Annotated in this window: 217 protein-coding genes, 3 tRNA genes, 1 pseudogene and 1 riboswitch (1 of these 222 cut by a window edge); of the genes and pseudogenes, 129 read left to right on the top strand and 92 right to left on the bottom strand. The window is 62.2% G+C overall.

Going from position 1 to position 224,428, the window contains the following annotated elements:
* Nucleotides 1–214, bottom strand: partial view of a thiamine diphosphokinase gene (locus M0654_RS15435; protein ID WP_248683872.1) — the 5' end (the start) only. The gene continues 446 nt to the left of window position 1, outside the view; only the first 214 of its 660 coding nucleotides appear in the window; the start codon lies at nucleotides 212–214; its stop codon lies off the left edge, out of view.
* Nucleotides 215–316: 102 nt separating this feature from the next.
* Here M0654_RS15435 and M0654_RS15430 point away from each other — a divergent pair, with 102 nt between their 5' ends.
* Nucleotides 317–1,156, top strand: coding sequence for an AAA family ATPase (locus M0654_RS15430; protein ID WP_248683871.1), 840 nt, complete (start codon nucleotides 317–319; stop codon nucleotides 1,154–1,156).
* 13 nt (nucleotides 1,157–1,169) lie between these two features.
* Here the strand turns inward: M0654_RS15430 and M0654_RS15425 are convergent, their stop codons facing one another.
* Nucleotides 1,170–2,336 carry a GGDEF domain-containing protein gene (locus tag M0654_RS15425; protein ID WP_248683870.1) on the bottom strand — a complete coding sequence of 389 codons (1,167 nt, stop codon included), beginning with the start codon at nucleotides 2,334–2,336 and terminating at the stop codon, nucleotides 1,170–1,172.
* A 257-nt stretch (nucleotides 2,337–2,593) separates the two neighbouring features.
* Nucleotides 2,594–2,671: riboswitch (SAM riboswitch) on the top strand.
* A 70-nt stretch (nucleotides 2,672–2,741) separates the two neighbouring features.
* On the opposite strand from M0654_RS15425, the gene metA reads away from it, so the two are divergent.
* The 3 genes from metA to M0654_RS15410 all read left to right on the top strand — a co-directional run bounded on the left by metA (nucleotide 2,742) and on the right by M0654_RS15410 (nucleotide 5,962).
* Nucleotides 2,742–3,662: a homoserine O-acetyltransferase MetA gene (metA, locus tag M0654_RS15420; protein ID WP_248683869.1), complete on the top strand. Its 921-nt coding sequence runs from the start codon at nucleotides 2,742–2,744 to the stop codon at nucleotides 3,660–3,662.
* A 9-nt stretch (nucleotides 3,663–3,671) separates the two neighbouring features.
* Nucleotides 3,672–4,853, top strand: coding sequence for a vWA domain-containing protein (locus M0654_RS15415; protein ID WP_248683868.1), 1,182 nt, complete (start codon nucleotides 3,672–3,674; stop codon nucleotides 4,851–4,853).
* A gap of 86 nt (nucleotides 4,854–4,939) precedes the next feature.
* Nucleotides 4,940–5,962 carry an aldose epimerase family protein gene (locus M0654_RS15410; RefSeq protein WP_248683867.1) on the top strand — a complete coding sequence of 341 codons (1,023 nt, stop codon included), beginning with the start codon at nucleotides 4,940–4,942 and terminating at the stop codon, nucleotides 5,960–5,962.
* 160 nt (nucleotides 5,963–6,122) lie between these two features.
* On the opposite strand, the gene M0654_RS15405 is transcribed toward M0654_RS15410, so the two are convergent.
* Nucleotides 6,123–6,197: transfer RNA gene (locus M0654_RS15405), tRNA-Gly, on the bottom strand.
* Nucleotides 6,198–6,456: 259 nt separating this feature from the next.
* On the opposite strand from M0654_RS15405, the gene M0654_RS15400 reads away from it, so the two are divergent.
* From M0654_RS15400 to M0654_RS15385, 4 genes are all read left to right on the top strand, one after another.
* Entirely contained in the window at nucleotides 6,457–6,966 is a 510-nt protein-coding gene (locus tag M0654_RS15400) for a prolyl-tRNA synthetase associated domain-containing protein (protein ID WP_248683866.1), read from the top strand.
* Between the two features lie 57 nt (nucleotides 6,967–7,023).
* Nucleotides 7,024–7,995 (top strand): thioredoxin, encoded by a 972-nt coding sequence (gene trxA / locus M0654_RS15395; protein ID WP_248683865.1) that lies wholly within the window; start codon nucleotides 7,024–7,026, stop codon nucleotides 7,993–7,995.
* A gap of 114 nt (nucleotides 7,996–8,109) precedes the next feature.
* Nucleotides 8,110–8,787 (top strand): LON peptidase substrate-binding domain-containing protein, encoded by a 678-nt coding sequence (locus M0654_RS15390; RefSeq protein ID WP_248683864.1) that lies wholly within the window; start codon nucleotides 8,110–8,112, stop codon nucleotides 8,785–8,787.
* A gap of 7 nt (nucleotides 8,788–8,794) precedes the next feature.
* Nucleotides 8,795–8,983 (top strand): Trm112 family protein, encoded by a 189-nt coding sequence (locus M0654_RS15385; RefSeq protein WP_118850947.1) that lies wholly within the window; start codon nucleotides 8,795–8,797, stop codon nucleotides 8,981–8,983.
* Nucleotides 8,984–8,992: 9 nt separating this feature from the next.
* Here the strand turns inward: M0654_RS15385 and M0654_RS15380 are convergent, their stop codons facing one another.
* Nucleotides 8,993–10,204 carry a ubiquinone biosynthesis hydroxylase gene (locus tag M0654_RS15380; RefSeq protein ID WP_248683863.1) on the bottom strand — a complete coding sequence of 404 codons (1,212 nt, stop codon included), beginning with the start codon at nucleotides 10,202–10,204 and terminating at the stop codon, nucleotides 8,993–8,995.
* Between the two features lie 87 nt (nucleotides 10,205–10,291).
* On the opposite strand from M0654_RS15380, the gene tesB reads away from it, so the two are divergent.
* From tesB to M0654_RS15350, 6 genes are all read left to right on the top strand, one after another.
* Entirely contained in the window at nucleotides 10,292–11,179 is an 888-nt protein-coding gene (tesB, locus tag M0654_RS15375) for an acyl-CoA thioesterase II (protein ID WP_248683862.1), read from the top strand.
* A gap of 210 nt (nucleotides 11,180–11,389) precedes the next feature.
* Entirely contained in the window at nucleotides 11,390–11,740 is a 351-nt protein-coding gene (locus tag M0654_RS15370) for a P-II family nitrogen regulator (protein WP_282571652.1), read from the top strand.
* 28 nt (nucleotides 11,741–11,768) lie between these two features.
* The gene (locus M0654_RS15365) at nucleotides 11,769–13,106 is read left to right on the top strand and encodes an ammonium transporter (RefSeq protein ID WP_248683860.1); all 1,338 of its coding nucleotides are present in this window, start codon (nucleotides 11,769–11,771) and stop codon (nucleotides 13,104–13,106) included.
* Nucleotides 13,107–13,303: 197 nt separating this feature from the next.
* Nucleotides 13,304–16,000: an FtsK/SpoIIIE family DNA translocase gene (locus M0654_RS15360; RefSeq protein WP_248683859.1), complete on the top strand. Its 2,697-nt coding sequence runs from the start codon at nucleotides 13,304–13,306 to the stop codon at nucleotides 15,998–16,000.
* A 75-nt stretch (nucleotides 16,001–16,075) separates the two neighbouring features.
* A complete protein-coding gene (locus tag M0654_RS15355) occupies nucleotides 16,076–16,711 on the top strand; it encodes an outer membrane lipoprotein carrier protein LolA (protein ID WP_118850942.1) in 636 nt (211 codons plus the stop codon).
* 78 nt (nucleotides 16,712–16,789) lie between these two features.
* A complete protein-coding gene (locus tag M0654_RS15350; RefSeq protein WP_248683858.1) occupies nucleotides 16,790–17,593 on the top strand; it encodes an exodeoxyribonuclease III in 804 nt (267 codons plus the stop codon).
* A gap of 39 nt (nucleotides 17,594–17,632) precedes the next feature.
* Here M0654_RS15350 and M0654_RS15345 read toward each other — a convergent pair whose 3' ends face one another.
* Both M0654_RS15345 and M0654_RS15340 read right to left on the bottom strand, forming a co-directional pair.
* Nucleotides 17,633–18,088: a cyclic nucleotide-binding domain-containing protein gene (locus M0654_RS15345; RefSeq protein ID WP_248683857.1), complete on the bottom strand. Its 456-nt coding sequence runs from the start codon at nucleotides 18,086–18,088 to the stop codon at nucleotides 17,633–17,635.
* Nucleotides 18,089–18,109: 21 nt separating this feature from the next.
* Nucleotides 18,110–18,793, bottom strand: a complete 684-nt coding sequence (locus M0654_RS15340) for a response regulator transcription factor (protein ID WP_118850939.1) — start codon at nucleotides 18,791–18,793, stop codon at nucleotides 18,110–18,112.
* A gap of 128 nt (nucleotides 18,794–18,921) precedes the next feature.
* Here M0654_RS15340 and M0654_RS15335 point away from each other — a divergent pair, with 128 nt between their 5' ends.
* Entirely contained in the window at nucleotides 18,922–19,473 is a 552-nt protein-coding gene (locus M0654_RS15335; RefSeq protein WP_248683856.1) for a L,D-transpeptidase family protein, read from the top strand.
* A 56-nt stretch (nucleotides 19,474–19,529) separates the two neighbouring features.
* Here the strand turns inward: M0654_RS15335 and leuC are convergent, their stop codons facing one another.
* Nucleotides 19,530–20,939 carry a 3-isopropylmalate dehydratase large subunit gene (gene leuC / locus M0654_RS15330; RefSeq protein ID WP_118850937.1) on the bottom strand — a complete coding sequence of 470 codons (1,410 nt, stop codon included), beginning with the start codon at nucleotides 20,937–20,939 and terminating at the stop codon, nucleotides 19,530–19,532.
* Nucleotides 20,940–21,256: 317 nt separating this feature from the next.
* A complete protein-coding gene (rplS, locus tag M0654_RS15325; protein WP_118850935.1) occupies nucleotides 21,257–21,790 on the bottom strand; it encodes a 50S ribosomal protein L19 in 534 nt (177 codons plus the stop codon).
* A gap of 261 nt (nucleotides 21,791–22,051) precedes the next feature.
* Between rplS and M0654_RS15320 the strand changes: the two genes are divergently transcribed.
* Nucleotides 22,052–22,798 carry a sulfite exporter TauE/SafE family protein gene (locus tag M0654_RS15320; protein WP_248683855.1) on the top strand — a complete coding sequence of 249 codons (747 nt, stop codon included), beginning with the start codon at nucleotides 22,052–22,054 and terminating at the stop codon, nucleotides 22,796–22,798.
* 4 nt (nucleotides 22,799–22,802) lie between these two features.
* On the opposite strand, the gene trmD is transcribed toward M0654_RS15320, so the two are convergent.
* The 5 genes from trmD to ffh all read right to left on the bottom strand — a co-directional run bounded on the left by trmD (nucleotide 22,803) and on the right by ffh (nucleotide 26,523).
* Nucleotides 22,803–23,480 carry a tRNA (guanosine(37)-N1)-methyltransferase TrmD gene (trmD, locus tag M0654_RS15315; RefSeq protein ID WP_248683854.1) on the bottom strand — a complete coding sequence of 226 codons (678 nt, stop codon included), beginning with the start codon at nucleotides 23,478–23,480 and terminating at the stop codon, nucleotides 22,803–22,805.
* Nucleotides 23,481–23,485: 5 nt separating this feature from the next.
* Nucleotides 23,486–24,052: a ribosome maturation factor RimM gene (gene rimM, locus M0654_RS15310; protein WP_248683853.1), complete on the bottom strand. Its 567-nt coding sequence runs from the start codon at nucleotides 24,050–24,052 to the stop codon at nucleotides 23,486–23,488.
* Between the two features lie 118 nt (nucleotides 24,053–24,170).
* Entirely contained in the window at nucleotides 24,171–24,530 is a 360-nt protein-coding gene (gene rpsP / locus M0654_RS15305) for a 30S ribosomal protein S16 (RefSeq protein ID WP_118850932.1), read from the bottom strand.
* 79 nt (nucleotides 24,531–24,609) lie between these two features.
* Nucleotides 24,610–24,927 (bottom strand): chorismate mutase, encoded by a 318-nt coding sequence (locus tag M0654_RS15300; protein WP_118850931.1) that lies wholly within the window; start codon nucleotides 24,925–24,927, stop codon nucleotides 24,610–24,612.
* Between the two features lie 12 nt (nucleotides 24,928–24,939).
* Nucleotides 24,940–26,523 carry a signal recognition particle protein gene (gene ffh, locus M0654_RS15295; RefSeq protein ID WP_248683852.1) on the bottom strand — a complete coding sequence of 528 codons (1,584 nt, stop codon included), beginning with the start codon at nucleotides 26,521–26,523 and terminating at the stop codon, nucleotides 24,940–24,942.
* 301 nt (nucleotides 26,524–26,824) lie between these two features.
* Between ffh and M0654_RS15290 the strand changes: the two genes are divergently transcribed.
* The 7 genes from M0654_RS15290 to M0654_RS15260 all read left to right on the top strand — a co-directional run bounded on the left by M0654_RS15290 (nucleotide 26,825) and on the right by M0654_RS15260 (nucleotide 33,553).
* Nucleotides 26,825–27,907, top strand: coding sequence for an MBL fold metallo-hydrolase (locus tag M0654_RS15290; protein ID WP_248683851.1), 1,083 nt, complete (start codon nucleotides 26,825–26,827; stop codon nucleotides 27,905–27,907).
* A 67-nt stretch (nucleotides 27,908–27,974) separates the two neighbouring features.
* Nucleotides 27,975–28,562 carry a biliverdin-producing heme oxygenase gene (locus M0654_RS15285; protein WP_248683850.1) on the top strand — a complete coding sequence of 196 codons (588 nt, stop codon included), beginning with the start codon at nucleotides 27,975–27,977 and terminating at the stop codon, nucleotides 28,560–28,562.
* A 114-nt stretch (nucleotides 28,563–28,676) separates the two neighbouring features.
* Nucleotides 28,677–29,579, top strand: coding sequence for a diaminopimelate epimerase (gene dapF, locus M0654_RS15280; protein WP_248683849.1), 903 nt, complete (start codon nucleotides 28,677–28,679; stop codon nucleotides 29,577–29,579).
* Complete coding sequence (gene mtaB / locus M0654_RS15275) at nucleotides 29,576–30,862, top strand: tRNA (N(6)-L-threonylcarbamoyladenosine(37)-C(2))-methylthiotransferase MtaB (RefSeq protein WP_248683848.1); 1,287 nt, start codon at nucleotides 29,576–29,578, stop codon at nucleotides 30,860–30,862. Before dapF ends, mtaB begins: the two co-directional genes overlap by 4 nt.
* Nucleotides 30,863–30,876: 14 nt before the next feature.
* On the top strand, nucleotides 30,877–32,268 hold the full coding sequence (gene ftsY, locus M0654_RS15270; RefSeq protein ID WP_248683847.1) for a signal recognition particle-docking protein FtsY: 1,392 nt from the start codon (nucleotides 30,877–30,879) through the stop codon (nucleotides 32,266–32,268).
* 53 nt (nucleotides 32,269–32,321) lie between these two features.
* The gene (locus tag M0654_RS15265) at nucleotides 32,322–32,969 is read left to right on the top strand and encodes a septation protein A (protein ID WP_248683846.1); all 648 of its coding nucleotides are present in this window, start codon (nucleotides 32,322–32,324) and stop codon (nucleotides 32,967–32,969) included.
* Nucleotides 32,966–33,553 (top strand): DUF2585 domain-containing protein, encoded by a 588-nt coding sequence (locus tag M0654_RS15260; RefSeq protein ID WP_313791084.1) that lies wholly within the window; start codon nucleotides 32,966–32,968, stop codon nucleotides 33,551–33,553. The genes M0654_RS15265 and M0654_RS15260 overlap by 4 nt, the downstream gene beginning before the upstream one ends.
* Here M0654_RS15260 and M0654_RS15255 read toward each other — a convergent pair.
* Genes M0654_RS15255 through ccmA form a run of 5 tightly spaced genes read right to left on the bottom strand, consistent with a single transcriptional unit; the run spans nucleotide 33,550 to nucleotide 36,438 of the window.
* On the bottom strand, nucleotides 33,550–34,158 hold the full coding sequence (locus M0654_RS15255) for a DsbE family thiol:disulfide interchange protein (protein ID WP_248683845.1): 609 nt from the start codon (nucleotides 34,156–34,158) through the stop codon (nucleotides 33,550–33,552). The genes M0654_RS15260 and M0654_RS15255 overlap by 4 nt on opposite strands.
* Nucleotides 34,155–34,334: a heme exporter protein CcmD gene (gene ccmD, locus M0654_RS15250; protein WP_248683844.1), complete on the bottom strand. Its 180-nt coding sequence runs from the start codon at nucleotides 34,332–34,334 to the stop codon at nucleotides 34,155–34,157. The genes M0654_RS15255 and ccmD overlap by 4 nt, the downstream gene beginning before the upstream one ends.
* 1 nt (nucleotide 34,335) lies before the next feature.
* Nucleotides 34,336–35,094 (bottom strand): heme ABC transporter permease, encoded by a 759-nt coding sequence (locus M0654_RS15245; RefSeq protein ID WP_248683843.1) that lies wholly within the window; start codon nucleotides 35,092–35,094, stop codon nucleotides 34,336–34,338.
* A gap of 43 nt (nucleotides 35,095–35,137) precedes the next feature.
* Nucleotides 35,138–35,797: a heme exporter protein CcmB gene (gene ccmB, locus M0654_RS15240; RefSeq protein ID WP_248683842.1), complete on the bottom strand. Its 660-nt coding sequence runs from the start codon at nucleotides 35,795–35,797 to the stop codon at nucleotides 35,138–35,140.
* Entirely contained in the window at nucleotides 35,794–36,438 is a 645-nt protein-coding gene (ccmA, locus tag M0654_RS15235; RefSeq protein WP_248683841.1) for a heme ABC exporter ATP-binding protein CcmA, read from the bottom strand. Before ccmA ends, ccmB begins: the two co-directional genes overlap by 4 nt.
* 273 nt (nucleotides 36,439–36,711) lie before the next feature.
* On the opposite strand from ccmA, the gene acnA reads away from it, so the two are divergent.
* The 4 genes from acnA (at nucleotide 36,712) to M0654_RS15215 (ending at nucleotide 41,836) form a co-directional block, all read left to right on the top strand.
* Nucleotides 36,712–39,405 carry an aconitate hydratase AcnA gene (acnA, locus tag M0654_RS15230; protein WP_248683840.1) on the top strand — a complete coding sequence of 898 codons (2,694 nt, stop codon included), beginning with the start codon at nucleotides 36,712–36,714 and terminating at the stop codon, nucleotides 39,403–39,405.
* A gap of 90 nt (nucleotides 39,406–39,495) precedes the next feature.
* The gene (locus M0654_RS15225; RefSeq protein ID WP_248683839.1) at nucleotides 39,496–40,233 is read left to right on the top strand and encodes a sulfite exporter TauE/SafE family protein; all 738 of its coding nucleotides are present in this window, start codon (nucleotides 39,496–39,498) and stop codon (nucleotides 40,231–40,233) included.
* A gap of 205 nt (nucleotides 40,234–40,438) precedes the next feature.
* Nucleotides 40,439–41,188: a DUF1223 domain-containing protein gene (locus tag M0654_RS15220; protein ID WP_118850918.1), complete on the top strand. Its 750-nt coding sequence runs from the start codon at nucleotides 40,439–40,441 to the stop codon at nucleotides 41,186–41,188.
* A gap of 261 nt (nucleotides 41,189–41,449) precedes the next feature.
* Nucleotides 41,450–41,836: a DUF2794 domain-containing protein gene (locus M0654_RS15215; protein ID WP_248683838.1), complete on the top strand. Its 387-nt coding sequence runs from the start codon at nucleotides 41,450–41,452 to the stop codon at nucleotides 41,834–41,836.
* Between the two features lie 12 nt (nucleotides 41,837–41,848).
* On the opposite strand, the gene M0654_RS15210 is transcribed toward M0654_RS15215, so the two are convergent.
* The 4 genes from M0654_RS15210 to M0654_RS15195 form a co-directional block, all read right to left on the bottom strand.
* Nucleotides 41,849–42,406, bottom strand: a complete 558-nt coding sequence (locus tag M0654_RS15210) for a GNAT family N-acetyltransferase (RefSeq protein ID WP_248683837.1) — start codon at nucleotides 42,404–42,406, stop codon at nucleotides 41,849–41,851.
* A gap of 112 nt (nucleotides 42,407–42,518) precedes the next feature.
* Nucleotides 42,519–43,256 (bottom strand): Bax inhibitor-1/YccA family protein, encoded by a 738-nt coding sequence (locus tag M0654_RS15205; RefSeq protein WP_118850915.1) that lies wholly within the window; start codon nucleotides 43,254–43,256, stop codon nucleotides 42,519–42,521.
* 233 nt (nucleotides 43,257–43,489) lie between these two features.
* Nucleotides 43,490–46,033 (bottom strand): ABC transporter permease, encoded by a 2,544-nt coding sequence (locus M0654_RS15200; protein WP_248683836.1) that lies wholly within the window; start codon nucleotides 46,031–46,033, stop codon nucleotides 43,490–43,492.
* A complete protein-coding gene (locus M0654_RS15195) occupies nucleotides 46,030–46,740 on the bottom strand; it encodes an ABC transporter ATP-binding protein (protein ID WP_248683835.1) in 711 nt (236 codons plus the stop codon). The genes M0654_RS15200 and M0654_RS15195 overlap by 4 nt, the downstream gene beginning before the upstream one ends.
* Before the next feature lie 76 nt (nucleotides 46,741–46,816).
* Here M0654_RS15195 and M0654_RS15190 point away from each other — a divergent pair, with 76 nt between their 5' ends.
* The 4 genes from M0654_RS15190 to M0654_RS15175 all read left to right on the top strand — a co-directional run bounded on the left by M0654_RS15190 (nucleotide 46,817) and on the right by M0654_RS15175 (nucleotide 48,894).
* Nucleotides 46,817–47,461, top strand: a complete 645-nt coding sequence (locus M0654_RS15190; protein WP_390920412.1) for an arylesterase — start codon at nucleotides 46,817–46,819, stop codon at nucleotides 47,459–47,461.
* A gap of 72 nt (nucleotides 47,462–47,533) precedes the next feature.
* Entirely contained in the window at nucleotides 47,534–48,118 is a 585-nt protein-coding gene (gene thpR / locus M0654_RS15185; protein WP_248683834.1) for an RNA 2',3'-cyclic phosphodiesterase, read from the top strand.
* A gap of 13 nt (nucleotides 48,119–48,131) precedes the next feature.
* Entirely contained in the window at nucleotides 48,132–48,434 is a 303-nt protein-coding gene (locus M0654_RS15180; protein ID WP_248683833.1) for a 4a-hydroxytetrahydrobiopterin dehydratase, read from the top strand.
* Between the two features lie 58 nt (nucleotides 48,435–48,492).
* The gene (locus M0654_RS15175) at nucleotides 48,493–48,894 is read left to right on the top strand and encodes a YkvA family protein (protein WP_248683832.1); all 402 of its coding nucleotides are present in this window, start codon (nucleotides 48,493–48,495) and stop codon (nucleotides 48,892–48,894) included.
* An 8-nt stretch (nucleotides 48,895–48,902) separates the two neighbouring features.
* Here M0654_RS15175 and M0654_RS15170 read toward each other — a convergent pair whose 3' ends face one another.
* Entirely contained in the window at nucleotides 48,903–49,466 is a 564-nt protein-coding gene (locus M0654_RS15170; protein WP_248683831.1) for a sigma-70 family RNA polymerase sigma factor, read from the bottom strand.
* A gap of 328 nt (nucleotides 49,467–49,794) precedes the next feature.
* Between M0654_RS15170 and M0654_RS15165 the strand changes: the two genes are divergently transcribed.
* From M0654_RS15165 to M0654_RS15145, 5 genes are all read left to right on the top strand, one after another.
* The gene (locus tag M0654_RS15165; RefSeq protein ID WP_248683830.1) at nucleotides 49,795–50,304 is read left to right on the top strand and encodes an invasion associated locus B family protein; all 510 of its coding nucleotides are present in this window, start codon (nucleotides 49,795–49,797) and stop codon (nucleotides 50,302–50,304) included.
* Between the two features lie 283 nt (nucleotides 50,305–50,587).
* Complete coding sequence (gene rlmN / locus M0654_RS15160) at nucleotides 50,588–51,760, top strand: 23S rRNA (adenine(2503)-C(2))-methyltransferase RlmN (RefSeq protein WP_118851664.1); 1,173 nt, start codon at nucleotides 50,588–50,590, stop codon at nucleotides 51,758–51,760.
* 89 nt (nucleotides 51,761–51,849) lie between these two features.
* Nucleotides 51,850–52,803: an ABC transporter substrate-binding protein gene (locus M0654_RS15155; protein WP_248683829.1), complete on the top strand. Its 954-nt coding sequence runs from the start codon at nucleotides 51,850–51,852 to the stop codon at nucleotides 52,801–52,803.
* 99 nt (nucleotides 52,804–52,902) lie between these two features.
* Nucleotides 52,903–53,784: an ABC transporter permease gene (locus tag M0654_RS15150; RefSeq protein ID WP_118851663.1), complete on the top strand. Its 882-nt coding sequence runs from the start codon at nucleotides 52,903–52,905 to the stop codon at nucleotides 53,782–53,784.
* The gene (locus tag M0654_RS15145; protein ID WP_248683828.1) at nucleotides 53,781–54,575 is read left to right on the top strand and encodes an ABC transporter ATP-binding protein; all 795 of its coding nucleotides are present in this window, start codon (nucleotides 53,781–53,783) and stop codon (nucleotides 54,573–54,575) included. The genes M0654_RS15150 and M0654_RS15145 overlap by 4 nt, the downstream gene beginning before the upstream one ends.
* 21 nt (nucleotides 54,576–54,596) lie before the next feature.
* On the opposite strand, the gene M0654_RS15140 is transcribed toward M0654_RS15145, so the two are convergent.
* On the bottom strand, nucleotides 54,597–55,238 hold the full coding sequence (locus tag M0654_RS15140) for a LysE family translocator (protein ID WP_248683827.1): 642 nt from the start codon (nucleotides 55,236–55,238) through the stop codon (nucleotides 54,597–54,599).
* Nucleotides 55,239–55,317: 79 nt separating this feature from the next.
* Nucleotides 55,318–56,175, bottom strand: a complete 858-nt coding sequence (locus tag M0654_RS15135; RefSeq protein ID WP_248683826.1) for an SDR family NAD(P)-dependent oxidoreductase — start codon at nucleotides 56,173–56,175, stop codon at nucleotides 55,318–55,320.
* A gap of 412 nt (nucleotides 56,176–56,587) precedes the next feature.
* Between M0654_RS15135 and M0654_RS15130 the strand changes: the two genes are divergently transcribed.
* On the top strand, nucleotides 56,588–57,811 hold the full coding sequence (locus M0654_RS15130) for an argininosuccinate synthase (RefSeq protein ID WP_248683825.1): 1,224 nt from the start codon (nucleotides 56,588–56,590) through the stop codon (nucleotides 57,809–57,811).
* Nucleotides 57,812–57,867: 56 nt separating this feature from the next.
* Here M0654_RS15130 and M0654_RS15125 read toward each other — a convergent pair whose 3' ends face one another.
* Entirely contained in the window at nucleotides 57,868–59,040 is a 1,173-nt protein-coding gene (locus tag M0654_RS15125) for a multidrug effflux MFS transporter (RefSeq protein ID WP_248683909.1), read from the bottom strand.
* Between the two features lie 22 nt (nucleotides 59,041–59,062).
* Nucleotides 59,063–59,527 carry a MarR family winged helix-turn-helix transcriptional regulator gene (locus tag M0654_RS15120; RefSeq protein ID WP_118850901.1) on the bottom strand — a complete coding sequence of 155 codons (465 nt, stop codon included), beginning with the start codon at nucleotides 59,525–59,527 and terminating at the stop codon, nucleotides 59,063–59,065.
* Nucleotides 59,528–59,676: 149 nt separating this feature from the next.
* On the opposite strand from M0654_RS15120, the gene M0654_RS15115 reads away from it, so the two are divergent.
* The gene (locus M0654_RS15115; RefSeq protein WP_248683824.1) at nucleotides 59,677–60,318 is read left to right on the top strand and encodes a LysE family translocator; all 642 of its coding nucleotides are present in this window, start codon (nucleotides 59,677–59,679) and stop codon (nucleotides 60,316–60,318) included.
* Between the two features lie 10 nt (nucleotides 60,319–60,328).
* On the opposite strand, the gene M0654_RS15110 is transcribed toward M0654_RS15115, so the two are convergent.
* The gene (locus tag M0654_RS15110; protein WP_248683823.1) at nucleotides 60,329–60,754 is read right to left on the bottom strand and encodes a hypothetical protein; all 426 of its coding nucleotides are present in this window, start codon (nucleotides 60,752–60,754) and stop codon (nucleotides 60,329–60,331) included.
* Nucleotides 60,755–60,944: 190 nt separating this feature from the next.
* Here M0654_RS15110 and M0654_RS15105 point away from each other — a divergent pair, with 190 nt between their 5' ends.
* From M0654_RS15105 to ppa, 4 genes are all read left to right on the top strand, one after another.
* Nucleotides 60,945–63,032 carry a M3 family metallopeptidase gene (locus M0654_RS15105; protein WP_248683822.1) on the top strand — a complete coding sequence of 696 codons (2,088 nt, stop codon included), beginning with the start codon at nucleotides 60,945–60,947 and terminating at the stop codon, nucleotides 63,030–63,032.
* Nucleotides 63,033–63,254: 222 nt separating this feature from the next.
* On the top strand, nucleotides 63,255–65,075 hold the full coding sequence (gene typA, locus M0654_RS15100) for a translational GTPase TypA (RefSeq protein ID WP_248683821.1): 1,821 nt from the start codon (nucleotides 63,255–63,257) through the stop codon (nucleotides 65,073–65,075).
* Nucleotides 65,076–65,274: 199 nt separating this feature from the next.
* Nucleotides 65,275–65,781: a GNAT family N-acetyltransferase gene (locus M0654_RS15095; RefSeq protein WP_118850897.1), complete on the top strand. Its 507-nt coding sequence runs from the start codon at nucleotides 65,275–65,277 to the stop codon at nucleotides 65,779–65,781.
* Nucleotides 65,782–65,927: 146 nt separating this feature from the next.
* Complete coding sequence (gene ppa, locus M0654_RS15090) at nucleotides 65,928–66,467, top strand: inorganic diphosphatase (protein ID WP_118850896.1); 540 nt, start codon at nucleotides 65,928–65,930, stop codon at nucleotides 66,465–66,467.
* A gap of 9 nt (nucleotides 66,468–66,476) precedes the next feature.
* On the opposite strand, the gene M0654_RS15085 is transcribed toward ppa, so the two are convergent.
* Nucleotides 66,477–66,782 carry a DUF167 domain-containing protein gene (locus M0654_RS15085; protein WP_248683820.1) on the bottom strand — a complete coding sequence of 102 codons (306 nt, stop codon included), beginning with the start codon at nucleotides 66,780–66,782 and terminating at the stop codon, nucleotides 66,477–66,479.
* The gene (locus tag M0654_RS15080; RefSeq protein ID WP_118850894.1) at nucleotides 66,779–67,069 is read right to left on the bottom strand and encodes a YggT family protein; all 291 of its coding nucleotides are present in this window, start codon (nucleotides 67,067–67,069) and stop codon (nucleotides 66,779–66,781) included. The genes M0654_RS15085 and M0654_RS15080 overlap by 4 nt, the downstream gene beginning before the upstream one ends.
* A 141-nt stretch (nucleotides 67,070–67,210) precedes the next feature.
* Here M0654_RS15080 and M0654_RS15075 point away from each other — a divergent pair, with 141 nt between their 5' ends.
* On the top strand, nucleotides 67,211–68,446 hold the full coding sequence (locus M0654_RS15075; RefSeq protein WP_248683819.1) for an MFS transporter: 1,236 nt from the start codon (nucleotides 67,211–67,213) through the stop codon (nucleotides 68,444–68,446).
* Nucleotides 68,447–68,449: 3 nt separating this feature from the next.
* Here M0654_RS15075 and M0654_RS15070 read toward each other — a convergent pair whose 3' ends face one another.
* The 5 genes from M0654_RS15070 to hemC all read right to left on the bottom strand — a co-directional run bounded on the left by M0654_RS15070 (nucleotide 68,450) and on the right by hemC (nucleotide 73,763).
* The gene (locus tag M0654_RS15070; protein WP_118850892.1) at nucleotides 68,450–68,935 is read right to left on the bottom strand and encodes a tellurite resistance TerB family protein; all 486 of its coding nucleotides are present in this window, start codon (nucleotides 68,933–68,935) and stop codon (nucleotides 68,450–68,452) included.
* Nucleotides 68,936–68,956: 21 nt separating this feature from the next.
* Nucleotides 68,957–70,618 carry a heme biosynthesis protein HemY gene (locus M0654_RS15065; protein WP_248683818.1) on the bottom strand — a complete coding sequence of 554 codons (1,662 nt, stop codon included), beginning with the start codon at nucleotides 70,616–70,618 and terminating at the stop codon, nucleotides 68,957–68,959.
* A gap of 14 nt (nucleotides 70,619–70,632) precedes the next feature.
* On the bottom strand, nucleotides 70,633–72,027 hold the full coding sequence (locus M0654_RS15060) for a COG4223 family protein (RefSeq protein ID WP_248683817.1): 1,395 nt from the start codon (nucleotides 72,025–72,027) through the stop codon (nucleotides 70,633–70,635).
* A gap of 90 nt (nucleotides 72,028–72,117) precedes the next feature.
* Nucleotides 72,118–72,828 carry a uroporphyrinogen-III synthase gene (locus M0654_RS15055; RefSeq protein WP_248683816.1) on the bottom strand — a complete coding sequence of 237 codons (711 nt, stop codon included), beginning with the start codon at nucleotides 72,826–72,828 and terminating at the stop codon, nucleotides 72,118–72,120.
* A gap of 5 nt (nucleotides 72,829–72,833) precedes the next feature.
* Nucleotides 72,834–73,763, bottom strand: a complete 930-nt coding sequence (hemC, locus tag M0654_RS15050; protein WP_248683908.1) for a hydroxymethylbilane synthase — start codon at nucleotides 73,761–73,763, stop codon at nucleotides 72,834–72,836.
* A 72-nt stretch (nucleotides 73,764–73,835) separates the two neighbouring features.
* Here hemC and tsaD point away from each other — a divergent pair, with 72 nt between their 5' ends.
* From tsaD to M0654_RS15025, 5 genes are read left to right on the top strand one after another with little or no spacing between them, the layout of a single operon-like run.
* Entirely contained in the window at nucleotides 73,836–74,933 is a 1,098-nt protein-coding gene (gene tsaD, locus M0654_RS15045) for a tRNA (adenosine(37)-N6)-threonylcarbamoyltransferase complex transferase subunit TsaD (protein WP_248683815.1), read from the top strand.
* The gene (locus M0654_RS15040; RefSeq protein WP_248683814.1) at nucleotides 74,930–75,931 is read left to right on the top strand and encodes an NAD(P)H-dependent glycerol-3-phosphate dehydrogenase; all 1,002 of its coding nucleotides are present in this window, start codon (nucleotides 74,930–74,932) and stop codon (nucleotides 75,929–75,931) included. Before tsaD ends, M0654_RS15040 begins: the two co-directional genes overlap by 4 nt.
* A gap of 22 nt (nucleotides 75,932–75,953) precedes the next feature.
* On the top strand, nucleotides 75,954–76,244 hold the full coding sequence (locus tag M0654_RS15035; protein ID WP_248683813.1) for a YciI-like protein: 291 nt from the start codon (nucleotides 75,954–75,956) through the stop codon (nucleotides 76,242–76,244).
* 8 nt (nucleotides 76,245–76,252) lie between these two features.
* Entirely contained in the window at nucleotides 76,253–76,693 is a 441-nt protein-coding gene (locus M0654_RS15030; protein WP_118850885.1) for an EVE domain-containing protein, read from the top strand.
* An 8-nt stretch (nucleotides 76,694–76,701) separates the two neighbouring features.
* Nucleotides 76,702–77,349, top strand: a complete 648-nt coding sequence (locus M0654_RS15025) for a class I SAM-dependent methyltransferase (RefSeq protein ID WP_248683812.1) — start codon at nucleotides 76,702–76,704, stop codon at nucleotides 77,347–77,349.
* 1,363 nt (nucleotides 77,350–78,712) lie between these two features.
* Here M0654_RS15025 and M0654_RS15020 read toward each other — a convergent pair.
* Nucleotides 78,713–79,162: a hypothetical protein gene (locus M0654_RS15020; protein ID WP_248683811.1), complete on the bottom strand. Its 450-nt coding sequence runs from the start codon at nucleotides 79,160–79,162 to the stop codon at nucleotides 78,713–78,715.
* Nucleotides 79,163–79,438: 276 nt separating this feature from the next.
* Between M0654_RS15020 and sdhC the strand changes: the two genes are divergently transcribed.
* From sdhC to lpdA, 16 genes are all read left to right on the top strand, one after another.
* Nucleotides 79,439–79,831: a succinate dehydrogenase, cytochrome b556 subunit gene (gene sdhC, locus M0654_RS15015; RefSeq protein ID WP_248683810.1), complete on the top strand. Its 393-nt coding sequence runs from the start codon at nucleotides 79,439–79,441 to the stop codon at nucleotides 79,829–79,831.
* A gap of 12 nt (nucleotides 79,832–79,843) precedes the next feature.
* Nucleotides 79,844–80,224, top strand: a complete 381-nt coding sequence (sdhD, locus tag M0654_RS15010) for a succinate dehydrogenase, hydrophobic membrane anchor protein (protein WP_118850881.1) — start codon at nucleotides 79,844–79,846, stop codon at nucleotides 80,222–80,224.
* Between the two features lie 4 nt (nucleotides 80,225–80,228).
* A complete protein-coding gene (gene sdhA, locus M0654_RS15005) occupies nucleotides 80,229–82,073 on the top strand; it encodes a succinate dehydrogenase flavoprotein subunit (protein WP_248683809.1) in 1,845 nt (614 codons plus the stop codon).
* 18 nt (nucleotides 82,074–82,091) lie between these two features.
* Entirely contained in the window at nucleotides 82,092–82,871 is a 780-nt protein-coding gene (locus M0654_RS15000; RefSeq protein WP_248683808.1) for a succinate dehydrogenase iron-sulfur subunit, read from the top strand.
* A 187-nt stretch (nucleotides 82,872–83,058) separates the two neighbouring features.
* Nucleotides 83,059–83,595, top strand: a complete 537-nt coding sequence (locus M0654_RS14995) for a protease inhibitor Inh/omp19 family protein (protein ID WP_248683807.1) — start codon at nucleotides 83,059–83,061, stop codon at nucleotides 83,593–83,595.
* A 23-nt stretch (nucleotides 83,596–83,618) separates the two neighbouring features.
* On the top strand, nucleotides 83,619–84,782 hold the full coding sequence (zapE, locus tag M0654_RS14990; protein WP_248683806.1) for a cell division protein ZapE: 1,164 nt from the start codon (nucleotides 83,619–83,621) through the stop codon (nucleotides 84,780–84,782).
* 171 nt (nucleotides 84,783–84,953) lie between these two features.
* Entirely contained in the window at nucleotides 84,954–85,916 is a 963-nt protein-coding gene (mdh, locus tag M0654_RS14985) for a malate dehydrogenase (protein WP_118850876.1), read from the top strand.
* A 35-nt stretch (nucleotides 85,917–85,951) separates the two neighbouring features.
* Nucleotides 85,952–87,145 (top strand): ADP-forming succinate--CoA ligase subunit beta, encoded by a 1,194-nt coding sequence (gene sucC / locus M0654_RS14980; RefSeq protein WP_248683805.1) that lies wholly within the window; start codon nucleotides 85,952–85,954, stop codon nucleotides 87,143–87,145.
* Between the two features lie 17 nt (nucleotides 87,146–87,162).
* Nucleotides 87,163–88,065 carry a succinate--CoA ligase subunit alpha gene (sucD, locus tag M0654_RS14975; protein ID WP_118850874.1) on the top strand — a complete coding sequence of 301 codons (903 nt, stop codon included), beginning with the start codon at nucleotides 87,163–87,165 and terminating at the stop codon, nucleotides 88,063–88,065.
* Between the two features lie 270 nt (nucleotides 88,066–88,335).
* The gene (locus tag M0654_RS14970) at nucleotides 88,336–91,332 is read left to right on the top strand and encodes a 2-oxoglutarate dehydrogenase E1 component (protein WP_248683804.1); all 2,997 of its coding nucleotides are present in this window, start codon (nucleotides 88,336–88,338) and stop codon (nucleotides 91,330–91,332) included.
* Between the two features lie 12 nt (nucleotides 91,333–91,344).
* Nucleotides 91,345–91,671 carry a YciI family protein gene (locus M0654_RS14965; RefSeq protein ID WP_248683803.1) on the top strand — a complete coding sequence of 109 codons (327 nt, stop codon included), beginning with the start codon at nucleotides 91,345–91,347 and terminating at the stop codon, nucleotides 91,669–91,671.
* Between the two features lie 30 nt (nucleotides 91,672–91,701).
* Nucleotides 91,702–92,940, top strand: coding sequence for a 2-oxoglutarate dehydrogenase complex dihydrolipoyllysine-residue succinyltransferase (gene odhB / locus M0654_RS14960; RefSeq protein ID WP_248683802.1), 1,239 nt, complete (start codon nucleotides 91,702–91,704; stop codon nucleotides 92,938–92,940).
* A gap of 15 nt (nucleotides 92,941–92,955) precedes the next feature.
* Nucleotides 92,956–93,372 (top strand): MAPEG family protein, encoded by a 417-nt coding sequence (locus M0654_RS14955; protein ID WP_118850870.1) that lies wholly within the window; start codon nucleotides 92,956–92,958, stop codon nucleotides 93,370–93,372.
* 4 nt (nucleotides 93,373–93,376) lie between these two features.
* On the top strand, nucleotides 93,377–93,877 hold the full coding sequence (locus M0654_RS14950; protein WP_248683801.1) for a hypothetical protein: 501 nt from the start codon (nucleotides 93,377–93,379) through the stop codon (nucleotides 93,875–93,877).
* Nucleotides 93,874–94,626: an SDR family oxidoreductase gene (locus M0654_RS14945; RefSeq protein WP_248683800.1), complete on the top strand. Its 753-nt coding sequence runs from the start codon at nucleotides 93,874–93,876 to the stop codon at nucleotides 94,624–94,626. Before M0654_RS14950 ends, M0654_RS14945 begins: the two co-directional genes overlap by 4 nt.
* Nucleotides 94,627–94,650: 24 nt before the next feature.
* Complete coding sequence (lpdA, locus tag M0654_RS14940) at nucleotides 94,651–96,057, top strand: dihydrolipoyl dehydrogenase (protein WP_118850867.1); 1,407 nt, start codon at nucleotides 94,651–94,653, stop codon at nucleotides 96,055–96,057.
* Nucleotides 96,058–96,120: 63 nt separating this feature from the next.
* On the opposite strand, the gene M0654_RS14935 is transcribed toward lpdA, so the two are convergent.
* Together M0654_RS14935 and M0654_RS14930 are read right to left on the bottom strand one after the other, a co-directional pair.
* On the bottom strand, nucleotides 96,121–97,200 hold the full coding sequence (locus M0654_RS14935; protein WP_248683799.1) for a TraB/GumN family protein: 1,080 nt from the start codon (nucleotides 97,198–97,200) through the stop codon (nucleotides 96,121–96,123).
* 80 nt (nucleotides 97,201–97,280) lie between these two features.
* Complete coding sequence (locus M0654_RS14930; protein ID WP_248683798.1) at nucleotides 97,281–98,216, bottom strand: tyrosine recombinase XerC; 936 nt, start codon at nucleotides 98,214–98,216, stop codon at nucleotides 97,281–97,283.
* A gap of 143 nt (nucleotides 98,217–98,359) precedes the next feature.
* Here M0654_RS14930 and M0654_RS14925 point away from each other — a divergent pair, with 143 nt between their 5' ends.
* The 16 genes from M0654_RS14925 (at nucleotide 98,360) to M0654_RS14850 (ending at nucleotide 117,456) form a co-directional block, all read left to right on the top strand.
* Nucleotides 98,360–99,286: a GNAT family N-acetyltransferase gene (locus M0654_RS14925; RefSeq protein ID WP_248683797.1), complete on the top strand. Its 927-nt coding sequence runs from the start codon at nucleotides 98,360–98,362 to the stop codon at nucleotides 99,284–99,286.
* A gap of 44 nt (nucleotides 99,287–99,330) precedes the next feature.
* Complete coding sequence (locus tag M0654_RS14920; protein WP_248683796.1) at nucleotides 99,331–100,464, top strand: AAA family ATPase; 1,134 nt, start codon at nucleotides 99,331–99,333, stop codon at nucleotides 100,462–100,464.
* A 45-nt stretch (nucleotides 100,465–100,509) separates the two neighbouring features.
* Nucleotides 100,510–102,759 carry a primosomal protein N' gene (locus M0654_RS14915; RefSeq protein ID WP_248683795.1) on the top strand — a complete coding sequence of 750 codons (2,250 nt, stop codon included), beginning with the start codon at nucleotides 100,510–100,512 and terminating at the stop codon, nucleotides 102,757–102,759.
* A 62-nt stretch (nucleotides 102,760–102,821) separates the two neighbouring features.
* Nucleotides 102,822–103,205 (top strand): AGROH133_08824 family phage infection protein, encoded by a 384-nt coding sequence (locus M0654_RS14910; protein WP_248683794.1) that lies wholly within the window; start codon nucleotides 102,822–102,824, stop codon nucleotides 103,203–103,205.
* Between the two features lie 262 nt (nucleotides 103,206–103,467).
* Nucleotides 103,468–104,034, top strand: a complete 567-nt coding sequence (locus M0654_RS14905; RefSeq protein WP_248683793.1) for a F0F1 ATP synthase subunit delta — start codon at nucleotides 103,468–103,470, stop codon at nucleotides 104,032–104,034.
* Entirely contained in the window at nucleotides 104,034–105,563 is a 1,530-nt protein-coding gene (gene atpA, locus M0654_RS14900) for a F0F1 ATP synthase subunit alpha (RefSeq protein ID WP_118850859.1), read from the top strand. The genes M0654_RS14905 and atpA overlap by 1 nt, the downstream gene beginning before the upstream one ends.
* Before the next feature lie 33 nt (nucleotides 105,564–105,596).
* Nucleotides 105,597–106,478, top strand: a complete 882-nt coding sequence (locus M0654_RS14895) for a F0F1 ATP synthase subunit gamma (RefSeq protein WP_248683792.1) — start codon at nucleotides 105,597–105,599, stop codon at nucleotides 106,476–106,478.
* A 21-nt stretch (nucleotides 106,479–106,499) separates the two neighbouring features.
* On the top strand, nucleotides 106,500–107,930 hold the full coding sequence (gene atpD, locus M0654_RS14890) for a F0F1 ATP synthase subunit beta (protein ID WP_118850857.1): 1,431 nt from the start codon (nucleotides 106,500–106,502) through the stop codon (nucleotides 107,928–107,930).
* A 110-nt stretch (nucleotides 107,931–108,040) separates the two neighbouring features.
* The gene (locus M0654_RS14885; RefSeq protein ID WP_118850856.1) at nucleotides 108,041–108,448 is read left to right on the top strand and encodes a F0F1 ATP synthase subunit epsilon; all 408 of its coding nucleotides are present in this window, start codon (nucleotides 108,041–108,043) and stop codon (nucleotides 108,446–108,448) included.
* A gap of 127 nt (nucleotides 108,449–108,575) precedes the next feature.
* Nucleotides 108,576–109,469 (top strand): LysR family transcriptional regulator, encoded by an 894-nt coding sequence (locus tag M0654_RS14880; protein WP_118850855.1) that lies wholly within the window; start codon nucleotides 108,576–108,578, stop codon nucleotides 109,467–109,469.
* 159 nt (nucleotides 109,470–109,628) lie between these two features.
* Nucleotides 109,629–110,108 (top strand): formate dehydrogenase subunit gamma, encoded by a 480-nt coding sequence (locus M0654_RS14875; protein WP_248683791.1) that lies wholly within the window; start codon nucleotides 109,629–109,631, stop codon nucleotides 110,106–110,108.
* The gene (locus M0654_RS14870) at nucleotides 110,105–111,661 is read left to right on the top strand and encodes a formate dehydrogenase beta subunit (protein ID WP_248683790.1); all 1,557 of its coding nucleotides are present in this window, start codon (nucleotides 110,105–110,107) and stop codon (nucleotides 111,659–111,661) included. The genes M0654_RS14875 and M0654_RS14870 overlap by 4 nt, the downstream gene beginning before the upstream one ends.
* Before the next feature lie 4 nt (nucleotides 111,662–111,665).
* Nucleotides 111,666–114,545 carry a formate dehydrogenase subunit alpha gene (fdhF, locus tag M0654_RS14865; RefSeq protein WP_248683789.1) on the top strand — a complete coding sequence of 960 codons (2,880 nt, stop codon included), beginning with the start codon at nucleotides 111,666–111,668 and terminating at the stop codon, nucleotides 114,543–114,545.
* The gene (gene fdhD, locus M0654_RS14860; RefSeq protein WP_248683788.1) at nucleotides 114,545–115,372 is read left to right on the top strand and encodes a formate dehydrogenase accessory sulfurtransferase FdhD; all 828 of its coding nucleotides are present in this window, start codon (nucleotides 114,545–114,547) and stop codon (nucleotides 115,370–115,372) included. The genes fdhF and fdhD overlap by 1 nt, the downstream gene beginning before the upstream one ends.
* The gene (locus tag M0654_RS14855; protein ID WP_248683787.1) at nucleotides 115,362–115,736 is read left to right on the top strand and encodes a formate dehydrogenase subunit delta; all 375 of its coding nucleotides are present in this window, start codon (nucleotides 115,362–115,364) and stop codon (nucleotides 115,734–115,736) included. The genes fdhD and M0654_RS14855 overlap by 11 nt, the downstream gene beginning before the upstream one ends.
* Before the next feature lie 67 nt (nucleotides 115,737–115,803).
* Entirely contained in the window at nucleotides 115,804–117,456 is a 1,653-nt protein-coding gene (locus tag M0654_RS14850) for an OFA family MFS transporter (protein ID WP_248683786.1), read from the top strand.
* 72 nt (nucleotides 117,457–117,528) lie between these two features.
* Here M0654_RS14850 and M0654_RS14845 read toward each other — a convergent pair whose 3' ends face one another.
* The 6 genes from M0654_RS14845 to M0654_RS14820 form a co-directional block, all read right to left on the bottom strand.
* The gene (locus M0654_RS14845) at nucleotides 117,529–119,289 is read right to left on the bottom strand and encodes a methyl-accepting chemotaxis protein (protein ID WP_248683907.1); all 1,761 of its coding nucleotides are present in this window, start codon (nucleotides 119,287–119,289) and stop codon (nucleotides 117,529–117,531) included.
* Between the two features lie 227 nt (nucleotides 119,290–119,516).
* Nucleotides 119,517–119,999: a chemotaxis protein CheW gene (locus M0654_RS14840; RefSeq protein WP_118850848.1), complete on the bottom strand. Its 483-nt coding sequence runs from the start codon at nucleotides 119,997–119,999 to the stop codon at nucleotides 119,517–119,519.
* Between the two features lie 203 nt (nucleotides 120,000–120,202).
* Nucleotides 120,203–121,132, bottom strand: a complete 930-nt coding sequence (gene rocF / locus M0654_RS14835; RefSeq protein ID WP_248683785.1) for an arginase — start codon at nucleotides 121,130–121,132, stop codon at nucleotides 120,203–120,205.
* Nucleotides 121,133–121,163: 31 nt separating this feature from the next.
* Nucleotides 121,164–125,654, bottom strand: coding sequence for a translocation/assembly module TamB domain-containing protein (locus M0654_RS14830; RefSeq protein ID WP_248683784.1), 4,491 nt, complete (start codon nucleotides 125,652–125,654; stop codon nucleotides 121,164–121,166).
* A 21-nt stretch (nucleotides 125,655–125,675) separates the two neighbouring features.
* A complete protein-coding gene (locus M0654_RS14825) occupies nucleotides 125,676–127,607 on the bottom strand; it encodes an autotransporter assembly complex protein TamA (protein ID WP_248683783.1) in 1,932 nt (643 codons plus the stop codon).
* 176 nt (nucleotides 127,608–127,783) lie between these two features.
* Entirely contained in the window at nucleotides 127,784–128,047 is a 264-nt protein-coding gene (locus M0654_RS14820; protein ID WP_118851656.1) for a glycine zipper domain-containing protein, read from the bottom strand.
* Between the two features lie 245 nt (nucleotides 128,048–128,292).
* Here M0654_RS14820 and M0654_RS14815 point away from each other — a divergent pair, with 245 nt between their 5' ends.
* The 4 genes from M0654_RS14815 to hemA all read left to right on the top strand — a co-directional run bounded on the left by M0654_RS14815 (nucleotide 128,293) and on the right by hemA (nucleotide 133,471).
* Entirely contained in the window at nucleotides 128,293–128,781 is a 489-nt protein-coding gene (locus M0654_RS14815; RefSeq protein ID WP_248683782.1) for a (2Fe-2S)-binding protein, read from the top strand.
* A gap of 99 nt (nucleotides 128,782–128,880) precedes the next feature.
* The gene (locus M0654_RS14810; RefSeq protein WP_248683781.1) at nucleotides 128,881–131,229 is read left to right on the top strand and encodes a xanthine dehydrogenase family protein molybdopterin-binding subunit; all 2,349 of its coding nucleotides are present in this window, start codon (nucleotides 128,881–128,883) and stop codon (nucleotides 131,227–131,229) included.
* 11 nt (nucleotides 131,230–131,240) lie between these two features.
* The gene (locus tag M0654_RS14805; RefSeq protein WP_248683780.1) at nucleotides 131,241–132,038 is read left to right on the top strand and encodes an FAD binding domain-containing protein; all 798 of its coding nucleotides are present in this window, start codon (nucleotides 131,241–131,243) and stop codon (nucleotides 132,036–132,038) included.
* 218 nt (nucleotides 132,039–132,256) lie between these two features.
* Nucleotides 132,257–133,471, top strand: coding sequence for a 5-aminolevulinate synthase (hemA, locus tag M0654_RS14800; RefSeq protein WP_248683779.1), 1,215 nt, complete (start codon nucleotides 132,257–132,259; stop codon nucleotides 133,469–133,471).
* Between the two features lie 28 nt (nucleotides 133,472–133,499).
* Here the strand turns inward: hemA and dxr are convergent, their stop codons facing one another.
* Nucleotides 133,500–134,687 (bottom strand): 1-deoxy-D-xylulose-5-phosphate reductoisomerase, encoded by a 1,188-nt coding sequence (gene dxr, locus M0654_RS14795; RefSeq protein WP_248683778.1) that lies wholly within the window; start codon nucleotides 134,685–134,687, stop codon nucleotides 133,500–133,502.
* Nucleotides 134,688–134,819: 132 nt separating this feature from the next.
* On the opposite strand from dxr, the gene M0654_RS14790 reads away from it, so the two are divergent.
* A complete protein-coding gene (locus M0654_RS14790; RefSeq protein ID WP_248683777.1) occupies nucleotides 134,820–136,040 on the top strand; it encodes an FAD-dependent oxidoreductase in 1,221 nt (406 codons plus the stop codon).
* A gap of 38 nt (nucleotides 136,041–136,078) precedes the next feature.
* Here M0654_RS14790 and M0654_RS14785 read toward each other — a convergent pair.
* Nucleotides 136,079–136,155 (bottom strand) — tRNA-Arg (locus tag M0654_RS14785).
* A gap of 54 nt (nucleotides 136,156–136,209) precedes the next feature.
* Nucleotides 136,210–137,373 (bottom strand): M20 aminoacylase family protein, encoded by a 1,164-nt coding sequence (locus tag M0654_RS14780; RefSeq protein ID WP_248683776.1) that lies wholly within the window; start codon nucleotides 137,371–137,373, stop codon nucleotides 136,210–136,212.
* A gap of 154 nt (nucleotides 137,374–137,527) precedes the next feature.
* Here M0654_RS14780 and M0654_RS14775 point away from each other — a divergent pair, with 154 nt between their 5' ends.
* Entirely contained in the window at nucleotides 137,528–138,625 is a 1,098-nt protein-coding gene (locus M0654_RS14775; RefSeq protein WP_390920376.1) for a D-alanyl-D-alanine carboxypeptidase family protein, read from the top strand.
* Nucleotides 138,626–138,637: 12 nt separating this feature from the next.
* Nucleotides 138,638–139,792: a CobW family GTP-binding protein gene (locus tag M0654_RS14770; RefSeq protein WP_248683775.1), complete on the top strand. Its 1,155-nt coding sequence runs from the start codon at nucleotides 138,638–138,640 to the stop codon at nucleotides 139,790–139,792.
* Between the two features lie 3 nt (nucleotides 139,793–139,795).
* Here the strand turns inward: M0654_RS14770 and M0654_RS14765 are convergent, their stop codons facing one another.
* The 5 genes from M0654_RS14765 to M0654_RS14745 form a co-directional block, all read right to left on the bottom strand.
* Nucleotides 139,796–140,029, bottom strand: coding sequence for a sulfurtransferase TusA family protein (locus tag M0654_RS14765; protein ID WP_118850788.1), 234 nt, complete (start codon nucleotides 140,027–140,029; stop codon nucleotides 139,796–139,798).
* Nucleotides 140,026–141,327: a L,D-transpeptidase family protein gene (locus tag M0654_RS14760; RefSeq protein WP_248683774.1), complete on the bottom strand. Its 1,302-nt coding sequence runs from the start codon at nucleotides 141,325–141,327 to the stop codon at nucleotides 140,026–140,028. The genes M0654_RS14765 and M0654_RS14760 overlap by 4 nt, the downstream gene beginning before the upstream one ends.
* 171 nt (nucleotides 141,328–141,498) lie before the next feature.
* A complete protein-coding gene (locus M0654_RS14755; RefSeq protein ID WP_118850786.1) occupies nucleotides 141,499–142,452 on the bottom strand; it encodes an acetyl-CoA carboxylase carboxyltransferase subunit alpha in 954 nt (317 codons plus the stop codon).
* 62 nt (nucleotides 142,453–142,514) lie between these two features.
* Complete coding sequence (xerD, locus tag M0654_RS14750) at nucleotides 142,515–143,459, bottom strand: site-specific tyrosine recombinase XerD (protein ID WP_248683773.1); 945 nt, start codon at nucleotides 143,457–143,459, stop codon at nucleotides 142,515–142,517.
* A gap of 15 nt (nucleotides 143,460–143,474) precedes the next feature.
* The gene (locus M0654_RS14745; protein ID WP_118850784.1) at nucleotides 143,475–143,630 is read right to left on the bottom strand and encodes a hypothetical protein; all 156 of its coding nucleotides are present in this window, start codon (nucleotides 143,628–143,630) and stop codon (nucleotides 143,475–143,477) included.
* Nucleotides 143,631–143,777: 147 nt separating this feature from the next.
* Here M0654_RS14745 and M0654_RS14740 point away from each other — a divergent pair, with 147 nt between their 5' ends.
* The 3 genes and pseudogenes from M0654_RS14740 to M0654_RS14730 all read left to right on the top strand — a co-directional run.
* Complete coding sequence (locus tag M0654_RS14740; RefSeq protein ID WP_248683772.1) at nucleotides 143,778–144,359, top strand: shikimate kinase; 582 nt, start codon at nucleotides 143,778–143,780, stop codon at nucleotides 144,357–144,359.
* A complete protein-coding gene (gene aroB / locus M0654_RS14735; RefSeq protein WP_248683771.1) occupies nucleotides 144,356–145,504 on the top strand; it encodes a 3-dehydroquinate synthase in 1,149 nt (382 codons plus the stop codon). Before M0654_RS14740 ends, aroB begins: the two co-directional genes overlap by 4 nt.
* Nucleotides 145,505–145,512: 8 nt before the next feature.
* A pseudogene (locus tag M0654_RS14730) lies at nucleotides 145,513–146,385 on the top strand (HlyC/CorC family transporter); the annotation flags it as partial.
* A 59-nt stretch (nucleotides 146,386–146,444) separates the two neighbouring features.
* Here M0654_RS14730 and M0654_RS14725 read toward each other — a convergent pair.
* Nucleotides 146,445–146,726 carry a BolA family protein gene (locus M0654_RS14725; RefSeq protein WP_248683770.1) on the bottom strand — a complete coding sequence of 94 codons (282 nt, stop codon included), beginning with the start codon at nucleotides 146,724–146,726 and terminating at the stop codon, nucleotides 146,445–146,447.
* 117 nt (nucleotides 146,727–146,843) lie between these two features.
* Between M0654_RS14725 and M0654_RS14720 the strand changes: the two genes are divergently transcribed.
* The 4 genes from M0654_RS14720 (at nucleotide 146,844) to M0654_RS14705 (ending at nucleotide 151,439) form a co-directional block, all read left to right on the top strand.
* Complete coding sequence (locus M0654_RS14720) at nucleotides 146,844–147,473, top strand: J domain-containing protein (RefSeq protein WP_118850779.1); 630 nt, start codon at nucleotides 146,844–146,846, stop codon at nucleotides 147,471–147,473.
* 61 nt (nucleotides 147,474–147,534) lie between these two features.
* On the top strand, nucleotides 147,535–148,527 hold the full coding sequence (cobS, locus tag M0654_RS14715; RefSeq protein WP_248683769.1) for a cobaltochelatase subunit CobS: 993 nt from the start codon (nucleotides 147,535–147,537) through the stop codon (nucleotides 148,525–148,527).
* Between the two features lie 18 nt (nucleotides 148,528–148,545).
* Entirely contained in the window at nucleotides 148,546–150,444 is a 1,899-nt protein-coding gene (gene cobT / locus M0654_RS14710; protein ID WP_248683768.1) for a cobaltochelatase subunit CobT, read from the top strand.
* A gap of 8 nt (nucleotides 150,445–150,452) precedes the next feature.
* Nucleotides 150,453–151,439, top strand: a complete 987-nt coding sequence (locus M0654_RS14705) for an esterase-like activity of phytase family protein (protein WP_248683767.1) — start codon at nucleotides 150,453–150,455, stop codon at nucleotides 151,437–151,439.
* A gap of 23 nt (nucleotides 151,440–151,462) precedes the next feature.
* Here M0654_RS14705 and M0654_RS14700 read toward each other — a convergent pair whose 3' ends face one another.
* Nucleotides 151,463–152,101 carry a queuosine precursor transporter gene (locus tag M0654_RS14700; RefSeq protein ID WP_248683766.1) on the bottom strand — a complete coding sequence of 213 codons (639 nt, stop codon included), beginning with the start codon at nucleotides 152,099–152,101 and terminating at the stop codon, nucleotides 151,463–151,465.
* A 109-nt stretch (nucleotides 152,102–152,210) separates the two neighbouring features.
* Entirely contained in the window at nucleotides 152,211–152,507 is a 297-nt protein-coding gene (gene rpmB / locus M0654_RS14695; protein WP_118851649.1) for a 50S ribosomal protein L28, read from the bottom strand.
* Nucleotides 152,508–152,755: 248 nt separating this feature from the next.
* On the opposite strand from rpmB, the gene M0654_RS14690 reads away from it, so the two are divergent.
* Both M0654_RS14690 and yddG read left to right on the top strand, forming a co-directional pair.
* Nucleotides 152,756–153,529, top strand: a complete 774-nt coding sequence (locus M0654_RS14690; protein WP_248683765.1) for a DUF3108 domain-containing protein — start codon at nucleotides 152,756–152,758, stop codon at nucleotides 153,527–153,529.
* A 30-nt stretch (nucleotides 153,530–153,559) separates the two neighbouring features.
* Nucleotides 153,560–154,444, top strand: coding sequence for an aromatic amino acid exporter YddG (yddG, locus tag M0654_RS14685; RefSeq protein WP_248683764.1), 885 nt, complete (start codon nucleotides 153,560–153,562; stop codon nucleotides 154,442–154,444).
* Here yddG and M0654_RS14680 read toward each other — a convergent pair whose 3' ends face one another.
* Both M0654_RS14680 and gloB read right to left on the bottom strand, forming a co-directional pair.
* Nucleotides 154,445–154,864 (bottom strand): cupin domain-containing protein, encoded by a 420-nt coding sequence (locus tag M0654_RS14680; RefSeq protein ID WP_248683763.1) that lies wholly within the window; start codon nucleotides 154,862–154,864, stop codon nucleotides 154,445–154,447.
* A gap of 1 nt (nucleotide 154,865) precedes the next feature.
* On the bottom strand, nucleotides 154,866–155,636 hold the full coding sequence (gloB, locus tag M0654_RS14675; protein ID WP_118850772.1) for a hydroxyacylglutathione hydrolase: 771 nt from the start codon (nucleotides 155,634–155,636) through the stop codon (nucleotides 154,866–154,868).
* A 79-nt stretch (nucleotides 155,637–155,715) separates the two neighbouring features.
* Between gloB and M0654_RS14670 the strand changes: the two genes are divergently transcribed.
* The 3 genes from M0654_RS14670 (at nucleotide 155,716) to M0654_RS14660 (ending at nucleotide 158,579) form a co-directional block, all read left to right on the top strand.
* Nucleotides 155,716–156,456 carry a class I SAM-dependent methyltransferase gene (locus tag M0654_RS14670; protein WP_248683762.1) on the top strand — a complete coding sequence of 247 codons (741 nt, stop codon included), beginning with the start codon at nucleotides 155,716–155,718 and terminating at the stop codon, nucleotides 156,454–156,456.
* 87 nt (nucleotides 156,457–156,543) lie between these two features.
* Complete coding sequence (gene hisC / locus M0654_RS14665; RefSeq protein ID WP_118850770.1) at nucleotides 156,544–157,653, top strand: histidinol-phosphate transaminase; 1,110 nt, start codon at nucleotides 156,544–156,546, stop codon at nucleotides 157,651–157,653.
* Nucleotides 157,650–158,579 (top strand): prephenate/arogenate dehydrogenase family protein, encoded by a 930-nt coding sequence (locus M0654_RS14660; protein ID WP_248683761.1) that lies wholly within the window; start codon nucleotides 157,650–157,652, stop codon nucleotides 158,577–158,579. The genes hisC and M0654_RS14660 overlap by 4 nt, the downstream gene beginning before the upstream one ends.
* Nucleotides 158,580–158,585: 6 nt before the next feature.
* On the opposite strand, the gene M0654_RS14655 is transcribed toward M0654_RS14660, so the two are convergent.
* The gene (locus M0654_RS14655) at nucleotides 158,586–159,590 is read right to left on the bottom strand and encodes a DUF2125 domain-containing protein (protein ID WP_248683760.1); all 1,005 of its coding nucleotides are present in this window, start codon (nucleotides 159,588–159,590) and stop codon (nucleotides 158,586–158,588) included.
* 11 nt (nucleotides 159,591–159,601) lie between these two features.
* Here M0654_RS14655 and M0654_RS14650 point away from each other — a divergent pair, with 11 nt between their 5' ends.
* Nucleotides 159,602–160,168, top strand: coding sequence for a gamma-glutamylcyclotransferase (locus tag M0654_RS14650; protein ID WP_248683759.1), 567 nt, complete (start codon nucleotides 159,602–159,604; stop codon nucleotides 160,166–160,168).
* Here M0654_RS14650 and M0654_RS14645 read toward each other — a convergent pair.
* The 4 genes from M0654_RS14645 to ftsE form a co-directional block, all read right to left on the bottom strand.
* Nucleotides 160,165–160,956 carry a lysophospholipid acyltransferase family protein gene (locus M0654_RS14645; protein ID WP_118850768.1) on the bottom strand — a complete coding sequence of 264 codons (792 nt, stop codon included), beginning with the start codon at nucleotides 160,954–160,956 and terminating at the stop codon, nucleotides 160,165–160,167. The two genes, M0654_RS14650 and M0654_RS14645, sit on opposite strands and share 4 nt — an antisense overlap.
* A 90-nt stretch (nucleotides 160,957–161,046) precedes the next feature.
* On the bottom strand, nucleotides 161,047–161,763 hold the full coding sequence (locus M0654_RS14640; RefSeq protein ID WP_248683758.1) for a YdcF family protein: 717 nt from the start codon (nucleotides 161,761–161,763) through the stop codon (nucleotides 161,047–161,049).
* Between the two features lie 63 nt (nucleotides 161,764–161,826).
* On the bottom strand, nucleotides 161,827–162,777 hold the full coding sequence (locus tag M0654_RS14635; protein WP_248683906.1) for a cell division protein FtsX: 951 nt from the start codon (nucleotides 162,775–162,777) through the stop codon (nucleotides 161,827–161,829).
* Nucleotides 162,778–162,874: 97 nt separating this feature from the next.
* The gene (gene ftsE / locus M0654_RS14630) at nucleotides 162,875–163,534 is read right to left on the bottom strand and encodes a cell division ATP-binding protein FtsE (protein WP_118850765.1); all 660 of its coding nucleotides are present in this window, start codon (nucleotides 163,532–163,534) and stop codon (nucleotides 162,875–162,877) included.
* A gap of 203 nt (nucleotides 163,535–163,737) precedes the next feature.
* On the opposite strand from ftsE, the gene M0654_RS14625 reads away from it, so the two are divergent.
* From M0654_RS14625 to M0654_RS14615, 3 genes are all read left to right on the top strand, one after another.
* Complete coding sequence (locus M0654_RS14625) at nucleotides 163,738–164,394, top strand: DUF3426 domain-containing protein (protein ID WP_248683757.1); 657 nt, start codon at nucleotides 163,738–163,740, stop codon at nucleotides 164,392–164,394.
* A 62-nt stretch (nucleotides 164,395–164,456) separates the two neighbouring features.
* A complete protein-coding gene (hpt, locus tag M0654_RS14620; RefSeq protein WP_118850763.1) occupies nucleotides 164,457–164,999 on the top strand; it encodes a hypoxanthine phosphoribosyltransferase in 543 nt (180 codons plus the stop codon).
* A gap of 112 nt (nucleotides 165,000–165,111) precedes the next feature.
* Nucleotides 165,112–165,489, top strand: a complete 378-nt coding sequence (locus M0654_RS14615) for a response regulator (RefSeq protein WP_118850762.1) — start codon at nucleotides 165,112–165,114, stop codon at nucleotides 165,487–165,489.
* A 120-nt stretch (nucleotides 165,490–165,609) separates the two neighbouring features.
* Here the strand turns inward: M0654_RS14615 and M0654_RS14610 are convergent, their stop codons facing one another.
* The 4 genes from M0654_RS14610 to argH all read right to left on the bottom strand — a co-directional run bounded on the left by M0654_RS14610 (nucleotide 165,610) and on the right by argH (nucleotide 171,408).
* Nucleotides 165,610–168,294 (bottom strand): TIGR02302 family protein, encoded by a 2,685-nt coding sequence (locus M0654_RS14610; RefSeq protein WP_248683756.1) that lies wholly within the window; start codon nucleotides 168,292–168,294, stop codon nucleotides 165,610–165,612.
* Between the two features lie 133 nt (nucleotides 168,295–168,427).
* Nucleotides 168,428–169,696, bottom strand: coding sequence for a diaminopimelate decarboxylase (gene lysA, locus M0654_RS14605; RefSeq protein WP_248683755.1), 1,269 nt, complete (start codon nucleotides 169,694–169,696; stop codon nucleotides 168,428–168,430).
* Nucleotides 169,697–169,711: 15 nt separating this feature from the next.
* Complete coding sequence (lptM, locus tag M0654_RS14600) at nucleotides 169,712–169,918, bottom strand: LPS translocon maturation chaperone LptM (protein ID WP_248683754.1); 207 nt, start codon at nucleotides 169,916–169,918, stop codon at nucleotides 169,712–169,714.
* Nucleotides 169,919–170,004: 86 nt separating this feature from the next.
* On the bottom strand, nucleotides 170,005–171,408 hold the full coding sequence (gene argH, locus M0654_RS14595) for an argininosuccinate lyase (RefSeq protein ID WP_248683753.1): 1,404 nt from the start codon (nucleotides 171,406–171,408) through the stop codon (nucleotides 170,005–170,007).
* Between the two features lie 25 nt (nucleotides 171,409–171,433).
* Between argH and tlpA the strand changes: the two genes are divergently transcribed.
* A complete protein-coding gene (gene tlpA / locus M0654_RS14590; protein WP_248683752.1) occupies nucleotides 171,434–172,105 on the top strand; it encodes a thiol:disulfide interchange protein TlpA in 672 nt (223 codons plus the stop codon).
* Nucleotides 172,106–172,111: 6 nt separating this feature from the next.
* On the opposite strand, the gene M0654_RS14585 is transcribed toward tlpA, so the two are convergent.
* The 7 genes from M0654_RS14585 to M0654_RS14555 all read right to left on the bottom strand — a co-directional run bounded on the left by M0654_RS14585 (nucleotide 172,112) and on the right by M0654_RS14555 (nucleotide 177,392).
* Nucleotides 172,112–172,993, bottom strand: coding sequence for a 3-hydroxybutyryl-CoA dehydrogenase (locus tag M0654_RS14585; RefSeq protein ID WP_118850756.1), 882 nt, complete (start codon nucleotides 172,991–172,993; stop codon nucleotides 172,112–172,114).
* 152 nt (nucleotides 172,994–173,145) lie between these two features.
* Nucleotides 173,146–174,075 carry an electron transfer flavoprotein subunit alpha/FixB family protein gene (locus M0654_RS14580; RefSeq protein ID WP_248683751.1) on the bottom strand — a complete coding sequence of 310 codons (930 nt, stop codon included), beginning with the start codon at nucleotides 174,073–174,075 and terminating at the stop codon, nucleotides 173,146–173,148.
* Nucleotides 174,076–174,104: 29 nt separating this feature from the next.
* The gene (locus M0654_RS14575; RefSeq protein ID WP_118850754.1) at nucleotides 174,105–174,851 is read right to left on the bottom strand and encodes an electron transfer flavoprotein subunit beta/FixA family protein; all 747 of its coding nucleotides are present in this window, start codon (nucleotides 174,849–174,851) and stop codon (nucleotides 174,105–174,107) included.
* A 140-nt stretch (nucleotides 174,852–174,991) separates the two neighbouring features.
* On the bottom strand, nucleotides 174,992–175,738 hold the full coding sequence (locus M0654_RS14570; RefSeq protein ID WP_118850753.1) for a rhomboid family intramembrane serine protease: 747 nt from the start codon (nucleotides 175,736–175,738) through the stop codon (nucleotides 174,992–174,994).
* A 23-nt stretch (nucleotides 175,739–175,761) separates the two neighbouring features.
* Nucleotides 175,762–176,334 carry a cob(I)yrinic acid a,c-diamide adenosyltransferase gene (locus M0654_RS14565; RefSeq protein WP_248683750.1) on the bottom strand — a complete coding sequence of 191 codons (573 nt, stop codon included), beginning with the start codon at nucleotides 176,332–176,334 and terminating at the stop codon, nucleotides 175,762–175,764.
* Nucleotides 176,335–176,346: 12 nt separating this feature from the next.
* Nucleotides 176,347–176,550: a twin transmembrane helix small protein gene (locus M0654_RS14560; RefSeq protein WP_118850751.1), complete on the bottom strand. Its 204-nt coding sequence runs from the start codon at nucleotides 176,548–176,550 to the stop codon at nucleotides 176,347–176,349.
* 8 nt (nucleotides 176,551–176,558) lie between these two features.
* Entirely contained in the window at nucleotides 176,559–177,392 is an 834-nt protein-coding gene (locus tag M0654_RS14555; RefSeq protein WP_248683749.1) for an SDR family oxidoreductase, read from the bottom strand.
* Nucleotides 177,393–177,463: 71 nt separating this feature from the next.
* On the opposite strand from M0654_RS14555, the gene M0654_RS14550 reads away from it, so the two are divergent.
* Complete coding sequence (locus M0654_RS14550; RefSeq protein WP_248683748.1) at nucleotides 177,464–178,435, top strand: YihY/virulence factor BrkB family protein; 972 nt, start codon at nucleotides 177,464–177,466, stop codon at nucleotides 178,433–178,435.
* Here the strand turns inward: M0654_RS14550 and gluQRS are convergent.
* On the bottom strand, nucleotides 178,364–179,245 hold the full coding sequence (gluQRS, locus tag M0654_RS14545; RefSeq protein ID WP_248683747.1) for a tRNA glutamyl-Q(34) synthetase GluQRS: 882 nt from the start codon (nucleotides 179,243–179,245) through the stop codon (nucleotides 178,364–178,366). The two genes, M0654_RS14550 and gluQRS, sit on opposite strands and share 72 nt — an antisense overlap.
* A 76-nt stretch (nucleotides 179,246–179,321) precedes the next feature.
* Here gluQRS and M0654_RS14540 point away from each other — a divergent pair, with 76 nt between their 5' ends.
* On the top strand, nucleotides 179,322–179,981 hold the full coding sequence (locus M0654_RS14540; RefSeq protein WP_248683746.1) for a DNA-3-methyladenine glycosylase family protein: 660 nt from the start codon (nucleotides 179,322–179,324) through the stop codon (nucleotides 179,979–179,981).
* Between the two features lie 85 nt (nucleotides 179,982–180,066).
* Nucleotides 180,067–180,624, top strand: coding sequence for an HNH endonuclease (locus M0654_RS14535; protein WP_118850746.1), 558 nt, complete (start codon nucleotides 180,067–180,069; stop codon nucleotides 180,622–180,624).
* Nucleotides 180,625–180,657: 33 nt separating this feature from the next.
* On the opposite strand, the gene M0654_RS14530 is transcribed toward M0654_RS14535, so the two are convergent.
* Nucleotides 180,658–181,173 carry a disulfide bond formation protein B gene (locus M0654_RS14530; protein ID WP_248683745.1) on the bottom strand — a complete coding sequence of 172 codons (516 nt, stop codon included), beginning with the start codon at nucleotides 181,171–181,173 and terminating at the stop codon, nucleotides 180,658–180,660.
* Between the two features lie 231 nt (nucleotides 181,174–181,404).
* On the opposite strand from M0654_RS14530, the gene M0654_RS14525 reads away from it, so the two are divergent.
* The 3 genes from M0654_RS14525 to M0654_RS14515 all read left to right on the top strand — a co-directional run bounded on the left by M0654_RS14525 (nucleotide 181,405) and on the right by M0654_RS14515 (nucleotide 182,390).
* Nucleotides 181,405–181,548 carry a hypothetical protein gene (locus M0654_RS14525; protein WP_248683744.1) on the top strand — a complete coding sequence of 48 codons (144 nt, stop codon included), beginning with the start codon at nucleotides 181,405–181,407 and terminating at the stop codon, nucleotides 181,546–181,548.
* Nucleotides 181,549–181,923: 375 nt separating this feature from the next.
* Complete coding sequence (locus M0654_RS14520; RefSeq protein WP_150132725.1) at nucleotides 181,924–182,154, top strand: ribosome modulation factor; 231 nt, start codon at nucleotides 181,924–181,926, stop codon at nucleotides 182,152–182,154.
* 53 nt (nucleotides 182,155–182,207) lie between these two features.
* Nucleotides 182,208–182,390, top strand: coding sequence for a hypothetical protein (locus M0654_RS14515; protein WP_118850744.1), 183 nt, complete (start codon nucleotides 182,208–182,210; stop codon nucleotides 182,388–182,390).
* Between the two features lie 209 nt (nucleotides 182,391–182,599).
* Here the strand turns inward: M0654_RS14515 and M0654_RS14510 are convergent, their stop codons facing one another.
* Nucleotides 182,600–183,640: a phytanoyl-CoA dioxygenase family protein gene (locus tag M0654_RS14510; RefSeq protein WP_248683743.1), complete on the bottom strand. Its 1,041-nt coding sequence runs from the start codon at nucleotides 183,638–183,640 to the stop codon at nucleotides 182,600–182,602.
* A gap of 123 nt (nucleotides 183,641–183,763) precedes the next feature.
* Nucleotides 183,764–183,848: transfer RNA gene (locus M0654_RS14505), tRNA-Leu, on the bottom strand.
* 161 nt (nucleotides 183,849–184,009) lie between these two features.
* On the opposite strand from M0654_RS14505, the gene M0654_RS14500 reads away from it, so the two are divergent.
* Nucleotides 184,010–185,644: an AMP-binding protein gene (locus tag M0654_RS14500; protein ID WP_248683742.1), complete on the top strand. Its 1,635-nt coding sequence runs from the start codon at nucleotides 184,010–184,012 to the stop codon at nucleotides 185,642–185,644.
* Nucleotides 185,645–185,647: 3 nt separating this feature from the next.
* Here M0654_RS14500 and M0654_RS14495 read toward each other — a convergent pair whose 3' ends face one another.
* The 3 genes from M0654_RS14495 to secA form a co-directional block, all read right to left on the bottom strand.
* On the bottom strand, nucleotides 185,648–186,868 hold the full coding sequence (locus M0654_RS14495) for a GNAT family N-acetyltransferase (RefSeq protein ID WP_248683905.1): 1,221 nt from the start codon (nucleotides 186,866–186,868) through the stop codon (nucleotides 185,648–185,650).
* A gap of 59 nt (nucleotides 186,869–186,927) precedes the next feature.
* Entirely contained in the window at nucleotides 186,928–188,340 is a 1,413-nt protein-coding gene (locus M0654_RS14490; RefSeq protein ID WP_248683904.1) for a lipopolysaccharide biosynthesis protein, read from the bottom strand.
* A gap of 157 nt (nucleotides 188,341–188,497) precedes the next feature.
* The gene (secA, locus tag M0654_RS14485; protein ID WP_118850705.1) at nucleotides 188,498–191,209 is read right to left on the bottom strand and encodes a preprotein translocase subunit SecA; all 2,712 of its coding nucleotides are present in this window, start codon (nucleotides 191,207–191,209) and stop codon (nucleotides 188,498–188,500) included.
* A 273-nt stretch (nucleotides 191,210–191,482) separates the two neighbouring features.
* Here secA and M0654_RS14480 point away from each other — a divergent pair, with 273 nt between their 5' ends.
* From M0654_RS14480 to M0654_RS14455, 6 genes are all read left to right on the top strand, one after another.
* Nucleotides 191,483–192,367 carry a peptidylprolyl isomerase gene (locus M0654_RS14480; protein ID WP_248683741.1) on the top strand — a complete coding sequence of 295 codons (885 nt, stop codon included), beginning with the start codon at nucleotides 191,483–191,485 and terminating at the stop codon, nucleotides 192,365–192,367.
* A gap of 71 nt (nucleotides 192,368–192,438) precedes the next feature.
* A complete protein-coding gene (gene argJ / locus M0654_RS14475) occupies nucleotides 192,439–193,680 on the top strand; it encodes a bifunctional glutamate N-acetyltransferase/amino-acid acetyltransferase ArgJ (protein ID WP_248683740.1) in 1,242 nt (413 codons plus the stop codon).
* Nucleotides 193,681–193,725: 45 nt separating this feature from the next.
* On the top strand, nucleotides 193,726–194,478 hold the full coding sequence (locus M0654_RS14470; protein ID WP_390920352.1) for a GNAT family N-acetyltransferase: 753 nt from the start codon (nucleotides 193,726–193,728) through the stop codon (nucleotides 194,476–194,478).
* A complete protein-coding gene (gene mutT, locus M0654_RS14465; RefSeq protein ID WP_118850702.1) occupies nucleotides 194,475–194,888 on the top strand; it encodes an 8-oxo-dGTP diphosphatase MutT in 414 nt (137 codons plus the stop codon). Before M0654_RS14470 ends, mutT begins: the two co-directional genes overlap by 4 nt.
* Nucleotides 194,889–195,009: 121 nt before the next feature.
* Nucleotides 195,010–195,327 carry a hypothetical protein gene (locus M0654_RS14460; RefSeq protein WP_118850701.1) on the top strand — a complete coding sequence of 106 codons (318 nt, stop codon included), beginning with the start codon at nucleotides 195,010–195,012 and terminating at the stop codon, nucleotides 195,325–195,327.
* Between the two features lie 83 nt (nucleotides 195,328–195,410).
* A complete protein-coding gene (locus M0654_RS14455) occupies nucleotides 195,411–195,563 on the top strand; it encodes a Flp family type IVb pilin (protein ID WP_390920348.1) in 153 nt (50 codons plus the stop codon).
* On the opposite strand, the gene M0654_RS14450 is transcribed toward M0654_RS14455, so the two are convergent.
* A complete protein-coding gene (locus tag M0654_RS14450; RefSeq protein ID WP_248683739.1) occupies nucleotides 195,564–196,454 on the bottom strand; it encodes a methyltransferase domain-containing protein in 891 nt (296 codons plus the stop codon).
* A 58-nt stretch (nucleotides 196,455–196,512) separates the two neighbouring features.
* Between M0654_RS14450 and M0654_RS14445 the strand changes: the two genes are divergently transcribed.
* From M0654_RS14445 to M0654_RS14430, 4 genes are all read left to right on the top strand, one after another.
* Nucleotides 196,513–197,289 carry a ComF family protein gene (locus M0654_RS14445; RefSeq protein WP_248683738.1) on the top strand — a complete coding sequence of 259 codons (777 nt, stop codon included), beginning with the start codon at nucleotides 196,513–196,515 and terminating at the stop codon, nucleotides 197,287–197,289.
* 69 nt (nucleotides 197,290–197,358) lie between these two features.
* A complete protein-coding gene (grxC, locus tag M0654_RS14440; protein ID WP_118850697.1) occupies nucleotides 197,359–197,616 on the top strand; it encodes a glutaredoxin 3 in 258 nt (85 codons plus the stop codon).
* Between the two features lie 9 nt (nucleotides 197,617–197,625).
* The gene (locus tag M0654_RS14435; protein ID WP_248683737.1) at nucleotides 197,626–198,495 is read left to right on the top strand and encodes a carbon-nitrogen hydrolase family protein; all 870 of its coding nucleotides are present in this window, start codon (nucleotides 197,626–197,628) and stop codon (nucleotides 198,493–198,495) included.
* Nucleotides 198,492–198,920: a DUF1178 family protein gene (locus M0654_RS14430; RefSeq protein WP_248683736.1), complete on the top strand. Its 429-nt coding sequence runs from the start codon at nucleotides 198,492–198,494 to the stop codon at nucleotides 198,918–198,920. The genes M0654_RS14435 and M0654_RS14430 overlap by 4 nt, the downstream gene beginning before the upstream one ends.
* Nucleotides 198,921–198,969: 49 nt before the next feature.
* On the opposite strand, the gene ubiG is transcribed toward M0654_RS14430, so the two are convergent.
* The 10 genes from ubiG to bglB form a co-directional block, all read right to left on the bottom strand.
* The gene (ubiG, locus tag M0654_RS14425; RefSeq protein ID WP_248683735.1) at nucleotides 198,970–199,716 is read right to left on the bottom strand and encodes a bifunctional 2-polyprenyl-6-hydroxyphenol methylase/3-demethylubiquinol 3-O-methyltransferase UbiG; all 747 of its coding nucleotides are present in this window, start codon (nucleotides 199,714–199,716) and stop codon (nucleotides 198,970–198,972) included.
* Between the two features lie 53 nt (nucleotides 199,717–199,769).
* Nucleotides 199,770–200,156, bottom strand: a complete 387-nt coding sequence (locus M0654_RS14420) for a hypothetical protein (RefSeq protein ID WP_248683734.1) — start codon at nucleotides 200,154–200,156, stop codon at nucleotides 199,770–199,772.
* 684 nt (nucleotides 200,157–200,840) lie between these two features.
* Complete coding sequence (locus tag M0654_RS14415; RefSeq protein WP_390920454.1) at nucleotides 200,841–200,963, bottom strand: DUF4174 domain-containing protein; 123 nt, start codon at nucleotides 200,961–200,963, stop codon at nucleotides 200,841–200,843.
* A complete protein-coding gene (locus M0654_RS14410; protein WP_248683733.1) occupies nucleotides 200,963–202,042 on the bottom strand; it encodes an ABC transporter ATP-binding protein in 1,080 nt (359 codons plus the stop codon). The genes M0654_RS14415 and M0654_RS14410 overlap by 1 nt, the downstream gene beginning before the upstream one ends.
* Before the next feature lie 13 nt (nucleotides 202,043–202,055).
* The gene (locus M0654_RS14405; protein ID WP_248683732.1) at nucleotides 202,056–203,117 is read right to left on the bottom strand and encodes a carbohydrate ABC transporter permease; all 1,062 of its coding nucleotides are present in this window, start codon (nucleotides 203,115–203,117) and stop codon (nucleotides 202,056–202,058) included.
* The gene (locus tag M0654_RS14400) at nucleotides 203,117–204,121 is read right to left on the bottom strand and encodes a carbohydrate ABC transporter permease (protein ID WP_248683731.1); all 1,005 of its coding nucleotides are present in this window, start codon (nucleotides 204,119–204,121) and stop codon (nucleotides 203,117–203,119) included. Before M0654_RS14400 ends, M0654_RS14405 begins: the two co-directional genes overlap by 1 nt.
* A 237-nt stretch (nucleotides 204,122–204,358) precedes the next feature.
* Nucleotides 204,359–205,627: an ABC transporter substrate-binding protein gene (locus M0654_RS14395; protein ID WP_248683730.1), complete on the bottom strand. Its 1,269-nt coding sequence runs from the start codon at nucleotides 205,625–205,627 to the stop codon at nucleotides 204,359–204,361.
* A 63-nt stretch (nucleotides 205,628–205,690) separates the two neighbouring features.
* The gene (locus tag M0654_RS14390) at nucleotides 205,691–208,174 is read right to left on the bottom strand and encodes a hypothetical protein (protein ID WP_248683729.1); all 2,484 of its coding nucleotides are present in this window, start codon (nucleotides 208,172–208,174) and stop codon (nucleotides 205,691–205,693) included.
* An 8-nt stretch (nucleotides 208,175–208,182) separates the two neighbouring features.
* A complete protein-coding gene (kduI, locus tag M0654_RS14385; RefSeq protein WP_248683728.1) occupies nucleotides 208,183–209,019 on the bottom strand; it encodes a 5-dehydro-4-deoxy-D-glucuronate isomerase in 837 nt (278 codons plus the stop codon).
* Complete coding sequence (gene bglB, locus M0654_RS14380) at nucleotides 209,016–210,128, bottom strand: beta-galactosidase BglB (RefSeq protein ID WP_248683727.1); 1,113 nt, start codon at nucleotides 210,126–210,128, stop codon at nucleotides 209,016–209,018. The genes kduI and bglB overlap by 4 nt, the downstream gene beginning before the upstream one ends.
* Before the next feature lie 145 nt (nucleotides 210,129–210,273).
* Here bglB and M0654_RS14375 point away from each other — a divergent pair, with 145 nt between their 5' ends.
* The 8 genes from M0654_RS14375 (at nucleotide 210,274) to clpB (ending at nucleotide 222,018) form a co-directional block, all read left to right on the top strand.
* Entirely contained in the window at nucleotides 210,274–211,329 is a 1,056-nt protein-coding gene (locus M0654_RS14375) for a LacI family DNA-binding transcriptional regulator (protein WP_248683726.1), read from the top strand.
* 136 nt (nucleotides 211,330–211,465) lie between these two features.
* Entirely contained in the window at nucleotides 211,466–212,233 is a 768-nt protein-coding gene (locus M0654_RS14370; protein ID WP_313791083.1) for an SH3 domain-containing protein, read from the top strand.
* Nucleotides 212,234–212,466: 233 nt separating this feature from the next.
* Nucleotides 212,467–213,741 carry an aspartate kinase gene (locus M0654_RS14365; RefSeq protein WP_118850684.1) on the top strand — a complete coding sequence of 425 codons (1,275 nt, stop codon included), beginning with the start codon at nucleotides 212,467–212,469 and terminating at the stop codon, nucleotides 213,739–213,741.
* Between the two features lie 76 nt (nucleotides 213,742–213,817).
* Nucleotides 213,818–216,085 (top strand): phosphoenolpyruvate--protein phosphotransferase, encoded by a 2,268-nt coding sequence (ptsP, locus tag M0654_RS14360; RefSeq protein WP_248683901.1) that lies wholly within the window; start codon nucleotides 213,818–213,820, stop codon nucleotides 216,083–216,085.
* Nucleotides 216,086–216,114: 29 nt separating this feature from the next.
* The gene (gene prfA, locus M0654_RS14355) at nucleotides 216,115–217,197 is read left to right on the top strand and encodes a peptide chain release factor 1 (RefSeq protein ID WP_248683725.1); all 1,083 of its coding nucleotides are present in this window, start codon (nucleotides 216,115–216,117) and stop codon (nucleotides 217,195–217,197) included.
* On the top strand, nucleotides 217,194–218,057 hold the full coding sequence (gene prmC / locus M0654_RS14350) for a peptide chain release factor N(5)-glutamine methyltransferase (protein WP_248683724.1): 864 nt from the start codon (nucleotides 217,194–217,196) through the stop codon (nucleotides 218,055–218,057). The genes prfA and prmC overlap by 4 nt, the downstream gene beginning before the upstream one ends.
* A 304-nt stretch (nucleotides 218,058–218,361) precedes the next feature.
* Nucleotides 218,362–219,189, top strand: coding sequence for a DUF4167 domain-containing protein (locus M0654_RS14345; RefSeq protein ID WP_248683723.1), 828 nt, complete (start codon nucleotides 218,362–218,364; stop codon nucleotides 219,187–219,189).
* A 222-nt stretch (nucleotides 219,190–219,411) separates the two neighbouring features.
* Entirely contained in the window at nucleotides 219,412–222,018 is a 2,607-nt protein-coding gene (gene clpB, locus M0654_RS14340; RefSeq protein WP_248683722.1) for an ATP-dependent chaperone ClpB, read from the top strand.
* Nucleotides 222,019–222,089: 71 nt separating this feature from the next.
* Here the strand turns inward: clpB and M0654_RS14335 are convergent, their stop codons facing one another.
* The gene (locus tag M0654_RS14335) at nucleotides 222,090–224,030 is read right to left on the bottom strand and encodes a M23 family metallopeptidase (RefSeq protein ID WP_248683721.1); all 1,941 of its coding nucleotides are present in this window, start codon (nucleotides 224,028–224,030) and stop codon (nucleotides 222,090–222,092) included.
* Nucleotides 224,031–224,428 lie beyond the last annotated feature (398 nt).

The following is a 224,428-nucleotide window of genomic DNA, read 5'->3' as shown; positions in this document are numbered from 1 at the left end:
TGCGCTCCACCTGCGGGAACCGATGGATCATATCATCGTCGGTAGAATCGAAGTCGCCGACCCACAGTTCAGGCATCACCCCCAGCGCCGGCGCATGCCGCATGCCGCTGTCTGCCGCGATGAAGCGGCTGCTTGCGACCGCGGCTTTGACGCGGTCGGTGACGGTGAGATTGCCGCCCAGCAGGATGGTGAAGGTGGATGCGATCATGGCCATGCCCATAGCGTAAAGCGGGGGCGGAGGGAAAGCGGCTTGCGCTTGCCTCTGAAGAATCGAGTCCCTAGTTAGCAGCGAGTTTTTGGATGGCAGGACACACGCATGCATTTCGAAGGTACAGCCGACTATATCGCCGACAAGGACCTGATGGTCGCGGTCAATGCCGGGATCCGGCTGGAGCGGCCGCTGCTCGTCAAGGGCGAGCCGGGCACGGGCAAGACCGAACTGGCGCGGCAGGTGGCGGCAGCGCTCGGCCTCGATCTCATCGAATGGAACGTCAAGTCCACCACCAAGGCGCAGCAGGGGCTTTACGAATATGATGCCGTTTCGCGCTTGCGTGACAGCCAGCTCGGCGATGAACGCGTCCATGATGTCGCCAACTACATTCGCCGCGGCAAGCTGTGGCAGGCCTTTGCCGCCGACAAGAAGGTCGTGCTGCTGATCGACGAGATCGACAAGGCCGACATCGAGTTCCCGAACGATCTGTTGCAGGAGCTCGATCGCATGGAGTTCCACGTCTATGAAACGGGCGAGACGGTGAAGGCCAAGGTGCGGCCAATCGTGATCATCACCTCCAACAACGAGAAGGAACTGCCGGACGCCTTCCTGCGGCGCTGCTTCTTCCACTACATCCGCTTTCCCGACGCCGAGACGCTGGCGCGCATCGTTGAGGTGCATTACCCGGGCATCAAGCAGGCGCTCGTGCGCAACGCGCTCAACCAGTTCTACGAGATCCGCGAGGTGCCGGGGCTGAAGAAAAAGCCGTCCACCTCCGAAGCGCTCGACTGGATCCGGCTGCTCGTCGCCGATGATGTCGATCCCGCGGACCTGCGCGCCGACCCGAAGAACGCCCTGCCCAAGCTGCACGGCGCACTGTTGAAGAACGAGCAGGACGTGCATCTTTTCGAGCGCATGGCCTTCATGGCAAGGCGCGAGAGGTAAGTTCGGAAGCGTGTCAGGCTGTCTTAGCCCTATAGATAAAGCTGGCCATGTCGGCTTCGCCAATGACCCTGTTGCGGCCTGCTGTCTTGGCCGCGTACAGCGCCCGATCGGCGCGTTCAATAGCAGGATCAAGCGTTGGCTCACGATCATTGGTTGTAGAGACGCCACAACTTACGGTAACCGGGGTCACGATGCCAAATTGATCCCAATTTCGTCCCGCAAAAGATACTCGCACGAGTTGGGCCATCGCGATCGCTTCGCGTTCTGTGGCATTGGGAATGAAGAGGATGAATTCTTCGCCGCCAATGCGCGCTGCATATCCGCACTGCGTGACCGCGCAATCGAGATCGTGCGCAAGCCCAGCAATTACCTTGTCACCTGCCGCATGTCCGTAACTGTCATTGATCTGCTTAAAGTGATCGATGTCACAGGTGACGACCGCGCCACCGATCGCGGCAGACCTGCGGCGGCTGGCGATAACCTGTTCGAAGCCTCGGCGATTTAGAAGACCCGTTAATGGGTCCCGGCTAGCATCGTCACGGTATCTTTCAATCGCTGACGATGCGGTAGCCGCCAAAGCGGTGAACGGGAAGAACATGCAAACGGTGATCGTGGTAACATGCACCGCGAGATTATAGGCAGAGTGGGCGAAGTCACCTAAATCATCGCTCAGATCGGTGAAGAACGTGAAAAACACCGCCCGCAGCACGGAATCGAATATCACAAGGACAGTCGAAACTAAGAGCGCGATATCAACAGGCCGGGTCGCTCGGGTGATAGCCGCCCAAACAGCGTGTACTAGGAGGAGAGCGAAGCCCACATCGGTCACGAATAGCTGTGCCTTCAGGCTTCCCAAGGTGAAGACAGAATACGCCAAGACGATTGTGTATGCGACTACGAATGCCAAACGTTCCCGCCGGGATTGAGGGGCGGCGAAATGGGTTAGCAGCCCACCGGCGTAACAGTAGGCTGCCCCGATAAAGACAAGGCCGGACGAGAACGCATCGAATGATGGCTCGATCGAGAATGTTGATAAAACGAAGCCTAAGGCAGTTTGGGCGAACCCAGCGCTCCACTGCCACGAGGGTGTGATCTTCAGCTGCCAAAGCAAAAGAAAGGCGAGCGAGACGATTGTGAAGAGGGCTGGAGGGATAAAAATAATGATATTGCCCGTCTCCATCGTAGACGCCGCCCCCCAACAACAGAACAATGTATGCAACCTTTAAGAGTGCAGATATTAAATTCCTCTGAACGGCGTTAGGGTGTGGGTAACAAGGATTGGAGGGCCAGTAGAGAGAGGACCTCGGGCGCGAAAGGCTTTGCTTTGAATGACCATGGCGGTATCGGCCCATCCGCTCTGGATCTGAGTAGCCAGTTTCGGCTCTTTGGAAGATTTCGCTGCCATTGACGCGCGCGATAGCAAGGCTTATTTGAGCAACTGTGTTTTGTGGTGATTTGGCCGGCCGGCTTGCAGCCACGTTAAAAAAGTCGCTAAAGGGCCGCGAGAAGATGACACCCAGTACATCCTTTTCCGGACCGGTCGCGATTTCGTCGCCGCCGGTTTTATTTTTTGTTGGGTTCAGCCATGCCGATCAAGATTCCAGATACGCTTCCCGCCTTCAGCACCCTTGTTTCGGAAGGGGTGCGGGTGATGACCGAAACCGTCGCCGTGCGGCAGGATATCCGTCCGTTGCAGATCGGGCTTCTCAATCTCATGCCCAACAAGATCAAGACCGAGATCCAGATCGCGCGTTTGGTCGGAGCATCGCCGCTGCAGGTGGAGCTGTCGCTCGTCCGTGTCGGCGGCCACAAGGCCAAGAACACGTCGGAAGAGCATCTGCTGTCGTTCTATGAGACCTGGGACGAGGTCAAGCACCGCAAGTTCGATGGCTTCATCATCACTGGCGCGCCGATCGAGACGCTTCCCTTCGAAGAGGTCACCTATTGGGATGAGATGAAGCAGATCTTCGACTGGACCGTCACCAACGTGCATTCGACCATGAATGTCTGTTGGGGCGCGATGGCGGCGATCTACCACTTCCACGGCGTGCCGAAATATGAGTTGAAGGAAAAGGCGTTTGGCGTGTACCGCCACCGCAATCTTGCTCCGTCATCCGTCTATCTCAACGGCTTTTCGGACGACTTCCAGGTGCCCGTTTCGCGCTGGACCGAGGTGCGTCGCGCTGATGTCGAAAAGGTGCCCGACCTCGAGATCCTGATGGAATCCGACGAGATGGGCATCTGCCTCGTGCATGAGAAGGCCGGCAAACGCCTCTACATGTTCAACCACGTCGAATACGACTCCACCTCGCTCGCCGACGAATATTTCCGCGACGTCAATGCCGGCATCCCGATCAAGATGCCGCATGACTATTTCCCGCATAACGATGACACGCTGACGCCCTTGAACCGCTGGCGCAGCCATGCGCATCTTCTGTTCGGCAACTGGATCAACGAGATCTACCAAACCACGCCATACGATCTGGAGAAGATCGGCACGGAGTAAGGCGGCCGCATGTTCATTCCGTTTTTCCTTCAGCTTCGGGATGCGAAGATACCCGTGACGCTGCGGGAATTCCTGGCGCTCCTCGAAGGGCTGGAAGAGGGACTGGCAGATTTTGATGTCGAAGCCTTCTATTTCCTCGCCCGCTCCGCGCTGGTGAAGGACGAGCGGCATATCGACAGGTTCGATCAGGTGTTCTCCTCCTATTTTCGCGGCGTCGAAGCCGTGTCCGGAGCGCCGGGTGTCGATGTGGCCGAGCTTCCGGAGGAATGGCTGCGCAAGCTTGTCGAAAAGCACCTGACGGACGAGGAAAAGAAGCTCGTCGAATCACTTGGCGGGTTCGAGAAGCTCATGGAGACGCTGAAGAAGCGGCTCGAAGAGCAGAAGGGGCGCCACCAGGGCGGCTCCAAATGGATTGGCACGGGCGGCACTTCGCCCTTCGGCGCCTATGGCTACAATCCGGAAGGCGTGCGGATCGGCCAGGACACGTCGCGCCATCGGCGGGCGGTGAAGGTTTGGGACAAGCGCGAGTTTCGCGATTTCGACGATACGGTCGAGCTTGGCACGCGCAACATCAAGATCGCCCTGAAGCGCCTGCGTCGCTGGGTGCGAGAAGGTGCGGCTGACGAGTTCGACCTGCCTGGCACCATCCGCTCCACCGCGGAGCATGGTTATCTCGACGTCCAGACACGGCCGGAACGGCGCAATGCCGTGAAGTTGCTGATGTTCTTTGATGTCGGCGGCTCGATGGATGACCACATCCGCATCGTCGAGGAACTGTTTTCCGCCGCGCGCGCCGAGTTCCGGCACATGGAGCATTTCTACTTCCACAATTGTCTATATGAAGGGGTCTGGAAGGAGAACCGGCGCCGGTCCGAGCGCATCGCGACGACGGACCTGATCCGCAGCTATGGCAGCGACTACCGGGTGATCTTCGTCGGCGACGCCTCGATGAGCCCCTACGAGATCACTCATCCCGGCGGGTCTGTGGAGCACTGGAACAAGGAGCCGGGAGCGGCGTGGATGCGCCGTGTCACGGATCACTTCCGCCGCTGCGCCTGGCTCAATCCGGTGCCGGATGAGCATTGGCGCTACACGACCTCGATCGGGCTGATGCGGCAGTTGATGGACGAGCGCATGTATCCGCTGACGCTCGGCGGGCTGGAACAGGCGACGCGGGTGCTGACCCGCTGACATGACAAAAATTAAGCGGCGCTGACGTTGCGGGTTTTCCGCAAATCGCGCAGTTTGGCCGCGAAAACACGGGTGGAGGGCATGTGATGATCGGTGAGGATCTTGAGCTATTCGGCAAAACGGAAACGGGCGAGCCGGTCTATCGCGTCAGGCTCACCGGTGGCGGGCTAACGGCCAATGTCATCACCTGGGGTGCGGTGATCCAGGACCTGCGGCTCGAAGGCCATGAGCCGCCGCTGGTGCTTGGCTTCGAGAACTTCGACGACTATCCGGTGCATTCGCAGTATTTCGGCGCCACCCCGGGCCGTTGCGCCAACCGCATCTCCGGCGGGCGCTTCACGCTGGACGGCAAGCAGTACCAGCTGGAGATGAACCAGCCGGGCATCGGACACCTGCATGGCGGCACGGATGGGCTTGGGCGCAGCAACTGGACAATTGTCGAGCATGGCGCTGACAAGGTCGTGCTGCGCATCACCGATCCGGACGGCCGCGCCGGTTATCCCGGCAATTGCACGGTGACGGCGACCTACCAACTGAAGGACGAGGGCGCGTTGTCGGTGCGCTACGAGACGACGACCGACCAGCCGACGCTCGCCAATATCTGCCAGCACTCGTATTTCAACCTCGACGGTCGCGAGGATGCGCTCGCCCACGACATCATGATCGCCGCCGACCATCTGGTCGAGGTCGATGAGAAGCAGTTGCCAACCGGCAAACTGACGCCGGTCGCGGGCACGGCTTACGACCTGCGCGAAATGGGCCCGATGAACCGCCAGGATGGCGGCAGCCAGGTGCTGTTCGACCACAATTATTGCCTGTCGGAGAACCGGGTCCCGAAGCGTTCGGTGGCGCTGGTGCGCAGCATCTATTCCGGCGTCTCGATGGAAGTGCGCACGACGGAGCCCGGCATCCAGTTTTATGCCGGCTTCAAGATCCCGCAGATCCCCGTGCCGGGGCTCGAGGGACGTCGCTACGGGCCATTCGCAGGCTTCTGCCTCGAAACGCAGATCTGGCCGGATGCCATCAACCACGAAGGCTTCCCGAACGTCGTGCTGCGCCCCGGCGAAACGCTGGTTCAGGACACTGACTACGTCTTTTCGAAGAGCTGAGGGAGGCGCCTGGCGTCTTCCTGTCATGAGGGCTGATCGACAGGGCGCTCGCTTACGCGGGCGTCTCTAGGCGATTGGGGGTGGTGGGAAATGTTGCGCCGTGCGTTCGCGAAAGGACGCTTCGTCGTCGCTCTGTCAGTTTTTCTGTCTGGGAGAAAACTGGAGCGGGCGAGGCGATTCGAACGCCCGACCCCAACCTTGGCAAGGTTGTGCTCTACCCCTGAGCTACGCCCGCTCATCAATCCATCGGTCTGGGGTAGTTCGCTAGACCGTGGCGCCGTCGGCTCGTTGCCGGCGACGGGCGCTATATGGCCCAGACCGTTTTCAGATGCAACAGGAAAATTGCGTTTGATGCGAAGAAAAATTCGCGACCTCGCAAAGCGCCTGCAAAGCAAGGATTTTGCTGTTGTTGATGCCGGCAGGATTGCCTTCGCTTGCCAGTTCCGGGCGCCCGGCTATAGTCCCGCACGCCTTCAACCAGAGCCGAACTGCCCATGACCGATTCTTTGCCCAAGACGCCGAGCGATCTTTTCCAGTTCCTCGACAGCCTCAACATCCGGCATTCGACCAAGAACCATCCGCCGGTCTTCACCGTGTCGGAATCAGAAAGCCTGCGCGACGAAATTCCCGGCGGCCACACGAAGAACCTCTTCGTCAAGGACAAGAAGGACCAGTACTTCGTGCTGACCGTCGAGGAGCGCGCCACGGTCGACCTCAAGACGGTGCACAAGGTGATTGGTGCGTCGAGCCGCGTCTCCTTCGGTCGCCCGGAAAAGCTGATGGAATATCTTGGCGTCGTGCCGGGCTCTGTCACCGCCTTCGGTGCCTTCAACGATACCGGCAACAATGTCACCTTCGTGCTGGACGAAGACCTGATGAAGCATGACATCATCAACGGGCATCCGCTTTCCAACGATGCCACGACATCGATCGGTCGCGATGACCTCATCCGTTTTCTCGAGGCGACCGGCCATCGTCCGCTTGTCTTGAAAGTCACGGACTGACATACGATCTTTGCAAGCAAGATTGCCAATGACAGCAAGCGCTTCGGGAGAACATTCATGAGCGGCACAGACAATCCCTACGGGGGCTCCTATGGCGGGCAGATGAATGCCACGGCCAGCTATGGCGGAGCGCCTGCGGCTGCTGCGGAAGCCGGCTATATCAAGGACACGACGACAGCCGGCTTCACCAAGGATGTTCTCGAGGAATCGCGTCGCCAGCCGGTGTTGGTTGATTTCTGGGCGCCGTGGTGCGGTCCGTGCAAGCAGTTGACACCGGTGATCGAAAAGGTGGTCAACGAGAGCAGGGGCCAGGTCAAGCTGGTCAAGATGAACATCGACGACCATCCGTCGATCCCCGGGCAGCTCGGCATCCAGTCCATCCCGGCGGTCATCGCCTTTGTTGACGGGCGTCCGGTCGATGGCTTCATGGGCGCGGTTCCGGAAAGCCAGATCCGCCAGTTCATCGAAAAGCTCGCCGGCCCTCCGGGTGCCGACCAGGCCGCTGAGATCGAAGCGGTCCTGGCGGAAGCCGAAACGCTGCTCGGCAATGGAGACGTTCAGGGTGCGGCACAGCTTTATGGCGCCGTGCTGCAGGCCGACCAGGAAAACGCCAAGGCGGCGGCCGGCATGATGCAATGCCTGATCGCGCTCGGAGACACTGATCGCGCAAGCCAGATGCTGGGCTCGCTTCCCGAGGATCTTGCGAAGGATCCGGCGGTGCAGGCCGTGGCCAAGAAACTCGAGCAGATCGAGGAGGCTCGCAAGCTGGGTGACCCCGTTGCGCTGCAGCGCCAGCTCGACGCCAACCCGGACGATCACGAGGCGCGGCTGAAGCTTGCGAAGATCCTCAACGTTCAGGGAGAGCGGGAGCAGGCGGCAGATCACCTGCTGACGATCATGCGCAAGGACCGGACCTTCGATGATGACGGCGCCCGCCGCCAGCTTCTGCAGTTCTTCGAGGTATGGGGTCCGAAGGATCCGGCCACGATTGCTGCCCGTCGACGCCTGTCGTCCATTCTTTTTTCGTAACAAGCAGGAGCGCCTCCCGCTCCTTGGCCTTGCGATCTGAAACAGCTGCCCCACATTCTCCGGGTGGCGAGCTTGTCGCCGGTCTGAGCCGATAGGTCGGGAGGTGTCGGACCCATGCATGTGGGAAATGCGAGATATCTGAAGCGTGAGGATCTGCCGGAAACGGCACCTGTGTTTCCTCTCACGGGGGCTCTGCTTCTGCCGGGCGGCCAACTGCCTCTCAACATCTTTGAGCCGCGTTACCTGGCCATGTTCGATGCGGCACTGGCCGGCGATCGGTTGGTCACCATGGTGCAGCCTTCGCTTGTCGAGGGTGAGGGTGCCGTGGAAAGCGTGCGGCCGCCGCTATCGAGCATCGGCTGCATCGGCCGCATCACCTCCTTTGCCGAAACCGGCGACGGGCGCTACATCACCTCGCTCAGCGGCATCTGCCGCGTGCGCCTGCTGGAGGAAGTGGGTGGCGGCCATCCGTACCGCACTTTCAAGCTTGCGCCCTTCATGACCGACCTTTCGGCTGAAGATGACGAGGGCAGCGTCAATCGCATGGAACTGTTGCGGGTGTTCCGCGCGTACCTCGATGCCAACAAGCTGGAAGCGGACTGGGAAAGCGTCGAGCGAGCCGGAAACCGCACGCTCGTCAACTCGCTGTCGATGATGTCGCCATTCGGGCCTGCTGAAAAGCAGGCGCTCCTGGAGGCGCCGGACCTGAAAACGCGCGCCGAAACCCTGATCGCCATCACCGAGATATTCCTGGCGCGTGGCTTCAGCGATTCCGAGCCGGTGCTTCAGTAGGCGAGCCATGGACGAAAAGCTCAGCAAGGTCGACCCGAAGCTTCTCGACCTCCTCGTCTGCCCGCTGACAAAGGGGCGGCTGTCGCTGAAGCGGGACAGCAACGAGCTCGTTTCGGAGCGGGCGCAGCTCGCCTACCCGATCCGGGATGGCATCCCGATCATGCTGGTGTCCGAAGCCCGCAAGATCGAAGACTGATCGCCAGCCTCAGATCGCCTCGCCACGCAGCAGGCTTGGACCCTCGCTCGATTTACCCGCCGCCTGGTCGATGAAGAAATTCTTCAGCTTCGGCATGCGCTCGACAATGCCGAGACCGAAGTCGCGGGCGACCCTGAGTGGCGTGTTGTCGTTGGAGAACAGCCGATTCAACACATCGGTAGTGACGCCCATGCGGAAGGTATCGAAGCGCCGCCAGGTCTGGTAACGCTCCAGCACGTCCAACGCGCCGATATCCAGTCCCAGCCTGTCGGCTTCGACGACCGTCTGCGCCAGCGCTGCGACATCCTTGAAGCCGAGGTTCAGGCCCTGGCCGGAGATCGGGTGGATGCCATGCGCCGCGTCGCCCGCCAGCGCCAGTCTTGGTGCAACGAAGGAGCGTGCCAGCGTCAGGCCGAGCGGGAATGCCTTGCGGCCTCCCACCACCTGGATCTCGCCGAGCTTGTGGCCGAAGCGGCGCTGCAGTTCATCCTCGAAGACGAGATCATCCGATTCGACCAGCCGATCGGCATCGGCGGTGCGTTCTGTCCATACCAGCGACGAGCGGTTGCCGGTGAGCGGCAGGATGGCGAAGGGGCCGGAGGGCAGGAAGTGCTCTTCCGCCACGCCTTCATGCGGGCGCTCGTGGGAAACGGTCGTGACGATGCCCGACTGGCCGTATTCCCAGGTGACCGTCTTGATGCCGGCCATGTCGCGCAGCTTGGAGCGAACGCCGTCGCAGGCGACGAGCAGCCGCGTCTGGGTGGTCGAGCCGTCCGAGAAGGATACCTGGCACTGGCTGCCGGTGTTCGTGAAGCCGGTGGCGCGGATCCCGTGGCGGATGGTGATGCCCAGCCGCTCGGCTGCGCCACGCAGCGCACGCACCATGCTGACATTCGGCACCATATGGGCAAACGGGCGGCCCTCCTCGACCTCTCCATCGAAGGTCAGGAAGACGGGGCGCACGGGGTCCGAGGTGCGGCTGTCGGTGACGATCATGCGGTTGATCGGCTGGGCGTCGGGCAGGATCTCGTTCCACACACCAAGTACTTCCAGCATGCGCGTCGCCGCCGCGATGATCGCCGAAGCGCGTTCGTCCTTTTGCCAGACGTGCTCGGGCACGGCCTCAACCACTTCCACGGCAAGATGCGGCGCCGCCTGTTTGACCGCGACCGCCGCGGCAAGCCCTACGTAACCGCCTCCCACAACCAGCATGTCCAGCATTTGCGCCCACTCCCGTACGACTTGAGAAACTTCTGAGCGAGATATAGATCATCGGCCAGCCGCTTCCTACCGTTGGAGATCGTCATAATGTCGCGCCAGACCCAAATGCCTTCCGCCATGGAGACTTTGATCGCGACGCTGGATCTCGAAACGCTGGAGCATAACCTGTTTCGCGGTACGAGCCCGGATATCGGCTGGCAGCGGGTTTTCGGCGGTCAGGTGATCGCGCAGGCGCTGATGGCGGCGCAGAGAACCGTGGATGCCGACCGGTTCGTTCATTCGCTGCACGCCTATTTCATGCGACCGGGTGATCCGGCCGTGCCGATCCTCTACCAGGTCGAGCGCATCCGCGACGGATCGAGCTTCGCAACGCGACGCGTGGTGGCGATCCAGCACGGCAAGGCGATCTTTTCTCTGTCTGCCTCCTTCCAGATCGAGGAGGATGGCTTTGACCACCAGTTTCCGATGCCGGAGGTCACGCCGCCGGAACAGTTGATGGGTGAGAAGGAGTTCAAGGAGCTCTTCCTGCCCAAGGCGCCGGCCACCGTGCGCCGGTATTGGGAGCAGGAGCGGCCGATCGAGGTTCGCCCGACATCGCTCGTCCATTACCTCAGCAAGGACAAGCTGGAGCCGCGCCAGGACATCTGGGTCCGGACGGTGGGCGAGGTGCCAAATAACCGCCACTACCAGGCGGCCGTCCTCGCTTATCTCTCGGACATGACGCTGCTCGACGTCTCGCTATATCCGCATGGCATCTCACTGTTCGATCCGACCATGCAGGCGGCGAGCCTTGACCATGCCATGTGGTTCCATCGTCCGGTGCAGTTCGATGACTGGTTGCTCTACAGCCAGGATAGCCCGAGTGCATCGGGTGCCCGCGGAATGACCAGAGGCAGCATCTATACCCGGTCCGGCACGCTGATCGCCTCGGTTGCCCAGGAAGGTTTGATTCGCAAACGGGCAGACGCACAATAATTATGCATATTTGAATCTCTGCCCATATTTTTGCCCAAATTCGGCCGCGCGACTGCCTGTTTGAGCGGCTTTATGAAAACTCTCTTTTACTTTCAGTAAATTACCTATCGTCCTCGAATCTGGCACGCCCTTTGAATGTATCTGCTCAGTCGCCGTCACTTGTTGGCGCGATGAGCAGGATCCGGCCTGAAACGCCGAGACAAACAAAGGATGGGAAGCCAGATGAAAATCGTGATGGCCATTATCAAGCCGTTCAAGCTGGATGAGGTGCGCGAAGCCCTTACGGCTGTCGGGATCCAAGGCCTGACCGTCACCGAAGTCAAAGGTTACGGGCGCCAGAAGGGACATACCGAGATCTACCGCGGTACCGAATACGCCGTAAGTTTTCTGCCCAAGCTGAAAATCGAAATTGCCGTCCCGACGGACCTCGTTGATCGCGCCGTCGAAGCGATCGCGTCTGCCGCCAAGACCGGCCAGATCGGTGACGGCAAGATTTTTGTCTACTCGATCGAGCAGGCCGTGCGCATCCGTACCGGCGAAACCAACACAGAAGCGCTCTAAGCACGGCTGACAGGGGAGTTTTTAAGCTATGCTATCCAACAAGATTTCTACTCTGGGACGCCTGGGTGCCGCGGCTGCGGCCCTGATGGCTCCGGCTGGCGCGTTTGCGCAGGACGCTGCCGCCGCCGCTGCTCCCGAAACCATCAACGCCGGCGATACCGCCTGGATGCTGATGTCCACCGTGCTCGTTCTCTTCATGATCCTGCCGGGCCTTGCGCTGTTCTACGGTGGTCTCGTTCGCACCAAGAACATGCTTTCCGTTCTCATGCAGTGCCTGGTTGTTTCCTCGGCCGTCATGATCATCTGGGTCGTGTACGGCTACAGCCTTGCCTTCACCAACGGTGGCGGCCTCAACACCTATATCGGCAGCTTCGAAAAGCTGTTCCTGGTAGGCGTGAACTCCGACAGCATTTCCGGCACCATTCCGGAATATGTCTTCATTTCCTTCCAGATGACGTTTGCCTGCATCACGCCGGCGCTGATCGTCGGTGCCTTCGCCGAGCGCATCAAGTTCTCGGCGGTGATCCTGTTCACCGTCCTCTGGGTGACCTTCGTCTATTTCCCGATGGCACACATGGTCTGGTCGGGTGACGGCGCCCTGATGTGGGACTGGGGTGCGCTCGACTTCGCCGGCGGCACGGTTGTTCACATCAACGCTGGTATCGCAGGTCTCGTTGGCGCGATCATGGTCGGCAAGCGTACCGGCTTCGGCAAGGACATGATGGCTCCGCACTCCATGACGCTCACCATGGTCGGCGCTTCTATGCTGTGGGTTGGCTGGTTCGGCTTTAACGCCGGTTCTGCTGCTGCCGCGAACGGCACCGCTGGCCTCGCCATGATCAACACCTTCACGGCAACTGCCGGCGCCGTCGTCGCATGGTGCGTCATCGAAACCTTTGCCCGTGGCAAGGCTTCCATGCTGGGTGCAGCTTCCGGCGTCATCGCCGGCCTCGTTGCCGTCACCCCGGCCGCTGGTGCCGTCGGCCCGATCGGCGCGATTTTCCTCGGCGCGATCGCTTCGGCCCTCTGCTACTTTGCGGTCTCGGTCGTGAAGAACAAGTTCGGTTACGACGACACGGCAGACGTCTTTGGCGTCCACGGCGTTGGCGGCATCGTCGGGGCCATCGGCACCGGCATCTTCGCCAGCACCTCGCTCGGTGGCGGCGGTTATGTCGAAGGCGTGACCATGGCGGCCCAGGTCTGGGTCCAGATCAAGTCGGTCATCGTCACGATCCTGTGGTGCGGCATTGGCTCGGCGATCCTCTACAAGATCGTTGACGTGATCGTCGGTCTGCGCGTTCCGGTCGAAGCCGAACGCGAAGGTCTCGACCTCGCCAGCCACGGCGAAGCCGCCTACCACAACTAAGCCTGCAGCACGCAGAAAACGAACCACGGAAGGCCCGGACAATGTCCGGGCCTTTTGCCGTTTCGGCTGATCTTCACCATTCATTGAGGTTAAAGCCGTCTTAACCATCCGCCCGCTATCGTTGGAAGGAATCGTGCGAGTCGCAGGCATCTGCCGGCTCGCGCAGGCTGGACGTGGCAAGAACGGCGGTACAGGAAATGGGCAGAAGCAGTTCCGCGACGATGGCGAACCACTCGACGCGCTATGTGCTCACGGCTTTTGTGTTGCGACAGGCACTGGCCTTGGCCGGATTTTGTGTCTTCGTGGGGCTCGGCCTTGCGGTTGCAGCGCTGGCGACCTGGAACGTGTCCGACCCGAGTTTCTCCTACGCCACCGACAACCCGCCCACCAACATTCTCGGATATTCAGGTGCTGCCTTTGCCGACCTGATGATGCAGTTCCTGGGTCTTGCCAGCATCGTCGCGCTGTTGCCGATCCTTGCCGTGGCGCTGGCGCTCATTTCCGGCCGCCGTTACGACCGCATTCCTGCACGGCTGGCTGCCTGGGGCGGCGGCACATTGCTCGCCGCCGCGACGCTCGGCTGCTTTCCGGCGCCGCCGACCTGGCCGATCCCGAACGGTATCGGTGGTGTCATCGGTGACATGATCCTGCGCTTTCCGGCGCTCTTCGTCGGTGCCTACCCGACCGGCATGGTGGCAACCGTGCTCGGCTGCATCTTCACCATCCCCTGCATCTACCTGATGCTGTTTGCCTCCGGTCTCGTGGGCGAAGCCTTCGAGGAGGAATTTGCCGATGATGACCAGCCGGTTGTCGTCGCACGGGCGCGGCCGCGCCGCGAAGAAGTCGAGGATGAAGATGATGAGGACGGGCTTCTCACGCGCCTGTCGAACTTCCTCGCCTTTGGCGCCATCGCTCACTATTGGTACATCACCCAGGCACGGCTGCGTCGGATCGTCGGCATCAAGCCGCGTCCGCGCGTGGCCTTCGACCAGCCTTACGATTTCAACGAAGACGAGTTCGGCACGCTCAACGAGCCGGTGCGCGCCAAGGTGACGCCGGCGACGGCGGGCCAGCGGCTGGAGCCTTCGCTGGATGGTCCGGCTCCGCGTGCCGCCAATCCGCGCCGCGTTGTGTCGACGCCAGCGATTGCCGCGCTGGATGACAACTATGATGACGATCCACCATTTGACATGGACGACATGCCGCCGCGTCCGGCCGGCATCCTTTCCGATGACGATGACCTGCCTTTTGCAGCCTCACGCGCCTCGCAGGCGGGCGGGCGGAGCTCGTCGCGCGTTGTCCCTGCCGCAACGCCACCGAAGCCGAGCGCCCGCGTTGCCCGTGACGCACAATCCAGCTTCATTTCCCCCGACGGATTCCAGCTTCCGTCTGTCCACCTTCTGAACGAACCGAAGGCCGTTGCGCGCGATGCCTCGCTGTCGGCCGATGCGCTGGAGCAGAATGCACGCCTGCTCGAAGGCGTGCTGGAGGACTTTGGCGTCAAGGGTGAGATCATCCATGTCCGGCCGGGTCCGGTCGTGACGCTTTATGAACTCGAGCCTGCGCCAGGCATCAAGTCTTCCCGCGTGATCGGTCTTGCCGATGACATTGCCCGCTCGATGAGTGCGATCGCCGCGCGTGTCGCCGTTGTTCCGGGTCGAAACGCAATTGGTATCGAACTGCCGAACAGGACGCGCGAAACCGTCTACCTGCGCGAGATGATCGGCTCCAAGGATTTTGAGGGCAGCAAGGCGAAGCTCGCCATGGCGCTCGGCAAGACGATCGGCGGCGAACCCGTCGTGGCCGACCTTGCCAAGATGCCGCATCTGCTTGTCGCCGGTACCACCGGTTCGGGTAAGTCGGTCGCTATCAATACGATGATCCTGTCGCTGCTTTACCGCTACACGCCGGAAAAGTGCCGCCTGATCATGATCGACCCGAAGATGCTTGAACTCTCCGTCTATGACGGTATTCCGCATCTGCTCTCTCCCGTTGTCACGGACCCGAAGAAGGCCGTTGTCGCGCTCAAGTGGACCGTCCGCGAGATGGAAGAGCGCTACAAGAAGATGTCGAAGATCGGCGTGCGCAACATCGACGGCTTCAACAGCCGCGTCGAGCAGGCGATCGAAAAGGGCGAGGTCCTGACCCGGACGGTGCAGACGGGCTTCGACCGCCAGACGGGCGAGGCCGTCTACGAGACGGAGGAATTCGATCTGCAGCCGATGCCTTACATCGTCGTCATCATCGACGAAATGGCCGACCTGATGATGGTGGCCGGCAAGGATATCGAGGGCGCCGTCCAGCGCCTGGCGCAGATGGCACGTGCAGCCGGCATCCATGTCATCATGGCGACCCAGCGTCCATCGGTCGACGTCATCACCGGTACGATCAAGGCGAACTTCCCGACGCGCATCTCCTTCCAGGTCACCTCGAAGATCGACAGCCGCACCATTCTCGGTGAGCAGGGAGCCGAACAACTGCTCGGCATGGGCGACATGCTCTACATGGCCGGCGGCGGACGCATCCAGCGTGTCCACGGGCCTTTCGTGTCCGACACGGAAGTCGAGGACATCGTCGCCTACTTGAAAACGCAGGGCGCACCCCAATATCTCGATGCGATCACGGCGGACGACGACGAAGAGGATGAAGGCGGCGGGCCAGCGGGCACCTCCAACCTCTCCGACTCGGATGATCCCTATGATCAGGCGGTGGCGATCGTGCTGCGTGACGGCAAGGCATCCACCTCCTATATCCAGCGCCGCCTCGGCATTGGCTACAACCGTGCCGCCTCCCTGATCGAGCGTATGGAGCAGGAGGGGCTCATCGGCCCCGCCAACCATGCCGGCAAGCGCGAGATACTGGTGCCGACCGAGAGCGACATCCTCGATCGGTAAGGCTTTCGTGATCACGGCGCGCCTGCCCTCAAGCCGCCGTGTTTGCCGCCGAGAGAAGCAGGGAAGGAGACCAGAATGACAGAAGAAAAATCGATCCTTTCGAATATCGGGCGCCGGCAGTTCTCGCTTGGCCTCCTGAGCCTGGCAGCCACGACGCTGGTCCCGCAGCTTGGTTTCGCGCAGTCATCCTCGGCCGCGCAGAAGATCGCCGACCACTTTTCGTCGGTTAAGACGATGATGGGCGAATTCGTGCAGTTCGGCCCGCGCGGCGAGCAGACCGGCGGCAAGTTCTTTATCGAGCGTCCCGGCAAGCTTCGTTTCAATTTCGAGGATCCGTCCCCGATCCGCGTCATCGCAGACGGCAAGAATGTCGTGATCGGCAATCTCAAGCTGAAGACCTGGGACATCTATCCGCTGTCCAAGACGCCGCTCAGCCTGCTGCTCGCGAACCGCATCGACCTTGGCAACCAGATGGTGCGCGACGTCCGCGAGGAATCCGACCTCACCACCATCGTGCTCGGCAACAGGACTGTGTTCGGCGACTCGACCATCACCATGATGTTCGATTCCAAGACCTATGACCTTCGCCAGTGGACGATCACCGATGCCCAGAACAAGGACACTTCGGTGATGATCTACAACGTCCGCAACGGCGTGAACTTCGACAACAAGGTCTTCACGATCCCCTACGACGAAGTCCGCAAGCTTTAAGCCGCATCCTCGGCCTTTTCGCTTTCCGCGGCGACGCAAATTCCCTAAACCTCGCGGTGAAATGCGAGGTTTTCTTTTATGACGTTTTCCATCACCACCTGGAATATCAACTCGGTCCGGCTGCGCATGCCGATCGTCGAGCAGTTCATCGTCCGCCACAAGCCGGACATCCTGTGCCTCCAGGAGATCAAGTGCCAGGAGCCGGAATTCCCGCTCCAGCCCTTCAAGGACCTTGGCTACCCCCATGTGATCATCCACGGGCAGAAGGGCTATCACGGCGTTGCAATCGCCTCGAAGGTGCCGCTTCTGGAAGATCACCGCCAAAACTACTGCAATGTCGGCGATGCGCGCCATATCTCGGCGATCTTCGAGCGCGGCTCGCGCCGCATCCGGCTGCACAACTTCTATGTCCCGGCTGGCGGCGATGCACCCGATCGCAGCATCAACCCGAAGTTCGGCCACAAGCTCGACTTCGTGGAAGAGATGAAGGCGCTGAAGGCCGACCCGATGCCCGGCATATCGTCCATTCTCGTCGGCGACCTCAACATCGCGCCGCTCGAGCATGACGTCTGGTCGCACAAGCAGATGCTGAAGATCGTCAGCCACACGCCGGTCGAGACCTCCGGCTTGATCGAGGTGATGCAGAAGGGCGGCTGGCTTGACCTGATGCGCCAACACGTGCCGGAAACGGAAAAGCTTTATACCTGGTGGAGCTATCGCGCGAAGGACTGGCTGGCGGCCGACAAGGGGCGCCGCCTGGACCACATCTGGTCGTCGCCGGATCTTGGGCCCTTCCTGGAGCGGATCGACGTGCTGAAGGAAGCACGTGGCTGGAACCAGCCGTCCGACCATGTGCCGGTGACGGCTGTGTTCAAGTTCTAGGGTAGGTGAAGGGCAGCCTGACGGGCTGCCCTTGTCGATCTATCGGAACCGATGCTCCATTGCGGCAGCGGCCTTGGCCAGCCCCGCGATGTTATCCTTGATGCGTGCCTCGACCACGCGGCCAACCTGCGGATATTCCTCCAGCAGGCGGTGGAACAGCGAGCGGCTGATCTTCATCGCTTCGCCGTCTTCCACCGCAACGGCGGTGAACTTGCGCTCCACCATCGTCACGAGCGCGAGCTCGGACAGGAGCGTGCCAGGGCCAACCACCGCCTCGACCCGTTGCTCGCCATCCCGGCCCGTCACCCGCAGCTCAAAATGGCCGCGCGCGACGATGAAGGCCGATTCCGCCGGCGACTTCTCGCGAAACAGCTGCTTGCCCGGCTCCACCTGGCGCCGCTCGGCGCCAAAGGCGACAAGCCGAAGCTGGTCCTCGGTCATGTCCCGGAACAGCGGGACCTGGGACAGCAGCCGGATATCCTCGATAAGCGCCATGGGTGGTTCTGATGCCTGCCTTTACGGAACGATCTTGTAGCCGCCGTTCTCGGTGACGAGGATCTCGGCGTTGGAAGGATCACGCTCGATCTTCTGCCGCAGGCGGTAGACGTGGGTTTCCAGTGTATGCGTGGTCACGCCGGAATTATAGCCCCAGACTTCTTCAAGCAGGATATCGCGCGTCACAACCTTCTGGCCGGCCCGGTAAAGGTAGCGGATGATCGCGGCTTCCTTTTCCGTCAGGCGAATTTTCTTGCCGTCTTCGGTGGTCAAGAGCTTCTGGCTCGGCTTGAAGACGTAAGGGCCGACGGTAAACGTCGCGTCCTCGCTCTGCTCGTACTGGCGCAGCTGGGCACGGATACGCGCCAGCAGGACCGCAAAGCGGAAGGGCTTGGTGACATAGTCGTTGGCGCCCGCTTCCAGGCCAAGGATCGTGTCGGAATCCGTGTCATGGCCCGTCAGCATGATGATCGGCGCCTTGAAGCCGTTCTTGCGCAGCAGCTTCACAGCCTCGCGCCCATCCATGTCCGGCAGGCCAACGTCCATGATCAACAGGTCGATCTGGCTCGCCTTGGCTGTGTTCATCGCCTTGGCGGCATTGGCTTCCTGGAGGATCGAGAATTCTTCGTAGAACGACAGCTGCTCGACAAGCGTCTCGCGCAGATCATCGTCGTCATCCACCAGAAGTATCGTACGTGCTGCCATGCGTCATGCCTTTCGTTCACCCGGTGCAGGCGTAAGCCTTTTCATGCACATTCAGGTTGTTCGATCTAAATCCCAACGTGCTATGAATTCAAACGAAATCATATTCAAAGCAAAACCTTGTGAGAAAAATGCAGCATTCTCGTCATCAGCACCGTGATCGTCCGACGATCATCACGGTGCGAACGGCGCCGCGCAACCGACAGCGCGCCCTGGTTTCGATTGGCCCGGTCACGATGCAGGCGGCGCTCGGGCGTTCAGGCACGACCTGCCTGAAGCGGGAAGGCGATGGCGCGACTCCAATCGCCAGCATGCGGCTTCTCTATGGCTTCACACGCGGAGAACGGGTGCGCCTGCCGCCGACCGGGCTGCCGATGAAGCGCATCAAGGCAGACATGCTGTGGTGCGACCAGCCGGACCATCCTTCCTATAACCAACTGGTGAAGGCGCCCTTCAAGCCAAGCCATGAGGAGATGAAGCGGGCGGATGGTCTCTACGACGTCTGCCTTGTGCTCGACTGGAACATTACCTCGCGCCGGCGCCACCGCGGCTCGGCGATCTTCTTCCACCTGATCAAGCCCGGCTACCAGCCGACCGCCGGGTGTGTTGCCGTGAGCCTCCGCGACATGAAGCGCTTGCTGCCGTTCCTGCGGAAGGGAACGTTGGTGAGGGTGGTCGGCTGAAACAAAAATGCCCGGCGTTGTCGCCGGGCATCGAGGCATGACTTAGCGGAAGCGGGTTATTTCCACTCGCGGATGTCGACGAAATGGCCGGCGATCGCTGCGGCTGCGGCCATGGCCGGAGAAACGAGGTGCGTACGGCCCTTGTAGCCCTGGCGGCCTTCGAAGTTGCGGTTCGAGGTCGATGCGCAACGTTCGCCCGGCTTCAGGCGGTCATCGTTCATGGCCAGGCACATGGAGCAGCCCGGCTCGCGCCACTCGAAGCCCGCGTTCTTGAAGATCACGTCGAGGCCTTCAGCTTCCGCCTGTTCCTTGACGATGCCGGAGCCCGGAACGATCATCGCTGACACCGTCGGCGCAACAGTGCGGCCTTCCACTACCTTGGCGGCGGCGCGCAGGTCTTCGATGCGGCCGTTGGTGCAGGAGCCGATGAAGACGCGATCGATCGCGATATCCGTCATCTTGGTGCCCGGCTTCAGGCCCATGTAGTCAAGCGCGCGCCACTTGGAGGCACGCTTGGTTTCGTCCTGGATCTCATCCGGGTTCGGAACCACGCCCTGAACCGACACAACGTCTTCCGGCGAGGAACCCCAGGAGACGATCGGCGGCAGGTTGGCGGCATCAAGCACGACAACCTTGTCGAAATGCGCGCCTTCGTCGGTGTGAAGCGTCTTCCAGTAGTCGAGCGCCATGTCCCAGGCTGTGCCCTTCGGGGCGCGCGGCTTGTCCTTGATGTATTCGAAGGTCGTCTCGTCCGGTGCGATGAGGCCGGCGCGGGCGCCGCCTTCGATCGTCATGTTGCAGACCGTCATGCGGCCTTCCATGGACAGCGAACGGATTGCTTCGCCGGCGAACTCGATGACGTGGCCGGTGCCGCCTGCGGTGCCGATCTCGCCGATGATGGCGAGGATGATGTCCTTGGCGGTGACGCCCGGCGGCAACTGGCCGTCAACACGCACCAGCATGTTCTTGGCCTTCTTCTGCACCAGCGTCTGGGTGGCCAGCACGTGCTCCACTTCGGAGGTGCCGATGCCATGCGCGAGCGCGCCGAAAGCGCCGTGGGTCGAGGTGTGGCTGTCGCCGCAGACAATCGTCATGCCCGGCAGCGTGAAGCCCTGTTCGGGGCCAACAATATGTACGATGCCCTGCCGGACATCCTTTTCCGAATAATATTCGACGCCGAAGTCACGCGCGTTCTGGGCCAGCGCTTCCACCTGGATGCGGCTTTCCTCGTTCTTGATGCCCTCGTGGCGGTCGGAGGTGGTCGGCACGTTGTGGTCAACGACGGCAAGCGTCTTCTGCGGCGCGCGCACCTTGCGGCCGGCCATGCGCAGACCTTCAAACGCCTGTGGCGACGTCACTTCGTGGACGAGGTGACGGTCGATATAGAGAAGACAGGTGCCGTTTTCGTCGGTCGAGACAACGTGGTCGTCCCAGATCTTGTCATAGAGGGTACGTGGTGCGCTCATGGCTGCTATCCGTTCAGCTGAATGAAGTGAGTATCGGGAAGAATGGCAGCATCAGGCTGCCCAAGCTGAGAAGATCAGCTAAGTCGGTCGCAAAGCGCGCCGGATACCCGCGCGAAGAAGCGTGCCGGCAGACGCTTGTGGTCCTGCAGCACGATGATCTGGTTCGCGAGGCATCTGAATTTTGATCCCATGGCTGCCGGGATAACAGTTTTCGGCGAAATCGGCAACGGATTTGCGCGATCTGGGTGCTGATCGCGCTCCAGAAACAGAAAAGGCGGCCCGAGAGCCGCCTTTCCAGATCAATTCTATCGAGAAGCTTATTCAGCTGCTGCTTCTGCAGCCTTTGCTTCTTCAGCTGCCTTGGCTTCAGCGGCTTCTGCTGCTGCCTTTTCGGCGGCGAGAGCCTGTGCTGCAGCTACCTTTTCAGCTTCCAGGCGTGCCTTTTCTTCGGCAACGGCCTGACGCTCGGCGTCGTTCAGCTTGCGAGCGCGAACGCCGGTGTTCTCGACGATACGAGCCGACTTGCCGCGCAGGTTGCGCAGGTAGTAGAGCTTCGCACGACGGACCTTACCGCGGCGAACGACTTCAACGCCTTCAACCATCGGCGAGCAAACCGGGAATACGCGCTCAACGCCTTCGCCGTAGGAAATCTTGCGGACCGTGAAGCTTTCATTGAGGCCGCCACCGGAACGGGCAATGCAAACGCCTTCGTAGGCCTGTACGCGGGTACGGTTACCTTCCGTCACGCGGACGTTGACGCGAACGGTGTCGCCCGGGGAAAATTCGGGAAGCGTACGCTTGGCTTCGATCTTGGCGACCTGTTCGGCCTCAAGCTGCTGGATGATGTTCATCGTCTCAAACCCTTGGTTCTTCTGAAACAGCCAGAGCGCTCCTTCATTCCTTGGTCCATGCCTCGGAACTTGCCATTCGGCTGAGCGGGTTCGCCATTCTTTGTTGCTGGTCGAGGGGAGTATCTCCCACGTCCGGGTGCGCCATTACACCAAAGAGCAGCACTTGTCATCCCATTGGGGTGCAAATTTTTCGGTCAAACCTGCTGTTGCCGGACCTGAGCGAAGGCGATATCTCCGCAAATCAGGGATGAGGAACTTTCAATGACAATAACAATGATCGTGTTGCTGGCCGCCGCCGGGTTCGTTTCTGGCGCGGTGAATGCGATTGCCGGCGGCGGTACTTTCCTGACTTTCGGTGCAATGACCATCGCCGGGGTTCCGCCGATCACCGCCAATGCCACGTCGTCGATCGTGCAACTGCCGGGCTACATCACGTCGACGCTCGCCTACAAGGACGAGATATCCAAGGTCTGGCGGGGTGCGCTGCTCCTTTCAGCCGTTTCCGTGCTCGGCGCCCTGGGCGGATCGCTCATCCTGCTCTCGCTCGACAACCCGTCCTTCCGTTCGCTCGTCCCTTGGCTTCTCGCTGCGGCGACCGCGGTTTTCGCGGCCGGGCCGTGGCTGACACCGAAGGCGACCGCCGAACGCACGGCCAATTCGCCGTCCACCGTCATCGGCCAGTTCCTCACCTCGATCTATGGCGGGTTCTTTGGCGCCGGCATGGGGATCATGATGCTCGCCGTGCTCGGCATCACCATGGGCGGCAACTACCACCATCTCAATGCGCTCAAGAACATGTTCGCGACGTTGATCGCCATGGTCGCAATTGTCGTTTTCATCGGCGGTGGCGTCATTGCCTGGCCGGAAGCGCTGGTGATGATCCCGGCCGGCGGGCTTGGCGGCTATTCCGGCGTCTGGATGGCGCGGCGCGTTCCGCAGGTCGTGCTTCGCTGGTGTGTCGTCGGCGTCGGTATTGCTTTGACGATCTATTATTTCGTCACGGGTTGAGGCGTTATTTCAGCAGGTCCGGACGGCGTTCGGCCGTCAGGCCCCTTGCCTCTTCCCGTCGCCACTTGTCGATCGCCGCATGGTTGCCAGAGGTGAGCACCGCGGGGATTTCACGCCCTTCGAAAACCTGTGGCCGGGTATATTGCGGGTGCTCGAGCAGTCCGTTCTCGAAGCTTTCATGGGTCCCGGAAAGGGCGTTGCCCATCACCCCGGGCAGCACGCGGACAACGGCATCGAGCAGCGTCAGCGCTGCCGGTTCACCACCGGACAGAACGTAGTCGCCGATTGACACCTCTTCCAGCCCACGCGCATCGATGACCCGCTGGTCGACACCTTCGAAGCGGCCGCAGACGATAATGACGCCTTCGCCAAGCGCAAGTTCGCGCACCTTCTGTTGTGTCAGGGGCTTGCCGCGCGGGCTCATCAGCAGCCGCGGGCGATTGTCGTCTGTCGAGACATGATCGATGGCCTTGGCGAGGATGTCCGAGCGCAACACCATGCCGGCGCCACCGCCGGCCGGCGTATCATCGACGGTGCGATGCTTGTCGGTGGCAAAATCGCGGATCTGCACGGCGTCCAGCGCCCATTGGCCGCGCTCCATCGCCTTGCCGGCGAGCGAGAAGCCGAGGTGGCCCGGAAACATCTCCGGGTAGAGCGTCAGGATTGTCGCGCGAAAGGTCATCGCGCTTATTTACCCTTGTGGGGAAACTGCGGCGCCTTGCCGTCTTCGTCCGGGTCGTCGATCAGGCCGGCCGCCTGCGGATCGATGAGGATCTTGCCACCCTCGAGATCGATTTCGAGCACGGCCGCTTCGGAAAACGGGATCAGCGCCGGGCGGCGGCCCGGGCCTTTCAACTCGAGCAGGTCGCCTGCGCCAAAATCATAGACGCCGCTCACCGTTCCGTAGCTCTTGCCATCATTGCCGACTGCTTCGAGACCTTCGAGGTCGGCGTAATAAAACTCGTCGTCGTCCAGTTCTTCATCCGGCAGGTTTTCCCGCTCGACGAAAAGGTCCAGCCCCGCCAGCGCTTCGGCGGCGTTGCGGTCGTTGATGCCGCGGAAGCGGACGATCACCACGTTCTTGGCCTCGCGTACTTCCAGCACTTCGAACACGCGGCCGTCTTCGCTGCGCAGGTTGCCGTAGTCACCAAGCGCGGTCGGATCTGCGGTATAGGACTTGACCCGCACCTCGCCGCGCAGGCCCTGGGCTGCGCCGATCGTCGCCATGAGAACTGGATTTTCGAGCTTGGCCATGGGTCTTACATCTCTGTTGCCGTGGGGTCATTTAAGCAAAGCGGAACCAAAAGCAAACAGCAAAACGGGCAGCACGTTTCCGCGCTGCCCGTGACCATCGCAGTGCGATGGCAGAAGCTTATGCTTCGGCGGATTCGGCTTCAGCAGCCTTGGCAGCGCGCTCCTTTGCACGCTCCTGAGCCTTCTTGCCCGGCTTTGCCTTTTCCGGGTTGTTCTTGGCGTCGCGCTGAGCAATGCCGGCTTCCGCCAGGAAGCGGAGAACGCGGTCGGTCGGCTGTGCGCCCTTGGCGAGCCAGTCCTGGATGCGCTCTGCGTTCAGTTCGACGCGCTTTGCGTCGTCCTTGGCGAGCATCGGGTTCCAGGAGCCGAGCTTCTCGAGGAAGCGGCCGTCACGCGGGCTGCGAGCGTCGGCAACGACGATCGTGTAGTAAGGACGCTTCTTCGAGCCACCGCGGGCCAGACGAATCTTCAGGGACATGTCATTCACTCCTTGGGTTTCTGGGCCGCCTTCCGGCGGTCCGGGTTGTTTGGACCGTCAGACGGTCCGTTTTTTCAGGTTATGCGGATTGCTTCGTGCCACCGTGTTCGGCGGCAATGGCTTCATGGTGCCGGATGACTTCCTTGATGATGAAGTTCAGGAACTTCTCGGCGAAATCCGGATCCAGATTGGCTTCCTTCGCCAGGCGGCGGAGGCGCTCGATCTGGTATTCCTCGCGCGCCGGGTCCGCCGGCGGCAATTCGTAGGTGGCCTTCAGGACGCCCACTTCCTTCGTGCAGCGAAAACGCTCGGCCAGCATGTGAACGAGCGCCGCATCGATGTTGTCGATCGACTGACGGTAGCTCGACAGCTGTGCCTTGACTTGCGGATCAACCACGAATGTTCTCCCTTACTTCTTCTTGGGCAGGCCCGGAAGGCCCGGAAAACCACCCAGCCCCGGCAGCTTGCCGCCGCCAAGACCCGGAACACCACCCATGCCGCCCGGAAGCCCCGGCATGCCGCCAGGCTTCAGGCCAGCGGCTTCGGCCTGCTTCTGCAGTGCCTCGAGCTGCTTCGGGTCGAGCTTGGAAAGATCCGGCATGCCGCCCATCATTCCCCTTGGGCCACCAAGACCGCCGAGGCCCATCTTGGAGGCAAGGCCGCCCATCATCTGCTTCATCATGCCGCCCTTGCCCTTGCCGCCCATCATTTTCATCATGTCGGCCATCTGGCGGTGCATTTTCAGAAGCTTATTGATTTCCGCGGCATCCGTGCCGGAGCCGGCGGCGATACGCTTCTTGCGGCTGTGCTTGAGGATGTCCGGGTTGGCGCGCTCGGCCTTGGTCATCGACTGGATGATGGCGATCTGGCGGTCGAACATCTTGTCGTTCATGCCGGAGGCGGCGAGCTTGTCCTTCATGCCGGCCATGCCGGGCATCATGCCCATGATGCCGCCCATGCCGCCAAGCTGCTTCATCTGCTTCAGCTGTTCGGCGAGGTCGTTCAGGTCGAACTTGCCGGACTGCATCTTCTTGGCCATCGCCGCGGCCTTTTCCGCGTCAATGTTTTCGGCAGCCTTCTCAACGAGGCTGACGATGTCGCCCATGCCAAGGATACGGTCGGCGATGCGGCGGGGATGGAATTCCTCCACCTCCGTCATCTTTTCGCCGACACCGATGAGCTTGATCGGCTTGCCGGTCACGGCGCGCATTGAAAGCGCTGCGCCGCCGCGGCCATCGCCGTCCATGCGGGTCAGGACGAGGCCGGTAATACCGACGCGTTCATCGAAGTTGCGGGCGAGGTTGACGGCATCCTGGCCGGTGAGGCTGTCGGCAACGAGCAGGATTTCATGCGGATTGGACTTCCGCTTGATCTCCGCCATCTCCTGCATCAGCGGTTCGTCAATATGGGTGCGGCCGGCGGTATCGAGGATGACGACGTCATGGCCGCCGAGCTTGGCAGCCTGCACGGCGCGTGCGGCGATATCGGTCGGCGACTGGCCGGCGATGATCGGCAGCGTATCAACGCCGGTCTGAACACCAAGCTGGCGAAGCTGTTCCTGGGCGGCCGGGCGACGCGTATCGAGCGACGCCATCAGCACCTTCTTGCGCTCGCGATCCGTCAACCGCTTGGCGATCTTGCCGGTGGTGGTGGTCTTACCAGAACCCTGAAGGCCGACCATCATGATGACGACGGGGGCGGCGGCGCGCAGGTCAATGCCGACGCCTTCCGAGCCCAGCATCTCGACCAGTTCGTCATGAACGATCTTGACGACCATCTGGCCGGGCTTGATCGACTTCAGGACCTCGGCGCCAACTGCCTTTTCACGCACCCGATCGGTGAAGGAACGGACAACTTCCAGCGCCACGTCCGCTTCCAGCAGGGCACGGCGAACCTCGCGCAGAGCCGCAGATACATCCGCTTCGCTCAATGCGCCACGGCCGGTCAGTCCATTCAGAATGGAGCCAAGACGGTCCTGGAGGCTTTCGAACATCGTATCTTCCTTTTCGCGTTTCGGTTGGCCCGAAACGTCGGGTCTTTCTGCGACGAAAACAAGACGCCCGAAAGCGGGCAAAGCCAAAAAGCACCCGAGGGCGCAACGCGCTGTCGGATGTTGACCTCCGGGCTCAGTATGTCGGCCCCGGTCGGCGGCTCCAAGTCATGACTTGTCAGCAGATCGCCGGGCTTAAACAGGAAAAGGTGCGGGAAGTCAAGGCTGCACGTCTGTTCGCAGTATTGGTGTCATGTGCGAGCGTACTGTTGAAGCTGTTCTGGCCGCTCCATATAAACGTATTATGAATCGGCGCAACTTCTTCAAATGGACTGGGTTGGGAGCGCTCGCCGCGCTGGGTGGCGGCATGACCGCGAGGAGCGCAATGGCTGGCAACAAATATTACTCCGGCCCACAATCCGACCATTTCGACGGGACCCTGTTCTTCAATCCGGATGGAGAGGAGCCAAGCGGCGTCTTCAACCTGCTGCGCTGGAAGCTCGGCAACGGCAATGTCCCCTGGCCCGAAACGTTTGCCAGTCCCTTCGATCAGGCGATGCCGGAGACGCGCGTCAGCGGCGACCGGCTCGTGGTGACGATGATCGGCCATGCCTCGATGCTGATCCAGGTTGCAGGCCTGAACATCCTGACCGATCCAGTCTGGAGCGAGCGCACCAGTCCGTTTTCCTTTGCCGGGCCAAAACGCGTCAATCCGCCCGGCGTGCGCATGGGCGACCTGCCGCCGATCGACATCGTCATCGTCACCCACAATCATTATGACCATCTGGATCTCGAAACGCTGTGGGTGCTGCAGGGGCGCGACAAGCCGCGCTTCGTCACGCCGCTCGGCAATGACGCGATCATCCGCAGCAAGGTGCCTGATGCCCAGATCACGGTGATGGATTGGGGCGGACGCGAAGAGATGGCGCCTGGCGTGGTCTTTCATTGCGAGCCCTGCCACCACTGGTCCGCCCGCGGGCTCGGCGACCGCCGCATGGCGCTGTGGGCGGCCTTCGTTGTCGAGACACCGGCGGGCAAGATCTACCATGTCGGCGACACGGGCTTCCACGAGGGCATCAACTACCGCGCTGCACAGAAGAAACATGGCGGCTTCCGGCTCGCCAACTTTCCGTTCGGCGCTTACGAGCCGCGCTGGTTCATGAAGGCGCAGCACCAGAACCCGGAGGAGGCGGTGGAAGGCATGCAGCTTTGCAGTGCCGCTTTTGTCGCCGGTCACCACTGGGGCACCTTCAAGCTGACGGACGAGGGTGTCGAGGAGCCGGTCCAGGCGCTGCAGGCGGCGCTCGACAGCCGTGGCATCCCGCGCCATCGCTTCCAGCCCATGCGCCCGGGGCAGGTGTTCGAGGTCCCGTCGGCGCGCGCCTGAGCCTCGGTCACCTTTGCCGGGTGAAGTTTTAGGTGATGTTTCTCCGATAGTGCGTTACGAGAATCGCATGCAGATTGAACTTGAGACGTCCGAGAAGACCCGCATCCAGCGTCTGAAAGCCCTGACCGATGCCACGCATGACCGGCTCGACAAGCGCATCATGGCCGCCCAGCCCTTCGCAAGCCGCGAGCGTTACGCGCTTTTCCTCCAGGTGCAGCATCATTTCCATGCCGACGTGGATCCTCTTTACCTCGATCCACGGCTGAACGCCCTCCTGCCGAAGCTTGAGGACCGCGCGCGGCTCGATGCGCTGCGCCAGGACCTAGTGGATGTCTCGGGGGAAACGCCGCCGGTGTTGCGATCCACGGCTGGCGCGCTTGAGATGCCTGCCGCACTTGGATGGCTGTATGTTGCCGAAGGCTCCAATCTCGGCGCGGCGTTTCTTCTGAAGGAAGCGGCAAAGCTCGGTCTCACGGCGGATTTCGGTGCGCGGCATCTCGCGCCGCATCCGGCGGGGCGCGGGCTGCATTGGCGCGAGTTCGTGGCAGACTTCAACGCGCTTGATCTGTCGGAGGCCGACGACGCCAAGATGGCCGAAGGCGCCAAGGCAGCATTCCTGCGGGTGCATCAGCTGGTGGATGAGATCTTCGGCTGACCTTCCGGTCGCGACAGCCGTTGTTGTCGCGATAGCGTTGGCACTGGTAAATCTTCCGGCTTTCCGCCATATAGCCCGGAGGAACGGGCGCTTGCCCTGTTATGGAACGACGTCATGGCACATTTTGTCGAATTTGCGCGAATGAACGGGCTTGGCAACAAGATCCTCGTCGTCGACATGCGCGGCCGCACCGACAAGGTAACGCCGGAAGCCGCCGTGGCTTTGAATGCAGATCCGCAGACGCAGTTCGACCAGATCATGGCGATCCATGACCCGAAGGCAAAAGGGACCGATGCCTGGATCGACATCCTGAACTCCGACGGTTCCAAGGCGCAGGCCTGTGGCAATGGCACGCGCTGCGTGGTGCAGGCGCTCGCCGCCGAAACCGGCCGCAAGGCCTTCACCTTCCAGACGGTGGCCGGCATCCTCAACGCACAGGAACATGCCGACGGCACGATTTCGGTCGACATGGGCAAGCCCGTCTTCGCCTGGGACAAGATCCCGTTGGCGGAGGAATTTCACGACACGAGCCGCATCGAGCTGCAGATCGGACCGATTGATGCGCCGGTGCTGCATTCTCCCTCGGCCATGTCGATGGGCAATCCGCATGCGATCTTCTGGGTGACCAGCGATCCGATGGAGTTTGACCTGGAGCGGTTCGGGCCACTCCTGGAAAACCACCCGATCTTCCCGGAAAAGGCCAATATCAGCTTGGCGCAGGTCACCTCCAGGTCATCGCTGCGCACCCGCACCTGGGAGCGGGGCGCAGGCCTGACACTCGCCTGCGGTTCGGCCGCCTGTGCGGCTGCGGTCTCGGCCGCCCGCACCGGTCGTACTGGACGCACGGTCACCATCGATGTCGCGTCTAGCCCGATCCGCCAGCCGCTCGTCATCGAGTGGCGCAATGACGACCACGTGGTGATGACCGGTCCGGCTGAATGGGAATGGTCGGGCAAGGTCGATCCGGCGACCGGCCACTTCACCCGGGACGAAGAGCCGGAGGCTCTGGTTCATTGAGCGGCGTCGAGGTCATTACCTTCGGCTGTCGCCTCAACACCTACGAGTCGGAAGTGATGCGGGCCGAGGTCGAAAAGGCGGGGCTCAACAATGCCGTGTTGGTCAATACCTGCGCCGTCACCGGCGAGGCGGTGCGCCAGGCGCGGCAGGCCATACGCAAGGCGCGCCGGCTGAACCCGCATGCGCGCATCATCGTCACCGGCTGTGCGGCGCAGACCGAAAAGCAGACCTTTGCCGAAATGCCGGAAGTCGATGCCGTTCTCGGCAACGAGGAAAAACTGACGGCGAGCTCCTACCGGGCGCTTCCGGATTTCGGCGTGTCAGCGGAAGAAAAGCTGCGCGTCAACGACATCATGAGCGTCAAGGCCACCGCGCCGCAGATGGTGAAGCATATCGATGGGCACGTGCGGGCCTTCATCCAGGTACAGAACGGCTGCGACCATCGCTGCACCTTCTGCATCATTCCCTATGGCCGCGGCAATTCACGCTCGGTACCGATGGGCGCGGTCGTCGAGCAGGCGCGCAAGCTTGTCGAGGCGGGTTATCGCGAGATCGTGCTGACAGGCGTTGACGCCACGAGCTATGGCGCTGACCTGCCGGGGCAGCCTTCGCTCGGTTACCTTGCCAAGACCTTGTTGAAGCAGGTGCCGGAGATCCTGCGCTTGCGGTTGTCCTCCATCGACAGCATCGAGGCTGACCGGCACCTGTGGGACCTGATCGCCGACGAGCCGCGGTTCATGCCGCATCTGCACCTCTCGCTGCAGCATGGCGATGACATGATCCTGAAGCGGATGAAGCGGCGCCATAATCGTGCGGAAGCATTGGCCTTCACCGAGCAGGCGCGACGCCTGCGGCCCGAGATTGCCTTCGGAGCCGACATGATCGCCGGTTTCCCGACTGAGACGGAAGAGATGTTCGAGGGTGCGGCCACGCTCGCCGAAGCGGCCGGCATTTCCTTCCTTCATGTCTTTCCCTACAGCCCGCGTCCGGGCACGCCGGCGGCTCGCATGCCGCAGCTCGACCGGGCGCTCGTCAAGGAGCGCGCCGCACGGCTGCGTGCCCGTGGAGAGGCGCTTCATCGGGCCCATCTCGACCGCATGGTCGGGACGGAGCAGTCGATCATCGTCGAGATGAACGGCATGGCCCATACGGAAAACTTTTCGCTGGTCGCTGCACCCGGCCTTATTCCCCGTGACCTCAAGCGCGTTATGATTACCGGACACAACGGCAAGCACCTCGAGATGCAGGTACTGCCGGCGGTTCAATCATCTCGGGCAGCATAGCCGGAACGAATTCAATGGCACTGAGCTTCATCAAACGCGTTTTCACCTTCGGGCCGCCACCGGTTGAAGAGCCGGCACCCGATGTCGTCAAGCCGAAGGACAGCGCCGAGATTCAGCAGGAGCTGGAGCCTGCGTCGCGCCAGGAAGACCTGCCGGTCTCGCCGGTCGATCCCGTTGCGCCGGCGGAGATCGAAACGGCGGGTGGCCCGGCTGCGGACTTGCCGGCTGAAAATGTCGAGCCCGAAGCCGTCGAAGCACCGCCCCAGGGAGAAGCCGAGGAAGAAGCCGCAGCCTTGGTCCCCGCGGCCGAGCCGCCGTCCGAGATCGAAGTGGTGCCGCTGTCGCTGCTCGAAGCAGAAGCCGCCGCAGACGAAGCCGAAACCACTCCCGCAGAGGCAACCGCAGTGCCGGCCGAGCCGGTGCTTCCGAAGGGGTTCGCGACCGCGCCCGAGCAGCCGGAAACGGTGGCTGTCGTGCCGCCGCCAGCGCTCAACTGGTTCCAGCGCCTGCGCGCCGGTCTTGCGCGCACGTCCTCGCAGCTGACCGGCCAGATCACCGCACTCTTCACCAAGCGAAAGCTCGATGAAGAAACGCTGGAGGAACTCGAAGACCTGTTGATCCAGGCCGATCTTGGCGTCGAGACCGCCATGCGCATCACCGGTGCGCTTTCGTCCGAGCGTTACGGCAACGATGTCTCGGGGGACGATGTCTCCCGCATCATGTCGGCCGAGATCACGAAAGTGCTGACGCCGGTCGCCAAGCCGCTGCAACTCGACCTCAACCACAAGCCGCACGTGATCCTGGTCGTCGGCGTCAACGGCACCGGCAAGACGACGACGATCGGCAAGCTCGCCGCCAAGCTTTCCGGCGCCGGCCTCAAGGTGATGCTGGCCGCTGGCGATACCTTCCGTGCCGCGGCGATCGAGCAGCTGAAGATCTGGGCAGATCGCACCAATTCCGAATTCATCGGCACCAAGCTTGGCGCCGATGCGGCGGGCCTCGCCTATGACGCCTATGAGCAGGCGCGGGCGAGAAAGAGCGATGTGCTGATCATCGACACCGCCGGTCGCCTGCAGAACCGCACCGAACTGATGGCGGAGCTCGAGAAGATCGTCCGCGTTCTTGGCAAGCTTGACCCGGATGCGCCGCATACCGTGTTGCAGACGCTCGATGCCACCACTGGTCAAAACGCCATGCAGCAGGTGGAGATCTTCCGCAACGTGGCCGGCGTCAACGGCCTGATCATGACCAAGCTCGATGGCACGGCGCGCGGCGGCATTCTCGTTGCCATCGCCGCCAAGCACAAGCTGCCGGTCTATTTCATCGGTGTCGGCGAAGGCGTCGATGACCTCGAACCCTTCGAAGCGCAAGATTTCGCGCATGCCATTGCAGGCCTGACGCATTGATGCCACAGAAAACCGGTTTGGCTCGGCGCGACGGCAATAACAAGTTGGATCCCATGCAGACGATCGAAAGCGATGTTTCGCCCAGCAAGGAAGAAAAGCAGCATCCAGGGCTGAAGATGGCGCTGGAGATCGGCCCGTTGCTGGTCTTCTTCTTCGGTAACCTTCGCGGCGAATGGCTGGTGGGCAAGTTTCCGGCGCTGTCGGCGATCGGCGGTCCGCTGCTGGTCGCGACCGCGCTCTTCATGGTCGCGACCGTCATCTCGCTCGTCATCTCCAAGATCGTCTTCAAGCATCTGCCGGTCATGCCCTTCGTCTCGGGCGTCGTCGTGCTGGTCTTCGGTTCGCTGTCGATCTGGCTGCAGGACGACACCTTCATCAAGATGAAGCCGACCATCGTCAACACGCTGTTCGGCGTTGTCCTGCTTGGCGGCATGTTGTTCGGCAAGTCGCTGCTCGGTTATGTCTTCAACGCCGCCTTCCAGCTCGACAGCGAAGGCTGGAAGAAGTTGACCCTGCGCTGGGGCGTGTTCTTCCTGTTCCTGGCCCTGCTCAACGAGGTGGTCTGGCGCAACTTCTCCGACGCCTTCTGGGTGAACTTCAAGGTTTGGGGCACGATGCCGATCACCATCGCCTTCACGCTCGCGCAGATGCCGCTCATCATGCGGCACACGGTGCAGCCGCAGGGCGAGGCCGAGAAGTGAGCTTGGTCGAACCTTCTCCGTTCGCAACATCCTCGCGGCGCTGGCTCATCGGCGCCGTTGTCCTGTTCCTGCTGCAGATCGCCATCCTCTACGGCATGGGGCGGATTCCGATCTGCGAATGCGGCGAGATCAAGCTTTGGGAAGGCGGGGTCAACACCAGCGGCAATTCCCAGCACCTGTCGGACTGGTACACGCCGTCGCACATCATCCATGGCTTCCTGTTCTATGCTCTGGGATGGCTGCTGTTGCGCCGCCGGCCGCTGATGGAGCGGCTGACGCTTGCGGTCTTCATCGAGGCGGCGTGGGAGATCCTGGAAAATTCGCCGATCATCATCGATCGCTACCGCACCGCGACCATGGCGCTCGGTTACACCGGCGACAGCATCCTCAATTCGGCGATGGACACGGTGTTCATGGTGATCGGCTTCCTGGCCGCATCACGCCTGCCTGTCTGGCTGACGATCACGATCGCCATCTTCTTTGAACTGCTGACGGGCTACATCATCCGCGACAACCTCACCCTCAACGTGGTGATGCTGATCTGGCCGGTCGATGCCATCCGCGCCTGGCAGGGTGCGCTTTAGCTGCTGGGGGGTGCTGCGGCCTTGGCGATTGCCGGCAGCAGGTCCTGGTTGAGGCTGCGCTCATCGAACGGCCCGACCTTCTTGTAAAGGATCGTCCCGTCGGGCCCAACAAGATAGCTTTCCGGAATCCCGTAGACACCCCAGTCGATCGCGGCCTTGCCGTTCGGATCGACGCCGATTGCCTTGTAGGGATTGCCGAGCTCTCCGAGGAAACGCAGCGCGTTGTCGTTGCGGTCCTTGTAGTTGATGCCGACGACCGTGATGCGGCTGTCCTTGGCCAGCTCCTTGAGGATGGGGTGCTCCTGCCGGCAAGGTACGCACCAGGAAGCAAAGACGTTGACGAGGGTAAGCTTGCCCTTCATCGCCGCGTCGGTCAGCGCTGCCGTATTCGAACCCTCGAGCGGCGGCAGGTTGAGCGACGGCGCGTTCTTGCCGATCAGCGCCGATGGAATGGCGGAGATGTCGCGACCGTTGACGTCCTGGTCGTAGAGCATCTTGCCCGCGACCGCGGCAAAACCTGCAAACAGCACGAGCGGGACGAGCGCCAGCGCGTACCGTGCCACACCCTTGCGCGGCGCAGAGGCCTTGTCTGTCTCGGTGCTCATGCCTTGCTGGCCTCGGGCGTCTTCGGCTGGGCGGACCGGCGGCGAATGCCGGCGGCTTCAAGCTCGGCCAGTTCCCTTTGGCGCGCACGCCCATCCAGCCAGACCCAGCCGATCAGGCAGAGTGTAACAAGGGAGGCGACCGCATAGGACATGGCGATATAGAAGGTGTGGCTCATGTCATGCCTCCCGCCCGGCAAGACGCGCGGCCATGCGGCGCTGCGCGCTCACGCGCCGGCGCAGGATCTCGTTGCGCATCGCAGCCGCATGCAGCGTGAAGAACAGAAGCGTGAACGCGACTGCCATCACCAGCAGGGGCCACAGGAATTCCTTGTCGATCGTCGGCCCGTCCATGCGGATCACGCTCGCCGGCTGGTGCAGCGTATTCCACCATTCGACGGAGAACTTGATGATCGGGATGTTGACGAAGCCGACCAGGATCAGCACGGCCGAAACACGCGCTGCCTTGCCCGGATCATCCATGGCGCGGTTCAGCGCAATCAGCCCGAGATACATCAGGAAAAGCACGAAGACGGAGGTGAGGCGCGCATCCCAAACCCACCATGTGCCCCACATCGGCTTTCCCCAGAGGGAGCCGGTAGCGAGTGCGATGAGGGTAAAGGCGGCGCCGAGCGGCGCTGCCGCCTTGTGGCTGACATCGGCCAGCGGATGGCGCCATACGAGCGTGCCGATCGCCGAAACCGCCATGACTGTGTAGCACATCATCGAAAGCCAGGCGGCTGGCACATGCACATACATGATGCGCACCGTCATGCCCTGCTGGTAGTCGCCCTCGCTTGCAAAGCTGAGATAAAGGCCGAGCGCGAAGAGGATCGCGGTTGCTCCCGCCATCCAGGGCAGGAGACGTGCCGCCAGCGCCAGGAACCGCGTCGGGTTGGCAAGATCGCTGAACTTGGTAATGGCGAGACTTTCAGTCATGAACGCTTTCTAGTGCACAACAGGCGCAAGATCTTGATTTTAGTCAATCGCTCGCCGTTCGCAAAGCAAGGCCTGCACCGAGCGGGCCGAGGACGGCAAAAAACATCGTGATGGCCACCAATATCAGAAAAGGCGGCATAAACGGGGCGGGATCTTCAACGGCGGCGTAGGCTGCGCTGACGCCGAAGATCAGTACCGGGATTGCCAGCGGCAGCACGAGGATCGAGACCAGGAGCCCGCCGCGCGGCAGCGTCACTGCAACGGCTGCCCCGACGGCGCCGATAAAGGTCAGCGCCGGGGTGCCGACCAGCAGTGTCAGCATGGTGGCGCCGATCGCGACCTCGCTCATGTTCATGAAGAGCCCGAGCAGCGGCGAGGCGATCACCAGCGGCAAGCCGTTGCCGAGCCAGTGCGCCAGGCATTTGACAAGCACGGTCAGGACGAGCGGGTGCTCCTGCATGAGGAGGAGGTCGAGCGACCCGTCCTCGCGGTCCGTCTGGAACATCCGGTCGAGGCCGAGAAGGGCGGACAGGAGCGCGCCGATCCACACGATCGCCGGGCCAATGCGGGCGAGCAGGTTGAGGTCGGGACCAACGCCGAATGGAATGACGGCGACCACCGTCATGAAGAACAGCACGCCGATCAGCGCGCCGCCGCCGGCGCGCACCGAGAGCTTGAGGTCGCGGAGGAGGAGCGCGGTCACCAAACGTCCTCCGCCACGCCAGCAAACCCCTGCATGCGCAATTCCTTCGCATTCGCCAGCCCGAGCGGCTGGTGGGTCGCGGCGAGCAGGATGCCGCCGCCGGTGAGGTGCTGCTTGATAAGAGAGGTGAAGACGCTTTCTGCATTCACATCCAGCGCGGCGGTCGGTTCGTCGAGGATCCAGACCGGGCGGTAGGCAACGAGCAGTTTGGCGAAGGCCATGCGGCGTTGCTGACCGGCGGAAAGGTAGCCGAAGGGCAGGTGGGTAATGTCGCCAAGCCCCACGGCTTCGGCAGCTTCGCCGACGGTCAGCCCATGCCCGCCATGGAGGTCCCCGAGGAATCTCTTCCAGAAGGATAGATTCTCCGAAACCGTGAGCTCGGCCTTCATTGCGTTGCGATGTCCAAGGTAATGGCAGGCTTCTGCCGGCCGCATCCCCGAATCGCTTTTAGCGGAATGCCAGCGTACGCGTCCCACCTCCGGGCGCAACAATCCGGCCACCACACGCAGCAGTGTCGACTTGCCGGAGCCATTGCGGCCGGTCAGCACCAGGCTTTCGCCAGCCTGCAATACGAAAGACACGTTCCTGAAGATCAGGTCTTCCCCACGCCGGGCGCTCAGGTTCTCGGCTTCCAGCCGCATGGTTCGGGCCTTTGTTTCAATTTTAACCATCTCGCGTGGAAAAATGTTCGAGATGATGCCGTATCGGCTCTGGCACCCTGTTTAGAAATTATCTATATGGTTCGCAACCACGCCAGCGACCGGCGTGACTTTCACCTTGCGCCGAACCTGGAGGCCTCAAAAACCTTCTCGTGCGGACAGCGGAAATGGTCGCACCCGCATCCTGATGTGCATGAAGTGCATAGGCGTCCGCACGCGCGTGTTGGCTCTTAAGTATCAGCGGGGTTATTTTCCGTGGCTAAATCTCTCGACAGTTTCAATTGTCGCTCCGTCCTTACCGTAGGCGGTAAGGACTACGTCTACTACAGCCTGCCCAAGGCAGAGCAGAACGGTCTGCCGGGCGTCTCCAGGCTTCCCTTCTCCATGAAGGTGCTGCTGGAAAACCTGCTGCGTTTTGAAGACGGTAAGTCGGTCACCAAGGAGCAGATCCTGTCTGTTGCCGAATGGCTGAACAACAAGGGCCGCACCGAGGCTGAAATCGCCTACCGTCCGGCACGCGTCCTCATGCAGGATTTCACCGGCGTTCCGGCCGTTGTTGACCTCGCCGCCATGCGCGACGGCATCAAGGCTCTTGGCGGCGATGCCGAAAAGATCAACCCGCTCGTTCCCGTCGACCTCGTCATCGACCACTCGGTCATCGTTGACGAATTCGGCACGCCGCAGGCGTTCGCCAAGAACGTCGAGCTGGAATACCAGCGCAACGGCGAGCGCTACCGCTTCCTCAAGTGGGGCCAGCAGGCATTCAAGAACTTCCGCGTTGTTCCCCCGGGCACCGGCATCTGCCACCAGGTGAACCTCGAATATCTCGGCCAGACCGTCTGGACCAATGAGGAAGACGGCGAGACCGTCGCCTATCCGGACACCTGCGTTGGCACCGATTCGCACACCACGATGATCAACGGCCTCGGCGTGCTTGGTTGGGGCGTGGGCGGTATCGAAGCTGAGGCTTCCATGCTTGGCCAACCGGTTTCCATGCTCCTGCCGGAAGTCATCGGCTTCAAGCTGACGGGCAAGCTCAAGGAAGGCGTCACCGCGACCGACCTCGTTCTCACTGTCGTGCAGATGCTGCGCAAGAAGGGCGTTGTTTCCAAGTTCGTCGAATTCTTCGGCCCGGGCATGGACAACATGCCGCTCGCCGACCGCGCGACGATCGGCAACATGGGTCCGGAATATGGCGCAACCTGCGGCTTCTTCCCGGTTGACGGCGAGACCATCAACTACCTGACCATGTCCGGCCGCACGCATGACCGGATCGCACTTGTCGAAGCCTATTCAAAGGCTCAGGGCATGTGGCGCGAAGGCGACGGTTCGGAACTCGTCTTCACCGACACGCTCGAGCTCGACCTTGGCGACGTTGTTCCGTCCATGGCCGGCCCGAAGCGTCCGGAAGGCCGCATCGCGCTCGAAAACATCGCATCCGGCTTCGCAACCTCGCTCGACACCGAATACAAGAAGCCGGGCCAGCTTTCGAACCGTTACCCGGTTGAGGGCACGGACTTCGATCTCGGCCACGGCGACGTTGCCATTGCTGCGATCACCTCCTGCACCAACACCTCCAACCCGAGCGTGCTCATCGCTGCCGGCCTCCTGGCTCGCAACGCTGTTGCCAAGGGCCTGAAGTCCAAGCCGTGGGTGAAGACCTCCCTGGCACCGGGATCGCAGGTTGTTGGCGAATACCTTGCCAAGTCCGGCCTGCAGGCAGACCTCGACAAGCTCGGCTTCAACCTCGTCGGCTTCGGCTGCACGACCTGCATCGGTAACTCGGGTCCGCTGCCGGCACCGATCTCCAAGACGATCAACGACAAGGGCCTCATCGTTTCGGGCGTGCTTTCGGGCAACCGTAACTTCGAAGGCCGTATCTCGCCGGACGTCCAGGCCAACTACCTTGCTTCGCCGCCGCTCGTCGTCGCTTACGCGCTCGCCGGCACGGTGCAGAAGGACCTGACCAAGGAGCCGATCGGCGAAGACCAGAACGGCAACCCGGTCTACCTCAAGGACATCTGGCCGACCTCGCACGAAGTGCAGGAGTTCATCCAGAAATACGTCACCCGCGAACTTTACGAAACGAAGTACGCAGACGTCTTCAAGGGCGACGAGCACTGGCAGGCCGTGCAGATCCCGGCAGGCGACACCTATGCATGGGACGACAAGTCGACCTACGTCCAGAACCCGCCGTACTTCGTCGGCATGGGCAAGACGGGCAGCGGCCTCAAGGACATCAAGGGTGCACGCATCCTCGGTCTCTTCGGCGACAAGATCACCACCGACCACATTTCCCCGGCTGGTTCGATCAAGGCTGCGTCTCCGGCTGGCGCCTATCTCACCAGCCATGGCGTCGGCGTTGCAGACTTCAACCAGTACGGCACGCGTCGCGGCAACCATGAAGTGATGATGCGCGGCACCTTTGCCAACATCCGCATCCGCAACCACATGCTCGGCCCGAACGGCAAGGAAGGTGGCTACACCATCCACTATCCGTCGAAGGAAGAGATGTCGATCTACGACGCCGCCATGAAGTACAAGGACGAAGGCACGCCGCTCGTCATCTTCGCCGGTGTCGAATATGGCAACGGTTCCTCGCGTGACTGGGCTGCCAAGGGCACCAACCTGCTTGGCGTCAAGGCTGTCATCGCGCAGTCGTTCGAGCGTATCCACCGCTCCAACCTCGTCGGCATGGGCGTTGTCCCGTTCGTCTTCGAGGAAGGCACGACTTGGGCTTCGCTGAACCTCAAGGGCGACGAAACCGTCACCATCGAGGGTCTGGAAGGCGACATCAAGCCGCGCGAATGGAAGACCGCCAAGATCACCTACGGCGACGGCACGGTGAAGAAAATCAACATCCTTTGCCGCATCGATACCCTCGATGAAGTCACCTACATGAACAACGGCGGCATCCTGCAGACGGTTCTGCGCGACCTCGCAGCCTAAGTTTCAAGATCTGCCCCCGCCGGGGCTAGCCTCCGGCGGGTGCCTCCCTCTCTTGCCCATGGGTGGGCATCCTTCCCAAGGTCGCCTGCCTTGTTCCTTGTCGTCCTCATTGCCATGACCGTCACCGTCTTCCTGACGTCGCTGCTGTCGGGCATTTTCGGGATGGCAGGCGGGTTGATCCTCCTCTGGGTCCTGCTTTTCCTTTATCCCGTCGGTACGGCCATCGCGATCCACGGTGTCATCCAGACCGTGTCCAACGGTTCGCGTGCCTGGTTCTCGCGCGCCTATATCGACTGGAAAATCCTGGGCATGCTGTGCCTCGGCGTGCTCGCCGCCAGCGCCTTCCTCTTCTTTGTCGATTACACGCCGAATCTCATCGTGGTGCTGATCGGTGTCGGCCTGATGCCGATCCTCGTCTGGCTGCCCCTGAAACGGCTGCAACTGGACGCCTCCCGCCCCTCGCACGCCTTCCTCGGCGGCCTCTTGTCCGGAGCTCTGGTCATCAGCGTCGGTGTTGCCGGCCCCACCATCGACGTCTTTTTCATCCGCACCCAGATGGACCGGCGCAAGGTCATCGCCACGAAGGCGTCCATCCAGACCCTGTCGCACCTGACGAAGATTGCCTTTTATTGGGATGCCGCCATCAACCTGCCGCCGGCGGACTGGATCTCATTCCTCATCGCTGCACCTCTCGCGATTCTCGGCGCCCATACGGGAAGCGGGATCGTGCAGAAGATGACAGACGCCAACTTTCGCGCCTGGACGCGCTGGGTGGTGACGGCCGTGGGCGCCGTCTACCTGACCCAGGGGCTGATGAAACTCGTCTGAACGCATGCGGATACAGTCAAATCAATCGCTTGACCGCCTCGCAAAGCCGATCAAATATCCGGTCTTCACCCCTTCGTGACTTTCTCTTGAAGGCAAGCCACGGTTACCTTCCGACGTCTTGAGCGTTGGGGCTGCAGTCATTGCATCTTCTCAGCGAGTTGATGTTTGAACAAACAGTTGTTGTGAATGAAAAGGCTTCGCCACCATGCCATTTTCCCGCGCGTTCATCCTCGTCCTGAGCTTGTTTTGCGCGACCAACGCAACACACGCAGACGAGGCAAAAGCGCCCAAGGGGGTGGTGGAGCTCTTCACCTCGCAGGGTTGTTCATCCTGTCCGCCCGCTGATGCTGCCATCGCCAAACTGGTCGCACAGGGCGACATGGTAGTCCTTTCCTATCACGTCGATTACTGGAACTACCTCGGCTGGACCGACACGCTTTCCTCGAAGGAAAATACCGAGCGCCAGTACGGGTACGCCAAGACGCTCGGCCGCACCGGAGTTTATACGCCGCAGGCGATCATTAATGGCCGTGAGCACGTTAAGGGCACCGACCTTGCCGTCATCAACGACAGGGTGAAGGGCCTGGGCGAATCGGGACACGGGCTGACCGTGCCGGTGCATGCGGCGATGCATGGCGACGAGATCGAAATCGAGATCGGCAAGGGGCATGGCAATGCCGATGTCGTGGTCGCCTACTTCACCAAGCGCCAGCAGGTGGAAGTGACGAAGGGCGAAAACAGCGGCAAGAACATGGACTACTGGCACGCCGTCTATGACGTCCAGTCGGTCGGCACCTGGAATGGCGAGAGCATGAAGCTCACGCTTCCCGGCAAGCTGATGGGGAAATCCAAGAAGGACGGCTGCGCCATCCTGCTGCAGACCTCGAGCGAAGGCGGAGAGCCATCGGCGATCATCGGCGCCACCATTCTCATGGCAGGTCGCAAGAAACACTAGCTGGTCCTGGAAGTTGTTGGCGGCCCGGTCCGGCACATTGGGGGGCTGGGGGTAAGGGTCAATGTGGCGAACCGGGCCATATGGCGCGAAAAACGGCGCCAACCAACGATGAGACTGTCGCCCGGAATTCAGGCGCTCTTTTGTCCTAAATTGGGCAAGATTAATTAGATCTTCCGCATTCAACTTCCGGCCGGCAGGCTTGCATTTTTACCTGCCTGGGGCACATTGTCAGGTGGTCGATATCGACGATGTGGAGCCTAGATGACTGATCAGCCGGATTTGCAAGGGTCGAACCGACCCCAGGACGCAAGTGTCGTCAGTCTCAGCGAATACCGCCAAAGCCGCGATCCCGCGCCGGTCACCTTCCACCGGAGGGAGCTCGATGCGATCCTGAGGATCTATGGCCGCATGGTGGGCGAAGGCGAGTGGAAGGACTACTCGATCGACCACCTCAAGGACCGCGCCGTGTTCTGCGTCTTCAAGCGGTCCGGCGAAATGCCGCTTTTCCGCATCGAAAAGAACCCGAAGCTCGCCGCCAAGCAGGGCGCCTATTCGGTGATCAATACCAACGGCATGATCCTCAAGCGCGGCCACGAACTGCCGCAGGTGCTCAAGGTCTTCGACAAGGCGCTGAAGCTGATCGACTGAGATCGAGCCGGATTACCCGGCAAACAGCGAACCGGGATAGGCGGCCATGTCGGGCAGGGTTTGGGCGCCGTCGCCGAGCGCAATCTGCATCAACACGGTGTCCAGCCAACGGCCATGCTTGAAGCCAGTGCCCTTCAGCGTGCCGGTCATTTCGAAACCCAGCGACTTGTGAACCGAAACGGAAGCGGGGCTCGCCCCGCCGATGACCGCCACCATCTGGCGGAAGCCAAGGGTTTCGCAGCGAGCGAGCAACTCCTTCAAGAGCGCCTTGCCGATGCCTTTGCCGCGCGCTTCGGGCGACAGATAGATCGAGTCCTCTACAAGCCAGCGATAGGCAGGACGTGTCCGGAAGGCGGAGGCATAGGCGTAGCCGATGAGACGACCTGTCTCGTCCTCTGCCGCTACATAGGGGTACCCTTGCGCGGTAATCGCCTCAAAGCGCTTCGTCATCTCCCCTAGGTCGGGCGGCGTCAGCTCATAGCTCGCCACGCCGTTTTCCACGCTGTCGCGATAGATTTCGGTAATGGCGGGGAGGTCGCTCGGAGAGGCGTTTCGGATGCGGATGGTCATTGCGGCGGTCTGGCAGAATGGAACAATCCAAGCAGGCTAGATCGACATCCGCTGCCGCACAACAAAAAAGGCGGCCCCAAGGCCGCCTTTTCGAATGTCAGTTTCCTCAACCTTAGTCGTCGCGGTTGCCCAGGAACTGGAGCAGGAACATGAACAGGTTGATGAAGTCGAGGTAGAGCGTCAGCGCACCCATGATCGCCTTGCGGCCCATCACGGCAACGTCGTCGGCATCATAGTACATTTCCTTGATCTTCTGCGTGTCGTAGGCGGTGAGGCCTGCGAAGATCAGAACGCCAATCACGGAGATGGCGAAGCTCATCGCCGAAGACGCCAGGAAGATGTTGACGATCGACGCGATGATCAGGCCAAAGAGACCCATGATCAGGAACGAGCCGAAGCCGGACAGGTCTTTCTTGGTAGTGTAGCCGAAGAGCGAGAGCGCGCCGAACGAGGCAGCCGTCACAAAGAAGGTCTGCACGATGCTCTGGCCGGTATAGACCAGGAAGATCGACGAAATCGACAGGCCCATCAGTGCGGCATAGACCCAGAAGGTTGTCTGCGCGGCCGAAACGCTCATCGTATGGATGCGGAAGCTCAGGAAGAAGACCATCGCCAGCGGTGCCAGCATGATGACCCACTTCAGCGGAGAGCCATACATCAGCTGTGCGAAGCCCGGGTTGGAAACCGCCAGAGCGTAAGTGCCATAGGCGGCCACGCCGGTGATCGCGAGGCCGAGTGCCATCAGGTTATAAACCTTCAGCATATAGGTCCGTAGGCCTTCATCGATCATCGCACCGGACTGCGCACGGGACTGCGCCATTCGGTTCTGGTAGTTGTTAAAGTCAGCCATTGTTTCCTCTTTAAGCTCCGGAATTACTACGGTGTCGGGTCTGATGTTTCGCAGATCCAGGCGCCGCTGCGGAGCTCCAGCAAGCCTGTAAAACAATATGATGCGAGAATGTTCTTCATACAAGAGGTTCAATCATCGCAAGCCCGCCAATTCGGGCCCGGTTCGGCAACCTATGGGCGGTATGACGGGATTTTGATGCGGGTGCCGGTCCGCGAATAAACCTGCAGGTTGTATCAAAGCTCTCGCAGCACGGGTGCGGCCTTCTGCCCGAGGATCCGCCACGTGCCCGCAAGCCCGATCCCGACGGTCAGGACCAGCGAAATCACCAGCGTCATCACCGCAACATCGGGCAGGAAGGTCGAGGGCAGGCGCATGATGCGGCTGACGACGAACCAGGCCGAGAGGCCTCCGGCAACGAGTGCGAAGACAGCCGTGGCGGCGCCAAGGATCATGTATTCATAGGAGAAGGCGCGCATCAGCATGCTGCGCGTGCCACCGAGCGTCTTCAGGATCACGGCATCATGGGTGCGGGCGCGGTTTCCAGCGGCCAAGGCTCCCGAAAGCACCAACACCGAGGCGATCAAGGCGACCGCCGCGGCTGCACGGATCGCCGTTGCGAGCTGGCCGACGAGCTGGTCGATGATGCTGATCGCATCCTTCACCCGTACGCTGGTGATGGTCGGGAAGGTGTTGGTAACCTGCCGCAGGATGGCGGCTTCCTGTTGCGCGGTCGCCGACGGATCGCTTAGGGTCGCCAGCCAAGCATGCGGCGCGCCGCGGAAGGTGTTGGGCGAAAACACCATGACGAAGTTGATCGACAGCGACTCCCACTCGACCTTGCGGAAGTTGGCGATCCTGGCCGTGATGTTGCGGCCAAGCACGTTGACCGTCACCGTGTCACCGAGCTTCAGGCCGAGCTCGCCCGCCTCTTCTGCGGAAAAGGAAACGAGTGGCTCGCCGGCATAGTCTGCCGGCCACCATTCCCCCTCCGTGAGGGTGGAGTTGCTCGGGATCGTCTCTTCATAGGTAATGCCGCGGTCGCCACGCAGGACCCAGCGGCCGGCCGGCGGCACGTTCATCTGCGCCACGTCCTGGCCGTTGAAGGCGAGGATGCGCCCACGCAGCATTGGTACCTGCGTCACCGTGCCCTGCGGCGACAGCTGTTTCAGGAGGTCGACAAAACCTTCGCGCTCGGCGCCTTGGATATCGACGAAGAAGAAGTTCGGCGCCTGCTCCATGATCCGTCCGTTCAACTGGCGGCGCATGTTTCCGTCGATGAGGGCGAGCGTCACCAGAAGCGCCAGGCCGAGGCCGAGCGAGAGTACCACCGACGGCGTCAGGGCGCCGGGGCGGTGGATGTTGCCGATTGCGAGCCGCAAGGCAGGGGAGTTCACGCGCGGGGCTCGCTTGGCGATCGCGGCAATCAGCGCCGCGACGAGGCGCAGCAGGACAAAGGCGCCGGCAACGGCCGCCAGGAAGACGGAGGCGATGAAGCGGTCATCCGCGGAAATGATCGCGAGCGCGGCAAGGGCTGCAAGCGCCAGCCCCCCGGCAAGAAGATAAGGCCAGGAGGGCAGGCGCGTGTTGTCGAAACTCTGCTCGCGAAAGAGCGCGGTGGCCGGCACTTCGCGCGCATGACCCAGCGGCAGGATGGCGAAGGCGAATGTGATCAGCAGGCCGAAGACGGCGGCGAGCGCCAAGGCAGATGGATAGAAGACCAGCTCCTTCGGAACCGGGAGCGTGCCTTCCAGGAAACGCAGCGCCACGAAAGGGGAGATCGCGCCAATGATCAGTCCCAGCACGATGCCGATCGCTGCCAGCGCCAGGATCTGGATGAGGTAGATCAGCGTCACCACGGAAGCCGGTGCGCCAAGGCATTTGAAGGTCGCAATGGTGGTCCGTTTGGCATCCAGGAACGCGCGCACGGCGTTCGCGACGCCAACACCGCCGACGATGAGCGCCGTTAGCCCAACTAGGGTCAGGAATTGCGAGAAGCGGTCGACATTTTCCGTCAGCGACGGCGCGGCGCGGTCGCTCACCCGGATTGACCAGCCGGCGCTCGGAAACTCCTTCATCGCCCGCGCCTGGACGGCGGCGCGTTGTGATGGGTCCGCGAGCTTCACCTTGTAGCCATGTTCAACCAGGCTGCCATTTGCCATCAGTCCGGAGGCGGCCAGCGCCTCTCGGCTGACGAGCAGCCGTGGCGCAAAGCCGAAGCCTTCCGACAGCGCATCCGGTTCGGTGGTGATGGTGCCGCTCAGCTTGAGGCGCGTGTTGCCAAGCAGGATCTCGTCGCCCACCTGCAGCCCCAATCGCTCGAGGAGAAGCGGTGCCGCCACGGCACCGAATGTCTCGCCGTCGCGGGACAGGAGTTGGCCGAGCGGTTCGGCCGGTTCGGAGACGAAGGTACCGTAGAGAGGATAGGCGCCATCGACCGCCTTCACCTCGACGAGCGCCTGTTCCGAGCCGTCCGGCTTGCGCGCCATGGAGCGCAAGCCTGTCGAAACCGAGATTTCACCGAGGCTGTCGAGGAAGGCGCGTTCCTTGCCGTTCGCCTCGCGGTTGTTGAGTTCGAAGCGGATGTCGCCGGCCAGGATCTCCTGGCCCTGGCTCGCGATCGCGCTGGTGATTGCAAGCGAGACGGAATTGACGACAGCGATCGCGCCGGTGCCAAGTGCAATACAGGCAAGGAAGATATAAAAACCGCCAAGGCCGCCGCGCATTTCGCGCAGCGCCAGGCGAAGGGCGATCTTGAGACGAGGCAGGAAGGCCGTCATGCCATGACAGCCTGGGCCGGTGCCGGCTGGGCGCTGTCACCGACAATCTGCCCGGAGCGGACCTTGATCTGGCGCGAGCAGCGGGCGGCAAGCGCATTGTCATGGGTAACAAGCAGCATGGTCATGCCGCGCTCAGCCTGTTTTGCGAACAGGAGGTCGGCAATCTGGCGGCCCGTTTCGGTGTCGAGGTTGCCGGTCGGTTCGTCGGCAATCAGTACCGCCGGTGACGGGGCAAGCGCGCGAGCGATTGCCACGCGCTGTTGTTCGCCACCCGAAAGCTGGCCCGGATAATGGCTGAGCCGCTCGCCGAGGCCAACCGAAGTCAGCTCCCGGCGCGCGATATCGAACGGATTCTTGACGTTGGCGAGTTCAAGCGGAACCGCGACATTCTCGAGCGCCGTCATGTTGGCGATCAGGTGGAAGGACTGGAAGACGATGCCGATGTTGCGGCCGCGGAAGTCAGCAAGCTTGTCTTCCGAAAGCGCATGCAGCGGTGCATCGTTGATGATGATCTCGCCGCGGTCGAGCCGTTCGAGCCCTGCCAGCACCATCAGCAGAGTCGACTTGCCAGAACCCGACGGGCCAACGATGCCAACCGCTTCGCCGGCGCCGATCTCGAGGTCGATTTCCTTCAGGACATGGACGGATGCGGCGGCACTGCCAAGCGTGAGGTCCGCCTTCTTCAACGTGATGATGGTTCTAGTCAAAGAGATCCGTCCTATATTGGGCCCATGCCTCGCGCTGATGCCGCATTGCGGTAGCGCCAAATCTAGGAGACGGATCTTGAGTTTTAAAGCAAGGCTGCTTCACTTCATCGTCATGTCGGTTATGTGCCTTGTCGCTCTGCCGGCCGGCGCGCAGGATCGAACGCTCCAGCTTGTCGGTTTCGGCGACAGTCTCATGGCAGGCTACCAGCTTGCGCCGTCCGAATCCTATACCGCAAAGCTCGAAGCCGCGCTGAAGGCCAAGGGCCATAATGTCGTGGTCACCAATGCCGGTGTTTCGGGCGATACCACGTCCGGCGGCCTTTCCCGCATCGACTGGTCGGTGCCGGACGGCACGGACGGCGTCATCCTGGAGCTTGGCGCCAATGACGCGCTGCGCGGCATCTCTCCTGAGCAGTCCGAGAAGAACCTCGATGCGGTGCTGGCGCGGCTCAAGGAGCGAAACATTCCGGTCCTGCTGGTCGGCATCGTGGCGCCTCCGAACATGGGGAGCGACTATGCCGACCGGTTCAACCCGATCTACGAGCGACTGGCGCAGAAGTATTCCGTCAAGCTCTACCCCTTCTTCCTTGATGGCGTCGTGACCGTAGAAGGAACACAGCTCGATGATGGCATGCATCCCAATGCAAGGGGCGTCGACATCATGGTCGATAAATCCCTGGCGCTGGTTGAAAGCTTCCTGGGGGACATTGATCACAAGTGAAAAACCCGACTTGCGCGGAACTCCGTTGCATGATCCGCTGTTAGCGTCTGCAAAAGATTCGAGGAGGTCCCCATGCCGAGACTTTTCACCGCCCTCGAAATACCGCGCAATCTGGCCATGAGCCTTTCGTTGTTGCGCGGCGGTCTCCCCCGAGCCCGCTGGATCGACGTTGAAAACTACCACATCACCTTGCGCTTCATCGGCGATGTCGATGGGCGCACCGCTGACGAGATCGTCGATCGGCTTGATCGCATCGACCGACCGGAGTTCCCGCTGACGCTGAGCGGCATCGGCTCTTTCGGTTCCAAGAAGCCGCACTCCATCTGGGCCGGCGTTTCACCATCCGCTGAACTCAACGCGCTGCAAGGCGAGATCGAGCGCATCTGCCAGCGCATCGGCCTGCCGCCGGATCCACGCAAGTTCACCCCGCACGTGACGCTTGCGAGGCTGAAGAACTGCCGCCTCGATGACGTCGTCCATTATCTCTCCGGTCGCGGCAACTTCTTTGCCCCAACCTTCACGGTGGGGCGTTTCGTGCTGCTGTCGTCGAAGGAATCGGTTGGCGGCGGACCCTATCTGACGGAAGAAGTCTTCCCGCTGCGCGAAACGAGCTACGGTTACGCGGGCGCTGCGGAACTGGAACAGGGCTTCCTTTAAGGACGCTACGACCATGGACTACGAAAAGCTTGATGCCGAAGCCGCGGCACGGGAGCTGCCGACCCTGGATGGCTGGGAGTTGAAGCCGGATGGCGATGCCATCTTCAAGAGCTTCACGTTCAAGACCTTCATCGAGGCCTTCGGCTTCATGACCGAATGCGCGATGCGGGCCGAGAAGCTCAACCATCACCCCGAATGGTCGAACAGCTATTCCCGCGTCGATGTGCTGCTCACGACGCATGCCACCAAAAGCCTCACGCAGCATGATTTCAAGCTCGCGCGGGCCATGGACAAGGCATATGGACGCCGCAATTGATCCCCATCCTCGGAAGAACCATATGTAAAGGGTCTGCATCCGAGACAGTGGAGCGAACATGGACGACGTGAAGATCGGGGAAATTCTCTTGCCGGGCGACGAGAAGGCGCAAAACCGCCAGGAACGCCAGGTGCGGGCCAGGTTCTGGCCGACGCTGAAGCGCGCCGTGCGCTATGTCCCTTTCAGTCGTGACCTCGTGGCCGCTTACTATTGCGCCGTTGATCCCAAGACGCCGACGCGCGTCCGCGGCATCCTGCTCGCCGCCCTCGGCTACTTCGTCCTGCCAATCGATGTTGTTCCGGATGTCTTCGCGGTTGTCGGTTTCACCGATGATATTGCCGTGCTCGCCACTGCCTTCCGGATGATTCAGGGGCATATCGCCGATCGTCATTACGAAGCAGCCGATGCAGCATTGGCCGACCAGCCGGACATGGCCGGCGGGGTGCACAGCGGCACCTGATCCCTGGGTCAGGCGGGTGTGTCGTCCTCAAGCGCCCTGCGAAGCCGTTCGAATGCCAGCCTGATGCGCGATTTCACGGTCCCGAGCGGCAGCCCCGTCTCGGATGCGATCTGCGCATGCGACTGGCCGAGGAAGAAGGCAGCCGTCACCAGTTCCATCTGCTCGGGTGGAATGCCGGAAAGTGCGGCCCGCACCCTTGCCGCCTGTTCCTCCCTCTCGAACATCATGTCGGCAGCCGGCGTTTCTGTCAGAGGATAGAGCGGCGCATAGGCCCCCGAGACCCGATGCCTGGCCCGGCGCTGCGCGTCGATGCGCCGATTTCGCGCGACCCGGAACAGCCATGTCGAGATCGACGCCTGGCGCGGGTCGTAAAGATGCGCCCGGTGCCAGAGTACGGTCATCACCTCCTGGACAAGCTCCTCCGCTTCATCCGGGCTCATCGCCTGCCGTACCAGCCAGGATTTCAACCGCGGGCCGAAGTAATCAAACAACGCAGTAAAGGCTGTCTGATCGCGCTCATCGGCCACTGCCTTTACCAAGCTGGCGAAGTGGTCTTTTTGGTTTTCGTCCATGCAGGCTACGGCAGGTATTATCCAATGCGATTCGCGTTAGAGTTGACATTGTAACGTCATCGCGAGACGGAGGAAAAGGACAAACTCTCGCCCTATTCCTTGTGTCACTGCTGGGCGCTGTGCATGGTCTTACCGGCAAGATTGAATAAGACAACGGCGATCGAATGTTTCCGCTGGATCTAAAGGGCGGGTGCGTGCTGCACATCTTTGATACGGCTTGTTGACGGTTTGGTAACCGGAATTAAGTCAAATTGCACCGAATCAGGATCATGCCTTGGCCATGCTTCGGCATTGCGCCGCTGAGACAAAAGAAAATCGGCAGGAGACTATGTCTGTAAAAACGATCGCGACCGCATTGATGTTCTTGGTAGCCGGCGCTGGTTTGGCTTCCGCCCAGGCACCCGCTCCGACCCGGATCCAGCAGTTCAAGGCCTGGGGCGCCTATTCCTACAAGTCTGGCGGCGGCAATGTCTGCTACGTGCTTTCGGTGCCGACTGCCAAGGAACCGACGACCGTCGATCACGGCGATATCTTCTTCATCGTCTCGCAGCGTCCCGGCCAGAACATCTCCTACGAGCCGCAGGCCATGGTGGGTTACACGCTGCAGGCCAATTCCAAGGTCACCGTGACGATCGACAACAAGAAGTTCACGATGTTCACCAAGGATAAGGCAGCCTGGGTGGAAAACGCGGCTGAAGAGCCGGCGCTCGTCGCCGCCATGAAGGCCGGCCGGACCATGAGCGTCAACGCCGTCTCCGGACGCGGCACCAAGACCGCCTATACCTACGATCTGGAAGGCATCTCGGCTGCCCTGAAGCAGATCGAGTCCTGCAAGTAAGGCATTATTTGTCGCTTGAATTCGAAGGCCGGTCTCGTGACCGGCCTTTTCGCATTTCGCCGGAAGGGGTGACGCGGCCGCTATTTGATGATAAAGGCCGCATCAACATGCGGTCCGGCACTTGGAGTGCCGTGAGCGCCATCACATATTCCACGAACAGACATATCGCCCGGTTCCGCTGAGTTGATGCGGGATAACAGGCGTTCGACAGGATGAAGACATGTCGGTTTCCGAGGCCGTTCTGGCCCCATTGAAGACCCCGCTGGTGCCCCGTCCGGACCTGATGTCGGGCAAGCCGTCGCTGATCGGGCTGAGCCGTGAAGAGATGGGCACGGCGCTGAAAGACAAGGGCGTGCCGGAAAAGCAGGTGCGCATGCGCGTCAGCCAGCTCTGGCATTGGCTCTATATTCGCGGCGTCTCTGATTTCGATGCGATGACGAACGTCGCGAAAGACATGCGCGAAATGCTGAAGACGCATTTCACCATCGCGCGTCCGGAGATCGTCGAAGAGCAGGTGTCGAACGACGGTACCCGCAAGTGGCTGCTGCGCTTTCCGCCGCGCGGCGCTGGCCGTCCGGTCGAAGTCGAGACGGTTTATATTCCCGAAGAAGGTCGCGGCACCCTCTGCATCTCGAGCCAGGTCGGCTGTTCGCTCACCTGCTCCTTCTGCCATACCGGCACGCAGCGCCTCGTCCGCAACCTGACGGCGGAAGAAATCCTGTCGCAGCTTCTCCTGGCGCGCGATCGGCTGGGTGATTTCCCGGGCACCGATACGCCTCCGGGCGCCTTCGTGCCCACCGGCGAGCGCAAGATCACCAACATCGTCATGATGGGCATGGGTGAGCCGCTCTACAATTTCGAGAGCGTCAAGACGGCGCTCTTGATTGCCACCGACGGCGACGGCCTCTCCTTATCGAAGCGGCGCGTCACGCTGTCCACCTCGGGCGTCGTGCCGGAAATCTACCGTACCGGTGAAGAAATCGGCGTCATGCTGGCGATCTCGCTGCATGCCGTGCGCGATGAACTGCGCGACATGCTGGTGCCGATCAACAAGAAATATCCGCTCAAGGAGCTGATTGAGGCCTGCCGCAAATATCCCGGCCTCTCCAACGCCCGCCGCATCACCTTCGAATATGTGATGCTGAAGGACGTCAACGATAGTCTTGAGGATGCCAAGCTGCTGGTCCAGCTGCTGAAGGGCATTCCGGCAAAGATCAATCTCATCCCGTTCAACCCCTGGCCCGGCACCAACTACCAGTGCTCGGACTGGGCTACGATCGAGAAGTTCGCCGATTTCATCAACCAGGCAGGTTACGCATCGCCGATCCGCACCCCGCGCGGTCGCGACATCCTGGCCGCCTGCGGCCAGCTGAAGTCGGAATCGGAACGCATGCGCAAGACCGAACGTCTTGCCTTTGAAGCGATGATGATCGCCGGCCACGGCGAAGACGACTGATCCGCAAGCGTTCGTTATCACCATCCAGTTGATTTCAACGCGATGGCTCCATAAGAGACGTGACAGAAGAAGCGACTCTGGAGGAGAACATGCGCAACTTTATTCTCGCCCTCGCCGCCGCGACGGCGCTCGTCATGCCTGCAAAGGCTGCGGATGTGACTGTTGCGGTTACCGCAATCGTCGAACATCCTGCTCTCGATGCCGTCCGTGACGGCGTCAAGGAAGCCTTGGTCGAGGCCGGTTACAAGGAAGGCGAAGGCCTGAAATTCCTGTACGAATCGGCACAGGGCAACCCGGGCACCGCGGCACAGATTGCCCGCCAGTTCGTTGGCGAAGACCCGACCGTCATCGTTCCGATCTCGACCCCGTCTGCCCAGGCCGTTGTTTCGGCGACGCGCGACATCTCCGTCGTCTTCACGGCGGTGTCGGATCCGGTCGGCGCGCAACTGGTCAAGGACATGGACAAGCCGGGCGGCAACGTCACCGGCATCTCCGATATGTCGCCGGTTGCCGACCACGTGGCGCTGATCAAGGAAGTCACCCCGGACGCCAAGTCGATCGGCTTCGTCTACAACACGGCTGAAGCGAACTCGGTCTCCACCCTTGCCGCTCTCAAGGAAGAGGCGACGAAGGCCGGGCTGCAGGTGATCGAATCCGTCGCCACGAAGTCCGCCGAAGTGCAGGGTGCGACCCGTGCGCTCGTCGGCCGCGCCGACGTCATCTACATCCCGACCGACAACACGATCGTCTCCGCTTTCGAGGCCGCCGTTGGCGTGGCCGAGGAAGCAAAGCTGCCGCTTTACGCCGGCGATACGGACTCGGTCCAGCGCGGCGCACTCGCAGCGCTCGGCTTCAACTACTTCGACGTTGGCAAGCAGACGGGCGAAGTCGTGGTCCGCGTGCTGAAGGGCGAGGCGCCTGGCGACATCCCGGTCAAGGTTGCTGCGGGCACCGACCTTGTCATCAACAAGAAGGCCGCTGAAAAGATGGGCGTCACCTTCTCCGAGGCCGTCCTGTCGCGCGCAAGCCGCGTCGTCGAATAAGCCGCTGCCTATCAGCGGGCGTCGGCGGTTCAAAGGCCGACGCCCGAACACCATCGATCCGCCACCCTTTGGCGGATAAAGCAGGAGAGCACCAGGGTGCTGAGCCAGATTGCCTTTTGGGGCGCGGTGGAACTAGGGCTGGTCTTTGCCTTTGTTGCCATCGGCGTGTTTCTTACCTTCCGGGTGCTCGATTTTCCCGACCTGACGGTGGACGGTTCGTTCCCGCTCGGCGCAGCGGTTGCTGCCGTGCTGATCACGGGGGGCTTCAATCCATGGCTTGCGGCGGCGATTGCCATGGTTGCGGGCGCGCTGGCAGGCCTCGTCACGGCCTTCCTCAACGTGCGCTTCCGCATCCTCAACCTGCTCGCCTCGATCCTGACGATGATCGCGCTTTTCTCGGTCAACCTGCGGGTCATGGGCAAGCCGAACGTCGCCCTCATCAATGCCGATACCATGCTCAGCCCCTTCTTCGGCCTCGGCATGCGCGAAGTTTACGTGCGGCCGCTGTTTGTCGGTGTGCTGGTGGTGATCGCGGTCGTCCTCGTCTGGCGCTTCCTTGAAAGCGACGCGGGGCTTGCCATGCGGGCAACCGGCGCCAATGCGCGGATGGCCCGTGCCCAAGGCGTTGACACGCGTCGCCAAGTCTATCTCGGGCTGGCGTTGTCGAACGCGCTCGTGGCGCTCGGCGGCGCACTGTTCGCCCAGACCAACGGATTTGCCGACGTCACGTCCGGCGTCGGCACCATCGTCGTCGGCCTGGCGGCAGTCATCATCGGCGAGACGCTGTTTGGCGCCCGCGGCATCCTTCTCGCGCTCATCGGCTGCATCGTCGGCTCGATCCTTTATCGCATCGCCATCCAGCTGGCGCTGTCGACGGATGCGCTCGGGCTGAAGGCGTCCGACCTCAACCTTGTGACGGCCGTGCTGGTGGCCGTGGCGCTCATCCTGCCGCAGCTGCGTCGTGGAGGAGCCAGGTCATGATCGATCTCAAGAACATCCACGTCACCTTCGGCAAGGGTACCCCGCTCCAGAAGGAAGCGCTGAAAGGCGTCAGCCTGACGATCGAGCAGGGCTCCTTCGTCACGGTGATCGGCTCGAACGGCGCCGGCAAGTCGACGCTGCTCGGCGTCCTGGCGGGCGACGTGTTGCCAAATGAAGGCAAGGTGACGATCGGAACGACGGACGTGACGCGCAAGCCGACGGCCGCACGGGCCGGTCTGGTCGCCCGGGTTTTCCAGGACCCGCTGACGGGCAGCTGCGGCGCCTTGTCGATCGAGGAAAATCTCGCACTGGCGGCCCGGCGTGGCGAGCGGCGGGGACTGAAGGCAGCGCTTGGACCGAACCGGCGCTCGCATTTCCGCGAGCGTGTCGCCGAGCTTAATCTTGGCCTTGAGAACCGCATGAAGGACCGCATGGACCTTTTGTCGGGCGGGCAGCGCCAGGCCGTCTCGCTGGTGATGGCGACGCTTGCCGGCTCGGACGTCCTGCTTCTTGATGAACACACGGCCGCGCTCGATCCCGGCATGGCGGAATTCATCATGCGGCTCACCCAGCGGGTCGTATCGGAACGCAAGCTGACGACGCTGATGGTGACGCATTCCATGCGCCAGGCGCTGGATTTCGGCCATCGCACGATCATGCTGCATGGCGGGGAAATCGTTCTCGACGTCAGCGGCGAAAGCCGCAAGGACCTGCAAGTCGAAGACCTGATCGCCATGTTCCGCAAGATGCGCAACGAAACGCTGGATGACGACGCCCTGTTGATCGGCTGAGGCTTGGCGTGCCTCAGTTACTCAGCGTGCCTGGGTCATGAAAATCTTCGCCGCAAAGATCGAGAAGACGCCGGCAAAGGTGTAGTCGATCCCGCGCAGCACCTTGGGATTGGCCTGCAGCCAGGCCGATAGCCTGTCGGCCGCAAGGACCACGATCAGGTTCACCGGCATGCCGATGACGATGAAATAAAATCCCAGGAAGATCAGCTTGCCGGTGACATGCGGATCGGTGGCGGTGATGAACTGCGGCAGGAAGGTCATGAAGAAGATGATGACCTTCGGGTTGAGGATATTCACCCAGAAGCCGACCGAGATGTTGGCGAGCGCGCTGCTTTCCGGTCGCTCCACCTTCTCGACCGAAATGCTCGAGCCGTACCGCACGGCCTGGATCGCAAGCCACAGAAGGTAGGCCGCACCGCCCGTCTTCAGGATGAAGAAGGCGGTGGGCGACGCGGTGATCAGCGCGGCGATCCCAAAGGCGACGAGCAGCGTGTGGCAGACGACGCCGAGCGTGGTGCCGAGCACGACGAATAGCGCCAGGCGCCGCCCTTGCCCAAGTGCGCGGCTGATCGATAGCGTCATGTCCGGACCTGGCGTAATCGCCAGCAGAAGAGCGGCAGCGCTGAAGGCGAGAAGGGTGGCAAGGCTCGGCAGGTAGTCCATGGGTCGCACTCGAATGGCCGGATGAGGTGCGCTTCCTTATCCGGCTTTCGCGGCCGTGCCAATCAGCCAGTCCGTGCGCTCAGGCCTTGGAGATATACGCCTTCGCGGCATCGGCAAAATCGGGATGCCAGCGCGACAGCGGCGGCCGGTTTTCGATGATGTCGCCGATTGCCCAGGCCATGCGCCGCTCGTCCGTCGGGCGGTCGACGTCGTTGTCGGGGCAAAGAATGTAGAAGTCGCCCTTTTCCAGGCTCCTGAACATGAACTCCGCCGTCTGTTCGGGTGTCCAGGCGCCGGCGGGCTTTTCCGTGCGGTCCCCCTTGGTGAGGTTCGTGTAAACGAAGCCGGGAATCAGCAGATGCGCCGACACCTGGCAGTTCGGCGTGTTGCGCAGCTCATGCTGCAGGGCCTCGGTAAAGGCTTTCACGCCGGCTTTCGCAACATTGTAGGCCGGATCGCCGGGCGGCGTCGTGATGCCCTGCTTGGAGCCGGTATTGATGATAAGTGCCGGTTCGCCATGTGCGATCATCGCCGGGCCAAAGATCCGGCTGCCATGGATGACGCCCATCAGGTTCACCGAAAGCACATTATCCCAGTTTGCCTGCGGCCCGAAGATGCTGCTGCCCGGCTGTATGCCGGCATTGTTCATCAGTACATGCACGCGGCCAAAGCGCTGGATGACGGCGCGCTCCAGTGCGGCCACCTCGTCCAGCTTGGACACATCGGTACCGATGGCAGCCACATCATGTTCGCCGCCTTCGGCAAGGGCGGCGACCTCGCGGCAGGCTTCGGCAAGCCTGTCGCCTTCGAGATCGGCCAGCACGACCGAAAGCCCCATGCGGGCAAATTCCTTTGCGGCAGCAAGTCCGATGCCTGAGGCAGCACCGGTGACAACGGCAACGTTGTCCTTCTTCAAAGCAGGATGCGTAACGGCCATGAATGGTCTCCCCTGTAACGCTGCTGTTCAAAGCCCCGGCGGGATATGGTACCCCCGTCCATACCTGTCAACACGACGGCATCGTCGCAAGGGAGCAGGCCCGATGGGCACGATTACCTCGACACCGTGGATGATCTTGCAAACGTAGTCGCCAGTTCCTGGACGCGATATCCATGGCTTGAGGGTGGGCAATCTGGCACTGGCCTACGGATCGCATCTCGTTATCGACCGAATTTCGGATACGCGGATAGTGATCGTTCGCAATCTACACCAGCGCATGAATATCAGTCGCCATCTGTGAACCCGTGCGACCTTTGTTTTCCTTGCGCGGCACCGGAAACTCGCTAAAAGTGCCGCCATTCCCGCTATGACGGCTTCAGAGCCGCACCACTCGCAGACGGACAACTTCGACATGGCACTTCCGAAAGACGTAAAGAAGGTCGTTCTCGCCTATTCCGGCGGTCTCGACACCTCGATCATCCTCAAATGGCTGCAGACCGAACTGGGTGCCGAAGTGGTCACCTTCACGGCGGACCTCGGCCAGGGCGAAGAACTGGAGCCGGCCCGCAAGAAAGCGGAGATGCTCGGCATCAAGGAAATCTATATCGAGGACGTCCGCGAAGAGTTCGTGCGCGATTTCGTCTTCCCGATGTTCCGCGCCAACGCCGTCTACGAAGGCGTCTACCTGCTTGGCACCTCGATCGCTCGCCCGCTGATCTCCAAGCACCTTATCGACATTGCCCGCAAGACCGGCGCTGACGCGATTGCCCATGGCGCGACCGGCAAGGGCAACGACCAGGTTCGCTTCGAGCTTTCTGCCTATGCGCTGAACCCGGACATCAAGGTGATCGCCCCCTGGCGCGACTGGGCCTTCAAGAGCCGTACCGACCTCCTGAACTTCGCCGAGCAGAACCAGATCCCGGTTTCGAAGGACAAGATGGGCGAGGCGCCGTTCTCGGTCGACGCCAACCTCCTGCACTCCTCGTCCGAAGGTAAGGTTCTCGAAGACCCGGCACAGGAAGCACCGGAATACGTGCACATGCGCACGATCTCGCCGGAAGCCGCCCCGGACAAGGCGACCGTCATCAAGATCGGCTTCAAGAAGGGCGATGCCGTCTCCATCAATGGCGTTGCCATGTCTCCGGCAACGCTGCTTGCGACGTTGAACAACTACGGTCGTGACAACGGCATCGGTCGCCTCGACCTCGTCGAGAACCGGTTCGTCGGCATGAAGTCGCGCGGCGTCTATGAAACGCCCGGCGGCACGATCCTTCTTGCAGCCCACCGCGCCATCGAATCCATCACGCTTGACCGGGGTGCCGCCCACCTCAAGGACGAGTTGATGCCGCGTTACGCGGAGCTCATCTACTACGGCTTCTGGTTCTCGCCGGAGCGCGAAATGCTGCAGGCCCTGATCGACAAGAGCCAGGAGCATGTGGAAGGCGAAGTGACGCTGAAGCTCTACAAGGGCAACGTCATGGTGATCGGCCGCGAGAGCGAGAAGTCGCTCTACTCCGACAAGCTCGTCACCTTCGAGGACGACCAGGGCGCTTACGACCAAAAGGATGCGGCTGGCTTCATCAAGCTCAACGCGCTGCGCCTTCGCACGCTCGCAAAGCGCAACCTCCAGAAGTAAGGCTTCTGCTGCCTGAAATTAGCAGGCCCGTCTCCAGCCGGAGGCGGGCTTTTTCTTTAGCGCCGGCTTGTCTTGCGATAGCCGATATAGGCGCAAATGGCCGCGAAGTGCATCAGCGGGATGATGATGCCGAAGGCGATCACCGGCTCGCCGATCGAGGCGGCTGCGACACCGCCCACGAAACCCGCGGTCATCTGGATGAAGCCCATCATCGCCGAGGCGGAGCCCGCAATATGCGGGAAGGGCATCAGGCCGGCAGCGGTGATATAGGGGATGACGAAGGCGATCCCGACGGCGCAGATCGCGACCGGCACCATGATCGAGGCGAACGACGGCGGGAAGACCTGGGTGGAAATGGCGATCGCCAGTGCACCAGTCCCGCTCAGCATCAGGCCAATCACGGGCGCGCGTTCGGCGGCAAGCCATTTCGAGACGAAACGAAGGCAGATCGAACCCATCAGGTAGAAGCCCGACTGCATCAGCATGCTCATGCCGAACTGGGTGGGGGTGAGGCCCACCCGCTCGATCAGGATGAAGGGCAGTACGGCAGCCTGCGCATACATCGATCCCACCGCACCTGCCAGCACGACGGCGGTGAAGAGAAACCGCTTCTGCCCGATGATCTCGGCATAGGCCTGCACCAGACGCGCCGGCTTCACCCGGCTCGGATCAGGCACCGTCGTTTCCTTCATGCACACGGTCGAGAGGAAGAGCAGCAGAGCACCAAAGCCCACCATCAGCAGGAAGATCGCCCGCCAACCGAAGCCGGCGAGTGCCAGTCCGCCGATCGTTGGACCGAGCGCCGGCCCGATCGCCAGGATGATGTTCATCATGTTGAGGATGCGCGCCGCATCCGGGCCGTTGAACTGGTCACGAACGATCGCCCGCGATACGGTGATGCCGACGGAGGCGCCGATACCCTGAACGAGACGTCCGGCGAGGATCCATTCGACGCTCGGCGCAAGGGCGGCAATCAGCGAGCCGCCAAGGTAGATCAGCAGGAAGACAAGCGACGCCTTCCGGCGGCCGAAGGCGTCGGACATTGGCCCGGCACACAGCTGCGCCAGCGCAAAGCCTGCAAAATAGAGCGAAAGCGACATCTTGATCGCCGCTTCGGTGGTGTCGAAGGCGCGCACCAGTTCCGGCATGGCGGGTGTATAGATCGCCATCGAGATCGGGCCGATCGCCGTCAGCAGGGCGCCGATCATCGTCGTGCGGCGCTCGCTCATGCGTGCAGGGACGGGAGGAATGTTATCGGCTTTCATCGGACTCGGGCTGTGGCTGTTGCACGGAATTGAGCGCCTGCAGGTTGGCGTGGACTGATGCCATGGCCTGCACGAGCACCTCCTTTGTCCGGTCATCCAGGCCTTCGGTCGCCTGGGCGAGGATCAGTTCGATCTCCTGGTTGAGCGCCGTGATCATCTCCTGGGCGCTGTCGGTCAGGTTGATGCGCTTGGCGCGCCGGTCTGCGGTGCATTGCTGCCGTTCGATCAGCCCCAGCACCTGGAGCTTGTCGAGGTAGGCGCAAAGCGTCATCGGCTCCACGCTCATGCGGGCGGCGATGTCGAGCTGACGGCTTCCATCTGCTGCGGCAATGTTAAGGAGCGCGCGGGCTTCGCCGGGGGTGAGGCTCAGTCCTGCTTGCGCGATACGTCGCTCGAACACCGCCCGCAACAGGCGGGCGTTGTCAGCGATCAGGAAACTCAGGCTGTTCATGTTGGGGGGTCGGTCGCTTTCGCCGGTCGGTTTATTAAGGTTCTCTTACTATCATTCTCATTCAAGGCAAACTGAAGACTGCGTGTTCACCGATTGACAGGGCCAAGAGCCGCTTTATTGATTGCTTTAATCGCGGATGAGGATCCAACATGACGTCTTCGCTGCTTGTCGGCGCTTTCCTGGCAGCGCTTGCGTATACGCTCATTCCGGGTCCTGCCTTCCTGCAACTGCTCGGCATCGGCGCCGGGCAGGGCCGGCAGGCCGGCGCCTTCTTCATGGGCGGGCATCTGGCCGGCGACGTCCTGTGGTCGAGCCTCGCGCTCATCGCCATCATTGGTGCCAAGACGGTTGGCACAACGCTGTTCGATATCCTCGGCGTGTTCTGCGGCCTCTACCTCGGCTGGATCGGCTGGAGCGCCCTGAAGGCGCGACCGAAGGAAAACGGCGGCTCGATGATGACTGTCGAGAGACCTTTGCGGCGTGGTCTCATCTTCGGGCTCACAAATCCCAAGGGATACCCTGTGGCACTCGCAACCTTCACGGCGCTCCTCGCAAGCTCCTCGGACGCGCTCGAATTCTCCGAGCTTCCGATCCTGCTTGCCGTCTCGCTGCTCGGCTTCCTCGTGGCCGACCTCGTGCTTCTCGGCGTCATCGGCGCTGGTGTCGTCCGTCGCTTCTACCGTCGCCACGAGACGATCATCGTGCGGCTGTCCGGCCTGCTGTTCATCGGCTTTGCCGTGCAGGCCCTGTGGCATTCGGCGCCAAACCTGCTGTCGCTTCGGCGGTCTTAGAGCCCGTCAATCAGATCTCGATAAAGGCGAGCACCGATTTCAGAACCTCGGCGCGCGTTGCGTCTCCCACCGACATCGCGATCTGCAACTGGTCACGGTAGTAGCTCCAGAAGTCGAAGCCGGTATCATCGGTGATGCCGGACAGGTCGAGCACCTGGCCATGCGCGTCGATCGCGTGCATCGGCAGCTCTTCCGACAGCGTCAGGAAGGTTTCCTGATCGATCCGTCCTGCCTGGTAATTCTGCCAGGCAAGGGCTCGCAGTTCGCGCGGTGAGATGGAAGAAAAGTCGGTCTGTCTTTCATCTACCTCGGGCACATGAAAGACGATCTTGCTCTGCCGGCTTTCCGCCTGTTGCAGAGGTTTCTCGATCCTGGCCTGTCGAGAATTATCTCGCTGCAGCAGATTGGTTGGCCAGCGCAGGGAGTTGATTTCCACGGCTGTGTCCTGATCCATCGGATGTGTTGGGCGCAAACTACCCGCCCGCGCCGCGGCACGTCAAATAGTTAACAGACGTTAATTATTGGGTGTGATTTCCTGCTGGAGCTCGAAATCTCGGCTGTGCATACTGCATCCGGCGGCGCCATCACTATATGGATGCCACGTATTGCTGAAGAGGATTTCCCGCATGTCTGATCTATCCGTCAATCCCGCGCTCACCACCTGGGATGGCCATCATGGGCTTCCACGCTTCGACCAGATCAGGGATGAGGACTTTGCGCCGGCGTTTGACGCGGCGCTTGCCGCGCATGAGGCCGAGATCGACGCCATTGCTGCCAATGCCGAGGCTCCGACCTTCGAGAACACGGTGGTTGCGCTGGAAACGGCAGGCGATGAGCTGTCGCGGGTATCCTCGCTGTTCTGGGGCAAGGCCGGCGCCCACACCAATGAAAACATCCAGGCGCTGGAGCGCGAGATCGCCCCGAAGATGTCGCGCCATTATTCGAAGATCGGCATGAATGCGGCGCTCTTCGCACGCAACGATGCGCTGTGGGAAAAACGGGCAGAGCTTAATCTGTCGGTGGAGCAGGAGCGGGTGCTTGAGCGCCACTGGAAGGGCTTTGTTCGCGCCGGTGCAAAGCTGCCCAAGGCAGAGCAGGAGCGGCTGGCTGACATCAACGAGAAGCTCGCAGGTCTCGGCGCGAAGTTCGGCCAGAACGTGCTGGGCGACGAGAAATCGTGGTCGCTGAAACTGACCGAAGAGGCAGAACTTGAGGGCCTTCCACAGTTCCTGCGGGATGCCATGGCAGCTGCGGCGCGTGAGCGTGGCGAGGCGGATGGTTATGCGGTGACGCTGTCGCGTTCGATCATCGAGCCCTTCCTCACCTTCTCGACCCGCCGCGACCTGCGCGAGCAGGCGTTCAAGGCGTGGGTCGCGCGCGGCGCCAATGGCGGCGAAACGGACAACCTGGCGATCGTCAAGGAAGTGCTGGCCCTTCGCGCCGAAAAGGCAAAGCTCCTCGGTTATGAAAATTTCGCAGCCTTCAAGCTCGACAACACCATGGCCAAGACACCGGAGGCCGTGAACGGTCTCCTGCACAAGGTATGGGACAAGGCACGTGCCAAAGCGCTCGAGGAAGAGGCAAGTCTTGCCGGCCTGATCTCGGAAGAAGGCAAGAACCACGAGGTGATGCCCTGGGATTGGCGCCATTACGCGGAGAAGCTTCGCCAGCGGATGTTCAACTTCTCCGAAACCGAGTTGAAGCCTTATCTGCAGCTCGAAAAGATCATCGAGGCTTGCTTCGATGTTGCCGAACGGCTGTTCGGCATCAAGGCGGTCGAGGTGAAGGGCATCACCGCATATCATCCCGATGTGCGCGTCTTTGAAATACGCGACGAAAAGGGTGGCCTGAAGGCGCTCTTCCTCGGCGACTATTTCGCCCGTCCGTCCAAGCGCTCCGGTGCATGGATGAGCTCGTTCCAGTCGCAGCACAAGCTGCCGCTCAAGAACGGCGCGCAAGGCGAGATCCCGATCATCTACAATGTCTGCAACTTCGCAAAGCCTGCGGAAGGCAAGCCGGCGCTGCTATCCCTCGATGACGCGCGTACGCTCTTCCATGAATTCGGCCACGCGCTGCATGGCATGTTGTCGGATGTCGTCTACCCGTCCGTTTCCGGCACCGGCGTCGCACGCGACTTCGTGGAGCTGCCGTCGCAGCTTTACGAGCATTGGCTGACCGTGCCGGAAATCCTCGAAAAATACGCCGTCCATTACGAGACCGGCGAGCCGATGCCGAAGGCGTTGCTTGACAAGGTACTCGCCGCCCGCACCTTCAACGCCGGCTTTGCGACGGTCGAATTCACCTCGTCGGCGCTTGTCGACATGGCCTTCCATACGCGCGATGCGGTCGATGATCCGATGGCCGTGCAGGCGCAGGTTCTCGATGAGCTGAAGATGCCAGCCTCGATTGTCATGCGGCATGCCACGCCGCACTTCCAGCACGTGTTCTCGGGCGACGGCTATTCCGCCGGCTATTATTCCTACATGTGGTCCGAGGTACTCGATGCCGATGCATTTGCCGCCTTCGAGGAAAGCGGCAATGTCTTCGACCCGGTGATGGCCCGCAAGCTCAAGAACAACATCTATTCGGTTGGCGGTTCGGTCGATCCGGAAGAAACCTACAAGGCCTTCCGGGGCAAGTTGCCGGACCCGCAGGCCATGCTGAAGAAGAAGGGGCTCGCCATGGTCGGCGAACTCGCCGGCAGCGACGCCTGAAGCAAATCCGGGCGCCGCGACGCCCGTTTTCGCCTGGCAATATCGGCGTGCCGGCGGTTCTCCGCCGGGCGCTTCGCAGACAAATCCACCGTCCGCAAACGGCGCTGCGGGCGGCCAATGTCGCTCGCCCCCTTTCGCGATCGGCAAAAAGCAGGTAAGAGGCCGCCAAGCGAATTCGGCGCCTCCCAAGCATTGCGCCCTACAACCTAGAGATCTTTAACAATGAAAATGCGAAATATTGCGATTATCGCACACGTTGACCATGGGAAAACGACCCTGGTCGACGAGCTGCTGAAGCAGTCCGGCTCGTTCCGCGAGAACCAGCGCACCGTCGAGCGCATGATGGACTCGAACGACCTGGAAAAAGAACGCGGCATTACCATTCTTGCCAAGGCGACCTCCATTGAATGGAAGGGCACCCGCATCAACATCGTGGACACGCCCGGCCACGCCGACTTCGGCGGTGAAGTTGAGCGTATCCTGTCGATGGTGGACGGCGCGATCGTTCTCGTCGACTCCTCGGAAGGCCCGATGCCGCAGACCAAGTTCGTGGTCGGCAAGGCCCTGAAGGTCGGTCTCCGCCCGATCGTCGCGATCAACAAGATCGACCGTCCGGACGCCCGTCACGAAGAAGTCGTCAACGAGGTCTTCGACCTGTTCGCCGCACTCGACGCGACCGATGAGCAGCTCGACTTCCCGATCCTCTACGGTTCCGGCCGCGCCGGCTGGATGAACACTGCGCCGGAAGGCCCGGTCGAAGATGGTCTTGCTCCGCTGCTCGACCTGGTGCTGGAACATGTTCCGGAACCGAATGTCGGCGAAGGCCCGTTCCGGATGATCGGCACGCTGCTCGAATCCAACCCCTTCCTCGGCCGCCTGATCACCGGGCGCATTGCTTCCGGCTCGATCAAGCCGAACCAGCCGGTCAAGGTTCTCAGCCAGGATGGCAAGACGGTCGAGACCGGCCGTATCTCCAAGATCCTCGCGTTCCGCGGCATCGAGCGCCAGCCGATCGATGAAGCCGTTGCCGGCGACATCGTCGCCATCGCGGGCCTCTCCAAGGGCACGGTTGCCGACACGTTCTGCGACCCGTCCATCACCGAGCCGATGAAGGCCCAGCCGATCGACCCGCCGACTGTCACGATGTCCTTCATCGTCAATGATAGCCCGCTTGCCGGCACCGAAGGCGACAAGGTCACCTCGCGCGTCATCCGCGACCGCCTCTTCAAGGAAGCGGAAGGCAACGTCGCGCTGAAGATCGAAGAAGCTGAAGGCAAGGACTCCTTCTACGTGTCCGGCCGTGGCGAATTGCAGCTCGCCGTTCTTATCGAGACCATGCGTCGCGAAGGTTTCGAGCTTGCCGTGTCGCGTCCGCGCGTCGTCATGCACAATGACGAAAACGGCAACCTCATGGAGCCGATCGAAGAAGTCGTCATCGACGTCGATGAAGAGCATTCCGGCGTCGTCGTTCAGAAGATGTCCGAGCGCAAGGGCGAAATGGTCGAGCTGCGTCCGTCGGGCGGCAACCGCCTGCGCCTGCGCTTCTACGCTCCGACCCGCGGCCTGATCGGTTACCAGTCGGAACTGCTGACCGATACGCGCGGCACGGCGATCATGAACCGCCTGTTCCACGACTACCAGCCTTACAAGGGCCCGATCGGTGGTCGCGTCAACGGCGTGCTCCTGTCGAACGGTTCGGGTGAAGCCGTGGCTTACGCCATGTTCAACCTCGAAGACCGTGGCCCGATGATCATCGAGCCGGGCGAAAAGGTCTACCAGGGCATGATCATCGGCATCCACAGCCGTGACAACGACCTTGAAGTCAACGTGCTGAAGGGCAAGCAGCTCACCAACATCCGCGCCGCCGGCAAGGATGAAGCCGTGAAGCTGACCCCGCCGATCCGCATGACGCTCGACCGCGCCCTGTCCTGGATCCAGGACGACGAACTGATGGAAGTGACCCCGAAGTCGATCCGTCTTCGCAAGATGTATCTCGATCCGAACGATCGTAAGCGCTACGAAAAGTCGAAGATGGCCGGCTGATCCGCCATCGATCGCACGAACCAGAACCCCGGCAGAGATGCCGGGGTTTTTTAGTATTTGCTGTTGTTCCCGCTCTTGTCGAAAACGTTGAAAACACGTTAACGTTGCCATGTCGTCCACATGATAAGTCTGTGGGCAATCGTTAACGCTCTGGAAATGCGTATGGCGATTGTACCCGGGCGGGACCATAGTTAACGTTATGAAGACGTTGTCGATCGATGTCCGGCGCGCGGAGCCGCAAGATGCTCGTGCTATCTCGGAAACCCACCGGGAAGCATGGACACAGGCTTATGCCGGCTTGATCCCCCACAAGCCGCTGACCCAGATGCTGGAGCGTCGCGGCGAGAACTGGTGGCGCAAGGCAACGCGTGGTCCGGCCACCCTGCTCGTACTTGATGTCGCTGGCCAGATTGCCGGATATGCAACCGTCGGGCTCAACCGTGCGCGGGCGCTGCCATATGACGGCGAAGTCTACGAACTCTATCTGCGCCCGGAATTCCAGGGCATCGGGCTTGGCCGCCGACTGTTCGGCGAAAGTCGCCGGCTTTTGAAGTCGCTCGGCTGCGAAGGCATGGTGGTCTGGTGCCTTGAAGACAGCGAACATGCGGCGCGTTTCTTCCGTCGCCACGGCGGCGTTGACATCGCCGAAGGCATGGAAGATTTTGACGGCGTGCAGTTGAAGAAGCTCGGCTTCGTCTGGTCCTGAACCACGCCTCTGCGTTCATGAGGAGAGGTTCTTCTTTCGCGGACCTGACCGTCCGCAACTTAACCTTGCGTCCAAAGCTTTGTTGCCTTGCAGCCTGAATCCCGCTAGTGACGCAGCACCTTAACAAGCCTTACCTGAGGAATAGAATGCGTATCGATGCGATTGCCGTTGGCAAGAATCCGCCCGAGGATGTGAACGTCATTGTCGAAGTGCCTGTCGGCGGCCAACCGATCAAGTACGAAATGGACAAGGAAGCAGGCGCGCTGATCGTCGACCGGTTCCTGTACACGCCGATGACCTATCCGGGTAACTACGGTTTCGTGCCGCACACGCTCTCGGAAGATGGCGACCCGATCGACGTTTTGATCTGCAACACCCGCCCGCTGGTTCCGGGCTGCGTCATCAACGTCCGCCCCATCGGCGTCATGGTGATGGAAGACGACGGCGGCAAGGACGAGAAGATCATCGCCGTGCCGGTGCCGAAGCTCACCCAGCGTTACGACAAGATCAAGAACTACACCGACATGCCTGAGATCACCCTCAAGCAGATCGAGCATTTCTTCGAGCACTACAAGGATCTGGAGCCCGGCAAGTGGGTGAAGATCGACGGCTGGAAGGATGTCGACGTTGCCAAGCAGATGATCATCGACGCGATCGCCCGCTACGAAGCCGAGAAGAAGAAGTAAGCTTCGGCTTCAGCCTTTCTCGAGCTTTGCCTTCAAATCCTCCGGGTCGCCCTCGATCCGGAGGATTTTTTTGCGCGCCGTTTCGCCGGACACGAAGGAGATCGAAGACTTCGGGATCCGGTAGGTCTTGGAAAGAAGCAGGATGAGCGCCTTGTTGGCCTTGCCATCCTCCGGAACGGCGGTCACCCGCGCCTTCAGGTAAGCCTCGCCCTCCGCGGCCGTCTCGAACCCGTCAATGCTGTTGCGGCCCGCGTTGGGCGTGAGCCGCACCGCGAGCCGCAGATGATCGGGGTAAATCGTGTAGGCCGTGCTCAAGCCAGGGCGGGGTAGATCGACGTCCACATCAGCGAGCGAATGAAGAAGATGATGAGGAGCAGGATCACCGGCGAGATATCGATGCCGCCGAGGTTCGGCATGACGCGGCGGATCGGCCGCAGGACCGGTTCAGTCACGTTGAACAGAAAACGTCCGACCGAATCCACGAACTGGTTGCGCGAATTGATGACGTTGAAGGCGTACAGCCAGGAGAAGATGGCACTGGCGATCAGCACCCAGGTGTATAGGTTCAAGGCCAAATCTATGGTCTGAAACAGGGCGAGCATTCAGGTCTCCAATTCGTTGTTGACAGACATGTAGACATTGGAGAACTAACGAGCAAGTGCCGCTCCGCCGCCTCGTCCGAATCATATTTAACAGCGGGCGCAAACAGTGCCGGCTTCGGCCATGGTGAAAGTGACTGCCTCATGTCCATTCCTGCATCTGGCGATCGTTTCGCCGCTTTCCGGCACCGGTCCTACGCGCTCTTCTTCTTTTCGCGGTTCCTGGCAGCCTTCTCGATCCAGATCGTCAGTGTCGCAGTCGGCTGGCAGATGTATGACGAGACCCGCAACCCGCTTTACCTCGGGCTGATCGGCCTTTTCCAGTTCCTGCCGTCGCTGCTGCTGATCCTCGTCACCGGGTCGGTTGCCGACCGTTATAACCGGCGCGTGATCGTCTCGATCTGCATGGTCGTCGGTGCGATGTGCTCTGCAGCGCTGCTGTTCCTGACGATCACCCACTCGTTTGCGCCGTGGCTGGTGTTTGCGATCCTCATCGTCTTCGGCATCGAGCGCGCCTTCATGGGGCCGGCCGTCCAGTCGCTCGGGCCCAACCTCGTTCCCGAACAGGACCTGCCGAACGCAATTGCCTGGAACTCCTCGTCCTGGCAGACGGCCTCCATCCTCGGTCCCGTCTTCGGCGGCCTGCTGTATGGCGCAAGTGCCGTTGCTGCCTATTCCGTAGCGCTGCTGTTCCTGGTGCTCGCAGCGATCATGATGTTCATGATCCCCAAGCCGCCGCAGCGCAACGCCGCCAACAAGGTGAACTGGGGCGAGATCCTTGCGGGCTTCCGCTTCATCTCCGGTGAAAAGGTGGTGCTCGGCGCCATCTCGCTTGATCTGTTCGCCGTGCTTCTCGGCGGCGCGGTAGCGCTGATGCCGATCTTCGCGCGCGACATCCTCGAACTCGGGCCCTGGGGGCTTGGCATGTTGCGTGCAGCCCCAGGCGTTGGTGCGATCGTCGTGGCCGTTCTGCTGGCCTTCTATCCGATCCGCCACCATGCCGGCCATGCGATGTTTATCGGGGTCGCGCTGTTCGGTGTCGGCACGCTCGTATTCGGCCTGTCCGCCACGCCGTGGCTGTCGATCGGGTCGCTGATGCTGATGGGCGCCTCCGACATGATCTCGGTCTATGTCCGCGAAACGCTGATCGCGCTCTGGACGCCGGATGAAGTGCGCGGCCGGGTCAATGCGGTCAACATGGTGTTTGTCGGGGCATCCAATGAGCTGGGCGAGTTCCGCGCCGGCACCATGGCGTCGATCTTCGGTGCCGTTCCGGCTGTGGTCATCGGCGGCATCGGCACGTTGGCCGTGGCGGCCATCTGGTCGCTGGGTTTCCCGAAACTTCGCAAGATCGACAGCCTGGAAGCGCCGCAGCGCTAACGGCTAGGCCTCGGCTTCGGCCGTGTCGCCGGAGCCGATGCGGGCAGCGGCCTGCTGTCGCTGGAGCACGCGTTCGCGCGACGAAACGCCCAGAAGATCGGCAATCCGCCAGATCACGTGATCCTCGATCTCGTTGCGCTTGCCATCAGCATAAACCAGATCCCACAGGCTGCCGAGCAGCTCGACGCGATCCTCCTCGTTGACGAGGTGGCGCCTCAGATCCGAGGTGAAACGGTAATAGTCGACGGCCTGGCTGCCGGCATCGCGCCCGACCGCAATCAGCGCCTTCAGGCGATCCTCTGTGAGATCATACCGTTCCCGCAGGAGATCGCGGAACCGCTTCTGCTCGCTTTCCGACACATGGCCGTCTGCCTCCATCACCTGGAAGCAAAGCGCCACGAAGGCGACCCGGGGATCATCGGGTGCAAATTCTCTTGTGTCGCTTCGGCTTGTCAGGGTCTGGAGAAATGCCTGTATGCGATCGAACATGTTTCCCCAGGCCCTCGTCCTTTAGAAGAGCCGGAGCCTCATTCGAGACTCCGCAGCGTTTGGATCCTTCACGCCGGGATCATCTGGCGGATGGCCGAAAAATGGAACCGGTTCTTCGCCAGTTTGAGGCGGTTTTTCGGCCGGTTCCGGCGCATTTGTGGGCGCTGTTGTCTTTGCTGCAACAGCTTCGCCTCCATTAGCGCGCTGTGTTTCGGCGGGCGTGGCCGGGACTTCCACCAGGATCGGCTTCGGCCGCTCACTGTCCGGCTGGCTCGCCGGCTCGGCAGCGACCCGGTCCTGCCGTTCAGGCACGACATCGCTCTGCCGGCTGACCGGCGGCAGCGTTGCAATCGCCTGGTCGCCACCGACCGAACCTTCTTCAACCGGTCCTTCGAGTTGACCGAAGGGTACCTTCCATTCGAAGGCGTCGAGCCTGCCGGTGACCGGCGACAGCGGCAACCACTTCTCGGACACAAAACCATCGGCGACCCAGGCCGGATCACGCGGTGCCCGAAGCGCCTGCGCCATCCAGTGCCGCACGCGACCCTGGTCCCCCGTATCTGCGTCCTCGATGTCGGCCAGGAGCAGGAAGACGGATTCCCGCGGCTGCATGCGCGCGGCAGCTTCCGCCTTGGCGCGCGCCTTCTTGAAATCCTGCGCATCAAGCGCGGCCTGCGCCACCGCCAGCAGGGACTCTACATTGTTCGGCCGCATGGCTTCGAGCTTCTCGGCACGCTTCAACCGGTCGAGCGTGCTGTCGCCGCTGCGGGCGCGCACATAGGTGCGGGCAATCTCCGGATGCGGATTGAGCTTCCAGACGCCGTCCAGAACCGAGGCTGCCTTGCGAACATTGTCTTCGCGCAACAATGCCTTGGCAGCGATGACGGCCGCCGGCACAAGATCCTTGGCAAGCTTCAAGGCTGCCATAGCATCGTCGCGCGCACCCTTCGGATCGCCTTCAAGGCGATCGCCGGCCTTGGCCGTCAGCAGCACGGCCTTCAGGCGGTCAGCCTGCGGCTTGTCGATGACGCTGCCGGCGCGCTGCTGGTCGAGCAGGCGGATGGCATCATCCCAGCGGCCAGCCTGGCTGCGGGATTCCAGCGTCGCCTGCGCGGCCCAGGCCAGATAAGGCGCGTGCTCGACAGCCTTCTCGGCATACTGACGCGCTGCTTCATTGGCGCCCAGCCGACGTGCTTCCATGTAAAGCCCACGAAGACCCAGCTCGCGGGTTTCCGGATCCTCCGACATGCGCTCGAACTTCTGGCGCGCCTCGTCATGCTTGCCTTCGATCAGCAGCGCCTGTGCATCGAGAAGATGGATGAGCGGTTCCTGGTCGGCAGACAGAAGGCCGCGGGTCCGCAGGCTCATCTTGCGGGCGAGGATGGCATTGCCGGCACCGGCGGCGATCAGGCCGGTCGACAGCGCCTGGTAACCACGGTCACGCTTGCGGCTCCTGAAATATCGGCGCACCGAATGCGGCGATGTCCAGATGACGCCGATGATCCACCAGAGCAGCATAACCGCGCCGATGACGGCAACCAGAGCCGTGGCGGCCACCATCAGGCTCGTCTCGATCAGGTGGTCCTGCCAGGTGATCGAGATCAGTCCCGGCCGATCTGCGAGCCAGGCAAAACCCCATCCCAAGCCGAGGACGACGAGAAGGAAAATGAAAAGTCTGACCATCCGCTTTTTCGTCCTCAGCCTTTGGTTTCGGCAACAGCGCGCGTCAAGGCGCCATCAACGAGGGTTTCGACCTGCAGGCGTGCATCGAGCTTTTTCTTGTACTCCTGGGACGCGGCCTTGGCGGGCTCGGGCAGCTTGTCCCATTCGCGCGCGGCAGCCTGGAGATCGCCCTTGCGAACGGCATCTTCCATGCGCGCCACGGCAGCGTCCGGCGTGTCGCCTTCGACATCACCGACGCGGCGCACCTTGACCACGGACATGGCCGAGGAGAACAGGCGGCTCGCGACACCCTGGTCGGGATCAGGCTGGGCGGAAGCTTCCAGCATGGCATCGGCGGCAGCCGAAAACTCGCGCTGCAGATCATCGCGGGAAGGAACGCCCGAGGTCGCGAAATCGCGCAGGTCAGCCACGGCTGCATCGTCGCCGGCGACATTGGCGTAGGTTTGCAGTTCGGCCTCGAAGGAACCGCCGCGATCAATGGCAGCCTTGAGCGCCGCAGCGGCCACGGCGCGCGCGGCCTGCTGTTCGGGACCGGGATCGTTCAGCTTGGCTTCGGCGGCATCCACCCGCTGTTGAAGCTCGGCCGCATTGCCCTGGCTTGCTTCCACCTGGCTCTTCAACTGGGCGAGTTCCTGCCGCAGCGCGTTGACAACCTCCTCGTTGCCGCCGCTCTCGTTTCCGGCGTTGGCTTCCAGCGCAGCAAGGCGCTGTTCAAGCTGCGGGTCGGCGGCGGCCGCCTGTGCCGGCTCTGGTGCAGGCCGGTCCTTCAGCGCCGCAACCTCCTGGCGGAGGGCGTCGATCTCGGCACTAAGACCGGAGGTGTCGACCGGGGTGGCACGGCTCGCGCCGGGAATATAACCGGCATATTGCATGCTGCCGGCAAGCAGCAGCGCCACGATGCCACCAAAGATGCCCGAGGCAATCAGGGTCGAGGTGGCAGGCGAGGTCTTGTGTTTCGCCGGAGCGGTTGGCGCAGGCTCGGAAGTCCAAGTTGCCGGCTTCGCGGGTTCCTCTGGCTCGGTTGCAGCCGCAGTCTCGTCCGCCTTCGGCTCGTCTACCGGCGGCTGATCCACCGGAGGCTCGTCAAGCGGTGGATGTTCTCCCAATGCTTCTTCCGCTGGCGGTTCATCTGCAGGAGAGGCAACAACCGTGTCGTCCTGCGATGCGGCCGCACCCTCGATCGGTTCGACGGTCTCTTCGGTCACAGGGTCTGCGATCGGCTCGGCGGTCGCGGTGTCGGGGGCGGGCTTTTCAGTCTCATCGCCACCCTGCTCGGCCGCCGTCAGCGGTTCGTCAGCGTCGATGGAGCGGGTAGGCTCGGCAACCGGGGAAGTTTCTTCCGGAGTCAGGTCGATCGTGACCGGTTCTTTTTCTCGTTTTGATCGGCGGGGTGGCTTGTCCGATACCATCTCGACCTCTTTTCGCATGCCTTTGGGAGAAACTAGTGGGGGCTCCACTGGAAAGAAAGGGGCCCGTCGGATTTTGCCTCTTCTCCGCGACTAAAGGAGGCACATCAACCCGTCTTCATCAGGGGAGGCGGCGGTCCTGATATTTGCGTGATGAGTGGCGGGAACCGCCGCGGCGACATTGGCGCTGATGCACAGCCACTGCAGCTTTGGCAGCGACGGCAGCAGGTTTTCGGCAAGCCGGGCGAAGTGGGATGCACTCTCGCGGGAATACAGAAGCACGGCATCGACAGGCGGGGAGAGCAGGGCCGCAGCAACCTGCTCTGGTTCATGCGAGATGGCGCGCATCTGGTAGATCTCCGCTATATCCACGGCCAGTCCCTCGGCGAGCAGGCGATCTTCGAATCGCGAGGAGCGGGGGCGGCCGGTGAGGTAAAGCAGCGGGAAGGCGGTATCGCGCGCCTCGCCGGCGATCATTTCCGCCAGTCCAAGGCCGGTGCCGGGCCCGGTGCGGATGTCGAGGAAGCCAAGGTCAGACGCAGCACGGGCAGTTGCGGGACCGACGGCGTAGAGCGTCTTGGTGAACTGCTCCGTCAGTTCGGCGCCGAGGGGTTCCAGCGCCCGGGCCGCTTCGGCGCTGGTCATCGCAAGCGAGGCGTATGGCTTTTGCAGCGCGCCGAGCGCAACATCGGGTTTGTGGACCGCTTTCGTCAGCGGCAGGAATACGGGTTCATGGCCGAGGACACGCAGGCGTTCTGCCGTGCGTGCGGCGGAAACGGCGGGGCGGGTGACGAGAACCCGCATCCGCGTCAGGCCCAGCCTTCGAAAAATTCCGTCCCGGCGGCGGCGCGCACGGCCTCGCCGGCCTGGCGCCCAAGTGTTTCGGCGTCCGCGCGCTTGCCTTCGACCTCGATCGAATGTTCCTTCTTCCCGTCGGGGGTAAGGATCAGTCCGGAAAATTTCAGCCCCTCATCGTCGAGAACCGTGTAGCCGGCGATAGGCGTGCGGCAGGATCCGTCGAGTGCAGCGAGGAACGCGCGTTCGCAGGACACGGCGTCGAAGGTCGGCCGGTGGTTGATCGGGTCGAGCAGCGCGTCGATCCGGGCGTCGCCGACACGGCTTTCGATGCAGATCGCACCTTGTGCTGGTGCCGGCGGGAAGGTGGTGGGGTCGAGAAGTTCGGTAATCACTTCTTCGCGGGCAAGCCGCTTCAGCCCGGCATAAGCAAGCAGCGTCGCATCGACATGACCTTCGTTCAGCTTGCGAAGGCGCGTCCCGACGGAGCCGCGGAAGATGGTCACCTGGATGTCCGGGCGGATGCGGCGGATGAGCGCCTGGCGGCGCAGCGACGCGGTGCCGACGACGGCGCCATCCGGCAGCGCGGTCAGGGTCGGCGCCGTCCGCCCGATCAGCGCGTCACGGAAATCCTCACGCGGCAGGTAGGCCGAGATGTAAAGCCCGTCAGGCAGCCTGGTCGGCATGTCCTTGGAGGAATGAACCGCAAAATCGAGGTCGCCGGAGGCGAGCTGTTCTTCGAGCTCCAGCGTAAACAGGCCCTTGCCGCCGATCTCGCTCAACGACCTGTCGACGACGCGGTCGCCGGTGGTCGAGAGGATGACGATCTCGAACATCTCCTCCGGAAGGTCATGCGCCGCCATCAGTCGTGCGCGTGTTTCAGCCGCCTGGGCGAGCGCCAGCGGGCTGCCGCGTGTTCCGATCCGGAAAGGTTTTGTTTGCATATCGGTCATTCCATTGTTACCGGAGGGTTCTCCGTAAACCCGTTTATCCGAGCTCGCAACGAGCGATAGTACATGGCGACCTTTCTTCGCATCCTCGGGATAGAATCAAGCTGCGACGAAACCGCCGCGGCGGTGGTCGTGCGCCATGAAGACGGGCGCGGCGAGATCCTGTCGGATGTCGTGCTTTCGCAGCTCGACGAGCACAGCGCCTATGGCGGCGTCGTGCCGGAGATTGCAGCGCGCGCACATGTCGAGGCGCTCGACGGACTGGTCGAGCAAGCGCTGGTTCGCGCCAATGTTTCGCTAGGCGACATCGATGCCGTCGCCGCGACTTCCGGTCCGGGGCTGATCGGTGGCCTGATTGTCGGGCTGATGACGGCGAAGGCCATCGCGCGTGCCACGGGCAAGCCGCTGATGGCGATCAACCACCTCGAAGGCCATGCGCTGACGGCGCGGCTGACGGACGGGCTCTCCTTCCCTTACCTCATGCTGCTCGTGTCCGGTGGACATACGCAACTCGTGCTGGTGCGTGGCGTTGGCGAATACGAGCGCTGGGGCACCACGATCGATGATGCGCTCGGCGAAGCCTTCGACAAGACGGCGAAGTTACTTGGCCTGCCTTATCCCGGGGGACCGGCGGTCGAGAAGGCTGCGCAAACCGGGAATCCGGATCGTTTCTCGCTGCCGCGGCCGCTGGTTGGCGAAGCGCGGCTCGACTTCTCCTTCTCGGGCCTGAAGACGGCGGTGCGGCAGGCGGCAACCGAGATCGCTCCGCTGTCCGAACAGGATGTGGCCGATATCTGCGCCTCGTTCCAGAAGGCGATCTCGCGGACACTGCGCGACCGCATCGGCCGCGGTCTTGCCCGCTTCAAGGCGGAGTTCGGCGCGCTCGACGTGGATCCGGCGCTGGTGGTCGCGGGTGGCGTTGCCGCCAATCAGGAAATTCGCCGCACGCTGCAGGCGCTTTGCATCGAAAACGGCTTCCGCTTCATTGCGCCGCCGCTCAGGCTCTGCACCGACAATGCGGCGATGATCGCCTGGGCAGGGCTGGAACGCCTGGCCGAAGACATGCCGGCCGATGGGCTCGACGTGGCGCCGCGTTCGCGCTGGCCGCTCGACAGCCACGCGCAGACGCTTCTGGGGTCAGGAAAACGGGGCGCCAAGGCATGAGTGCCGCAAGGCAGCCTGGCGAACGTATTGCCGTGATCGGCGCTGGCGCCTTCGGGACCGCGCTTGCCGCGGTGATGGCGCTCGGAAACCGTTACCCGGTGACGCTGGTCGGTCGCAACATGGCCCTGATGAGCGACCTGCGCGACGACCGCGTGCATGATGCCGCTCTTCCCGGCGTGCCGCTGCCGGATGCGCTGCAGTTTTCCGCAGAACCCGATGCCATTGCCGAGGCGAGCCTCGTGCTGTTTGCCATGCCGTCACAGGCGCAAGGTGACGCGGCACGTTATTACGGTCCCTATCTTGCCGACGACGCCGTCGTGGTCACCTGCGCGAAAGGGATTGATCGCGCCTCAGGCCGCCTCCTCACCGATCTGCTTGAGGCGGAACTGCCGCGTCACCCTGTCGCCGCGCTATCCGGTCCGGGTTTCGCGGCCGATATGGCACGCGGCCTGCCGACGGCCATGGTGGTTGCTGCCCAGGATGCGACGCTCGCCGAACGGCTCGCGCTTGCCATGTCCGGCCGCACCTTCCGGCTTTATCCGTCGTCGGACCGGATCGGCACCCAGCTTGGCGGGGCGCTCAAAAACGTGCTGGCGATCGCCTGCGGCATCGTGGAAGGCGCCGGATTGGGCGAATCCGCCCGGGCGGCGCTGATCTCGCGCGGACTGGCCGAGATGTCGCGGCTCGTCGAGGCGATGGGCGGCAGGGCCGATACCGTGCGCGGGCTCTCCGGCCTCGGCGACCTCGTGCTTACCGGCACCAGCCACCAGTCGCGCAATCTCCGCTTCGGCATCTCGCTCGGGCGTGGCGACCTGGCGCAGGCGAGCGGCGGCACGCTGGTCGAAGGCGCCTTTGCCGCTTCCGTCGCTGCCCGGCTTGGCGACGATCATGGCATCGACCTGCCGATCACCCGCGCCGTGGCCGATATCATCGACGGGCGGCTCGATGTCATGACGGCGATGCAACAGTTGATGAACCGACCGATCACTACTGAATAACCGTTACCCAAGGAGCAAGACCATGTTGTTTGCCTTCCTCTGCACCGACAAGCCCGGGCATCTCAATGTCCGCATGGACACGCGTCCCCAGCATGTCGAGCACCTCAACAAGCTCAATGCGGAGGGCACGCTGAAGTTTGCCGGGCCGTTCCTCGATGACGAAGGCAAGCCGAACGGCAGCCTCGTGGTGGTGGAAGCCGATGACATGGCCGCAGCCCGCATGATCGCCGAAGCCGATCCCTATTACCTCGCGGGCCTGTTCGAGAAGGTCGAGGTGAAGCCCTGGAACTGGGTCTTCAACAAGCCGGAGTAAGACAGCAGATGGCCTATTGGCTTTATAAATCCGAACCCTCGGCCTGGTCGTGGGAGCAGCAAAAGGCGGCCGGCGAAAAAGGCACCGAGTGGACGGGGGTGCGCAACTACCTGGCGCGCAACAACATGCGGGCGATGAAGATCGGCGACAAGGGCTTCTTCTACCACTCCAACGAGGGGCTGGAGATTGTCGGCATTGTGGAGGTGTGTGCGCTCTCGCATCCGGATTCGACGGCGAACGGCGATCCGAAGTGGGACTGCGTCGACATCCGCGCCGTGATGGACATGCCCAAACCCGTCACGTTGAAGGAGATCAAGGCGAACCCGAAGTTCGAGAAGATGTCGCTCGTCACCTCGATGCGGCTTTCGGTGCAGCCGGTGACGGACGAGGAATATTTCGAGATCTGCCGGCTGGGCGGCATCGACAACCCGCCCAAGTCGACCGACTGAAGACTGTCTTGAAGACCGATCCGCGGACATTCATCCTCGACAATACCGATCTCATGTGCCCGCCGCATGTGCCGGAAATCCGGCTGCATCTGGCGACCGAGGCGCATGAGCTTTGGCTGAAGACCGAGGTGGACCTGGAGCGGATCGGGCTGCCGCCGCCGTTCTGGGCCTTTGCCTGGGCGGGCGGGCAGGGGCTGGCGCGCTACGTGCTGGACCATCCGGACATGGTGGCGGGCAAGCGGGTTCTGGATTTCGCCAGCGGCTCCGGGCTTGTGGCGATTGCGGCCAAACGCGCCGGCGCGGCCGATGTGCTGGCGGCTGATATCGACCCCTGGGCGCAGACGGCGGTGGCGCTGAACGCGGCCGAAAATGGCGTCGAGGTTCGGTTCACGGGCGACAACCAGATCGGCGCCGCCACCGATGCCAATGTGCTGCTGGCCGGCGACGTGTTCTACGACAAGGATTTTGCCGCGGCGCTGATCCCGTGGTTTTCGCGGCTGGCCGGGGAGGGCAAGCTGGTGCTGGTGGGCGATCCCGGGCGCAGCTATTGCCCCAAGGATCGGCTGGAGGAACTTGCCGTCTACCAGGTGCCGGTGACGCGGGCACTCGAGGACAGCGAGGTCAAGCGCACCACCGTCTGGCGGTTCGTGGGATAGGGGTTTTTGCTGAGGTGCGACCCCCTCACCAACAAAATCTATGACTTAGCTCACGCTAAGATCATGATTTTGTAACCTCTCCCACCAGGGGAGAGGGAGGGCGCCGAGGATGCCGCAAGGCTTTTATCCCCGCGCGGTCTCCCGCCGTGGCCATGTCATCCTTGTTTCTGCAGCGCCTTGCACGAAAACCGGTGACCACTTTTCGGGGGCGCTGCACGATCGGAGAGCGCACGCGAATGCGGAACCTCTCTGATATGTAATTCTGTGGCTCCGCATTCGCGTGGCCTTCGGCGTTTTTTCAGGACTTCCGGTCCCTACAGGTGATCGCCTCGCCTCGCTGCGTGCCCCGATTTCTCAGGAACACTTGCACGGCTCAACCGAACCTGGCCTGGCGACCAGGGGGAGGCTTGATAGGGCGCGGCACTGAAGAACACATCCGCTCCCATGGCTTTCACCTCTCATCCCTCCCCGCACGTTACGGTTCAAGAATGAGCGCCGGCTTCCGCCTGCCCGCGAACGTCTCGCGAAACACTCCGGCGACGGAAGCAGGCACAGAATAGCGGGTGCCGAAAAGGCGGGGATGAAAAAGAGCCTAAGCCGTTGATGTGATTGAAGCGACCCCCGCAAATGTCCACGGGTCGCGTACGGTGATGGTTGTGATGACACCCCCCTCTGCCCTGCAGGGCATCTCCCCCTCAAGGGGGGAGATCACACGTGGCCCGGCTTCAAACTCCATCCACCCCCTGCACTTGAAGCAGTAGAAAGAGAATGCGATCGGCAGGCTCAGGCTCAAGGGGAGATCACACGTGGCCCGGCTTCAAACTCCATCCACCCTCTGCACCTGGAGCAGCAGGAAGAGGATGCGATCGGCAGGCTCAGGCTCAGGGCTCAGGGCTCAAGGGTCGGGGCCCGGGGCTCGAGGCATAGGGTTTAATGTTATGATGCCAGTCGCAGCCGTCGATGGTCGGGAGGCCGGTGCATCTGGCTGATCTCCCCCCTTGAGGGGGAGATGCCCGGCAGGGCAGAGGGGGGTGCACAGCACGCAGGATGCTTCACTCCTCAAGCCAAGGCCTTCGGTCGGTGTTGTGTGCGAGGCATTGCCGCGTGCCTCCGTCGCGGCCTGGCCGCACCTGCACGATGGTTCACGGCTCCGGGTGATACTATCAGTCGCAGCCGTCGATGGTCGGGAACCCGTGCCTCTGGCTGATCCCCCTCGGGGGGAGATGTCCGGCCGAGCAAAGGGGGGTGCCGAAGCGCTGACAAGCGGCGTGAACAAACATGCACGGTCGGCCACGCCGCTATGCGGCATCCATTGGCCGACCGAGGTCCGCTCGATGTGGCGGCAATCCTTAAGCCTAACGGCTCAGTTCCCGCCGCGGATGACGCAGACGCCAGCCTCGAAGGCGCAGGCACGCGACGCAAAGGCGTTGCCGCCCATCTCGGTTTCGACGTCGATGATCTTTGCCTTCGGCGCCGGCATCACGCCGGTGCGGATGTCACTGGCCCAGTAGAGATCGCGGGAGACATACCGGCCGACGCCGCGCACATCGTAGCCAGCGACCGACCCGCCATAGAAGTCACCGAAATGGTGCTTGCGACGGACATGCGCGATGGATTTGTTGATGCCGATCATCCGGTCGATTTCAGCCGGGCGGTTGTGGCGGCCGTCACCCTGGCGGTCCCACCGGCTGTTTTCCACCCGATGATATCCATGGCCCCGGTCGCGATGGCGGTCGGCCGCCTCGACGGAGGATCCGAGCGCTGCTGCAAGGGCCAGCGCGGCGAAAACAGGCTTCATGCGATTCGCTATCATGGCGAACTCCGTTCACGTGGTTAACAAAAGGTTAACACCGAAGTGCCGCCAGGTCTCCATCGCAACGGAATCTTTGGAATTTTATGGTTAACGTCGCTCCCGCCCGATTCGGCGGCTTACCTTGAGAAAGACACAATCGATTAAATTGCCCTTCCACCTGAAATGTTCTTGTCGCGCGACACGCGTGCGATTAAACCGTGCCAATGATGCAATGCACATTTTCTTTGCATTGCGGGCCCCCGCCCTCCATACCGCATACGACGCCGCGAGGTTCTGATGGCGAATGTGACAAATAACCGGCCTCTGTCGCCGCATCTTCAAATCTACAAGTTCATCCCGACAATGGCGATGTCGATCGTCCACCGCATTACCGGCGGTGCGCTGTATTTCGGCACGCTGCTTGTCGCTGCCTGGCTGATCGCCGCGGCCTCGGGCGAGGACTATTTCAACCAGGTCAACTGGTTCTTCGGCTCCATCATCGGCCAGATCATCCTGTTCGGTTATACCTGGGCCATGCTCCACCACCTGCTCGGCGGCCTGCGCCACATCATGTGGGATATCGGCTACGGTTTCGAGAAGGAATTCTCGACCATGCTGGCCAAGGCCAACCTCGTGGCTTCCATCGCGCTGACCGTGCTGGTTTGGGCGATCGTGCTGATCGTTCGCTGAGGAGATCGTTTCATGGATATGCGTACTCCCCTCGCCAAGGTTCGCGGTCTCGGCTCGGCAAAAAGCGGTACCGAACATTTCTGGCGCGTCCGCACGACCTCGCTCGCGCTCGTGCCCCTCATGCTGTTTTATGTGGTCTTCCTGATCATGTATGCGGGACGGCCTTATGCTGAAGTGGTCAGCGCGCTTGCCAATCCCTTCGTTGCGACCATCAACGGCCTGACCGTGATCGCCAGCATCATCCACATGCGGCTTGGCATGGAAGAGATCATCCAGGACTACATCCATTCCGAGTTCATGAAGGTCGCACTGCTGATCCTCAACGCAACCTTTTCCCTCGTGGTCGGCGGGCTCTGTCTTTTCGCCGTCCTGAAAATCGCATTTGCAGGATAATCCCATGGCATCCGTGACCCCGATCGCCCAGAACGGCAAGGCCTATACCTATGTCGACCATTCCTACGACGTGATCGTCGTCGGCGCCGGTGGCGCCGGCCTGCGCGCCACGCTCGGCATGGCTGAACAAGGCTTCAAGACCGCCTGCATCACCAAAGTCTTCCCGACCCGCTCCCACACCGTGGCGGCACAGGGCGGCATTGCCGCCTCGCTGCAGAACATGACGCCCGACAGCTGGCAGTGGCACCTTTACGACACCGTGAAGGGTTCCGACTGGCTCGGCGACGTCGACGCCATGCAGTACATGGTCATGGAAGCGCCGAAGGCCGTCTACGAACTGGAGCACTACGGCGTGCCCTTCTCGCGTAACGAGGAAGGCAAGATCTACCAGCGCCCGTTCGGCGGCCACATGCAGAACTTTGGCGCCGGTCCGCCGGTACAGCGCACCTGCGCTGCCGCTGACCGCACGGGACACGCCATCCTGCACACGCTTTACGGCCAGTCGCTCAAGAACAACGCGGAATTCTTCATCGAATATTTCGCGCTCGACCTGATCATGTCGGAAGACGGCAGCCGCTGCACCGGCGTCGTGGCCTGGAACCTCGACGACGGCACCATCCATCGCTTCGCGGCGAAGATGGTCGTGCTGGCGACCGGCGGTTATGGCCGCGCCTATTTCTCGGCAACCTCGGCCCATACCTGCACCGGCGACGGCGGCGGGATGGTGGCACGTGCCGGCCTGCCGCTGCAGGACATGGAGTTCGTGCAGTTCCACCCGACCGGCATCTACGGTTCGGGCTGCCTGATCACCGAAGGTGCGCGCGGCGAAGGCGGTTACCTCGTCAACTCGGAAGGCGAGCGCTTCATGGAGCGTTACGCTCCGTCGGCGAAGGACCTGGCCTCCCGTGACGTGGTATCGCGCTGCATGACGCTGGAAATCCGCGAAGGACGCGGCGTCGGCAAGAACAAGGACCACATCTTCCTGCATCTCGACCACCTGGATCCGGCCGTCCTGCACGAGCGCCTGCCGGGCATTTCCGAGAGCGCGAAGATCTTTGCGGGCGTCGACGTGACGCGCGAGCCGATCCCGGTCCTGCCGACCGTGCACTACAACATGGGCGGCATTCCGACGAACTACTGGGGCGAAGTGCTCAACGCCGACGGCGAAAACCCGGAACGCATCATCCCCGGCCTGATGGCCGTGGGCGAGGCGGGTTGCGCATCAGTTCACGGGGCAAACCGTCTCGGCTCCAACTCGCTGATCGACCTCGTGGTCTTCGGCCGTGCGGCCGCCATCCGCGCCGGCGAGGTAATCAACCGCGCCGAGCCGATCCCGGCGCTCAACCTTGCTGCCTGCGACAAGATCATGGCCCGTTTCGACGGCCTGCGTCACGCCAAGGGCGGCACGCCGACGGCGGTGCTGCGCGACAAGATGCAGCGCGCCATGCAGGAAGACGCGGCCGTGTTCCGCACCCAGGAGTCACTCGAATCCGGTTGCCGCCGCCTGTCGGCCATCTGGGGCGAGCTCAAGGACATCCAGGTGACCGACCGCTCGATGATCTGGAACTCGGATCTCGTCGAGACGCTCGAACTGCACAACCTGATGGCCAACGCGATCACCACGGTCTTTGGCGCCGAAGCGCGCAAGGAAAGCCGTGGCTCGCATGCGCGCGAAGACTACACGTCCGGCCCGTTCGGCGGTCGCGACGACGAGAACTGGCGCAAGCACACGCTCGCCTGGGTTTCCGAGGCGGGCGAGGTGAAGCTCGACTACCGTCCGGTCCACACCGAGCTGATCGCGGATGGCATCGAAGCCGCCAAGATCGAGCCCAAGGCGCGCGTCTACTGATCTCAAAGGACCTGGAACATGGTTGAACTCGCTCTACCGAAAAATTCCCAGATGACCGAGGGGAAGGTCTGGCCGAAGCCGGCCGGCGCCAAGAATGTCCGGGAATACCGCATCTACCGCTGGAACCCGGACGACGGACAGAACCCGCGCATCGACACCTTCTATGTCGACGTGGACGACTGCGGGCCGATGGTTCTCGATGGTCTTCTCTACATCAAGAACAAGATCGACCCGACGCTGACGCTGCGCCGCTCCTGCCGCGAAGGCATCTGCGGCTCCTGCGCCATGAACATCGACGGCTCGAACACGCTGGCCTGCACCAAGGGCATGGACGACGTGAAGGGCACGGTGAAGGTTTATCCGCTGCCGCACATGCCGGTGGTGAAGGACCTCGTGCCGGACCTCACCAACTTCTACGCCCAGCACCGCTCGATCGAGCCATGGCTGAAGACGGTATCGCCGCAGCCGGCCAAGGAATGGAAGCAGAGCCATGAGGACCGCCTCAAGCTCGACGGCCTCTACGAGTGCATCCTGTGCGCCTGCTGCTCGACCTCCTGTCCGAGCTACTGGTGGAACGGCGACCGCTACCTCGGCCCGGCTGTTCTCCTGCAGGCCTATCGCTGGCTGATCGACAGCCGCGACGAAGCCAAGGGCGAGCGCCTCGACAATCTCGAGGATCCCTTCCGGCTTTATCGCTGCCACACGATCATGAACTGTGCGCAGACCTGTCCGAAGGGCCTCAACCCGGCCAAGGCGATTGCCGAAATCAAGAAGATGATGGTCGAGCGCCGCGTCTGACCCGAGATTGCCGGCCGGTCGCGCGACGTGCGGGATCGGCCGGCTCACCACTCTCCTTCCTGTGAGACAAGACGCGTCACAGGCATGCCGAATTGTTCCGGTACGACTTGATTAACCAATTCGCTTTACGCTAATGCGGTCTTAATCAGTGGCCGGGCGGATGAGGACTGAAAGCAGGAGTAGTAGTATGCAGATGAGATATGTGGCGACGACTTTGGTTCTAGCCATGGCGCTTGCCGGTTGCCAGCGGACGTCGAACAATCTCTACAGTGGCCTTCCGGCCCAGCCCGCTCAACCTGCCCCTCTCCAGGCCCAGCCGGTTCCTTCGGTCCAGGGCAGCGAACTTCCGCCTCCAGGTGGCGCGTCGCAATACCCGTCTGCGCCGGCGGCCGGCCAGGACATGGCAGCGCTTGATCCGAACGCGGCTGCCCCGGCAAGCGCGCTCGACATCAAGAAGGAAGCCATGGTCGGCAACTGGCGTGTTTCCAACGCCGGCCAGTCCTGCGACATGTTCCTGACGCTCACCAATCTCGGCAGCGGCTCGCGCGGCGGTACGCGCGGTTGCGCGGGCGAACTGACAGCGATGGGCTCCTGGGAAGTGTCGGGCAAGATGGTGCAGTTCAAGAACCGCTCCGGCGACGTGATCGGCCGCGTCTACAAGACGGCCGAGAACAAGTTCGACGGCACGCTGAACTCCGGACAGCCGGTGAGCCTCAGCCGCTAAGCCCTCGCCTCCGAGGGCGTCTTTTGGAACCCATACCGAAATACACGACGAGTGTCGTCGAGGAGCTGAAGGCGCTGACTGCGTCGGGCACCTTGACGGCTGACGCCGCGCAGCTCGATGTCGCTGCAAAGCTCGACCATGTCCTGACTTGCCTGCGGGACACCAAGCCTTCGAAGAAGAAGAGTGCGCTCGGCTGGCTGTTTGCCAAGGGCGGCGGCAAGCCGCGCGAGATCCGCGGGCTCTACGTGCATGGCAGCGTTGGTCGCGGCAAGACCATGCTGATGGACATGTTCTTCAAGAAGGCGCCGACGGAAAAGAAACGCCGGGCGCATTTCCACGAGTTCATGGCGGATGTGCACAATCGCATCCACGAGCACCGGCAGAAGCTGAAGCGGGGCGAGACGAAGCAGTCCGATCCCGTGCCACCGGTGGCGGAGGCGATCTTTGCCGAGGCCGAGCTGCTGTGCTTCGACGAATTCTCGGTCACCGACATCACCGATGCGATGATCCTGGCGCGCCTGTTCACCGAACTGTTCGGGCTCGGCTGCGTGCTGATCGCCACTTCCAACGTGGCGCCGGAGAACCTCTACAAGGACGGGCTCAACCGCGGGCTGTTCCTGCCCTTCATTGCGCTGCTCGGCAAGTATGTCGACGTGGTGACGCTGGACAGCCCGACCGACTACCGGATGCAGAAGCTTGCGAGCCTGCCGGTCTATCTCACGCCGCTCGACGCGCGCACCGATGCCGCGATGGAATCCTCCTGGCACCAGGTGACCGAAGGCCTGAAGTCGGCGCCGATGGAAATCCCGAGGAAGGGGCGCAGCATCCATGTGCCCTCGGCAGCCGGACGTGCGGCACGCTTCCAGTTCAGCGACATCTGCGGCAAGCCGCTCGGCGCCTCCGACTACCTCGCGATCGCCGACCGGTTCGACTCCGTTTTCGTCGAGCATGTGCCGCAACTTGGCCCCGACAAGCGAAATGAGGCCAAGCGGTTTATCAATCTCGTTGACGCCCTATATGACCATGGCGTTCGCCTGTTCGTGTCTGCGGCCACTGCTCCGGAAGACATTCTTCTCGAGCGGCGCGGCACGGAAGGCTTCGAGTTTGACCGGACCGTTTCGCGGCTGTTCGAGATGCGGAGCCAGGATTACCTGGAGATGCATCAGGAAAAGCGGCGACGGGCTTAATTTCCGTTAATGATTATCTTACGTTTACGTAAGAGTTTTGCATTCTAACCGATTGAAAATACTGGGTCGGAAAGAATCCATTGCGTTTTTTGCGCGTTAGGTCTATGCGATCTGGCACATTGGCGGGCTCCAGAGCTTGCTGTGGTTCGGATCTCGAGAGGAAGCTTTTCGATGGCGCGCAAGAAGATCGCACTTATTGGTTCTGGCATGATCGGTGGCACGCTGGCTCACCTGGCCAGCTTGAAGGAACTGGGCGACATCGTCCTGTTCGACATTGCCGACGGTATCCCGCAGGGCAAGGGACTGGACATTGCGCAGTCCGGACCGGTTGAAGGCTTCAACGCCAAGCTTTCCGGCGCAAGCGACTATTCCGCCATCGAAGGCGCTGACGTGTGCATCGTCACCGCCGGTGTTGCCCGCAAGCCGGGCATGAGCCGCGACGACCTTCTCGGCATCAACCTCAAGGTCATGGAACAGGTCGGCGCCGGCATCAAGAAGTATGCCCCGAACGCCTTCGTGATCTGCATCACCAACCCGCTCGACGCGATGGTCTGGGCGCTCCAGAAGTTCTCCGGCCTGCCGAAGAACATGGTTGTCGGCATGGCCGGCGTTCTCGACTCCGGTCGTTTCCGCCACTTCATCGCTGAGGAATTCAACGTTTCCGTCCAGGACGTCACCGCATTCGTTCTCGGCGGCCACGGCGACACGATGGTTCCGCTCGCACGTTACTCCACCGTTGCCGGCATTCCGCTGACGGACCTCGTGAAGATGGGCTGGACGACGCAGGAGCGTCTCGAAGAGATCATCCAGCGCACCCGTGACGGTGGCGCCGAGATCGTTGGCCTGCTGAAGACCGGTTCGGCCTACTACGCGCCGGCCGCCTCGGCGATCGAAATGGCTGAATCCTACCTCAAGGACAAGAAGCGCGTCCTGCCGGTTGCTGCCCACCTCGCGGGCCAGTACGGCGTCAAGGACATGTACGTCGGCGTACCGGTTGTTCTCGGTGCCGGCGGTGTCGAGCGCGTCATCGAAGTCGAGTTCAACAAGGACGAAGAAGCAGCCTTCCAGAAGTCTGTCGGCGCCGTTGCCGGCCTCTGCGAAGCTTGCATGAACATCGCTCCTGCCCTGAAGTAATCGGCGTCGACGCACACTCAATAGGGATAGACCCCATGAACATTCATGAATATCAGGCCAAGGCTCTCCTGAAGAGCTATGGCGCACCGGTTGCGGAAGGCGTTGCCATCCTGAAGGCGGAAGAGGCTGAGGCGGCTGCAAAGTCGCTGCCGGGCCCGCTTTACGTGGTCAAGAGCCAGATCCACGCCGGCGGCCGCGGCAAGGGCAAGTTCAAGGAACTCGGCCCCGACGCCAAGGGCGGTGTTCGCCTCGCCAAGTCGATCGATGAAGTTGTTGCCAACGTCAAGGAAATGCTTGGCAACACGCTGGTGACGGCCCAGACCGGCGAAGCCGGCAAGCAGGTGAACCGCCTCTACATCGAAGACGGCGCCGACATTGCTCGCGAACTCTATTGCTCGCTGCTCGTCGACCGCTCCGTCGGCAAGGTTGCCTTCGTTGTCTCGACCGAAGGCGGCATGGACATCGAGGCTGTCGCCCACGACACGCCGGAGAAGATCCACACGATCGCAATCGACCCGGAAGCCGGTGTGACGGCTGACGACGTTGCGAAGATCTCGCAGGCGCTGGCGCTCGAAGGCGCTGCTGCCGAAGACGCGAAGTCGCTGTTCCCGATCCTCTACAAGGCGTTCAGCGAGAAGGACATGGCCCTTCTCGAGATCAACCCGCTGATCGTCATGGAAAATGGCCACCTGCGCGTTCTCGACGCCAAGGTTTCCTTCGACGGCAACGCGATGTTCCGTCACGACGACGTCAAGGCGCTGCGCGACGAGACCGAGGAAGACGCCAAGGAAATCGAAGCCTCCAAGTGGGACCTCGCCTACGTTGCCCTCGACGGCAACATCGGCTGCATGGTCAACGGCGCCGGTCTTGCCATGGCAACGATGGACATCATCAAGCTCTACGGCAAGGAGCCTGCCAACTTCTGCGACGTCGGCGGTGGCGCCGGCAAGGAGAAGGTCGCGGCAGCCTTCAAGATCATCACGGCTGATCCGAAGGTCGAAGGCATCCTCGTCAACATCTTCGGCGGCATCATGAAGTGTGACGTCATCGCCGAGGGCGTTGTTGCGGCCGTTCAGGAAGTCGGTCTCAAGGTTCCGCTGGTTGTGCGCCTCGAGGGCACCAATGTGGAACTCGGCAAGAAGATCCTGAATGAATCGGGTCTTGCGATCACGGCAGCTGACGACTTGGACGATGCGGCCAAGAAGATCGTCGCGGCGATCAACGCCTAATTGAAGGACCGGAACTTATGTCCATTCTCGTCAACAAGAACACCAAGGTCCTGGTTCAGGGCCTGACCGGCAAGACCGGCACCTTCCATACCGAACAGGCGCTCGCTTACTATGGCACGCAGATGGTCGGCGGCATCCATCCCAAGAAGGGTGGCGAAACCTGGACCGGCTCGAAGGGCGAAACCCTGCCGATCTTTGCTTCCGTTGCCGAAGCCAAGGAAAAGACCGGTGCCGATGCATCCGTGATCTACGTTCCGCCGGCAGGTGCCGCGGACGCGATCATTGAGGCGATCGACGCCGAGATCCCGTTCATCACCTGCATCACCGAAGGTATTCCGGTGATGGACATGGTGCGGGTCAAGGCACGGCTGGACAAGTCGAAGTCGCGCCTGCTCGGACCGAACTGCCCGGGCATCCTGACACCGGAAGAATGCAAGATCGGCATCATGCCGGGCTCGATCTTCCGCAAGGGTTCGGTCGGTATCGTTTCCCGCTCCGGCACGCTGACCTACGAGGCCGTCTTCCAGACCTCCAACGAGGGCCTGGGCCAGACGACGGCTGTCGGCATCGGCGGCGACCCGGTCAAGGGCACCGAGTTCATCGACGTGCTCGAGATGTTCCTCGCCGACGAAGCCACGACCTCGATCATCATGATCGGCGAAATCGGCGGCTCGGCTGAAGAAGACGCGGCGCAGTTCCTCAAGGACGAAGCGAAGAAGGGTCGCAAGAAGCCGATGGCAGGCTTCATCGCCGGCCGTACCGCGCCGAAGGGCCGCACCATGGGCCACGCCGGCGCAGTTGTTTCCGGCGGCAAGGGTGACGCAGAATCCAAGATCGCGGCCATGGAATCGGCCGGTATCAAGGTCTCGCCGTCGCCGGCCCGCCTGGGCAAGACGCTGGTTGAAGTCCTCAAGGGCTGACGCCACATAAGGGACACCCGCCGGGCTTATGAACGGCGGGTGATCCGGCAGATTCGGGCAGGCGAGGGTAAGTCTCGGCTGTCCTGGTGCAGGATGATGAGAGTGAGGTGACCTGCTGGCTGTCAGCATGTCACCTGAATTCAGCGTAGATGCACTGCGCATGGCCGCCCCGGCGGTTCGAGATATCAAAGCGAAGACCAAGAAAATGCGGAGCCCGGGCATTTCGGATCCGATTACGTGAGGAGGCGGGCGCGGCGCCCGCAATACGCAATGGCACGGCAAGAAGCCAACGAGCAGTTTCTCATCACCTCCTTCCTCGACGGACAGAATGCTGCCTATATCGAGCAGCTGCATGCCCGCTATGAGGATGACCCGAATTCCGTTGCACCGGAGTGGCAGGCCTTCTTCAAGGCGCTGGCCGACAACCCGGAAGACGTGAAGAAGGCGGCAGCGGGAGCCTCGTGGCAGCGCAAGAACTGGCCGATCGTCGCCAATGGCGAACTGGTTTCGGCTCTCGACGGCAACTGGCCGGCGGTTGAAAAGGCGATCGAAAAGAAGGTCAAGGCCAAGGTCGAGGAAGCCGCTGCGGCATCCGGCAAGCCGGCCAGCGACGCCGACGTGCACCAGGCGACCCGCGACAGCGTGCGCGCCATCATGATGATCCGCGCCTATCGCATGCGCGGCCACCTGCATGCCAAGCTCGACCCGCTCGGCCTGGCCGCACCGGTGGAAGACTATAACGAACTGTCGCCTTCGGCTTACGGTTTCACCGAAGCCGATTACGACCGCAAGATCTTCATCGACAACGTGCTCGGCCTCGAATGCGCCACGCTGCGCGAAATGATCGACATCCTGGAGCGCACCTACTGCTCCACGATCGGCGTCGAGTTCATGCATATCTCGAACCCGGAAGAAAAGGCTTGGATTCAGGAACGGATCGAAGGCCCGGGCAAGGGCATCGAGTTCACGCCGGAAGGCAAGAAGGCCATCCTTTCCAAGCTGGTGGAAGGCGAAGGTTACGAACAGTTCCTCGACGTCCGCTTCAAGGGCACCAAGCGCTTCGGCCTCGACGGCGGTGAATCGCTGATCCCGGCGCTCGAGCAGATCATCAAGCGCGGCGGCCAGGACGGCCTTGAAGAAATCGTTCTCGGCATGGCCCACCGCGGCCGCCTGAACGTGCTCACCAACGTCATGGGCAAGCCGCACCGCGCCGTGTTCCACGAGTTCAAGGGCGGTTCGTTCAAGCCTGATGAAGTTGAAGGTTCCGGCGACGTGAAGTACCACCTGGGTGCCTCGTCCGACCGCGAATTCAACGGCAACAAGGTTCACCTGTCGCTGACCGCGAACCCGTCCCACCTCGAGATCGTCAACCCGGTCGTGATGGGCAAGGCGCGCGCCAAGCAGGACATGCTGGCCAAGGAATGGGAAGGCGACATCATTCCGCTCAAGGAGCGCGCCAAGGTCCTGCCGCTCCTCATCCACGGTGATGCGGCCTTTGCCGGCCAGGGCGTGGTTGCCGAAATCCTCGGCCTCTCGGGCCTGCGCGGCCATCGCGTCGCTGGAACGATGCACTTCATCATCAACAACCAGATCGGTTTCACCACCAATCCGGCCTTCTCGCGTTCGTCGCCTTATCCGTCCGACGTCGCCAAGATGATCGAAGCGCCGATCTTCCACGTGAACGGTGATGATCCGGAAGCTGTGACTTACGCAGCCAAGATCGCGACCGAGTACCGGATGAAGTTCCACAAGCCGGTCGTGGTCGACATGTTCTGCTACCGCCGCTTCGGCCACAACGAAGGCGACGAGCCGAGCTTCACGCAGCCGAAGATGTACAAGGTCATCCGTAACCACAAGACGGTGACCCAGCTCTACGCCGAGCGCCTGATTGCCGAAGGCCTGCTGACCGAAGGCGAGTTCGAGAAGATGAAGGCCGACTGGCGTGCGCATCTGGAGGCTGAATTCGAAGCCGGCCAGTCGTACAAGCCGAACAAGGCCGACTGGCTCGACGGCCAGTGGACCGGCCTGCGCTCTGCCGACAATGCCGACGAGCAGCGTCGCGGCAAGACCGCCGTTCCGATGAAGGAACTGCGCGAGATCGGCCGCAAGCTGTCGACGGTTCCGGAAGGCTTCAACGTGCACCGCACGATCAAGCGCTTCATGGAAAACCGGGCGCAGATGGTCGAGACCGGCGAAGGCATCGACTGGGCCATGGCCGAAGCGCTGGCTTTCGGTTCGCTCGCGATCGAAGGCACGAAGATCCGCCTTTCCGGCCAGGACTGCGAACGCGGCACGTTCTCGCAGCGTCACTCGGTTCTCTACGACCAGGAAACCGAAGAGCGCTACATCCCGCTCGCCAACCTGTCTCCGAGCCAGGCGCGCTATGAAGTCATCAACTCGATGCTTTCGGAAGAAGCCGTTCTTGGCTTCGAATACGGCTACTCGCTGGCCCGCCCGAACGCGCTGACGCTCTGGGAAGCCCAGTTCGGCGACTTCGCCAACGGTGCGCAGGTCGTGTTCGACCAGTTCATCTCGTCGGGCGAGCGCAAGTGGCTTCGCATGTCCGGCCTCGTCTGCCTGCTGCCGCATGGCTATGAAGGCCAGGGTCCGGAACACTCGTCGGCCCGCCTCGAGCGCTGGCTGCAGATGTGCGCCGAAGACAACATGCAGGTTGCCAACTGCACGACGCCGTCGAACTACTTCCACATCCTGCGCCGCCAGGTAAAGCGCGACTTCCGCAAGCCGCTGATCCTGATGACGCCGAAGTCGCTGCTGCGCCACAAGCGTGCAACATCGACGCTGGCTGAAATGGCGGGCGAGTCCTCCTTCCACCGTCTCCTGTGGGACGATGCGGAAGTCATCAAGGACGGCCCGATCAAGCTGCAGAAGGATGCCAAGATCCGCCGCGTCGTGCTCTGCACCGGCAAGGTCTATTACGACCTGCTCGAAGAGCGCGAAAAGCGTGGCATCGACGACATCTACCTGCTGCGCATCGAACAGCTCTATCCGTTCCCGGCTAAGGCGCTGATCAACGAACTCAGCCGCTTCCGCAATGCGGAGATGGTATGGTGCCAGGAAGAGCCCAAGAACATGGGCGCCTGGTCGTTCATCGATCCGTATCTGGAATGGGTGCTGGCGCATATTGATGCCAAGTACCAGCGCGTTCGCTACACCGGTCGCCCGGCTGCGGCATCGCCTGCAACGGGCCAGATGTCGAAGCACCTGGCGCAGCTCGAAGCCTTCCTCGAAGACGCGCTCGGCGGCTAAGGAGACGGGCCGATGGCCTACTTTCACCTGAAGCTGATCGCGCCAAGACCGAGCTTCCCGCATGATGCATCGCCGGAGGAAAAAACGGCGATGCAGGCGCATTTCGGTTACTGGCAGGGTCTTGCCCTTCAGGGTGTCGCAATCGCCGTGGGTCCCGTCTTCGCTGAAGGCGGGGCCTTCGGCTTGGCGCTGGTGGAAGTTTCCGACGAGGCTGCTGCGCGCGATCTCGCCGATGGTGACCCGATCGTGACCGCCGGCCTCGGCTTCAAGTTTGACATATCTCCCATGCCCTCCATCATTCTCAGGACATCCGCGGGCGGTGCCGCGGCTGCCGCATAAACGCAAACAACCATTCAGGACGTAAACACAATGGCCACTGAAATCCGCGTTCCCACCTTGGGAGAATCCGTCAGCGAGGCAACCGTCGGCACCTGGTTCAAGAAGGTCGGCGACACGGTGAAGGCCGACGAGCCGCTTCTCGAGCTCGAAACGGACAAGGTGACTGTTGAAGTGCCGGCCCCGGCTGCCGGTGTTCTGACCGAAATCGTTGCCCAGAACGGCGAAACCGTCGGCCTTGGCGCCCTGCTTGGCCAGATCGCCGAAGGTGCCGCAGGCGCCGCGACCTCGGCTCCGGCCGAAGCTGCTCCGGCAAAGGCTGCCGAACCTGCTGCTCCGGCTCCTGCCGCTGCAGCCGCACCGGCTTCCTCCGGTTCGTCCATGCCGCCGGCTCCGGCTGCCGCCAAGCTTGCTGCCGACAACAACGTCTCGACGGGCGACATCGAAGGCTCCGGCAAGCGCGGCCAGGTGCTGAAGGGCGACGTGATTGCAGCGATCGCCAAGGGCCCGGCAGCTGCCGCTCCGGCCGCAGCACCGGCTGCCCCGCGTCCGGTTTCGTCTGCTGACGATGCAGCCCGCGAAGAACGCGTGAAGATGACGCGCCTGCGCCAGACCATCGCACGTCGCCTCAAGGACGCGCAGAACACGGCCGCCATGCTGACCACCTACAACGAGGTGGACATGAAGGCGGTCATGGACCTGCGCAACCGCTACAAGGAGATCTTCGAGAAGAAGCACGGCGTGAAGATGGGCTTCATGGGCTTCTTCACGAAGGCCGTTACCCACGCGCTGAAGGAAATCCCCTCGATCAACGCCGAGATCGATGGCACCGACATCATCTACAAGAACTACTGCCACGTCGGCATGGCTGTTGGCACCGACAAGGGCCTCGTCGTTCCGGTCATCCGTGATGCCGACCAGCTGTCGATCGCCGGCGTCGAAAAGGAACTCGGCCGTCTTGCCAAGGCAGCCCGTGACGGTTCGCTCGCCATGTCCGACATGCAGGGCGGCACCTTCACCATCACCAATGGTGGCGTCTACGGTTCGCTGATGTCCTCGCCGATCCTCAACGCACCGCAGTCGGGTATCCTCGGCATGCACAAGATCCAGGAGCGCCCGGTTGCGATCGGCGGCCAGGTCGTGATCCGTCCGATGATGTACCTGGCTCTCTCCTACGATCACCGCATCGTCGACGGCAAGGAAGCAGTGACCTTCCTCGTCCGCGTCAAGGAAAGCCTGGAAGATCCGGAGCGTCTGGTTCTCGATCTCTAAGACTGGAGAAAAGCCATGGAAGCGCTTGGGGTCACGGCAACGCCTTACATGACGCTGCTTGCCCTGAGCGTCGTCCTGCTGGTCGTCCACATCCTGCTGCAGGGCATGTTCGCGACCCGCGAACTTGGCTCGCAGTGGAATGCGGGGCCGCGGGACGAGGGCCTTGAGCCCAAGAGCCCGCTGGCCGGGCGTGCGGCCCGCGCCTCCAGAAACTTCCAGGAAACCTATCCGGCCTTCATCGGCTTGCTGCTCGGCGTCGCCTTTTCCGGCGACGACGCTTCCTACTGGGGGCTGATCGGCGCCTGGATCTGGTTCGTGGCGCGCATCGTCTATCTGCCGCTGTACCTCGCCGGCATTCCCTATTTCCGCTCCTTCGTCTGGTTGATCAGCCTCATCGGGCTGCTGGCCATGATGTTTGCGCTGTTCCGGTGATGCGATGAAGCGGCTGTTCAAGGCATCGCTCATCACGATCTGCCTGACGCCGGCTTTCGCCTTGGCGCAGGAGCGCTGCCCGATCGAGAAGGCGGTCTTTGCCGAAGCCGATGGCGGGACGGAGCTTGCCTTCCGACCCGTAGGTTCCGATGCTGCCGCCGTCAGCCACATGTTCTCGGTAACGGGGGCAAAGCTGAAACTTGACGGCCATGTGATGTATGACGAGGAATCGCAGCGTCCGGCCGGCATGATCATGAACAACTGCCCCGAGGGTGACGCGACAGGCGCAGAGCTGCGCGCCTGCACGGTATGGACGGGCGTTCTCTACTCGGTGAACCCTAGCGACGCCGGGATTGACGTTCTGGGTGGCGAGGGAACGCCGGCACCCGATGCGGTTCTGCTGCCTGGTTTTGGCCCGGCGATCCGCCATTCGCAGCTTTGGGACAAAAGCGGGCTGAAGTCCGTTCCATGGGATCTTTACGCGTTCAAGGGGTGCAATGGATGACTGATACACCTGTCATGCTCGTGACCGGCGGAAGCCGTGGCATCGGCGCAGCCGTTTGCCTGCTCGCGGCCCGCAACGGCTGGCGTGTCGCCGTCAACTACGCCTCGAATGCACAGGCTGCCGAAGCCGTGGTCGAGAAGATCAAGGCGGCCGGCGGCGACGCGACTGCAATAAAGGGCGATGTCGGCAATGCCGCCGACATCGATGCAATGTTTGCAGCGGTGGACCGGCACTTCGGGCGGCTCGATGCGCTGGTGAACAATGCGGGTATCGTCGACATGCCGCAGCGTGTCGACGAGATGAGCGTCGAACGGCTCGAGCGGATGATGCGCATCAACGTGACAGGCTCCATCCTCTGCGCCGGCCATGCGGTGCGTCGCATGTCCACCAAGCACGGAGGCAAGGGCGGCGCGATCGTCAACATCTCGTCCATGGCGGCGATCATCGGGTCGCCGGCGCAATATGTCGATTATGCCGCTTCCAAGGGCGCCATCGACACGCTGACGGTTGGCCTGTCGCGTGAAGTGGCGGCGGAAGGCGTGCGGGTCAATGCGATCCGCCCTGGTGTCATCGAGACGGACATCCATGCGTCCGGCGGCCTGCCGGACCGGGCGCGCGACATGGCGCCCAATATTCCCATGCAACGCCCGGGGCAGGCGCAAGAGGTGGCGGATGCCGTTCTCTACCTCCTTTCGCCCGGTGCATCCTATATAACTGGCGCGATCCTCAATGTGAGCGGTGGGCGCTAAGAGAACAACGGAAGGAAAACTACAATGGCTTATGATGTTGTCGTCATCGGAAGCGGTCCCGGCGGCTATGTATGCGCAGTCAAGGCTGCCCAGCTTGGCCTCAAGGTGGCAGTCGTTGAAAAGCGCGCGACCTATGGCGGCACCTGCCTGAACGTCGGCTGCATTCCGTCCAAGGCGCTGCTGCATGCCTCCGAGATGTTCCACCACGCCGCCCATGGCATGGATGCGCTCGGCGTCGAGGTCGAGGCTCCCAAGCTCAACCTCGAAAAGATGATGGCGCACAAGGATGCGACCGTGAAGTCCAACGTCGACGGCGTGTCCTTCCTGTTCAAGAAGAACAAGATCGATGGCTTCATCGGCACCGGCAAGATCGTCTCCGCCGGCAAGGTTTCGGTGACCGGTGACGACGGCAAGGTCCAGGAACTGGAAACCAAGAACATCGTGATTGCCACCGGTTCGGATGTTGCCGGCATTCCGGGTCTCAATGTCGAGATCGACGAGAAGACCATCGTGTCCTCGACCGGTGCGATTGCACTCGACAAGGTGCCGCAGAGCCTGGTCGTCGTCGGCGGCGGCGTCATCGGCATGGAACTCGGTTCGGTCTGGCTGCGCCTCGGCGCCAAGGTGACGGTCGTCGAATATCTCGACAAGCTGCTCGGTGGCATGGACGCCGACGTTTCCAAGCAGTTCCAGCGGATGATGGCCAAGCAGGGCATGGATATTCGCACCGAAGCCAAGGTGACGGCTGTCGAGAAGACGGAGTCCGGCGCCAAGGTGACCTATGAACCGGTCAAGGGTGGCGAAGCCCAGACGATCGAAGCCGACATCGTGCTGGTTTCGACCGGCCGCAAGCCCTACACCGAAGGCCTTGGCCTCGAGGAAGCCGGCGTGGCGCTCGACAACCGCGGCCGCGTCGAGATCGACGGCCAGTTCAAGACCAATGTTGCTGGCATCTATGCGATCGGCGACGTGGTGAAGGGCCCGATGCTGGCGCACAAGGCCGAGGACGAGGGCGTGGCACTGGCCGAGATCCTCGCCGGCCAGCACGGCCATGTGAACTATGACGTCATTCCGGGCGTGGTCTACACCCAGCCGGAAGTGGCCTCCGTCGGCAAGACGGAAGAAGAGCTGAAGGCTGCAGGCATCGCCTACAAGGTCGGCAAGTTCCCGTTCACCGCCAATGGCCGCGCGCGCGCCATGCTGGCGACCGACGGCTTCGTGAAGATCCTCGCCGACAAGGAAACCGACCGGGTGCTCGGCGGCCATATCATCGGCTTCGGCGCCGGCGAGATGATCCACGAGATCACCGTGCTGATGGAGTTCGGCGGTTCCTCGGAAGACCTGGCCCGCACCTGCCACGCGCATCCGACGATGTCGGAAGCGGTGAAGGAAGCTGCACTCGGCACCTTCTTCAAGCCGATCCACATGTGATCGCACCAAGCAAGAAAAAGGGCGGGAATTTTCCCGCCCTTTTTCTTTGTCTGCCTTACGTTGTCAGTTTACCGCAGTGACGGTGAAACCCTGGCGGCGCAGAAGCTCGATCAGGCCCTGGGCGCCCGGAAGGTGGGCCGCACCAACGGCCACGAAGGCGCTGCCTTCAGCGAAAATCGGTGCCGCACGCTCGGCCATCAGTTGGTTGCGCTTGGTGATGACGAGCTCGTCGAACTCGGCATAACCGGCCTGGTCCTCAGTGCCATCGGGCGCGACGACCTTCAGCATCGGCTGGATGATGCCGATATTGCCGGATAGGTAGACTTCGGTCATCGTGAAGAAGACGTCGTCCAACTTGGGCCCGAGCTTCAGCGCCTCGACCAGTGACTTGATATGGAGTTCGAGCGGGATCGCGTTGATGGCGTTCGCCTGCTCTTCCAGGGTTTCCAGGCCCTTGACCTGCTTGCCCTGCGCAGCTGCTTCCTTGGCGATCTTCTTGTCGAGGAACAGGTTGCCTCCGCCCTTGCGTGCGAGCTCGCAAGCCGGGATCGAAACCATGCTCATCAGCATCCACGGCTTCATGCGGGAGACCGCCGAAAGGGTGATGCCCTTGGCTTTCAGGCCATCCTTGAGGAGTTGCAGGTCCTGCGGCGGCACGAGTGTTTCGATGGAGCGGCCGTCGGTGAACATGGTCAGTTCCGGCTTCATCAGAAGTGCGGCCATGGCCTTGCTTTCATCGAGCACTTCGTCGGATTCCACGACGATGGTCTTGGCGCGGGCGAGAGCGTCCCTTGCGCCGGCCGGCATCTCCAGCACGCGCGGATCGGCAACATGCATGGTGCCGAGCATGTAGGACGGCTCAAGCCCCGGCTTTTCCACCTTCCAGAAGATGCCCTTGCCGTTCGGCACGGCTTCGCCTTCCGCCATGACCTTGTCGTAGGCTTGCGGGTTTTCCGTCTTCAGCGCTTCGAGCACGTTTTCGCCGCTGCAGGCCGGCGTCTGCGCGCGGGCACCATCGGCAAAACCGAGGATCAGCAGCAGGGAGGCGAGGGCCAGGAGGTGGAGCGCTGCAAGCAGCCAGAGCGTCATGTCCTGGGCGCGAAGAAGGAGAGCGCCGGGAAGCGAGGAAGGTGCGGGAGTCATCATGGCATCCGTCAAATGGGTGCAGCCAGTCTAGGTGTGCCGGCTGCACAAGCCCTTAACGGCCTTGGTTAACCATAGGTTCACGCGCGGGGATGGGCGCGGTCGTAAACCTCGAGCAGTCGGGCGGAATCGACGCCGGTGTATATCTGCGTGGTTGAAAGGCTGGCGTGGCCGAGCAGTTCCTGGATGGTGCGCAGATCCCCGCCGCCGGCGAGAAGATGTGTCGCGAAGGAATGGCGCAGCGCATGCGGCGTTGCCGTTTCCGGCAGGCCGAGCGCGCCGCGCAGCTTCTGCATCTCGCGCTGGATGATCGCCGGCTGCAGCGGACCGCCACGGGCACCCCGGAACAGCAGGTCGTTTTCCTCGATATGGTAGGGGCAGAGCTTGCGGTAGGTGGCGACGGCTTCGGCAATGACGGGCAGAAGCGGCACGATGCGCACCTTGCCGCCCTTGCCGGTGATCCGCAGTGTCTTCGTGCCGGCCGGAATGTCGGCAGGCGTGAGCCCCAGGGCTTCCGAGATACGCAGGCCGCAGCCGTAGAGCAACGACAGCACGGCGGCGTCGCGGGCGGCGATCCACGGCTCCTCCTGCAATTGCGCATCCTTGGTGACGAGCGTGAGCGCCTGGTTGTCGGTGAGCGGCTTGGGCAGCGACTTCGGCTGCCTGGGCGCGCGGATGGCGCCGGCGGCTGCGGCATTCACCAGTCCCTTGCGTTCGAGATAGCGCAGGAAGGACCTCAGGCCCGCCAGATGCCGGCCAAGCGAACGGGCGCCGGAGCCTTCGCGCCGGCGGGCAGCGAGGAAGGCGCGCAGGTCGGCGGGTCGCAATGTGTGGATGTCTTCGAGCTTCGGTGGCTCGCCGAGATGCCTCGTCAGGAAGGTCAGGAACTGGCGCGTGTCGCGCTCGTAGGCCTGCAGCGTGTTGTCCGAAAGCCGGCGCTCGCCTGCCAGGCTCTGCAGCCATTCATGGCGCTTCGCCACCACATCGGGGGCCGCGATGATCAGCAGTTCGTTCATGGGGAGCCTGTTGAATTTGAAGCATGCTCGCCCCAGATTGCTTTGACCGCCTTACGATTTCGCTAAGGCTGCCGTCGGCAGAAGCCAATTTTGCCGCAGTTGGGTGAACAGATGGCGGTGTCGTCCCGTCCTCAGGAGTCTTCATGGAACGCCGCGCCTTGACCAACAGTTTCGGCCATTTCGCGGAAACTCTGGCTCTCCTCTCACATGGCAAACCCGGACATATCGTCGACACGCTGATCGCCGAGCGCGGCGAGCGCATCGTCCAGCATCCGGCCTGGCCGGCGATGCGACCCCTTCTATATTCGCTGCTGCGCTACAACCGGGCGATCAGGTTTGCCAACGACATCCAGGGCCTCAGCGGCTTCCAGTCGTTCGAATACATGAGCGACCTGTTGAAGCTCAACCTGACGGTGGCCCATGCGGAGCGCATCCCAGAAAAGGGTGGCTTCATTCTTGTCAGCAACCATCCGACCGGCATTGCCGACGGCGTTGCAATCTTCGACCTGTTGAAACCGCGCCGGCCGGACCTGATGATCTTTGCCAACCGCGATGCGGTGCGGGTCAATCCGCGGTTTGCCGAAATGATCATCCCGGTGGAATGGCGCGAGGAATACAAGAGCAAGCTGAAGACGCGCGAAACGCTGGTGCTGACCAACAAGACGGTCGAGGGCGGCAAGGTGATGGTGCTGTTTCCCTCCGGCCGCATCGCCTATTGGGAAAACGGCAAGCTCAACGAGCGGCCGTGGAAGACTTCGGCCGTGGGGCTGGCGCGGAAATACAACCTGCCGATCTTGCCGATCCACATGCGGGCGCGCAATTCCGGGCTGTTCTACTGGCTGGCGAAATGGTCGACCGAACTTCGCGACATGACCGTATTCTACGAACTGCTCAACAAGAAGGGCAACCATTTCGACTTCACCGTAGGCCAGATGATCCAGCCGGAAGAGCTGGAGGGCGAGATCGGCGACGTGACGAAGGCGCTGGAGCATCACACAGTCATCGATCTGGCTGACGATAGCGACGCACGCTTCGCGATGCCGGCGCGCGACGCATCCGTCGCCGCATGACGGGCTGCTTCCACCCGATCATGCTCATGGTGTAGAGGTGCGGCATGCTGCTCCGCTCCATGTTTGCCCAGAACTACCGTTCCCTGCGCTCGATCCGTATGGATCTCGCAGATGTCAACGTGTTCATTGGCGAGAACGGGGTCGGCAAGTCGAACCTCTACCGGGCGCTGCAACTGGTGCAGGCGGCGGTGCGCGGAACGCTGGCTTATGAGATTGCGGCAGAGGGCGGCATGGCCTCGGCGCTCTGGTCCGGCCGGCGGCGCGAGGAAAAGAATTTCCGCATCAAGCTTGAAGTCGAGGTGCTGGACGAGGAGCGGGCGATCACCTTCCGCTACCGCGTCGAGGCGGGTTTGCGGCCTCCGATCGATGCGGCGGGTTTTGCTTTCGAGCCGCAGGTGAAGGCCGAAGAGCTTTCGGTGGAAACCGGATCGCGGCCGGTGACGATGATGAAGCGGGCAGGGCCAGGCATCATGGTGCGGGGGCCGGCTGGGCGGATGGAGGAATATCCGGAGCAGGCGATGACCTCGGAGACCGCAATCGCCCTGCTCGGTGACGCCGGTCATTACCCCGAGATCGGCGCTTTTCGCAGGCTGGTGGAAGGATGGCGGTTCTTCCACGGCTTCCGGACTGATCGGCAATCACCGCTGCGCAATCCCTGCCTTGCGGTGACATCGCCGCTGCTGGCCGAGGACGGCAGCAACATGGCGGCTGTGTTTGCAACGCTTGTCCACACCCGTGGCGATACGGTGGAGCTTGATCGTGCCGTCGCTTCCGCCCTCAACGGCGCCAAGCTGCAGGTACCGGCGCCCGGCGAATATGCCGAGTTCGGCCTGACCTTTCCCGACTTCCCGCATCGCGTCTTCCAGCCGCGCGAATTGTCGGACGGGCAGATCCGCTTTCTTGGACTTGCCGCAGCGCTGATGTCCTACCGGCAACCGCCGCTGATCGCGTTGAACGAGCCGGAGGCGAGCCTACATCCGGATATGCTCAAGGCGCTTGCCGGGATGATCGGGCAGGCAGCACAGGCAAGCCAGGTCTGGGTGGTCACCCATTCCCAGCCGTTGGCTTTTGCGGTGGAGGAACAGTGCGGGGTGCGGCCGAAGCGGGTGATCCGCAAGGACAGTGCGACCTGGATTGAAGGCATGCGGCTGACGGGACTGATGGAGGAAGACGACTAGCTTCGGGGTTCACTTTTGTTCTCATCCGGGGCAATGTCCGGCCGCATGGGCAAAGATTCGTCCGACATCCTTCCTTCGCTGTTTGGCGATACCCTGCCGGAGGCCGGGCCTCCGACGCATGTGGTGCCTGTTCTGGTGCCGCTGCCGGTGGCGGGTGCCTATAGTTATGCCGTGCCCGAAGGCATGCATGTCGCGCCGGGCTCGGTGGTCCAGGTGCCGGTCGGGCCGCGGCAGGTGATCGGCGTCGTCTGGGACGGCACCAGCGACGACGGCGTCTCCGCCAAGCTTGATCCCAAGAAGCTGAGACCGATCACGCTCGCCTTCGACTGCCCGCCGCTGTCGAAGGAAATGCGCGACTTCATCGACTGGGTGTCGGCCTATACGCTTTCGCCGCCAGGGCTTGTAGCACGCATGGCGATCCGGGCGCCGGCGGCCCTCGATCCGGAGCCGATGGTGGAAGGACTGCGCTACGTCGGTGGGCAGCCGGAGCGCCTGACGCCGGCGCGATCCAAAGTGCTTGACCTGATCCGCGAGCAGGATGTGCCCTGGACCCGCAGCGGACTTGCCAATGCGGCTGGCGTGTCGCTCAGCGTGATTGATGGCCTGACGCAGCAGGGCGTTTTCGAGACGATTTTCCTGGCACCGCCGCCGGTGGTCGCAACGCCCGATCCGGATTTCGTGGCGCCGCGCATCGAAGGCCCGCAGAAGCAGGCGGCGGAAGAAATCATCGCCTCCATACGTGCCGGCGGCTTTGCGGCATCGCTGATCGATGGCGTCACCGGATCCGGCAAGACCGAGGTTTATTTCGAGGCGATTGCCGAAACGCTTCGCCGGGGCAAGCAGGTGCTGATCCTGCTGCCGGAGATCGCGCTCACCTCAAGCTTCCTGGAGCGCTTCGAGCAGCGCTTTGGCGCAAAGCCGGGCGAATGGCATTCCGACCTTTCGCCGCGGATCCGCGAGAAGGTGTGGCGTGGCGTGGTGACTGGCGATGTGCAGGTCGTGGCGGGCGCCCGTTCGGCCCTGTTTCTGCCGTTCGAGAATCTCGGCCTCATCATCGTTGATGAAGAACATGACCCTGCCTACAAGCAGGAGGATCGGGTGTTTTACAATGCGCGCGACATGGCGGTGGTGCGGGCCCGGATCGGCGATTTCCCGATCGTGCTGGTCTCGGCGACGCCCTCTGTGGAAAGCCAGGTGAACGGCCTGTCGGGCCGCTACAACACCGTGCATCTGCCGACCCGCTTCGGTGATGCGGCAATGCCCGACCTGCATCTCATCGACATGCGCCGCCACCCGCCGGAACGCGGTGGCTTCCTGTCGCCCGTGCTTCTTCGGGCGATCGCCAAGACGATCGACCGCAAGGAGCAGGCGCTGCTCTTCCTCAATCGGCGTGGTTATGCGCCGCTGACGCTTTGCCGCGTCTGCGGACACCGTTTCCAGTGCCCGCAATGTTCGAGCTGGCTGGTGGAGCACCGCTTCAAGAGCCAGATCCAGTGCCACCAATGCGGTTATTCCGAGCGCACGCCGGAGGCCTGTCCCGAATGCGGGACGCTCGATCACCTCGTCGCCTGCGGCCCGGGTGTCGAGCGGATCGCCGAGGAGGTGGAACGGCATTTCCCGGATGCCCGCACGATCGTCATGTCATCCGACCTGCTGGGTGGCGTGAAACGGATGCGGCTGGAGCTCGAGGCGATCGCAAACGGCGAGGCCGATATCGTCATCGGCACGCAACTGGTCGCCAAGGGCCATAACTTCCCGCTGATGACGCTGGTCGGCATTGTCGATTCCGACCTCGGGCTTTCGAATGGCGATCCGCGGGCGGCGGAACGGACATTCCAACTGCTGAGCCAGGTCACCGGCCGCGCCGGCCGTACCGGCCTGAAGAGCCACGGCCTGCTGCAGACATTCCAGCCGCAGCATCCGGTGATGCAGGCGATCATTTCCGGCGATGCCGGTGCATTTTACGAGCGGGAGATCGAGGAGCGGCAGAAGGCCATCCTTCCACCATTCGGGCGGCTTGCCTCGCTGATCGTGTCGGCCGATACGCGCGCCGATGCCGAAACGCATGCGCGTGGCTTGCGGGCTGCGGCGCCGAAGGTGACGGGCATCTCGGTTCTGGGACCGGCGGAGGCTCCGCTTGCGCTGGTTCGCGGTCGCCACCGCTTCCGGCTTCTGGTGCATGGACGACGGAATTCAGACATGCAGGGTTTCCTGCGGGCGATGATCGACAACGGGCCGAAACAGCGGGGCTCGGTGCAGATCCAGCTCGACATCGATCCGCAGAGTTTTCTGTAGCCGCCTTTGCATGGCCTTTGCGGCATGCGGTAAGATCAGCCGAATCGACATACGAGGCGTGAATGGAACTGTACTTTCCGACCGAACTTGGCGAGCAGGCGGCCTTCGTCTGTGCTGCCGCGACGGCAATCATCGGCCTCCTGGTCTTCCTGCTGCCGGCGTCTGCGCTTCGGCTTTCGGCGTTCCAGATCGGCGCGATCCGACCGGAAGGCTATGCCGCCACCCGCGCCGCCGGTGCGCATCACGTCGGGCTTGGCCTTGCGGCGATCATGCTGGCGCAGGACTGGATCTACCTGACGCTCGGGATAGCGGTCGGTTTTGCGGCCTTCGGAAGGCTGGTTTCGTGCTTCACGGACCGGGCGCTCACCCTGCCAAATGTCGCGATTTTCCTACTCCAGGTTGTGCTGGCGGCCGGGCCATTCGCCTATGTTTTTGGCTATCTCTGATGTCTCGTAACTCGGCCTGAGCTAATGCTTGGCCGGTAAGTCGCACCTTGCCGCAGCAAAATCCGCCGAGACTCCCTGTGTCTTGGGGTTTTTCCATTATCTGCCGTGTTGCGGTGGCCTACATCCTATGCTAGACGGACCGCGAAAGTCGGAAAGGGTAGGGCCGACGCCTTACCGGTTCTGGAAGATAATCAAACGAATTCAAGATTTTGCTGATCCCTGTCTCCAGGGCCTGGCGCTTGGATGGCAATTCAGGGAAAATGTGCCCGTGGCTGACACGTCCCAGCTTATTTCCGGTGTAGCGGAGCGGTATGCTTCCTCGCTGTTCGAACTGGCCCTTGAGTCCGGCTCGATCGATCAGGTTGGTGCCGATCTTGATCGGTTCCAGGCGCTGCTGGATGAGAGTGAAGACCTGCGACGTCTGGTCGCAAGCCCGGTCTTTTCGGCAGACGAGCAGCGGCAGGCTGTTTCGGCCGTTGCAGATCGCGCCGGCATCACCGGTCTCGTTGGCAATTTTCTGAAGGTCGTTGCCGGCAATCGCCGGCTGTTTGCTGTTCCCGGCATGATCCGCGCCTATCGCGAGATCGCTGCGCAGCATCGCGGCCAGGTTACGGCCGAGGTCACCTCGGCGCATGCTCTGTCTGCGGAGCAGGAATCTGAACTCAAGTCGGCGCTGAAGGGCGTGACCGGCAAGGACGTGGCCATCGCCGTTTCGATCGATCCGTCGATCCTCGGCGGTCTCATCGTCAAGGTTGGCTCACGTCAGATCGATACGTCCCTTCGCACCAAACTTTCCACTCTTAAGCTTGCATTGAAAGAGGTCGGCTGATGGATATCCGTGCAGCGGAAATTTCCGCAATTCTCAAGGACCAGATCAAGAACTTCGGCCAGGAAGCCGAAGTTTCTGAAGTCGGCCAGGTTCTCTCCGTCGGCGACGGTATCGCTCGCGTCTACGGCCTGGACAATGTCCAGGCTGGTGAGATGGTCGAGTTCCCGGGCGGCGTGCGCGGCATGGCGCTGAACCTCGAAGCCGACAACGTCGGCGTGGTTATCTTCGGCTCCGACCGCGAGATCAAGGAAGGCGACACCGTCAAGCGGACCGGCGCCATCGTGGACGTGCCGGTTGGTCCGGAACTGCTCGGCCGCGTCGTTGACGCGCTAGGCAACCCGATCGACGGCAAGGGCCCGATCAATGCAACGCGCCGTTCGCGCGTTGACGTCAAGGCTCCGGGCATCATCCCGCGCAAGTCGGTTCATGAGCCGATGTCAACCGGCCTCAAGGCCATCGACGCCCTCATCCCGGTTGGTCGTGGCCAGCGCGAGCTCGTCATCGGCGACCGCCAGACCGGCAAGACCGCCATCATTCTCGACGCGTTCCTGAACCAGAAGTCGATCCACGACAACGGCCCCGACAACGACAAGCTGTTCTGCGTCTACGTCGCTATCGGCCAGAAGCGTTCGACCGTTGCCCAGTTCGTGAAGGTGCTCGAAGAGCGCGGCGCGCTGCAGTACTCGATCGTTGTTGCTGCAACCGCATCCGACCCGGCTCCAATGCAGTACCTCGCTCCGTTCGCAGGTTGCGCAATGGGCGAATACTTCCGCGACAACGGCCAGCACGCCCTTATCGCTTATGACGACCTGTCGAAGCAGGCTGTCGCCTACCGCCAGATGTCGCTCCTGCTGCGCCGCCCGCCGGGCCGCGAAGCTTATCCGGGCGACGTTTTCTACCTGCACTCGCGCCTTCTCGAGCGTGCTGCAAAGCTCTCCGACGAGCGTGGCGCTGGTTCGCTGACGGCTCTGCCGGTTATCGAAACCCAGGGTAACGACGTTTCGGCGTTCATTCCGACCAACGTGATCTCGATCACCGACGGCCAGATCTTCCTTGAAACCGACCTGTTCTACCAGGGCATCCGTCCGGCCGTTAACGTCGGCCTGTCGGTTTCCCGCGTTGGTTCTGCCGCGCAGATCAAGGCGATGAAGCAGGTTGCCGGCTCGATCAAGGGCGAGCTTGCCCAGTATCGTGAAATGGCTGCCTTCGCGCAGTTCGGTTCCGACCTCGACGCCTCCACCCAGCGCCTGCTCAACCGCGGTGCGCGCCTGACCGAACTCCTGAAGCAGCCGCAGTTCTCGCCGCTGAAGACGGAAGAGCAGGTTGCGGTGATCTTCGCCGGCGTCAACGGCTACCTCGACAAGCTTCCGGTCAACCAGGTCGGCAAGTTCGAGCAGGGCCTGCTGTCCTACCTCCGTTCGGAAGGCAAGGCTGTGCTGGAAACGATCCGCACCGAAAAGCAGGTGTCCGACGACACGAAGGCAAAGCTCAAGGCAGCTCTCGACAGCTACGCCAAGACCTTCGCCTAAGACCGGATCTACTAGCTCGAGGACCGATAACGGATGCCTTCACTTAAGGATCTGAAAAACCGGATCGCCTCCGTCAAGGCGACGCAGAAAATCACCAAGGCGATGAAAATGGTCGCCGCGGCGAAGCTGCGCCGTGCGCAGGAGGCGGCCGAGGCTGCCCGTCCTTACGCGGAGCGGATGAACAAGGTATTGGCCAGCCTTTCGGCTGCCAATGCCGGCAATGCCGAAGCGCCGCTGCTGCTTTCGGGCACGGGCAAGGATCAGGTCCATCTCCTGGTCGTTGCGACCGGCGAGCGCGGATTGGCTGGTGGCTTCAACTCCTCCATCATCCGCCTGGCGCGCGACCATGCACAGAAGCTGCTTGCAGAAGGCAAGACGGTGAAGATCCTCACTGTCGGCCGCAAGGGCAACGACGTGCTGCGCCGCAGCTTCAAGGACAACATCGTCCACTACATTACCTTCCGCGAAGTCAAGCAGCTCGGTTTCGTCCAGGCTGACGAAGTGGCGCAGAAGGTGCTGCAGATGTTCAACGCCGGCGAGTTCGACGTTGCGACGCTGTTCTTCGCGCGCTTCCAGTCGGTGATCTCGCAGGTTGCGACCGCGCAGCAGATCATTCCGGCCAAGTTCGAAACGGCTGAAACTGCATCGACCGCAGCTTCCGCGCTCTACGAATACGAGCCGAGCGAACAGGAAATTCTGGAAGAGCTCCTGCCGCGCAACGTCGCGATGCAGATCTTCCGTGCACTGCTCGAAAACAACGCTTCCTTCTACGGCGCGCAGATGTCCGCAATGGATAACGCAACGCGCAATGCCGGCGACATGATCAACAAGCTGACGCTCTCCTACAACCGCCAGCGTCAGGCGCAGATCACGAAGGAACTCATCGAAATCATTTCGGGCGCGGAAGCGCTCTGAGGAAGAAAGAGGGTAAGTATCATGGCTATCGCAACGGGCACCTCCCTCGGTAAGGTGACGCAGGTTATCGGCGCCGTCGTCGACGTAGCTTTCGACGGCGAACTGCCGCCGATCCTGAACGCACTGGAAACCGACAACAACGGCAACCGGCTCGTTCTCGAAGTCGCGCAGCACCTCGGTGAAAACTCCGTCCGCACCATCGCTATGGACTCGACGGAAGGTCTCGTCCGCGGCCAGCAGGTTCGCGACACGGGCGCTCCGATCTCGGTTCCGGTTGGCGACCAGACGCTCGGCCGCATCATGAACGTCATCGGCGAGCCGGTTGACGAAGCAGGTCCGCTGGATCGCACGACGCTCCGCGCCATCCACCAGGACGCTCCGGCTTACGTCGAACAGTCCACCGAGGGCCAGATTCTGGTCACCGGCATCAAGGTTGTCGACCTTCTCGCTCCTTACGCAAAGGGCGGCAAGATCGGCCTCTTCGGCGGCGCAGGCGTCGGCAAGACCGTTCTCATCATGGAACTCATCAACAACGTCGCCAAGGCGCACGGTGGTTACTCCGTGTTCGCCGGCGTTGGTGAGCGTACCCGTGAAGGCAACGACCTTTACCACGAAATGATCGAGTCCGGCGTGAACAAGCACGGCGGTGGCGAAGGCTCCAAGGCTGCCCTCGTCTACGGCCAGATGAACGAACCGCCGGGCGCACGTGCACGCGTTGCACTGACCGGTCTGACGATCGCTGAAGACTTCCGCGACAAGGGCCAGGACGTTCTGTTCTTCGTGGACAACATCTTCCGCTTCACCCAGGCAGGCTCCGAAGTGTCGGCTCTGCTCGGCCGTATTCCTTCGGCCGTGGGCTACCAGCCGACCCTCGCCACCGACATGGGCCAGATGCAGGAACGCATCACCACGACGACGAAGGGCTCGATCACCTCGGTTCAGGCCATCTACGTTCCGGCCGACGACTTGACCGACCCGGCACCGGCAACCTCGTTCGCCCACCTGGACGCAACGACGGTTCTGTCGCGTTCGATCGCCGAGAAGGGCATCTACCCAGCCGTTGACCCGCTCGACTCCACCTCGCGCATGCTCGACCCGATCATCGTCGGCGAAGAACACTACGAAGTGGCTCGCAAAGTCCAGACGACGCTGCAGCGCTACAAGTCGCTGCAGGACATCATCGCGATCCTTGGCATGGACGAACTGTCCGAAGAGGACAAGATGACCGTTGCCCGCGCCCGCAAGATCGAGCGCTTCCTGTCGCAGCCGTTCTTCGTGGCCGAAGTCTTCACCGGTTCGCCGGGCAAGCTGGTTGCTCTCGAAGACACGATCAAGGGCTTCAAGGGCCTCGTCAACGGCGAGTACGACCACCTTCCGGAAGCTGCCTTCTACATGGTCGGTTCGATCGAAGAAGCCATGGAAAAGGCAAAGAAGCTGGCTGAAGCCGCTTAATCCAGAGCAAAACGGCGCGCGGGATGTGTCCGGCGCGCCAGTCCGCATACAACAGCTAAGCCCGCGTGAGCCTTCATAGGAACGTGGGTCAATCGAGGAAGTGGACCTTCATGGCCGACGCTTTCAACTTCGAACTGGTTTCGCCCGAGCGGCTGCTTGTTTCGGAAAAGGTATCCGAAGTGGTCATTCCCGCCACGCTCGGCGAGATGACGGTGCTTGCCAACCATGCGCCGACCATGACCACCATCAAGCCAGGCGTGGTTTCCGTGAAGCTCGCTTCCGGCCAGGTGAACAAATACGTCGTGTTCGGCGGGTTTGCAGACATCCTGCCGACCAGCTGCACGCTGCTCGCTGAATCGGCCGTGCCGGCCACCGAGCTGACGCGCGATACGCTGCAGAAGCGGATCGAGGCCACCCAGGCCGAGCTGACCAATGCACGCGACGACGAGCACAAGACCAAGCTGGAGCAGTTCCTGGCGGAACTGACTCACCTCAACGGCGCGATCATTCCGGCCTGATCGTTCAGGCAGACGAAAGAGAACAAAGGGCGGCCTTCGTGCCGCCCTTTGTCGTTTCCGCTTCTCGCGCAACGGGGTTGCCGTCCGCTCTCCGGCAGGTTAGCCGTGGAGAGGGGAGGCGCGGCTCATGATCGACAAGCTCGAATTTTTCATCGCCCTGGCGCGCGAAGCGCATTTCGGGCGTGCCGCCGAGGAATGCGGGATCTCGCAGCCGTCTCTGTCGGCGGCGATCCGGCAGCTCGAGGACCAGCTTGGCGTGCAGCTCGTGGTGCGCGGCTCCCGGTACCAGGGCCTGACGCCGGAGGGCCAGCGGGTGCTGGAATGGGCCAAGCGCATCGTTGGCGACGCCCGCACCATGCGCGAGGAGATGCGCGCTGCCCGCAAGGGCCTTGCCGGGCATATCCGTCTCGCCTCCATCCCGACTGCACTCGCCATGATCCCGCGGCTGACGGAGCCGTTCCAGGCAAAACACCCGGACGTGACGTTCTCCGTCGTGTCGCGCAACTCGCTTCAGGTGCTGTCGCAACTCGACAATTTCGAGATCGATGCCGGCATCACCTATCTCGACAACGAGCCCTTGGGCCGGGTGACGAGCGTGCCGCTTTATGCCGAGCGCTACAATCTCGTGACCGCCGAAGGAGCGCCTCTCGCCGACCGCGAGAGCGTTACCTGGAAGGAAATGGCCGACGTTAGGCTTTGCCTATTAACACCCGACATGCAGAACCGCCGGATCATCAACCAGCACCTCAGCGAAGCCGGTGTGGTCGTAAAGCCGATGCTCGAATCGAACTCGATGGTGGTGCTGCTGTCTCATATCGGCACCGGCCGCTGGGCCAGCATCATGCCGCGCAATGTCGCAAGATCATACGGTTTCGCCAAGCATATCAAGACGATCCCGATCGTCGAGCCGGAGGCAAGCCACATCGTCGGTCTGGTCGCGACACATCGCGAACCCTTTACGCCACTGGTCTCCGCCTTGCTACATGAGGCGCGCAGCCTCACGCCCGCCGCCATGCTTTGATAGTTTTTTTCTATCGCGTAACCATTCTCCTTTATTGACGGTTGCAGCCCTCCACGACACCATTTCCCTCACAAGTAGCCGAAGCGACCCTTCAGGCTTCGGGAATAACCGGCCCCAGATCTCTCCCGGAGATTGGCGGTCGGCGGGAGGTTGGACGACATGAACATGCGTATTTCCGCCGGTGGGTTCACCGAGCGGTCGCTCGAGATCATTCGGGAGCTGAAGCATCTGGAGGGGCCGATGCTGCCGATCCTCCACGCTATCCAGGACGAGTTCGGTTATGTGCCCGAAGAGGTGAAGCCGGTCATTGCGAGCGAGCTCAACCTGTCGCGCGCGGAAGTGCATGGCGTCGTCACCTTCTACCACGATTTCCGGCATGAGCCTGCTGGCCGGCATGTCCTGAAGCTCTGTCGCGCCGAGGCTTGCCAGTCGATGGGCAGCGATCAGCTCGCGGATCGCGTCAAGCAGCTTCTCGGCATCGATTTCCACCAGACGACGCTCGACGGCGCGGTGACGCTGGAGCCGGTCTTCTGTCTCGGGCTGTGTGCCTGCGCGCCAGCCGCCATGCTGGACGACGAGGTTTATGGCCGTGTTGACGAGCACTGTCTTTCCGAAATGATGGCGGAGGTGCGTCGATGACCGTCCGTATCTTCATCCCCCGTGATGCCGCCGCGCTGGCGCTGGGCGCCGAGAAGGTCGCCAAGGCTGTTGCCGGTGAAATCGAAGCGCGTGGCCTTGATGCGGTGATCGTGCGCAACGGCTCGCGCGGCATGTTCTGGCTGGAGCCGCTGGTCGAGGTGGAAACGGAACGTGGGCGCGTCGCCTACGGTCCCGTCAAGGCGGCCGATGTGGCCGGGCTCTTCGACGCTGGGCTGGTGGACGGCGGTAACCACCCGCTCTGTCTGGGGCTGACGGAGGAGATCGAGTTCCTTCGTCAGCAGACGCGCCTCACCTTCGCCCGTTGCGGCATCATCGATCCGCTGTCGCTCGACGATTATCGCCTCTATCGCGGCTTCGTCGGGCTAGAGAAAGCCATTTCGATGCCGCGCGCCGAAATCGTCGCGCAGGTTACCGAAAGCGGCCTTCGCGGTCGTGGCGGTGCGGGCTTCCCGACCGGCATCAAGTGGAAGACGGTGATGGATGCGGCGGGTCCGCAGAAATACATCGTCTGCAATGCCGACGAGGGCGATAGCGCCACCTTCGCCGACCGGATGATCATGGAAGGTGACCCCTTCGTGCTGATCGAAGGCATGGCGATTGCCGGTATCGCGACGGGCGCCACCAAGGGTTACGTCTACCTGCGCTCGGAATATCCGCATGCCATCGCCACGATGACGCAAGCCGTCGAGATCGCCCGCAAGGCGGGCATCCTGGGCCCGTCGATCATGGGTTCGGCGCATGCCTTCGATATCGAGATCCGCTCCGGCGCCGGCGCCTATGTCTGTGGCGAGGAAACGTCGCTTCTCAACTCGCTGGAAGGCAAGCGCGGCATCGTGCGCGCCAAGCCGCCGCTTCCGGCGCTGCAGGGCTTCCTCGGCCGGCCGACGGTGGTCAACAACGTCATCTCGCTTGCCTCCGTGCCGGTCATCATGGACCAGGGTGCGGACTACTACAAAAACTTCGGCATGGGCCGTTCGCGCGGCACGATCCCGATCCAGATCGCCGGCAATGTGAAGCATGGCGGCCTGTTCGAGACGGCATTCGGCCTGACGCTTGGCGAGATCGTCGGCCGGATCGGGGGCGGTACTGCGACCGGGCGACCGGTGAAGGCGGTGCAGGTGGGCGGACCGCTTGGCGCCTATTTCCCGCCCGCCCTGTTCGACACGCCGTTCGACTACGAGGCTTTCGCGGCCAAGGATGGCCTGATTGGCCACGCCGGCATCACGGTGTTCGATGACTCGGCCGACATGCTGAAGCAGGCGCGGTTTGCGATGGAATTCTGTGCCATCGAAAGCTGCGGCAAGTGCACCCCCTGCCGCATCGGCTCGACCCGCGGCGTCGAGACGGCCGACAAGATCGCCCAGGGCATCGAGCCCGAGAAGAACAAGGCGCTGCTGGCCGACCTCTGCAACACGATGAAGTTCGGCTCGCTCTGCGCGCTCGGCGGCTTCACGCCTTATCCGGTGATGAGCGCGATGAACCATTTCCCGGAGGATTTCGCTCCGACACCCCTTATCGAAGCGGCGGAGTAACATCATGTCCCTCGTTCACGAAATCGACTACGGCACGCCCGCTTCGCGATCCGAAGCACAGGTCACGCTTACCATTGACGGCCGCGAGATCACCGTGCCGGAAGGCACGTCGGTCATGCGCGCCTCGATGGAGGCCGGCATCCAGGTGCCGAAACTCTGCGCCACCGACATGGTGGATGCCTTTGGTTCCTGCCGCCTCTGCCTCGTGGAGATCGAAGGCCGTGCGGGAACGCCGGCATCCTGCACCACGCCGGTCATGCCGGGCATGGTCGTACACACGCAGACGGGCCGGCTGAAAGACATCCGCAAGGGCGTGATGGAGCTCTATATCTCCGACCACCCGCTCGACTGTCTCACCTGCGCTGCCAATGGTGACTGCGAATTGCAGGACATGGCTGGCGCAGTCGGCCTCCGTGACGTCCGCTACGGTTATGAGGGCGACAATCATGTGCGCGCCCGCAACAATGGCGAGATCAACGCCAAGTGGATGCCGAAGGACGAGTCGAACCCATACTTCACCTATGATCCGTCCAAATGCATCGTCTGCTCGCGCTGCGTCCGCGCCTGCGAGGAAGTACAGGGCACATTCGCGCTGACCATCGAAGGCCGCGGTTTCGAAAGCCGCGTATCGGCGGGTATGCACGAGCATTTTCTCGATTCCGAATGTGTATCCTGCGGCGCCTGCGTGCAGGCCTGCCCGACGGCGACGCTGACCGAGAAGTCGGTCATTGCCATCGGCCAGCCGGAGCATTCGGCGGTGACGACCTGCGCCTATTGTGGCGTCGGCTGCTCCTTCAAGGCGGAGATGCGGGGCGAAGAGCTGGTGCGCATGGTGCCGTACAAGGACGGCAAGGCGAACCGCGGCCATTCGTGCGTCAAGGGGCGTTTTGCTTACGGTTATGCGACCCACAAGGACCGCATCCTCAACCCGATGATCCGCGAGAAGATCTCCGATCCATGGCGGGAAGTGACCTGGGAAGAGGCGTTCGCGCATGTGGCGTCGGAATTCCGCCGCATCCAGTACCAGTATGGTCGCGATTCGATCGGGGGTATCACCTCCTCGCGCTGCACCAACGAGGAAACCTTCCTCGTGCAGAAGCTGATCCGCGCCGGCTTTGGCAACAACAACGTCGATACCTGCGCCCGCGTCTGCCACTCGCCGACCGGTTATGGCCTCGGCCAGGCCTTTGGCACCTCGGCCGGCACGCAGAACTTCGACTCAGTCGAGCATACGGATGTGGTGATCGTCATCGGCGCCAACCCGACCGACGGGCATCCAGTCTTCGGTTCGCGACTGAAGAAGCGGCTGCGCCAGGGCGCCAAGCTGATCGTCATCGATCCGCGCCGCATCGACCTCGTCAAGACGCCGCATGTCGAGGCGTCCTATCACCTGCCGCTGCAGCCCGGCACCAACGTCGCAGTGCTGACCGCGCTGGCGCATGTCATCGTTACCGAAGGCCTGTTTGCCGAACAGTTCATCCGCGAGCGGTGCGACTGGTCCGAATTCGAGGATTGGGCTGCTTTCGTTGCGGAAGAGCAGCATAGCCCGGAAGCGACCGAAGCCTTCACCGGCGTTCCCGCGGAACTCGTGCGCGGCGCGGCGCGCCTTTATGCGACGGGTGGCAATGGCGCGATCTATTACGGTCTCGGCGTCACCGAACACAGCCAGGGCTCGACCACCGTCATGGCGATCGCCAACCTTGCCATGGCGACCGGTAATATCGGTCGTCCGGGCGTGGGCGTGAATCCGCTGCGCGGCCAGAACAACGTGCAGGGCTCCTGCGACATGGGCTCGTTCCCGCACGAGCTGCCGGGCTACCGGCATATCTCGGACGATGCGACGCGCGATGTGTTCGAGAAGATCTGGGGCGTGACGCTCAACAACGAGCCGGGCCTGCGCATTCCCAACATGCTGGATGCCGCCGTCGAAGGTACGTTCAAGGGCATCTATATTCAGGGCGAGGACATCCTGCAGTCCGACCCGGATACCAAGCACGTGTCCGCCGGCCTGGCCGCCATGGAATGTGTCGTGGTGCACGACCTCTTCCTCAACGAGACGGCGAACTACGCGCATGTCTTCCTGCCGGGTTCGACCTTCCTGGAGAAGGACGGCACGTTCACCAATGCCGAGCGCCGCATCAACCGCGTCCGCAAGGTGATGAGCCCGAAGAACGGTTATGCGGACTGGGAAGTGACCCAGAAGCTGGCCCAGGCGATGGGGCTGAACTGGAACTACACGCATCCGTCGCAGATCATGGACGAGATTGCGGCGACCACGCCGAGCTTCGCGTCCGTCTCCTACGACTACCTCGAAAAGATGGGCTCGGTTCAGTGGCCCTGCAACGAGAAGTATCCGGAAGGCTCGCCGATCATGCACGTGGACGGGTTCGTCCGCGGCAAGGGCAAGTTCATCCGCACCGAATATGTGGCGACCGACGAACGCACCGGTCCGCGCTTCCCGCTGCTGCTCACCACCGGCCGCATCCTTAGCCAGTACAATGTCGGCGCACAAACCCGGCGTACCGAAAACGTCGCCTGGCATTCGGAGGACCGGCTGGAAATCCATCCGCATGATGCCGAACAGCGCGGCATCAAGGACGGCGACTGGATCAAGCTTGCCAGCCGGTCGGGCGATACGACGCTGCGCGCGCTCATTACCGATCGCGTGGCGCCGGGCGTGGTTTACACCACCTTCCACCACCCGGACACGCAGGCAAACGTCATCACCACCGACTTCTCCGACTGGGCGACCAACTGCCCGGAATACAAGGTGACGGCGGTGCAGGTGTCGCCGTCCAACGGTCCGACGGAGTGGCAGCAGGACTATAGCGAGTTGTCGCGCCAGTCCCGCCGGATCGCAGGCAAGCTGGAGGCAGCGGAATAGTGTCGGATCGCGCAACCACGGCCACGGCCCGGGAGATTGCCCGCCGCAACGGCGTGGTTCGCGCCGGCTCACGGGTGGTGCCGGAGGAGGTGCCGATCGCCTTTTCCTATGGCGGCTCGACCCAGGCCGTGATGATGGGCACGCCGGCGGATCTCGAGGACTTCGCGGTCGGCTTCAGCCTCACCGAAGGCATCATCTCGTCGATGGCGGAGATCGAGGAGATCACCGTGGTCGGCGAGGGGCGGGGCCTCGACGTGCAGGTGACGCTTGCCGAGGACAAGGAAGATGCGCTCCGCGCCCGACGCCGGCATATGGCCGGACCTGTTGGTTGCGGGCTTTGCGGCATCGAGTCGATCGACCAGGCCATGCGCGCCGTGCCGGATGTCTCGGGCATCCAGCAGGCCTTGTCTGCGAGGCACATCACCGACGCGGTGAAGGCACTGAACGGGGCACAGCCGTTGCATGCGGAAACACATGCCGTGCACGGCGCCGGGTTCTTCGTGCCGGGCAAGGGCATGATCGCGGTCCGCGAGGATGTCGGTCGGCACAATGCGCTCGACAAGCTCGCCGGGGCCGTGGTGCGCCAGGGCGTGCAAGGATCGGACGGGGTGGTTGTCGTCACCAGCCGCATCTCGGTCGAGATGGTGCAGAAGACGGCAATCCTCGGAAGCGCCGTGCTGATCGCCATCTCTGCGCCGACCGCGCTCGCCATCCGTACCGCCGAGGAGGCGGGCATGACCCTCGTCGCGCTCTGCCGCGGCGAAGATTTCGAAGTTTTTACCCGTGATGATCGTATCGACACCGGAGTGGTTGCCCATGTCGCTTGAAGCCATGTCCCATGAAAAAGACCCGCACCAACTGGTGATGGACAAGATCGTCCGCATGGCAAACCAGATCGCCACTTTCTTCCTGTCGCAGCCGGAAGACATCCGGGCGGAAGGGGTCGCCACGCATATCAACAAGTTCTGGGAGCCGCGCATGCGCCGGCACCTGTTTGAACATCTCGAGCGCGGTGGAGAGGGGCTTCTGCCGCTGGTGATCGAGGCGTCGACCATGATCCGGCGCCCGGAGGCGAAGGTCGGATCGGGCGTAGGCGTCGGCGCGGATGCCGCACAGGGTGCCCCGGGCGGGAAGGGGCCGGCGGCGGGCGAATCGCTGTCGGAGCCGAACATCCCCGAAAGCACCGGTTGAGAGATTTTGCTCCCGCCGGGAGGGCGAGAGCGCGAGACGCAGTCATCATCCAGAGGGAGGATATTAGATGGCAGTTGCAGCAAATGGAGCGCTCGTCGGCGACGTCGGGCTTCTGGATAGAGAACGAATCATCGCCAAACCTGGCTTCAACCGCTGGCTTGTTCCGCCGGCGGCGCTTGCCATCCACCTCTGCATCGGCATGGCCTATGGCTTCAGCGTGTTCTGGTTGCCGCTGACACGCGCCATTCCCGGTGCTGCCGATCCTTCCTGCGCAAGCCTCAACCTCCTGTCGGCGCTTTTCACGACGACCTGCAACTGGCGCGTTGCCGACCTTGGCTGGATCTATACGCTCTTCTTCGTGCTGCTCGGTTGCTCCGCGGCCATCTGGGGCGGCTGGCTGGAACGCGTCGGGCCGCGCAAGGCGGGCTTCGTTTCGGCCTGCTGCTGGTGCGGCGGCATTCTGGTCGCGGCCGTTGGCGTCATGACCCACCAGCTTTGGCTGATGTGGCTTGGTGCCGGCGTGATCGGCGGCGTCGGGCTTGGCCTCGGCTATATCTCGCCGGTGTCGACGCTCATCAAGTGGTTCCCGGACCGGCGCGGCATGGCGACCGGCATGGCCATCATGGGCTTCGGCGGCGGCGCGATGATCGGCGCACCACTCGCCAACCTGCTGATGAACTACTTCAAGACGGATGTCTCGATTGGCGTCTGGCAGACCTTCATCACGATGGCGATCATCTATTTCTGCTTCATGATGGGCGGCGCCTTCGGCTACCGCATCCCGCCGGCTGGCTGGCGCCCGGAGGGCTGGACGCCGCCGGTGTCCAAGTCGACGATGATCACCACCCGCCACGTCCACCTGCGCGACGCGCACAAGACGCAGCAGTTCTGGATGATCTGGCTGGTGCTTTGCCTCAACGTGTCCGCCGGTATCGGCGTTCTCGGCGTGGCATCACCGATGCTTCAGGAAATCTTTGCGGGTTCCCTGATCGGGCTCCCGGAGCTTTCCTTCTCGCAGCTTGATGCAGGGCAGAAGACGCAGATTGCCGCGATCGCAGCCGGCTTCACCGGCCTCCTGTCGCTGTTCAACATCGGCGGGCGGTTCTTCTGGGCCTCGTTGTCCGACAAGATCGGCCGCAAGAACACCTACTACACCTTCCTGCTGCTCGGCATCGTGCTTTACGCTGCTGCTCCGACGCTCGCCGACATGGGCAGCAAGGCGCTCTTCGTTCTGGCCTTCGGCGTGATCCTGTCCATGTATGGCGGTGGGTTCTCGACCATCCCGGCATACCTTGCGGATATCTTCGGCACGCAGTTCGTCGGTGCTATCCACGGCCGCCTGCTGACGGCGTGGGCGACGGCCGGTATCGTTGGACCGGTGGTCATCAACTATATCCGCGAAGCGCAGATCGCAGCCGGCGTGGCACCGGGACCGGCGCTCTATACCGGCACGATGTATATCCTTGCCGGCATGCTGGCACTGGGCCTCGTGGCAAACATGCTGGTGCGCCCGCTTTCCGACAAGTGGTTCATGTCGGATGAGGAAGTTGCCTCGTTGCAGGCAAAGACCGCTGCCGCCAATGCCGGGCCGTCCGGCTCCTTCGGGATCGGCAAGGGTGGTTTTGACGCCAAGGCAGCACTCGCCTGGGCCGTTGTCGGTATCCCGCTCCTGTGGGGTGTCTGGGTGACGCTGCGCAGCAGCTTCGTGATCTTCGGATAAGAAGGTCAACCTGAACAGAAAAGGCCCGCAGCACCAACCGTGCTGCGGGCCTTCTGTATTGTGCGAGGTGCGTCAGAAGTTTTCCCAGCCAGCGACCTTGGCCTGGAGTTGCGCATGCACGGCGCGTAAGCCGCCGGTATTCGCCTCACGGGCAGGAGGCGGCGCGTGCTGCACGGGTAGTTTCGCCTCGGCGGGACCGGTGTCGAACTGCGAGAGCAGGTTGCGCAGGCTCTCTGCCTCCGTCGCCAGCGAATGGCTGGCCGCCGTGGTTTCTTCCACCATGGCGGCGTTCTGCTGGGTCGCCTGATCCATGTGATTGACCACCTGGCTGATCTCGCGAAGGCTTGCCGCCTGCTCGCGCGACGCTTCGACGATCGCGGCGACATTGCCGTCGATGCCGGCGACCTGCACGGCGATCTCCCGCAGCGAGGTGCCGGTCTTGCCGACAAGCGCGACACCTGTCGAAACCTGGTGCGAGGAGGTGTTGATCAGCGTCTTGATCTCCTTCGCAGCCGTTGCCGACCGCTGCGCAAGTTCGCGGACCTCCTGCGCGACCACGGCAAAACCCTTGCCTGCTTCGCCTGCCCGGGCCGCTTCGACCCCGGCGTTCAGTGCAAGCAGGTTTGTCTGGAAAGCGATGTCGTCGATCACGCCGATGATGTCGGTGATCTCGCGGGAGGAATGGGCGATCTGGTCCATGGCAGCGATTGCCTCGCGCACCACGAGCCCGGATTGCTCGGCGTGCTGCCTCGTTTCCGTGACAAGCCGCCCGGCATCTTCGGCGCGGCGGCTTGAGTCGCCAACCGTGTTGGTGATCTCTTCCAGTGCCGCTGCCGCTTCTTCCAGTGCGGCTGCCTGCTGTTCGGTGCGTTTGGCCAGTTCCTGCGAGGCGTCGCGGACTTCGCTCGATGCCGCGGCAATGCCGGATGCGTTGCGGCCGACAACCTCCATCGCATCGCGCAGCTTGGCCGCGACCGTGTTGAAGTCGTGGCGCAGCGCCTCCATGGTCGGCACGAAGGGCACGTCCAGCGACTGGTTGAGCTTGCCTTCCGCCAGGTCCCGCAGGCTCCTGCCGAGCTTGCTGATGGCGCTCATGCGCGGCGTGACATCGGTCGCGAACTTCACGACCTTGACGACCTTGCCGTTCATGTCGCGGATCGGGTTATAGGCAGCCTGGATCCAGATCTCCTTGCCGCCCTTGCCATAACGCACAAACTCGTCGGCGATGAACTCGCCGCTTTCGAGCTTCTTCCAGAACTCGGCATAAGCAGCGGAGGCGGCGTAGCTTGGGTCGCAGAACATGCGGTGGTGGCGACCCTGGATCTCGCTCAGGTCGTAACCCAGCGCGGCGCAGAAGTTCTCGTTGGCGGTGAGGATCTCGCCTTGCGGCGTGAATTCGATCATCGCCTGGGAGCGGCTGATGGCCTCCAGTTTGCTCGCATCTTCCGCCGCGGCCATCTTGGCCGCGGTGATGTCGGTCGCGATCTTGACGACCTTGTAGGGTTTTTCGCCGCGAAAGACCGGATTGTAGGAGGCCTGGATCCAGATCTCGTCTCCCGACTTGGCGATCCGCTTGTATTCCCGCGCGTCGAACTTGCCGCGGGCGAGGTTGGCCCAGAACTGCCGGTAGTCTTCCGACGCCACATAGGCCGGGTCACAGAAGATGCGGTGATGTTTGCCGCGGATTTCCGCGATCTTGTAGCCCAACGTTTGGCAGAAGTTGTCGTTCGCATCGAGGATGTTGCCGTTGAGGTCAAACTCGATCAGCACCTGCGAGCGGGAGATGGCATCGACGATATGGCGCGCCTTGGAATCTCCACCTATTCCCAGCATGTCCTTCCCAAGGAACCGGGTTTGCACCGGCTCCTTCCTCTTCCCCTCAGGTGCCACATGGACAGGCGGCACCGATTGCCCGGGAAGAATTACCGCAGCCAAGAATTAACAACTGCTTTAAACAACATCATAATATTAGCAGAAATCAATTCGCGTGGAGGTTGGTAAATAAAAACGCCGCCCGTTTAGGTTCGGGCGGCGCTTCGAGGTCTGCGGTGCAGGGATGTTTAAGCTGCGAGGTCTTCTGCTTCGGAGCCCTTGAACATCTTGGCGAGGTTCAGGAAGCAGATCATGCCGTTTTCATTGGCGATGATGCCTTCCGAGAATGACTTGTCGAAGGATGCGGAGACTTCCGGAACAGGCTGAACCTGGCTCGACGGAATGGTGAGGATGTCGGAGACGCGGTCGACCAGCATACCGATGACCATGTTGTGCACTTCCGCAACCACGATGGCGCTGCGCTCGTTGGCAACGGTGCTCTTCATGCCGAGCTTGTAGGCAAGGTCGATGATCGGGATAACCGAGCCGCGCAGGTTCATGACGCCGATGACATCGGCTGGTGCATGGGGAAGCGGGGTCGACGGAGCCCAGCCGCGGATTTCGCGGATTGTTGTGGTCTTGACGCAGAATTCCTGATCATGAAGCCGGAAGGCGATGATTTCGAGGTTTTCTTCGCTGTAGTTCGTAGGATTGGTCGTCGTCGATTCCATCAAGGTGTTCCCAACTATCCGCTGCCTGTGCGGTGGCGGCACTGGATGTGGCGGCCGACCGTAGCCCGTGAGTGTTCGCACAACCTCCATGCAGCACATGGTGCAGCAGGTCGCGCCGTGGGATCATAGGCGAAGAGTATTGCGCAAATCTAAATCATCGCCCGTAGGCGGGCGATGTAGGGAACAACCAGTATCTCTAGAAATCAGGCCGAACGGGTCGGGCGGTCGAGGACACGGCGGCCGAACAGGCTTGCCGTCAGTTCCACCATGATGCGTGCGCTGCGACCGCGATCGTCCAGGAAGGGGTTGAGCTCGACGAGATCGAGCGAAGTCACCAGACCGGTGTCGTGCAGCATTTCCATGATGAGGTGCGCTTCGCGGAAGGTGGCGCCGCCGGGCACCGTGGTGCCGACGCCAGGCGCGATGTCCGGGTCAAGGAAGTCGACATCGAGGCTCACATGCAGGAGACCGTTGGCCTCTGTGACCTTCTGGATGACCTGTCGCATGATGGCGGCGAGGCCGAATTCATCGATGGCGCGCATGTCGAAGACATTGACGCCGTTCTCGGCGATGAGCTTGCGTTCGATCTCGTCCACCGAGCGGATGCCGACCTGGAAGACGTTGGAGGGGGAGACCAGCGGGCGATCGGTCGGAAGAATGGTGCCAAGTTCGGCTTTGCCGGAGAAGAAGGCAACCGGCATGCCGTGGATATTGCCCGATGGCGAGGTTTCCGGCGTGTTGAAATCAGCATGCGCATCCAGCCACAGGACGAACAGCGGGCGGTCGACTTCGGCGGCGTAACGCGCCATGCCGGAAACGCTGCCCATCGACAGGCTGTGGTCGCCGCCAAGCGCGATCGGGATGCCACCGTTCCTGGCAGCCTGGTACATGCTGTCTTCCAGCGACCGCACGAACCCAGCGACAACCGGAAGGTTCTTGGCTTCCGGACGATCGGAAAGATCGCTTGCCGGCTCCGGACGCAGGTCACCGCGGTCTGTCACGGTGAAGCCGAGTTCTTCCAGCGCCTTGCGGATGCCGGCGAGACGGAAGGCAGCCGGGCCCATGGCACAACCGCCGCGTCCTGCGCCTTCTTCAAGCGGCACGCCGATCAACGTGATGTCCATGGACGTCATGGCATTCTCCAGATGCTTATTGCGGGTAAAATCAGTATTCGCGCTCGTAGAAGATGCCGGCGGTGCCACCTTCGGTGCCCGCACCCGCCTTCAGCTTCACGCCGCGGCCGACATCGAGATTGATGGTCGCCCGTGCGCCGTCAGTGCCGCCCTGCTCCAGCTGCAGATAGGTCCGCTTGTTGAGGTAACGGCCAACGGAAACGCTGGTCTGGCCGGTATCGTCGGTCTTGATGTCGAGGTCGTCGACGCCGAGATTGCTGCGCAGCGTCTCGAGCAGCGAGGTGGAGCCACCGCCCGCCAGCTGGCTGACGGCATCGGCGAGTTGGGCGATCTGCAGCGGCGACAGGCGCGACATGGACTGGCCGAAGATCAGTCGTGCAAGCACTTCGTCCTGCGGCAGGGCAGGGGCAGACGAGAAGGAAATCGTCGGGTCGTTGGCGACGCCCGTGACCTTGACGATAATGGTCGTCTGCGCCGAGGTGGTGGTGGCTTCCATGTTCAAGACAGGGATCAAGCCGCCCCCAAAGGTGATGTCGCCGCTGGTGAAATCGAGGCGTTTTGACAGGATGACCAGGCGACCGCGGCGCATCTCGAAGCCGCCGGCCACGATCGGAGCCTGCGCATTGCCGGTGATGGTGAGGTTGCCACCGAGTTCGGCATCGATACCGCGACCGCGCACGAAAATGCCGTTTGGCGCGCGAACGGTGAGGTTGAGCGCGATCGGCTCGGACGTGCCTTCCGCCTTTTCCGGTTGCAGCACCTTGATCTGGCGCGCCACCTTTGGCGGTGGGTTCTTGTGACGAACGTTGACTTCGGCAAGCGATGTCGGCAGGCGCGCCGGCACGGTGATGGCAGCTTTGGTGAGCGTGACGGTGCCGCCCACGACAGGGCCGGCCATCAGGGGACCGGTTACCGTCAGCGCCCCGTCCGCGGTCGCGGCAAAGATGTTGCCGTCGGCATAAACCGCCTGTGCAAGCGTGATCCTCAGGTCAGCGGGGAAGCCTGAGCCGATGCCAATGGTGCCTTGCGCGGAGACAGTTCCGCCGCCCGAAAGCTTGCCGGACAGGCGGGAGATGTTGGCGGTCTGGCCATCGAAGGCGACGTTGGCGGCAAGATCGGTGAGGGCAAGATTGCGCTTTACATCCACGAGCCTTGCGCCGGACGCGGATGCCGTACCGGTGATGGCGGGGGCTGCCACCGTGCCGCCGATCGCAACATCCACGGTCCCCGTGCCTTCCAGGATCAGGCCTTGCGCCGCCAGTTGCCCGGCGATGATGGAGAAGGGCAGGTTGCCGTTGAACTTGAGGTTCAGCGCCCGTGCGCCGGCAAGCGCGACGGAACCACCGCCGGAAAGCGAGATACCGCCTCCACCGGACACACGCGTGTCGACGGTGACGGTACCGTTCTGGAACGTGCCCTTGGCAGTGACATCGACTGAGGCCAGACCGACGGATGCGGTTTGCGCGACGCCCGCGTCCGCCCAGCGTAGGTCGTAACGCACGGCCGGGGCTTCCGGCGTGCCGGTCGCGGTCACCGTTCCGGAGATCGTGCCGCGTGCGCCGACTGCCGGCGCAAAGGCGTTGACCAGGCTTGCGGGAATGGCATTGGCGCGTGCGTCGATATCAAGCGCCGGCACGCCATCCTTCAGGAGTACGCGGCCGGTGGCGGTGAAATCTAGCCCGCCTGATCCGCTGAGGCGGGTGTTTTCAAGTGCAAGCGTACCTTCGGTGAAACTGCCGCTTGCCTGGAGGCGAAACGGATCGATGCCAGCATCGCGCGTCTGGCGAAGCTGTGCATCACTCCATTCCAAATCATATTTGACGGCCGGGGCCGATGGGGTTCCGGTTGCGGTGATCGTACCGGAAATGGCGCCTGCCGCATTCATGGCAGGCACGAAGGTGTTGAGGAGGCTTGCCGGGAGGGACCGGATGTTGGCCACGAGATCAAGCGTCGAGCCGGCGCTACCATCGACGGAAACGCTGCCAGAACCGGTGGCGAGCGTCAGTCCTGCGAGCCGGGCCCCTCCATCGACGATGGCTATCCTCGTCGGTGCGGCAAGGCGGATCGGAATGTTGCGCGGGTTGGCGGCAAAGCTCTCGATGCCGACCGAAAGTTCTTCTCCGCTTGTCACATCACCAACGGCCGTCAGCGGCGCATTGTCATATTGTGCGGCAAGGTTGAACGCTGTCCGGTTGCCGCCATGGTTGACGTCGAGCTTCAGGTCGTTGAGGCCAACCGAGCCGGCGCCGATGCGCGCTGCGCGCACCGTGCCTTCGGCGGCGATCGCCTTGATATCGGGTATCGCGAGATCGATGTTCGGCTGGGCAATCTCAATCGTGCCGCGCTTGATGCCGCTGCCGGAGGCGCGAACCACGGCGCCGGCCTTGCCATCGCTGTTGTTCAGCAGGACGGTGCCCTTGAGGTCACCCTGCGCCTGCTGTGCGGCGAGCGCTGCCAGCAGCGAGATGTCCGGGAAGTCGAAGGTCAGTTCGCCCTGCGGCAGGAAGTCCGGCGAGAAGTTCAGGTTGCCGTTCAGCTTGTTCGGACCGACCTCGACAATGATGGCCGGCACGGCGGTCTTGCCTTCCGCGGATTCCACATCGGCGTCGATCTTGATCGGTTGGCTGTCGAGCGAACCGGTGGCAGTCAACTTGCCCTTTGGCGCATTCGGATCGGCGGTGCCGTCCACGACAACACTCAAGTCTTCGAGGCGGCGGCCGGCGAGGCGTGCTTCGGCGGAATTGATGACCGCCTTCACGTCGAGCGCACTGAGCGGGCCCTTGGCATTGATGTCGAAGCCGGCAGCACCTTCGGCTTCCGGCAGCCAGCGCTTCAGGTCCGGCATGCGACCGGCAAGTCGACCGGTGACCGCTTCCTTTTCATAGAGGATGTTGCCGTGCGCCTCGACCGCGTTCGACCGCATGACGAAGTTCTCAAGCGCCATGCGTCCGCCGGTGACGACGTTCACATAACCTTCTGCGGAAAGCTTGCCTTCGAACTTCGGCGCCAGCGACGGCGGCAACACGCTCGGATTGGCAAAGACGCGGAAATTGCCGGTGATTGCCTGCTTCGAGGTGTCGTAGGCGCCCGAGACGGTGCCGTTGACACTCTGGCTGTCGAAGGTGGCGGCGTCCAGACCGATCGCGGGCGGCGCAAGCCGCAGCGGTGCGTCAAGCGTCACAGGCCCGCGGATGACCCGATCCAGATTGTCGTCGGTGAAATCGGTACGGCCAACGGTGAAGCGGCTGCGGATGCTGCCCGAACGCGAAACGAGGTTGAGGTCCTCGCTCTCGGCCTGGAGGCGGATCTGGTTGAAGCGGCCCTGCGGGATCTGGGCGGCGCTCAAGGCGGCGGTGGCATTGAACCGCGCCGAGGCTGCCGCCCCGGTGAGCGTGAAGTTGACGCTCTCGATGGAGAAGCGGCTTTCTTCGCCACTGACGGGCCAGATGAGGTCGACCGGGCCATTGGTGCCGGCGAGGCTTGCCATCAGGCTGTTGTCGCCGGTTGGATCCCAGGCGCCCTTGGCCGAGAGGCGTACGGCGCCGGACGCAAGCTCACCGCGCTCGATGTCGATGCGGCCGGACGGGGCGTAGACCGCCGCCATGTCGATGTCGGTCGTGCCCTCAAACAGCGGGCGGAAAGCGGGCGGAAGCAGCGTTGCCAGCTGGCCGCCGCCCGTGACTTCCATGCGATGCCGGTCGTTCTGGACGAGCAGGTGGCGGCCGGTGACGTCGATGACCTGGGTGCCGCCGACGCTGCCGATCAGCTTGCCGGCCCAGTCTGACAGCGGGCCTTCGCCATCGAGCGCCAGTTCCACCGCCGGGGCGTTGGGCAGGCGCAGCAGCCGGGCGAGAAGACCACCTTCGGGTTCGGAGACCGCGGCCTTCAGCGTCAGGCGATTGGCCGAGGGCGCATACAGAATGTCTGCGGAGGCGCGCGCGTCCGGCTCATCCTTGCGGGTCGCCTGCAGGTCGAGCGAGATGTCGGGCCCGGTCGCATCGATCGAGCCCTTCAGGGAGAGCGCGAAATCGCGGCCCGACAGCGCTTGCGACAGGTTGATGTCCGGCAGGTCGATCTGGGCGACACGGATGCCGACGGGCAGCGGCGATCCGCCGGAATCAGAGTCGTCGCCCGGCGGGGTAGGGGTGGTCGATGGCTTCGGCGGGCGGATGAAGTTCACCGTTTCTGCCGAAACATGATCCGCCTTGAAGACGCCGCCAATCAACGAGGTCGGCGACCAATCGATGTTGATGCCTGAGATTTCTGCGTAGGGACCTTCGTCATCCGACAGCGTCAGCTGGTCGAGGCGCAGGTCGCCCGTCAGCAGCCCTTCCGGCCGCGAGAAGGTGACCTTGCGATCCGGCGTCGAGACGATCGCCGAGACGCGTTCTGCGGCAACACGGCCGCCCACCGGCGTCAGTGCCACGAACAGCACGACGCCCAGCGCCATGACGAACAGGACCGCGACCACGCTTATCGCAGCCTTCAAAATCCCCTTCAGCAGGCGAAGCATCAGCGTCATGCCGGTCAATTACCTCTTGCCTTAGAATGCCTGCCCGATGCCTGCATAAATACCGTACTGGCTGCCACCGTCGTAGCGCTGCAGCGGAAGCGCAACGTCCAGTCTCAGCGGTCCGAATGGTGTGGCATAGCGGATGCCAACCCCAGCTCCAGCACGTATATCAGAAAAATCAGGCGTGATTTCGGTCGACACCGTACCAACGTCAATAAAAGGTACTACGCCAATGTTTTCTGTCACTTTTAGCCGCACTTCGAATGAACCCAGTGCATAAGAACGTCCGCCTGTGGCCTCGTCTTCACTATTATAGGGCGAAATTTCCCGATAGGCATACCCGCGGACAGATCCGCCACCGCCGGCAAAGAACCGACGTGTTGCGGGGATGCTTTCCAGGTCATCACCGCCGATGAGCGTGCCGGCTGCAAGCCGTCCCGCCAGCACCACCCGGTTTTCCTCGCCAAGACCGAGATAGCCCGAGATCGACCCTTCGAAGGAGGAGAAGATCGTGCCTTCGAGTGTCTCGTAGCTCGGCTTGGCCGACAGCGTCGCATAATAACCTTCGGTCGGATCGAGCTTGTTGTCGCGCGCGTCGCGCTCGAAGGAAACCGGGAGGCTCAGCGTCAGGTACTGGTTCTTGCCGAAGGCGTCTTCGGTGCTGGTATAGGCGATCTCACCGCCACCCTTGAGCTTGTCGGTGTCGTTCAGCTCGTATGCAAGGTTCGCCGAATAGATGATTGTCTGCGCGTCATAGGCGTCCGGCGATTCGCTCTTGGCTTCCAGTCGCGATTCAAAGGTGGACTCAGGTACGGGGAAGCCCGGCTTGGTAAAGATGATGCCGGCGGAATAGTCATAGGTCGTCACATCTGTGGTCGCGCCGATGCCGGAGACCTTGCCCTCGATCCGCAGCGATTCCGCTTGGCCGAACAGGTTGCGATGACCCCAGTAACCTTGCAGGCCGGCGCCATCGATGGAGGAAAACTCTGCGCCGACGCCGAAGTAACGGTGCTTGCCTTCCGAAATCTCGATCGTCAGCGGCAGCGAGCCATCCGGCGCCAGCGCTTCCGCCTCGCGGATCGTGACGCTCGAGAAGACGCCGAGTTCGCGCAACCGGTCATTGGCCTTCTTCAACTGTTCGGGTGAATAGCGCCCGCCTTTGTCGAGCCGCGAATACCGGCTGATGAAGTTGGGATCGACGGTCTTGGCACCCTTTACCGCAACCGCGCCGAAGGGCGCGACTGGTCCACCGACCGCGCCGAGCGTCACATCAACCGTCGTGGTGCGGTGATCGGCCGTCACCTCGCGCTCGGTCAGCTTTGCAAGCGGGCGGCCTTCCTTCTTGAGGTCGACGACGACCTGCTCACCGGCTTTCAGGATGAGCCGCGATCCGGCCTTTTCGCCGAGTTCGAGATCGTAGTCCTCCGGGTTCTTGCGGGCGGCATCGCCATTCATCTTGACGGCACCGAGCGCAAAGACCGGGCCCGGATCGACACGGACCGTCACGGGCACGGGCCGGGAATGATCGAAAGTCGGGTTGGGCGGCAGGCTGTCGATGTCGGTACCGGCCACCGAGATCTGCACTGTTCCGCCATAGCGCGCCTCTTCGTAGAGCACCGCAATCAGGCGTTCGCGGTCTTCGCGCGCCTTGATGACAACGCCAAGGTCGCCGGAAACCGGTTGTTCCTCATCGTTGACCAGCGAGGCGGCATTCTCCAGCCGTTCCTTGAGGTCCTTGTCGGCATCGCCGGTATCGAGCGTCGCATCATAACGTACCGGGTCGATGACCTCGATCGCGTCATCCTCATCATCACCGAACAGGGTGATGCCGAAAATCTTGAAGGCATGGGCGTCGGTTGCGAGGGGTGGCGAAAGCAACACGAGGGCGGCAAGCGATGCAGCAGTGCCTGCGTTCACCCACAGCTTGCGCTTGTTTATCCGCCCGGTTTTGTCGTTCTGCATACGCAAACTGATAAAAGACCCTCGTTCGGGCGCCCGTCCTGGCTCCACGAAGGGCCTTACTTAGCCGTAATTATGGCCAGACGGTACCCCTTCTTCCGATCTCCGGGTCACTTCACAAAGAAAAAGCCCCGGAGCTTGCTCCGGGGCCACAGGGTACTGCTAAAGCTGATAATCGATCAGTAACGGCGCGGGCAGCTATCGATGTAGCGGCGGCCGTAACGGTCGCGGTAGTAGCACTGGCCGGGCTGCTCGGCGACGGAGCCGATTACCGCGCCAGACACGCCGCCGATGGCCGCGCCAACGGCTGCGCCGCGGACGTTGCCGGTTGCCAAGCCGCCGATCACGGCACCTGATGCGGCGCCGACGCCGGCACCCTGTTCGGTCGCCGTGCAGCTCGCCAGCGATCCGCCAACCATCAAGAGCACTAGAAATTTCTTCATGAATTCCTCCTGGAGTCCTTCCGTCGGCTGTTCCATGGCAGCCGCTATCAGCAACAATAGGTCGCGGCGGTCGAGAGTCCATATTTTAGCGCCGGATATTTTCGCCAAAGCCATCCCCGGCGCCATTCGAGGCCTGAAGATCAGGCCACGCGGGGCGGCAAAATCCTGTGAAAGTAGTGGTTGATCCGCCCGCCAAAAAAGCAAATGATGATGGCGTGTCCGGGAGGGACACGAGGAGGACATCGATGACGAAAGTGACGCTGACCGTGAATGGCCGCGCGATGAGCGGCGAGTGCGAAGATCGCATGCTGCTCGTTCATTTCATCCGAGAAAAACTAGGTCTTACCGGCACCCATGTGGGGTGCGACACAACCCAATGCGGTGCCTGCGTCATCCACATGGATGGACGTTCGGTAAAAAGCTGCTCGATCCTTGCCGTGCAGGCCTCCGGGTCGACCATCACCACGATCGAAGGTCTCGCAGGCCAGGGCGACCTGCATCCGGTGCAGACGGCGTTCAAGGAACATCACGGACTGCAATGCGGCTTCTGCACGCCCGGCATGGTGATGGCCGCCGTGGACCTCATCAACCGCGAGGGCGGATCGCTTACCGAAGAGAAGGTCCGCGCCCGGCTCGAAGGCAATATCTGTCGCTGCACCGGCTACCACAACATCGTCAAGGCCGTCCTTGCCGCCGATGCCGAAATGGCAGCCGGGCGTCAGGCCGCTGAATAGGATCAGCGTGTCGGCATCCTGATCGGCCACGCGCCGACCGGTTGATGCTTGAACGCGCTCGTCTTGACCAAGATTCGCTCATTTCTGGAGGAGATGAAAATGGGTGTTGAAGGAATTGGTGCCCGCGTAGCCCGCAAGGAAGACAAACGCTTCCTCACCGGCAAGGGCCGCTACACCGACGATATGACCGTTCCCGGCATGAAATTCGCCTATTTCGTGCGCAGCCCGCATGCCCATGCAAAGATCACCAATATCGATGTGTCTGCCGCGAAGGCCATGCCTGGCGTGATCGACGTCTTGGACGGCAAGCAGTTGCTGGACGATGGCATTGGCAACCTCATCTGTGGCTGGATGATCCATTCCAAGGACGGCTCGCCGATGAAGATGGGCGCCTGGCGTCCGCTGGCGGTGGATACCGTGCGTTATGTGGGTGACGCGGTTGCGATCGTCGTTGCCGATAGTTCCGCGGAAGCGCGCGATGCGGCCGAAGCAGTCGTGGTCGATTATCAGGAACTGCCGGTCGTGACCGACACCGCTGCCGCCATGGCGCCCGGCGCACCGCAGATCCACCCGGAGGCGCCGAACAACCTCATCTATGACTGGGAGATCGGCGACGGGAGCGCGGTTGACCAGGCGATTGCCTCGGCGGCCCATGTGACCGAGATCGAGATCCACAACAACCGGCTGTCACCCAACCCGATGGAGCCGCGCGCCACGCTCGGCATCTATGACAGCGCCGAAGACCACTATACCTGCTACACGACCAGCCAGAACCCGCATGTGGCGCGGCTGGTGATGAGCGCCTTCTATAATGTGGCGCCAGAAAACAAGCTGCGCGTCATCGCGCCGGATGTCGGCGGCGGCTTCGGCTCCAAGATCTACATCTATCCGGAAGAAATCGTCTGCCTCTGGGCATCCAAGAAAACCAATGTGCCGGTAAAGTGGGTCTCCGACCGCACCGAGGCCTTCCTGACGGATGCGCATGGTCGCGACCACCTTTCCAAGGTGAAGATGGCGTTTGATGCCGACAATCGCATCACTGCGCTGAAGGTCGACACGGTCGCCAATCTTGGCGCCTACATGTCGCTGTTCTCGTCGGCCGTGCCCACCTACCTTTATGCCACGCTGCTTTCGGGCCAGTATGCTATCCCGGCCATTCATGCGAATGTCCGCACCGTCTACACCAACACCGTTCCTGTGGATGCCTATCGCGGGGCCGGCCGCCCGGAAGCGACGTATCTGCTCGAACGTACGATGGAAACGGCCGCACGCGAACTTGGCGTCTCGCCAGCAGAACTGCGGCGCAAGAACTTCATCCGCACCTTCCCGTACCAGACGCCGGTCATCATGAACTACGATGCCGGTGACTACGAAGCCTCGCTCAATGCTGCCATGCAGGCGGCCGACTGGGCCGGTTTCGAAGCGCGTCGTGCGGAGGCTGAAGCCCGCGGCAAGAAGCGCGGCATCGGCATGAGCTGCTATATCGAGGCTTGCGGGATTGCGCCGTCGCAGGCGGTCGGCTCGCTCGGTGCCGGTGTTGGCCTGTGGGAATCGGCTGAAGTGCGGGTGAATGCCGTCGGCACGATCGAGGTGCTTACCGGCTCGCACAGCCACGGCCAGGGCCATGAAACGACCTTTGCGCAGCTTGTCGCGGGGCGGCTCGGGGTGCCGATCGAAAGCATCAATATCGTCCATGGCGACACGGACAAGGTGCAGATGGGCATGGGCACCTATGGGTCGCGCTCCGGCGCGGTCGGCATGTCGGCTGTCGTCAAGGCGCTCGACAAGGTCGAAGCCAAGGCGAAGAAGATCGCCGCGCATCTGATGGAAGCCGACGAACAGGACATCGTGATCGAGAACGGCGAGGTGAAAGTCGCCGGCACCGACAAGGCGCTGCCCTGGTTCCAGGTGGCGCTTGCCGCCTATACCGCCCATAACCTGCCGTCGGGCATGGAGCCCGGCCTGAAGGAAACCGCGTTCTACGACCCGGCCAACTTCACCTTCCCGGCTGGCTGCTACATTGCCGAGGTCGAGGTTGATCCGGAAACGGGCAAGACCGAGATCGTCCAGTTCGTGGCAGCCGATGACTTCGGCAACATCATCAACCCGCTGATCGTCGAAGGCCAGGTGCATGGCGGCCTGGCGCAGGGGATCGGCCAGGCGCTGCTGGAAAATGTCCAGTATGACTCGAACGGCCAGCTGCTGACCGCCAGCTTCATGGACTATGCGATGCCGCGCGCCGATGACCTGCCTTCGTTCAAGCTCTCGCACCAGAACACGCCGTGCCCAAGCAACCCGCTCGGCATCAAGGGCTGCGGTGAGGCCGGGGCGATCGGTTCACCGCCGGCGCTGATGAACGCCATTACCGACGCGATCGGCCACAATCGGCTGCTCACCATGCCCGCCACGCCGATGAAGGTCTGGCAGGCGCTGCAGACCGCTCACTGAGGAGGAAGATAATGTACGCTACAAGCTATCATCGTGCTGCCTCCGTTGAAGATGCAGTGCAAATGCGCAGTGCGCATGAGGAGGGGCGCTACCTTTCCGGCGGCATGACGCTGATCGCCACCATGAAGCAGCGGCTTGCCGCGCCGACCGACCTGATCGACCTGCGGCACATCCCGACCTTGCGTGGGATCAGGATCGAGGGGCGGCGGGTGACGATTGGCGCAGCAACGCCGCATGCCGAAGTTGCCGGTCATGCGGAACTGCGGGCCCTTTGCCCCGCCATCTGCCAACTTGCCGGCCATATCGGTGATCCGCACGTGCGCCACATGGGCACGATCGGCGGCTCGATCGCCAACAACGACCCGGCGGCCGATTATCCTGCCGGCATGCTTGGGCTTGGCGCGACGATCGTCACCGATCGCCGGTCGATGTCGGCGGACGAGTTCTTCACCGGCCTGTTCGAGACGGCGCTGGAGGAGGGCGAGATGGTGACCGCGGTATCCTTCGATGCGCCGGAAAAGGCGGGCTACGCCAAGTTCAGCAATCCGGCCTCGCGTTATGCCATGACCGGTGTCTTCGTCGCCAAGACCGCCACCGGCATTCGGGTTGCGGTGACGGGTGCCGGGTCGAACGGCGTCTTCCGGCAAAGCGACATGGAGGCGGCGCTGGCCGGCAACTGGTCGCCGCAGTCCATCGCGCATATCAACGTCGATGCCTCGGAACTCTTGTCCGACATGCACGGCAGCGCTGAGTATCGCGCGAACCTGGTGAAGGTCATGGCCAAACGCGCCCTGGCATCTGCCGGCTGACGCGATTCGCTTATCGACAAGGGGCGGGACGCTTTCGGACGAAAGCTCCCGTCTCTTGACGCAAATCAATTCCCGATATTTTCACTGGCGCTACAACTCACATTGGAATAGTTCAAAAAAGGCGGGCCTTTTGCCGCAGGTGAGGTCTATTCACGTGCCGCGGGGTTGACGGGGCGCGCGACTGAACCCAAAACCGGAGCGGTTTCTGGAGTGTGAGAATGGATTTCGAGGCATTTTTTAAGAGCGAACTGAATGGTCTTCATAACGAAGGCCGTTACCGAGTGTTCGCCGATCTCGAGCGGCATCGCGGCAATTTTCCGCGCGCCACCCGGCATACTCCCGATGGTCCCCGCGAAGTTACGGTCTGGTGTTCCAACGATTATCTCGGCATGGGCCAGCATCCAGCCGTGGTCGAGGCGATGAAAGAAGCCATCGATCACTGTGGCGCGGGTGCGGGAGGCACCCGGAATATTTCTGGCACCACGCACTACCATGTTCTTCTCGAACAGGAACTTGCCGACCTGCACGGCAAGGAAGCCGGCCTGATCTTCAATTCCGGTTACATGTCCAACTGGGCGACGCTCGGAACACTCGGCCAGAAGATCCCGGGCCTCATCATCTTCTCGGATGCGCTGAACCACGCGTCGATGATCGAAGGCATCCGCCACGGCAAGTGCGAGCGGGTGATCTGGAAGCACAACGACCTCAACGATCTTGAAGCAAAGCTGGCGGCTGCCGATCCGAATGCGCCGAAGCTCATCGCGTTCGAGAGCGTTTATTCCATGGATGGCGATATCTCGCCGATCAAGGAAATCTGCGACCTCGCCGACAAGTACGGCGCGATGACCTATCTCGATGAAGTGCATGCCGTTGGCATGTACGGCCCGCGCGGTGGCGGGATTGCCGAGCGCGAAGGCCTGATGGACCGGATCACGATCATCGAGGGCACGCTTGGCAAGGCCTTTGGCGTGATGGGCGGTTATATCGCAGCATCCAGCGCGCTGTGCGACTTCATCCGCTCCTTTGCCTCGGGCTTCATCTTCACCACGGCGCTGCCGCCGACGCTTGCGGCCGGTGCGATCGCTTCGATCCGCCACCTGAAGTCGAGCCCCTTCGAGCGGGCACGCCACCAGGATCGTGTGCGCAAGCTGCGCGCGATGCTCGACAAGCAGGGCATTCCCCACATGCATAACCCCAGCCACATCGTCCCGGTCATGGTTGGCGACGCGGCGAAGTGCAAGTGGATCTCGGACATCCTGCTCGACACCTGCGACATCTATGTGCAGCCGATCAACTACCCGACCGTGCCGCGCAAGACCGAACGCCTGCGCATCACGCCGACGCCGCTGCATTCGGATGGCGATATCGAGCATCTGGTCGGCTCGCTGCACCAGCTCTGGTCCCGCTGCGCTCTGGCGCGGCACGTGGCTTAACTACACTTACCTCAAGGAAAATGGCCGCTCACGCGGCCATTTCTTTTTGTGCGATCAGTTCGCCGGCACGGCGCCTGGCTTCCGCATCGGCGGCAAAAACATCGTCCATGGACGCGGCCGCACCGTAGCCCACCATGTCGTCCATGACCTGTTCGGCAATATCGGCCATCTGGAGGAAACCGATGCGGCCCTCGCAGAAGGCGTGGAAGCTGATTTCTTCGGCGGCGTTCATCACCGCACCCTGCACGCCACCACGTTCCAACGCCGTGCGCGCCAGGCGAAGCGCGGGGAAACGAACCTCGTCCGGTGCCTCGAAATCGAGCCGGGCCAGCTTGGCGAAATCCAGCCGCTCGACATTGAGCTGCGGCCGCTCCGGATAGGTCAGCGCGTAACCGATGGCGGTGCGCATGTCCGGGCAGCCAAGTTGTGCCAGCACCGAGCCGTCGCGATAGCCCACCATGGAATGGATCACCGACTGCGGGTGGACGATGACCTCGATCTGCTCCGGCGCGACGTTGAAGAGGTGTTTTGCCTCGATCATCTCCAGCGCCTTGTTGAACATCGAGGCACTGCCGATCGAGATCTTGAGGCCCATCGACCAGTTGGGATGGGCGCGAGCAACATCGGCCGTCACGCCCGCCATCTGCTCCCGGCTCCAGGTGCGGAACGGCCCGCCGGAGGCCGTCAGCACGATTCGCTCCACCGCGTGGTGCTGGTTGTCTTCCAGGCACTGGAAGATCGCGCTGTGTTCGCTGTCGACCGGGATCAGCCTGCCGCCGCCTTCCGCTACTGCCTTCACGAACAGTTCGCCGGCGGAAACGAGGCATTCCTTGTTTGCGAGCGCGATATCGGCGCCGCGTTTGGCGGCCGCCAGCGTTGGAGCAAGCCCTGCGGTGCCGACGATCGCCGCCATCACGACATCCGCGTCGCGCGAGGCGGCCTCGATCAGCGCCTCGCGCCCCGCGGCAACTTCTATGTCAGTTCCGGCTAACGCTTCCTTCAGCGCCGCATAACATTTTTCATCAGCTGTCACGGCCAATTTTGCGCCGCTGGTCCTTGCCTGTTCGGCGAGAAGCGCAACATTGGCATTGCCTGTCACTGCGACGACGTCGAAGGCTTCCCTGGTACCAAGCTGGTTCACGACATCGAGTGTGTTGACTCCAATCGAGCCGGTGGAACCCAGGATGCTGATGCGACGTCTGCCGGTTTCGGCCATGTTATCTTCCGTTTCACTAACTTTGTCCGGTCTACAAGCGAAAGCGCCCGCTCACAAGACCGATGGCGGATCAACCACGGGTGCGACCATGTGCGGCTTGAACGCGCGCCGCAGGACAGGTGAAATAACGCGATGAGCAGAACAATCGAGACGACATGCGTGATTGCCGGTGCGGGCCCCGGGGGTTTGATGCTGGGCTTCCTCCTGGCAAGGGCGGGCGTCAATGTCGTCGTTGTCGAAAAGCACGCCGACTTCCTGCGGGATTTCCGTGGTGACACGATCCATCCGTCGACGCTGGAAGTCATGTCCCAACTCGGGCTGATCGAGCAGTTCCTGCAGTTGCCGCATACGCGGGCGCCGAAACTGACAGCGGAGATGGGCGGCCGCACGATAACCATGGCGGATTTTTCGCGGCTGCCGGTGCGCAACCGCTTCATCGCCTTCATGCCGCAGTGGGATTTCCTCAACTTCCTCGCCGAGCAGGCGGGGCGATATCCGAACTTCCGGCTGATCATGCAGGCGAAGGTGACCGAGGTTCTGGAAGGGGCGGGTAGGGTGAGCGGCATCACCGTCGCCACGCCCGATGGCGACGTTCGCATTCATTCCAGGCTCGTCGTTGGTGCAGACGGGCGACATTCCGTGGTGCGGGAAAAGGCACGGCTGACAATCGAAAACTTCGGCACGCCAAGCGAGGTGGTGTGGATGAAGCTGTCCAAGCAGCCGGGGGACCCGACGGATGTGATGGGCCATGCTGGCCCGCGGCAGGGTTTTGTTCTGATCGACCGCGGCGACTACTGGCAGTGCGGTTTCGTGATCCGCCGCACGACCTTTGCGCAGATCAGGGCGCGCGGCATCGACGCCTTCCGGCAGATGGTGGTGGATGTATCACCGTTGCCGGCCGAGCGGATGCAGGAGACCCGATCCTTCGACGATACAAGCCTGCTGACGGTGCGGATCGACCGACTGAAGCAGTGGTGGCGTCCCGGCCTCCTCTGCATTGGTGATGCGGCGCATGCCATGTCGCCGATTGGCGGTGTCGGCGTGAACCTGGCCATCCAGGATGCCGTGGCGGCGGCGAATATCCTCTCGGCCCCGTTGCGGGAAGGTAGGCTGTCGGACAGTCATCTTGCCGCGGTTGAGAAACGTCGCAGTTTCCCGACCCGCGCGACACAGAAGCTTCAGCTGATGATGCGCAGCAGCCGGCGCAGCGACGAGGCGGATGACGAGAAGCGCAAGGGTCCGCCCGCCTTCATCCGCGGCATCGCGCGCTTTCCGCTGCTGGCGCACGTCGCCGGTCGCCTGATCGGCCTCGGCTTCAGGATGGAACGCGTGGCGACGGAGCGACACGGTTAAATGCGTCGCTCGCTACGTCCGATGAGCTTGGAAAGAAGTGGTGATCCCAGTTGGAGTCGAACCAACGGCCTCAGGATTAGGAATCCTGCGCTCTATCCTGCTGAGCTATGGGACCACGTGAGCCTTTCCATACAAAAGCCGGCGGCTTAAGCCAAGTGTTTTCCGGCCGTCAGTCCGCGAGCCTCTGTTCCACCAGCCGCACCCAGTACGAGATGCCGTAGGAGATCGCCTCGTCTTCGAAGTCGTAGCGCGGGTTGTGGAGGGGCGCGGTGTCGCCGTTGCCGATGAAGATGAAGGCGCCCGGCCGGCTGTTCAGCATGAAGGCAAAGTCTTCGCCGGCCATGCTGGGATCTACATCCGGGTCGACATTGGCGGCACCCACGACGTCCGTTGCGGCCTTGATGGCATGCTCCGTTTCCTGATCGTGGTTGCTGGTAACCGGGCACTGGCGGTGATATTCGATCGTGGCTTCCGCCCCGTGCGCGGCAACGATCCCGTCGACGATCTGGCGAAGACGGTTTTCAGCGAGATCACGGGTTTCTTCGTTATGGGTGCGAACCGTGCCCCACAGCGTCGCCTCGTCCGGGATGATGTTGTGCGTCGTGCCGGCATCGAAACGGGTGACGGAAACTACCACGGAGCGGAGGGGATCGGCATTGCGGCCGGCGATCGCCTGCAGGCTTCCGACAAGCTGCGAACCAATGAAGATGGGATCCACCGTCTTGTGCGGCTGTGCCGCATGGCCGCCGTGCCCCTTGATGACGATCGTGAAGCGGTCGGGGGCCGCCATGATGCCGCCCTTGCGGATCGCGAACTGTCCCAGCGGAATGCCCGGCATGTTGTGCATGCCGTAGACTTCCTCGATGCCGAAGCGCTCCATCATGCCGTCTTCGACCATCGCGAGTGCGCCAGCGCCACCTTCTTCGGCCGGCTGGAAGATGACGGCAACGGAGCCGTTGAAGTTGCGCGTTTCGGCGAGGTATTTCGCCGCACCCAGCAGCATGGAGGTATGCCCGTCATGGCCGCAGGCATGCATCTTGCCGGCGATCTTGGATGACCAGGGCTTGCCGGTGATCTCGCTGAGCGGCAGGGCGTCCATGTCGGCGCGCAGGCCAATCACGCGATTGCCGGGGCCCTTGCCGCGGATGACGCCGACGACGCCGGTGCGGCCGATACCGGTGACAACCTCATCGACGCCGAACTCTTTCAGCTTGGAGGCGACGAAAGCGGCCGTGTTTTCGACCTCGTAAAGAATTTCCGGATTTTCGTGAAGGTGTCTGCGCCACTCCGTCACTTCACCCTGGAGTTCGGCAGCCCTGTTCAAAACTGGCATAATCTTTCCTGTAATTCTCAATCACACGGTTATGAATCTCGTCATCGGCTGATACTGCCTGCCCTGATTGACGTAATCAATCTTCTTTGCCATTGCTTGGCCATATAGGCCGCATATGCGCCACACTCGTTAACCCCGACGACGAGGAAATATCTTGCTGTTCTCCGGCTTCCGTTCCGCATGCACTGCGCAAGCGATCTGCACAGTTTCCGCTCTCAGCCTCATCTTTTCGGCTGGAGCCGCAGCGGCCAATCCCAAAATGGTCGTCGATGTACAGACGGGCAGGGTTCTTGCGCATGAAGACGCCTTCCTGAAATGGTATCCGGCGTCGCTCACCAAGCTGATGACGGCTTATCTCACCTTCAACGCGTTGAAGAGCGGCAAGCTGCGGCTCGACAGCCCGGTTACGATGAGCAAGCGGGCAGCCGCCGAGCCCGCGAGCAAGACCTATTTCAAGCCGGGCTCGAAGCTCACTGTCGACAGCGCCCTGAAGATCCTGCTGGTGAAATCCGCAAACGACATCGCCGTGGCGATTGCCGAGACCGTCGGCGGCTCGCACGACCAGTTCGTGGCGATGATGAACAGCCAGGCGAAGGCGCTCGGCATGACATCGACGCGCTTCATCAACCCGCACGGGCTTCCGGGCAAGGGGCAATACACCACGGCGCGGGACCTGGCTTTGCTGGCGCTCAGGATCAAGCAGGATTTTCCGGAATACCAGAGCTATTTTTCGCTTGAGGGCATCGATGTCGGCTCCAAGCAGTATCCGAACTTCAATACGCTGATCGGCCGTTTCGACGGCGCCGACGGCATGAAGACCGGGTTTATCTGCGCCGCCGGCTTCAACCAGGTGTCGTCTGCCACCCGCAACGGTCGCACTGTCATTTCCGTCGTGCTCGGCTCCGACAGCCTTGCCGGGCGTGCCGATGATTCGGCCAACCTCCTGCAGCAGGGGCTGACCACCAACCCGAACAGCGGCGTACCGTTCTCAGCGCTTGCCCCCTATGGTGACACGAGCAAGGTCAATGACGTGAGCGCCGAGATCTGCAATCCGAAGGCCGCCAAGATCCGCAGTGAAAATCGCGACGATGCCGGCCGCACCGTGATGCACTCGCCTTATATCCACGAGATGACCCGTCCGCCCGTCTACAGCTATGCAGGGCTCATCCCGGGCAGCGAACCGGTTTCGGCCGGCAAGGGCGACAAGCGGCTTGCACGGGTTCCGATCCCGCAGCCGCGCCCGACTTTCTGATTGGAAACAACAATGTCACCTGTTTCAGGCCGGATCCCGGTTTCCATCCTGACCGGTTTTCTCGGCGCGGGTAAATCGACGCTTCTCAACCGCATCCTGAAGGATCCGGCGACCAGCGGCACCGCCGTCATCATCAATGAGTTCGGCGAGGTCGGCATCGACAACTTCCTTGTCGAGGCATCAGGCGACGCCTTGGTGGAGCTTTCCAACGGTTGCCTCTGCTGCACCGTTCGCGGCGAACTGGTTGATACGCTGGCCTATATGATGGACGGCATCCAGACGGGCCGGCTGCAGCCGATCAAACGGGTGGTGATCGAAACGACGGGTCTCGCCGATCCGGCGCCCGTGATGCAGTCGGTGATGGGCAACCCGATCATCGCGCAGAACTTCGAGCTGGAAGGTGTCGTGACGGTGGTCGATGCCGTGCATGGTGGATCAACGCTCGACCGCCACAAGGAGGCGGTGAAGCAGGTCGCGGTTGCCGACCGCCTGGTGATCTCGAAGCTGTCGCTGGCCGATGCGCAGACGGTCGAAACGCTGAATGACCGGTTGCAAGCGCTCAATCCGCGCGCGGTGCGGGTGGATGGCGACAAGGCGGAAGCCGGCAGTGCTGCCATCCTGCAGAACGGGCTCTATGACCCGGCGACAAAGATCGCCGATGTCGATCGCTGGCTGAAGGCGGAAATCGTCAGCGACCATCACCATCATGATCACCACGACGACGGGCATCATGACCATGATCACGGGCACGATCATCACCATCATCATCATCATGATGTGACGCGCCACGGCGAAAACATCCGCTCCTTCTCGCTCGTTCATGACAAGCCGATCGATCCGATGGCCATCGAGATGTTCGTGGACTTGCTGCGCACCGCGCATGGTGAAAAGCTGCTGCGCATGAAGGCGATCGTGGCGCTGTCGGACAATCCGGAGCGGCCGCTCGTGCTGCACGGCGTGCAGAGCGTATTTCACCAGCCGGAGCGCCTGCCGAAATGGCCGGAGGGTGCGGATCGCCTGACGCGGATGGTGCTGATCACGCAGGATCTGCCGGAAAGCTTCGTGGCCGACCTGTTTGCCGCCTTTACCGGCCAGCCGCGGGTGGACCGGCCGGATCGCGCCGCACTCGAGGATAACCCTCTGGCGGTGCCGGGCCTCAAGATGTAGGCGTCAGGCCTTCTGGATCAGGAAACGGTGGCCGGTCTCGGTCTTTTCAGACCGCAGAAGCTGGTGGCCATCCTGGTTGCAGAAATGTGGAATATCGATCCCCGCAAGGGGGTCAGTCGTTTCGATCGTCAAACGGTAACCGCTCGGCAGGTCTTTCAGCCGCCGGCGTGTCTTCAACACGGGAAGAGGACATTTGAGCCCGCGAAGATCATAAAGATCTTCGGCTGGAACGGTCATTCCTTGCTCCAGAACTTCCAGAACGGCTTCTTGGCCTGTTCGGCGACCGGTGCAGCCGGTGCCGAATAGGCAAGCGGGTTTTGCGCCGGAACCGGAACGGCAACCGTCTGGCCGCGGGCGTCTGCAACAGTCGCCGGTACGCTTGCGGTCGTTGCTGCTGCCGGCAGGCGGTCCTGCTTCATGCGCTCTGCGGCAGAGGTGGCGCGGGGTGAGGACGGTGCGGTCGAGGCCAGCATCACGCTGTTGGCCGGTGCGCCCGTCGCCTTGCCGCCGTTCATCCGCTTTTCCATCATCTGCGCGAATTCGGCCTTGCTCATCAGCTTGCCTGCTTCGAGCGAGGTGCCGGTCGGTGCGTAAGCGAGATCACGGCCCTTGCGCTTGTTGGCGACGACCGCCTTGCGCTCGGCTTCGGTCGGCTCATACCAGACCTTGTCCTGGTACTTGTCGAGCGCCTTCTGGTAGGCAAGTTCGTAGGACTTCGAGTAGGACGTCAGGGCTGAAGCCAGTGCCGGCGGCGTCTGGGTCGGCGGGCAAGCCGAGGCGGGGGCAAAGGTGCCGTTGCCGCTGAGCTGCTGGTTGAAGACGTATTTCTTTTCGCAGACGTTCACTTCCGGAGGGCGCTTGGTGACCTCGAAGTGATCGTAGCCCGTCTTGATCATCTTCCAGAAGTCGTAGTTCGGGTTGTCGCGATGGCGCGCCATGTTTTCCGCCGTCATGCGAAACGGATAGGCCTGCAACTGAACCGAGCTCTGGCCGCCGCGGAAGGCATCACGCGCAAAGGCGTAGATTTCCAGCACCTGCTCGTCCGTCATCGAATAGCAGCCCGAAGACGAGCATGCGCCATGGATCATCAGGTTGGAGCCGGTGCGCCCGTTCACTGCGTCATAGCGGTTCGGGAAGCCGGTGTTGATGGCGAGATAATATTTCGAGTTCGGGTTCAGGTGCGCCGGCGTCAGGCTGTAGAAGCCCTCGGGCGCCTGCCGGTCGCCTTCCTTCACCTTAGGTCCGAGCTTGCCGGACCAGGCGCAGATGTCGTAGCTCTTGATGAGGTCGAAGCGGTTGTCCGCCTTCGCCTTCCAGATCTCCAGCTTACCTTCTTCCTTGAAGATGCGGATCATGATCGGCGAGTTGCGCGGCATGTTCTTGGCCTGCATGTCGGCCAGGATCTTGGACGGCAGCGGCTGCTCGACCTTGTTCTTGACGCTCTTCAGATCAATCGATGCTGTATCGAGCGTATCGTTGCAGCCCGTCAGGGCGGTCGCGACGAGAAGGGCAAGAGCGATGTGTTTCAGGCGCATCGGATGACCACACGAACTAGAACGGCGAATGGAATCGGTACAGGCATAAATTTAAAGCGGCAGTGTTTACATATTCTTAACCGCTAAAGCCGGCCTGTCCAGCCGGACCGCCAGTGGATTCACTGATGCAGCAATGTGGCCGAATTTGGCTATCGGCCGCAATTGGGTTGGTCAGAGGTTGCGGCCGATGTCCAGGAATTTCTGGCGACGTGCGGCACGCACTTCCTCGCCGGACAGGCTGCTGAGGTCCTTTAGCGCCGATTCAACGACCTTGCCGGTAGCAGCGATCACGGTTGCGGGGTCTCGATGGGCGCCGCCGACGGGTTCCGGGATGATGTCGTCGATGATGCCGAGCGCCTTCAGGTCTTCCGCGGTGATCTTCATGTTGGTTGCGGCTTCACGGGCGCGGGTGGAGTCGCGCCACAGGATCGATGCTGCACCTTCCGGCGAGATGACCGAATAGATCGAGTGCTCGAGCATATAGACGCGGTTGCCGGTGGCGATCGCGATCGCGCCGCCCGAGCCGCCTTCGCCAATGACAACCGAGACCATCGGCACCTTGATGCCAAGGCACATTTCCGTGGAGCGGGCGATGGCTTCCGCCTGGCCGCGTTCTTCCGCGCCAACGCCGGGATAGGCGCCGGCCGTGTCGATCAGCGAGATGACCGGCAGATGGAAGCGGTCCGCCATCTCCATGATGCGGATGGCCTTGCGGTAGCCTTCCGGCCGCGGGCTGCCGAAGTTGTGCTTGAGACGGGTCTTGGTGTCGAAGCCCTTTTCCTGGCCCATGACGGCGACCGGCATGCCGTTGAAACGTGCAAGGCCGGCCTGGATCGCAGCGTCTTCACCGAAGTTGCGATCGCCAGCGAGCGGCGTGAAATCCGTGAACAAAGCGGCGGCGTAATCGACGAAGTGGGGGCGCTGCGGATGACGCGCCACCTGGGTCTTTTCCCAGGCGCCGAGCTTGGAATAGATTTCCCGCTGTGCTTCCCGAACGCGTCCTTCGAGGCGATTGATCTCGTCCGAAGTGTCGATACTCTCGTCCTCGGATGCAAGCTTCTTCAGCTCATGGATCTTCGCCTCGAGGTCGGAGATTGGCTTTTCGAAATCGAGATAAGTCTGCATCAGGTCCGGTTTCCGGTTATTTCTAAGTCAGGAACACGGAGTTCCCGTTCAGCTTGGCGCCTCTAATCAGCGTTTTTGGCCTGTTTTGCAAGAGGGTGATGTGTTTCCACCAGCTCCCGCAGCCGTTCTTCCAGTACATGGGTATATATCTGCGTCGTTGAAATGTCTGAATGTCCAAGCAGTTCCTGCACCACGCGAAGGTCTGCGCCATTCTGAAGAAGATGGCTTGCAAAGGCGTGCCGCATGACGTGCGGCGAGATTGCGGTCGTCTTGAGCCCCGCGCGGGCGGCGAGCGCCTTCAGGTCCCGCGCAAAGACCTGGCGCGGAAGATAGCCTTCCTTGCCCGATGATGGAAAGAGCCAGGGGCTGTCTCCCGTCTTCGCAATCGCTGCCGTGCGCGCCTGCGCATAAGCTTTCATGGCCGCAATGGCCGAACGCGACAGCGGAACGAGCCGTTCCTTATTGCCCTTGCCGCGGATCATCAGGAAGCGGCCTTCCTGGTCCAGCACCTTGGCCGGCAGCGACACAAGCTCGCTGACACGCATGCCCGTGGCATAGAGCAGCTCGAGCAGGGCGTGCATTCGCAGGCGCGCCAACTGGTCAGAACCAACTTGCGAGGCTTCCGCAGCCGCCAGCTCCAGCAGGCGGGTCACATCCTCCTCGCTCATGGTCTTGGGCAAGGAGCGGCTTTTCTTCGGGGCGTCGAGGATAGACGACGGATCGTCGCCGCGCAGGCCTTCGGCATAAAGGAACTTGTAGAACTGCCGCATGGCAGACAACCGCCGTGCCTGCGAGGAGGCCGCAAACCCCTGGCTGTTCAGATGCGCGAGATAGGCGGAAAGATCAGTACTGCTGGCATTGAGCGGCGACTTATCCTGCCCCGCGAGGAAGCCATGCAGGTCGTCCAGGTCACGCTGGTAGGAGGAAAGCGTATTTCCGGCCGCACCCCGTTCGGCACTCATCATCTCGAGGAATGCTTCGATATGCGCTCGGGAAAGATCGGCCATGGGCCTCCGCCGTGGTTACTGCGCCGGCGCCGGGTTCAACCGCTCGGAAGGGATGCGCACCGTGACATCCCGCTCACGCGGCTCAACCAGCATCACGAGAGCCACCATGCTTCCATAAATGATGCCGGCAATCACCGCCAGGACGAACAAGAAACGGAATAGGGTGGGCATTCAAGACTCCGCAGCACGAGGTGCACTATATCGACGAACCTTGGCGGAAGGGCAACAGCTAACAAACACCTGTTGCCTTTCAAGGTTGCGACGGCTTGACGCTGCGGGAGCATTTGTCGATACCGTTTCCTCAAACGGGACACGACAATGACAGAAACATTAACCTCCGTTGCCGAACAGGCGCGCGCTGTGCTTGGCAGGCGGAATCTGGTCTTTGTGGGTCTCATGGGCGCCGGCAAATCGGTGATCGGGAAACTGGTCGCCCAAAGCCTCTCCATCCCCTTCGTCGATACCGATGCCGAGATCGAGAAGGTCTCGCGGATGACCATCCCCGAGCTTTTTTCAAGCTACGGCGAGACGGAGTTCCGGGCGCTTGAGACCCGGGTGATCGAGCGCCTCATGAGGAACGGCCCCAAGGTCATCTCCACCGGCGGCGGCGCCTTCATCAACGAAAACACCCGCAAGCAGATCAGGGCGAGTGGCGCCATCTCGGTCTGGCTGAAGGCCGATCTCGACATCCTCTGGGAGCGGGTCAGCAAGCGCGACAACCGGCCTTTGCTGAAGACCGAAAACCCCAGACAGACGCTGGAAAACCTGATGATCCAGCGTTACCCGGTCTATGCTGAAGCGGACCTGACGGTGCCCTCCATCAATGTCCGCAAGGATGTCATGGCCAATTCCGTCCTGTCGGCCGTGGCTGACATGCATCACGAAAGTCGCCTGTCATGAACATTTCCAAACCCGAAGGTGCAAGCGAGCGCTCCGCCGAGCGCCTGGTGCATGTGCCGCTGGAAGGCCGCGCCTATGACATCCTGATCGGGCCGGGCCTGATCGGCCGGGCAGGCGGTGAGATCACCTCGCGGCTGAAGGGTCGCCGGGCGGCGATCGTTACCGACGAACATGTCGGAGCGCATTATCTCGAAGCTTTGATGGACAGCCTGCAGACGGACGGTATCGAGGCGGTGTCGCTGTCGCTGCCGGCGGGCGAAAAAACCAAGAGCCTCGAACACCTGTCGACGGTCTGCGACATGGTGCTGACGGCGCGCATCGAGCGCAATGATGCGGTGATCGCGCTTGGCGGCGGCGTCATCGGCGACCTTGCCGGCTTTGCCGCCGGCATCGTGCGGCGCGGCGTGCGCTTCGTGCAGATCCCGACGACCCTGCTGGCGCAGGTCGACTCTTCCGTCGGCGGCAAGACCGGCATCAACACCCGCCACGGCAAGAACCTGCTTGGCGTGTTCCACCAGCCCGACCTCGTCCTGGCAGATAGTGCTGCGCTCGATTCCCTTTCGGAGCGGGAGTTCCGCGCCGGTTATGCGGAAGTCGCCAAATATGGGCTGATCGACAAGCCGGATTTCTTCGGCTGGCTGGAAAAGAACTGGAAGAAGGTTTTCGAGGGCGGGCCTGAGCGCATCGAGGCGATTGCCGTCAGTTGCCAGGCCAAGGCGGATGTTGTGGTGGAAGACGAGCGCGAGACGGGCCGCCGCGCGCTTCTCAACCTCGGCCATACATTCGGCCATGCGCTGGAAGCGGCGACGCAATATGACAGCAGCCGCCTCGTGCATGGCGAAGGTGTTGCGATCGGCATGGTACTGGCGCACCAGTTCTCCGCGCGCCTCAACCTCGCAAGCCCGGATGACGCCAAGCGCGTCGAGGCGCATCTGCGGGAAGTCGGCCTGCCAACCACGATGGGTGAGATCCCGGGCGAACTTCCGCCGACGGAAAAGCTGCTCGATGCGATCGCGCAGGACAAGAAGGTAAAGGGCGGCAAGCTCACCTTCATCCTGACCCACGGTGTCGGCCAGTCCTTTATTGCGGACGATGTGCCGCCGTCCGAGGTGCTGAGCTTCCTGGAGGAAAAACGGCCGAAATGACGTCCGGGGGTATGGGTTCACGCTTGGTCAATGGGCTGATCCGCGGGCTTCTCCGCTGGTCCGGCGCATCCTTGTCCAGGGAGACGCTTGGTTTCTCCACCCACGGCGACCTGCATGCCGCGCTCGATGCGCTCCACCGGGAGGGCAAGTTCGACAGGCAGGATCGCGACCGCCTGAGTGGCCTTTTCGACCTCGAGGAACTCGAGGTCTCCGATGTCATGAAGCACCGCACGGTGATGCGTGCCGTCAATGCCGATGACCCGCCGGAGGTTTCGGTGCGGGCGATCCTCGAAAGCCCGTTCACGCGCATGCCGGTGTGGCGCAATTCGATCGAGAACATCATCGGCGTGGTTCACGCCAAGGACCTGCTGCGCGCACTTGCAGAGCCCGGCGTGCAGCCGGAAAACATCGACCTCGTCAGGATTGCGCAAAAACCTTGGTTCGTTCCCGATAGCACCAGCCTCAAGAACCAGCTTGGCGCGTTCCTGCGGCGCAAGATGCATTTTGCCGTCGTTGTCGACGAATACGGGACGATGCAGGGCATCGTGACGCTTGAAGATATCCTGGAAGAAATCGTCGGCGATATCGCGGACGAACACGATATCGAGATCCAGGGCGTGCGGCAGGAGGCCGATGGCTCGATCGTCGTGGATGGCTCGGTGCCGATCCGGGATCTCAACCGCGCGCTCGACTGGAACCTGCCGGATGGCGAGGCGACGACGATTGCCGGGCTTGTCATCTACGAGTCGAAGCTCATCCCGCAGGAGCGGCAGGCCTTCACCTTCTACGGCAAGCGGTTCATCGTCATGAAGCGCGAAAAGAACCGCATCACCCGGCTGCGGATAAGGCCTGCCGATGAGGCCGATTTGCCTGCGGAATAGTGCTGGATTTTATGACGGCCGTCTTGGCCGAACGGCGTCGAATACCTATCTAGGATCCACTACCAGCGGGTCGGTTCACCCGGCGCAGATGCCTCCACAGCCAGTGCATGCAGGCCTGCATCCAGTTCCGGCTTCAGAAGAGCATTCACCGTCCGATGCCGGTCGAGCCGGCTCATCCCGGAGAATTTTTTGGATACGATGCGGACCCGCATATGGGTTTCGCCAGTTCCGGTGATGTCGGGTTGGTGACCGGCATGCTGGTGGCTTTCGTCGATCACGACGAGCCGCTCAGGTTCGAGTTCAATGGTCAGAAGAGCTTCGATCCGGGCACGGACTGACATTTGTTTTCTCGCTCCTCAGGGGGCTCGGGCGACGCAAGAGGGGTACCCAGAAACCAGCAAGAAAGCGCTTTGTCAATTCTTGTTCCGCCCTCTTCATAATCCCATAATGAAGGCCTTATGAAATTAGATTCCAAATATTTCGATCGCATCAGGACGCGCCGCAAGCGTGAGCAGGAGGCTACGCCCCAGGCTCCCACGTGCCAGTGGGACGGGTGCGACAAGCCGGGCGTTCACCGCGCACCGGTCGGACGCAATGCCGAAGGCCAGTTCTTCCTCTTCTGCTTCGAGCACGTGCGCGAATACAACAAGGGCTACAACTATTTTTCGGGCCTGTCGGACACCGAGATCGCGCGTTACCAGAAGGAAGCGATCACTGGTCATCGCCCGACCTGGACGGTGGGCGTCAACAAGTCGGCCAAGGATGCACCGCTGCATTCCACGGCGCGCTCAGGTGCCGCCCATACCCAGCAGCGCTTCAAGGACCCGTTCGGCTTCGTGTCGCAGGCGCGCGCCGGCGGGGGTGGGCGCTACGAGACGCAGGGGCGAAAGCTGAAGACGCTTGAAGCCAAAGCCTTCGATACGATGGGTCTTGGCGCCAATGCGACATCGGCGGAAATCAAGAGCCGCTACAAGGAATTGGTCAAGAAACACCACCCCGATGCCAATGGCGGAGACCGCGGATCCGAGGAACGTTTTCGTGCTGTCATTCAAGCATATCAGTTGTTGAAGCAGGCAGGTTTCTGCTAAGCCGTAACCTCAATGGCATTGAGGATGATGGCCGGGCGGCGATCCGCGCCTTGGAGAGATGATGAGTAAGATTGATCTAGATATTTCCAATCTTCCCGACACGACCGTTTCGGTTCGGGAAGTCTTCGGCATTGACAGCGATATCAAGGTTCCCGCCTACAGCAACGGCGACCCCTATGTACCGGATCTCGATCCGGATTACCTCTTCGACCGTGATACGACGCTCGCCATCCTCGCCGGCTTTGCGCATAACCGACGCGTCATGGTGTCGGGCTTCCATGGCACCGGTAAGTCCACGCATATCGAGCAGGTCGCAGCGCGCCTCAACTGGCCTTGCGTGCGCATCAACCTCGATAGCCACGTCAGCCGTATCGACCTCGTCGGCAAGGACGCGATCGTCCTGAAGGACGGCAAGCAGGTCACTGAATTCAAGGACGGCATCCTGCCCTGGGCCTACCAGCACAATGTCGCGCTCGTGTTCGACGAATACGATGCCGGCCGCCCGGACGTGATGTTCGTAATCCAGCGCGTGCTGGAATCGTCTGGTCGCCTGACCCTGCTCGACCAGAGCCGCGTCATTCGTCCTCACCCGGCCTTCCGCCTGTTTGCGACCGCCAACACGGTTGGCCTCGGTGACACGACCGGCCTCTACCACGGCACGCAGCAGATCAACCAGGCGCAGATGGACCGCTGGTCGATCGTGACGACGTTGAACTACCTGCCGCACGAGAAGGAAGTCGATATCGTTGCCGCCAAGGTGAAATCCTTCGGCAGCACCGCGGAGGGTCGCGAGACCGTTTCGAAGATGGTTCGCGTTGCCGACCTGACGCGCTCGGCCTTCATCAACGGCGACCTTTCGACCGTGATGAGCCCGCGTACCGTCATCACCTGGGCGGAAAATGCGGAGATCTTCGGCGATGTTGCCTTCGCCTTCCGCATCACCTTCCTCAACAAGTGCGACGAACTGGAGCGCACGCTGGTTGCCGAACAGTATCAGCGGGCCTTTGGCGTCGAGCTGAAGGAAAGCGCGGCAAACATCGTTCTCGGAGCCTAAGCGAGGAAGGCGAAAGCATTGGCAGGTCGCGGAGACAATTCGAAGGCGAAGGCTGGCGGTCCGGTTGATACCGAGCCGTTGCGCCGTGCCATCACCGGCTGCGTCCGCTCGATTGCGGGCGACAGCGAGGTCGAGGTTACGTTCGCCAATGAGCGCCCGGGCCTTGCCGGGGAACGCATTCGCCTGCCTGAGATCTCCAAGCGTCCGACGGCGCAGGAGCTTGCGGTCACCCGCGGGCTCGGCGACTCCATGGCGCTGCGGCTCGCCTGCCACGACACCAATGTGCATGCCAGCATGTCGCCCCAGGGCGCTGACGCCCGCATCGTCTTTGATGCGGTCGAGCAGGCGCGCGTCGAGTCCATCGGCGCGTTGCGGATGGCCGGCATGGCCGCCAATCTCAATGCGATGCAGACGGAGAAATACGCCAAGGCGAACTTCTCCGGCATCGAACGTCAGGAGGATGCGCCGATCGCCGAGGCGGTTGCCATGCTCGTGCGCGAAAAGCTGACCGGCCAGGCACCGCCATCCAGCGCCGGCAAGGTGCTCGACCTGTGGCGGCCGTTCATTGAAGAAAAGGCTGCCGGCGACCTCGACAACCTGCGCAACGTGATCGAAGACCAGCAGGCCTTCGGCAAGCTCGTGCGTAACATGCTCACCTCCATGCAGATGGCGGAGGAATTCGCCGACGAGACCTCCGAGCCGGAGGAAATGGAGAACCCGAACGACGAAGAGCAGCCGCGCTCGAACGAGACCGAGAACGAAGAGGTCGAGGAAGAGGCTGGCGCCGATGCGCAGCCCGCCGAGCAGAGCGACGTCTCCGACGACGAGCTCGAAGAAGGGGAGATGGACGGCGCTGAAATGTCCGACGACGACATGTCGGACGACAGCGACGAACATTCCGAAACGCCGGGCGAAACCCGCCGGCCGAACAGCCCGTTCGACGATTTCAACGAGAAGGTCGACTACAAGATCTTCACGCAGGAGTTCGACGAGGAGATCCTTGCCGAAGAGCTTTGCGACGAAGCCGAGCTTGATCGCCTGCGCGCTTTCCTGGACAAGCAGCTGGCGCACCTGCAAGGCGCCGTTGGCCGCCTGGCGAATCGCCTGCAGCGCCGCCTGATGGCGCAGCAGAACCGTTCCTGGGACTTCGATCTTGAGGAAGGATATCTCGATCCGGCCCGCCTCGTGCGCCTGATCATCGACCCGATGCAGCCGCTCTCGTTTAAGAAGGAGCGGGACACGCAGTTCCGCGACACGGTCGTTTCGCTGGTCATCGACAATTCCGGCTCGATGCGCGGTCGCCCGATCACGGTTGCCGCCACCTGCGCCGATATCCTTGCCCGCACGCTGGAGCGCTGCGGCGTCAAGGTCGAGATCCTCGGCTTCACGACCAAGGCGTGGAAAGGCGGGCAGGCGCGCGAGAAGTGGCTGGCCGCCGGCAAGACGCCGACGCCGGGCCGCCTCAACGACCTGCGCCATATCGTCTACAAGTCCGCTGATGCCCCGTGGCGCCGTTCGCGTCGCAACCTCGGCCTGATGATGCGCGAAGGCCTTCTGAAGGAGAATATCGACGGCGAAGCCCTGATGTGGGCTCACCAGCGGCTCATTCACCGGCCCGAGCAGCGCAAGATCCTGATGATGATCTCCGATGGTGCGCCGGTGGATGACTCGACGCTGTCGGTCAATCCGGGCAACTACCTGGAACGCCATCTGCGGGCCGTGATCGAGCAGATCGAAAGCCGCTCCCCGGTAGAGCTTCTGGCGATCGGTATCGGTCACGACGTCACGCGCTATTACCGCAAGGCCGTCACCATCGTGGATGCGGACGAGCTTGCCGGAGCGATGACCGAGCAGCTTGCCGAACTCTTTGCCGAAAACAATGGTCCTGCGGCGGGCCGCATGCGCCGGGCCAGCTGAGGCCGTTCTTGAAGCTCAGCCGTTTCGCGCTCTGCGCCGTCGCCGCTCTTTGCTTTGCTTCTCCGGTGGCGCCGGCCGGCGAAGATATCCCCGTCCAGGTCAGTGTCATCAACCGGTTTGCACCGGGTGGGCAGACCCGGTTCGGTGATCTGGAGTTCCTCGGCGGACTGCAATTCACCTCGCCGGATCGTCGGCTGCAATCCCTGTCCAGCATTCGCTTCCGAAGGGACGGAGAGCGTTTTGTCTCCGTGCTTGATACGGGCCATTGGCTGACCGGCCGCATTCGCCGCGACGGCGAGGGTCGGCTTTCCGGACTGGGAGAGCTTAGCGTGGATCCGATGCGGATCCGCGGCGGGCGGATCGGCACGAAATACAACACGGACGCGGAAGGGTTGGCGCTACGGGATGGCGAGGCGCTGGTGAGCTTTGAGCAGTTGCACCGCGTTGATGTCTATCCGGATCCCGGTTTTGAGGCGTCCGGGCCTTTGCGGACGCTTCCCCTGCCGATCCCGCGCCGCGAGTTCCGGATGAACGGCGGCATGGAAACGGTTGCCGTGTCGCCGAAGGAGAGCCCGCTCAGGGGCGCCCCGATCGTCATCACCGAAGAAAGCCTGGACGACAAGGGCAACATGTTTGCCGCCGTCCTGGAAGGGCCGCTGAAGGGCGTTTTCAAGGTGGTGCGCCACGATCCCTACAATGCGACCGATGGCGCCTTCCTGCCGAATGGAGACTTCCTGCTGCTCGAACGCCGGTTCAGTTTCCTGACCGGGCTCGGCATGCGCATCCGCAGGCTCAAGGGCGAAGACATCCGCCCCGGTGCTGTGGTCGACGGCGAGGTGCTGCTCGATGCCGACATGCGCTACACCATCGACAACATGGAAGGGCTGGATGTGATTGCCGGCCCGGATGGCCGGCCGCATGTGATCATCGTCTCGGATGACAACGGCAACATGATCCAGCGCAACATCATGCTGGAGTTCCGGCTGAACCGCTAGAAAGCGGCCCAGCAGTTGCGAGCTCAGGCGGTCTTTGCTGCCTGCGGCATGGGCTTCAGCACGTTCATCAGCGCGCCATAGGGGAGCAGCAGCACGACGCCGACGATCACCTTGACGCAGAGGTCGCCCAGCGCCCAGGAGATCCAGCGCGGCGCGTCAGCCGAGAAGACGCCGAGGATGGGTGCCCAGCCGATCGCAAAGTCGTCGTTCGCACCGATGAAGACGAAGGCCGGCGCAAAGGCTATCGAGAAGAACAGCAGCGTGTCAATGGCCGAACCCATGAGCGAGCCCGCAAGCGGCGCCTGCCACCAGGTCTGGCGGCGCAGGCGGTTGAACACCGAGATGTCGAGAAGCTGGCCGATCAGGAACGCCGTGCCGGACGCGATCGCGATGCGCGGCATCGATGCGTAGAAAGACAGCGCGACGCCAACGACAAAGCCGACGAACACGACGCGGCGGGCAATTGCCGGGCCGAACTGGCGGTTCGTTAGGTCGGTGATGAGGAAGGCGATGGGATAGGTGAAGGCGCCCCAGGTGAGGAGATCGCCGAGCGCAATTCCGAAAAGCGTGCCGGAAAGCGGGTATTGCACCATGATGTTCGAAGCGACGACGATCGCCGACATCAGCAGGGCATAGATAAGCGTATAGCGGGTCAGGAGCATTTTTTTATCCTGGGTGATGCCACCAGTTGGAGTCCTATGGAGCCAAGAGAAAAGGCTTGAGCGGTTTTATCCGCCAAGCCTTCCCCAAAGCCAATGATGTGTTTGCCGATTAGGCAGCTGCAGCTTCTGCAGTCTTCTTCGCGATCTGGCGGCGCAGAAGGCGGGCGCGCATCGACAGGTCGTTCTCGTTCGACTTGAGCAGGAATGCGTCAAGGCCGCCACGGTGTTCAACCGAACGCAGGGCGTGTGCGGAAACGCGCAGACGGAAGCGCTGGCCGAGGGCGTCGGAGATCAGCGTGACCTGGCAGAGGTTCGGCAGGAACCGGCGGCGGGTCTTGTTGTTGGCGTGGCTTACGTTGTTGCCGGTCTGGATGCCCTTGCCGGTCAGTTCGCACACACGAGACATGGATTCACCTTTGTTCTTCTGCAATCGGATGGTCCTTCCAGGCAATGCCCGGTGCCCGATCCAACTGGTCCTGATTGGAAAGTTGCGGTTCTATAGTCAGTGAGACCCGGCGCGTCAAGCCAAAACCTCGTTTTCCGGTGAAGAGATTCCGGCCGGCAGCGCCGCGTAGCGCTATTTTCTTGCCATTATGCACCGTCTATATGTCCGCAGGAAGACGCCTGTCGCGACTCCGCAGCCCGGATGGAATCATGAAATTCAAAGGCCGTTTCGTTGCCGCGCTCCTGCTTCTGCCTGCCCTGGTGGCCACGCCGCTAGGTTCGGCGGAAGTTCGCCACGTCAGTGAATACGATATCAGCCTCGGCATCCTGCCGATCGCGAAAGCCTCGTTTTCGAGCGAGTTCGGCGATCGTGACTACAAGATCAACGGGACGTTCCGGTCTGCCGGCATCGCCAACCTGATCAGCAAGGTTTCGGCCGAAACCAGCGTGAGCGGCCGGATGCAGGCCGACAAGCTGCAGGCGGACCAATATCACCTGGTCTATAGCTCCGGGCGGCGTACGCGCGTCTACCAGGTGCAGTACCGCAACGGCAATGTGACGCGAACGACCATCCAGCCGGAGCCGACGCGCAACCCGAAGAACTGGGTGCCGGTGACGGATAAGGACCTGCGCGCGGTGCTTGATCCGTTGAGTGGCCTGGTTTTTCCGGCAAGCGCCAAGGTCTGCCCGAGCCGGCTGCCGATCTATGACGGCGAGTCGCGCATGGACCTGGTGCTGACACCGAAGGGTACGAAGCAGTTCTCCACCGCAGGCTTCAAGGGCGAGGCGATCGTCTGCTCCATCCGCTACCAGCCGAAATCCGGTTATCGGCGTGGCCGCAGCGACATCGAATACCTGAGCAGGACGCCGATGGAGATCTGGTTTGCCAAGGCCCAGTCGGCAAATGTATATGCTCCCGTTTATGCGGTGATCCCAACGAGGATGGGGCCGGTTTACGTGACAGCCGTCCGGTACGGCGGCTGAAGGCACGGATGGGTGCCTGAGGAGGCAGGGGTGAAAATTCGCGGCACGTTGATTGGCTTCACGGCCATCTTGATGTGGTCATTGCTTGCCTTAATGACGGCTGCCTCCGGCAAGGTCCCGCCGTTCCAGATGAACGCCATGACCTTTGCGATCGGCAGCCTGCCGGGGCTCATCCTGTTTACTATCAGGCCGCAGCGCATCGCGCTCCTGAAACAGCCGGCAAAAGTATGGATCACCGGCATCGGCGGGTTGTTCGGCTATCATTTCCTGTATTTCACGGCGCTGCGAAATGCGCCGGCGGTGGAGGCGGGCCTGATCGCCTATCTCTGGCCGCTCCTCATCGTGGTCGGTTCGGCTCTCCTGCCGGGCGAACGGCTGCGCTGGTATCATGTGGCGGGCGCGCTGGCGGGGCTATTTGGCACCATCGCAATCGTATCCCGCAACGGGCTTTCTTTCGACAGCGCCTATACGCTGGGTTACGGCGCGGCCTTCCTCTGCGCCTTCACATGGTCCGGTTATTCGCTGATGACCCGCAGCTTTGAGCGCGTTTCGACGGATGTGGTGACGGGCTTTTGCCTTGCCACCTCGCTTCTTTCGCTCGTCTGCCACCTGGCGCTGGAGACCACCGTCTGGCCGGCAAGTGGTGCGGAATGGGTGGCCGTGGCAGGGCTTGGTCTGCTGCCCGTCGGTGCCGCCTTCTATGCCTGGGACTACGGGGTAAAGAACGGCGATATCCAGATCATCGGTGCGGCGAGTTATGCAGCACCGCTGCTTTCGACCCTCATTCTTGTGGCTTCAGGATTTGCGCAGGCCGACTGGCGGATCCTGGTCGCATGCCTGCTCATCACGGGTGGTGCCGTGCTTGCGGCACGCGACATGCTGCGTCCTGCGAAAGCTGAACGCCAGCCTGCCTGATCAGCCTTCGGGCTGCCAGTCCGGCGGCGCCATTTCAAAGCTGTTGAAGTCGAAGCCAGGCGCCACCGTGCAGCCTACCAGCGTGAATGCGCCAAGCGGTTCGGCCGACTGCCACACGTTGGCCGGCACGATTGCCTGCGGCCGCTCGCCCTCCGCGAGGCTTATGCCAAGCGTCACGCTTTCGCTTGTCTTGCCATCAGATGTCTTCAGCAGCAGCGGATCGCCGGCATAGAAGTGCCAGACTTCGGTGGCATCGCGCACGCGGTGCCAGTGCGATCTGTCGCCCTTCTCGAGCAGGTAATAGATCGCCGTCGAATGGCCGCGGGCGCCGCCGTTGTCGTCGCGAAAGGTTTCGACATACCAGCCGCCTTCGGGATGGCGTTGCATGCCGAGCGTTTGGATAATCTCCTGTGCGTCCACCTTAGAAGTTGTCCTTGCGCTTGCGGATCTCGGCAAAGACCTCCTCGTTGGTCTTGCTTTCCATCACGAGGTTGCGGCGGATGGAAGGATCGGCGGCGCGCAGGAAGGGGTTGGTTTCCTTCTCGAGGCCCATCATGGTCGGGATGGTGAACTCGTTGGCAGCGCGCTTGGCTTCGATTTCCGCAACACGCGTCTTCAGGCGCTGGTTGTCCGGATCGATGGTCAGCGCAAACCGGGCGTTGGAGAGCGTGTATTCGTGGCCGAAATAGATGGCCGTCTCATCCGGCAGCACGGCAAGCTTCTGGAGTGAGTGCCACATATCGGCCGCCGGCCGCTCAAACAGGCGTCCGCAGCCCAGCGCGAAGAGTGTGTCGGCTGCAAACAGGATCTTGTCGTCGGGGAAGTGGTAGCAGATGTGGCCAGCGGTATGGCCCGGCGTTTCCAACACGCGTACCACATGCTCACCGAACAGGAACTCGTCGCCATCCGCCATCGTGCGGTCGAGGCCCGGAATCGCAACTGCTTCGTTCACCGGCCCGATGATCTCCAGGCCAAATTTTTCCTTCAGCGCGAGGTTCGCCTCGACGTGGTCACCGTGGTGGTGGGTCGTGAAGATGTGGGTGATCTTCCAACCGCGACGGGCGGCCGCATCCAGGATCGGTTGCTCTTCCGGTGCGTCGATCGAAGCCGTCAGCCCGCTTTCCGGATCATGAACCAAGACGCCATAGTTATCGCTTCGGCAGGAGAAAACTTCCAGTTCAAGCGGTTTCACAACATCGCCCCTATTGCTCAAATTGCTTTTGAGAACAATGTAGACCCTGAGTGTCCGAAGTCCAACCAGTCCTGTGTAGATGTCAGTCGATATCGTCGATCTCCGCGAATTCTATTATTCTCCCCTCGGCCGCCTCGCCGAGGAATCGATCGGCGTGGCGCTGTCGAACCTGTGGGCACGGCTGCCGGAGGAACGGCTGGTGGGGCTGGGTTACGCGGTGCCTTATCTCGACCGCTTCCGCGCCGATACCGAACGCACCTTCGCCTTCATGCCGGCCGGGCAGGGGGCGGTGAACTGGCCGGTGGGAGAACTCTCCTCCACGGCACTCGTCTTCGATGAAGAGCTGCCGCTGCCGGATTCATCGATCGACCGCATCCTGATGGTACATTCCCTGGAATTTGCCGAGAGCCCCAGCGAAACGTTGAAGGAGATCTGGCGGGTGCTGGCGCCGGGCGGTCGCCTGGTGATCGTGGTGCCGAACCGCCGCGGGGTCTGGGCGCGGATGGAGCACACGCCCTTCGGTTCGGGTCGGCCTTATTCGCGCGGCCAGCTGACCTCGCTGCTGCGCGAAACCAATTTCACCCCGAGCGCCAGTGCAGAGGCGCTGTTTTTCCCGCCGTCCAAGAACCGGGCCGTGCTGAAACTGCGCCACGCTTTCGAGCGCATGGGCAAGCGTTTCTGGCCGGTTTTTTCGGGCGTGCTCATCATCGAGGCGCAGAAGCGGCTTTACCAGGGGCTGCCGGTGGCGGCGCGCGCATCACGGCGTGTCTTCGTGCCGGTGCTTGCGCCACGCGGCGTGCCCACGACACGCACGCGGTAGCGGCTGCGGGATCCTCTCGACAAAGGCGGCTTTCGGCTTTAATCCGACTGGATTATCGCACAAGCCCTTCCGGTAAAGGTTGATCCCATGAACATCGTCAGCAGTGAGCCCGTTCCGCGTCCAGGCATTCTGGATATTGCCGCCTATGTGCCCGGCAAGGAACATGCTCCCGGCGTGGCGAGGGTGTTCAAGCTCTCGTCCAACGAAACGCCGCTTGGTGCAAGCCCGAAGGCGATCGACGCATTCCGCCAGTCTGCCGGCAACCTGGAAATCTATCCGGATGGCCAGGCCACCATGCTGCGCGAGGCAATCGCCTCCGTCCACGGCCTCAACGCTGCAAACATCATGTGCGGCAACGGCTCGGACGAACTGCTTGGCCTGCTCTGCCATGTCTACCTCGGCCCCGGCGACGAAGCGATCATCACCGAGCACGGCTTCCTGGTCTACAAGATCCAGATCATGGGTTCGGGCGCCAAGCCGGTGGAAGTGAAGGAAAAGGACTTCACCGTTGATGTCGACGCGATCCTCGCGGCCGTGACCGACAAGACCCGCATGGTTTTCATCGCCAATCCGGGCAATCCGACAGGCACCTACGTGCCGGCGTCGGAAATCCGCCGTCTGCATGCGGGGCTGCCGAAGAACGTCATTTTGGTGCTCGATGCCGCTTACGCGGAATACGTCAGGAAGAACGACTATGAAGCTGGCATCGAGATCGTCTCGTCGGCCAAGAACGTCGTGATGACGCGCACCTTCTCCAAGGTTTATGGCCTTGCGGCGCTGCGCATCGGCTGGATGTACGGCCCGACCGGCATCCTCGATGCGCTGAACCGCGTGCGTGGCCCGTTCAACATGAACGCGCCGGCTATTTCCGCTGGTGCCGCGGCGATCCGCGACCAGGCATTCGTGCAGCAGTCCGTGGAGCACAACGCGCTCTGGCTCGACAAGCTGACCCAGGCCTTCACCTCCTTCGGCCTGAAGGTGACGCCGTCGGTGACCAACTTCGTTCTCATCCACTTCCCGGATGTCGACGGCAAGCGGGCGCCGGATGCCGATGAATTCCTCACGAGCCGCGGTTACATCCTGCGTGCCGTGAAGGGTTACGGCCTGCCGAACGCGCTGCGCATGACGATCGGTTCGGAAGAAGCCAATCGCGGCGTCATCGAAGCGCTGGGCGAGTTCATGAGCAAGGGCGCATGAACACCGTACATTTCGATCGCATCGCACTGATCGGCATCGGCCTGATCGGTTCCTCGATCGCCCGTGACGTGCGGGCGCTGGGCCTGGCGCGGGACGTGGTGATCTCGACCCGCAGCACGGACACGCTGAAGCGTGCCGAAGAACTGGAACTCGGGACCCATTACGAGCCCTCGGCTGCCGAGGCGGTGCGCGATGCCGATCTCGTCATCGTTTCGGTGCCGGTCGGCGCCTCTGGTGCCGTGGCCGAGCAAATCGCGGGCAACCTGAAGTCCGGCGCCATCGTCACCGATGTCGGCTCCACCAAGGCGTCGGTCATCGCGCAGATGGCGCCGCACATGCCGAGCCATGTGCATTTCATTCCGGGCCATCCACTTGCCGGTACGGAAAAATCCGGCCCGGACGCCGGGTTTGCCGGGCTGTTTAAGGATCGCTGGTGCATCTTCACGCCGCTGCCGGATACCGACCAGGTGGCGCTCGACCGGCTGAAGGCATTCTGGACCGCACTCGGCTCGCGGATCGACGAGATGGACCCGCAGCACCATGACAAGGTGCTCGCCATCGTTTCGCACCTGCCGCACATCATTGCCTACAATATCGTCGGCACGGCAGATGATCTCGAAACGGTCACCGAGTCGGAAGTCATCAAATATTCCGCCTCCGGTTTTCGCGACTTCACGCGCCTTGCCGCCTCCGACCCGACCATGTGGCGCGACGTCTGCCTGCACAACAAGGATGCGATCCTTGAAATGCTGGCGCGCTTCTCGGAGGATCTCGCCTATCTACAGCGAGCAATCCGGTGGGGTGAGGGCGACAAGCTGTTTGAGCTCTTTACCCGCACCCGCGCCATTCGCCGCTCGATCGTCCAGGCGGGCCAGGATGTCGACGCGCCGGACTTCGGCCGGCATGCGCTCGAGGTCAAGAAATAGCGCAGATCAGATCGGCGGGATCTCGCCGATCTGGATGAAGCCGCCCGCGAACACCTTGCCGCGCTTGATGCTGAGGTCGAGCGAGGCATTCTTGCCGCCACCGAGCGCCGACAGCATGTTACCGGCCGTGCCGAGCATCGGTGCGATCTGCGGAAAGGCTTCGCTCAAACTGTCGCGCCAGGCGTCGATCTGCTCGATCCTGAGCTTCAGGCGGCCCGAGAGGTACCCGTCTTCGTCAAACGAGAAGGGGCCACTGATGGAGATGACCTTGCCGTCGCCCATGTCGGCGGACAGCGTGCGCATCTGGCCCTCGGTTCCATAAAGCGCAAGGCCGTTCCGGTCGCTGCCGTCGATCATGCCGGCGCGATTGATGAGTGTCACGTCCAGGTTGGCGGTGAGGCGCGGCAGGAGTTGCGGCATGTCCTTCACCATCAGGTCCGTGTCCTGCAGGCTGACGGCGGCATCAAGATCATTGCCGTTCTGCCGCAGATGGATCTCCGTGTGCCCGGCGGCAAGGTTGAAGGTCTGGCCGGTGGCGGACGAGGTGATGCTGGTCCTTGCCCCGTCGATGACGGTCGAGGTGCGCTCGACGCCACGCAGCTTGGCGATCAGGCTCGACTGGAAGTTTTCCCAGGTAGTGGAAAGGGCAAGCCCATGCCCGGTACGCACTTCCACCGGCGAATCCAGTTCCCACACGATATGCCCGGGATCATAGACCTGGGCCGCCGAGCGCAGCGAGCCGAAGGTGGCGGAAATGCCGTTCTGGCGGTCATCCACCGAAACCTTCGAGCAGAACAGGCCGATGCGGAACGGGTAGCCGCGATATTCCGCATCGTCGCAGGTCGCCGAGATGCCACGCTGCTCCTGGCTGCCCAGGAGCGCCAGTGTCTTTTCGCGCAGGAGTGACGCGGCATAAAACCAGCCGGCGGTGTAAAGCGCGATGACAAGGACGATGCCACTGGCAAGCAGCCACAGTTTACCGCTGACGCCGGTTCGGCTTGACGCTGCCATGATGTTCTCCAATGGTGGCTTCGATTCTCGATGACGGCTTAGCGAGCGATATGAACGAATTCTGGGTGTTTGGCTATGGTTCCCTGATGTGGAATCCGGGTTTCGCGTTTGAGGAAAGGGCCCATGCGCGGGCCTTCGGTTTTCGTCGATCCCTGTGCGTGCGATCCTATGTTCACCGCGGAACGCCGGAGCAGCCTGGGCTGGTCTTGGGGCTCGATCGTGGCGGTTCGTGCCGCGGCGTTGCCTTCCGTGTGAACGAGCGGGACCGGGAAGAGGTTCTCGATTATTTGCGGCGCCGCGAGCTCGTCACCAACGTCTACAAGGAGAAGCTCCTGCCGCTGACGCTGACCGACGGTCGGCAGGTGCGGGCGGTCGGTTACGTCGTCGATCGCGAGCATGTGCAATATGCCGGCGCTTTGTCGATCGAGGATGCCGCGCTCACCGTGCGTTCGTCTGCGGGCCAATCCGGCCCGAACGACGCCTATGTCTTCAACACGCTCGCGCATCTGAAGCAGATGGGCATTCGGGATCTTTGGCTGGAAAGCGTCGGCCAGGCGGTCGCGGCGCCTGCGGCTTAAGTCGTTGCCTGCGCCTTCAGTTCGGCAAGGCGCTTGGCTGCCGTCGGCGGCAGCGGAAGATGCGGATTGGCTTCGACCGTTTCCACCAGCAGCCTGTCGCTTTCGGTCTCAAGCGTCTCGATCAGCTTTGCGTAGAATTCATCCGGATCGAGCCCCGGCTGGATCGGCGGCAGGATGCGCACCTTGAAGTGGCCGGGATACTTCACGAGCTTGCGTCGGCCCCAGAACAGGCCCCAATGCGCAACGACGGGCACCACGGGCACCTGGACGTCACGATAGATGCGCGCGATGCCGTAGCGATAGGCAGGCTCGGCGCCAGGAGCCCGGCGCGTGCCTTCCGGATAGATGATGAGCTGGCGCCCGTCGTTCATCTCCTCCTTGGTGCGGTTCATGACTTCCACCATGACCTTGCCGCGCGCGCCGCGGTTCACCGGGATCATCTTCTGCTTCGCGACATACCAGCCGAACAACGGGATCCACATCAGTTCGCGCTTGAGGATGTAGACCGGGTCGCGCTGGTAGGGGAGAAGCGCGAACGTGTCCCATGCGGACTGGTGCTTCGGCGCGAAGATGCAGCCTTCATCCGGGATGTTCTCCATGCCTTCGATCTCGAAGGTCGCGCCGACGATCTTGGCCATCAACCAGCTGTTGGACGACGCCCAGGCCTTGGGGATGCGGTAGGCGGCTTTGCGCGGCAACAGGAAATAGATCGGCGAAAGCACGATCATCCGGATGATGGTGTTGGCGTAAAAGGCGATATTGAAGAGAACCGAACGCAGCAGCAGCATGAACAGGAAATCCTTCTGTTCAGGCGTGCCTACACGAGAACAGGTTGTGAAAAAAGCGTCTTTCGATGTCTAGAGAAGCGCCGGTGGCGCTTAGCTCTTGTGCTTGGCAGCAGCGCTTTCCTCGGTCCTGAGCCCGGTACCGCGCTCAATGCCAAGCCAGTCGCGGATCGTCGTCAGGACCACCTTGCCGTATTCCGACAACATGGTGCGTACCACGTCCGGCTCGGTGAACCAGGCTTTCCGCGTCAGGTCCGAGTTGATGACCGGGTAAGGGATGAACTCGGTGTTCGGGTCCGAGCGCCGCAGTTCATGCAGGCTGCGCGGCATGTGGTAGTTGTTGGTCACCACCAGCACAGACTTGTAGCCGTGGTCGTGGATCCAGCGGCTGATTTCGCTGGCATTGCCGATCGTGTCGATCGCGTCGTAGCCGATGTCGACGCAGCAGGCGAAGAGGTCGGACGAGGCCTGCGTTGCCTTGCGGATCTGGTTCGGCGTCGTGGACGGATGGGCGCCGGAGATCAGCAACCGCTGGCCAGATCCGTCGCGCAGCAGGCCAAGCGCCTGCTCGATGCGCAGGTAGCCGCCGGTGAGCACGACGATTGCATCGGCCTTCACGCCATCGGGTGCCTTCAGCGAGGTCACCGAATCAGCAAACCACAGGAAGCCGCCGAACAACATGGCAACGAAGACGATCGAGGCCATGATGATGCGGCGCGCGGTCCAGCGCAGCCAGCCCCTGCGGGAAAACAGGCCCGGCCGCTTGCGGGGCGGTGCTCCGTTATCTGGTGTCGTCTGGGCCGTAGTCATCACTATCCATGAGAGGAGATTCGTGCGCGAACAGCCCCAAGTTATAGCCCGAGGTGCATGGGTTCAAGGAGCGGGCAGCCCATCGGTACGGGCAGGGTCGGATCGGATGAGGTCGATTTCGTTGATCGTCCGCATCACCGTGAAGCGGGCGGTGAGCGTCGTGAGCAGCGCGATCACGCCGATCGTGGCGATGATGCCGAGGTAGCCGGTGACGCCGATCGTGAAGGTTCCGAAGAGCGCCGTCGCCTGGTCACTTTCGGGTGTTGCGAGCGAATTCGCCTGCCAGACATTGGCAATCGCAAAAAGGGCGGCCGCCAACGCGCCACCGGCCGCCGAACCCTTGATGCTGATCTTCAGGAAGTGTTTCTGGAATTCGCCCGCCACGAACGAGCTTTCGGCACCCACGAAATGCAGCACCTCAACGATATGCCGGTTGCCGGACAGCGCACCGCGGGTGGCGAAGATCACCGTCAGGACCATCGCCGTGAAGACGAGAACAAGCACGCCGGTGCCGATCAGCACCGTCGTGTGGGCCATGGAAACCAACCGGTCGACCCAGGTGCGATGGTCGTCGAGGAAGGCCTGCGGCACTTCGGCCTTCAGGAGATCGCGCATTGCAGCGAAATCGGGCGGGTTCTGCTCATCAATCGTGATGATGACGAGGCGCGGCACGGGAAGATCATCGAGGTTCAGCCCGGCGCCGAGCCACGGTTCGAGAAGACGTGCCGTGGCGCTGTCATCCATGATTGTGCCTTCGCGGGTGCCGACGAAGGTGAGCGCCAGTTCGCGCGCCTTCTTCAGCGCCGCATCCATGTCAAGACCTTCTTCCGGCCTGATCTGGATGGTGATTTCGCGGGAAATCTGGCTCTGCCAGCTGGAAGCGGTGGCGCGCACCATGCTGACCGCACCGAGCGTGAGGCAGGCAAGAAAGGCCATGATGGCGATCACCACCATCAGCGCATTGCCCTGGATGTTTGACGGCGGCAGGATGGGTGCGGTCGGGCGCACCCGCATCTCCGTGCGTCGCGGCTGTTGCGGCGCGGCCTGAGATTGGGTCGTTGCCGGCTGCTCCGGTTGCCGCGCTGCCGCTGGCCGTTTGGGGCGAAGGGCCTTATTCATAGATATCGAGCCGCCCTTCGGTGAGGATCATCCGCCGGGCGTTGACCTGGTCCATCAGCCCGAGATCGTGGGTTGCGATCACCACGGCGGTACCGAGCCGGTTGAGCTCGAGGAACAGGTTGAGCAGCCGCCGTGCCATCGGCGGGTCGACATTGCCGGTCGGCTCGTCTGCAAGGAGAATTTCCGGCCGGTCCATCAGCGCACGCGCAATCGCGGCGCGCTGCTTCTCCCCACCCGAAAGCACCGGCGGCAGCACATTGATGCGCTCACCGAGCCCCACCCATTTCAGAAGCTCGATGACGTCGCTGCGGTAGGAGCTTTCATCCTTGCCCCTGACGCGCAACGGCAGCGCCACGTTCTCGTAGGTTGTCAGGTGTTCGAGCAGGCGGAAATCCTGAAAGACGATTCCGACGCGTCGGCGCAGCATCGGCAGCTCGTTGCTCGGGATCTGCGAGAGGTCGCGGCCGAACATGCGGATGATGCCGCGCGTTGGGCTCAGCGACATGAACAGCAGGCGCAGCAACGTCGTTTTTCCCGCACCCGACGGGCCGGTCAGGAACTGGAACGAACGCTTGGGGATGTCGAATGTCATGTCCCGGAGAATTTCCGGGCCCATCCCATAGCGCAGACCGACATTTTCGAAATGAATCAACGGATGACGCAGTCCCGGCTCTGGAAGACTCTGATGATCGTTATCTCTTAACGACGCGGGTAAACGGACGGTAAATCAGCCGCTGAAACAGGCGTTTTTCAGGCCATGTTTCCGGAGCATTAACCATTTCCATTTACGACTGGGCGGGATTCGTTGCAATGCCCGCTCCACCTTTAGGTTGTTGCGGGCCGAAGAGGGCCCCGATGAGCACCTTTCGCACCCAGCAAGCCAAGAACGTGATCCGGATGGACATCCTGCCGCCGGATGCCGTTGGCAGATCCCGGCGCAGCGGTTCGCGCCGGGGCGAGGTTGTCGACGCGCAATTCGTGACTGTGCGGGACCCACGGGCGCCGCAGCCGCATACCTCCCACAATGACAACCGGCGCGCAGGCGAGGCGCGGCAGGTCCAGAAGGACAAGGTGAAGCCGAACCGTGTCCACGCCGTCGAAAAGGCTTTGATGGGAATGCCGGCGGATCTGTTCTCCGCGGTCGTGGCATTTGTCTTCGTCGTGGTCTTTGCCGCGGCAGGCGGCTTCTCGTTCCTGTTCAACGGTTCCTCCGCACCCGCGGAGACCCCGGCGCTCAACATCGCCCATGTGACGATGACACCCCAGGATGCCGGCGGCATGAAGGTGCTCCTGATCAACGGGGTCATCGAAAACCGCAGCGAGGGCAGCCAGAAGATGCCCGCAATCCGCGCCGAACTCCTGTCTGGGGAAAAGCTGCTGACGACGACGCTGATCTCGCCGCCGGCCACCGCCATTGCAGGCGGTCATAGCCGCGGATTTTCGGCTCGGGTGCCGCAGCCTGGGGGAAAACTGCCTGATCTGAGGCTCAGCTTCGCAGAACAGGGCGTCTGAGGCTTTCTCTTCTTCCCCCGATTGTGGTATCGCCGCATTTTACGGACACGCAGGAGAACCTCATGCCCGTCGTGCGCGGCAAAATCATCGAGCCGCTTTATACTGCCGAGCAGATTGCGGAGCGCAATCGTGACATCGCGTCGAAGATTGCGCAGGGCCCGACCAAGGACCTGCTGGTCATCGCGATCCTCAAGGGCTCGTTCATCTTCGCGGCCGACCTGATCCGTGCGCTGCACGACGTGGGCCTTGCCCCCGAGGTCGAGTTCATCACGCTTTCCAGCTACGGCACCGGAACGGTGTCCCAGGGGGTGCGCATCGTCAAGGATATCGACAGCGACGTGAAGGATCGCGACGTGCTGCTGATCGACGACATCCTCGAATCCGGCCGCACGCTGAAGTTCGCCAAGGAGATGCTCTACGAGCGTGGCGCCCGCCATGTGTCGATCGCCGTGCTGCTGGACAAGAGCGTCAAGCGCAAGGAAGAGCTCGAGGCAGACTATGTCGGCTTTGAATGCCCGGACTATTTCGTGGTCGGCTACGGCATGGATGTGGCCTACGCATTCCGCGAGTTGCCCTTCGTCGGTGTCGTCACGGGCGATGCCTAGCCTGCATACCAGCCGTTAACCATCAGCGGCTGTTCGAGGATCTGTTTACGCCTCGAAAAGGAAACTCTGGTCAGTTGCTCCCAACACGAACAGGGCAGGGAGCAAGATCGCCATGGCAAAAATCCTGATCACCGAAGATGAGGATTCGCTGCGCATGTTCGTAGCACGGGCGTTGCGGCTGGACGGCCACGAGACGCGCGAAGCGGGTGACGGTGCCGAAGGCCTGGAAAGGCTCGAGGAAGAGCAGTTCGACCTCTTGCTGTCCGACATCCGCATGCCGGTGATGGACGGTATCGAACTGGCACACCAGGCGTCCAACCGATTCCCGGACCTCAAGATCCTGCTGATGACGGGCTATGCGGAACAGCGCGAACGCGCCGAGGACCTGTCCGCCAAGATCATCGATGTGGTGCAGAAGCCGTTCGCCCTTCCTGATATTCGCCGTGCGGTCGCGTCCGCTTTGGCGCAGACCGATTCGCAGGCCGCTTGATGACTTGCCGGGTCGGGATGTCCTGACCGGCTCACTTGCAATTTCTGGAATTAGCTTCAGCTAAGTCATGGAATTTATGGGTGAGGCGGCAGCGATTGCGGGTCTCCGCCACCTGCAACCTCACCGGATCTCCAGCAGCCGTTCCAGATACTGTCGCTCGGCGTCGCCCGACAAAGCATTGCCGAGCTTTTCGCGGATCGCTTCCAGGATCTCGCGTGCCCGCTGCACGTCGATCTCGTCGGGCACCTTCACCTGGTCGCCGAAATCCGGACCGGATGTCGACCGCGGCCGGCCGAGCGGATCGCGGCCATTCTGGCCACCTTGCGAGGTCATGTCCTCGCCCTGGCCGTCACGACCCTGGCCGGGTTGGCCCTGCCCCTGCTGCATGGCCTGCATCATCTGCTGCATCATGTTCTGGGCACCCTGGCGCAGGGCGTTGAGCGCATTTCCCTGGCCCTGCACGGCCTCCTGGCCTTGGCCCTGGCCAAGCGCCTTGCCGGCATTGCCCATCTCACTCTGCGCCTTGCCAAAACCTTCGCCCGGCTGCATGCCGAGCTCCTTCAGGCCCTTTTGCAGCTCTTCCAGCTTCTTGCCGAGGCCTTCCTGCTGGGCGCGGAGGTTCTTCAGTACCTCCCGCAGCTGTTCAGCCGTCATCTGCTCGGTGTTCTGCTGGCCGTCACCCTGCTGGCCCTGCTGGCCCTGTTGTTGCTGGCCCTGCTGTTCGTCGCTCTGATCGCCCTGTTGCGGGTCACCACGCTGCATGCGGTCGCGCAGGGCCTGGTCCAGCTTGAATGTCTGGTCCATCAGCCGCTGCTGTTCCTGCATGATCTCGCCCAGCTTGTCGATCTGCTGGCGCATCTTGCTGGTCTGCTGCTGCCCCTGCTGCTGGCGCTGCGGACGCCCTGCCTGCAGGTTGTTCATCATCCGCTGCAGGTCGTTGAGCATTTGCTGGGCGGCATCACGGTTGCCGGAGCGGGCCAGGTTTTCAATCTGGTCCATCATGTTCTGCAGGTCGCGCTGCCGGATGACGTTCTGTGCCTGCATGTTGTTCGGCGCCATCGGGGCGTTCTGCATCCGCTGGGCAAGCTCGTTCATGAACTGCTGCATTGCCTCACGCAGTTCCTTCATCAACTGGGCAATCTCTTCGTCGGAAGCGTTGCGCTCCAGCGCCTCCGACAGATTCCGTTGCGCGTCGCGCAGGCGCCGTTCGGCGGCGGATAGATCCCCGTCCTCGATGCCGAGAGCGATTCCCCATAGATAGTCGGCCGCCTGCTTCATCTGCTCGTCGTTGCGGGCAAGCTCCATGCGGCCAAGTGCCGAACGGATCAGCAGGAAGTGGCTGAGGTTGGGGATCGTTTCGTCGGGACGCAGGGCGAGCGCCTCGTTGAGCGCAATCGCGCGGGGCATCTGGCGTGTATCGAGCGAGAAGACCTGGCGCTGTTCGGCTACTGCGGCCGCGAGTGGCTCGGAGAAACCGCGGGCCGGAAGGATCATCTCGTGCGAGGGGCTGCGGCCAGTCTGTCCGGCGCCGTCCTTGGCGACAAGCGTGATCTTGACGCGCTTGCCGGCGAGCGGATGCTCGATCAGGCTGCGGCTCGTCAGTCCCTTGACCTCGCGGCCCTTCTGGCGCGGCATGTCCAGCCGGTATTCCGGCAGCGGGTAAAGCGGCTTTGCATCGGCATCGGCGGGGCCAACAGGTTCGATCAGCGCGTGCGCCTCGCGAATGCCGTAGTCGTCCTTGCCGGTGAAGCCGATTTCAAGCGCGCCATTGACCGAACGGCGCGGCTGGCCGTCGAAGGCAATTTCCGGCGGACGGTCAGGAATGATGTCGAAGGTCCAGGTCTGGCCGTTGGCCGTCAGGCTGCCGCTTTCGGCGACGTTCAGGGCATAGGTGCGCGGCGCAAGCGGCTGGTCACCCTGTCGTTCCGTTTGCGGCTGTTGTTGAGCGGCCGGCGCGTTGGCTGCCTGCTGTTCGGCCGCGGCTTCGGCGGCCTTCTTGGCTTCTTCGGTAACCAGCGTTAGCGGATCGCCGCCTTGCTTGGGCTGGAAGACGACTTCTTCACCGCCTTCGCCACCCGTTACACGCACCGTCAAGGCAGAATTCTGCGGAACGGAGAGCGTCCGCACATCGGCATTCGCCTGCTGGCCGGTCAGGAACACCGGCGCCTTGCCGGTATAGGACGGCGGCGTCAGCCAGGCGTCGATGCGCAGGTCCGGGTTGATGCTCGGTGCCGGCGGTGCCGGACGGAAGGCGTCGGCGGTCGACCCACCGCCGTTCGAGAAGGAGTAGCCAAGCGCGACCACGAAAACGAGCGCTGGCACCGCGCGAAGCGCAAAGCGGTCGTGCCTCGCGATATCCGGCTGCGGTAGGCCAGCGTCCAGCGCTGCAATGCGCTCAGCCATGCGGACCTGGTGTTCTTTCCAGAGCGCGCGCGAAAACGGTGTTTCGAAAGCCGGCTGGTCTTCCTGTACAGCCACTGGCTGGTGCGGCAGGTTGTTGCGTTCTTCCAGAAGCCGGTCGGCTTCATCCGGGCTCGGCCAGTGAAGCCGCGTCAGCGGCAGCAGCGAGAACAGGAATGCAAGCCCGAAGCCGCCAACCACCACCCAGCGTACCCAATCGGGCGTGAACCGGAAAATCCCGAACCAGGCGACGGAAAGAAACAGCGCGAGGATGCCGAGCGGTAGCAACAGCCGCGGCATGACGCGTTCGACCGTGAGGACGATCCTTGCAAAGGAGCGCTTCAGCGCAACGCGGCGTGCGAGACCCGGCTGATTCTCAAATGCACCTTTGCGGGCAAGGCTCATGCGATCCGTCTCCGATCGTGGCGGCGCAAACAAACCTTGAAGATAACAAGCTTTGTGGCGAAGACGAGGGCAGATCGGGTAGCGCCCTTCGAATTCAGGCGCTCTCCCGCAAAAGTGAACGTCCCGTCAATGGTCAGGAGAGCCAGGCCGGTGTGGAGTCAAGCCCGATCAACTCGTCATAGGTGCCGCGTGGACGAATGACGTGGAACTCGCTTCCCTTCACCAGCACCTCAGGCACCAGCAGGCGGGTATTGTAGGTGCCGGCCTGCACGGCGCCATAAGCGCCGGCGGAGGCAACCGCGATCAGGTCGCCGGGTTTCGGTTGCGCCATCTCGCGGTCGAGCGCCAGGTAATCGCCTGTTTCGCAGACTGGGCCGACGATATCGCCCTTGATGCGCGGCGCATCGGCGGGCGGCACGACGACCGGGCGGATCATGTGGTAGGCCTCGTAAAGCGTCGGGCGGATCAGGTCGTTCATGGCGCCATCGACGATGACGAAGCTCTTCTCCCCGCCATCCTTCACGTAGATGACCTCGGTCACCAGGATGCCGGCGTTACCAACGATCAGGCGGCCCGGCTCAGTGACGATCTTGCACTCAAGCGAGCGGAGTTGCCGCTTCACCGTTTCCGCATAGGCGTCGGGCAGTGGCGGCGGGTTGTTGTCGTCCTTGTAGGGAATGCCCAGCCCGCCGCCGATGTCGACGTGGTCGATCCGGTGCCCGTCCGAACGCAGTGCGTCGACCAGTTCGCGCAGAAGGCGGAAGGCATGGTCGAACGGCTGCAACTCGGTAATCTGGCTACCGATATGCATGTCGATGCCCGTCACCTCGATGCCGGGCAGTTCAGCCGCATGCGCGTAAACCGCGCGTGCCCGCTCATACGGGATGCCGAACTTGTTTTCCTTCTTGCCGGTCGAGATCTTGGCATGCGTGCCTGCATCGACATCCGGGTTGATGCGGAACGAAACATGCGCCTTCGTGCCCATCTTCTCGGCACGCAGGTTCAGGACCTCGAGTTCCGGTTCCGACTCGACGTTGAAGCAGTAGATGCCGATCGAAAGCGCCAGGTCCATTTCCTGCACGGTCTTGCCGACGCCGGAGAACATGATGCGGTTGGCCGGAATGCCGGCCGCGATCGCGCGCCGCAACTCGCCGCCCGACACGACATCGACGCCAGCGCCCAGACGACCGAGGGTCTTCAGCACCGCCTGGTTGGAGTTCGCCTTCATCGCATAGCAGACCATCGCGTCGACGTCGGCGAAGGCCTCGGCAAAGACCTTGTAGTGCCGCTCCAGCGTTGCGGTGGAATACACGTAGAACGGCGTGCCAACAGCCTTGGCGATGGCCGGCACCGGTACGTTTTCGGCATGCAGGACGCCGTCGATGTATTGAAAATGGTTCACGATAGCGCTCGCGATTTACAGAAGCGGGTCAAGCAGGAAAGGCTTGTCGGCAACGGGCTCTTGCGCACGCTCACCCGGCTTGGCGCTCTTTCGAATGTTCTGCTGTTCAACAGGCGTGCTCGGACGGTCAAGATCGCCCTTGCGGCCGCATCCGACGGCAACCAGGCCGGCGATGCTCAGCGCAAAGGTGATGCGGGCGATGGTGACCAGGGAATTCGACATCGGTTAACCTGTGTTGAGCGCGACTGCGGAACTTCATAGCGAAGTTCCGCGCGCTTGTGCAGTCATTAATCGAGGCAGGTTGGCCGCTAGTTGCGGTTGCGCCACCAGGCGATCTGCTTGCGTACCTCGGACGGCGCCGTGCCGCCGAAGCTTTGCCGGCTGGCAACCGAGGCATCGACCGAAAGCACGTTGAAGACGGCATCCGTCACGGCCGGATTTATCGCCTGCAGTTCCTCAAGCGACAGTTCGGACAGGTCGCAGCCCTTGCTCTCGGCTAGCGCCACCGCGCGGCCCGTCACGTGGTGGGCCTCGCGGAAGGGAAGGCCCACTTCACGCACCAGCCAGTCGGCAAGGTCGGTCGCGGTGGAGAAGCCGGCGCCGGCGGCAGCCCGCATCCTGTCGGCGCGCACGGTCATGTCGCGTACCATGCCGGTCATGGCGGCAATGCAGAGTTCCAGGTTCTCGGCCGCGTCGAAGACCTGTTCCTTGTCTTCCTGCATGTCCTTGGAATAGGCGAGCGGCAGACCCTTCATGACGGTCAACAGTGCGACCAGCGAGCCGTTGATGCGGCCGGTCTTGGCGCGCACCAGTTCGGCGGCATCCGGGTTCTTCTTCTGCGGCATGATCGAGGAGCCGGTCGAGAAGGCGTCGGACAAGCGCACGAAACCGAATTGCGGCGTCGACCAGATGACGATTTCTTCGGCCAGACGCGACAGGTGCATCGCGCAGATCGCGGCGACGGAAAGGAATTCCAGAGCGAAGTCACGGTCGGACACCGTGTCGATCGAGTTGCGTGTTGGCTCGCGGAAGCCAAGCGCCTTCGCCGTCATGTGGCGGTCGATCGGGTAGGGCGTGCCGGCAAGCGCGGCCGCACCGATCGGGCTTTCGTCCAGGTGGTCGATCGCGTGGCGCACGCGCGCCCGGTCGCGGCCGAACATTTCCACATAGGCCATGCAATGATGGCCGAAGGTCACCGGTTGGGCAGTCTGCAGATGCGTGAAGCCCGGCATGACTGTATCGGCATGTTCTTCGGCACGATCGAGGAAGGCCGCGATCAGGTCGGTCAGCATGCGATCGGTCTTGGCGAGCTCTTCCTTTACCCAGAGGCGAAAATCGAGCGCTACCTGGTCGTTGCGCGAACGGGCGGTGTGCAAGCGTCCTGCCGCCGGGCCGATCAGCGTTGCCAGCCGCGCCTCGATGTTCATGTGGATGTCTTCGAGCTTGCGCGAGAATTCGAACTGGCCGCTCTCGATCTCTGACATGATCGTGTTCAGGCCCTGCACGATCTTGTCTTTATCTTCGTGCGAGATGATGCCTTTTTCAGCCAGCATGGCCGCATGCGCTATAGAGCCGCGGATGTCCTGGGCGTAGAGCTTCTTGTCGAAACCGATCGAGGCATTTATCTCCTCCATGATCGCGTCCGGCCCTGAGGCGAAACGCCCGCCCCACATCTGGTTGGAGGATGTCGCGTCCTTCGTGCCGTCGGCCATGAGTATCCGAGTCCTGGAGTAGTTGATGACGACCAAAAGACCTTTCGGCCTTCCTTCCGTCCGGTTGATCTTGATTGCCGCGGTTTTGGGAATAATCGCCGGCGCCGGGGCGGTATACGTGAGGAATATGGGGTCTGGCAATGGCGGCGAGGCGTCGCTGGTCGCATCGGCGGGCGCCTGTGAGGGTGCCGTCACCAAGGTGAAGTCGGTTGCGGCCTTCTCCAAGGGTGAGGTTGCTGCCATGGTGGCGGCTGAACCGCCGCGTCCGCTGGACCTGTCGTTCAAGGGCCCGGAGGGTCAGGACCTGAAGACGGCTGACTTCGCAGGCAAGACCGTGCTCCTCAATCTCTGGGCCACCTGGTGCGGCCCCTGCCGGGAGGAAATGCCGGCCCTCAATACGCTCCAGAAGGAAATGGGAGGCGCAGACTTCGAGGTCGTCGCCGTCAACATCGACACCGGCAGCGACGAAAAGCCGAAGGCGTTCCTGGCCGAATATGGCGTCGACGCGCTCGGTTATTACCGCGACAGTTCGATGGGGGTCTTCAATGCTCTGAAGAAGGAAGGTCTCGCCTTCGGTTTGCCCGTGACGCTGGTCATGGACAAACAGGGTTGCCTGATCTCGGCGATGAATGGCCCTGCCGCCTGGGATAGCCCGGACGCCAAGGCGCTGATCGCGGCCGCCAAGGGCGGCGTGTAAAAACGATTAGCGGGTCGGCACCGGCGTCTCGCCGCGGTAGTCGTAGAAGCCGCGGCCGGACTTGCGGCCAAGCCAGCCAGCTTCGACATACTTCACCAGCAGCGGGCAGGGGCGGTACTTGGAGTCGGCTAGTCCGTCGTGCAGCACCTGCATGATCGACAGGCAGGTGTCGAGGCCGATGAAGTCTGCAAGCTGCAGCGGGCCCATGGGGTGGTTTGCGCCAAGCTTCATGGCCGTGTCGATAGCCTCGACAGAGCCGACGCCTTCGTAAAGCGTGTAGATCGCCTCGTTGATCATCGGCAGCAGGATGCGGTTGACGATGAAGGCCGGGAAATCTTCGGCGACGGTTGCCGTCTTTTCCAGCGCGGCGACATAATCCTTGGCCGCCTGGAAGGTCGTCTCGTCGGTCGCGATGCCACGCACCAGTTCCACGAGCTTCATGACCGGAACCGGGTTCATGAAATGGATGCCCATGAAGCGCTCGGGGCGGTCGGTCGCGGAAGCAAGCCGCGTGATCGACAGCGAAGAGGTGTTGGTGGCAAGCAGCGCGTCCGGGCGCAGCACGGGACAGACCTGCGCATAGATCTTGCGCTTGACGCTTTCGTCTTCGGTCGCAGCCTCGATGACCATGTCCATCGGTGCGAGATCATTGACGTCTGCCGAGCCGGAAATGAGCTTCAGGGCTTTCTGGCGGTCTTCGTCCGACAGCTTGCCGTTGGAGACCTGGCGCGCCAGGTTGCCGTTGATGGTGGCCAGTGCTGCTTCAATCCGGTCCTTCGACAGATCGTACATCTGCACTTTGTAGCCGGCGAGTGCCGAGACATGGGCAATACCGCAGCCCATCTGGCCTGCACCAATGACGCCAATGTTCTTGATGACCGAACTCATCGCTTCACTCCCGGAGATTTGTCTTCTGCGCTTAAATTACTAGCGCGCGCATTGATAATAGAATGCCGGACTGCGAATGGCAGCCCGGCAAGATTGTTATTCCGCTGGCTCTTAATTTTCCAGAACTTTTCGCAACTGCGAAAAGGAGGAAATCAGAGCGCCTTTTCGAGCTGCGGCAGGATTTCGAAGAGGTCGCCAACGAGGCCGTAGTCGGCCACCTGGAAGATCGGAGCTTCCTCGTCCTTGTTGATCGCGACGATGACCTTCGAGTCCTTCATGCCGGCGAGATGCTGGATCGCACCCGAGATGCCGACGGCGATGTAAAGCGCCGGTGCAACCACCTTGCCGGTCTGGCCAACCTGCCAGTCGTTTGGGGCGTAACCTGCATCGACCGCTGCACGCGATGCGCCAACGGCGGCACCGAGCTTGTCGGCAACCGGCAGGATGACTTCCTGGAACTTTTCAGCCGAGCCGAGTGCGCGGCCGCCGGAGATGATGACCTTGGCGGACGTCAGTTCCGGGCGCTCCGAAGACGACAACGCGTCGGAAACAAAGCTCGATACGCCGGGGTTGGAGCCGCCGGAGACAGCTTCGACCGACGCCGAGCCACCTTCTGCCGCAGCGGCAAAGGACGCGCCACGTACGGTGATGACCTTCTTGGCATCGCTCGACTGCACGGTCTGGATGGCGTTGCCGGCATAGATCGGGCGCTTGAACGTGTCAGGCGAAACGACTTCGATGATTTCCGAGATCTGCATCACGTCGAGGAGCGCTGCAACGCGCGGCAGGACGTTCTTGGCCGATGCCGTGGCCGGCGCGATGATGACGTCGTAGGAACCGGCGAGCGACAGGATGAGGTCGGCGAGCGGCTCTGCCAGGTTGTTGGCATAAGCTGCGTCATCGGCAAGCAGCACCTTGGAAACGCCGGCAAGCTTGGCAGCCGCATCGGCAGCCGCCTGGGCGCCCGAACCTGCCACCAGCACATGAACGTCGCCGCCGATCTGGGTCGCCGCCGTCAGTGCCTTGGCGGTCTGGTCGTTGAGGCTCTGGTTGTCGTGTTCTGCCAGAAGAAGAATGGCCATGATGATGTTCTCCTATCTCTTCCGGGTTGTTACAGCACGCCGGCCGTCTTGAGGTTGGCAACGAGTTCTTCAACCGACTTCACCTTGATGCCAGCCTTGCGGCCGCCCGGCTCCTCGGTCTTCAGCACGGTAAGGCGCGGCGCGGTATCGACGCCGAAGTCGCCCGGGGTCTTCTTGTCGAGCGGCTTCTTCTTCGCCTTCATGATGTTCGGCAGCGAAGCGTAGCGCGGCTCGTTCAAGCGCAGGTCCGTCGTGACAACGGCCGGGAGCTTCACTTCGATCGTCTGCAGGCCGCCATCGACTTCGCGGGTCACGGTTGCCTTGTCGGCAGCGAGTTCGATCTTGGAAGCGAAGGTTGCCTGACCGCAGCCCAGGAGGGCTGCCAGCATTTGGCCGGTCTGGTTGCTGTCGTCATCGATCGCCTGCTTGCCGACAATGATCAGGCCCGGCTGTTCGGCTTCAACGACGCCCTTGAGGATCTTGGCGACCGCAAGCGGCTCGACGACGGCATCGGTTTCCACCAGGATCGCCCGGTCGGCGCCCATGGCCAGCGCGGTGCGCAGGGTTTCTTCCGCCTTGGCCGGGCCAATCGATACAACCACGACTTCCTCGGCCTTGCCAGCTTCCTTCAGGCGCAGCGCCTCTTCAACGGAGATTTCGTCGAAGGGGTTCATCGACATCTTCACGTTGGCCAGCTCAACGCCCGAACCATCCGGCTTCACACGGATCTTCACGTTGTAGTCCACCACGCGCTTCACAGGCACCAGGATCTTCATGGGGTCCTTCCTTGACTAAAAATCACGGCAAACTGCGATATTTGCCGGTTCCTCGTTTGTCAGTGGGCGACATGGATACGCATTTTTCAGGCGAATACAACGCCCAATCGCCCGCCGCGCTGTGCGGTTTTCTCATAGTTCTATTCGCTGGCCGTGACGACGTTGGCGGCTCCAGATTTGGGTATCACGGCCTTCGGCGTCACGATCTCGCGGTCGAAGAGCGGCACGCCCGGGCGGCGCATCACGAGAACCAGAATGGCGCCGGTTATGATGCCGCCGACATGGGCGCCCCAGGACACCACGCCGTCCATATCGAGGGCCAGCATCACGAACTGCTGGAGGATCCAGGCCGCCAGCGGAATAAAGGCGGGAAGCGGCAGCGGGATACGGAAAAGCACGAGAACCCAAACCCGCACCCGCGGATGCAGGAGGAAATAGGCAGCGACCACACCGGAGATGGCGCCAGACGCGCCGATCAGCGGCCCTTCCGCCGAGGGTGCGACGAAGCCGTGCACGGCAGCGCCCGCGGCGGCGCACAGGAGGTAGAAGACCAGGAACCGCATATGCCCAAGCGCATCCTCGACATTGTCGCCGAAGACCCAGAGGAACAGCATGTTGGAGGCGAGGTGCCAGAAGTCCATGTGCAGGAAGGCGTAGGTGATGAAGGTCGCATCATCCGGCACGATGACCAGGGACGGGTCGAGGATTGCGTAATCGAAGATGACGGCCGGGATGAAGCCGAGGCCAAGTGATGCATGTTCGACCGCCTCCGGCGAGGCGATTGCCGTGAACAGCCAGGCCAGCACGTTCACGACGATGATGCCGATCGTGACATACTGGACGCGGATGTATTTGAGCTCGACGGCATCGTGAAGGGGGATGAACATGGTTTGCCTCTCCCGCCTTCTCGTCAGCGATTTTTCCCGGGAACCCAGAGAATGTCGGCCTTGCCCTTTTCGTTGGCATAACGCGCCGCGACGAACAGGAAGTCCGATAGCCGGTTGATGTATCCAAGCGCCGCCTTGCCGACGATCTCGTGCCGTGACAGCTCGACCATCAGCCGTTCCGCCCGGCGCGACACGGTGCGCGCCAGATGCAGATAGGCAGACGCCGGTGAGCCGCCCGGCAGCACGAAGGAGCGCAGCGGATCAAGATGCGCGTTGAGCTTGTCGATCTCGGATTCCAGCCGCGCCGTCTGCGCGTCGATGATGCGCAGTGGTTCGTATTCCAGAACCTCGCCGGTATCGGGCGTCGAAAGATCGGCGCCAAGATCGAAGAGGTCGTTCTGGATGCGGAAGAGCATCCGGTCGAGTTCTTCCATCTCTGACGTGTGGAGACGCGCAAGCCCGACCGTCGAATTGGTTTCATCGATCGTGCCATAGGCTTCGACCCGCAGGTCGTGCTTGTCGCGGCGAGGTCCCGCGGCAAGGCCCGTCGTGCCGTCGTCGCCGGTGCGCGTGTAGATCCTGTTGAGCTTTACCATCCCGCCATCACATCAGGTCGGGCGCCCGCCGCCCGTGATCCAGAGCGTCAGCATGATGAGCACGATTGCGATCGCCTGCAAGAGCACGCGCATCTGCATGAGCTTGTTGGACTTGTTGGCGTCGGTGCCCTTGAGCATGTTGAAAAGCCCGCGGATGAGCACGAGCACGACAAGACCCATGACGATCAGGGTCAGTACGGTGGTGAAACTGGACATCTATCTTCTCAATCGATCCGGCGCATGAGCTTGTAGAAGAGCGCAGCCGGCAGAATTCTCTTCAGGAAGGCGCCCTGCTTTGCAGGTTTGGTCACGAGATAATGTGGCCTGGGATGCGGTGCGGTCAAGGCGTGCTTCAACACGTCATACACCGCTTCCGGTCCCAGTTTATGACGGCTGACCGGTCCGCGTCCATCCAGCCGCTTCAATTGCCGCTTGTATTGTTCGGCATGGACCGAGCCTTCAAGGTCGACATTCTCGTGGATCTTGATGAGCGAGTTCGCCGTGAACCTGGAGGCAATCGGACCTGGCTCGATGAGGCTGACCGTTATGCCGCTGCCCTCAAGCTCCATCCGCATGGTGATCGTCAGCCCTTCGAGCGCATATTTCGAGGCCGTGTAGGCGCCGCGGTAGCGATAGGGCAGGATGCCAAGGATCGACGAGCAGTTGACGATGCGGCCATGGCCCTGCGCCCGCATCACCGGGATCAGCCTGCGGGTCAACTCATGCCAGCCGAACAGGTTGGTCTCGAACTGGATGCGCAAGACGTCCGTCGTCAGATCCTCCACAGCGCCGGCCTGCCCGTAAGCGCCGTTGTTGAACACTGCGTCGAGCCGACCGCCTGTGCGCTCGAGGACCGTGTCGACCAGCGCCGCAATGGTGTCCGGCTTGGTATAGTCCATCAGCAGTGCTTCGATGCCGTCAGCCTCGAGCGGTGCCAGATCTGCCTCCTTGCGAACAGTGGCAAAGACGCGCCAGCCGTCCGCCTTCAGGGCACGGGCGCAGTAGGCACCGATGCCGGAGGAACAGCCGGTAACGATGATCGTTCTCTTGTCGTCCATTCGCTGCTGCTTTCTGTTATGTGTTCATGCCCTAGTTTCATATTTTCTAGGTCGTCACAACGGAGTTCCCATTGTCAGAAGAGATCCGCCCCTTCCGGTGGTACAGGCTGGCGTTCAAAGTCGTCTGGGATGCCTACTGCCATTTTACGGAAGATGACGGGTGGGCGATGGCGAGCCATGTCGCCTTGTCCGGTCTGCTGGCGCTGTTTCCATTCCTGATCTTCGGGACCGCGCTTGCCGGTTTCCTCGGGGCAGGCGACTTTTCCGCGACCGCCATCCACCTGCTCTTCGACACATGGCCGGCCGATATCGCCGAGCCGATTGCCTCCGAGATCCAGCGGGTCCTGCTGATGCCGCGAGGCGGGTTGCTGACCTTGTCGGTGCTCGCGGCCGCCTATTTCGCCTCGAACGGTGTCGAGGCTCTGCGCATCTCCCTGAACCGCGCCTACCGCGTGCCGGAAACGCGGCCGTGGTACGTCACCCGGTTAGCCAGCCTCGGTTACGTGATTGCCGCCGTCGTCGTTTTCGCGGCGATCAGCATCGTGCTGGTGGCGCTACCGGTTGCCGCCCGTTTTGCGCAGACACGCTTTCCGGAACTGCTGGAAGACCTGAGCGCGATTGCCAATTGGGGGCTGATCGGCACCGGCGTCGTGTTGCTCGTCGGACTTGTGCTTTCGCACAAATGGCTACCGGCGGGGCAGCGACGCCTGATAGACGTTTTGCCTGGCGTGGTGATGACGGTTGTTGTCTGGACCGCCTTCGGCTTCGGTTTTGCGACCTACCTTTCGACCTTTGCGAACTACTCGGCGACCTATGCGGGCCTCGCCTCGATCATGGTCGTGCTGATCTTCCTCTACATGGTCGGGGTGATCTTCATGCTCGGCGCCGAGCTCAATGCCGCGCTGATGAAATACCGGATCTATTCGGTGTTCTCGCGCCGTCGTAAGGAACGGCACGCCCGGCATCACGGGCTAGAGCCCGACCATGCGGCGGATGTCGGCGGGAGTGCGGCCCTCATGCCTCAGAACCGAAAGTCCGGTTGAACCTTCGCTCTTTGACAGCTTCCTGCCATCCGCACCGAGGATCAGGCGATGGTGATGATAGATCGGCGCGGGAAGCCCCAGCAGTTCCTGCAGCAGACGATGGACGGCGGTGGCATGGTAGAGGTCACGCCCCCGCACGACATGGGTGATCTCCTGCACAGCATCGTCCACAACGACGGAGAGGTGGTAGCTCGAGGGCGCATCCGAGCGTGACAGCACGACATCGCCCCAGGCTGCGGGATCGGCTGCGATCTCCTGTTGCGAACCTGAGCCGGTTTCCGTCCAGGAAACCGGCTGCTTCAGCCGCGCCACGGCCGCGTGCATGTCGAGCCGCCAGGCAAAGGTCTTCGCACGTTTCTGCCGCGCCTCTCGCTCGTCCCGGCTCATCCGACGGTCATCGCATGGATAGTGCGGCGAGCCGTCGGGGTCGCGTGGCCATGGTTTTCCCTCCGCTTCAAAGGCTGCCACTTTCGCCTTCGCCTCGCCGCGCGTCATGAAAGCGGGGTAGGCGAGGCCTTGGTCGATCAGGGACTGCAGCGCGGACTGGTATAGCGGAAAACGCTCCGACTGCCGGCGCACAGGCTTCTCCCACTCGAGCCCAAGCCACTCCAGGTCCTCGTAAATCGCCGCTTCCAATTTGGGTGTGCAGCGGGTCCGGTCGATGTCTTCAATGCGGAGCAGGAAGCGGCCGTTATGTTCCCGCGCCAAATCGAAGTTCAGGAAGGCAGACAATGCGTGGCCCAGATGCAGCGGTCCGTTCGGGCTCGGAGCAAAGCGGAAGACAGGCTTTTGACGTGGATGTGCGGGCATGGTTTCTTCTGCCACGGAAAACGCCCCTCGCAAAAGAGGGTAAGGCGAGCAAGGGTTTCGGAATGGAGGTGCGGCGATGAAGAGGATCATCCGCGACCAAAGTGACATCCGGGCCGGGCTGGAAGAACTGGCGTTGCTCGACCCACGGCTCGTGTCCATCATCGAGCGGGCAGGGCCGGTGCCGCTTCGGCTGAACGACCCCGGCTTTCAAGGCCTTGCATCGATTATTGTGTCGCAGATGGTTTCGCGAGCGAGCGCCGATGCGATCTGGCGCAGGATCACGGCTGCAGGCCCCGTGACTGCCGAGCATTATGCGGCGCTTGCCCCGGAGGTCATTGCCACATTCGGGCTGTCACGCGCCAAGGCGGCGACGTTGTCCCACCTCGCGAACGCGCTTGTCGCCCGGCATTTCGATCTCGAAGCCGTTGGCGCATTGGAAGCTGGCGAGGCCTTGAAGGCTCTGACTTCGCTTCCCGGCATTGGCCCCTGGACGGCGGAAGTCTACCTGATGTTCTGCTGCGGGCACGCGGATGTCTTCCCATCCGGCGATGTGGCGCTGCAAGCGGCGGTTCGCCATGCTTTTGCCATGGATGAGCGTCCACCCGCCAAGCAACTTGCCCGGATGGCTGAGGTTTGGGAGCCCTGGCGTTCGGTCGCCGCCCGGCTTTTCTGGGCCTATTACGCCAGCGAAATGCGCCGTCAGGTGGCTCCGGTCACAGAATCATCTTTGCAGTAAAAGCCCTGCATTATTGGGCTTCACAATCCTGTAACAGCGGACCTAATATAGAAAATACAGATGCCGAATCGGGTAGGAGCGTCACTTGACGATTGCAGTCTCCCCGCAGGCCCTGCCGGCGCTCGTGCTGAACGCTGACTACCGGCCGCTGAGCTATTATCCCTTGTCGTTGTGGTCCTGGCAGGACGCGATCAAGGCGGTCTTTCTCGACCGTGTGAACATCATCGCCGAATACGAACATTCGGTCTGCTCGCCAAGCTTTTCCATGCGATTGCCGAGCGTCGTCAGCCTCAAGACCTATGTGCAGCCGACCCGCAATCCAGCCTTCACGCGCTTCAATGTTTTCCTGCGCGACAAGTTCGAATGCCAGTATTGCGGCGCCCATGACGAACTGACCTTCGATCACGTCATCCCGCGGGCACACGGCGGGGAAACGACCTGGGACAATGTGGTGGCCGCCTGTTCGCCCTGCAATCTGCGCAAGGGCAGCAAGCTGCCGAAGCAGGCCGGCATGTTCCCGCACCAGAGGCCCTACCAGCCGACGGTGCAGGATCTGCATAACAACGGGCGTCTCTTCCCGCCGAACTACTTGCACGAAAGCTGGATGGACTATCTCTACTGGGATACCGAGCTGCAGCCGTGAGCCAGCTTTGCGATCACCGCAGGATAGGCCGCGTCATGCGGCCTTTTTTGCGCCCATGAAAGCGATGGCTGCGAGGATGAGGCTCGCGATCACGTTCCAGCCCGCAAAGGACAAGCCGAGGATGCGAAGGGCGGCCTGTGTGCACGACGGACCATGCACGGTATTGAGGTCGGACAGGAGGTTGCCGGCATTGGTGGTGACGCCGGCTGCGCCGCCGCAACTCGCCGGTCCTTCCCAGAAGCCCCATTCGACGCCCGAATGATAAACGCCCATGCCGGCACCCACGAGCATCATCACGCCGATCACGACGAGGAGCGCGCGGGTGATCCAGCCTGGCAGATTGAGCACGGAAGCGGCGATCGCAACGATCCCGACCGGGATGCCGAAGTAATACGGGTCGCGTTGCAGCAGGCAAAGCGCGCAGGGGATGTAGCCACCGATATGCTGGAAGGCGAGCGCGCCGCCGACGGTTACCGCCATGCCGAGCGTGACGACGACAGCGGCGTTGAACGCTGATCGGGCGTGAGTGGCGGAAGCTGAAAGGGCCATGGGCCTCTCCTGATGATGACACCGGCCACTTGGCCTTGCTCACTTAGAGCAGATCGGATCGCGCTGTAAATCCGCGCTGCTCCAAACCTCAGGCCCCAAGCGAACACATCTTCATGAGAAGCGCTTCATGCCGATTTGGGCGAAAGCGCAATTGAACCGCATTTAACCAAAGCCGTTTACCGGACGAAAAGCCGCCTGTGGCACGATCAGGCCAGTGTCGAAGGAGTTCTCATGTCGTCCCGGCTACGTAACATCCTGCTTGCCTTTGGTGTTTCCCTCGCCATGTGGGCTGTCGCCATCCAGGGCACGCTCAGCATCTACGGTGCTGTCGCAGGACCGGGAACGGACGGCATGGCAACCGCCAGCGTCGAATAAACATCCACGAGAAGTAAGGATGCGGCGCGGGAACAAATCACCTAGTCTGTGATTGATTCATCGCCAAGCCAACGAGGAGGTTGGCCCGGAGGAGCCGATGACTGACCGAGCCAAGGGACTGATTCTTGCAGCCGAAGTTTCTGTCGTGATGTGGGCGGGGATCATCTGCAGCGGGTATGCCCTGCTGAACTGAACAGCTCCGCTACCAAGGCCGAACGTTCATGCGTCCGCGCCCGTATTTTAACCACCACTGCAATATCTCGCCGCTCTCCCGGTGCCGCTTGAAGAATTGAGTGGCGCAAGCGCCTTTCATCCTGCTTATTATGGCCCAGACGGTTTTCTACCGCACAACATGGGTTAACGCGGTGCCAGTCAATGAACGATCCATCGTCGCCCTTGCTCGGGCTTAGCGTCGAACAGTTCATGATCGCCTACCAGGCTGGCGAGCTGGCGGGGCTCGAGGGTCAATCGCTTCTTGCCTGTCCCTACCTTGATGATCCCTCGCGACTTCGGGTATGGATGCTGGGTTACCTGGATCAACCAATCGACAGTCGAATCGACCGCCAAGGCGGCATAGACCCAGCCGGACAACACCCGCTTGGGTGATGGATGTACTTTGGCCTGGTCCGATGGTATCTTGTTACCAAAGGAGCGCCTTGATGTCGCCGTTCGTCCGCAATGAGCCGGAAGACTTGCCTGAATTTGAAGATTACGAGCTGGCCGAACTTGCGCCGTTGCTCGTTGAAGCGCTGACCTTCCCGTTCCCTGCGGATTTTCCGGCCAAGCCTGCGCTAGAACAGCCAGAAAAGCACGGCAAAGATCGCTACCCACATTACCAGTGAGATGCCGCAGGCCAGCAGATAGTTGCGCAGTCGCTTCGTCATGCGACCAGCATCACCATCATTGTGGCCCTAGTTAAAGGCCGGTCAAAAAATCTGGTTACGTTCGCGTTAACGCTGCGCGAGCAAACTGCCCCACGTCAGGAAGAGTGCCCCGGATCGGCGCATCTCTCCTGTGGACATCACCGTTCCGCCAGAACCTGGACGCTCTGTCAGATATGCGGCTCGGAGTAGGCCGTGCATTCTCCCACATCGCGCCATGTCGGGACTCGGCCGTCGCGCTTTGCCTTCCGGTCGGACATGGCAAGGAAGATGTCGAGCCGGCGATCCTTGATGCCCGGGATCATGCTCATGCCCGACAGGGGTAGCGGGTTGAACGGGTTGCCGCGATGGTAGGCATGCAGTTCCACCCGCACGGTCGGCCGGAAACTGACAGCGCGTGAATGGAAGGCATAGGTATCGGCCACGACCAGCGTATTCGCCGGCACCGTCACCTTGCGCGGGCTGTAGTCGCCAAGCTTCGACAATTCCTCCGGCGTGATCCGGAACGACCCGTCGGCATGGTGGGCGCGGGCATCATTGCTGGCGATCAGGCTCTGGCGGTATTCCCACTCGATCCGCTCCCGGGTCAGCTTGTGGCTGCCGGGCACGAAGACGAAGGGCCCGTCGTCCGGCCCGACATCATCCAGGAAAAGCCAGGCCTTGGAGGTCGAATGGAAGGTGTCTGCATGCAGTGCCGTCTGTGGATCGGCTTCCTTGCGTGCCGGCTCGGCAATCACCGTCTGGATGTAGTAGATCGGATCGCCGCCACAGCCGCCGACATAACGTACGAGGTCGGCGATTGACCGGTTGTCTGAAAACTCCGCGAGATCGGGAAGGCGCTGCAGTGCCTGCGGCCCGATCGGGATCATCCGCGTCACCGTCTGCCCCTGGCGCATCTCGCGCGCCGGCAGCGGCTCGTTCTTGAGGAACTCGCGGATCCGCCCGAAGACATCAGAAGCAAGCGCGTTCTCGCGGATGACAAAGCCGTCCCGCTCGAACTGTTCCCGTTCCGCCTGGTCGAGCGACCGCCCCAAGAACTTTCGCCGGTTGCGGGCGATGCCGGCAGCAAGCCGCACGCGTTCACGGTGCAGGCCAAGTTCATTGAGATAGGGGTGGCCGATCAGCGGGTTCTTGCGGAAGGACTTGTCGTTGCTGAGGACACCGAAGGCATAACCCGGATAGCGCCACCACTGCACGGACCGTTGCGTCATCATAGTCTCCATCCCGAACTGCCATTTAGAATGGCAGTCGCGCGAGAATGCAAGCAAAGATGCAGATAATTGAAAAGGTTCCACGGCAGGCGGTGCTGCGGGAATACAGGGTGTGGAGAGAGGTGGTGCCCCGTGCCGGAATCGAACCAGCACTCCTTTCGGAACCTGATTTTGAGTCAGGCGCGTCTACCAATTCCGCCAACGGGGCACGGTCGGTATGTCAAGCGCTCTAACATGGCCCTGCCTCGCCTTGCAAGGCTGAACTGCAGGATCTCAAAGACCAAACAGGAGCCGCCAAGTCCCGCGTGCACCCGCTTGTATTTCAAGCTTCAACGATGTTAGCTGCGGCAAAAAGCGAGATGACCGCCGATGAAACTGCCTGCCGGCACATCATACCACGAGCTCCGCGAGAGCTTCGTCTGGGACATCCCGGCACGATTCAACATCGGCGAGGTCGTCAGCGATGCCTGGGCAGCCACGTCGCCCGATCGGGTCTGCCTGCAGCACTTTTCCCCGGATCGCCGGCACCTCAGCCTCACCTACGGGGAGCTCTCGGCCCGTTCCGCGGCGCTGGCCAATGCCTTCGTCTCGCTTGGCGTGCAGAAAGGCGATCGCATCGCACTGCTCCTGCCGCAGTGTTTCGAGACGGTGATCGCCCATGTGGCGATCTACAAGATGGGCGCTGTTGCCTTGCCGCTCGCGCTGCTGTTCGGCGCGGAAGCGCTGGAATACCGCCTGCGGGCTTCCGGTGCGGTCGCCATCATCACCAACGAGTTCGGGCTGACGCGGCTTGATGGGCTGGCGGAGCGGCTTGCCGATCTCAAGCATGTGATCCTCTGCGGCAACGAAGCCGATGCGCCCGGTGCCGTGTTGTTCGAGGAGCTTGTTTGCGCGCATACGTCGCGTTTCGACATCGTCGAGACCGGGCCTGACGATCCGGCACTGATGATCTTCACCTCCGGCACCACCGGTCCGCCGAAGGCGGCGGTGCATGGCCACCGGGTACTGGCCGGCCACATCCCCGGCTTCCAGTTCGGGCATGAGCAGGCGCCCCAGCCCGGCGACCGCATCTGGACCCCGTCCGACTGGGCCTGGGCTGGCGGCCTCCTCAACGTGCTGTTGCCTGCCCTGATGCTCGGCATCCCGGTCGTGTCGTCGCCGGCGCAGAAGTTCGAAGCGGAGATGGCCTTCCGCATCATGGCCGAAATGAAGGTGCGCAATGCCTTTATTCCGCCAACGGCGCTGCGCCTGATGAAGGCGGTTGCCGATCCGCGCCGTCGGTTCGATTTCGACCTGCGCACGGTCACCTCGGCTGGGGAGGCGCTCGGTCGCGAAACGTTTGAGTGGGCGAGGGCAGCGCTTGGCGTGACGGTGAACGAGATGTTCGGCCAGACGGAGTGCAATTTCGTGCTTGGTTCATCTGCTGGCCTCGGTGTCTCGAAAGCCAGTGCCATCGGAAAGCCGGTGCCGGGTCACGAGATTGCGATCGTGGACGAGGATGGTAACGTCTTGCCGGTTGGCGAAATCGGCCAGATCGCCGTGCGACGGCCGGATCCGGTGATGTTCATCGCTTATTTCAGTGATGAGGCGGCGACCGGAGCCAAGTTCGCGGGCGACTGGCTGCTGACAGGCGATCTCGGGCGGCAGGATGCGGACGGTTACATCGAGTTCGTCGGCCGCAACGATGATGTCATTACCTCGTCCGGGTATCGCATCGGCCCGAGCGAGATCGAGGATTGCCTGGTTGCCCATCCGGCGGTGCAACTGGCTGCCGTGGTCGGCAAGCCGGACCCGGTGCGCACGGAGATCGTCCGCGCCTGTATCGTGCTCGCGCAAGGGTATTCGCCGAGCGATGAACTGGCGGTCGAGATCCGCGAATGGGTGAAGACGCGGCTTTCCATGCATGAATATCCGCGCGAGGTGGTTTTCGTGGACGAGATCCCGCTCACCACCACCGGCAAGGTCATCCGCCGGCTGCTGCGCGAACAGGCGGCAGCCGAGTAGCGGTTATTCCGAACGGCCGGCGATTGACAGGATCTTTTCGCGCAACAGCCGGGCCACGTTGCGCGTGTTGCGGTAAAGGTGAAGCTGGGCGCCCACCTGGCGCACGTCGCGGTCGCCGTTTTGGTCAAGGCCGATGACCAGCGTTCCCATCTCCTCGCGCTCTTCCCAGAAGCGGCTCATGATCGGGTGGTCCGGCACGGCGCAACTGTCGGTGCGCATGATGTTGGCGTCTTCCAGATGCCATTCGGTCAGCTTCATCATCAGCAGCTTGCCGGGCGAGTAGCGGGCATAGGCCTCGTCATACGCCGTCTTCCAGGTATAGGCCTCACCGGACATGATGAAGACGATCAGCGAGGCGATGGCGCGCCCGTCGAGGTCGACGGTGTGGATGCGCACGGCATCGATTTCGGCCAAGTTGGTGATGGCCTCGCGGGCGAACGCCGAGCGGTAGCGGTCGTTGATCAGCGCCGAGCGGCGGCGACCCTTCCAGCCCTTTGCCTCAAGCGCCAGGAATTCCTCCATCCGCAACCTTACCTCTTCCGGCTGGCGGGCGACGGAATAGGTGAGGTCGCCCTGGGCGGAAAGATTGCGCCAGGTGCGGCGCAGTTCCCGGAAGTGATGCGGCGAGACGGCGTGCTTCAGGTAGGTTTCACCGTCCTGGTCGCTCTGCAGCATCGGCCGCAGGTAGGGACTGGTAACGGAGACCGGCAGGTTGCGACCAATCGCGACCGCTTTCATCAACTGGGCGAAGGGTCCGTTCAGCCGCATCTCCGGCAGCACGAGCACCGGCGGCAACCGCAGTTCGCGCGAGGCCAGCGCCTCGAGAAGGTTGTCCATGGTCTCGGCCGCATCTTCTGCATCCACCAGCGGCGTACCGAGTGGGCCGAAGGGGTTTGCCCAGACGCGGATGATCGAGGCACCCATGGAAAAGCCCGGCTTCTCCACCGTGAACGGCATCAGAAGCCGCATGCGGCTGCGTTCGCCTTGCTCGTCGCGGATCAATGCGAAACGCACCTGTTTGTCTTCGACGCGTGGCATGGCAGGTGCCAGCAGTCGGGCCGAGAAGAAGATGTTGGGCTCCATCGCCCGGTTGGAGAGAAATTCCAGCTCTTCCTGGAGATCATATCCGAATGCTGCCGGGTAAAGGCAGAGCTCGCGGCTCTGGCGGCCAATCTGCAGCCGCATGTCTGCATCGGGACGGTTGGCACGGAACGGCTGCATCATCGAAAAAAGGCTGCCGCCGCTGCCCGTGGGGTCCTGGCCGATGGGAGGTTGCGCCATGGTCACAGGGCCCTTGAAGATGCGGAAGGAGAGGGGGAGGCGAAGGCGAAAAGCACGATTCCCAGCGTGCGGCGCACGACGAGATGCAGCAGCACCGCCTCGATCATCATCGCGAGCGCGGCCGCCATCGCCGCGCCCGTCAGCCCGAAGCGCGGGATCAGCACGATGTAGAGGCCGATGCTGGCGAGAAGGGTGGCGGCGTAAACGAGCACGCAGAGGTTCTGCCGCCCCGTCATCGACAGCAGCACTTCGCCCGGCCCCACGAGGGACTTGGCCAGGATGCCGGCAAACAGGATCGCCATCAGTGGGTAGCCGGCCGTAAAAGCGCTGCCGAAGAGCGACAGCAGCAGTTCACCCAGTGCCAGCGCGGCAAGCCCGACGGCAAGGGATGGCCAGAAGGTCCAGCGCACCGTCTGCCCGGCAAAGGCGGAAAGAGAAGCCATGTCGCCTTCCGCCATCAGGGCGGAGAAGCGTGGGCCGGCAGCCGCCTTGATCGAGAAATACACGAACTGCACGAGGACGATGGTCTTCGCCGCAGCGTAATAGATGCCGACCTGGTCCGGCGGCAGGTAGAGGCCAACAACGACGACGTCGGCATTGGTCAGCAGAAAGCCGATGCCGTCGACCAGGAAGAGCGGCAGGGAGACCCGCAGCCATGGCCGTGGCGCAAAGCGCATCTCGCCCCTGCCATAGAGCGTGCGAAGCCGGAACGTCAGTCGCAGCAACTGGAAAAGCGTCGTGACATAAGTTGCGGCAAGCGCCGCCTCCATGGCGGTCACCGCCGTATGCGGCGCGCCGAGCCAGAGGGAGATGAGCATGAAGACGAGGATCAGCGTCGGGCGGACCAGATAAGTCGGCGTCAGCGCCACCGCGGTCCAGTTGTTGGAGCGGGCGGTGCCGTCTAGCACGTCGCCGAGCGCGATCATCGGCATGGTGAAGAGCGCCAGCGTCACCGGCACGAGATAATAGGGCTCGATCGTCTCACCGAAGATGGAAAGGAACAGGAAGCCGAGCGCAGCAACCACACTGGCCGAACCGATTGCGATAACCCGTACGGCCAGGTTCAGGCCGCGCACGGTATTGATGTCGCCCTCAGCCATATGCTGGTGCAGGAAGCGGATAATCGAGGTGTGGAAGCCGAGGCAGGAGAGGTTGCCGGCGAGGATCACGAGCACCCAGACGAAGGCGAAGATGCCATATTCGAACTCGCCCATCAGCCGCGCCAGCACGATCTGCGAGATGAAGGCGATGGCGGCACTGGCAATGCGGATGACGAAGGCAGTGAGCGCGCGCCGTTGTGCCTGCGCTGTGTCGCTATCACTCGTCAGCATCGACTGGAGTTTTTGCGTAAGCGGAAAAAGCCGGGCCCTCAAGCCAGGCGGAAGCAATCTTTCCGCTGTTTCAATGACCGCCATGAGGGGCACGCAATACTCGTAGAGCCGACGGGACAATGCGGGCAAGTGTTGCCACAGCAGGGTTAACAAACGGTTCGCCGGAACCTTGACGGATTTGGTAGTCCACAACGCAAAACGCCGCCCGAAGGCGGCGTTTCAACTTCTAAAGCTTCCTGCCTCAGGCCTGCTCGAAGGCGCCGTGGCAGTGCTTGTATTTCTTGCCCGAACCGCAGGGGCAGGCCTCGTTGCGGCCGACGCGACCCCAGGTCGACGGATCTTCGGGGCGGCGGTCTTCCGGCGCGGCGATGAAGTCTTCGCCGCTGAAGCCGTTTGCCTCGTTCGTGCCCGTCTGCGGGTCGATATGCTGCTCGTCGAAGACCGACGGCGGCTGCGGCGGCTCAGGGTTCTGAACCAGCTCGACGCGCATCAACTGCGAGGTGACGGCTTCGCGCAGGTTGGCCAGAAGCGCCTGGAAGAGCTCGAAGGCTTCCGCCTTGTACTCCTGCAGCGGATCGCGCTGGGCGTAGCCGCGGAAACCGATAACGGAGCGCAGGTGGTCGAGGTTGACGATGTGCTCGCGCCACAGGTGATCCAGCGTCTGGAGCAGCACCGAGCGCTCGACATAGCGCATGATCTCGGGCCCGAACCGTTCGGCACGATCGGCAGCAGCCTTGTCGGCCGCTTCCGTGATGCGCTCGCGGATGTCGGTCTCGCCGATGCCCTCTTCTTTCGCCCATTCTTCGATCGGGAGGTCGAGGTTGAGCAAGCGGGCCACATCCTGCCGAAGCTCGGCTGCCGTCCACTGTTCGGCATAGGCGCGTTCGGGAATGTGCTTGGTGACGAGGACGTCGATGACCTCGTTGCGCATTTCTTCCACAACGTCGGACAGGTCCTCGGCATCCATCATCTCGATGCGCTGCTCGAAGATGACCTTGCGCTGGTCGTTGGTCACGTCGTCGTATTTCAGAAGGTTCTTGCGAATATCGAAGTTGCGCGCTTCGACCTTCTTCTGGGCACGCTCAAGCGCCTTGTTGATCCACGGATGGACGATTGCCTCGCCTTCCTTCAGGCCAAGCTTCTGCAGCATGCTGTCCATTCGGTCGGAGCCGAAGATGCGCATCAGGTCGTCCTGAAGCGACAGGTAGAACTTCGAACGGCCCGGGTCGCCCTGGCGGCCTGAGCGGCCACGCAGCTGGTTGTCGATGCGGCGGCTTTCGTGCCGCTCGGTGGCGATGACGTAGAGACCGCCGGCAGCGAGCGCCTTTTCCTTGAGCTGCTTTACTTCCTCGCGGATCGCAGCTTCCTTGGCGCGACGTTCGTTTTCGTCCTCGATGCCCTCCAGCTCTCGCTCCAGGCGCATGTCGATATTGCCGCCGAGCTGGATGTCGGTACCGCGGCCTGCCATGTTGGTGGCGATCGTTACCGCGCCGGGAACACCCGCCTGGCTGACGATATAGGCTTCCTGCTCGTGGTAACGAGCGTTCAGGACGTTGAAGTCGTTGAAGCCGGACTGGCGCAGCATGTTGGCCAGAAGTTCGGACTTCTCGATCGAGGTGGTGCCGACAAGCACCGGCTGGCCGCGCTGGTGGGCGTCCTTGATCTCGGCGATGATCGCCTTGAACTTCTCGTCGAAGGTCCGGTAGACCTCGTCGTCCTCGTCGATACGCTGGATCGGCAGGTTGGTCGGCACTTCGACCACTTCGAGCTTGTAGATGTTGGCAAACTCTTCCGCTTCGGTCGAGGCCGTGCCGGTCATGCCGGCGAGCTTGGTGTACATGCGGAAGTAGTTCTGGAAGGTGATCGAGGAGAGCGTCTGGTTCTCCGGCTGGATCGTCACCTTTTCCTTGGCTTCGAGCGCCTGGTGCTGGCCTTCCGAATAACGGCGGCCCGGCATCATGCGGCCGGTGAACTCGTCGATGATGACGATCTCGTCGTTGCGGACGATGTAGTCCTTGTCGCGGGTGAAGAGCTTGTGGGCCTTCAGCGCGTTGTTGATGTGGTGGACGATCGCGACGTTTTCGACGTCATAGAGGGATTCACCCTTCAGGAGACCAGCTTCGCGAAGCAGGCCTTCGAGCTTCTCGGTGCCGGCTTCGGAGAAGTTGGCAGAGCGCTGCTTTTCGTCAATCTCGTAGTCTTCCGGCGACAGCTTCGGAATGAAGGCATCGATCGTGGTGTAGAGGTCGGAGCGGTCGTCGAGCGGGCCGGAGATGATCAGCGGCGTGCGCGCTTCGTCGATGAGGATCGAGTCCACTTCGTCGACGATCGCATAGTTGTGGCCGCGCTGGACCATCTGCGAGCGCTCGTACTTCATGTTGTCGCGAAGGTAGTCGAAGCCGAGCTCGTTATTCGTCGCGTAGGTGATGTCGCAGGCATAGGCCGCGCGGCGCTGGTCGTCGTCGAGACCATGCACGATGACGCCGGTCGTCAGCCCCAGGAAGCCGTAGAGGCGCCCCATGGTGGCAGCGTCACGCTGCGCCAGGTAGTCGTTGACCGTCACGACATGCACGCCCTTGCCGGACAGCGCGTTGAGGTAGACGGGCAGGGTGCCGACGAGGGTCTTACCTTCACCGGTCTTCATTTCGGCGATGGCGCCGTCATGCAGGATCATGCCACCGGTCAGCTGGACATCGAAGGGCCGCATGCCAAGCACGCGCCGCGATGCCTCGCGAACCACGGCAAAGGCCGGGACGAGGATGTCGTCGAGCGTCTTGCCTTCCGCCAGAAGCTTCTTGAACTCGGCCGTCTGTGCGGCTAGCTGCTCGTCTGTCAGCGCCTTCGTCTTTTCCTCGATGGCATTAATGGCATCGATCTTGGGCTTGTAGCCCTTGACGCGGCGATCGTTGGCCGAACCGAACAGTTTGCGGGCAATGCCGCCAAAGCTGACCATGCAAATGGTCCTTTCTGGTATCAGTTTCGTGTGGTGCGGACCGTGCTCCAGTCTATCTCGAAGCCGACGGGGAGTCGCATTCGGATGACGACAAAATGAGCCGGAACGCCCGGAAACTCTGCTGGACGCGAAGTTGCGTGACAGATAAGAGGGGGGTCGAATGATGTCAACGGTGATGGCCGATACAGAATGGCCACAATCCGGTGTTTGTGAAGCATTTCCGGCCGGAATCAGGCTAGGCTGAGACCGGCGCCTATGTTGAAAGGTAACTTGATGTTGCGCCATAAATTCCTCGCAACGGCTGCTCTTGCCGCAGCGATACTATGCCAAGCACCAGCATTCGCGGCCGAAGATCCCGTTGTTGCCAAGGTCGGCGCGCTTGAGATCCGTCAGTCCGAACTCGACCTCGCCGTGCAGAACCTCGACCCGCAGCTGGCGCAGCTTCCGGACGAGCAGAAGAAGGTTGCAGCCCTTTCCGGCGCAATCGACGTGAAGCTTCTGGCATCCGGCGCCACTCAGGAGGGCCTTAAGGACTCCGAGGATTTCAAGAAGCGCATGGCCTATATCGAAGGCCGCGAGCTTCATAACGCATACTTCCGCAAGCACGTCATCGACGCCACCAAGCCTGAAGAGGTGAAGGCGCGTTACGACAAGGAAATCGCGGCCCTTCCGAAGCAGGAAGAAGCCCATGCACGCCACATCCTGGTGAAGACCGAGGAAGAGGCCAAGGACATCATCGCCAACCTCGACAAGGGCGGTGACTTTGCGGCGCTCGCCAAGGAAAAGTCGCAGGATTCCAACAAGGACGAAGGCGGTGATCTCGGCTGGTTCGGCCGTGGCCAGATGGTTCCGGAATTTGAAGAGGCTGCCTTTGGTCTTGAGAAGGGCGCCTACACCAAGACGCCGGTGCAGACCCAGTTCGGTTTCCACGTCATCAAGCTTGAAGAAAAGCGCGACGCGCCGCCGCCGGCCTTCGAACAGGTCCAGGACCAGGTGAAGCAGCTCGTCATGCGCGACAAGTACATCGCGCTCATCAACAAGGCCAAGGCCGAGCAGCAGATCGAGATCGTCGATCCGGCGCTCAAGAAGGGCTATGAGGATGTGAGCAAGATGCAGGAAGGCGCAGACGCCCCCGAGGCGGCTCCGGCCCAGCAGTAAGCCATCGTTTCGCGAAACCAGGCCCGGATCACTCCGGGCCTTTTCCATATGTCCTTGCAGGTTCTCCGCCCATGTCCGCTTCCATTTCTCCGCTCGCTCCCAAATCCTATCCTGACATGCCGGCAGTGCGCGGCGTACGCATGGCAACGGCTGCAGCCGGCATCAAGTATACGAACCGCACCGACGTGTTGCTGATGGTGTTCGACAAGCCGGCCGCGGTCGCGGGTGTGTTTACCAAATCGAAGTGCCCCTCGGCACCGGTCGATTTCTGCCGCACCAATCTGCCGCATGGCGTCGCCCGTGCTGTTGTCGTTAACTCCGGCAATGCGAATGCCTTCACCGGCATGAAGGGCAAGGCTGCGACAGCGCTGACGGCGAAGTCGGCAGCCGAAGCCGTCGGCTGCAGCGAGAATGAAGTGTACCTCGCCTCGACCGGCGTCATCGGCGAGCCGCTCGATGCAAGCAAGTTTGCCGGCGTGCTCGGCGACATGAACAAGACCGCCACCGGCGACTTCTGGCACGAAGCGGCCAAGGCGATCATGACGACGGATACCTATCCGAAGGTCGCGACCCGTACCGCCGAGATCGGCGGCGTGAAGATCACGATCAACGGCATCGCAAAGGGTGCCGGCATGATTGCGCCGGACATGGCGACCATGCTCTCGTTTGTCGTCACCGATGCCGATATCGCCCCTGCTGCCCTTCAGGCCCTGCTTTCGGCGGGTGTCGGCCCGAGCTTCAATTCCATGACGGTCGACAGCGACACCTCGACCTCCGATACCCTGATGCTGTTTGCGACGGGTGCCGCGGCTGCCGATGGCCAGAAGCGGATCGAAACCGCGGATGACCCGGCGCTGGAAGGCTTCCGTTCCGCACTCAACGACCTCTTGAAGAACCTCGCGATCCAGGTGGCGCGCGATGGTGAAGGTGCGACGAAGATGCTGGAGATCACCGTCACCGGCGCCGAAAGCGATGCGGCGGCAAAGACCATCGCCCTCTCGATTGCCAATTCCCCGCTCGTCAAGACGGCGGCTGCCGGCGAGGATGCCAACTGGGGTCGTATCGTGATGGCCGTCGGCAAGGCGGGTGAGGCTGCAGACCGCGACCGCCTGGCGATCTGGTTCGGCGACGTGCGGGTTGCCGTCAACGGTGAGCGCGATCCGGGTTACTCCGAGGAAGCGGCATCGAACGTGATGAAGCAGCAGGACATTCCGGTGCGGGTGGATCTTGGCCTTGGTGAAGGGCGTGCCACCGTCTGGACCTGCGACCTCACGAAGGAATATGTAGCGATCAACGGCGACTACCGGAGCTGATTGACGTTGATCCAAAGCCTATCATCAGGGAACGATCTGCCGCTCGTGCGCAGGCTCGAAGCGGTCGGGTTCAGGGCATGGCCTGCGGCATCCGTCGTTTATGACGGCAGCTGGCAGGTGCGGCTCACCCCCGGCCATCCGTCAAAGCGCCTGAACTGCATCGTGCCGCTCGACCCGTCGGACCATCGCGACATGGACCGGCGTCTGGACAAGGCTGCGGCAAAGTTCGCTGCCGAGGGTTGCCGGCTATTGGTGCGCGAAACGCCACTGGCTCCGGTTCCGATGCTCGAACATCTCGACAGGATCGGCTGGCGAGTGTGCGAGACCGTCGATGTCCTGACGGCGGATCTCGTCGGCATGGAATTGCCCGACACGCTGGATTACCTGCCAAGCCATGACGTCAACCGCTTCGTTGAAGCGAGCCTTTCGATCGGCGCGGAAGATCCGACGCACAGGGACGGGCTTTGCCAAATCCTGAGCGGGATCCGGCCGAATTCCGGTTTCTTCATCAAGCAGGATCGCAACCTCGGTTCGGTCGCCACGCTCCTTTGCGTGCAGGACAACGACCTTGCCGGCATCATGTCCTTTGCGGTTGCCGAGAGTGCAAGGCGCGCGGGGATCGGCACCGAGATCCTGACCGCGGCCCTTCGCTGGGCCCGCATCAGCGGCGCCCGCACCGCTTGGCTGCAAGTCGTCTCAGATAACCTGCCGGCGTTGGCGCTCTACGAGAAATTCGGTTTCCGCCGGGCCTACCAATATCGTTACTGGCGGTCGGCAAAGGAAGGATCGGGCGCATGAGCGAGACCCCACGCAAGCTGCTTCTGGTTGCCGCCTGCGCACTGGTGGACAGCGACGGACGCATCCTTCTGGCGCAGCGCCCGGAAGGCAAGGCGCTTGCCGGACTCTGGGAGTTTCCGGGCGGCAAGGTGGAGCCGGGCGAGACTCCGGAAGAAACGCTCGTGCGCGAACTCGAGGAAGAGCTCGGCATCACCACCCGAATCCCGTGCCTTGCGCCGCTCACCTTCGCGAGCCACAGTTACGAGACCTTCCACCTGTTGATGCCGCTTTACGTCTGCCGTCGCTTCGAGGGCATCCCGACCGGCCGCGAAGGCCAGGCGATCAAGTGGGTGCGGCCGAACGCGCTGCGCGACTACCCGATGCCGCCCGCCGACGAGCCGCTGATCCCGATCCTCCAGGATCTCCTCTGAGCCCGGCAGGAACCGATAAAATTAGAAGCTTCGAATTCACCTCGCGTTAACTGATCGTTTAGGCGGATGTGCCACTCTCCTTGAGCTATCTCAGGTGTCGCGTAGACGAGGTTTTTGAGGCATGGACGAGGAATTCTGGAGAACCGTGCCGGTCCGCAAGCGGGCACATGGTTCCAGCAGGACCGGCGCGCTGAACATCGCGCTGCTTTTTGGCACCGCTGCCATTGCTCTGTCCCTCATCGTCACCCCCATGCTTGCCAACCGCGATGACGGCAAGCGCATGGCGCAGATCCATCAGGATTTTGACCTTCTGACCACGGGTTCGATCAAGCCCTCCGACAAGGGCAAGAAGAATTACACCATTCGCCGAAGCATTCTGCAGGATACGCCGGGCGCGGTCTGTGTTGTGCAAGGTTATAGCAACGGTGATGACTGCTGATTAACACTTTGCGGCTATCATCACCCTTATCAATGGTGGTTGCCGACAACGAAAGGCGGTTCATGCGTCTCCTGCGGACATTCATGCGCAATACATGCGGCGCGACTGCCGTGGAGTATGGGCTGCTTGCCGCGATCATGGCCGTCGCCCTGATCGGCGGCTTCGGGACCTTCGCCACCGCCCTGAAGGACACGTTCGGCGCGATCGAAACCAAGATCGAGCAACCGGCTCCCTGATCAGTTCTCCTTGCCGTCGCTTTCGGTTGCCGCCCGCAGCGCGTCAGCCAGCCGCACCTTTGCCGAACCCGGCCGCAACGGCTTCTGCTGGTTCTCGTGCGGCGCCCAGCCCGAGACATAGATGATCGAGAAGGTCGCCCGGATGCGGCCATCGGGGTCAGAGTAGCGTTCGGCATAAAGTTCCGCTGCCCGCATGAAGAAGGCCCGCGTCACCGGTGTGCGGCTGCGGCCAACCAGCGGGTTGGCCATGCCCATGGCGCGCAGGTCGCGCATCAGCGCAAACAGCGAGTCATACCGGACCGTATAGGTCTCGATATCGACCACCGGCAGGGCAAATCCCGCACGCTGCAGGAGCGCGCCGATATCGCGCACATCCGCAAATGGAATGACCCGCGGGCTGGCGCCGCCCGTGAGCTCGGCTTCCGCCGACAGCAGAACGTCGCGCAGTTCGGTGAGCGTGCCGGAGCCGGGGATGGCGGCAAGCAGCAGCCCGTCCGGCTTGAGGGCGCGGCGGATCTGAATGAGCGTCCCCGGCGTATCATTGACGAGGTGCAGGGCAAGCGGTGACAGTACAAGATTGACGGAGGCCGGTTCCAGCGGGATCTCTTCAAGGCCCGCGACCTCGATCTGCTCGCCTGGGCGGGCGTAGATCTCGTCTGTCTCGATGCGGCGGATGCTGCCGATCTTGCCGGTGGCAGTCGCTTCCGTGGCGGTGACGCCATTGCCACCGTGCAGTTCGACGGCGACATCGAAATGACGCTCGACGACAGCCAGCCGGTCGGCCAGTTCCTGGCTTGCGATCTCCAGAAGGAAGCCTGCCTTTTCATCCCGCGCCAGGTAGGCCTTTTTCCGCCTTGCCTGGATGAGCTTTTCGTCGAAGATTACGTCCATTGTCGTCCACTTGTTTCCTAGAGGCGCAGAAGCGTCTCGCAACCCATATTGTCAACCCATGTCCGCCAAACCAGGGGCTCAAGCTGTTTCACCTATAGCTTCGTTCGCCGCGGCGTGGACGAACTGGCTGGGCGATCTGGTCTTTCCTTCCGTTTGTCCCGGCTGCTCGGTGATCACCGGGACGCATCGCGCCTTCTGCCCGTCCTGCTGGAGCGAGATCCGTTTCATCGAACGCCCGTTCTGCGACGTGCTCGGGCTGCCTTTCTCCTATGACCCCGGTCCCGGCATGCTGTCTGCCGAGGCGATTGCCAATCCGCCGGTCTTCGATCGGTTGCGATCCTCGGTGATCTTCGAAGGCAGGGCTCGCGACCTCGTCCACGCGCTCAAGTATCGCGACCGTACCGACCTTGCCCCGATGATGGCCGGATGGATGTTGCGGGCGGCGGAAGGTCACCTCACCAACTGCGACGGGATCATACCGGTTCCCTTGCATCGCAGCCGCTTCGTGTGGCGCAAGTTCAACCAGGCGGCCGAACTCGGGCGACATCTGTCGATCTTGTCGGAACGGCCGTTTTTCGCCGAGACGCTGCAGCGCGTGAAGCGCACGAAGCGGCAGGTGGGGCTTTCGGCGACGGCGCGCGAGGACAATCTTCGCGCTGCTTTCAAGGTGGCGGCGGGGCATGAGCCGGATGTGTTCGGCAAGCGGCTGGTGCTGGTCGATGACGTCTATACGACCGGTGCCACCGTCGCCTCCGCAACCCGGGCGCTGAAGAAGGCAGGTGCCGCCGAGGTCACGGTTTTGACCTTTGCAATGGCCGTCGCCGGGCCTATATGACACGTGATGACAGTTTAAACCCACGCCCGTTTTCTGCTTCCTCCCCAGCCGGGCGCGTTGGAGATGATCATGGCCGATGTCACCATTTATACCCGCGAATATTGCGGCTACTGCGCTCGCGCAAAGTCCCTGCTGGAATCCAAGGGCGTTGCCTATACCGAGCACGACGCGACCTATTCGCAGGAACTGCGCCAGGAAATGATCAGCAAGGCCAATGGCCGCGCGACCTTCCCGCAGATCTTCATCAATGGCGAGCATGTCGGTGGTTGCGACGACCTGCATGCGCTGGAACGCGCCGGCAAGCTTGATCCGATGCTCGCGGCCTGAGGAACCGAGATGACCTTCAAGGCTGCCGCCATCCAGATGTGTTCCGGCGTCGATACCGAGCGCAATGCTGCCGACATGGAGCGGCTGGTGCGCGAGGCGGCCCGGCAAGGTGCCGCCTATATCCAGACGCCGGAGATGACCGGCGCGCTGCAGCGTGACCGCAAGGCGATGCGTGCGCAACTGCGCGACGAGGCGAACGATGTCGTGGTGTCCGCCGCCCGCCGGCTGGCGCAGGAGCTGAACATTTATCTGCATGTGGGTTCCACGGCGATTGCGATCGACGATCCGCAGCAGGAAGGCGGCCGGATCGCCAATCGGGCGGTTCTTTTTGCGCCGGGCGGCAAGTTGGTCTCGACCTATGACAAGATCCACATGTTCGACGTGGACCTCGACAATGGTGAAAGCTGGCGGGAAAGCTCCGCCTACCAGCCGGGCGCTGAAGCGCGGGTTGCCGCGTTGCCGATCGGCAAGCTCGGCTTTGCGATCTGCTACGACGTGCGTTTCCCGCAGCTCTTCCGGGCGCAGGCTCTGGCCGGGGCCGAGATCCTGACCGTGCCGGCGGCCTTTACCCGCCAGACCGGCGAGGCGCATTGGGAAGTCCTGCTGCGCGCCCGTGCGATCGAAAACGGCGCCTTCGTGATTGCGGCTGCCCAGGGTGGCGTGCACGAGGATGGCCGCGAAACCTATGGCCATTCGATGATCGTCGACCCATGGGGCAAGGTGCTCGCCGTGGCCGGCGGGGCAGGCGAAGAAATCCTCCTTGCCGACATTGATCTCAGTGCCGTGCATGCAGCACGCGCCAAGATCCCGAACCTCAAGAACGCCCGCGAGTTCACGCTTCAAACCGTGACCGAGGCGGTTGGAGGTGTTGCCGCTTGATCAAGTATTCCCTGTCCTGCGAGAACGCCCATCAGTTCGAGGGGTGGTTCTCGACGAGCGCCGATTTCGACAGCCAGGTGAAGAGCGGCTTCCTGACCTGCCCAACCTGCCATTCGGCGTCGATCTCCAAGACGCTGATGTCGCCTTCCGTTTCCACCGCGCGCAAGAAGGAAGCAAAGCGCGAGATGGTGATGGACATGGCGCGCCAGGAAGCGATCGCCAAGATCAAGCAGGTGATCGCCGAGATCAAATCCAACGCGGAAGACGTCGGCGAAAAGTTTCCCGAAGAGGCCCGCAAGATCCATTACGGCGAAGCGGATGCCCGCGGCATCATCGGCCAGGCGAGCCTGGTCGAGGTGAAGGAACTGCTTGAGGAAGGCATCGACATCGCGCCGCTGCCGGTCCTGCCGGAAGACGCGAACTGACGACCAGCAGACGTCCCGGTCATTCAAAGGCCGAGGGCGCGATCGGCGATCAGCCCTCGCGCTTGGCGAGCAGCATGTAGTTGACGTCCATGTCGGACGACAGGTTCCAGCGGTCCTGCAGCAGGTTGTAGAAGACGCCGGTGCGGTGGATGACATGCATCCCGCTGGTATTGAGCGGCTTTTCCAGTTCTTCAGGGCGGACCAGCTTTTCATACTGGTGGGTACCCTTCGGCAGCCAGCGCAGGACGTTTTCGGCCGCAAAGATGGCAAGCGCACCGGCCTTGAAGGTGCGGTTGATGGTGGCGATGAACATCAGGCCGCCGGGGCGGACCATCTTGGCGCAGGTGCTGATGAAGAAGTCGACGTCGGCGACATGTTCGACCACTTCCATGTTAAGCACGATGTCAAAGCTCTCGCCCGCTTCGGCAAGCTGTTCGGCAGTGACGGCGCGGTAGTCCACCGAGGTTCCGGTTTCCGCCGCATGGGTGGAGGCGATGCCGATGTTCTTTTCAGACGGATCGGCGCCAACCACGGTTGCGCCCATGCGGGCCACCGGTTCTGACAGGAGGCCGCCGCCGCAGCCGATATCGAGAACCCGCAGGCCCGACAGCGGCAGATGCGCCTTCGGGTCACGACCAAAATTTTCGCAGGCACGGTCGCGGATATAACCAAGACGCACCGGGTTGAACTTGTGGAGCGGCTTGAACTTGCCGGTTGGATCCCACCATTCGGCCGCCCGCTGCGAGAACCATTCCACCTGTTCCTGATCAACGGTCGTTCTGGCGGCTTCGGTCATGGGCTCATTCCTTCCTTTTGTCGTCGATGAAGTCGGACGGCGGGGTCATGAAGTCAAGACCTCTTTGGAGACAGGCGCCGCATGGCCACAGACATGACGGCGGTTGGCATAAGGTCGGTCATGGGGTCATCGAGCCATAGCTTACGATATGTGCCCATGACGGTCATGTAGATGGCGAAGGTCTCCTTGCTCTTGTGCGCAATGCACAAGGGAAGGTCGGCGCAGGCTTTTCCGCTGAGGCCGACTTCCTGTTGGGCGCGAACAGTCCATGCCTGATGCGGGGAGGCAACCATGGGGCCGCTGCAGACACGTTTGCGACGGCATTCGCGCAGGTTGCAGAGTCGGTTGCGGATGCACAAGGACGTTGCTGTGGCGCGGCAAATTTCGATATGATCGGCGCGGCGCCGCTCTTCGTATTCGGTAAGTTCCTGCTGGCTCATGTTCGGCATCCCTGTGCGGCCCAGTGGGCAGACTCATCCCTTGGCGATCTCGGTATTTCGGTTTCGGCCGGGGCGCTGAAAGCTGCCTCTTAAGTTTTAGTTTTATGTGACACCTCTCAGCGCCCCGTTCAGTGTGTTTTTCCGCGCAACTCCGGTCCGTCTGCGGCGGCCCCTCTTGTTGTTCTTGGTGGGCCGGGTTGTGTGCGACACACGCACGCCTTGTTCAGGGGCAGACCATTCTCTGCGCAGCTTCCGGGCGAGCGCCTGCATAAGGGGGCCTTCCCGGACCACCGGTCCCGCCTCGCCGGTTATGCGGACCGGTGTAGCCGAAGCGGAACGGGCTTAGTGTAGAGGCAGGCGGAAGAGCGTGGATAAACGGGGGCGATAATTTGGTTAAGTTGCTGATGTTGTTGAAGGTGGTGTGGAAAAACTTCCACGCTTCAAGCGAGGTTGCGGATTTGTGACCCCCTCACCAAGTTCGTCTATGCGATGTCGTTGCCCCTCACCCTAACCCTCTCCCCGTTTGAACGGGGAGAGGGGACGTGCCCTGCTCGATGTCGGGGCGTGTGGGGACGTCGCGGCATATCCCTTCTCCCCGTGGGCGGGGAGAAGGTGCCGGCAGGCGGATGAGGGGCAACGCAGGGACGTAGGTCAATCAGGGCGATGGCTGCGCAACGCGACGAGTTAGCTCTTCTCGTTCTGGCGCATGGGCATGCGGTCGATGAGGCCGAACAAGTCCGACGCATCGAGCGCCTCCGTCGTCTTCAGCTTGATGCCGCCGTCCTTGCCGACGAGGACGGCGTGGATCAGGCGCCGATGCGCAGGCCGTTGTTGTCGAAGAGGTGCAGCGGCGCGCCGGCCACCGAGAAATGCACCTCGTCGCCGGGCGTAATCTGCTTCTGGCCCTGGACGACGGCGAGCAGCTTTTCGCCGTGCAGGTCGGCATGGATCACCGTTTCGGAGCCCAGCGCCTCGACCAGGCGGACCTTGACCGTGAGGCTGCCCGGGTCGCTCGCCAGCGTGATGTGCTGCGGGCGGATACCGACGGTCAGCTTCTCGCCGACCGACAGCTTGTGGCCGGCCAGCGGCACGAGGAGCCTGTGGCTGCCGCCGATCGTGAGCGTCACCGACGCGGGGTCGACCTCAACCACCTGGGCGGAGAGGAAGTTCATGTGCGGGGCGCCGATGAAGCCAGCGACAAAGCGGTTCGCCGGCGTGTTGTAGAGGTCGAGCGGCGTGCCGACCTGTTCGATCTTGCCTGCGCGCATCACCACGATGCGGTGGGCAAGCGTCATCGCCTCCACCTGGTCATGGGTGACGTAGATCATCGTCGAGCCGATGCGGGCGTGAAGCGCGGCAAGCTCGGCGCGGGTGGAAACACGAAGCTCGGCATCGAGGTTCGACAGGGGCTCGTCGAGCAGGAAGGCGGTGGGACGGCGCACAATGGCGCGGCCAATCGCAACGCGCTGGCGCTGGCCGCCGGACAACTGGCCCGGGCGGCGGTCGAGATACTGGTCAATTTCCAGCATGCGGGCCGCTTCACCGATGCGTTCGGCGATCTCAGCCTTCGGCATGTTGGAGTTTTCGAGCCCGAAGGCGAGGTTCTGGCGCACCGTCATATGCGGATAGAGTGCATAGGACTGGAATACCATCGCGAGTCCGCGATCGGCGGCGGAAACATCGTTGACGCGCTTGCCGTCGATCTTGATCTCGCCGGACGTGATCTTCTCCAGCCCGGCAATGGTGCGCAGCAAGGTAGACTTGCCGCAGCCCGACGGACCGACGAAGACGATGAACTCGCCGTCCTCGATATGGAGGTCGATATCCTTGAGGACATGCACCGAGCCGTAGGACTTGTTGACATCGCTGAGTTTGATTTCGCCCATCGATAGGTATTCCTTATTTCAAGCCGGTGCCGGCAATGCCGGTGGTGATGAAGCGCTGCAAGAAGATGAAGACGAGGACGACCGGGATCATGGTGACGACGGTCATGGCCAGAATGAAGTGCCATTGGACGTTCAGCTCGCCGGAATAGATGCTGAGGCCCACCTGCAGCGTGTAGAGCTCGCGGCGCGACAGAACGATCAGCGGCCAGAGGAAGTCGTTCCAGCGCCAGACCACCGAGAAGATGGCAAGCACGGCGAGCGCCGGCGCGGTCAGCGGCAGAACGATGCGCCAGTAGATCTGCCATTCGGACGCCTTGTCCATGCGCGCGGCATCGATCAGTTCATCGGGGATCGTCAGCATGTACTGGCGCAGGATGAAGACTCCGGTCGGCGTGGCAACCGTCGGCAGAATGACACCCCAGAGGCTGTTGAACATGCCAAGTGTCGAGATGATCGAATAGAGCGGCACCATGATGACCGAGAGCGGCACCATGAGGGTGGCCAGGATGATCAGCATGGCGAGGTTGCGGCCCCTGAACTCGTATTTTGACAGCGCGAAGGCGGCCATGGAATTGACGATCAGGGTGATCAGCGTTGCCACCACGGTGACGAAGACCGAGTTCCACAGGTAGCGCAGGAAATCGAAATGCACGAAGGGCTCGGTGTAGTTCTCCGTGGCGAAGGAGACGCTGCGAACCGGTGTACGGTCGTTGATGTTGACTCGGATGATCTCGCCCGGCGCCTTCGGATCAACCATCTGCGCCATGATGCCAATGCGGCGCACTTCGGCAAGCACGCGGGTCGAGCCGTCCGGCATCCTGGCGTCATAGAGCTGCAGCGGCTTGTCGTAACCTTCCACCGTCGCCTGGCTGGTGACGTAAGGCAGGATCGACGGCGGGAACTCGTTGAGCGCCGCCGGCGTCTTGAAGGATGAGAAGGTGAGCCAGACGGCCGGGCCGAACATGATGACCAGCCCGCCGATGAGCCAGACCCACGTGACGATGTCCGTCCAATGCCAGCCTCTGCCGCCCGGGCCGCCCTTACGGCGCAAAATGAAACGCGCAGCCGCACCCATCAGCGTTTTCCCTTGTTTTCACTGCGTCGTCCGACGCCCAGTTGCAGCAGTGTGAGGACGACGAGCACGAGACCCATGAGGATGGAGGCGGCGGCCGCCAGCCCCGGATTGCGCAGCGCCGAGGCAAAGCCGGTCTCGTAGATATATTGCGTGAGGTAAAGCGTGCTGGTGCCGGGGCCGCCGCCGGTGAGCACATAAACTTCGTCGAAGACCTGCACGGCCTTGATGAGGGCAAGCACCACGACCACCAGAAGGTTCGGCGCCAGAAGCGGCAGCGTGATGCGCCAGAAGACGCGGGCAGGACGGGTGCCGTCCATTTCGGCGGCTTCGTAAAGGTCCTTCGGGATCGCCTGCAGGCCAGCGAGAAGGATGAGCGTGTAGAGGCCCATATGCGCCCAGATCGAGACGCCGATGGTGGCGGCGAAGGTCCAGGTGCGGTCGGTCAGCCAGCTATAGGGCTCGGCGCCGAACTGATAGAGGATGTAGTTGAGCAGGCCCTGTCGCTGCAGGATCCATTTCCAGATTAGGCCGACGACGACCGGCGACAGAAGCACGGGAAAGAAGAAGACGGCGCGCCAGAAGGAGCGGGCAACGAGACCGCGGTTGAGGATCAGCGCCGTCACCAGCGACGCCAGGATCATCAGCGAGACCTGCAGCAGCACGAACCAGAAGGTGTTGCCGACGGCAGTCCAGAAGGCATCCTCCTGGCAGGACATAGGGTCAAGGTAGTCGACGCAGCTGAACAGGCGGGCGTACTGCTCGCCGCCGACGAAGCTGCGCTCGGACAGGAAGAAGGCGGTGCCGCCGGTCATCGAGTAGACGAAGTTGATGACGAGCGGCAGCAACACGAAGATGCCGAAGATGAGCATGTTCGGCGCCAGGAAGAAGGCGGCCATGCCGCTGATGCCGGTCGCCTTCTGCAGGCGGCGCAACGGCGCGTCGACGATGCGCATCAGCGCATTCACCGGTGCCATCAGGAGGGAGGAGAAAGCTGTTTTTGTCATATTTTTAAAAGTCACTCCCGACGATCATCGCTGGGGCTGCCCCTCACCCCGCCTCCGCTTCGCTCGGTGCACCCAGCTCAGCGAGCCACGTGTCTCGCCCGTCCTTGGAAACCCCACAAGCGCTGCGAGGGGAAACCGGGACGGCGCGGCACACGTCCTTCTCCCCGTCAGAACGGGGAGAAGGTGCCGGCAGGCGGATGAGGGGCCTAACCCGCTCCGCCGGCTCCCGACTTGTTCTTACTGACCGGCGTCCTTGACCTTCTGGGCGATGTCGGCGTCGATGCGGCTAAATGCGTCCTCGATCTTCAACTCGCCGGCGAGCGCCTGGCTGACGCGGGTGACGATGGCGGCATAGAAAGTATCCGACCAGCGCCAGGCCGGCAGCTTCAGCGCGATGTCCGAGGTCGTCTTGCTGGCTTCAACGAACTTGGTGAGCGCGGCCTTGGCCTGCTCGTTGTCGCTCTTGAAGCTCAGGCCACCCTTTTCAACCACGGCCTTGTGGCCGGGCAGGAAGAGGGTGCGCTCGGAGAATTCCTTGACGATCTCCTCGCGAGCGAACCAGTCCATGAAGGTCGCAACGTCCTTCGGGTTCTTGGTGTACTTGATGGCGACGAGAGCTGCGCCACCCGGCATGCCGGTGCAGGCGGCCGGACCGCACGGGCTGCCGGTGGCAACCCAGTCAAAGTTGTCGCCGATCTTGGTGGCAAGGTTCGCAACCTGCCAGGAGCCGGAATAATAGAAGGCGAGCTGGCCGTTGATGAAATCGTCGGCGGCGGCCCGATAGGTGGTGCCGGCAGCCGAGACCCAGACGTCCTTGGCCATGGTGCCGTCTTCGACCCAGCCCACGAACTTGGTCAGGTAGTCCTTGGCGCCAGCGTCGATCGGGGCCGGCTTGTCGTCAGCGCCGATATAGTTCGCGCCATAGGACAGAAGCGGTGCGGTGATGCGGTGGCCGGAGCGGTCGATTGCCATCGCATAAGGGATCTGCTGGCTCTCCTTGACCTTCTTGGTCGCGGCTGCCCAGTCTTCCCAGCTTGCGTCCGGACCCGGGACCGGCACGCCGGCCTGGTCGAACAGGGTCTTGTTTGCAAAACCGCCGGTCAGCGTGATCTGCGTCATGAAGCCGGAGATCTGGTTGGAACCGTCGGGACGCATCCAGTCTGCCTGGGCGCCGAAGTTCTCATCCCAGTAGGCCGGGTCCTTGACGAGCGGGCGAAGGTCGAGCCAGTGGCGGGACAGATCCTTGATCTGCGCGACGCGGGCGATATCCGGGCCGTTGCCGGCTTCGAGCTGCACCGGCAGCTGTTCGCGCACGACGCCGTAGGCGACGTTGTCGAGAATGACGTTGATGCCCGGGTTTTCCTTCATGAAGCGGTCGACCAGGTCCTTCATGACCTCGCCTTCCACGCCGTCGGAATACCACATGATGCGGACATCGCCGGCAAAGGCTGCCGTCGTGGACATCAGGGCGAGTGCTGCACCCGCCAGGATCGATTTCATGGTCATGTCTTACTTCCTCCTCTGCGGGACGGAGCCTCCTTCCGTCCCTTTTGGTTATGATTTGAGACCTCAGGCTCTTTCGAGCATCATCGCGTCGCCGCGGACGGTGTAATCCTTGCGTTCGATGATGCGTCCTTCGGCTTCCACTGTCCCATCGGCCCGGAAGATGACGGTACCATATTCCGGGTCTTCGACAATGAAGGCGCCATCCGAATTCTCGGTCACGGCAAGCGCGCCAAACCGGCTCTCGACGGTGGCGAGATCGGATGCCTCGCAGACGCGCACGATCCAGCGGGTGCTGCGGCCATACTGGCGCAGTTCAGCACCGGCCGAGGGGCCTTCGGTGACGGCTTGCAGGTCTGCACTCGAGCGCAGCAGAACCGCGCCGTTTCCGGAACGGGCAAGCGCCAGGGTGCCGGTCACGCGGCTTTCGTCAAACTCGGCCTGCGGGAACCAGGCGTGGGTGAAGTCCGGCTGCTCCTCATGGGTGGTGAACTGAAGAACCGCCAGTCCGCGATACTGCTGGGCGCGCGGAATGGTGCCGCAGCCACCCCAGAAGGAGGGTCGGCCGTAACCGAACTGGATGGTCTCGCCCGGATGGTTGATCCAGATCGCCGCTTCCGGCTTGTCGCCAATGCGCAGGTGCAGGACTGTCTCCTGGTATCCCCATTCGTCCCAGCGATAGTGGACGGTGGAGCCCATCGCGTAGTTGCGGCCCTTGTAGTGGTAGAGGGCAGCAAAGGCATTTTCGCCCTGGGCGAACCGCCATTCCTGGTCGCGGGCATCCTGGTGATCGGCGATGGCGGCAAATTCCGCGGGAATCTCCAGCCCGTGGTCGCGCAGGCAGACCGCCATCTGCGGCAGGCAGTGGACGCGGCGGCCGTAGAAACCCTTGCCCCAGATGAGGCGGGCGACGGCGGACAGTTCGAGCGAGCGGCCGGCGCAAAGCGTGTGCTCGTAGGAGCGGCCCTGGGCGGCGGTGACCATGCCGTGATGGGCGGAGCGGGCGATGACTTCGCACAGCCGAACGATGCCGGCCTTGGCGCGGTCGGCGATATCCTTGTCGGGCGAGATTGCCGCAAGCGCGGTAAGGCCCTTCAGGTCGATCGGGAAATAGGGAGCGGAGTTGAACTCGGCCATTTCCCATTTCTCAAAATGGTCGAGCCAGGCACGCACGCGCTCGGCGCCTACCCTGGCTTGTTCGGAGCCCTTGCGACCGGAGCGCACGAAGGTCGCGTCCGGCAGCAGGCTGCCGGCAAGATAGGCGGAGGTGTGGAAGAGCAGCGCGTGGTTTTCCGAGAAATACCACTGCACGTCGTTGCCCGGCTCATCCATCCAGTAACGGTAGTTGAGAATGGCGTTGTCGAGGCGGGCGCGGGTTTTCTCGTTGATGTCCTTGCCCCAGACGGTGCGCGACCAGATGAGCGGCACGAGCGAGAAGTCGGCACAGTCGTGGCAGTCCTCGATCGAGGGAAGGATCTCCTCGATCATGGCGTCGGTATCGGCTCCGGCGCGGCCGCTCGCAAGGCGGGCGAAGGCACGGACCGTGTCGCGTTCGGAATATTCGGACACTTCCGCAAGCGTTTCGGTGATGCGGTCGGCCAGCGAGGCCGGTGGCTCGCCCTGGCGGGCAGCATGGCAGATTTCCACCCCAACGGAGCGGGCGGCAACGAAGCCGCCGGCATTCAGCGTGACGCGCAGGTGGCGGAAATCGGCTGGTGCCTTGTCCGATGGGCCAACATTGAGGCTGCTCGAGCCGGCCGGAAGGGCAAAATCGTAGTCGAAGCGCTCGCGGGACATGAAGTCGCCTTCGATCGCCACGTTGACCTCGACATCGATCGGCAGCGGCTCGGCGAAAAGGACGGTGATGTCGCCGCCGAAATAATGCTGGCGGTCGAGATGCATGCCGTCGAGCGCCGTTTCCAGGCTCTCGGCGACAGCACCGGCGACGGGCACGGGGATCGCGACGCTCGCGGTCGGGCCTGACAGGTAGTCGAACTGGTAGAAGTAACGCGCATCGCGCTCGGCGAGGTCATCGAAGAAGATGACGATCTCGTTGAGGCCGGCTTCCAGCGGTAGTTCGAATTCCTGCTTGGCTTCGAGGTTGCGGCTATAGGGTGCCATCCAGCCGATTTCGGTGCCGTTCAACCAGAGAACCGCGCCGCCGCAGGTGCCAAGCCGGATCTTCGCCGTGCCGGCGCTATCGGCCTCGATATAGGTGCGGCTCCAGGTGGCGAGCCGGGTAGGACGGAACCAGAAGCCGGAAAGATCAAGCCGCGGCGAGCCGAACGGTAGCCACCAGCGCGCAGCTTCAAATTCGCCGCGCACATCCGGACGCTTGCCGCGATAGGTTTGGGCAAAGATGGTGCGGCAGGGATATTCGTGCGGGATGAAGTTCTTGACCTTGGTCAAGAAGAAGAAGGGATCCATCTCCCCCTTCATCGGCGCGTCGGGCACGTCGAAGCGTTCCTCGGCAATACCGCCGAGCTGCCAGTATCGGACGGCATCGCCCGGCTTTAAAGGTTTGCGCATCCAGTTCGCTTCGGGATTCATGGCAATGCTTATCTCAGTTCCTTCAGCGCGACCGGCGCCACGTCGTTGTATTCCTGGTTTTCGCCGGTCATTCCCCAGACGAAGGCATAAGGCGAGGTGCCGGCACCCATGTGGATGGACCAGGCCGGCGACAGCACCGCATCAAGGTTCTTGACGACGAGGTGGCGCGTTTCTTCCGGCCGGCCCATGATGTGGATGACGCGCTCGTCGTCCGGCAGGTCGAAATAACAATAGGCTTCCATGCGCCGCTCATGCAGGTGGGGCGGCATGGTGTTCCAGACATTGCCGTCTGCGAGATCGGTGATGCCGAGGAGCAGCAGGCAGGAGGGCGCGACCTCCGGGTGGATGTACATGCGCAGATTGCGCAGGTTGGCGCGTTTGGCGTCGCCGAAGGTCAGCATCTTGGACTCTGCGCGCTTGATCAGCCGGTGCGGGATATCGGCGCCGGCCGGCACGGAATTCATGTAGAAGCGCGCCGGATTGGCGCCGTCGGCGCTTTGGGCGGAAATGTCCTTCGCGCCGCGGCCGAGGTAGAGCACGTCGCGGTTCTCGAGGGTGAAGCTCTGGCCGTCGACGGTGATCGTGCCGGTGCCGCCGAGATTGGCGATGCCCATTTCGCGTGCCGACAGGAGATAAGGCGTGCCGATGTCCTCGCCGGAGCCAAAGGACAAGGTCGAGGAAACCGGGACCGCCCCGCCGACAATGAGGCGGTCGACATGGGTATAGGTGAAACTCACCTTGTCGGCCTGGAAGAGGTCTTCCATCAGGAATTCGTCACGCAGGCGCTGCGTGTCATATGTCTTGATGTCGTTGGGGCCTGCCCCGTAGAGAACCTTCATCGTCATGCCGCCTGCTCCTGTTCGTCGCCATGGGCGTCCACATGCCGGATGGCTTCCGACAGGCAGAGGATCGCCAGCGCCTGGCCGTAGCCGGTCGGCTGGATCGGGATATCCCGGTAAAACTGGAGATCATGGCCCATGCGCGTACCATAAGAAACGTTGAGGACGGTGCCGCTCGCGTCGATGTTGGCGAGGACCGCTTCCACAGCCTTCAGGCCAGCCGTGCGCCATTCCGGCGTGCCTAGGCCGAGGCGATAACCTTTCAGGAGGCCGTAACCGAAGCCGGCCGTCGCGGAAATCTCTTCATATGAGCTTGGATCGTCCAGCAGGGTGCGCCAGGCACCGGATGCGGTCTGCAAAGGCAGCAGCGCGTTGACCTGGGCGATCAGGACGCCGAGCAGGTAGTCCTTCACCGGGGTCGGCATCTCGGCGAGATCGAACAGATCGAGCATGCCGGCGGTGATCCAGGCATTGCCGCGCGCCCAGCGGGCTTCAGCGAAATTGTGGTGGCCCTGGAAGGTCCAGCCGTGGAACCAGAGGCCGGTCTTCCTGTCGGCGAGGTAACGGGTGTGGACGAGGAACTGGCGCGCCGCTTCATCCACGAGTTCGCTCCGCCCGCTTGCCTGGCCATAAGAGGCGAGGAAGAGGGCGACCATGTAAAGCGTGTCGTCCCAGAGCTCGTCGTTGTTCACCTTGTCGGAAACGTGGTGTTCGAAGGCGCCTTCGTGGGTGCGACCCATTTCGCTCATGACGCGGTTGGCCCAGGCGTCCAGAACCGGCTGCCAGCGGGGATCCCTGGTTTCGCGCCAGAGGACGGAAAGGCCGAGCATCGGCGCGGTGGTGTTGACGTTGAGCGTCGGCAGGCCCGCCTCGATGCGCGAGGTGTACCAATTCTCGATCAGCATCTTCAGGTCATTGTTGCCGGTGAAGAGCCAAAGGCGGATCAGGCCGTAAAGTCCGACGCCCTGCGGCCATTCCCAGCTGTCGAAAGAGATATAGTCACCGGCCGTGCCATCGAGATTGGGTTCGTGAAAGCGACCATCGGCCTTCAGCCCGGTCATGCCGGCTACCAACAGGTCGAGCTTGTGACGAATGTCCCGGGCGGACAGGCCCATCGTATATCTCCTCCCATGACCGCCCCGCGAAGGAGGCAGCATCATTCATCCATCTCTCCGGACGGTAACCTATCAAAACATTCGGAAATTGATTGCGCAATATGAAAATTTTTTGCAGGTTGCGCATGAGAAGTGGGAGGGTTGCATGGCTGCAAGCGTCGTTCCGGGAAAGCGCGGCAAGAAGAGCCGGCGCGTTCGGCTGGAGGATATTGCCGACAAGGTTGGTGTGTCGCTGAGCACGGTTTCGCGCGCGCTTGCGGGCGAGAAAGGCGTGCGACCGGATATCCGAGAGCGGATCCTGGAGGCGGCCAAGGACAGCAACTATTCCGTTTCCGCCTCCGTCGCCGGCAAGAAGGTGGTGCTGGCCGCCTCAAGTGCGGCAATGATCGACTACGTCCGTAACCAGTTCACACTCTATGTGCTGGAAGGCTTGCGCGACCGGGCGCAGGCGCTGGGGCTGGAGATCGTTACCCGCGCCATTGCCGACCAGGCGGAAGAAAAGCTGGTGCTGGACGATGCCCGCGCCGACCCGGATGTCGCCGGTCTGCTGTTTCTCACGGTTGACGACGAAGGGATCCTCAAGGCGACGCGCGGCTTCAGCAAACCGGTGGTGCTGATCAATGGCGACGATCCGAACATGCTGCTTTCCAGCGTGTCACCCTGCAATCGCTCCGCAGCGCATGTTGCCACCGACTACCTGATCCGGCTTGGCCACGAGCGCATCCTGTTCCTGATGCGGCCGGGGCGGCGCACTATCGAGCGGCGCCGGGAGGGCTGGCAGGATGCGTTTCGGCAGCATCGTCTCGACTGTCCCGACGATCTGGTGGTGCAGGTGGACGACTGGCTGCCGGAGCTTGCGGCGCAGGCGGTGGGCGAGCGGGTGAAGAAGCGCGGGCTTGATTTTACCGCCGTACTCACGGCCGGTGATAGCCTCGCCGTGGGCGCGATGATGGGCGTGCAGCAGATGGGTTACACGGTGCCGGGCGATGTTTCGGTGATGGGCATGGACGACCTGCCGCAAGCAGCCTTCCTCAATCCGCCGCTGACCACCGTGCATATCCCGATGCGGGAGCTTGGCGGGGTGGCGCTCGACCTGTTGAGGGAGTCGCTCACCGGGCTTGCGCATCCGGCGCGACGTGTGGAACTCGCCTGCCGGATTGCCGAGCGGCAGTCTACCGGACCGGCGCGCCAGCCGGCGTGAACGAGGTCGGGAACATCATTCATCGACGGTTCAGGACGCTCAGGGAACTATGATGCGGCCACGACATTGTTAGGCGTGGTGGTCCAGGGTCATGAACCTGCTTGGACTTTTGTTGGTTTCTCAGGAGGAAGCCCAAGTGAAGAAATTTCTGATGTCGCTTGCAGCTATCGGCGCCATGTTTGTAGCGCCGACTATCGCAGATGCGGCCGTGCGTGGCCAGGCAACCGCCAACGTGAACATGCGTTCCGGGCCGAGCACGCAGTACCCGGCCGTGGTGGTCATTCCGGTCGGTTCGCCGATCACGATCAATGGCTGCATGAGCACGGTCAACTGGTGCGACGTATCCTTTGCTGGTGGCCGCGGCTGGGTGTCGGGTAACTATATCCAGGCGACCTATCGCTCCAACCGGGTCTACATCGCGCCAGATTATTATCGCGGCCTCGGCATCCCGACGGTGACCTTCGACGTCAACACCTATTGGGGCCGCCATTACCGCGACCGCGACTTCTACCGCGAGCGCGACCGCTGGCGCCGCTATGACTGGCGTTCGGAACGTCCGCTGCCGCCGCCGCCCCGCTGGGAACGCGACCGTGACCGCGACCGCGGCGGATGGGATCGTGATCGTGATCGCAACCGGGACCGCGGCGAATGGCGCCCTGGCGATCGGCAGCCGCCGGCACCCCCGCGCTGGGACCGCGATCGGGATCGTGACCAAGCCCGCGATCGGGACCGGGATCGGGGTCGGGAACAGGCTCGCGATCGCGACAGGGATCGTGACAATGCGCGCGACCGCGACAGGAACCGCGAGATCCGCCGGCCGGACCGTGGTGGCGGTAGTGCGGACCCGTGCCCGACCGATCGTCCGCGCGGCCCGGGATGCCCGGCACTGCCGAATCCGGGCTGACCGATATTCCATCTGAATGAACAAGAAGGGCCGCGCAGAGCGGCCCTTCTTCTGTGGGCCGATGATAAGCCTGGGAGCCGTACCGTTTGCGGCCTTTGGAGGCATTGCACCGGCAAACCCTTTTCGATATGAGACCGGCAACTTGTTGATCCCGCCTGAGGGCGGGCGTCCAAGATTCTTGTCAGCAGACGCCGGGGCGCTCCCAAGGTCCGGGCGAACGAATGGTTTGTCGTATGGCTCGCATCGTCATGAAATTCGGCGGCACGTCCGTCGCCAATCTCGAACGCATCCACAATGTCGCGCGCCACGTCAAACGCGAAGTTGCCGCCGGCCATGAAGTGGCCGTGGTGGTTTCGGCGATGTCCGGCAAGACAAACGAACTGGTTGGCTGGGTCCAGGAAACACCAAAGGTCAACGGTGCTTCGTCGCCTTTCTATGATGCGCGCGAGTATGATGCCGTCGTGGCGTCCGGCGAGCAGGTAACCTCTGGCCTGCTGGCGATCGCACTGCAGTCGATGGGCATCAATGCCCGTTCGTGGCAGGGCTGGCAGATCCCGATCCGCACCGATAACACGCATGGCGCCGCCCGCATCGTGGATATCGACGGCAGCGACATCATCAAGCGGATGGGCGAAGGCCAGGTGGCGGTGATTGCCGGCTTCCAGGGCATTGGCCCGGATAACCGGATTGCCACGCTTGGCCGTGGCGGTTCGGATACCTCTGCGGTGGCGATTGCGGCTGCCGTGAAGGCCGATCGCTGCGACATTTATACGGATGTAGACGGCGTCTACACGACCGATCCACGCATCGTGCCGGCCGCGCGCCGCATGAAGAAGGTTTCCTTCGAGGAAATGCTGGAAATGGCCTCGCTCGGTTCGAAGGTGCTGCAGGTGCGCTCCGTCGAACTCGCCATGGTCCACAAGGTGCGGACATTCGTACGTTCAAGTTTCGAGGATCCCGATGCGCCGGGCATGGGCGACCTGCTTAACCCGCCCGGCACTTTGATTTGCGACGAGGAAGAAATCGTGGAACAGGAAGTCGTCACCGGCATCGCTTATGCCAAGGATGAAGCGCAGATTTCGCTGCGGCGGCTGGCCGACCGGCCGGGCGTTTCGGCCGCGATCTTCGGGCCGCTGGCCGACGCGCATATCAATGTGGACATGATCGTCCAGAACATTTCCGAAGACGGCTCGCGCACCGACATGACCTTCACTGTGCCGTCCGGTGACGTACCGAAGGCGCTGCGCGTGCTTGAGGACAACAAGGAAAAGATCGGCTTTGACGTCGTGCAGTCCGAATCGGGCCTCGCCAAGGTGTCCGTCATCGGTATCGGCATGCGCAGCCATGCCGGTGTTGCCGCGCAGGCCTTCAAGGCGCTGGCCGACAAGAGCATCAATATCCGTGCGATCACCACCTCGGAGATCAAAATCTCGATTTTGATCGACGGCGCATATGCCGAACTCGCAGTTCGGACTTTGCATTCCTCCTACGGTCTCGATAAGAGTTAAACATGAGCCGGTTCGGTGCACCGTCAGGTTGTGCCATCCCGGATAGGATGATCTCGTTTCGGGAGCAGTGATGCCGATGAGAGACCTGTCGGCAGGTCCGCGCGTACTGTTGAAGCGGCTGCGCGAATTGATGGCGGAGCCGCTCGATCCACAAGAGCGTCTTGACCGGATCGTCCGACAGATCGCCAGCAACATGGTGGCCGAGGTCTGCTCGGTCTATGTCTTGCGTTCAGACGGCGTTCTCGAGCTTTATGCGACCGAGGGCCTGAACAAGGAAGCGGTGCATCTTTCCCAGCTGAAGATGGGGCAGGGCCTCGTCGGCACGATTGCCGCGTCGGCGCAGCCGCTGAACCTTTCCGACGCACAGGCGCATCCGGCTTTCCGCTACCTTCCCGAGACGGGCGAAGAAATCTACCACTCCTTCCTCGGTGTGCCGATCCTGCGGGCCGGGCGGACGCTCGGCGTTCTGGTCGTCCAGAACCGGGCGAGCCGCAATTATCGCGAGGATGAGCTCGAGGCGCTTGAAACAACGGCGATGGTGATCGCCGAAATGATCGCCACCGGCGAGCTGAAGAAGATCACCCGCCCAGGGCTCGAACTCGACCTTACCCGTGCGGTGACGATCGATGGCGACGGCTATAACGAGGGCATCGGGCTTGGCCATGTTGTGCTGCACGAGCCGCGCATCGTTGTTACCAATCTTCTGAACGAGGATTCCGATACCGAAATCGAACGGTTGGCAGAAGCGCTCGGCAGCCTGCGTATCTCCATAGATGACATGCTTTCGCGCCGGGAGGTGGCGCAGGAAGGCGAGCATCGCGAGGTTCTGGAAACCTATCGCATGTTTGCGCACGACCAGGGTTGGGTGCGCCGCATGGAAGAGGCGATCCACAACGGTTTGACCGCGGAAGCCGCCGTCGAGAAGGTCCAGAGCGATACCAAGGCCCGCATGATGAGGCTGACCGACCCGTATCTGCGTGAGCGGATGCATGATTTCGACGACCTTGCCAACCGGCTGTTGCGGCAGCTTACCGGCTATTCCGGCCGCATGACGGGCGAAGGCTTCCCCGCCGACGCGATCATTCTTGCGCGCGCCATGGGTGCGGCAGAACTGCTCGATTATCCGCGCGAACGGCTGCGCGGCCTGGTTCTGGAAGACGGCGCGGTGACGAGCCATGTGGTGATCGTTGCACGCGCCATGGGCATTCCGGTCGTCGGGCAGGGGACCGGCGTGGTGGCGCTTGCCGAAAACGGCGACCCGATCATCATCGATGGCGACGACGGTCAGATCCATCTGCGGCCGATGGCCGACCTGCAGAAGGCTTATGAAGAGAAGGTGCGCCTGCGGGCACGCCGGCAGGAACAGTTCAGGGCTCTGCGCAATGTCGAACCGGTAACCAAGGACGGCAAGCGGATCAGCCTGCAGATGAATGCCGGCCTGATGGTCGACCTGCCGCAGCTTGCCGAATCCGGCGCAGACGGAATCGGACTGTTCCGCACCGAGCTGCAGTTCATGATCGCCTCGACCATGCCGAAGCTCGAGGAACAGGAAGCCTTCTATCGCAATGTCATCAAGCAGGCGGCCGGCCGGCCGGTGACCTTCCGGACGCTCGACATCGGCGGCGACAAGGTCGTCTCCTATTTCCGGGCGCATGAGGAGGAGAATCCGGCGCTCGGCTGGCGGGCAATCCGCCTGGCGCTCGACCGGCCGGGGCTCTTGCGCACGCAACTTCGGGCACTGCTGCGCGCATCCGCCGGCTCCGAACTCAAGATGATGTTGCCTATGGTGACGGAGGTCTCCGAGATCCATGCGGTGCGCGACCTGATGCAGAAGGAAGTGCAGCATCTCTCGAAATTCGGGCACAGCCTGCCGCGCAAGCTGCAGTTCGGCGCGATGCTGGAAGTGCCGGCGTTGATGTGGCAGCTCGATGAGCTGATGCAGGAAGTGGATTTCGTCTCGGTCGGCTCGAACGACCTCTTCCAGTTTTCGATGGCGGCCGATCGCGGCAACGCGCGGGTGTCGGATCGCTTTGACAACCTCGGCCGTCCATTCCTGCGCATCCTGCGCGATATTGCCCGCGCCGGGGAGCGCAACGGTACGCCGGTGACCTTGTGTGGCGAGATGGCCGGCAAGCCGCTTTCGGCCATGGCGTTGCTTGGCATCGGCTTCCGCTCGGTATCCATGGCGGCGACCTCGGTCGGCCCAGTCAAGGCGATGCTGCTTGGGCTGGATGTCGGCCACCTGGCGGGCGAACTCAATGCTGCCCTGGACGAGACGCGATCGAACGAGACGATCCGCGACCTGCTCCTCCGGTATGCAGAAACCAACAACATCCCGATCTAGAACGATAAGAAGAAAACGGAGCGTGAAGGGTGGCTAAGCTTCCTGTCGAAAAAATGCGTGAGCTGGAACGTCGCTTCGGTGAAATCGAAGCGCGTATGTCCGAAGGTCCGGCCGCCGATGTCTATGTGAAGCTCGCCTCCGAATATTCCGAACTACAGCCCGTGGTGCGCAAGATCCGGGATTACGAAAAGACGATCGCTGAAGTCGCCGACCTGAAGGCGATGCTCGCCGACAAGTCGACGGATCGCGAGATGCGTGAACTCGCCGAGATGGAACTGCCAGAAGCGGAAGAGCGCATCGAGGCGCTCGAGAAGGACATGCAGGTCCTGCTGCTTCCCAAGGATGCAGCCGACGAGAAGAGTGCGATCCTCGAAATCCGCGCCGGAACGGGCGGCAACGAGGCGGCACTTTTCGCCGGCGACCTGTTTCGCATGTACGAACGTTATGCCGCCGGCAAGGGCTGGAAGGTCGAGGTGCTTTCGGCCAGCGAAGGTGAAGCAGGCGGCTTCAAGGAAATCATCGCCAATGTCTCCGGTCGCGGTGTGTTTTCCAAGCTGAAGTTCGAATCGGGCGTCCATCGCGTGCAGCGCGTGCCGGACACGGAAACGCAAGGGCGCATCCATACGTCGGCGGCAACCGTTGCCGTGCTGCCCGAAGCGGAAGACATCGACATCGAGATCCGCAACGAAGACATCCGCGTTGATACGATGCGCTCGTCCGGCGCCGGCGGCCAGCACGTCAACACGACGGACTCGGCGGTGCGCATCACCCACATCCCCACGGGAATCGTGGTGACGTCTTCGGAGAAGTCGCAGCACCAGAACCGTGCCAAGGCGATGCAGGTGCTGCGCTCGCGGCTCTACGACATGGAGCGGCAGAAGATCGACAACGAACGGTCCGCGGACCGCAAGAGCCAGGTCGGTTCCGGTGACCGGTCGGAGCGCATCCGCACCTACAACTTCCCGCAGGGGCGGGTGACCGACCACCGCATCAACCTGACGCTCTACAAGCTCGACCGCATGATGGAGGGCGATATCGACGAAGTGGTCGATGCGCTGATCTCTGACTATCAGGCTGGGCAGCTTGCGCAGCTCGGCGAGCAGCAGGGATGAGGACGCTCGGGCAAGCTGTCGCGGATGCCCGCAGCCGCCTTGCTGAAGCCGGTTTTCCCGACTCCGCCATCGAGGCGCGGCTGTTGGTGGGCGGGCTGCTGGGACTGACCAGCACAGAGGTCTTCACCGGCACGGACCGGCCGGTATCAGCGGCTGAAGACGAGCGGATTTCGAAAGCGGTGGAGCGCCGCTTGAAAAGGGAGCCGGTGCACCGCATATTAGGTTCACGTGAGTTTCACGGACTGGAGCTCCTGCTTTCGAAAGAAACGCTCGAGCCGCGCCCGGACACGGAAGTCCTGGTTGAAGCCGTTCTTCCACAGTTGAGGCAGATCGTCGCAACCAAGGGTGCGGCACGCGTCCTGGATATTGGCACCGGAACCGGTGCGATCGTGCTGGCGCTTCTTGCGCAATGTCCTGAAGCCCAAGGCATCGGCAGTGATATTTCAGACGATGCTCTTGCAACGGCAAAGCGAAATGCAGAACGACTGGGTTTGGCCGAGCGGTTCAGCGCGATCAACAGTCGGTGGTTCGACAAGATTTCCGGGCGGTTCGACATAATCGTGTCAAATCCGCCCTATATACGTAGCGATGTCATTCCGGAACTTGAACCGGAAGTGAGGGATTACGATCCCATGGCCGCACTTGACGGCGGGCCCGATGGCCTGGAAGCCTATCGCGCGATCGCCGCACAGGCGGCAGATTTCCTTGAGAAGGACGGCGTGATCGGCGTCGAAATTGGATACGATCAGAAGGACACTGTTTCTGCGATATTTTGCTCCGCCGGCTTTACGCTCGCGCAAGCAAGACGGGACTATGGTGACAATGATCGTGTACTCGTGTTTTCCGTGGCCAAGTCATGATTTTGCATAGCAAAAGAAAAGGCTTGGATTCCCGGAGGAAGCGGGATAGCTTGAAAAGCACGCACTGGGACGGCTGGGAATGAACAGCGATTCGTTCGGGTTATCAGGTCAACCCTTGAACCAGTTCTTTTCGGGGAACTGCTAAGGTTGAACGGTCCCTTGTGTGTGATTCAGTTAATTTGACTTAGAACAAGCGGCAGGACGCCAAAGTCGGCCTGTGCGCGGCACGCGAAGTCTTGTTCCGGCTTGGACCGGAAGGCCGCGTGGCCCTTATCAGCGAAGACAGAGAGTTGGTGAACGATATATGAGGCCAGGACAGCAGAAAAATCGCGGTCGAGGGCGCGGCAATAACAACAACGGCGGCGGCGGCAACAATAACAATTTCAACCGCAAGGGGGGCAATCCCCTCAGCCGGACCTACGATAGCTCCGGACCGGACATCAAGATCCGTGGCACCGCTCAGCATATTGCCGAAAAGTACGCCCAACTTGCCCGGGATGCGCAGAGCTCCGGCGATCGTGTCATGGCGGAAAACTACCTGCAGCACGCAGAACACTACAACCGCATCATCGCAGCCGCACAGGCGCAGATGCAGGACCGGTTCCAGCATCAGGACCGCAGCGATTTCCAGGACCGCGACGGCAATTCGATCGACCAGGACGACCTGGACACGGCCGATGGCGACGAACTGGGCAATGCCCAGCAGCCGACGGTTGGCGAAGAGGCTTCCGAATCCCAGCAGCCGCGCCGCGAACAGCAGGCGCAGGGCCAGGATCAGCAGCCGCGAGAAAACCGTCGCGATGGCGACCGTAACCAGCGCCGCGAACGGCGCCCCGAGCGTCCGCAGCGTCCTGCTGCCGCCGAGGGCGGTGAGGGTGGCGAAGGTGTAGCACCTGCACCGGCTGCTCCAGCACCGGTAACCGTCGATGGCACCGGCCCTCAGCCGGTCATCGAAGGCACGCCTGCGGAAGTGGTTGCCGAAGAAGCCGCACAGACCGAAGCGGCACCGCGTCGCCGCCGTGCAGCCGGCGCCCGTCCGCGTCGTCCGCGCCGTGGTGAAGGCGCTGGCGAAGACGCCAGCGGCGACGGAGAGGCAGACCAGCCGGCACTGGCGGAAGCCGCCGGCGAATAAGCTCCTCACGGACCTAGCAAACAGAAAAACTCCAGTCGGAAAGGCTGGAGTTTTTTGCGTTTCGGAGCGCATGTTTCACGCCGGCTCGGCTCTTTAAATCGGACCGAAAACCCACCATATCTTCGTCAAGCCGGTTCGCCGGCAGGGCTCGCCTTTGAGGGAGCTCAATCTCAACCATCGGCCTGCGCCTTATAAGGGCAGGGCGATTCAGGAGGTCGAAGTATGAACATCGAAAAATATTCCGAGCGCGTCCGCGGTTTCCTTCAATCGGCGCAGACGCAGGCGCTGGCATCAGGCCACCAGCAGTTTTCGCCAGAACATGTGCTGAAAGTCCTGCTCGATGACGACCAGGGCATGGCATCCTCGTTGATCGAACGCGCCGGCGGTAATGCCAAGGAAGCGCGTATCGCCAACGACGCCGCACTCGCCAAGCTGCCGAAGGTTTCGGGCGGCAATGGTGAGATCTACCTGTCGCAGCCGCTTGCCAAGGTTTTCGCGACCGCGGAAGACGCCGCAAAGAAAGCCGGGGACAGCTTCGTCACCGTCGAGCGCCTGTTGCTCGCGCTGGTGATCGAGACGACGGCGTCCACGTCCGCGACCCTGAAGAAGGCCGGCGTCACCGCGCAGGCGCTCAACCAGGTCATCAACGATATCCGCAAGGGCCGCACCGCCGACAGCGCCAACGCCGAACAGGGCTTCGAGGCGCTGAAGAAATTTGCACGCGACCTGACCGGCGAAGCCCGCGATGGCAAGCTAGACCCGGTGATCGGCCGCGACGATGAGATTCGCCGCACCATCCAGGTCCTGTCGCGCCGCACCAAGAACAATCCGGTGCTGATCGGTGAGCCGGGCGTCGGCAAGACGGCAATTGCCGAAGGCCTGGCGCTGCGCATCATCAACGGCGACGTGCCGGAAAGCCTCAAGGACAAGAGGCTGATGGCGCTCGACATGGGGGCGTTGATCGCCGGCGCGAAATATCGCGGCGAGTTCGAAGAGCGGCTGAAGAGCGTGCTCAACGAAGTGCAGGCGGAAAATGGCGAGATCATCCTGTTCATCGACGAGATGCACACGCTGGTCGGTGCCGGCAAGTCCGACGGCGCGATGGATGCCTCGAACCTGCTCAAGCCGGCACTTGCCCGCGGTGAGTTGCACTGCGTCGGCGCGACCACGCTTGATGAATACCGCAAGCATGTGGAAAAGGATCCGGCCCTTGCCCGGCGCTTCCAGCCCGTGATGGTGGATGAGCCGACGGTGGAGGACACGATCTCGATCCTTCGCGGCCTGAAGGAAAAGTACGAGCAGCACCACAAGGTGCGAATCTCGGACTCGGCACTTGTTGCGGCCGCGACCCTGTCGAACCGCTACATCACCGACCGCTTCCTGCCGGACAAGGCGATTGACCTGATGGACGAGGCCGCTTCGCGTCTCCGCATGCAGGTGGATTCAAAGCCCGAGGAGCTCGACGAGCTCGACCGGCGCATCATGCAGCTGAAGATCGAACGCGAGGCGCTGAAGAAGGAAACCGACAGTGCCTCGGCCGACCGTCTGCAGCGGCTTGAAGCCGAAGTCTCCGCGCTCGAGGAGCAGGCGGATGCGCTGACCGCACGCTGGCAGGCCGAAAAGCAGAAACTTGGCCTGGCAGCTGACCTGAAGCGGCAGCTCGACGAGGCACGAAACGAACTGGCAACCGCCCAGCGCAAAGGTGAATACCAGCGCGCCGGCGAACTCACCTATGGCGTGATCCCGGATCTCGAAAAGCGTCTTGTCGAGGCGGAAGCCCACGACAGTTCGGCCAATGCCATGGTCCAGGAAGTCGTTAATCCGGATGCGATCGCGCACGTTGTTTCCCGCTGGACCGGTATCCCGGTCGACAAGATGCTGGAAGGCGAGCGTGAAAAGCTGCTGCGGATGGAAGACGAACTGGCGAAGTCCGTCGTCGGCCAGGGTGATGCCGTCCAGGCTGTCTCTCGTGCCGTGCGCCGTTCGCGTGCCGGTCTGCAGGATCCGAACCGGCCGATTGGCTCGTTCATCTTCCTCGGCCCGACGGGCGTGGGCAAGACCGAGCTGACCAAGTCTCTCGCGCGCTTCCTGTTCGACGACGAGACGGCGATGGTGCGCATGGACATGTCGGAATACATGGAGAAGCACTCCGTGGCCCGGCTGATCGGTGCACCTCCGGGTTATGTCGGTTATGACGAAGGCGGTGCGCTGACGGAAGCGGTTCGCCGCAAGCCGTACCAGGTCGTGCTGTTCGACGAGATCGAGAAGGCGCATCCGGACGTGTTCAACGTCCTGCTGCAGGTGCTTGATGACGGGCGCCTGACGGACGGGCAGGGCCGCACGGTCGACTTCAAGAACACGATGATCATCATGACGTCGAACCTGGGTGCAGAATACCTGACCAACCTGAGCGACGGCGAAGATGTCGACAGCGTGCGTGACCAGGTGATGGACGTGGTGAAGGGGGCATTCCGTCCGGAATTCCTCAACCGCGTCGACGAGATCATCCTGTTCCATCGCCTGAAGCGCGATGAGATGGGTGCGATCGTCGATATCCAGATGAAGCGCCTGCTCAACCTGCTTGCCGAACGCAAGATCACCATCGAGCTCGGCGAGGATTCACGCGAGTGGCTGGCCGAGAAGGGTTATGATCCTGTCTATGGCGCACGTCCGCTGAAGCGGGTGATCCAGAAATACGTGCAGGATCCGCTCGCCGAGCAGATCCTAGGCGGTCACGTGCCGGATGGCTCGACGGTGGCTGTGTCAGCAGGCTCGGACCGGCTTCTGTTCCGCGTCAAACGGCAGGGCGACCTGAGCGAAGCTGCGTAAACCGTAGCACGAACACGAAATGGCGGCTTCGGCCGCCATTTTTGTTTGAGAGTTCTGGAAATGGGAGCCGATCAGCGGCTCGCCACTTCATCCGGTGGCTGGGTGTTGAGAAGCGCGTCGATGCGCCGGCGCTCTTCCTCGAAACGCTCAAGCGACTTGCCGGAGAGCGAGCTGCCGCCCGGCAGGCGCACCTTCATCGGGTCCACCTTGGTGCCGTTGACCATCAGCTCGTAATGCAGATGCGCACCTGTGGACTGGCCGGTCGAGCCGACATAACCGATAACCTGGCCCTGGGTGACCTTCACCCCGGCGCGGATGCCGGATGCAATCGCGCTCTGGTGGTTGTAGGACGAGGCATAACCGTTGGCGTGGCGGATGATCGTCTGGTTGCCGTAGCCGCCGGAATCCCAGCCTGCCTTTTCAACAACGCCGTTGCCGGCGGCGATGATCGGCGTGCCGCGCGGTGCGGCCCAGTCGGTGCCGGTATGCATCAGGGCTCGACCAAGGATCGGGTGGCTGCGCATGCCAAAGCCGGAGCTCAGGCGACCGTTCGGAAGCGGGTTGCGCAGCAGGAACTGCCGGATGCTCTTGCCGTCCTGGTCGTAATAATCGATCGAGTTGTCTTCCGGATTCTGGAACCGGTAGAAGCGGGTCGTCGTGTCGCCAAAGCGGGCGTTGACGTAAAGCAGTTCGGAATTACGGTTCGCCTGGCCCTTTTCGTCGGCAACCGAGAAGAAGGCCTCGATCTTGTCGGTCGGCTTCAGCTGCGCCTGAAGGTCAACGCTGCTGGCGAGCAGCTTGACCAGCACCGACGTCATTTCCTTGCTCATCCCGTAGGAGAGGGCTGCCCGGTAGATGCCGTCATAAACGCGCGGTAATTCGCGGCCAGTCAGCACCTGCGGCGGCTGTTCGCTGAAGGCGGAGGCAACCGCGTCGAGCATCGGCGGCTCCTCGCCGTCGACGAAGCGACCGCGATCATCAAGCGCGACCGTCACGCGATGACGGGCCTGCCGGTAAAGGCTGGCACGCACCACCATGACCATCTGGCCTTCCTGGATGACGCCGATGCGCAGCACGTCGCCCGCGACCAAATCCGCCTCGCCGAGGCGCGACTGCAGGTAACCGGAGATCTCGCGGGCCTTGGCTTCCGGATAACCGACCTCGACCATGGCCTGTGTCACGGTCTGCGCCTTGCGGACCGGTATGATGTCCTCGGCATATTCGCGGGTGCGCTTGGTGATCGGTTCGGGCGCCGAAACGGAGATGTTCTCCTCAACGATGCGCGCCGCAAGCCCGGCGGTGATGTCGAGCCCGGTGCCGTCATCCCGGGAGGAGAAGCGCTGCGGGTCGACGTAATAGAGGGCCGAGAGCTGGGTATTGCCGTCGGTGAGCACCGAACCGTTGGAGCGGACGTTCTCCTCGACCTCTTCCAGCGTCATCGCCGGGGCAAATTCGTAGGTGATGCCGCTTGCGGGGAAGGAAACCGTCTGGAGACTGACCTCGGACTCGACATTGGAGCCGTATAGCGTGCCGGTGCGGGCGGCGGGGGGAGGAAGGGTCTCGCTCGAAGCGAAGATCGTCAGGGGATTGAAGTCCGGATAATCTTCCTGCGCCACGTGATTGGCGGCGAGGTTCATCTTCACATGCGCAAAGGGGCGTCGGCGAATGACTTCCTTGTTGCCCTCGTGCACGACGGTGGAGACTTCCAGAACCTTCCGGTCGGTCGGCATGGCGACGATGTTGCTCGCCAGCAGGCGCTTGCCGCGCGAGGCCGTATCCGGCTCGTCATCGATGATGCCAACGGAGGCTTCAGCCGGGGTTGCCAGCTGCTGGCGCCCGTCAAGCGCTGCAAAAAGCGCCACGCCCATGAGGATGGAGGAGGTGATGCCGGTCAGGAAGGTGCCGGACAGCCAGCGCAGCGAGATCTCGCGGCGATCGGGTGCACGACGACCGTCCGCCAGGATCGGCGGTTCGTTGCCAAGCGCGCGTGCTGTGCTGCGGGCTGTCGTCATGCCAGTTTAGCCAGTCCCTCGTACTCGTTATAACCGCATGCAGCTTATCATACTGCCTTTGGAACCTTGGGCCAAACATGTGCCCGTTTCGACAGGGAGTGTCAAACGAAGGTTGCCGCCGGTTGTCACAGGGAAGAACCCGCGGGCGACGCATTGGTTCGCGCTCCACATGATGCCGGGTAACCACGCGATTGTGGAGATGTCGGGGCGGATTTGCGGCAGGCACCCAAAGAGTGGAGGAAAGGCCAAGGGTTGCGAAGCGAGAACAGGCGGAAATTGAGCGACCATCAATGATTTGTCCGAATTTCCCGAGCTTCATCAACGAGTTGTCTGATTTTGGCAGTTTTTGTATCGAGGTGTGTTGACTTGTTTGTGGGGGTGGATCTATAAACCGCCTC

Source organism: Neorhizobium turbinariae (assembly GCF_023223505.1).
Taxonomy (GTDB): Bacteria; Pseudomonadota; Alphaproteobacteria; order Rhizobiales; family Rhizobiaceae; genus Neorhizobium; species Neorhizobium turbinariae.
The sequence above is the reverse complement of the archived record's forward strand: the minus strand, read 5'-3'. Positions and strand labels throughout refer to the sequence as shown.

Excerpts from the sequence above, each read along its gene's own strand:
- M0654_RS15430 (WP_248683871.1), top strand. The coding sequence starts at position 317 with ATGCATTTCGAAGGTACAGCCGACTATATCGCCGACAAGGACCTGATG.
- M0654_RS15425 (WP_248683870.1), bottom strand. The coding sequence starts at position 2,336 with ATGGAGACGGGCAATATCATTATTTTTATCCCTCCAGCCCTCTTCACA.
- metA (WP_248683869.1), top strand. The coding sequence starts at position 2,742 with ATGCCGATCAAGATTCCAGATACGCTTCCCGCCTTCAGCACCCTTGTT.
- M0654_RS15415 (WP_248683868.1), top strand. The coding sequence starts at position 3,672 with ATGTTCATTCCGTTTTTCCTTCAGCTTCGGGATGCGAAGATACCCGTG.
- M0654_RS15410 (WP_248683867.1), top strand. The coding sequence starts at position 4,940 with ATGATCGGTGAGGATCTTGAGCTATTCGGCAAAACGGAAACGGGCGAG.
- M0654_RS15400 (WP_248683866.1), top strand. The coding sequence starts at position 6,457 with ATGACCGATTCTTTGCCCAAGACGCCGAGCGATCTTTTCCAGTTCCTC.
- trxA (WP_248683865.1), top strand. The coding sequence starts at position 7,024 with ATGAGCGGCACAGACAATCCCTACGGGGGCTCCTATGGCGGGCAGATG.
- M0654_RS15390 (WP_248683864.1), top strand. The coding sequence starts at position 8,110 with ATGCATGTGGGAAATGCGAGATATCTGAAGCGTGAGGATCTGCCGGAA.
- M0654_RS15385 (WP_118850947.1), top strand. The coding sequence starts at position 8,795 with ATGGACGAAAAGCTCAGCAAGGTCGACCCGAAGCTTCTCGACCTCCTC.
- M0654_RS15380 (WP_248683863.1), bottom strand. The coding sequence starts at position 10,204 with ATGCTGGACATGCTGGTTGTGGGAGGCGGTTACGTAGGGCTTGCCGCG.
- tesB (WP_248683862.1), top strand. The coding sequence starts at position 10,292 with ATGTCGCGCCAGACCCAAATGCCTTCCGCCATGGAGACTTTGATCGCG.
- M0654_RS15370 (WP_282571652.1), top strand. The coding sequence starts at position 11,390 with ATGGGAAGCCAGATGAAAATCGTGATGGCCATTATCAAGCCGTTCAAG.
- M0654_RS15365 (WP_248683860.1), top strand. The coding sequence starts at position 11,769 with ATGCTATCCAACAAGATTTCTACTCTGGGACGCCTGGGTGCCGCGGCT.
- M0654_RS15360 (WP_248683859.1), top strand. The coding sequence starts at position 13,304 with ATGGGCAGAAGCAGTTCCGCGACGATGGCGAACCACTCGACGCGCTAT.
- M0654_RS15355 (WP_118850942.1), top strand. The coding sequence starts at position 16,076 with ATGACAGAAGAAAAATCGATCCTTTCGAATATCGGGCGCCGGCAGTTC.
- M0654_RS15350 (WP_248683858.1), top strand. The coding sequence starts at position 16,790 with ATGACGTTTTCCATCACCACCTGGAATATCAACTCGGTCCGGCTGCGC.
- M0654_RS15345 (WP_248683857.1), bottom strand. The coding sequence starts at position 18,088 with ATGGCGCTTATCGAGGATATCCGGCTGCTGTCCCAGGTCCCGCTGTTC.
- M0654_RS15340 (WP_118850939.1), bottom strand. The coding sequence starts at position 18,793 with ATGGCAGCACGTACGATACTTCTGGTGGATGACGACGATGATCTGCGC.
- M0654_RS15335 (WP_248683856.1), top strand. The coding sequence starts at position 18,922 with ATGCAGCATTCTCGTCATCAGCACCGTGATCGTCCGACGATCATCACG.
- leuC (WP_118850937.1), bottom strand. The coding sequence starts at position 20,939 with ATGAGCGCACCACGTACCCTCTATGACAAGATCTGGGACGACCACGTT.
- rplS (WP_118850935.1), bottom strand. The coding sequence starts at position 21,790 with ATGAACATCATCCAGCAGCTTGAGGCCGAACAGGTCGCCAAGATCGAA.
- M0654_RS15320 (WP_248683855.1), top strand. The coding sequence starts at position 22,052 with ATGACAATAACAATGATCGTGTTGCTGGCCGCCGCCGGGTTCGTTTCT.
- trmD (WP_248683854.1), bottom strand. The coding sequence starts at position 23,480 with ATGACCTTTCGCGCGACAATCCTGACGCTCTACCCGGAGATGTTTCCG.
- rimM (WP_248683853.1), bottom strand. The coding sequence starts at position 24,052 with ATGGCCAAGCTCGAAAATCCAGTTCTCATGGCGACGATCGGCGCAGCC.
- rpsP (WP_118850932.1), bottom strand. The coding sequence starts at position 24,530 with ATGTCCCTGAAGATTCGTCTGGCCCGCGGTGGCTCGAAGAAGCGTCCT.
- ffh (WP_248683852.1), bottom strand. The coding sequence starts at position 26,523 with ATGTTCGAAAGCCTCCAGGACCGTCTTGGCTCCATTCTGAATGGACTG.
- M0654_RS15290 (WP_248683851.1), top strand. The coding sequence starts at position 26,825 with ATGAATCGGCGCAACTTCTTCAAATGGACTGGGTTGGGAGCGCTCGCC.
- M0654_RS15285 (WP_248683850.1), top strand. The coding sequence starts at position 27,975 with ATGCAGATTGAACTTGAGACGTCCGAGAAGACCCGCATCCAGCGTCTG.
- dapF (WP_248683849.1), top strand. The coding sequence starts at position 28,677 with ATGGCACATTTTGTCGAATTTGCGCGAATGAACGGGCTTGGCAACAAG.
- ftsY (WP_248683847.1), top strand. The coding sequence starts at position 30,877 with ATGGCACTGAGCTTCATCAAACGCGTTTTCACCTTCGGGCCGCCACCG.
- M0654_RS15265 (WP_248683846.1), top strand. The coding sequence starts at position 32,322 with ATGCAGACGATCGAAAGCGATGTTTCGCCCAGCAAGGAAGAAAAGCAG.
- M0654_RS15255 (WP_248683845.1), bottom strand. The coding sequence starts at position 34,158 with ATGAGCACCGAGACAGACAAGGCCTCTGCGCCGCGCAAGGGTGTGGCA.
- ccmD (WP_248683844.1), bottom strand. The coding sequence starts at position 34,334 with ATGAGCCACACCTTCTATATCGCCATGTCCTATGCGGTCGCCTCCCTT.
- M0654_RS15245 (WP_248683843.1), bottom strand. The coding sequence starts at position 35,094 with ATGACTGAAAGTCTCGCCATTACCAAGTTCAGCGATCTTGCCAACCCG.
- ccmA (WP_248683841.1), bottom strand. The coding sequence starts at position 36,438 with ATGCGGCTGGAAGCCGAGAACCTGAGCGCCCGGCGTGGGGAAGACCTG.
- M0654_RS15220 (WP_118850918.1), top strand. The coding sequence starts at position 40,439 with ATGCCATTTTCCCGCGCGTTCATCCTCGTCCTGAGCTTGTTTTGCGCG.
- M0654_RS15215 (WP_248683838.1), top strand. The coding sequence starts at position 41,450 with ATGACTGATCAGCCGGATTTGCAAGGGTCGAACCGACCCCAGGACGCA.
- M0654_RS15210 (WP_248683837.1), bottom strand. The coding sequence starts at position 42,406 with ATGACCATCCGCATCCGAAACGCCTCTCCGAGCGACCTCCCCGCCATT.
- M0654_RS15205 (WP_118850915.1), bottom strand. The coding sequence starts at position 43,256 with ATGGCTGACTTTAACAACTACCAGAACCGAATGGCGCAGTCCCGTGCG.
- M0654_RS15200 (WP_248683836.1), bottom strand. The coding sequence starts at position 46,033 with ATGACGGCCTTCCTGCCTCGTCTCAAGATCGCCCTTCGCCTGGCGCTG.
- thpR (WP_248683834.1), top strand. The coding sequence starts at position 47,534 with ATGCCGAGACTTTTCACCGCCCTCGAAATACCGCGCAATCTGGCCATG.
- M0654_RS15180 (WP_248683833.1), top strand. The coding sequence starts at position 48,132 with ATGGACTACGAAAAGCTTGATGCCGAAGCCGCGGCACGGGAGCTGCCG.
- M0654_RS15175 (WP_248683832.1), top strand. The coding sequence starts at position 48,493 with ATGGACGACGTGAAGATCGGGGAAATTCTCTTGCCGGGCGACGAGAAG.
- M0654_RS15170 (WP_248683831.1), bottom strand. The coding sequence starts at position 49,466 with ATGGACGAAAACCAAAAAGACCACTTCGCCAGCTTGGTAAAGGCAGTG.
- M0654_RS15165 (WP_248683830.1), top strand. The coding sequence starts at position 49,795 with ATGTCTGTAAAAACGATCGCGACCGCATTGATGTTCTTGGTAGCCGGC.
- rlmN (WP_118851664.1), top strand. The coding sequence starts at position 50,588 with ATGTCGGGCAAGCCGTCGCTGATCGGGCTGAGCCGTGAAGAGATGGGC.
- M0654_RS15155 (WP_248683829.1), top strand. The coding sequence starts at position 51,850 with ATGCGCAACTTTATTCTCGCCCTCGCCGCCGCGACGGCGCTCGTCATG.
- M0654_RS15145 (WP_248683828.1), top strand. The coding sequence starts at position 53,781 with ATGATCGATCTCAAGAACATCCACGTCACCTTCGGCAAGGGTACCCCG.
- M0654_RS15140 (WP_248683827.1), bottom strand. The coding sequence starts at position 55,238 with ATGGACTACCTGCCGAGCCTTGCCACCCTTCTCGCCTTCAGCGCTGCC.
- M0654_RS15135 (WP_248683826.1), bottom strand. The coding sequence starts at position 56,175 with ATGGCCGTTACGCATCCTGCTTTGAAGAAGGACAACGTTGCCGTTGTC.
- M0654_RS15130 (WP_248683825.1), top strand. The coding sequence starts at position 56,588 with ATGGCACTTCCGAAAGACGTAAAGAAGGTCGTTCTCGCCTATTCCGGC.
- M0654_RS15125 (WP_248683909.1), bottom strand. The coding sequence starts at position 59,040 with ATGAGCGAGCGCCGCACGACGATGATCGGCGCCCTGCTGACGGCGATC.
- M0654_RS15120 (WP_118850901.1), bottom strand. The coding sequence starts at position 59,527 with ATGAACAGCCTGAGTTTCCTGATCGCTGACAACGCCCGCCTGTTGCGG.
- M0654_RS15115 (WP_248683824.1), top strand. The coding sequence starts at position 59,677 with ATGACGTCTTCGCTGCTTGTCGGCGCTTTCCTGGCAGCGCTTGCGTAT.
- M0654_RS15105 (WP_248683822.1), top strand. The coding sequence starts at position 60,945 with ATGTCTGATCTATCCGTCAATCCCGCGCTCACCACCTGGGATGGCCAT.
- typA (WP_248683821.1), top strand. The coding sequence starts at position 63,255 with ATGAAAATGCGAAATATTGCGATTATCGCACACGTTGACCATGGGAAA.
- M0654_RS15095 (WP_118850897.1), top strand. The coding sequence starts at position 65,275 with ATGAAGACGTTGTCGATCGATGTCCGGCGCGCGGAGCCGCAAGATGCT.
- ppa (WP_118850896.1), top strand. The coding sequence starts at position 65,928 with ATGCGTATCGATGCGATTGCCGTTGGCAAGAATCCGCCCGAGGATGTG.
- M0654_RS15080 (WP_118850894.1), bottom strand. The coding sequence starts at position 67,069 with ATGCTCGCCCTGTTTCAGACCATAGATTTGGCCTTGAACCTATACACC.
- M0654_RS15075 (WP_248683819.1), top strand. The coding sequence starts at position 67,211 with ATGTCCATTCCTGCATCTGGCGATCGTTTCGCCGCTTTCCGGCACCGG.
- M0654_RS15070 (WP_118850892.1), bottom strand. The coding sequence starts at position 68,935 with ATGTTCGATCGCATACAGGCATTTCTCCAGACCCTGACAAGCCGAAGC.
- M0654_RS15065 (WP_248683818.1), bottom strand. The coding sequence starts at position 70,618 with ATGGTCAGACTTTTCATTTTCCTTCTCGTCGTCCTCGGCTTGGGATGG.
- M0654_RS15060 (WP_248683817.1), bottom strand. The coding sequence starts at position 72,027 with ATGGTATCGGACAAGCCACCCCGCCGATCAAAACGAGAAAAAGAACCG.
- M0654_RS15055 (WP_248683816.1), bottom strand. The coding sequence starts at position 72,828 with ATGCGGGTTCTCGTCACCCGCCCCGCCGTTTCCGCCGCACGCACGGCA.
- hemC (WP_248683908.1), bottom strand. The coding sequence starts at position 73,763 with ATGCAAACAAAACCTTTCCGGATCGGAACACGCGGCAGCCCGCTGGCG.
- tsaD (WP_248683815.1), top strand. The coding sequence starts at position 73,836 with ATGGCGACCTTTCTTCGCATCCTCGGGATAGAATCAAGCTGCGACGAA.
- M0654_RS15040 (WP_248683814.1), top strand. The coding sequence starts at position 74,930 with ATGAGTGCCGCAAGGCAGCCTGGCGAACGTATTGCCGTGATCGGCGCT.
- M0654_RS15035 (WP_248683813.1), top strand. The coding sequence starts at position 75,954 with ATGTTGTTTGCCTTCCTCTGCACCGACAAGCCCGGGCATCTCAATGTC.
- M0654_RS15030 (WP_118850885.1), top strand. The coding sequence starts at position 76,253 with ATGGCCTATTGGCTTTATAAATCCGAACCCTCGGCCTGGTCGTGGGAG.
- M0654_RS15020 (WP_248683811.1), bottom strand. The coding sequence starts at position 79,162 with ATGATAGCGAATCGCATGAAGCCTGTTTTCGCCGCGCTGGCCCTTGCA.
- sdhC (WP_248683810.1), top strand. The coding sequence starts at position 79,439 with ATGGCGAATGTGACAAATAACCGGCCTCTGTCGCCGCATCTTCAAATC.
- sdhD (WP_118850881.1), top strand. The coding sequence starts at position 79,844 with ATGGATATGCGTACTCCCCTCGCCAAGGTTCGCGGTCTCGGCTCGGCA.
- sdhA (WP_248683809.1), top strand. The coding sequence starts at position 80,229 with ATGGCATCCGTGACCCCGATCGCCCAGAACGGCAAGGCCTATACCTAT.
- M0654_RS15000 (WP_248683808.1), top strand. The coding sequence starts at position 82,092 with ATGGTTGAACTCGCTCTACCGAAAAATTCCCAGATGACCGAGGGGAAG.
- M0654_RS14995 (WP_248683807.1), top strand. The coding sequence starts at position 83,059 with ATGCAGATGAGATATGTGGCGACGACTTTGGTTCTAGCCATGGCGCTT.
- mdh (WP_118850876.1), top strand. The coding sequence starts at position 84,954 with ATGGCGCGCAAGAAGATCGCACTTATTGGTTCTGGCATGATCGGTGGC.
- sucC (WP_248683805.1), top strand. The coding sequence starts at position 85,952 with ATGAACATTCATGAATATCAGGCCAAGGCTCTCCTGAAGAGCTATGGC.
- sucD (WP_118850874.1), top strand. The coding sequence starts at position 87,163 with ATGTCCATTCTCGTCAACAAGAACACCAAGGTCCTGGTTCAGGGCCTG.
- M0654_RS14970 (WP_248683804.1), top strand. The coding sequence starts at position 88,336 with ATGGCACGGCAAGAAGCCAACGAGCAGTTTCTCATCACCTCCTTCCTC.
- M0654_RS14965 (WP_248683803.1), top strand. The coding sequence starts at position 91,345 with ATGGCCTACTTTCACCTGAAGCTGATCGCGCCAAGACCGAGCTTCCCG.
- odhB (WP_248683802.1), top strand. The coding sequence starts at position 91,702 with ATGGCCACTGAAATCCGCGTTCCCACCTTGGGAGAATCCGTCAGCGAG.
- M0654_RS14955 (WP_118850870.1), top strand. The coding sequence starts at position 92,956 with ATGGAAGCGCTTGGGGTCACGGCAACGCCTTACATGACGCTGCTTGCC.
- M0654_RS14950 (WP_248683801.1), top strand. The coding sequence starts at position 93,377 with ATGAAGCGGCTGTTCAAGGCATCGCTCATCACGATCTGCCTGACGCCG.
- M0654_RS14945 (WP_248683800.1), top strand. The coding sequence starts at position 93,874 with ATGACTGATACACCTGTCATGCTCGTGACCGGCGGAAGCCGTGGCATC.
- lpdA (WP_118850867.1), top strand. The coding sequence starts at position 94,651 with ATGGCTTATGATGTTGTCGTCATCGGAAGCGGTCCCGGCGGCTATGTA.
- M0654_RS14935 (WP_248683799.1), bottom strand. The coding sequence starts at position 97,200 with ATGACTCCCGCACCTTCCTCGCTTCCCGGCGCTCTCCTTCTTCGCGCC.
- M0654_RS14930 (WP_248683798.1), bottom strand. The coding sequence starts at position 98,216 with ATGAACGAACTGCTGATCATCGCGGCCCCCGATGTGGTGGCGAAGCGC.
- M0654_RS14925 (WP_248683797.1), top strand. The coding sequence starts at position 98,360 with ATGGAACGCCGCGCCTTGACCAACAGTTTCGGCCATTTCGCGGAAACT.
- M0654_RS14920 (WP_248683796.1), top strand. The coding sequence starts at position 99,331 with ATGCTGCTCCGCTCCATGTTTGCCCAGAACTACCGTTCCCTGCGCTCG.
- M0654_RS14915 (WP_248683795.1), top strand. The coding sequence starts at position 100,510 with ATGGGCAAAGATTCGTCCGACATCCTTCCTTCGCTGTTTGGCGATACC.
- M0654_RS14910 (WP_248683794.1), top strand. The coding sequence starts at position 102,822 with ATGGAACTGTACTTTCCGACCGAACTTGGCGAGCAGGCGGCCTTCGTC.
- atpA (WP_118850859.1), top strand. The coding sequence starts at position 104,034 with ATGGATATCCGTGCAGCGGAAATTTCCGCAATTCTCAAGGACCAGATC.
- M0654_RS14895 (WP_248683792.1), top strand. The coding sequence starts at position 105,597 with ATGCCTTCACTTAAGGATCTGAAAAACCGGATCGCCTCCGTCAAGGCG.
- atpD (WP_118850857.1), top strand. The coding sequence starts at position 106,500 with ATGGCTATCGCAACGGGCACCTCCCTCGGTAAGGTGACGCAGGTTATC.
- M0654_RS14885 (WP_118850856.1), top strand. The coding sequence starts at position 108,041 with ATGGCCGACGCTTTCAACTTCGAACTGGTTTCGCCCGAGCGGCTGCTT.
- M0654_RS14880 (WP_118850855.1), top strand. The coding sequence starts at position 108,576 with ATGATCGACAAGCTCGAATTTTTCATCGCCCTGGCGCGCGAAGCGCAT.
- M0654_RS14875 (WP_248683791.1), top strand. The coding sequence starts at position 109,629 with ATGAACATGCGTATTTCCGCCGGTGGGTTCACCGAGCGGTCGCTCGAG.
- M0654_RS14870 (WP_248683790.1), top strand. The coding sequence starts at position 110,105 with ATGACCGTCCGTATCTTCATCCCCCGTGATGCCGCCGCGCTGGCGCTG.
- fdhF (WP_248683789.1), top strand. The coding sequence starts at position 111,666 with ATGTCCCTCGTTCACGAAATCGACTACGGCACGCCCGCTTCGCGATCC.
- M0654_RS14855 (WP_248683787.1), top strand. The coding sequence starts at position 115,362 with ATGTCGCTTGAAGCCATGTCCCATGAAAAAGACCCGCACCAACTGGTG.
- M0654_RS14850 (WP_248683786.1), top strand. The coding sequence starts at position 115,804 with ATGGCAGTTGCAGCAAATGGAGCGCTCGTCGGCGACGTCGGGCTTCTG.
- M0654_RS14845 (WP_248683907.1), bottom strand. The coding sequence starts at position 119,289 with ATGCTGGGAATAGGTGGAGATTCCAAGGCGCGCCATATCGTCGATGCC.
- M0654_RS14840 (WP_118850848.1), bottom strand. The coding sequence starts at position 119,999 with ATGGAATCGACGACGACCAATCCTACGAACTACAGCGAAGAAAACCTC.
- rocF (WP_248683785.1), bottom strand. The coding sequence starts at position 121,132 with ATGACGTCCATGGACATCACGTTGATCGGCGTGCCGCTTGAAGAAGGC.
- M0654_RS14830 (WP_248683784.1), bottom strand. The coding sequence starts at position 125,654 with ATGACGCTGATGCTTCGCCTGCTGAAGGGGATTTTGAAGGCTGCGATA.
- M0654_RS14825 (WP_248683783.1), bottom strand. The coding sequence starts at position 127,607 with ATGCAGAACGACAAAACCGGGCGGATAAACAAGCGCAAGCTGTGGGTG.
- M0654_RS14820 (WP_118851656.1), bottom strand. The coding sequence starts at position 128,047 with ATGAAGAAATTTCTAGTGCTCTTGATGGTTGGCGGATCGCTGGCGAGC.
- M0654_RS14815 (WP_248683782.1), top strand. The coding sequence starts at position 128,293 with ATGACGAAAGTGACGCTGACCGTGAATGGCCGCGCGATGAGCGGCGAG.
- M0654_RS14810 (WP_248683781.1), top strand. The coding sequence starts at position 128,881 with ATGGGTGTTGAAGGAATTGGTGCCCGCGTAGCCCGCAAGGAAGACAAA.
- M0654_RS14805 (WP_248683780.1), top strand. The coding sequence starts at position 131,241 with ATGTACGCTACAAGCTATCATCGTGCTGCCTCCGTTGAAGATGCAGTG.
- hemA (WP_248683779.1), top strand. The coding sequence starts at position 132,257 with ATGGATTTCGAGGCATTTTTTAAGAGCGAACTGAATGGTCTTCATAAC.
- dxr (WP_248683778.1), bottom strand. The coding sequence starts at position 134,687 with ATGGCCGAAACCGGCAGACGTCGCATCAGCATCCTGGGTTCCACCGGC.
- M0654_RS14790 (WP_248683777.1), top strand. The coding sequence starts at position 134,820 with ATGAGCAGAACAATCGAGACGACATGCGTGATTGCCGGTGCGGGCCCC.
- M0654_RS14780 (WP_248683776.1), bottom strand. The coding sequence starts at position 137,373 with ATGCCAGTTTTGAACAGGGCTGCCGAACTCCAGGGTGAAGTGACGGAG.
- M0654_RS14770 (WP_248683775.1), top strand. The coding sequence starts at position 138,638 with ATGTCACCTGTTTCAGGCCGGATCCCGGTTTCCATCCTGACCGGTTTT.
- M0654_RS14765 (WP_118850788.1), bottom strand. The coding sequence starts at position 140,029 with ATGACCGTTCCAGCCGAAGATCTTTATGATCTTCGCGGGCTCAAATGT.
- M0654_RS14760 (WP_248683774.1), bottom strand. The coding sequence starts at position 141,327 with ATGCGCCTGAAACACATCGCTCTTGCCCTTCTCGTCGCGACCGCCCTG.
- M0654_RS14755 (WP_118850786.1), bottom strand. The coding sequence starts at position 142,452 with ATGCAGACTTATCTCGATTTCGAAAAGCCAATCTCCGACCTCGAGGCG.
- xerD (WP_248683773.1), bottom strand. The coding sequence starts at position 143,459 with ATGGCCGATCTTTCCCGAGCGCATATCGAAGCATTCCTCGAGATGATG.
- M0654_RS14745 (WP_118850784.1), bottom strand. The coding sequence starts at position 143,630 with ATGCCCACCCTATTCCGTTTCTTGTTCGTCCTGGCGGTGATTGCCGGC.
- M0654_RS14740 (WP_248683772.1), top strand. The coding sequence starts at position 143,778 with ATGACAGAAACATTAACCTCCGTTGCCGAACAGGCGCGCGCTGTGCTT.
- aroB (WP_248683771.1), top strand. The coding sequence starts at position 144,356 with ATGAACATTTCCAAACCCGAAGGTGCAAGCGAGCGCTCCGCCGAGCGC.
- M0654_RS14725 (WP_248683770.1), bottom strand. The coding sequence starts at position 146,726 with ATGTCAGTCCGTGCCCGGATCGAAGCTCTTCTGACCATTGAACTCGAA.
- M0654_RS14720 (WP_118850779.1), top strand. The coding sequence starts at position 146,844 with ATGAAATTAGATTCCAAATATTTCGATCGCATCAGGACGCGCCGCAAG.
- cobS (WP_248683769.1), top strand. The coding sequence starts at position 147,535 with ATGAGTAAGATTGATCTAGATATTTCCAATCTTCCCGACACGACCGTT.
- M0654_RS14700 (WP_248683766.1), bottom strand. The coding sequence starts at position 152,101 with ATGCTCCTGACCCGCTATACGCTTATCTATGCCCTGCTGATGTCGGCG.
- rpmB (WP_118851649.1), bottom strand. The coding sequence starts at position 152,507 with ATGTCTCGTGTGTGCGAACTGACCGGCAAGGGCATCCAGACCGGCAAC.
- M0654_RS14690 (WP_248683765.1), top strand. The coding sequence starts at position 152,756 with ATGAAATTCAAAGGCCGTTTCGTTGCCGCGCTCCTGCTTCTGCCTGCC.
- M0654_RS14670 (WP_248683762.1), top strand. The coding sequence starts at position 155,716 with ATGTCAGTCGATATCGTCGATCTCCGCGAATTCTATTATTCTCCCCTC.
- hisC (WP_118850770.1), top strand. The coding sequence starts at position 156,544 with ATGAACATCGTCAGCAGTGAGCCCGTTCCGCGTCCAGGCATTCTGGAT.
- M0654_RS14660 (WP_248683761.1), top strand. The coding sequence starts at position 157,650 with ATGAACACCGTACATTTCGATCGCATCGCACTGATCGGCATCGGCCTG.
- M0654_RS14655 (WP_248683760.1), bottom strand. The coding sequence starts at position 159,590 with ATGGCAGCGTCAAGCCGAACCGGCGTCAGCGGTAAACTGTGGCTGCTT.
- M0654_RS14650 (WP_248683759.1), top strand. The coding sequence starts at position 159,602 with ATGGTGGCTTCGATTCTCGATGACGGCTTAGCGAGCGATATGAACGAA.
- M0654_RS14645 (WP_118850768.1), bottom strand. The coding sequence starts at position 160,956 with ATGCTGCTGCTGCGTTCGGTTCTCTTCAATATCGCCTTTTACGCCAAC.
- M0654_RS14640 (WP_248683758.1), bottom strand. The coding sequence starts at position 161,763 with ATGACTACGGCCCAGACGACACCAGATAACGGAGCACCGCCCCGCAAG.
- M0654_RS14635 (WP_248683906.1), bottom strand. The coding sequence starts at position 162,777 with ATGCGGGTGCGCCCGACCGCACCCATCCTGCCGCCGTCAAACATCCAG.
- M0654_RS14625 (WP_248683757.1), top strand. The coding sequence starts at position 163,738 with ATGAGCACCTTTCGCACCCAGCAAGCCAAGAACGTGATCCGGATGGAC.
- hpt (WP_118850763.1), top strand. The coding sequence starts at position 164,457 with ATGCCCGTCGTGCGCGGCAAAATCATCGAGCCGCTTTATACTGCCGAG.
- M0654_RS14615 (WP_118850762.1), top strand. The coding sequence starts at position 165,112 with ATGGCAAAAATCCTGATCACCGAAGATGAGGATTCGCTGCGCATGTTC.
- M0654_RS14610 (WP_248683756.1), bottom strand. The coding sequence starts at position 168,294 with ATGAGCCTTGCCCGCAAAGGTGCATTTGAGAATCAGCCGGGTCTCGCA.
- lptM (WP_248683754.1), bottom strand. The coding sequence starts at position 169,918 with ATGTCGAATTCCCTGGTCACCATCGCCCGCATCACCTTTGCGCTGAGC.
- argH (WP_248683753.1), bottom strand. The coding sequence starts at position 171,408 with ATGGCCGACGGCACGAAGGACGCGACATCCTCCAACCAGATGTGGGGC.
- tlpA (WP_248683752.1), top strand. The coding sequence starts at position 171,434 with ATGACGACCAAAAGACCTTTCGGCCTTCCTTCCGTCCGGTTGATCTTG.
- M0654_RS14585 (WP_118850756.1), bottom strand. The coding sequence starts at position 172,993 with ATGAGTTCGGTCATCAAGAACATTGGCGTCATTGGTGCAGGCCAGATG.
- M0654_RS14580 (WP_248683751.1), bottom strand. The coding sequence starts at position 174,075 with ATGGCCATTCTTCTTCTGGCAGAACACGACAACCAGAGCCTCAACGAC.
- M0654_RS14575 (WP_118850754.1), bottom strand. The coding sequence starts at position 174,851 with ATGAAGATCCTGGTGCCTGTGAAGCGCGTGGTGGACTACAACGTGAAG.
- M0654_RS14570 (WP_118850753.1), bottom strand. The coding sequence starts at position 175,738 with ATGTTCATCCCCCTTCACGATGCCGTCGAGCTCAAATACATCCGCGTC.
- M0654_RS14565 (WP_248683750.1), bottom strand. The coding sequence starts at position 176,334 with ATGGTAAAGCTCAACAGGATCTACACGCGCACCGGCGACGACGGCACG.
- M0654_RS14560 (WP_118850751.1), bottom strand. The coding sequence starts at position 176,550 with ATGTCCAGTTTCACCACCGTACTGACCCTGATCGTCATGGGTCTTGTC.
- M0654_RS14555 (WP_248683749.1), bottom strand. The coding sequence starts at position 177,392 with ATGGACGACAAGAGAACGATCATCGTTACCGGCTGTTCCTCCGGCATC.
- gluQRS (WP_248683747.1), bottom strand. The coding sequence starts at position 179,245 with ATGCCCGCACATCCACGTCAAAAGCCTGTCTTCCGCTTTGCTCCGAGC.
- M0654_RS14540 (WP_248683746.1), top strand. The coding sequence starts at position 179,322 with ATGAAGAGGATCATCCGCGACCAAAGTGACATCCGGGCCGGGCTGGAA.
- M0654_RS14530 (WP_248683745.1), bottom strand. The coding sequence starts at position 181,173 with ATGGCCCTTTCAGCTTCCGCCACTCACGCCCGATCAGCGTTCAACGCC.
- M0654_RS14525 (WP_248683744.1), top strand. The coding sequence starts at position 181,405 with ATGTCGTCCCGGCTACGTAACATCCTGCTTGCCTTTGGTGTTTCCCTC.
- M0654_RS14520 (WP_150132725.1), top strand. The coding sequence starts at position 181,924 with ATGAACGATCCATCGTCGCCCTTGCTCGGGCTTAGCGTCGAACAGTTC.
- M0654_RS14515 (WP_118850744.1), top strand. The coding sequence starts at position 182,208 with ATGTCGCCGTTCGTCCGCAATGAGCCGGAAGACTTGCCTGAATTTGAA.
- M0654_RS14510 (WP_248683743.1), bottom strand. The coding sequence starts at position 183,640 with ATGACGCAACGGTCCGTGCAGTGGTGGCGCTATCCGGGTTATGCCTTC.
- M0654_RS14500 (WP_248683742.1), top strand. The coding sequence starts at position 184,010 with ATGAAACTGCCTGCCGGCACATCATACCACGAGCTCCGCGAGAGCTTC.
- M0654_RS14495 (WP_248683905.1), bottom strand. The coding sequence starts at position 186,868 with ATGATGCAGCCGTTCCGTGCCAACCGTCCCGATGCAGACATGCGGCTG.
- M0654_RS14490 (WP_248683904.1), bottom strand. The coding sequence starts at position 188,340 with ATGGCGGTCATTGAAACAGCGGAAAGATTGCTTCCGCCTGGCTTGAGG.
- secA (WP_118850705.1), bottom strand. The coding sequence starts at position 191,209 with ATGGTCAGCTTTGGCGGCATTGCCCGCAAACTGTTCGGTTCGGCCAAC.
- M0654_RS14480 (WP_248683741.1), top strand. The coding sequence starts at position 191,483 with ATGTTGCGCCATAAATTCCTCGCAACGGCTGCTCTTGCCGCAGCGATA.
- argJ (WP_248683740.1), top strand. The coding sequence starts at position 192,439 with ATGTCCGCTTCCATTTCTCCGCTCGCTCCCAAATCCTATCCTGACATG.
- mutT (WP_118850702.1), top strand. The coding sequence starts at position 194,475 with ATGAGCGAGACCCCACGCAAGCTGCTTCTGGTTGCCGCCTGCGCACTG.
- M0654_RS14460 (WP_118850701.1), top strand. The coding sequence starts at position 195,010 with ATGGACGAGGAATTCTGGAGAACCGTGCCGGTCCGCAAGCGGGCACAT.
- M0654_RS14455 (WP_390920348.1), top strand. The coding sequence starts at position 195,411 with ATGCGCAATACATGCGGCGCGACTGCCGTGGAGTATGGGCTGCTTGCC.
- M0654_RS14450 (WP_248683739.1), bottom strand. The coding sequence starts at position 196,454 with ATGGACGTAATCTTCGACGAAAAGCTCATCCAGGCAAGGCGGAAAAAG.
- M0654_RS14445 (WP_248683738.1), top strand. The coding sequence starts at position 196,513 with ATGTCCGCCAAACCAGGGGCTCAAGCTGTTTCACCTATAGCTTCGTTC.
- grxC (WP_118850697.1), top strand. The coding sequence starts at position 197,359 with ATGGCCGATGTCACCATTTATACCCGCGAATATTGCGGCTACTGCGCT.
- M0654_RS14435 (WP_248683737.1), top strand. The coding sequence starts at position 197,626 with ATGACCTTCAAGGCTGCCGCCATCCAGATGTGTTCCGGCGTCGATACC.
- ubiG (WP_248683735.1), bottom strand. The coding sequence starts at position 199,716 with ATGACCGAAGCCGCCAGAACGACCGTTGATCAGGAACAGGTGGAATGG.
- M0654_RS14420 (WP_248683734.1), bottom strand. The coding sequence starts at position 200,156 with ATGAGCCAGCAGGAACTTACCGAATACGAAGAGCGGCGCCGCGCCGAT.
- M0654_RS14410 (WP_248683733.1), bottom strand. The coding sequence starts at position 202,042 with ATGGGCGAAATCAAACTCAGCGATGTCAACAAGTCCTACGGCTCGGTG.
- M0654_RS14405 (WP_248683732.1), bottom strand. The coding sequence starts at position 203,117 with ATGGGTGCGGCTGCGCGTTTCATTTTGCGCCGTAAGGGCGGCCCGGGC.
- M0654_RS14400 (WP_248683731.1), bottom strand. The coding sequence starts at position 204,121 with ATGACAAAAACAGCTTTCTCCTCCCTCCTGATGGCACCGGTGAATGCG.
- M0654_RS14395 (WP_248683730.1), bottom strand. The coding sequence starts at position 205,627 with ATGACCATGAAATCGATCCTGGCGGGTGCAGCACTCGCCCTGATGTCC.
- M0654_RS14390 (WP_248683729.1), bottom strand. The coding sequence starts at position 208,174 with ATGAATCCCGAAGCGAACTGGATGCGCAAACCTTTAAAGCCGGGCGAT.
- kduI (WP_248683728.1), bottom strand. The coding sequence starts at position 209,019 with ATGACGATGAAGGTTCTCTACGGGGCAGGCCCCAACGACATCAAGACA.
- bglB (WP_248683727.1), bottom strand. The coding sequence starts at position 210,128 with ATGGGCCTGTCCGCCCGGGACATTCGTCACAAGCTCGACCTGTTGGTA.
- M0654_RS14375 (WP_248683726.1), top strand. The coding sequence starts at position 210,274 with ATGGCTGCAAGCGTCGTTCCGGGAAAGCGCGGCAAGAAGAGCCGGCGC.
- M0654_RS14365 (WP_118850684.1), top strand. The coding sequence starts at position 212,467 with ATGGCTCGCATCGTCATGAAATTCGGCGGCACGTCCGTCGCCAATCTC.
- ptsP (WP_248683901.1), top strand. The coding sequence starts at position 213,818 with ATGAGAGACCTGTCGGCAGGTCCGCGCGTACTGTTGAAGCGGCTGCGC.
- prmC (WP_248683724.1), top strand. The coding sequence starts at position 217,194 with ATGAGGACGCTCGGGCAAGCTGTCGCGGATGCCCGCAGCCGCCTTGCT.
- M0654_RS14345 (WP_248683723.1), top strand. The coding sequence starts at position 218,362 with ATGAGGCCAGGACAGCAGAAAAATCGCGGTCGAGGGCGCGGCAATAAC.
- clpB (WP_248683722.1), top strand. The coding sequence starts at position 219,412 with ATGAACATCGAAAAATATTCCGAGCGCGTCCGCGGTTTCCTTCAATCG.
- M0654_RS14335 (WP_248683721.1), bottom strand. The coding sequence starts at position 224,030 with ATGACGACAGCCCGCAGCACAGCACGCGCGCTTGGCAACGAACCGCCG.